At 55.1% G+C, this 230,686-nt stretch carries 201 protein-coding genes and 3 tRNA genes (2 of these 204 running past the window's edge); 140 read left to right on the top strand and 64 right to left on the bottom strand.

The genetic code is table 11. The annotated features are described in order from the left end of the window. A protein-coding gene (argS, locus tag DOLE_RS16540; protein ID WP_012176628.1) for an arginine--tRNA ligase crosses the window boundary here: on the top strand, positions 1–567 show its 3' end. The gene continues 1,104 nt to the left of window position 1, outside the view; only the last 567 of its 1,671 coding nucleotides appear in the window; its start codon lies beyond the left edge, outside the window; its stop codon occupies positions 565–567. A gap of 152 nt (positions 568–719) precedes the next feature. Beyond that, positions 720–1,370, top strand: a complete 651-nt coding sequence (locus DOLE_RS16535; protein ID WP_012176627.1) for an SPOR domain-containing protein — start codon at positions 720–722, stop codon at positions 1,368–1,370. A gap of 227 nt (positions 1,371–1,597) precedes the next feature. Here the strand turns inward: DOLE_RS16535 and DOLE_RS16530 are convergent, their stop codons facing one another. The 5 genes from DOLE_RS16530 to DOLE_RS16510 all read right to left on the bottom strand — a co-directional run bounded on the left by DOLE_RS16530 (position 1,598) and on the right by DOLE_RS16510 (position 7,417). Then, positions 1,598–2,086: a PilZ domain-containing protein gene (locus DOLE_RS16530; RefSeq protein ID WP_012176626.1), complete on the bottom strand. Its 489-nt coding sequence runs from the start codon at positions 2,084–2,086 to the stop codon at positions 1,598–1,600. 74 nt (positions 2,087–2,160) lie between these two features. Beyond that, on the bottom strand, positions 2,161–3,945 hold the full coding sequence (locus DOLE_RS16525) for a menaquinone biosynthesis decarboxylase (RefSeq protein WP_012176625.1): 1,785 nt from the start codon (positions 3,943–3,945) through the stop codon (positions 2,161–2,163). Continuing rightward, positions 3,938–4,543 (bottom strand): UbiX family flavin prenyltransferase, encoded by a 606-nt coding sequence (locus DOLE_RS16520; protein WP_041280666.1) that lies wholly within the window; start codon positions 4,541–4,543, stop codon positions 3,938–3,940. Before DOLE_RS16520 ends, DOLE_RS16525 begins: the two co-directional genes overlap by 8 nt. Beyond that, positions 4,534–5,403, bottom strand: a complete 870-nt coding sequence (locus DOLE_RS16515; RefSeq protein WP_269719168.1) for a UbiA-like polyprenyltransferase — start codon at positions 5,401–5,403, stop codon at positions 4,534–4,536. The genes DOLE_RS16520 and DOLE_RS16515 overlap by 10 nt, the downstream gene beginning before the upstream one ends. Before the next feature lie 643 nt (positions 5,404–6,046). Next, on the bottom strand, positions 6,047–7,417 hold the full coding sequence (locus DOLE_RS16510) for a DNA recombination protein RmuC (protein WP_012176622.1): 1,371 nt from the start codon (positions 7,415–7,417) through the stop codon (positions 6,047–6,049). Positions 7,418–7,696: 279 nt separating this feature from the next. Between DOLE_RS16510 and DOLE_RS16505 the strand changes: the two genes are divergently transcribed. The 10 genes from DOLE_RS16505 to DOLE_RS16460 all read left to right on the top strand — a co-directional run bounded on the left by DOLE_RS16505 (position 7,697) and on the right by DOLE_RS16460 (position 20,903). Further along, positions 7,697–7,879, top strand: coding sequence for a hypothetical protein (locus tag DOLE_RS16505; protein WP_041280665.1), 183 nt, complete (start codon positions 7,697–7,699; stop codon positions 7,877–7,879). Positions 7,880–7,910: 31 nt separating this feature from the next. Then, a complete protein-coding gene (locus DOLE_RS16500) occupies positions 7,911–10,208 on the top strand; it encodes an LPS-assembly protein LptD (RefSeq protein ID WP_041280664.1) in 2,298 nt (765 codons plus the stop codon). Positions 10,209–10,363: 155 nt separating this feature from the next. Next, on the top strand, positions 10,364–10,639 hold the full coding sequence (locus tag DOLE_RS16495; RefSeq protein ID WP_012176620.1) for an HU family DNA-binding protein: 276 nt from the start codon (positions 10,364–10,366) through the stop codon (positions 10,637–10,639). A 4-nt stretch (positions 10,640–10,643) separates the two neighbouring features. After that, positions 10,644–11,663: a DNA polymerase III subunit delta' gene (gene holB, locus DOLE_RS16490; RefSeq protein ID WP_153304471.1), complete on the top strand. Its 1,020-nt coding sequence runs from the start codon at positions 10,644–10,646 to the stop codon at positions 11,661–11,663. After that, positions 11,660–12,514 (top strand): PSP1 domain-containing protein, encoded by an 855-nt coding sequence (locus DOLE_RS16485; protein ID WP_012176618.1) that lies wholly within the window; start codon positions 11,660–11,662, stop codon positions 12,512–12,514. The genes holB and DOLE_RS16485 overlap by 4 nt, the downstream gene beginning before the upstream one ends. Before the next feature lie 18 nt (positions 12,515–12,532). Then, positions 12,533–14,455: a methionine--tRNA ligase gene (gene metG / locus DOLE_RS16480; RefSeq protein ID WP_012176617.1), complete on the top strand. Its 1,923-nt coding sequence runs from the start codon at positions 12,533–12,535 to the stop codon at positions 14,453–14,455. A gap of 200 nt (positions 14,456–14,655) precedes the next feature. Next, the gene (locus DOLE_RS16475; protein ID WP_012176616.1) at positions 14,656–15,843 is read left to right on the top strand and encodes a DegT/DnrJ/EryC1/StrS family aminotransferase; all 1,188 of its coding nucleotides are present in this window, start codon (positions 14,656–14,658) and stop codon (positions 15,841–15,843) included. Positions 15,844–15,853: 10 nt separating this feature from the next. Next, on the top strand, positions 15,854–16,915 hold the full coding sequence (locus DOLE_RS16470) for an iron-containing alcohol dehydrogenase family protein (RefSeq protein WP_012176615.1): 1,062 nt from the start codon (positions 15,854–15,856) through the stop codon (positions 16,913–16,915). 24 nt (positions 16,916–16,939) lie between these two features. Then, the gene (locus tag DOLE_RS16465; protein WP_012176614.1) at positions 16,940–20,512 is read left to right on the top strand and encodes an SIS domain-containing protein; all 3,573 of its coding nucleotides are present in this window, start codon (positions 16,940–16,942) and stop codon (positions 20,510–20,512) included. Next, positions 20,505–20,903, top strand: coding sequence for a hypothetical protein (locus DOLE_RS16460; protein WP_012176613.1), 399 nt, complete (start codon positions 20,505–20,507; stop codon positions 20,901–20,903). Before DOLE_RS16465 ends, DOLE_RS16460 begins: the two co-directional genes overlap by 8 nt. Positions 20,904–21,237: 334 nt before the next feature. Here DOLE_RS16460 and DOLE_RS16450 read toward each other — a convergent pair whose 3' ends face one another. The 5 genes from DOLE_RS16450 to thrS form a co-directional block, all read right to left on the bottom strand. Continuing rightward, entirely contained in the window at positions 21,238–22,815 is a 1,578-nt protein-coding gene (locus DOLE_RS16450; protein WP_012176611.1) for a class I adenylate-forming enzyme family protein, read from the bottom strand. Between the two features lie 166 nt (positions 22,816–22,981). After that, positions 22,982–23,380 carry a hypothetical protein gene (locus tag DOLE_RS16445; RefSeq protein WP_012176610.1) on the bottom strand — a complete coding sequence of 133 codons (399 nt, stop codon included), beginning with the start codon at positions 23,378–23,380 and terminating at the stop codon, positions 22,982–22,984. A 320-nt stretch (positions 23,381–23,700) separates the two neighbouring features. Further along, a complete protein-coding gene (locus DOLE_RS16440) occupies positions 23,701–24,204 on the bottom strand; it encodes a MogA/MoaB family molybdenum cofactor biosynthesis protein (protein ID WP_012176609.1) in 504 nt (167 codons plus the stop codon). Positions 24,205–24,374: 170 nt separating this feature from the next. Beyond that, positions 24,375–24,920 carry a bifunctional pyr operon transcriptional regulator/uracil phosphoribosyltransferase PyrR gene (gene pyrR / locus DOLE_RS16435; protein WP_012176608.1) on the bottom strand — a complete coding sequence of 182 codons (546 nt, stop codon included), beginning with the start codon at positions 24,918–24,920 and terminating at the stop codon, positions 24,375–24,377. 41 nt (positions 24,921–24,961) lie between these two features. Continuing rightward, the gene (thrS, locus tag DOLE_RS16430) at positions 24,962–26,875 is read right to left on the bottom strand and encodes a threonine--tRNA ligase (protein WP_012176607.1); all 1,914 of its coding nucleotides are present in this window, start codon (positions 26,873–26,875) and stop codon (positions 24,962–24,964) included. Between the two features lie 150 nt (positions 26,876–27,025). On the opposite strand from thrS, the gene DOLE_RS17705 reads away from it, so the two are divergent. The 13 genes from DOLE_RS17705 (at position 27,026) to DOLE_RS16365 (ending at position 45,273) form a co-directional block, all read left to right on the top strand. Continuing rightward, on the top strand, positions 27,026–28,414 hold the full coding sequence (locus tag DOLE_RS17705) for a GGDEF domain-containing protein (protein WP_012176606.1): 1,389 nt from the start codon (positions 27,026–27,028) through the stop codon (positions 28,412–28,414). Positions 28,415–28,431: 17 nt separating this feature from the next. Next, on the top strand, positions 28,432–28,950 hold the full coding sequence (locus DOLE_RS16420; RefSeq protein ID WP_012176605.1) for a hypothetical protein: 519 nt from the start codon (positions 28,432–28,434) through the stop codon (positions 28,948–28,950). 32 nt (positions 28,951–28,982) lie between these two features. Further along, positions 28,983–30,131 carry a ribonuclease D gene (locus DOLE_RS16415; RefSeq protein ID WP_012176604.1) on the top strand — a complete coding sequence of 383 codons (1,149 nt, stop codon included), beginning with the start codon at positions 28,983–28,985 and terminating at the stop codon, positions 30,129–30,131. Positions 30,132–30,253: 122 nt separating this feature from the next. Further along, the gene (locus DOLE_RS16410; RefSeq protein WP_012176603.1) at positions 30,254–30,859 is read left to right on the top strand and encodes an alpha/beta hydrolase; all 606 of its coding nucleotides are present in this window, start codon (positions 30,254–30,256) and stop codon (positions 30,857–30,859) included. 163 nt (positions 30,860–31,022) lie between these two features. After that, a complete protein-coding gene (locus tag DOLE_RS16405; RefSeq protein ID WP_012176602.1) occupies positions 31,023–31,586 on the top strand; it encodes a class I SAM-dependent methyltransferase in 564 nt (187 codons plus the stop codon). A gap of 180 nt (positions 31,587–31,766) precedes the next feature. After that, complete coding sequence (locus DOLE_RS16400) at positions 31,767–32,756, top strand: radical SAM protein (RefSeq protein ID WP_012176601.1); 990 nt, start codon at positions 31,767–31,769, stop codon at positions 32,754–32,756. A gap of 397 nt (positions 32,757–33,153) precedes the next feature. Further along, positions 33,154–33,957, top strand: a complete 804-nt coding sequence (locus DOLE_RS16395; protein WP_012176600.1) for a 2-amino-3,7-dideoxy-D-threo-hept-6-ulosonate synthase — start codon at positions 33,154–33,156, stop codon at positions 33,955–33,957. Positions 33,958–34,388: 431 nt separating this feature from the next. Next, entirely contained in the window at positions 34,389–35,945 is a 1,557-nt protein-coding gene (locus tag DOLE_RS16390; RefSeq protein WP_012176599.1) for an acetyl-CoA decarbonylase/synthase complex subunit delta, read from the top strand. 83 nt (positions 35,946–36,028) lie between these two features. Continuing rightward, positions 36,029–38,068: an anaerobic carbon-monoxide dehydrogenase catalytic subunit gene (gene cooS, locus DOLE_RS16385; protein ID WP_012176598.1), complete on the top strand. Its 2,040-nt coding sequence runs from the start codon at positions 36,029–36,031 to the stop codon at positions 38,066–38,068. A gap of 45 nt (positions 38,069–38,113) precedes the next feature. Continuing rightward, positions 38,114–40,324 carry an acetyl-CoA decarbonylase/synthase complex subunit alpha/beta gene (gene acsB / locus DOLE_RS16380; RefSeq protein WP_012176597.1) on the top strand — a complete coding sequence of 737 codons (2,211 nt, stop codon included), beginning with the start codon at positions 38,114–38,116 and terminating at the stop codon, positions 40,322–40,324. Positions 40,325–40,409: 85 nt separating this feature from the next. Then, entirely contained in the window at positions 40,410–41,750 is a 1,341-nt protein-coding gene (gene acsC / locus DOLE_RS16375; protein WP_012176596.1) for an acetyl-CoA decarbonylase/synthase complex subunit gamma, read from the top strand. Between the two features lie 65 nt (positions 41,751–41,815). Further along, positions 41,816–42,700: a dihydropteroate synthase gene (locus DOLE_RS16370; RefSeq protein ID WP_012176595.1), complete on the top strand. Its 885-nt coding sequence runs from the start codon at positions 41,816–41,818 to the stop codon at positions 42,698–42,700. A 563-nt stretch (positions 42,701–43,263) separates the two neighbouring features. Then, positions 43,264–45,273, top strand: a complete 2,010-nt coding sequence (locus DOLE_RS16365; protein ID WP_012176594.1) for a chloride channel protein — start codon at positions 43,264–43,266, stop codon at positions 45,271–45,273. A 51-nt stretch (positions 45,274–45,324) separates the two neighbouring features. On the opposite strand, the gene DOLE_RS16360 is transcribed toward DOLE_RS16365, so the two are convergent. The 5 genes from DOLE_RS16360 to DOLE_RS16340 all read right to left on the bottom strand — a co-directional run bounded on the left by DOLE_RS16360 (position 45,325) and on the right by DOLE_RS16340 (position 51,566). Next, positions 45,325–47,841 carry a PTS sugar transporter subunit IIA gene (locus DOLE_RS16360; RefSeq protein ID WP_012176593.1) on the bottom strand — a complete coding sequence of 839 codons (2,517 nt, stop codon included), beginning with the start codon at positions 47,839–47,841 and terminating at the stop codon, positions 45,325–45,327. A 57-nt stretch (positions 47,842–47,898) separates the two neighbouring features. After that, complete coding sequence (locus DOLE_RS16355; RefSeq protein ID WP_012176592.1) at positions 47,899–48,477, bottom strand: phosphatase domain-containing putative toxin; 579 nt, start codon at positions 48,475–48,477, stop codon at positions 47,899–47,901. 138 nt (positions 48,478–48,615) lie between these two features. Next, complete coding sequence (locus DOLE_RS16350; protein WP_012176591.1) at positions 48,616–50,352, bottom strand: histone deacetylase family protein; 1,737 nt, start codon at positions 50,350–50,352, stop codon at positions 48,616–48,618. A gap of 113 nt (positions 50,353–50,465) precedes the next feature. Beyond that, a complete protein-coding gene (gene pyrE, locus DOLE_RS16345; RefSeq protein WP_012176590.1) occupies positions 50,466–51,020 on the bottom strand; it encodes an orotate phosphoribosyltransferase in 555 nt (184 codons plus the stop codon). A 138-nt stretch (positions 51,021–51,158) separates the two neighbouring features. Then, positions 51,159–51,566 (bottom strand): PilZ domain-containing protein, encoded by a 408-nt coding sequence (locus DOLE_RS16340; RefSeq protein WP_012176589.1) that lies wholly within the window; start codon positions 51,564–51,566, stop codon positions 51,159–51,161. A gap of 283 nt (positions 51,567–51,849) precedes the next feature. Here DOLE_RS16340 and mobA point away from each other — a divergent pair, with 283 nt between their 5' ends. The 7 genes from mobA (at position 51,850) to DOLE_RS16305 (ending at position 56,636) form a co-directional block, all read left to right on the top strand. Beyond that, the gene (gene mobA, locus DOLE_RS16335) at positions 51,850–52,458 is read left to right on the top strand and encodes a molybdenum cofactor guanylyltransferase (RefSeq protein ID WP_012176588.1); all 609 of its coding nucleotides are present in this window, start codon (positions 51,850–51,852) and stop codon (positions 52,456–52,458) included. Between the two features lie 71 nt (positions 52,459–52,529). Continuing rightward, the gene (locus DOLE_RS16330) at positions 52,530–52,892 is read left to right on the top strand and encodes a molybdenum cofactor biosynthesis protein MoaE (RefSeq protein ID WP_012176587.1); all 363 of its coding nucleotides are present in this window, start codon (positions 52,530–52,532) and stop codon (positions 52,890–52,892) included. 45 nt (positions 52,893–52,937) lie between these two features. Next, a complete protein-coding gene (gene moaC, locus DOLE_RS16325; RefSeq protein WP_012176586.1) occupies positions 52,938–53,414 on the top strand; it encodes a cyclic pyranopterin monophosphate synthase MoaC in 477 nt (158 codons plus the stop codon). 41 nt (positions 53,415–53,455) lie between these two features. Then, positions 53,456–53,824: a Sec-independent protein translocase protein TatB gene (gene tatB / locus DOLE_RS16320; protein ID WP_012176585.1), complete on the top strand. Its 369-nt coding sequence runs from the start codon at positions 53,456–53,458 to the stop codon at positions 53,822–53,824. Then, positions 53,817–54,590, top strand: a complete 774-nt coding sequence (tatC, locus tag DOLE_RS16315; protein ID WP_012176584.1) for a twin-arginine translocase subunit TatC — start codon at positions 53,817–53,819, stop codon at positions 54,588–54,590. Before tatB ends, tatC begins: the two co-directional genes overlap by 8 nt. Positions 54,591–54,707: 117 nt before the next feature. Then, a complete protein-coding gene (locus tag DOLE_RS16310) occupies positions 54,708–55,190 on the top strand; it encodes a cytochrome c3 family protein (RefSeq protein ID WP_012176583.1) in 483 nt (160 codons plus the stop codon). Between the two features lie 117 nt (positions 55,191–55,307). Next, positions 55,308–56,636 (top strand): NCS2 family permease, encoded by a 1,329-nt coding sequence (locus DOLE_RS16305; RefSeq protein WP_012176582.1) that lies wholly within the window; start codon positions 55,308–55,310, stop codon positions 56,634–56,636. Positions 56,637–57,014: 378 nt separating this feature from the next. Here DOLE_RS16305 and dctP (DOLE_RS16300) read toward each other — a convergent pair whose 3' ends face one another. The 8 genes from dctP (DOLE_RS16300) to DOLE_RS16265 form a co-directional block, all read right to left on the bottom strand. Beyond that, the gene (dctP, locus tag DOLE_RS16300) at positions 57,015–58,409 is read right to left on the bottom strand and encodes a TRAP transporter substrate-binding protein DctP (RefSeq protein ID WP_012176581.1); all 1,395 of its coding nucleotides are present in this window, start codon (positions 58,407–58,409) and stop codon (positions 57,015–57,017) included. A gap of 84 nt (positions 58,410–58,493) precedes the next feature. Then, a complete protein-coding gene (locus tag DOLE_RS16295) occupies positions 58,494–58,901 on the bottom strand; it encodes a type II toxin-antitoxin system VapC family toxin (protein ID WP_012176580.1) in 408 nt (135 codons plus the stop codon). Continuing rightward, positions 58,898–59,125: an AbrB/MazE/SpoVT family DNA-binding domain-containing protein gene (locus tag DOLE_RS16290; RefSeq protein WP_012176579.1), complete on the bottom strand. Its 228-nt coding sequence runs from the start codon at positions 59,123–59,125 to the stop codon at positions 58,898–58,900. The genes DOLE_RS16295 and DOLE_RS16290 overlap by 4 nt, the downstream gene beginning before the upstream one ends. Positions 59,126–59,272: 147 nt before the next feature. Beyond that, positions 59,273–59,986: an alpha/beta fold hydrolase gene (locus tag DOLE_RS16285; protein ID WP_012176578.1), complete on the bottom strand. Its 714-nt coding sequence runs from the start codon at positions 59,984–59,986 to the stop codon at positions 59,273–59,275. 695 nt (positions 59,987–60,681) lie between these two features. Further along, positions 60,682–61,587 carry an EF-P lysine aminoacylase EpmA gene (gene epmA, locus DOLE_RS16280; protein ID WP_012176577.1) on the bottom strand — a complete coding sequence of 302 codons (906 nt, stop codon included), beginning with the start codon at positions 61,585–61,587 and terminating at the stop codon, positions 60,682–60,684. 12 nt (positions 61,588–61,599) lie between these two features. Further along, positions 61,600–62,916, bottom strand: coding sequence for a histone deacetylase family protein (locus tag DOLE_RS16275; protein ID WP_012176576.1), 1,317 nt, complete (start codon positions 62,914–62,916; stop codon positions 61,600–61,602). Continuing rightward, the gene (locus DOLE_RS16270; protein WP_012176575.1) at positions 62,910–64,628 is read right to left on the bottom strand and encodes a hydantoinase/oxoprolinase family protein; all 1,719 of its coding nucleotides are present in this window, start codon (positions 64,626–64,628) and stop codon (positions 62,910–62,912) included. The genes DOLE_RS16275 and DOLE_RS16270 overlap by 7 nt, the downstream gene beginning before the upstream one ends. Before the next feature lie 114 nt (positions 64,629–64,742). After that, the gene (locus tag DOLE_RS16265; RefSeq protein WP_012176574.1) at positions 64,743–65,570 is read right to left on the bottom strand and encodes an acyl-CoA dehydratase activase; all 828 of its coding nucleotides are present in this window, start codon (positions 65,568–65,570) and stop codon (positions 64,743–64,745) included. A 130-nt stretch (positions 65,571–65,700) separates the two neighbouring features. Here DOLE_RS16265 and dapF point away from each other — a divergent pair, with 130 nt between their 5' ends. The 9 genes from dapF to DOLE_RS16220 all read left to right on the top strand — a co-directional run bounded on the left by dapF (position 65,701) and on the right by DOLE_RS16220 (position 72,570). Then, entirely contained in the window at positions 65,701–66,558 is an 858-nt protein-coding gene (dapF, locus tag DOLE_RS16260) for a diaminopimelate epimerase (RefSeq protein ID WP_041280662.1), read from the top strand. 10 nt (positions 66,559–66,568) lie between these two features. Next, positions 66,569–67,864 (top strand): 3-isopropylmalate dehydratase large subunit, encoded by a 1,296-nt coding sequence (locus tag DOLE_RS16255; RefSeq protein ID WP_012176572.1) that lies wholly within the window; start codon positions 66,569–66,571, stop codon positions 67,862–67,864. A 7-nt stretch (positions 67,865–67,871) separates the two neighbouring features. Further along, entirely contained in the window at positions 67,872–68,396 is a 525-nt protein-coding gene (locus DOLE_RS16250) for a 3-isopropylmalate dehydratase small subunit (protein WP_012176571.1), read from the top strand. Then, on the top strand, positions 68,396–69,445 hold the full coding sequence (locus tag DOLE_RS16245; protein WP_012176570.1) for a TRAP transporter substrate-binding protein: 1,050 nt from the start codon (positions 68,396–68,398) through the stop codon (positions 69,443–69,445). Before DOLE_RS16250 ends, DOLE_RS16245 begins: the two co-directional genes overlap by 1 nt. Continuing rightward, positions 69,442–69,972, top strand: a complete 531-nt coding sequence (locus DOLE_RS16240) for a TRAP transporter small permease (protein ID WP_012176569.1) — start codon at positions 69,442–69,444, stop codon at positions 69,970–69,972. The genes DOLE_RS16245 and DOLE_RS16240 overlap by 4 nt, the downstream gene beginning before the upstream one ends. A 45-nt stretch (positions 69,973–70,017) precedes the next feature. Then, the gene (locus tag DOLE_RS16235) at positions 70,018–71,325 is read left to right on the top strand and encodes a TRAP transporter large permease (protein WP_012176568.1); all 1,308 of its coding nucleotides are present in this window, start codon (positions 70,018–70,020) and stop codon (positions 71,323–71,325) included. Between the two features lie 69 nt (positions 71,326–71,394). Continuing rightward, positions 71,395–72,282 carry a TRAP transporter TatT component family protein gene (locus DOLE_RS16230; protein ID WP_012176567.1) on the top strand — a complete coding sequence of 296 codons (888 nt, stop codon included), beginning with the start codon at positions 71,395–71,397 and terminating at the stop codon, positions 72,280–72,282. A gap of 85 nt (positions 72,283–72,367) precedes the next feature. Next, a tRNA-His gene (locus DOLE_RS16225) sits at positions 72,368–72,443 on the top strand. Between the two features lie 50 nt (positions 72,444–72,493). Beyond that, positions 72,494–72,570: transfer RNA gene (locus tag DOLE_RS16220), tRNA-Arg, on the top strand. Between the two features lie 46 nt (positions 72,571–72,616). Here DOLE_RS16220 and DOLE_RS18820 read toward each other — a convergent pair. From DOLE_RS18820 to DOLE_RS16195, 5 genes are all read right to left on the bottom strand, one after another. Further along, positions 72,617–72,796, bottom strand: a complete 180-nt coding sequence (locus DOLE_RS18820) for a hypothetical protein (RefSeq protein ID WP_232362749.1) — start codon at positions 72,794–72,796, stop codon at positions 72,617–72,619. A 414-nt stretch (positions 72,797–73,210) separates the two neighbouring features. Next, entirely contained in the window at positions 73,211–73,390 is a 180-nt protein-coding gene (locus DOLE_RS16210; RefSeq protein ID WP_041280660.1) for a hypothetical protein, read from the bottom strand. Between the two features lie 136 nt (positions 73,391–73,526). Beyond that, positions 73,527–73,709 (bottom strand): hypothetical protein, encoded by a 183-nt coding sequence (locus tag DOLE_RS16205; protein WP_012176564.1) that lies wholly within the window; start codon positions 73,707–73,709, stop codon positions 73,527–73,529. Between the two features lie 73 nt (positions 73,710–73,782). Next, positions 73,783–74,121, bottom strand: a complete 339-nt coding sequence (locus DOLE_RS16200) for a DUF2958 domain-containing protein (RefSeq protein ID WP_041280659.1) — start codon at positions 74,119–74,121, stop codon at positions 73,783–73,785. A gap of 19 nt (positions 74,122–74,140) precedes the next feature. Next, positions 74,141–74,407 carry a single-stranded DNA-binding protein gene (locus DOLE_RS16195; protein WP_012176562.1) on the bottom strand — a complete coding sequence of 89 codons (267 nt, stop codon included), beginning with the start codon at positions 74,405–74,407 and terminating at the stop codon, positions 74,141–74,143. Between the two features lie 204 nt (positions 74,408–74,611). On the opposite strand from DOLE_RS16195, the gene DOLE_RS16190 reads away from it, so the two are divergent. From DOLE_RS16190 to DOLE_RS16175, 4 genes are read left to right on the top strand one after another with little or no spacing between them, the layout of a single operon-like run. Continuing rightward, complete coding sequence (locus DOLE_RS16190; protein ID WP_153304469.1) at positions 74,612–75,091, top strand: hypothetical protein; 480 nt, start codon at positions 74,612–74,614, stop codon at positions 75,089–75,091. A 31-nt stretch (positions 75,092–75,122) separates the two neighbouring features. After that, on the top strand, positions 75,123–78,233 hold the full coding sequence (locus DOLE_RS16185) for a GAF domain-containing sensor histidine kinase (RefSeq protein WP_012176560.1): 3,111 nt from the start codon (positions 75,123–75,125) through the stop codon (positions 78,231–78,233). A 15-nt stretch (positions 78,234–78,248) separates the two neighbouring features. Next, positions 78,249–78,737 carry a hypothetical protein gene (locus DOLE_RS16180; protein WP_012176559.1) on the top strand — a complete coding sequence of 163 codons (489 nt, stop codon included), beginning with the start codon at positions 78,249–78,251 and terminating at the stop codon, positions 78,735–78,737. 16 nt (positions 78,738–78,753) lie between these two features. Next, the gene (locus tag DOLE_RS16175) at positions 78,754–79,671 is read left to right on the top strand and encodes a hypothetical protein (RefSeq protein WP_012176558.1); all 918 of its coding nucleotides are present in this window, start codon (positions 78,754–78,756) and stop codon (positions 79,669–79,671) included. A gap of 72 nt (positions 79,672–79,743) precedes the next feature. Here the strand turns inward: DOLE_RS16175 and DOLE_RS16170 are convergent, their stop codons facing one another. Beyond that, the gene (locus DOLE_RS16170) at positions 79,744–80,076 is read right to left on the bottom strand and encodes a hypothetical protein (RefSeq protein ID WP_012176557.1); all 333 of its coding nucleotides are present in this window, start codon (positions 80,074–80,076) and stop codon (positions 79,744–79,746) included. Positions 80,077–80,108: 32 nt separating this feature from the next. Between DOLE_RS16170 and DOLE_RS16165 the strand changes: the two genes are divergently transcribed. The 3 genes from DOLE_RS16165 (at position 80,109) to DOLE_RS17700 (ending at position 84,528) form a co-directional block, all read left to right on the top strand. Further along, the gene (locus DOLE_RS16165; RefSeq protein WP_153304468.1) at positions 80,109–80,861 is read left to right on the top strand and encodes a MerR family transcriptional regulator; all 753 of its coding nucleotides are present in this window, start codon (positions 80,109–80,111) and stop codon (positions 80,859–80,861) included. A gap of 84 nt (positions 80,862–80,945) precedes the next feature. Then, positions 80,946–83,807, top strand: coding sequence for an HsdM family class I SAM-dependent methyltransferase (locus tag DOLE_RS16160; RefSeq protein ID WP_041280655.1), 2,862 nt, complete (start codon positions 80,946–80,948; stop codon positions 83,805–83,807). A 7-nt stretch (positions 83,808–83,814) separates the two neighbouring features. Further along, a complete protein-coding gene (locus DOLE_RS17700) occupies positions 83,815–84,528 on the top strand; it encodes a hypothetical protein (RefSeq protein ID WP_012176553.1) in 714 nt (237 codons plus the stop codon). 212 nt (positions 84,529–84,740) lie between these two features. On the opposite strand, the gene DOLE_RS16150 is transcribed toward DOLE_RS17700, so the two are convergent. The 3 genes from DOLE_RS16150 to DOLE_RS16140 form a co-directional block, all read right to left on the bottom strand. Continuing rightward, entirely contained in the window at positions 84,741–85,658 is a 918-nt protein-coding gene (locus tag DOLE_RS16150) for a nucleotidyl transferase AbiEii/AbiGii toxin family protein (protein ID WP_012176552.1), read from the bottom strand. Next, the gene (locus DOLE_RS16145) at positions 85,655–86,248 is read right to left on the bottom strand and encodes a type IV toxin-antitoxin system AbiEi family antitoxin domain-containing protein (protein ID WP_012176551.1); all 594 of its coding nucleotides are present in this window, start codon (positions 86,246–86,248) and stop codon (positions 85,655–85,657) included. The genes DOLE_RS16150 and DOLE_RS16145 overlap by 4 nt, the downstream gene beginning before the upstream one ends. Before the next feature lie 266 nt (positions 86,249–86,514). Further along, positions 86,515–87,771 (bottom strand): ATP-binding protein, encoded by a 1,257-nt coding sequence (locus DOLE_RS16140; RefSeq protein WP_012176550.1) that lies wholly within the window; start codon positions 87,769–87,771, stop codon positions 86,515–86,517. A gap of 321 nt (positions 87,772–88,092) precedes the next feature. Here DOLE_RS16140 and DOLE_RS16135 point away from each other — a divergent pair, with 321 nt between their 5' ends. The 4 genes from DOLE_RS16135 (at position 88,093) to DOLE_RS17690 (ending at position 92,777) form a co-directional block, all read left to right on the top strand. Then, positions 88,093–88,350 carry a hypothetical protein gene (locus DOLE_RS16135; RefSeq protein ID WP_012176549.1) on the top strand — a complete coding sequence of 86 codons (258 nt, stop codon included), beginning with the start codon at positions 88,093–88,095 and terminating at the stop codon, positions 88,348–88,350. After that, the gene (locus DOLE_RS17695) at positions 88,347–88,736 is read left to right on the top strand and encodes a type II toxin-antitoxin system VapC family toxin (RefSeq protein WP_012176548.1); all 390 of its coding nucleotides are present in this window, start codon (positions 88,347–88,349) and stop codon (positions 88,734–88,736) included. Before DOLE_RS16135 ends, DOLE_RS17695 begins: the two co-directional genes overlap by 4 nt. A gap of 171 nt (positions 88,737–88,907) precedes the next feature. Then, positions 88,908–89,750, top strand: a complete 843-nt coding sequence (locus tag DOLE_RS16125) for a CbbQ/NirQ/NorQ/GpvN family protein (protein ID WP_012176547.1) — start codon at positions 88,908–88,910, stop codon at positions 89,748–89,750. 6 nt (positions 89,751–89,756) lie between these two features. After that, complete coding sequence (locus DOLE_RS17690) at positions 89,757–92,777, top strand: nitric oxide reductase activation protein NorD (protein WP_012176546.1); 3,021 nt, start codon at positions 89,757–89,759, stop codon at positions 92,775–92,777. 53 nt (positions 92,778–92,830) lie between these two features. On the opposite strand, the gene DOLE_RS16115 is transcribed toward DOLE_RS17690, so the two are convergent. Further along, the gene (locus DOLE_RS16115; protein WP_012176545.1) at positions 92,831–93,727 is read right to left on the bottom strand and encodes a 4Fe-4S binding protein; all 897 of its coding nucleotides are present in this window, start codon (positions 93,725–93,727) and stop codon (positions 92,831–92,833) included. Between the two features lie 453 nt (positions 93,728–94,180). Between DOLE_RS16115 and DOLE_RS16110 the strand changes: the two genes are divergently transcribed. From DOLE_RS16110 to DOLE_RS16100, 3 genes are read left to right on the top strand one after another with little or no spacing between them, the layout of a single operon-like run. Beyond that, positions 94,181–95,092, top strand: a complete 912-nt coding sequence (locus DOLE_RS16110) for an AAA family ATPase (RefSeq protein ID WP_012176544.1) — start codon at positions 94,181–94,183, stop codon at positions 95,090–95,092. After that, positions 95,085–96,533: a VWA domain-containing protein gene (locus tag DOLE_RS16105; protein WP_012176543.1), complete on the top strand. Its 1,449-nt coding sequence runs from the start codon at positions 95,085–95,087 to the stop codon at positions 96,531–96,533. The genes DOLE_RS16110 and DOLE_RS16105 overlap by 8 nt, the downstream gene beginning before the upstream one ends. Before the next feature lie 7 nt (positions 96,534–96,540). Continuing rightward, entirely contained in the window at positions 96,541–97,497 is a 957-nt protein-coding gene (locus DOLE_RS16100; protein WP_012176542.1) for an acyl-CoA dehydrogenase family protein, read from the top strand. A 124-nt stretch (positions 97,498–97,621) separates the two neighbouring features. On the opposite strand, the gene lnt is transcribed toward DOLE_RS16100, so the two are convergent. Together lnt and DOLE_RS16090 are read right to left on the bottom strand one after the other, a co-directional pair. Continuing rightward, positions 97,622–99,181 (bottom strand): apolipoprotein N-acyltransferase, encoded by a 1,560-nt coding sequence (gene lnt, locus DOLE_RS16095; protein ID WP_041280653.1) that lies wholly within the window; start codon positions 99,179–99,181, stop codon positions 97,622–97,624. Positions 99,182–99,449: 268 nt separating this feature from the next. Continuing rightward, a complete protein-coding gene (locus tag DOLE_RS16090; protein WP_012176540.1) occupies positions 99,450–100,931 on the bottom strand; it encodes a C45 family autoproteolytic acyltransferase/hydolase in 1,482 nt (493 codons plus the stop codon). Between the two features lie 262 nt (positions 100,932–101,193). Here DOLE_RS16090 and DOLE_RS16085 point away from each other — a divergent pair, with 262 nt between their 5' ends. The 8 genes from DOLE_RS16085 to DOLE_RS16050 all read left to right on the top strand — a co-directional run bounded on the left by DOLE_RS16085 (position 101,194) and on the right by DOLE_RS16050 (position 111,625). After that, positions 101,194–103,248: a sigma-54-dependent Fis family transcriptional regulator gene (locus DOLE_RS16085; protein WP_012176539.1), complete on the top strand. Its 2,055-nt coding sequence runs from the start codon at positions 101,194–101,196 to the stop codon at positions 103,246–103,248. A gap of 29 nt (positions 103,249–103,277) precedes the next feature. After that, entirely contained in the window at positions 103,278–105,356 is a 2,079-nt protein-coding gene (locus DOLE_RS16080; protein WP_153304467.1) for a sigma-54 interaction domain-containing protein, read from the top strand. A gap of 106 nt (positions 105,357–105,462) precedes the next feature. Further along, complete coding sequence (locus DOLE_RS16075; RefSeq protein ID WP_012176537.1) at positions 105,463–106,179, top strand: enoyl-CoA hydratase/isomerase family protein; 717 nt, start codon at positions 105,463–105,465, stop codon at positions 106,177–106,179. Between the two features lie 257 nt (positions 106,180–106,436). Continuing rightward, positions 106,437–108,143 carry an acyl-CoA dehydrogenase family protein gene (locus tag DOLE_RS16070; RefSeq protein ID WP_012176536.1) on the top strand — a complete coding sequence of 569 codons (1,707 nt, stop codon included), beginning with the start codon at positions 106,437–106,439 and terminating at the stop codon, positions 108,141–108,143. Positions 108,144–108,217: 74 nt separating this feature from the next. Further along, the gene (locus tag DOLE_RS16065) at positions 108,218–109,381 is read left to right on the top strand and encodes a hypothetical protein (RefSeq protein WP_012176535.1); all 1,164 of its coding nucleotides are present in this window, start codon (positions 108,218–108,220) and stop codon (positions 109,379–109,381) included. Continuing rightward, positions 109,378–110,757, top strand: a complete 1,380-nt coding sequence (locus DOLE_RS16060) for a vWA domain-containing protein (RefSeq protein ID WP_012176534.1) — start codon at positions 109,378–109,380, stop codon at positions 110,755–110,757. The genes DOLE_RS16065 and DOLE_RS16060 overlap by 4 nt, the downstream gene beginning before the upstream one ends. Continuing rightward, the gene (locus tag DOLE_RS16055; RefSeq protein WP_012176533.1) at positions 110,754–111,302 is read left to right on the top strand and encodes a hypothetical protein; all 549 of its coding nucleotides are present in this window, start codon (positions 110,754–110,756) and stop codon (positions 111,300–111,302) included. Before DOLE_RS16060 ends, DOLE_RS16055 begins: the two co-directional genes overlap by 4 nt. A gap of 95 nt (positions 111,303–111,397) precedes the next feature. Continuing rightward, entirely contained in the window at positions 111,398–111,625 is a 228-nt protein-coding gene (locus DOLE_RS16050; RefSeq protein WP_041280651.1) for a hypothetical protein, read from the top strand. 146 nt (positions 111,626–111,771) lie between these two features. Here DOLE_RS16050 and DOLE_RS16045 read toward each other — a convergent pair whose 3' ends face one another. Continuing rightward, positions 111,772–112,950, bottom strand: a complete 1,179-nt coding sequence (locus tag DOLE_RS16045; RefSeq protein ID WP_012176532.1) for a 4Fe-4S dicluster domain-containing protein — start codon at positions 112,948–112,950, stop codon at positions 111,772–111,774. Between the two features lie 283 nt (positions 112,951–113,233). Here DOLE_RS16045 and DOLE_RS16040 point away from each other — a divergent pair, with 283 nt between their 5' ends. Then, positions 113,234–113,941 (top strand): glycosyltransferase family 2 protein, encoded by a 708-nt coding sequence (locus tag DOLE_RS16040; RefSeq protein ID WP_012176531.1) that lies wholly within the window; start codon positions 113,234–113,236, stop codon positions 113,939–113,941. A gap of 94 nt (positions 113,942–114,035) precedes the next feature. Here the strand turns inward: DOLE_RS16040 and DOLE_RS16035 are convergent, their stop codons facing one another. Then, a complete protein-coding gene (locus DOLE_RS16035; RefSeq protein ID WP_012176530.1) occupies positions 114,036–115,682 on the bottom strand; it encodes a PD40 domain-containing protein in 1,647 nt (548 codons plus the stop codon). A gap of 363 nt (positions 115,683–116,045) precedes the next feature. Further along, on the bottom strand, positions 116,046–117,680 hold the full coding sequence (locus DOLE_RS16030) for a TolB family protein (RefSeq protein WP_012176529.1): 1,635 nt from the start codon (positions 117,678–117,680) through the stop codon (positions 116,046–116,048). A 302-nt stretch (positions 117,681–117,982) separates the two neighbouring features. Between DOLE_RS16030 and DOLE_RS16025 the strand changes: the two genes are divergently transcribed. From DOLE_RS16025 to DOLE_RS16010, 4 genes are all read left to right on the top strand, one after another. Continuing rightward, on the top strand, positions 117,983–118,936 hold the full coding sequence (locus DOLE_RS16025) for a tetratricopeptide repeat protein (RefSeq protein ID WP_052294320.1): 954 nt from the start codon (positions 117,983–117,985) through the stop codon (positions 118,934–118,936). 76 nt (positions 118,937–119,012) lie between these two features. Beyond that, positions 119,013–119,747, top strand: coding sequence for a polyprenol monophosphomannose synthase (locus DOLE_RS16020; RefSeq protein ID WP_012176527.1), 735 nt, complete (start codon positions 119,013–119,015; stop codon positions 119,745–119,747). After that, complete coding sequence (locus DOLE_RS16015; protein WP_012176526.1) at positions 119,744–121,576, top strand: glycosyltransferase family 39 protein; 1,833 nt, start codon at positions 119,744–119,746, stop codon at positions 121,574–121,576. The genes DOLE_RS16020 and DOLE_RS16015 overlap by 4 nt, the downstream gene beginning before the upstream one ends. Further along, the gene (locus tag DOLE_RS16010; protein WP_012176525.1) at positions 121,573–122,982 is read left to right on the top strand and encodes a hypothetical protein; all 1,410 of its coding nucleotides are present in this window, start codon (positions 121,573–121,575) and stop codon (positions 122,980–122,982) included. Before DOLE_RS16015 ends, DOLE_RS16010 begins: the two co-directional genes overlap by 4 nt. Positions 122,983–123,452: 470 nt before the next feature. Here DOLE_RS16010 and DOLE_RS16005 read toward each other — a convergent pair whose 3' ends face one another. Genes DOLE_RS16005 through DOLE_RS17685 form a run of 4 tightly spaced genes read right to left on the bottom strand, consistent with a single transcriptional unit; the run spans position 123,453 to position 126,810 of the window. After that, a complete protein-coding gene (locus DOLE_RS16005; protein ID WP_012176524.1) occupies positions 123,453–124,682 on the bottom strand; it encodes a hypothetical protein in 1,230 nt (409 codons plus the stop codon). Continuing rightward, positions 124,679–125,203, bottom strand: a complete 525-nt coding sequence (locus tag DOLE_RS16000; RefSeq protein ID WP_012176523.1) for a shikimate kinase — start codon at positions 125,201–125,203, stop codon at positions 124,679–124,681. Before DOLE_RS16000 ends, DOLE_RS16005 begins: the two co-directional genes overlap by 4 nt. Next, positions 125,200–126,060, bottom strand: coding sequence for a shikimate dehydrogenase (locus DOLE_RS15995; protein ID WP_012176522.1), 861 nt, complete (start codon positions 126,058–126,060; stop codon positions 125,200–125,202). Before DOLE_RS15995 ends, DOLE_RS16000 begins: the two co-directional genes overlap by 4 nt. A gap of 57 nt (positions 126,061–126,117) precedes the next feature. Further along, complete coding sequence (locus DOLE_RS17685) at positions 126,118–126,810, bottom strand: TetR/AcrR family transcriptional regulator (protein ID WP_167320892.1); 693 nt, start codon at positions 126,808–126,810, stop codon at positions 126,118–126,120. A gap of 234 nt (positions 126,811–127,044) precedes the next feature. Between DOLE_RS17685 and DOLE_RS15985 the strand changes: the two genes are divergently transcribed. From DOLE_RS15985 to DOLE_RS15880, 24 genes are all read left to right on the top strand, one after another. Continuing rightward, positions 127,045–127,614: an SCP2 sterol-binding domain-containing protein gene (locus DOLE_RS15985; protein WP_012176520.1), complete on the top strand. Its 570-nt coding sequence runs from the start codon at positions 127,045–127,047 to the stop codon at positions 127,612–127,614. Between the two features lie 394 nt (positions 127,615–128,008). Continuing rightward, the gene (locus tag DOLE_RS15980; protein WP_012176519.1) at positions 128,009–128,479 is read left to right on the top strand and encodes a hypothetical protein; all 471 of its coding nucleotides are present in this window, start codon (positions 128,009–128,011) and stop codon (positions 128,477–128,479) included. A gap of 65 nt (positions 128,480–128,544) precedes the next feature. Continuing rightward, positions 128,545–129,816, top strand: a complete 1,272-nt coding sequence (locus DOLE_RS15975) for an START domain-containing protein (RefSeq protein ID WP_012176518.1) — start codon at positions 128,545–128,547, stop codon at positions 129,814–129,816. Between the two features lie 278 nt (positions 129,817–130,094). Continuing rightward, positions 130,095–131,660, top strand: coding sequence for a TRAP transporter substrate-binding protein (locus DOLE_RS15970; RefSeq protein ID WP_232362717.1), 1,566 nt, complete (start codon positions 130,095–130,097; stop codon positions 131,658–131,660). 202 nt (positions 131,661–131,862) lie between these two features. Beyond that, positions 131,863–132,957 carry an acyl-CoA dehydrogenase family protein gene (locus tag DOLE_RS15965; protein ID WP_012176516.1) on the top strand — a complete coding sequence of 365 codons (1,095 nt, stop codon included), beginning with the start codon at positions 131,863–131,865 and terminating at the stop codon, positions 132,955–132,957. A 56-nt stretch (positions 132,958–133,013) separates the two neighbouring features. Then, positions 133,014–134,207: an acyl-CoA dehydrogenase family protein gene (locus DOLE_RS15960; RefSeq protein WP_012176515.1), complete on the top strand. Its 1,194-nt coding sequence runs from the start codon at positions 133,014–133,016 to the stop codon at positions 134,205–134,207. 84 nt (positions 134,208–134,291) lie between these two features. Next, complete coding sequence (locus DOLE_RS15955) at positions 134,292–135,455, top strand: 3-hydroxyacyl-CoA dehydrogenase (RefSeq protein WP_012176514.1); 1,164 nt, start codon at positions 134,292–134,294, stop codon at positions 135,453–135,455. Between the two features lie 207 nt (positions 135,456–135,662). Further along, positions 135,663–137,621: an ASKHA domain-containing protein gene (locus DOLE_RS15950; RefSeq protein WP_012176513.1), complete on the top strand. Its 1,959-nt coding sequence runs from the start codon at positions 135,663–135,665 to the stop codon at positions 137,619–137,621. Positions 137,622–137,869: 248 nt separating this feature from the next. After that, positions 137,870–139,066 carry an ImmA/IrrE family metallo-endopeptidase gene (locus DOLE_RS15945; RefSeq protein ID WP_041280649.1) on the top strand — a complete coding sequence of 399 codons (1,197 nt, stop codon included), beginning with the start codon at positions 137,870–137,872 and terminating at the stop codon, positions 139,064–139,066. Continuing rightward, complete coding sequence (locus DOLE_RS18345; protein ID WP_167320891.1) at positions 139,053–139,622, top strand: hypothetical protein; 570 nt, start codon at positions 139,053–139,055, stop codon at positions 139,620–139,622. Before DOLE_RS15945 ends, DOLE_RS18345 begins: the two co-directional genes overlap by 14 nt. A gap of 65 nt (positions 139,623–139,687) precedes the next feature. Then, complete coding sequence (locus DOLE_RS15940; RefSeq protein ID WP_012176510.1) at positions 139,688–141,901, top strand: DUF1156 domain-containing protein; 2,214 nt, start codon at positions 139,688–139,690, stop codon at positions 141,899–141,901. After that, entirely contained in the window at positions 141,882–142,919 is a 1,038-nt protein-coding gene (locus DOLE_RS17680) for a hypothetical protein (RefSeq protein ID WP_012176509.1), read from the top strand. Before DOLE_RS15940 ends, DOLE_RS17680 begins: the two co-directional genes overlap by 20 nt. Positions 142,920–142,937: 18 nt before the next feature. Further along, a complete protein-coding gene (locus tag DOLE_RS15930) occupies positions 142,938–143,540 on the top strand; it encodes a MarC family protein (RefSeq protein WP_012176508.1) in 603 nt (200 codons plus the stop codon). A 65-nt stretch (positions 143,541–143,605) separates the two neighbouring features. After that, positions 143,606–144,181 (top strand): diheme cytochrome c, encoded by a 576-nt coding sequence (locus DOLE_RS15925; protein ID WP_012176507.1) that lies wholly within the window; start codon positions 143,606–143,608, stop codon positions 144,179–144,181. Between the two features lie 273 nt (positions 144,182–144,454). Beyond that, positions 144,455–145,300: a nitroreductase family protein gene (locus tag DOLE_RS15920; RefSeq protein ID WP_012176506.1), complete on the top strand. Its 846-nt coding sequence runs from the start codon at positions 144,455–144,457 to the stop codon at positions 145,298–145,300. Between the two features lie 41 nt (positions 145,301–145,341). After that, the gene (locus DOLE_RS15915; RefSeq protein ID WP_012176505.1) at positions 145,342–147,717 is read left to right on the top strand and encodes a molybdopterin-containing oxidoreductase family protein; all 2,376 of its coding nucleotides are present in this window, start codon (positions 145,342–145,344) and stop codon (positions 147,715–147,717) included. A gap of 172 nt (positions 147,718–147,889) precedes the next feature. Beyond that, on the top strand, positions 147,890–148,906 hold the full coding sequence (locus tag DOLE_RS15910) for an IS5 family transposase (protein WP_012175873.1): 1,017 nt from the start codon (positions 147,890–147,892) through the stop codon (positions 148,904–148,906). 301 nt (positions 148,907–149,207) lie between these two features. Further along, positions 149,208–150,791, top strand: a complete 1,584-nt coding sequence (locus DOLE_RS15905) for an Eco57I restriction-modification methylase domain-containing protein (RefSeq protein WP_012176504.1) — start codon at positions 149,208–149,210, stop codon at positions 150,789–150,791. Next, positions 150,788–151,741 carry a BsuBI/PstI family type II restriction endonuclease gene (locus DOLE_RS15900; RefSeq protein WP_012176503.1) on the top strand — a complete coding sequence of 318 codons (954 nt, stop codon included), beginning with the start codon at positions 150,788–150,790 and terminating at the stop codon, positions 151,739–151,741. The genes DOLE_RS15905 and DOLE_RS15900 overlap by 4 nt, the downstream gene beginning before the upstream one ends. 312 nt (positions 151,742–152,053) lie before the next feature. Then, complete coding sequence (locus tag DOLE_RS15895) at positions 152,054–153,121, top strand: DUF2786 domain-containing protein (RefSeq protein WP_012176502.1); 1,068 nt, start codon at positions 152,054–152,056, stop codon at positions 153,119–153,121. 190 nt (positions 153,122–153,311) lie between these two features. Continuing rightward, positions 153,312–153,524 (top strand): hypothetical protein, encoded by a 213-nt coding sequence (locus DOLE_RS17675; protein WP_012176501.1) that lies wholly within the window; start codon positions 153,312–153,314, stop codon positions 153,522–153,524. 37 nt (positions 153,525–153,561) lie between these two features. Next, positions 153,562–153,771 carry a hypothetical protein gene (locus DOLE_RS18840; protein WP_052294319.1) on the top strand — a complete coding sequence of 70 codons (210 nt, stop codon included), beginning with the start codon at positions 153,562–153,564 and terminating at the stop codon, positions 153,769–153,771. A gap of 268 nt (positions 153,772–154,039) precedes the next feature. Continuing rightward, a complete protein-coding gene (locus DOLE_RS15885) occupies positions 154,040–157,411 on the top strand; it encodes a P-loop NTPase (protein WP_012176500.1) in 3,372 nt (1,123 codons plus the stop codon). Between the two features lie 26 nt (positions 157,412–157,437). Continuing rightward, a complete protein-coding gene (locus DOLE_RS15880) occupies positions 157,438–158,355 on the top strand; it encodes an HD domain-containing protein (protein ID WP_153304463.1) in 918 nt (305 codons plus the stop codon). A 313-nt stretch (positions 158,356–158,668) separates the two neighbouring features. On the opposite strand, the gene DOLE_RS15875 is transcribed toward DOLE_RS15880, so the two are convergent. Then, positions 158,669–159,562 (bottom strand): hypothetical protein, encoded by an 894-nt coding sequence (locus DOLE_RS15875; RefSeq protein WP_012176498.1) that lies wholly within the window; start codon positions 159,560–159,562, stop codon positions 158,669–158,671. A 152-nt stretch (positions 159,563–159,714) separates the two neighbouring features. Here DOLE_RS15875 and DOLE_RS15870 point away from each other — a divergent pair, with 152 nt between their 5' ends. From DOLE_RS15870 to DOLE_RS15855, 4 genes are all read left to right on the top strand, one after another. Continuing rightward, complete coding sequence (locus DOLE_RS15870) at positions 159,715–160,647, top strand: alpha/beta fold hydrolase (RefSeq protein WP_041280643.1); 933 nt, start codon at positions 159,715–159,717, stop codon at positions 160,645–160,647. 30 nt (positions 160,648–160,677) lie between these two features. Further along, on the top strand, positions 160,678–161,166 hold the full coding sequence (locus DOLE_RS15865; RefSeq protein ID WP_012176496.1) for a DUF4870 domain-containing protein: 489 nt from the start codon (positions 160,678–160,680) through the stop codon (positions 161,164–161,166). 130 nt (positions 161,167–161,296) lie between these two features. Next, positions 161,297–161,830: a universal stress protein gene (locus tag DOLE_RS15860; protein WP_012176495.1), complete on the top strand. Its 534-nt coding sequence runs from the start codon at positions 161,297–161,299 to the stop codon at positions 161,828–161,830. Positions 161,831–161,922: 92 nt separating this feature from the next. Next, complete coding sequence (locus DOLE_RS15855) at positions 161,923–162,663, top strand: hypothetical protein (protein ID WP_012176494.1); 741 nt, start codon at positions 161,923–161,925, stop codon at positions 162,661–162,663. Between the two features lie 6 nt (positions 162,664–162,669). Here the strand turns inward: DOLE_RS15855 and DOLE_RS15850 are convergent, their stop codons facing one another. Then, entirely contained in the window at positions 162,670–163,629 is a 960-nt protein-coding gene (locus DOLE_RS15850; RefSeq protein WP_167320890.1) for an START domain-containing protein, read from the bottom strand. Between the two features lie 525 nt (positions 163,630–164,154). Here DOLE_RS15850 and dctP (DOLE_RS15845) point away from each other — a divergent pair. The 5 genes from dctP (DOLE_RS15845) to DOLE_RS15825 all read left to right on the top strand — a co-directional run bounded on the left by dctP (DOLE_RS15845) (position 164,155) and on the right by DOLE_RS15825 (position 169,989). Next, positions 164,155–165,552 (top strand): TRAP transporter substrate-binding protein DctP, encoded by a 1,398-nt coding sequence (gene dctP / locus DOLE_RS15845; RefSeq protein ID WP_012176492.1) that lies wholly within the window; start codon positions 164,155–164,157, stop codon positions 165,550–165,552. A 287-nt stretch (positions 165,553–165,839) separates the two neighbouring features. Further along, a complete protein-coding gene (locus tag DOLE_RS17665; RefSeq protein WP_012176491.1) occupies positions 165,840–166,697 on the top strand; it encodes a TRAP transporter TatT component family protein in 858 nt (285 codons plus the stop codon). An 18-nt stretch (positions 166,698–166,715) separates the two neighbouring features. Next, positions 166,716–167,222, top strand: coding sequence for a TRAP transporter small permease (locus DOLE_RS17660; protein WP_012176490.1), 507 nt, complete (start codon positions 166,716–166,718; stop codon positions 167,220–167,222). Positions 167,223–167,247: 25 nt separating this feature from the next. Further along, positions 167,248–168,558 carry a TRAP transporter large permease gene (locus tag DOLE_RS15830; RefSeq protein ID WP_012176489.1) on the top strand — a complete coding sequence of 437 codons (1,311 nt, stop codon included), beginning with the start codon at positions 167,248–167,250 and terminating at the stop codon, positions 168,556–168,558. 36 nt (positions 168,559–168,594) lie between these two features. Further along, positions 168,595–169,989, top strand: a complete 1,395-nt coding sequence (locus DOLE_RS15825) for a TRAP transporter substrate-binding protein (RefSeq protein ID WP_012176488.1) — start codon at positions 168,595–168,597, stop codon at positions 169,987–169,989. A 99-nt stretch (positions 169,990–170,088) separates the two neighbouring features. On the opposite strand, the gene DOLE_RS15820 is transcribed toward DOLE_RS15825, so the two are convergent. The 6 genes from DOLE_RS15820 to DOLE_RS15800 all read right to left on the bottom strand — a co-directional run bounded on the left by DOLE_RS15820 (position 170,089) and on the right by DOLE_RS15800 (position 174,123). Beyond that, the gene (locus DOLE_RS15820; RefSeq protein ID WP_012176487.1) at positions 170,089–171,204 is read right to left on the bottom strand and encodes a class I SAM-dependent RNA methyltransferase; all 1,116 of its coding nucleotides are present in this window, start codon (positions 171,202–171,204) and stop codon (positions 170,089–170,091) included. Between the two features lie 45 nt (positions 171,205–171,249). After that, positions 171,250–171,900, bottom strand: a complete 651-nt coding sequence (locus tag DOLE_RS15815) for a DUF1638 domain-containing protein (protein WP_012176486.1) — start codon at positions 171,898–171,900, stop codon at positions 171,250–171,252. A gap of 64 nt (positions 171,901–171,964) precedes the next feature. After that, positions 171,965–173,170 carry an FAD-dependent oxidoreductase gene (locus DOLE_RS15810; protein ID WP_012176485.1) on the bottom strand — a complete coding sequence of 402 codons (1,206 nt, stop codon included), beginning with the start codon at positions 173,168–173,170 and terminating at the stop codon, positions 171,965–171,967. 12 nt (positions 173,171–173,182) lie between these two features. After that, positions 173,183–173,317 carry a hypothetical protein gene (locus DOLE_RS18700; protein ID WP_269719150.1) on the bottom strand — a complete coding sequence of 45 codons (135 nt, stop codon included), beginning with the start codon at positions 173,315–173,317 and terminating at the stop codon, positions 173,183–173,185. Positions 173,318–173,420: 103 nt separating this feature from the next. Continuing rightward, on the bottom strand, positions 173,421–173,738 hold the full coding sequence (trxA, locus tag DOLE_RS15805) for a thioredoxin (RefSeq protein ID WP_012176484.1): 318 nt from the start codon (positions 173,736–173,738) through the stop codon (positions 173,421–173,423). A 70-nt stretch (positions 173,739–173,808) separates the two neighbouring features. After that, positions 173,809–174,123 (bottom strand): DUF4242 domain-containing protein, encoded by a 315-nt coding sequence (locus DOLE_RS15800; protein WP_012176483.1) that lies wholly within the window; start codon positions 174,121–174,123, stop codon positions 173,809–173,811. Between the two features lie 397 nt (positions 174,124–174,520). Between DOLE_RS15800 and DOLE_RS15795 the strand changes: the two genes are divergently transcribed. Beyond that, entirely contained in the window at positions 174,521–175,951 is a 1,431-nt protein-coding gene (locus DOLE_RS15795; protein ID WP_332306751.1) for a sigma-54 interaction domain-containing protein, read from the top strand. Positions 175,952–176,279: 328 nt separating this feature from the next. Here DOLE_RS15795 and DOLE_RS15790 read toward each other — a convergent pair whose 3' ends face one another. The 8 genes from DOLE_RS15790 to selA all read right to left on the bottom strand — a co-directional run bounded on the left by DOLE_RS15790 (position 176,280) and on the right by selA (position 186,067). Then, entirely contained in the window at positions 176,280–177,386 is a 1,107-nt protein-coding gene (locus DOLE_RS15790) for a hypothetical protein (RefSeq protein ID WP_012176481.1), read from the bottom strand. A 1-nt stretch (position 177,387) separates the two neighbouring features. Next, the gene (locus tag DOLE_RS15785) at positions 177,388–178,776 is read right to left on the bottom strand and encodes a TIGR01777 family oxidoreductase (protein WP_012176480.1); all 1,389 of its coding nucleotides are present in this window, start codon (positions 178,774–178,776) and stop codon (positions 177,388–177,390) included. Between the two features lie 106 nt (positions 178,777–178,882). After that, positions 178,883–179,083, bottom strand: a complete 201-nt coding sequence (locus DOLE_RS15780; protein WP_012176479.1) for a cold-shock protein — start codon at positions 179,081–179,083, stop codon at positions 178,883–178,885. Positions 179,084–179,560: 477 nt separating this feature from the next. Further along, positions 179,561–180,169: a 4'-phosphopantetheinyl transferase family protein gene (locus DOLE_RS15775; RefSeq protein ID WP_012176478.1), complete on the bottom strand. Its 609-nt coding sequence runs from the start codon at positions 180,167–180,169 to the stop codon at positions 179,561–179,563. After that, the gene (acs, locus tag DOLE_RS15770; RefSeq protein WP_012176477.1) at positions 180,166–182,301 is read right to left on the bottom strand and encodes an acetate--CoA ligase alpha subunit; all 2,136 of its coding nucleotides are present in this window, start codon (positions 182,299–182,301) and stop codon (positions 180,166–180,168) included. The genes DOLE_RS15775 and acs overlap by 4 nt, the downstream gene beginning before the upstream one ends. A gap of 22 nt (positions 182,302–182,323) precedes the next feature. Next, positions 182,324–183,850: a uroporphyrinogen-III C-methyltransferase gene (gene cobA / locus DOLE_RS15765; RefSeq protein ID WP_153304462.1), complete on the bottom strand. Its 1,527-nt coding sequence runs from the start codon at positions 183,848–183,850 to the stop codon at positions 182,324–182,326. Positions 183,851–184,022: 172 nt separating this feature from the next. Then, the gene (locus DOLE_RS15760) at positions 184,023–184,253 is read right to left on the bottom strand and encodes an FmdB family zinc ribbon protein (RefSeq protein WP_012176475.1); all 231 of its coding nucleotides are present in this window, start codon (positions 184,251–184,253) and stop codon (positions 184,023–184,025) included. A gap of 338 nt (positions 184,254–184,591) precedes the next feature. After that, on the bottom strand, positions 184,592–186,067 hold the full coding sequence (selA, locus tag DOLE_RS15755; RefSeq protein ID WP_012176474.1) for an L-seryl-tRNA(Sec) selenium transferase: 1,476 nt from the start codon (positions 186,065–186,067) through the stop codon (positions 184,592–184,594). 543 nt (positions 186,068–186,610) lie between these two features. On the opposite strand from selA, the gene DOLE_RS15750 reads away from it, so the two are divergent. The 10 genes from DOLE_RS15750 (at position 186,611) to DOLE_RS18340 (ending at position 195,168) form a co-directional block, all read left to right on the top strand. Continuing rightward, positions 186,611–188,374, top strand: a complete 1,764-nt coding sequence (locus DOLE_RS15750; RefSeq protein WP_012176473.1) for a formate--tetrahydrofolate ligase — start codon at positions 186,611–186,613, stop codon at positions 188,372–188,374. Between the two features lie 231 nt (positions 188,375–188,605). Then, complete coding sequence (locus tag DOLE_RS15745; RefSeq protein WP_012176472.1) at positions 188,606–190,195, top strand: B12-binding domain-containing radical SAM protein; 1,590 nt, start codon at positions 188,606–188,608, stop codon at positions 190,193–190,195. A gap of 240 nt (positions 190,196–190,435) precedes the next feature. Next, positions 190,436–190,720 carry a hypothetical protein gene (locus DOLE_RS15740; RefSeq protein ID WP_041280640.1) on the top strand — a complete coding sequence of 95 codons (285 nt, stop codon included), beginning with the start codon at positions 190,436–190,438 and terminating at the stop codon, positions 190,718–190,720. Between the two features lie 108 nt (positions 190,721–190,828). Further along, positions 190,829–191,071: a DUF6868 family protein gene (locus tag DOLE_RS15735; RefSeq protein ID WP_041281289.1), complete on the top strand. Its 243-nt coding sequence runs from the start codon at positions 190,829–190,831 to the stop codon at positions 191,069–191,071. A 117-nt stretch (positions 191,072–191,188) separates the two neighbouring features. Then, positions 191,189–191,527, top strand: coding sequence for a ferritin family protein (locus tag DOLE_RS15730; RefSeq protein WP_012176469.1), 339 nt, complete (start codon positions 191,189–191,191; stop codon positions 191,525–191,527). Positions 191,528–191,681: 154 nt separating this feature from the next. Next, complete coding sequence (locus DOLE_RS15725; protein ID WP_012176468.1) at positions 191,682–191,981, top strand: YggT family protein; 300 nt, start codon at positions 191,682–191,684, stop codon at positions 191,979–191,981. Between the two features lie 73 nt (positions 191,982–192,054). Beyond that, positions 192,055–193,137, top strand: a complete 1,083-nt coding sequence (locus DOLE_RS15720; protein WP_012176467.1) for a type IV pilus twitching motility protein PilT — start codon at positions 192,055–192,057, stop codon at positions 193,135–193,137. A 20-nt stretch (positions 193,138–193,157) separates the two neighbouring features. After that, positions 193,158–194,321: a type IV pilus twitching motility protein PilT gene (locus tag DOLE_RS15715; protein WP_012176466.1), complete on the top strand. Its 1,164-nt coding sequence runs from the start codon at positions 193,158–193,160 to the stop codon at positions 194,319–194,321. Between the two features lie 11 nt (positions 194,322–194,332). Next, positions 194,333–195,007 (top strand): zinc-ribbon domain-containing protein, encoded by a 675-nt coding sequence (locus tag DOLE_RS15710; protein ID WP_012176465.1) that lies wholly within the window; start codon positions 194,333–194,335, stop codon positions 195,005–195,007. Continuing rightward, a complete protein-coding gene (locus DOLE_RS18340) occupies positions 195,004–195,168 on the top strand; it encodes a hypothetical protein (RefSeq protein ID WP_012176464.1) in 165 nt (54 codons plus the stop codon). Before DOLE_RS15710 ends, DOLE_RS18340 begins: the two co-directional genes overlap by 4 nt. Positions 195,169–195,427: 259 nt before the next feature. Here DOLE_RS18340 and DOLE_RS15705 read toward each other — a convergent pair whose 3' ends face one another. Continuing rightward, complete coding sequence (locus DOLE_RS15705) at positions 195,428–195,940, bottom strand: nitroreductase family protein (RefSeq protein ID WP_012176463.1); 513 nt, start codon at positions 195,938–195,940, stop codon at positions 195,428–195,430. A 761-nt stretch (positions 195,941–196,701) separates the two neighbouring features. Between DOLE_RS15705 and DOLE_RS18815 the strand changes: the two genes are divergently transcribed. The 3 genes from DOLE_RS18815 to DOLE_RS15680 all read left to right on the top strand — a co-directional run bounded on the left by DOLE_RS18815 (position 196,702) and on the right by DOLE_RS15680 (position 199,029). Then, positions 196,702–197,160: a DUF3192 domain-containing protein gene (locus tag DOLE_RS18815; RefSeq protein ID WP_083766633.1), complete on the top strand. Its 459-nt coding sequence runs from the start codon at positions 196,702–196,704 to the stop codon at positions 197,158–197,160. Positions 197,161–197,238: 78 nt separating this feature from the next. Next, on the top strand, positions 197,239–197,595 hold the full coding sequence (locus tag DOLE_RS15690; RefSeq protein ID WP_041280637.1) for a hypothetical protein: 357 nt from the start codon (positions 197,239–197,241) through the stop codon (positions 197,593–197,595). A gap of 366 nt (positions 197,596–197,961) precedes the next feature. Next, positions 197,962–199,029, top strand: a complete 1,068-nt coding sequence (locus tag DOLE_RS15680) for a toll/interleukin-1 receptor domain-containing protein (RefSeq protein ID WP_041280635.1) — start codon at positions 197,962–197,964, stop codon at positions 199,027–199,029. A 277-nt stretch (positions 199,030–199,306) separates the two neighbouring features. Here DOLE_RS15680 and DOLE_RS15675 read toward each other — a convergent pair whose 3' ends face one another. Genes DOLE_RS15675 through ftsH form a run of 3 tightly spaced genes read right to left on the bottom strand, consistent with a single transcriptional unit; the run spans position 199,307 to position 202,889 of the window. Further along, on the bottom strand, positions 199,307–200,074 hold the full coding sequence (locus DOLE_RS15675) for a type III pantothenate kinase (RefSeq protein WP_012176460.1): 768 nt from the start codon (positions 200,072–200,074) through the stop codon (positions 199,307–199,309). 11 nt (positions 200,075–200,085) lie between these two features. Then, positions 200,086–200,961, bottom strand: coding sequence for a dihydropteroate synthase (gene folP, locus DOLE_RS15670; protein WP_012176459.1), 876 nt, complete (start codon positions 200,959–200,961; stop codon positions 200,086–200,088). Positions 200,962–200,966: 5 nt separating this feature from the next. Next, positions 200,967–202,889 carry an ATP-dependent zinc metalloprotease FtsH gene (gene ftsH / locus DOLE_RS15665; RefSeq protein WP_041280634.1) on the bottom strand — a complete coding sequence of 641 codons (1,923 nt, stop codon included), beginning with the start codon at positions 202,887–202,889 and terminating at the stop codon, positions 200,967–200,969. Between the two features lie 361 nt (positions 202,890–203,250). On the opposite strand from ftsH, the gene infC reads away from it, so the two are divergent. The 19 genes from infC to DOLE_RS15570 all read left to right on the top strand — a co-directional run bounded on the left by infC (position 203,251) and on the right by DOLE_RS15570 (position 222,017). After that, positions 203,251–203,796 (top strand): translation initiation factor IF-3, encoded by a 546-nt coding sequence (infC, locus tag DOLE_RS15660; RefSeq protein WP_332306763.1) that lies wholly within the window; start codon positions 203,251–203,253, stop codon positions 203,794–203,796. Between the two features lie 76 nt (positions 203,797–203,872). Beyond that, positions 203,873–204,070 (top strand): 50S ribosomal protein L35, encoded by a 198-nt coding sequence (gene rpmI, locus DOLE_RS15655; protein WP_012176456.1) that lies wholly within the window; start codon positions 203,873–203,875, stop codon positions 204,068–204,070. A gap of 51 nt (positions 204,071–204,121) precedes the next feature. Then, a complete protein-coding gene (gene rplT, locus DOLE_RS15650) occupies positions 204,122–204,472 on the top strand; it encodes a 50S ribosomal protein L20 (protein ID WP_012176455.1) in 351 nt (116 codons plus the stop codon). A 132-nt stretch (positions 204,473–204,604) separates the two neighbouring features. Further along, positions 204,605–205,609, top strand: a complete 1,005-nt coding sequence (gene pheS, locus DOLE_RS15645) for a phenylalanine--tRNA ligase subunit alpha (protein WP_012176454.1) — start codon at positions 204,605–204,607, stop codon at positions 205,607–205,609. Continuing rightward, on the top strand, positions 205,610–208,021 hold the full coding sequence (pheT, locus tag DOLE_RS15640) for a phenylalanine--tRNA ligase subunit beta (RefSeq protein WP_012176453.1): 2,412 nt from the start codon (positions 205,610–205,612) through the stop codon (positions 208,019–208,021). 39 nt (positions 208,022–208,060) lie between these two features. Beyond that, positions 208,061–208,438, top strand: coding sequence for a MerR family transcriptional regulator (locus DOLE_RS15635; RefSeq protein WP_012176452.1), 378 nt, complete (start codon positions 208,061–208,063; stop codon positions 208,436–208,438). A gap of 60 nt (positions 208,439–208,498) precedes the next feature. Then, positions 208,499–208,574: transfer RNA gene (locus DOLE_RS15630), tRNA-Gly, on the top strand. A 147-nt stretch (positions 208,575–208,721) separates the two neighbouring features. Continuing rightward, positions 208,722–209,267, top strand: a complete 546-nt coding sequence (locus tag DOLE_RS15625; RefSeq protein ID WP_012176451.1) for a ribosome maturation factor RimP — start codon at positions 208,722–208,724, stop codon at positions 209,265–209,267. Beyond that, positions 209,264–210,691: a transcription termination factor NusA gene (gene nusA, locus DOLE_RS15620; RefSeq protein WP_012176450.1), complete on the top strand. Its 1,428-nt coding sequence runs from the start codon at positions 209,264–209,266 to the stop codon at positions 210,689–210,691. The genes DOLE_RS15625 and nusA overlap by 4 nt, the downstream gene beginning before the upstream one ends. Positions 210,692–210,718: 27 nt before the next feature. Next, positions 210,719–213,373 (top strand): translation initiation factor IF-2, encoded by a 2,655-nt coding sequence (gene infB / locus DOLE_RS15615; protein ID WP_012176449.1) that lies wholly within the window; start codon positions 210,719–210,721, stop codon positions 213,371–213,373. Positions 213,374–213,397: 24 nt separating this feature from the next. Beyond that, a complete protein-coding gene (locus DOLE_RS15610) occupies positions 213,398–213,700 on the top strand; it encodes a DUF503 domain-containing protein (RefSeq protein ID WP_232362716.1) in 303 nt (100 codons plus the stop codon). Then, positions 213,697–214,086, top strand: a complete 390-nt coding sequence (gene rbfA / locus DOLE_RS15605) for a 30S ribosome-binding factor RbfA (RefSeq protein WP_012176447.1) — start codon at positions 213,697–213,699, stop codon at positions 214,084–214,086. The genes DOLE_RS15610 and rbfA overlap by 4 nt, the downstream gene beginning before the upstream one ends. Continuing rightward, positions 214,049–215,026: a DHH family phosphoesterase gene (locus DOLE_RS15600; protein ID WP_012176446.1), complete on the top strand. Its 978-nt coding sequence runs from the start codon at positions 214,049–214,051 to the stop codon at positions 215,024–215,026. Before rbfA ends, DOLE_RS15600 begins: the two co-directional genes overlap by 38 nt. Next, positions 215,023–215,934: a tRNA pseudouridine(55) synthase TruB gene (gene truB, locus DOLE_RS15595; RefSeq protein WP_012176445.1), complete on the top strand. Its 912-nt coding sequence runs from the start codon at positions 215,023–215,025 to the stop codon at positions 215,932–215,934. The genes DOLE_RS15600 and truB overlap by 4 nt, the downstream gene beginning before the upstream one ends. Before the next feature lie 114 nt (positions 215,935–216,048). Next, positions 216,049–216,318 (top strand): 30S ribosomal protein S15, encoded by a 270-nt coding sequence (gene rpsO / locus DOLE_RS15590; RefSeq protein WP_012176444.1) that lies wholly within the window; start codon positions 216,049–216,051, stop codon positions 216,316–216,318. Between the two features lie 114 nt (positions 216,319–216,432). Beyond that, a complete protein-coding gene (pnp, locus tag DOLE_RS15585; RefSeq protein WP_012176443.1) occupies positions 216,433–218,598 on the top strand; it encodes a polyribonucleotide nucleotidyltransferase in 2,166 nt (721 codons plus the stop codon). Positions 218,599–218,613: 15 nt separating this feature from the next. Beyond that, the gene (gene dut, locus DOLE_RS15580) at positions 218,614–219,087 is read left to right on the top strand and encodes a dUTP diphosphatase (RefSeq protein ID WP_012176442.1); all 474 of its coding nucleotides are present in this window, start codon (positions 218,614–218,616) and stop codon (positions 219,085–219,087) included. Between the two features lie 56 nt (positions 219,088–219,143). Then, the gene (locus DOLE_RS15575) at positions 219,144–219,950 is read left to right on the top strand and encodes an MBL fold metallo-hydrolase (protein ID WP_012176441.1); all 807 of its coding nucleotides are present in this window, start codon (positions 219,144–219,146) and stop codon (positions 219,948–219,950) included. Between the two features lie 141 nt (positions 219,951–220,091). Then, a complete protein-coding gene (locus DOLE_RS15570; RefSeq protein WP_012176440.1) occupies positions 220,092–222,017 on the top strand; it encodes a protein kinase family protein in 1,926 nt (641 codons plus the stop codon). Between the two features lie 47 nt (positions 222,018–222,064). Here DOLE_RS15570 and DOLE_RS15565 read toward each other — a convergent pair whose 3' ends face one another. Beyond that, positions 222,065–222,538 carry a tetratricopeptide repeat protein gene (locus tag DOLE_RS15565; RefSeq protein ID WP_012176439.1) on the bottom strand — a complete coding sequence of 158 codons (474 nt, stop codon included), beginning with the start codon at positions 222,536–222,538 and terminating at the stop codon, positions 222,065–222,067. Between the two features lie 16 nt (positions 222,539–222,554). Further along, positions 222,555–226,247 carry a fibronectin type III domain-containing protein gene (locus DOLE_RS15560; RefSeq protein ID WP_012176438.1) on the bottom strand — a complete coding sequence of 1,231 codons (3,693 nt, stop codon included), beginning with the start codon at positions 226,245–226,247 and terminating at the stop codon, positions 222,555–222,557. A 260-nt stretch (positions 226,248–226,507) separates the two neighbouring features. On the opposite strand from DOLE_RS15560, the gene DOLE_RS15555 reads away from it, so the two are divergent. The 6 genes in view from DOLE_RS15555 to hemW are tightly spaced (at most 3 nt apart) and all read left to right on the top strand, a layout consistent with a single transcriptional unit that may run on beyond the window. After that, positions 226,508–227,668 (top strand): radical SAM protein, encoded by a 1,161-nt coding sequence (locus DOLE_RS15555; RefSeq protein ID WP_012176437.1) that lies wholly within the window; start codon positions 226,508–226,510, stop codon positions 227,666–227,668. Continuing rightward, positions 227,669–227,890 (top strand): 4Fe-4S dicluster domain-containing protein, encoded by a 222-nt coding sequence (locus tag DOLE_RS15550; RefSeq protein ID WP_012176436.1) that lies wholly within the window; start codon positions 227,669–227,671, stop codon positions 227,888–227,890. Then, the gene (locus DOLE_RS15545; protein ID WP_012176435.1) at positions 227,883–229,031 is read left to right on the top strand and encodes a 2-oxoacid:acceptor oxidoreductase subunit alpha; all 1,149 of its coding nucleotides are present in this window, start codon (positions 227,883–227,885) and stop codon (positions 229,029–229,031) included. The genes DOLE_RS15550 and DOLE_RS15545 overlap by 8 nt, the downstream gene beginning before the upstream one ends. A 3-nt stretch (positions 229,032–229,034) precedes the next feature. Continuing rightward, positions 229,035–229,844 carry a 2-oxoacid:ferredoxin oxidoreductase subunit beta gene (locus DOLE_RS15540; RefSeq protein WP_012176434.1) on the top strand — a complete coding sequence of 270 codons (810 nt, stop codon included), beginning with the start codon at positions 229,035–229,037 and terminating at the stop codon, positions 229,842–229,844. Beyond that, a complete protein-coding gene (locus DOLE_RS15535; protein WP_012176433.1) occupies positions 229,841–230,386 on the top strand; it encodes a 2-oxoacid:acceptor oxidoreductase family protein in 546 nt (181 codons plus the stop codon). The genes DOLE_RS15540 and DOLE_RS15535 overlap by 4 nt, the downstream gene beginning before the upstream one ends. Continuing rightward, positions 230,367–230,686, top strand: the 5' end (the start) of a protein-coding gene (hemW, locus tag DOLE_RS15530; protein ID WP_012176432.1) for a radical SAM family heme chaperone HemW. Its footprint extends 862 nt past the window's final position; the window shows 320 of its 1,182 coding nt (coding positions 1–320); the start codon lies at positions 230,367–230,369; the stop codon falls past the right edge of the window. The genes DOLE_RS15535 and hemW overlap by 20 nt, the downstream gene beginning before the upstream one ends.

Here is a 230,686-nt window from a genome sequence, read left to right as displayed (position 1 = left end):
GTGGCCCTGTTGCGGGAGGGGCAGCCCGTGTCCATGTCCACCCGGTCCGGCGAGTTTGTCACCTTAAAGGAGGTGACAAACGAGGTGGGCGCCGACGCGGCCCGGTTCATCTTTCTTTCCCGCCACTACGACAGCCCCCTGGACTTTGACCTGGAGCTGGCCAAGAAAAAAAGCAACGACAACCCGGTGTATTATGTGCAGTACGTGCATGCCCGCATCGCCAGCATGCTGAAAAAGGCCGCTGAAGAAAAGGGCATTGGCCGCGTCACCGCCGTTGACGACAAAACCCTGCGACGCCTGGCGGAACCCGAGGAGATCGACCTGGTCAAGCTGCTGGCCCGGTACCCGGAAGCGGTCAGCCACGCGGCCCGGTTCCTGGAGCCCCACCGCATCACCTTCTACCTGCTTGACCTGGCCGCCGGGTTTCACGGATATTACAGCCGGCACAAGGTACTCACGGAAGACGACGGCCTGACCATGGCCCGGCTCTACCTGGTGTGCGCCGTCAAGCAGGTCATCAAAAACGGACTGGCCCTGCTGGGGGTGTCGGCTCCGGAATCCATGTAGCCCGCTGTTTCATATAATGTTGCACCACAAATTGGGGAAGCCGCCAAATATAATTCACCGCAAAGACGCAGAGGACGCAAAGAGAAACATAATGCTTTACGCTTTTTGCGTCTTTGCGGTGCAAAAACACAAATCGCTGACGATGCGGGGATATGGCCTTAAACAGGAAAAAACGCACATCCGGCAGAAAGCGGTTCTCCATTGAGATGTCCGGCGGTGAACTTTTCGGCTGGACCGGCCTGCTGCTGGTGGTGTGCCTCTGGTTTTTCGTTTTGGGCCTGCTGGTGGGCCGGGGATGGGTACCGGTGCCGGGCGTCGGTTCACCGTTAAAAAAAGAGCTGGCTCAGGCTCGGGAAAACACCTTGGCACAGAAAGCAGCCGAGGCCCAGGTCCGCCTCGATTTTCACGAGGCCCTGAAAACAGACGACCCCCGGCCCCCGGAAGGCCCCGCCGTCCTGGCACCGGCTACGGTCAAGCCGTCGTCCCCTCCTGTGCCGGCTCCCACAGCCGCTCCCCCTGAAGCCAAAAAGGCTCCCTCTTCTGAAAAACCGGTTCCAGCCGACACAGACAGCAAAATATTCACCATTCAGGTGGCTGCGGTAAAAGATGCCGAAGCCGCCCGGGACCTGATCGAAACGCTGAAAAAAAAGGGATTTGACGCCTACATCACACAGGCTGAACTGGCCGGCGGTATTGTCTGGCACCGCATTCGGTGCGGCGCCTTTGAAAACCGCGAAGCGGCATCCCCGCTGCTCTCCCGCCTCAAGGACGCGGGATATGGCCCCATGCTGGTAAGACGGTAACAAAAAAAACCCTGCAAGAAGCAACGGGGGTTTTTGTTGTGCCGCCTTTTATCGAAATCGCTATCGGGACCGGGATCGGGATCGGGTTCGATATGATTTGCCGCTTTTTGAATTTCGATTTCGATCCCGATAGCGATCCCGATTGGGAGAGAAGGAAAAGGTAGATTGAGGTCAATTTCATTCTGGATTACCCGGTCAAGCCGGGTAATGACATTGCCTCGGCAGAACTATCCCACCTGGTAGAGCAGGTAGGTCCCCAGCTTGTCGTAGTGCTGGTCCGAGGCAAACCGCACGCCAACGTAAAGGCCGTGTACGCTGCGCACGATGACCTTGCGTTTGACCAGGGTCTGCTCCTGGTCGTCTAAGTGAAACTCAATGTTGAGCTGGTCGTCTTCTTCAAAATAGTGCTGCATGTGCATCTTGAACCGCAGGCCGGTGCGGGAGATGTCCACCACTGTCATTCTGCCCTTGATGTCCATGCCCTTTTCATCGGCGGTATAGGAACCGATCAGGCTCACCGGCTTTCGCACGTGCCGGCGCCGCTCCAGAAGCACGCTGTAAACATGGCCGCAGGGACATTTCACCTTGACCTTGACGGCCTTGTCGATGTCCTTGTACTGGGACACATCCATCAGCCGGGCCTTGTTACAGACAGGACAGGTAAAGTTGGCCTTGTTGTCCTTGTTCATAAAGACTTTTTGCACAGGTTGCGTCATGTCACTCGTCCGTATATTGACAAAAATCCGTTCGCCGAAACTTGAAACCTTTTGATAAACTACCAGCAACCACTTTAAATATCAAATGTTAATTCATCCGGCCACTCCCGCGTGTGGCCGTCGACCGGCCCTTTTCTGCATGCGTCAATGACCATTCTGCCTTTTTTTATCACCATGTCCCGGTCCGGGGACACATTATTGAACACCTTCCACAGCATCAGGCCGTTGTTTAGGATGTCGACTGACCTATCAAATAATACAAACACCCTAACCATGTCAAGTTGTTGAATTTCAAACAGGGTTTCGGCCATCTGGTCCGCTGGGCGCTGTTTATCGATTTGCAGCACCACAATGCGGTTGACCACCGCGTCTTTTAGCCCCGGCAGCCCGTCAAACGGATCCCGGCAGGCAATGCATTCCGGCAGGCCGGACCTGAGAAGGGCCTCCATGTCCAGGGGCAGCGGCGGGGCCGGGCCTTTGCTTTTCCGGTCCGGCTCGCCGGTAAACCGGTCGCACAGGTCGATGCCGATCTTGCCGCCGAACAGGGCGTCCGGGGCTGAGTGGTCCAGCACGTCCAGTACGCCCTTTGTCACCACGATATCGGTGTCAATGTCCAGGTGGGTCAGCAGCCGCTTTGCCACGGCCGCGCCGTCCTGGGGGTTGACATTTTTGTCCACCACCACGATGGCCTTGCAGAAGCTCATCTGGCCCTGGCCCCACAACCCGTTGATCAGCTTGTAGGCATGGCCGGGGAACTCCTTGTCAATGGAAACAATGACAATGTTGTGAAACACGCCCTCCCAGGGCAGCCAGTAATCGAGGATTTCCGGCATCACCGCCTGAAGCATGGGCAAAAAAAGCCGTTCCGTGGCCTTGGCCAGGTAACAGTCCTCCATGGGCGGCGGTCCCACCAGGGTAGCGCTGTAGACCGGATTTTTGCGATGGGTAATCGCGGTGACGTGAAACACCGGGTAGTGATCGGCCAGGGAGTAGTAGCCGGTGTGGTCGCCGAAGGGCCCCTCGATCCGGGTTTCGCCGGGGTTTACGTACCCTTCAAGCACAAACTCGGCCAAAGCCGGCACCTCCAGGTCCACGGTGACGCATTTTGCCATTTTCACCGGCTGCTTGCGGATAAACCCGGCCAGGATCATCTCGTCGATGCCCCGGGGCAGCGGGGCCGTGGCGGCATAGGTGGTGGCCGGGTCCGTGCCGATGGCCACGGCCACGGGCATGGGCTTGCCGGCGGCCACATATTCGTTGAAGTAGTGGGAGCCGTCCTTGTGAATGTGCCAGTGCATGCCCGTGGTGTTTCTGTCAAACACCTGCAACCGGTACATGCCCACATTGCGCCGGCCCGTGACAAGGCTTTGCGTAAAGACCACGGGCAGGGTGATAAACGGGCCGCCATCCTTGGGCCAGCACTGAAGAACGGGGATTTTCGAAAGGTCCACATCGTCGCCGGTGTGCACCACCTCCTGGCAGGGCGGGGTGCGCGATCCCCAGGACCGGGGAAAGAAGCTGGCCAACTGCAAAGCACGGGGCACCAGACTGGCGGCCTGGCGCAGGCTTTTGGGCGGGTCCATCTCGGTGTACTGGCGCACCCGGTCGCCCAGCTCGTCCAGATTTTTTACGCCCAGGGCCATGTGAATGCGGCGATAGGAGCCGAAAATATTGGTGGCCACGGGAAACCGGCTGCCCTTTACCTTTTCAAAAAAAAGGGCCTTGCCCCCGCCCGGACTTTTGGACTGTTCATCGGTGAGCCGGCTGATCTCAAGATGCGGCGACACCTCCTGCTTGACGCGCATCAACTCGCCGGCCCTGTCCAGGGCCGTGATAAACTCCTGCAGGCAGTTAAACATGGTCTTCTCCCCAGCGCGGGACCAGCGTATGCGCGATGCCCAGCTGGTCCAGGATGCGGGCGCACACCGTGTCGGCCAGGGCCTCAATGGTCTTGGGCTTGAAATAAAACGAGGGCATGGCCGGCAGCACAACAGCCCCGGCCCGGGTCACGGCCGCCATGTTTTCAAGATGCACCAGGCTCAAAGGAGTCTCCCGGGGCACCAGAATCAGCCTGCGCCGCTCCTTCAGGCAGACATCGGCGCACCGCAGCATCAGGTTGTCGGCCATGCCCGAGGCCACGGCCGCCACGCTCTTCATGGAGCAGGGCACGATCACCATGCCGTCATGGAGAAACGATCCGCTGGCCGGGGGCGTGTAAAAATCGCCAATGCCGCACACGGAAATCCGGGCCTCCTTGTGAAAGGCGGTGTTTTGAGAAAGCCACGCCTCAAGGCCGGGGGCCTCAATACCGGTCTCCATTTTCAACAGCTCGGCCCCGGTGTCCGAGACAATCAGATAAACATGCACCGGACACGCCGCCAGGGCCGCAAGCAGTCGCACCGCGTAAATGGCGCCGGACGCGCCGCTGATGCCCACCACGATTTTTTTCATAACCATTTTTCCACCATAAGGTCCGCGGCAATGCCGCAAAACAGCAAAATCGAAATAACGCCGTTGATATTGAAAAAGGCCATCTGAATCGCCTCGGGCTTTCCCGGCCGGGCCACAACATGCTCTATCACATACAGGGTAGCGATCATGATAACAGTTATAAGATATATCACGTTCAGGTCAAATACAAACAGCAGGGCCACAAAAGCGGCAGTGGAAAAAACGTGAAGCAGGGAAGAAAGATGCAGGCTGGCGCGCACCCCGATCCGGGCCGGCATGGAAAAGAGCCCGGTGTCGCGGTCAAAGGTCGTGTCCTGGCAGGCGTAGATGATGTCAAACCCCGCAATATAGGTCAGCAGGGCAGCTGACAGAACGGCAATCCGCCAGGAAAATTCACCGGTGACCGCCATCCAGGCCCCCAGGGGCGCCAGGGAGATCACAAACCCCAGGTAGAGATGGCAGAACATGGTAAACCGCTTGGTAAACGAATAGGAAAGCAGCAGCACCAGCACCGGAAATGAAAAATAAAAGCACAGCGGATTCAACATGGCCGCGGAAAAGACAAAAAGCGCAGAGGAAAGCCCCACAAACAGTCCGGCCGACAGCAGCGAAATTTTTCCCGCTGGAATCTCCCGGCCCGCCGTGCGCGGGTTTTTGGCGTCAAACCGGGCATCCACAATGCGGTTGAATCCCATGGCCGCCGACCGCGCTCCCACCATGGCCAGCACGATCCACAACACCGGCCATGCCGAAGAGACCGGATGCTCCCGCAAAGCCAGCAGCACCGCAGACAGAGCAAAGGGCAGAGCAAATATCGTATGGGAAAACTTTATCATTTTCCCATACGTAACTATATGTCGAGTCACCACAAATACCTCTCCCTTATAATCGCTATCGGTATCGCTATCGGTATCGAAATCGATTCCACCCGCCTGCAACAGCAGTAATTTACATTGTGTTTGTAGTGACGCCGTCAGGCGTTTTTCGGCCGGGCATATTCGATATCCCTTCTCTTACTCTTACTCTCAATCTTCCTCGAGCACGTGCTCGTGCTCGTAATCGAAGTTCATGCGCTGCCGGGCTTTTCCTGTTCGTCATTACCCGGCTTGACCGGGTAATCCAGCATAAAATTGATTCTCCACCTTTACATTGCTTTCCATTGTACTTTTCTTGCCGCCAAGAAAAGTACACTGAAAAACACTTTAAGAAAGATCGATTTTAAATGGTCAAGATTGCTTCGTCGCTTTCGCTCCTCGCAATGACCCACGGTGCGGGCGAAACTCCCCGTTTGTAGTGTGCCCGTAAGGGCATCGGGGCTGTCCGGTTTTTAAACGCCTTACGGCGTCACTACAAACAGAACGCAAGCGACCTCATGGCTACGTATTTTGACAAAGATTGCTTCGTCGCTTCCACTCCTCTCAATGACGCAGTGGGCCTCGCTTCCGGTGTCGCAATCGATTTCGATCCCGATTTCGATCCCGATTTCGATAAAAGGAAAAACCCGACCGGTCAGGTCTCCTCTTCCTCCTCCGGCGGTTCAATCAGCTCCGGAGCGGAGATATCTCTTGACACCACATTCACCGGCTCGATCTTGGGAATCTCGTTTTTGATGCTGGTGTCCAGCTCGGAAAAGCGGCGGGCCGCGGGCAGGACCCGGGCCTCCAGGGAGCCCACGGCATCGTTGTAACTTTTGACGGCCCTGTCCAGGGATTTTCCCACCGTGCCGAAATGGTCGGCCATCTTTGAAATCCGCCGGTACAGATCGGCCCCGAGCTCCTGAATGTGGCGGGCGTTTTCCGCGATCTGCTCCTGCTGCCAGCCGTAGGAGACCGCCTGAAGCAGGGTGATCAGGGTGGTGGGGGAGGCCAGAATGATGCGGCGGGCCACGGCGAACTCAATGAGCCCTTCGTCCTGCTCCAGGGCCGCGCTGAAAAAGGGTTCGCCCGGCAGGAACAGCACCACGAAATCCGGGGCCTGGTCAAACTGCTCCCAGTAGGCCTTGTCCGACAGTTGCTGAATATGGGTGCGCAGGTGCCGGGTGTGGTCGGCCATGAATTTTTTGCGCGTGGCCTCGTCTTCGGCGCTGACCGCCGAAAGATAGGCCTCCAGCGGGGCCTTTGAATCCACCACCACCAGCTTGCCGCCGGGCAGGCGGACCAGCATGTCGGGCCGCAGGGTGCCGGTTTCGGTCTTCACCGAACTCTGCTCCACAAAGTCGCAGTGGGGCAGCATGCCGGCAAACTCCACCACCCGGCGCAGCTGGATCTCGCCCCACCGGCCCCGCACCATGGGCTTGCGCAGGGCCGAGACCAGGTTGCCGGTTTCCGTGGAAAGCTCCTTCTGGCCGCGCAGCAGGGACTCCACCGTGGCGGTCAGCGACCCGTAGGCCTGCTTGCGGCTCTTTTCCACCTCGGCCACCTGGGTGTTGACCTTGTCCAGGGCCTCTTTTACCGGCCGGACAATCTCTTCCACGGCCTTCTGCCGCTGGGCCAGATCACCGGACGCCTTGACGTGAAAGGACTCAAACGCGCTTTTGGCCAGGTGCAGAAACTGCTCGCTGCTCTGGGCCAGGGTGTCGGCGGAAAGCCCCTTGAAGGTGTCCTTCAGGGTTTGCGTGGCGGCCTGGGCAAAGGCGGCCATCTCTTTTGATTTTTCCCGCTCCTGCTCCAGGGCCGATTCAAGCCGGGCGAACCGGGCCGAGTGGTCGGACAGCTCGCCGCGCAAAGCATCCCGCTCGGTTCTGGTGGTTTCAATTTCAGTGGTGGCACTCGCCAGCCGGTCGGCCAGCACAGCCCGGCGGGCCCGCATGACCAGCCAGGTGAAAAAAATGCCGGCAAGGGCGCCGGCGGCCGCACTGTAGATGATTTCCGGAATATGCATCAGAACCTCACAAAAATTGTAGGGTATGTAAAAAGATTAGATATTTAGTGTAATGTAATGGAACCGTGCGCCGATTTCAACGGAATATCGCTGTGCCGGTGGAAGTGTGGGCTGAAGCCTTTGCCCATCGAAATCGCTATCCGAATAATAAGGGCTATTGATCCCGATCCCGATTTTGATAAGGTTCCTGTTGATGGCAGCACTAATGTTATTGAATAAACTTCCATATTTTAGTAGGTATGGGTGAAAAACCGGACACGACACAAGGAGTTTGCGCCAATGAGCTCACGAGACGAGCAGGTATTGCGGGCCGCCAAGGAAGTGGTGATAAAGTTTATCGAAATCGGCAGAATCTCTCCGGCAACCTTTCCCGAATCCTTCAAGCAGGTATATGAAACCATTGACACCACGGTCCGGCAGCCAAAAGAGGCTGATCTTCCACCCAAAAAGAAAAAATCATGATGCAGGGCAACGGTTTTTCGTGCCAGGCGTCATGAAATTTTTTTTGTGGTGGGCGATTGCCGCCGCTCTCCTGTCAGGGTACGGGCATGAGGCCTGGGCAGCGGACACGGCCGGCGACCTTTTCCGCATGGACCCGAAAAGCGCCTGGCGCATTGACGCCGGGGCCATCACCTATGACAAGCAGGCCGATCTCTACCTGGCGGTGGGAAAGGTGACCATCACCAAGGAGGGCAAGCGGATTGTCGCGGACAGTATCTGGTTTGACCAGAAAAACCAGCGCCTTTTTGCCGACGGTAACGTGACCATGACCGCCGGGCCGGATGTGCTTTCCGGGGACCACATGGAGATGGACATGGCCGCTGAAACCGGCACCATCTCCAACGGCACCGTGTTCCTGGGAGACCGCCATTTTTACATTATCGGCGACACCATTCAAAAAACCGGGCCGGACACCTACACCGCCGACCGGGTGAGCTTCTCCTCCTGTGAGCCGGGAAACCCGGACTGGCAGATCACCGGTCAAGACCTTCGCCTCACCGTGGAGGGCTACGGCTCCCTGCGCCACGCGGCCCTGTGGGCCCGGTCCATGCCGGTGCTGTACACGCCCTACCTCTTTTTCCCGGTGAAAATCAAGCGACAGACCGGTTTTCTGGTGCCCCGGGTCAGCTATTCGGACAGAAAATGGGAAGAGATCGAGCAGCCCTTCTACTGGGTGATCAGCGACAGCGCGGACATGACCTTTTACGCCCATCACATGGGCCGGAGGGGCGAAAAACTGGGGTTTGAGTACCGCCAGGTGATGGACGCAACATCCCGGACCACGCTCATGTTTGATTTTCTGGAGGACCGCAAGGCCAACACCGATCCCGGGCAGGACTGGGCATACACCCATGACAGGTGGCTTCGCCCCAACAACGACCGGTACTGGCTGCGCATGAAACACGACCACGGCCTGGGGCCCGGCCTGTCGGCCAAACTGGACATCGACCTTGTCAGCGACCAGGACTACCTGCTGGAATTCGAAAGCGGATATACCGGGTTTGACGCGGCGGACCGCTATTTTGAAAAGGTCTTTGGCCGGGACCTGGACGACGCCGACAACCCGGTGCGCACCAGTATCTTCAATCTTCAGAAAAACTGGACCCAGAACAGCCTCAACGCCGGGGTGCGGTGGGATGATGACGTGATCAAGCGGCGATGGGCCGACGAAGACGACACCGTTCAGCGGCTGCCCGTGGTCTCATTTGACGCCAATAAGCAGAAACTCGGCGCAACTCCTCTTTTTTACGAATTAAACAGCGAATACCTGTACGGCTACACAGAAGACAGCCTGCGGGGCCACCGGGCCGACATGCACCCGCGAATTGCTCTGCCCGGCCGGTTTAAAAACTTTTTTTCATTTGAACCGTCGGTGGGCTTTCGGGAGACCGTGTGGCGCATGGACCGGGATGCCGGGGCCAATGACACGGACCACACCCAATCCCGTGAACTGTTCGACCTTCGGGCCGACCTGTCCTCCGAACTGTACAGGGTGTTTGACGTAAATCCCGAAACCGGGAAGCGGGCCTGCCACACCATTGTGCCCCGGCTGGAATATGAATATGTGCCGCACAAAAACCAGGACGACTACCCCCGGTTCACCGACGCGGCCGATGTCATTGAAAAACAGAACACCGTCACCTGGTCGGTCACCAACCTGCTGACCGTAAAGGAGTGGCGGGGCGCGGCGCCTTCGGCTGCCGACGCCCTGGAAACAGCGGAAGCCGCTTCCCCGCCCCTGGTAAGGGACGCCCTCTACAGAGAAGTGGTCCGGCTCAAGGTCTCCCAGAGCTATGACATCAACGAAGCCAAAGAGGACGATCCGGCCCAATGGGCAAGCCCGGACCAGCGCCGGCCCTTCTCCCCGGTGGCAGTGGAGCTGGACGCCCGTCCCGCAACCTCGGTGCGGCTGGATGGTGACGGCCTGTGGTGCCCCTACACCGGCGAATGGCAGGCCTATAACGGCGAGGTTGCCTTAAGCGATGCCAGGGGGGACAAATTTTCCGGGGGCTACCGGTACCGGCAGGGAGTGTCCGAGTCGGTCTACGGCAAGGCGGCCCTGGAGGTAAACGAGGCGTTTCTGCTCTATGGCGAGTATGAGCGCAACATCTTCAGCGGCACGGATATTCTGGTCCAGACCGGCGTGGTCTACCGGGCCTCCTGCTGGTCGGTGGACGTGAACTACACCGATGAACCCGGAGACCGCACCTACACCGTGATGATCAATCTTTACGGCCTGGGCGAGTTCGGCACTGATATTTCCGGCGCCGATGTTGAACAGTATCCCTGATGCGCGTGGCCGTTGCGGAAAAGTGCCGGTATTTATAAAAATCTCTATAATTTCTTGACTTCCCCTGCTTTAATATGGTTTAACATTCCTGTTTTTTAAAATCCGGATGATAAACAGAAAACCATCGTGTCGTTTCATATTTTCAAGGAGGATAGATGAACAAACTGGAACTGGTCACCGCCCTGAAAGACAAGACCGGCGTTTCAAAGGTCGAGGCCGCCAAGATCGTCAAAACCTTTTTTGACACCATGGCCGACACCCTGGCCACGGGTGAGCGGGTCGAAGTGCGGGGCCTGTGCAGCTTTTTTGTCAAGGAATACAAGAGCTACACCGGCAGAAACCCGAAAACCGGCGAAAAAGTCACCATCGCTCCCAAGAAACTTCCGTTTTTCAAATGCGGAAAAGAGCTTAAAGAACGGATCAACGGCTAGGGACGTGCCGCGACTTGATGCGCTGATGGATCAGGAAAAGCCCCTGCGGACCCTTGCCGGCATTCTTGCCAGAGGCGATATTCCCCACGCATTTCTCTTTACCGGCATTGACGGCATTGGAAAACGCAGCGCCGCCATGGGTTTTGCCATGGCGTGCAACTGCCTTGCCGCCGTCCAGGAAAAGCCCCTGCCGGTGCCCGTTCCCGGCGACAGCGGGCTTCCCTTTTGTGGTACCTGCCGAATCTGCCGGGCCATTGCCGCAGGCACCCATCCGGACGTGATCACTATCGCGCCGGAAGGAAATGCCATCAAAATCGGCCGCATTCGGGAGTTGATCGAAAAGGTGGCCTTCCGGCCCCACGAGGCAAAAATGCGGGCCGTGATTATTTCCGACGCCTGGGCCATGAACCCTGAGGCCGCCAACGCCCTGCTCAAGTCCCTGGAAGAACCGCCGCCGCAAACCCTTTTTTTTCTGACCGCCGAACACGCGTCCGATCTGCTGCCCACCGTGGTCTCCCGTTGCCGTCACATCCGGTTTGCCCCGGTATCCGCCGATCGCATCGCAGCCTTTCTGCAGCAGCACCACGGCGTGGACGAAAAAGCGGCCCGGTCGGCGGCCCTGATGTCCGGCGGCAGCGTGGCCAGGGCACTGGCCCTGACCGACGTGCCCCTGGGCGCGTGGCGGCAATGGCTGGCCGCTGAACTGGCGGCCCTGCCGTCACGTCCGGTGCCCCTGGTGCTGGCCTTTGCGGAAAAGCTGCAGAAGAACAAAGACCAGATCGGTCAGTGGCTGGGCATGATACAGACCTGCCTTTATGACGCGGTGGTATGGAAATACCAGCCCGGCCGCATTATGAACATTGACATGACCGACGCTGTGGCAGCCCTGTCAGAGCAGGAGAGCATCGCCTCTCTGGGCCGAAAAATTGACGCCGTGGTGGCAATGGAAAAGGCGCTGAACCGCAATTTAAACCCCCGACTGGCCACGGAAAAACTGGCCCTGGAGCTGGCAAACCGATTATGAGAAAAACCGTTGAAATAAAGTTCAAACCCGACGGCAAGGCCTACGTGTTCGACTGTGGCGCCTTTGTGCTGGAGGTCGGGGACACTGTGATCGTGGAGACCGAACAGGGGTTCGGCATGGGCGTGGTCTGCTCCCTGCCGGCCACGGCCAACATGGAGCGGATTAAAACGCCGCTCAAAAAGGTCCATCGAAAGGCCGTTGAAAAGGATTTTGCCCAACTTGAGGAGAACCGGTCGCTTGAAGCAAAGGGATTTGATTTCTGCCAGGAGCAGATCAGCGCCCTGAACCTGGAGATGAACCTGTTTTCCGTGGAGTGCACCTTTGACTCCCGGAAGCTGACCTTTTTTTACACCGCCGACGGCCGGGTCGATTTTCGGGAGCTGGTCAAGCGGCTGGTCAAGGAGTTCCGCATCAAGATCGAGATGCGCCAGGTGGGCATTCGCAACCAGGCCAAGATCACCGGCGGCATCGGCCGGTGCGGACGGGAGATCTGCTGCGCCAGTTTTCTGCAGAAGTTCGACCCCATATCGATCCGCATGGCCAAAAACCAGGGGCTCTCCTTAAATCCCACCAAGATATCCGGGCTTTGCGGCCGGCTTATGTGCTGCCTGGCCTATGAAGAGGCATCCTACAACAAGCTCAAAAAAGGTATGCCGGAAACAGGGCGGCGCGTGAACACCACCGTGGGAGAAGGAAAAGTGGTGGAGATCAACCCGGTAGGGGGCCGGATTGTGCTGCAGAAAAATGACGGCACCCGGGTGGATGTGGCCCTGGCCGACATTCTGCCACCGGCTGAAAAACCGGCCGGAGAACCGACAAAAGAATCAAACGGACAGGCAGCCGAAGAATAACCTCACAGGGGAAAAACCATGCCCGACTGTTTTTACATCACCACACCGATCTACTATGTGAACGCAAAGCCCCATCTGGGTCACGCCTATACCACCATCATGGCCGACGTGGCGGCCCGTTTTCATGCCATGGCCGGCAAAAAGGTCTTTTTTCTCACCGGCACCGATGAACACGGCGACAAGATCATGAAGGCCGCCGCGGCCCGGGGCGTATCGCCCAAGGCCTATGCCGACACCATTTCCGCCCTGTTCAGGGATCTCTGGACCGAACTGGACATCGGCTACAGCCACTTTATCCGCACCACCGACGAGAATCACAAACAGGTGGTAAGCCGGGTTCTGGCCGCCATTTATGAGGCCGGCGACATCTACTTCAGCGAATACGAGGGGCTTTACTGTTTCGGCTGCGAACGGTTCTACACCGAGCGGGAGCTGGTAAACGGCAAGTGCCCGGACCACGACACCCCGCCGGAGCGGATTCAGGAGGCCAACTATTTTTTCAAGATGAGCAAGTACCAGCAGTGGCTGATTGATCATATTACCGACAATCCCGATTTTATCCGGCCCGAAGGCTACCGTACCGAGATTCTGTCGTTTTTAAAAGAGCCCTTAGACGACCTGTGCATCTCCCGGCCCACGTCCCGGCTGGACTGGGGCATTCCCCTTCCCTTTGACGACCGGTATGTGACCTATGTATGGTTTGACGCCCTGCTCAACTACGTGTCGGCCCTGGGGTACCCGGACGACGACAGGTACATGACCTTCTGGCCCGCGGTTCAGCACCTGACGGCCAAGGACATCATCAAGCCCCACGGCATCTACTGGCCCATCATGCTCAAGGCCGCCGGCATCCCCCTGTACAACCATCTCAACGTGCACGGGTTCTGGCAGATCGAATCATGCAAGATGTCCAAGAGCCTGGGCAACGTGGTCAACCCCCTGGACATGAAAAACACCTACGGCACGGACGCCTTTCGCTATTTTCTCTGTCGGGAGATGTCCTTTGGCCTGGATGCCGGGTTCTCCGAAGAAGCCCTGGTCCAGCGGATCAACGCGGACCTGGCCAACGACCTGGGCAACCTTTTTTCCCGGGTTCTGGCCATGACGGCCAAGTATTTTAAAAACCGGGTGCCGGCAGCAGACGACGCCAACCTGCCGCCGTGCGACATCGACATTGGCGCCCTGGCCCGGACCACCGTGGCCGCGTATGAGGCCCAGATGGCGACCTTTCACATGAACCGGGCCCTGGCCGCGGTCTGGGACCTGATCAGCGCCATGAACCGGTTCATCGACTACTCGGCGCCCTGGACCCTTGCCAAAGACCCGGCCAAAGCCGATGCCCTGGCCGCGGTGATCTACACCCTGTTAGAAGGGCTGCGGATAGTGGCCGGCCTGGTCTACCCGGTGATGCCCGGTACCGGAAAAACCATGATGGCCCACCTGGGACTTGACGGCCCGGATTCGGAGCTGTTCCGGCTGGAGGACTTCAAGCAGTGGGGACGGCTTGTGCCGGACACCGTGGTGGCAAAACCGGCCTCTCTTTTTCCCCGGGTGGAACTGGCGCCATCAACGGACAACGCCTGTGCGCCCGAAGACGCACCACCGGCCATCGCGTTCGCGCCGGAGATCGACATCGACGCCTTTTCAAAGGTGGACCTGCGCGTGGGCACGGTGACGGCCGCGGAAAAAATTCCCAAGGCCCGCAAGCTCCTCAAGCTCACCGTGGACATCGGCGAAATTCGCACCGTGGTGGCGGGCCTTGCCGAAGCCTACGCGCCGGAAGATCTGGTGGGCAGGCAGGTGGTGATCGTGGCCAACCTCAAGCCCGCCGTCCTGATGGGCGTGGAATCCCACGGCATGGTTTTGGCCGCGGTGGACGGTAAAAACGGCATCACGGCCACGGTCGATAAACCGGCCCCGCCGGGGACGCGGCTTAAATAGTGTCCAGCCATGTAACATGGATGACACCATGTGGTGTTTCCAATCCAGAAATGAGAATTTTTTCGCAAGATCAAGGAAAACAAGGGCTGACGCGGAGGCGTACTGTTGTACGCCGCACAAGGAAGCCCGCAGTTTGACGCAGAGATTGCGGAAAAAGGCCATTTATGGATGGAAACTAAATAAGATACAAGGAGAACAAAATGCCCGGATTTGAAATTTTCGGCGACGAGGAGAGGAAAGAGGTAAACGACGTGCTGTCCACCGGCGTGCTGTTCCGGTACGGCTTTGACGCGGCCCGAAACGGTCACTGGAAGGCGAAAACCTTTGAAAAGGAGCTGTGTGAGCGCACCGGCGCCGGGTTTGCCCTGCTCTGCTCCAGCGGCACCGCGGCCCTTTCCGTGGCCATGGCCGCCTGCGGCGTGGGCGCCGGTGATGAAGTGATCATACCGCCCTTCACCTTTGTGGCCTCCTTCGAGGCGGTGCTCAATGCCGGGGCCATTCCGGTGTTCGCGGAGATCGACGAGACCCTCTGCCTGGACCCGGAGGCCGTTGAAAAGGCCATCACCCCCCGCACAAAGGCGGTGATGCCGGTACACATGTGCGGCAGCATGGCGCAAATCGACGCGCTCAAGGAGTTGTGCGACCGAAAAGGGCTGGTCCTGCTCGAAGATGCCTGCCAGTCCATCGGCGCCACCTTCGGCGGCAAAAGCCTGGGCCGGTTCGGAAAAGCCGGGTGTTTCTCTTTTGACCCGGTCAAAACCATCACCTGCGGAGAGGGCGGCGGCATGATCACCGACGACCGGGACTGCTACGTGAAGGCCGACGCCTATGCCGACCACGGCCATGACCACATCGGCAACGACCGGGGCAAGGAGGACCATATCGTGCTGGGCGCCAACTACCGCATCAGCGAGCTCAACGCCGCCGTGGGCGTGGCCCAGCTGCGCAAGCTGGACCATATTCTTGCCGTCCAGCGGGCCAACAAAAATGCGATCAAATCGGCCATGGCCGAATTTACAAAAATCTCCTTCCGGCATATTCCCGACCCGGCAGGCGACTCAGCCACCTTTCTCTCCTTTTTCCTGCCCGATGAAGCACAGACCCGGCAGGCGGCCAAAGACCTGGCCGATGCCGGCGTGGACGGCTGTTTCTACTGGTATGCCAACAACTGGCACTACATCCGCCAGTGGCACCACCTGAAAAAGATGGTGGCAGCGGCCCGGGTGCCGGCCTCCCTGGCCGATAACTTTCCCGACTATTCAACGGTGGACATGCCCCGTTCCGACACCATCATGTCCCGGTGCATCTCCATGCAGATCAAGCTGTCCTGGAGCCCGGACCAGCTGGCCGACAGGATTGAAAAAATAAGAACCCTCTTTTCAAAGTAACAGGTGAGCCATGTTTCGAAACTTTCGCATGATTTCCAGTGTGGTGTTCGGCAGGGGGTCGTTTAACCAGCTTGACGACATTCTTTCGGCAAAAAGAAAAGATGCCTTCATGGTGTTCCTGGTGGATGACGTGTTCAAGGGCAAGGCCTTAAGCGGCCGGGTGCCGGCCAAAGAAGGCGACCTGACCATTTTTGTCAATGTGGATGACGAGCCCAAGACCAAGTACGTGGACAGCCTGGTGGCCCAGGTAAAGGGCCACGCCTCCGGCCTGCCCGACGGCGTGATCGGCATCGGCGGCGGGTCCACCCTGGACCTGGCCAAGGCGGTCTCCCTGATGCTGACCAATCCCGGCTCGGCCGCGGACTACCAGGGATGGGACCTGATCAAGATTCCGGCGGTCTACCATGTCGGCATTCCCACCCTGTCCGGCACCGGGGCCGAGGTCTCCCGCACCACTGTTCTCACCGGGCCCACCAAGAAGCTGGGCATCAACTCCGACCACACGGTTTTCGACCAGGTGGTGCTGGATCCCGAGCTGATCGCCGGCGTTCCCAAAGACCAGTGGTTCTACACCGGCATGGACTGCTACATTCACTGCGTGGAGTCGCTTCAGGGCACCTTTTTGAACGCATTCAGCCAGGCTTACGGTGAAAAGGCCCTGGAGCTCTGCCGCCAGGTCTACCTGGAGGACTGGCCGGACAGCGACGACCGGCTGATGATGGCCTCCTATTTCGGCGGCATGAGCATCGCCTACTCCCAGGTGGGGGTTTGCCACGCCATGTCCTACGGCCTGGCCTTTGTGCTGGGCGTGCACCACGGTATCGGCAACTCCATTGTTTTTGATTACCTGGACGCGTTCTATCCCGAGGGCGTGGCCGAGTTCCGGGCCATGCTGGAGAAAATCAAAATCGAGTTGCCGCGCAACATCACAAAGGACCTGACCGAAGAGCAGCTTGACACCATGACCAACGTGGCCTTTGGCCTGGCGCCCCTGTGGGAGAACGCCCTGGGCAAAGACTGGCAGACCGTCATGCCCAAAGAGCGGATCAAAGAGCTGTATCGGCGCATGTAGTTTTCATAAGAGAGGGGAGCCTTCATGTGCGGCATTGTCGCCATTGTTCCGTTTCAAAACGGGGCCGGACCGGCGCCGGTTGTTGACGTATCGGTCCTTCAGGACATGGTCGACCGGGTGCGGGAAACCACGCTGGACCGAATGATCGAAGCCGGCGGCTTTTCAGCGGACCGTTACCTGGGCGGCGACGCCGTTTGTGACGCCCTGGCAAAAGCCGCCCGTGACCTGAAAACCGACGCCGCTTTTTTCCATCTTTATGCCCATGCCGACGCCGCAAAGGCGGTGTGCGACCTGGGAATAGGGTTTCGGGGGCTGATCGACGCCGAAGCCGATGCCATGGACCGGCAGGCCGGTCAAATGGAAGCCGCTGTCGCTGCCGCGGCTTTTGACCGCCTGGAAACGCTTCGGGACATCTGCTGGTGCCTGGAAACCGAGGTGTGCGACAACGTAAAAAAAGTCGGTGCCCTTGCCGGGGGCCGGAACCTTTCTTTTTCCGCCGCCTGCCTTGTCAGAAAAATCAACACCACGTTTAACAGCCTGGACCGGCTGGAGGTGCGGGGCCGGGACTCGGCCGGCATCTCCGTCATGGCGGTTCTGGATGCCCCGGCGTTTGACCGGTTTTCCGCTTCCCTTGCCCAGGCCGGCCTTGACAAAGAGTTTGCGCAGCGGACCAACCCTCGCATACTTTCAAACCGCTCTGTCGCCCTTTCCCGTACCGGCCTGAAAGCGCCGGTCTGCCTTGCCTTTGTCTACAAGGTGGCCGCGGAAATTGGCAGCCTGGGCGACAATGTGCGGTTTCTGCGGGAGCAGATTCAGGGAGACTCCCTCTTCTGGCGCCTGCTGGAGAGCCCTGTGCGCCACTGCACCCTGTCGGCCCACACCCGGTGGGCATCGGTGGGCACCATCACCGAAGCCAACTGCCACCCCCAGGACAGCCGGACCACGGACCGGGAACCGCCGGACCATCCGGTTATCCAGGTCTGCCTCAACGGTGACATCGACAACTTCCAGGAGCTCAAGGCGGAATACGAATCATCAAACAACCCGGTTCCCGAAGAGATCACCACCGACACCAAGATCATCGCCCTGCGCGTTCAGGTCCACCTGGAACAGGGGCATGACATTGAATCCGCCTTTCGCCTGGCGGTAAACGATTTCAAGGGCTCCCACGCCATCTCCATGCAGACCAGCCTGGCGCCGGGTAAAATGTTTTTTGCCCAGAAGGGCAGCGGCCAGGCCCTGTTTCTGGGCCTGGCGCCGGACCACTATATTGTCTCCTCCGAGCTTTACGGTATCGTGGAAGAGACCGCCGATTTTGTCAAAATGAACGCCAACGGCTCGGGCACGGCCGGCAGCGGCCAGATCGTGATCCTGGACGGGGCCGGAAGCGGTGGTGTCGGCGGCGTAAAGACCCTGTGCTACGACGGCACCCCGGTGGCCGTCGTAGCCCACCAGGCCCTGACCACCGACATCACCTCCAGGGACGTGGACCGCCAGGGCTATTCCCACTATTTTTTAAAAGAGATCTCCGAGGCCCCGGCGGCCATTGAAAAGACCCTTTACAACCGCTGGAAAACCGTGGATGGCGGCCAGGGCCTGGAAGTCGCCCTGGAGAAGGCCAGCCTGCCGCCGGCCCTGTGCCGGGCCATGGCCGACGGCACGATCCGCCGCATTTTCTTTATCGGCCAGGGAACAGCGGGGGTGGCGGCCCTGGCCTGCGCCGGTATCCTGGAGTACTACCTTGCCGATCCCTCCATGGGGGTGCGGGCGCTGAAGGCGTCGGAACTCAGCGGCCTGGACATGATGGAACATGCCGGCACGGACACCCTGGCCGATACCCTGGTGTGCGCCATCAGCCAGTCCGGCACCACTACCGACACCAACCGGGCCGTGGACATGGTAAAAAAACGGGGGGCCCACACTCTGGCCATTGTCAACCGCCGGGATTCGGATATCACCTTCAAGGTGGACGGCGTAATCTACACCAGCACCGGCCGGGACATCGAGATGTCGGTGGCCTCCACCAAGGCCTTCTACTCCCAGGTGGTGGCCGGGGCGCTGCTGGGACTTGCCCTGGCCCGCATTCGGGGCGCCAGGGACGGTGAGTTTATCACCAGCGAGATCAAACAGATGCTGCGGCTGCCCGCCTGCCTGCGGCGGATCTTCACCCGCCGGGATGCCATCTCCGCCTGCGCCGACCGGCTGGCCTCGGCCCGGACCTACTGGGCCGTGGTGGGCAGCGGCCCCAACAAGGCGGCGGCCGATGAAATCCGGATCAAGCTCAGCGAACTGTGCTACAAGACCATCTCCTCGGACTACGTGGAGGACAAGAAGCATATCGACCTTTCCGCCGAGCCCCTGATCATCGTGTGCGCGGCCGGGTCCCGTTCCCGGGTCCTGGAGGACATCGTCAAGGACACCGCGATTTTCAAAGCCCACAAGGCCGTGCCCATCGTCATCACCGACGAGGGAGAAGAACGGTTTGCCCCCTATGCCGAGGCCGTGATTCCCGTGCCCCAGGTGGCCGAACACTTCGGCCCCATTGTCAACACCTTTGCCGGCCACCTGTGGGGATACTACGCGGCCCTGGCCATTAACAAAGGGGCCCGGCTGCTTCACGAATTCCGGGAAACAGTGCGTGGCGACATTACCGCTTACATGCAGAAGGGACTGGACCTTTTTGAAATTCTGCTTGAAAACGGGTTCCGTGAAAAAATCGCCCGGTTTTACACCGTGTTCCGGTCCCGGCGGCATGACGCCGACTGTCCGGCGGCCATCTCCCTGGCTTCGGACCTGGCCCTGCTGCTCAAGTACCTGTCCGGCCGGCTGCCCTTTTCCGATTTTGAACTGGACTTCGGCAAAAAAGGCACGGCCCCCAACATGATCGACACCCTGTTTGAATACCTGGGCCGCTCCATCAACCACATGGCCCGGCCCGTGGACGCCATCAAGCACCAGGCCAAAACCGTGACCGTGGGCACCAGCCGGACAAAAGAGACCATGGAGGGCATTCTGTTTGAAACCCTGGCCGGCTTTGATCTGCATATCTCCCAGCTCACCAACACCAATATCGTGGTGCTTCGAAACGTTCAGCTCATTGTATCGGAAATCAAGGGCGCCATTCTTTACAAGGTGGACCACTTGAACCTGCTGGGCGAGCCCACGGACGAGACCACCATCGCCATTATCAAAAAGACCGGGGTTCTGGCCGAGATACCGTCCCGGGTGGAGTCCGACAAACGGCTCAAGGGCACCAAGAAGATCATTGTGCGGGAGGGCAACGTCTATATCGGCAAGGGCCGCAAGGACGACCGCCATATCGTTGTGATCCCGGTGCTGTCGGCTTCTCCGGCCCGGGGCGGCATGATCCGGTTCATTCTGCTGCTCAACATCGGGTTCAGAAAAGAGGCCACCCTGTTTGAAAAGAAAAAGGCCCTGGGCGGCAAGGCCGAGCGCATCAAGAACATTGTCCAGGAGAGCAGCGTGGTGTGGCAGGACAGTTTTCTTGAACAGGTGGACATCCAGGACCTGTTCGGCAAATCCGCGGAAAAGATCGCCGAATCCATTGTGACGGCAGTGGAGAAAAACAGTGAATAGGCGGGGCCGGGCCACAGCCCTGCTGCAAGTTGCCACCGGCATCGGCATTCTGCTGTTCTGGGCCGCCTTTTTCACCATCGGCCTGGCCCCTCAAAACCCGCCGGAATGCTACTTTGCCTACGAGCACGCCTTTCCTTTTCCTGACAGCGTACTTGCGGTGGGCCTGGTTGTGGCCGGGTGCCTGCTCCTTGCAGGTAAAGCCGGGGGCCGGTCTCTTTCCCTTGTCTGCGCCGGGGGCCTGATCTTTCTGGGCCTGCTGGATTTTTCCTTCAACCTTCAGAACGGCATCTATGCCGCCTCCCCGGTTGAACTGGTCACCAACGGCTTGATCAACGCATGGTGTGTCGGCTTCGGCGGGTTTATGGCCCTTACCCTGGGCCGAAGCGGATAACACCCTCCTTGTTTATTCAAATCGCTGTCGCTATCGGGATCAGGCTCGATCAGGGTCACGATTATGATCAAGAGCAAGAAAATAGGGTATGGGGCCATTGATAGCGACCCCGATTTCGATTTGGATTTTAACTTCCGGCAGAAGACCTTACTTAGTGTCCATCCATGTAACATGGATGACACCACATGGTGTTTCCAATCCAGAAATGAGAATTTTTTTGCAAGATCAAGGAAAACAAGGGCTGACGCGGAGGCGTACTGTTGTACGCCGCACAAGGAAGCCCGCAGTTTGACGCAGAGATTGCGGAAAAAGGCCATTTATGGATGGAAACTACCTACTTGACCTGAAAGCTCTCCTCTGCGCCGCCGTATTTCTGTCGCAGTTTGGGCTTTTCGATTTTGCCGGTGGGGTTTCTCGGAATTTTGTCGAAGAAAAACTTGCGGGGCCGCTTGTACCGGGGCAGCTGTTCACAGAAGGCGACCAGTTCCTCCTTGGTCAGGGTCTGGCCCTCCTTGACCTGGATGATGGCCGCGGCGATTTCCCCCAGGCGCAGGCTGGGCAGGCCGATCACGGCGGCGTCGTGAATTTTGGGATGGGTGAACAGAAACTCCTCCACGTCCACGGGATAGATGTTCTCTCCGCCGGTGATGATGATGTCTTTTTTACGATCCACCAGCCAGATAAAGCCGTCCTCGTCTTCCCGGGCCATGTCACCGGTGAGGAGCCACCCGTCTTTTAAGACCGCGGCCGTGGCCTCGGGGTTTTTGTAATATTCTTTCATCACGCCGGGGCCGCGAATGATCAGCTCTCCCACCGCTCCCTGTTTGACCGGGGTCAGGGCCTCGTCCACGATGCGGGTCTCCCAGTCGAACCCGGCCTTGCCGATGGCCCCCACCTTGTGCATGTTTTCCATGCCCAGGTGTACGCACCCAGGGCCCGTGCTTTCCGTAAGGCCGTAGTTGGTGTCGTAGTCGTGGTGGGGAAAGATCTTTTTCCACTCCCGGATCAGGCTGGCCGGCACGGGCTGGGCCCCGATATGCATGAGCCGCCACTGGTCCAGCTGAAAGTCGTCCAGCCGAATGTCCTTATTCTCAATGGCAAACAGGAGGTCCAGTGCCCAGGGCACCAGCAGCCAGACCACGGTGATCTTCTCCTCGGACACGGCCTCAATGATCCACCGGGGCTCCACGCCCTTCATGATTACGGATTTGGCGCCCACGATGAAGTTGCCGAACCAGTGCATCTTGGCGCCGGTGTGGTAGAGCGGGGGAATGCACAGAAAGTTGTCTTCATGGGTCTGGCGGTGGTGGTGGTTTTCCACGTAGCAGGCAAACTCCAGGTTCTTGTGGGTCAGCAGGGTGGCCTTGGGGTCGCCGGTGGTGCCGGAGGTAAAATAGAGGGCCGCGCTGTCTTCCAGAAAGAGGGGAACGTCCGGCCGGACCGGCGCCGTTGTTTCCAGCAACTGTTTGTAGGTCTTGCAGTAATCCGGGGCCGCAGCCTCGCTGCCGGTGAAGATATAGGTGTGCACGGTTTTGTCCAGCTCCGGCTTGACCGCGTGAATGCGGTCGATAAACTCTTCGCCGAAAAAGATCACTTTTGCCTCAGCCGTTTGCACGCATTTCTGAATGGTCGTGGCCACAAACCGGAAGTTCAACGGCACCACCCAGGCACCGGTGCGCAGAATGCCGAAGTAGATGGGCAGCCACTCCAGGCAGTTGGTCATCAGGTGGACCACCCGGTCCCCCTTGCCGATGCCCAGGCCGACCAGGGCGTTTGCCACCTGGTCGCTCTGCCGGTCAAACTCGGACCAGGTGATCTGACGGCGCAGGTTCTCCGCCGGGCTGCGTTCCACAAGGGCGACCTCATGGCCGTACATGCGGGCGTTGCGGGCCAAAATTTCAGTTATAATCATAGTCTTCGCCTGAAGATGGCTTCCCAAAACGTCCAATTGCTGTGTTGCGCCGCGCCCCTCCTCAATCGGCGTACATCAAGTACAGCCTCTTCGTCGGGGCTTGCGCGCCTTGCACTTGAACGTTTTGAAAAGCCATCGATTCTGCCCACTCGCGCGAAGCGGCAGGTTAGGTGTTTTTAATTTTTTTGATTTGTTGTGAAAGAGTATTAGCCCCAAGAATTATCAAAAAACTGAGGGCTGTCAAATTCAGTACAATCATAAAGTTGTATTCCGAAAAGTTGTGCCTAGAATCTGTTTCAAAGCCACCGAAACAAAATCTTTTTAAAATATAAAACAAGCTAGCCAATAAACAGACTTTAGTTTTCGAACTTGTTTTGGTCCAACCAATATACAAGCCCGTAAAGGCTAATGGTGAATACCCATACAGGACATAAAAGAAAAGTGGCGCTGCTAATGTTATACCTAAAAACTGCAATGCCGTTTCAATGGCAACGAATATAAACTGTACTGAAAAAATCAGTACAAAAGAGATTAGTATGATTTTGAGATCATTTTTGTTAATCATATTTTTTATCTAACCGCTATTATACAGCTATATTAATACCCAGCACAATTATCCGGACAGGGAAAACGGCAATCGAACATATCGTGTTGCCCCGTCCGTTGCAGCGCAGCTGAGCGCGGGCGGTTTTTTCGGGAAAAGCGGGCAGGCTGTTTGAGTTCGCCGCAGGCGAACGAGTTCCTGCCCGCGCCGAAAAAAGCGTTTGCGCGAGGGAAGCCACGCCTGTGGCGTGGCCAAGCTGCAAGGACATGTTTCTTTTGGTCCTTTTCTTTGCGCCAAAGAAAAGGACACTACAGCAATTGGGCGTTTTACAAAGCCATCATTCATTCACTCACATGTTTGGCCAGATGTCCCGCCTCGGGAAAAATAACCGCCTTGCAGATCAGTTTGCAGGCCGCCAGGCTGCCGGGAATGCAGAACACCACGGTCTTTGCCGCGATGCCGGCAACGGACCGGGACAGGATGGCCGCCGAGTCAATATCCTCCAGGCTGAGCTGGGCCACCACCGGACCAAAGGCGGTCAGTTCCTTTTTGAACAGGGGGCGCACCGCCTCAATGGTGACATCCCGCGGCGTGATGCCGGTGCCGCCGGTGAGAATCATTATCTGGGGCCGGTGGGTGTTGATGGCGTCGCACAACACCTTTTGAATGGCCGGTACGCTGTCGGTGACCACGTCGTGGAAAACCACGGTGTGGCCCTCCTTTTTGGCCCGGCCCGCCATCCAGTGGCCGCTTTTGTCGTCGGCCAGGGAGCGGGTGGTGGACACGGTCAGAATGCCGATGTCCAACCGCCGGGGGGCCGCTTTTTTGTGATCGTGGGTACCCATGTTAGTTGTTCGCTTTAAGCTTGGCGGCTTCGTAAAACGCCCAATTTCTGTGTTGCGCTGCACCCCTCGTCATTGCGGCGTACGACAAGTACGCCTCATTCCTCGGAATTTGCGCGCCTTGAACTTGAACGTTTTACGAAACCGTCCGGGTTTTGGCTTTTTGTCATTCTTCAGGGTGTATTGACAACCACCGCGTCTTCACCGTCGGTTTCTGACAACAGTACATTGACCATTTCAGCCTTGTCGGTTTTTACGAACATGCCCACGTAGTCAGCCTGAATGGGCAGCTCCCGCATGCCCTCCCGGTCCACCAGCACGGCCAGCTCCACCTTGGCGGGCCGGCCAAAGTCGGTGAGCGCGTCCAGGGCCGCCCGGGTGGTGCGGCCGGTAAACAGCACGTCGTCCACCAGGATCACGGTTTTGTCATCAATGGGAAACCCGATCTGGGTGGACTGGACCACCGGCGAATACCCGATCTTGGTCCAGTCGTCCCGGTACAGGGTGATGTCGATGTCTCCGGTGGGAATGGCCCTGCCGTTGATCTCGGCAATGGTGTCGGCCAGTCGCCGGGCCAGGTGGACCCCCCGGGTGTGGACCCCGATGATTACCAGCGGCTCCAGGTTGGTGTGGCGCTGGATGATCTCCCGGGCCAAGCGAATCAGGACCGTGTTGATGCCCTGGCCGTCCAGTACCGGGGTGCGTTTTTCCATCTCCATTTTCCCTCCGCGAAACAGTGCCGCGCACTGCTTCCTGTGAATTATGCAAAGACCACCGGGGTCTGCAATCTTTTTGCAATATGTTCTTTTGCAACGGCGAAAAACGCTTCATGGCTAACGCCGTGGCGCACCTGCCCGTCCAGGGTCCGGACGGAAAGGGTGCGCGCCTCTTTTTCCTTGCCGCCGAGGGTGATAATCAACGGAATCTTGTCGATCTGGGCCTGGCGTACCTTTTTGTTCAGGCTTTCGGAGCGGTCGTCGATTTCGGTCCGAATGCCGGCCTGTTCAAACTCCTGCCGCACCTCGCGGGCATAGGGAATCATGTCGTCATTGAGGGGCAGCAGCACGGCCTGGGTCGGCGCCAGCCACAGCGGGAACTTTCCGGCAAAGTGCTCAATGAGAATGCCTAAAAACCGCTCAATGGAGCCGTAGATCACCCGGTGAATCATCACGGGCCGCTGCTTTTCACTGCCCGCGTCGATATAGGAGAGGTCGAACCGCTCCGGCAGGGACATGTCCAGCTGAATGGTGCCGCACTGCCAGGTCCGGCCCAGGGCGTCCTTGATGTGCACGTCGATCTTGGGGCCGTAGAAGGCACCGTCTCCCTCGTTGACCGCGTACCCTTTGCCGTAGGCGTCCAGGGCGGCCCGCAGGCCGGCTGTGGCTTTTACCCACTGTTCGTCCGTGCCGATGGACTTGGCCGGCCGGGTGGAGAGCTCCAGGTGAAAGCCCAGGCCAAAGGTGCTGTAGATGGTCTCCACCAGCTTGAGCACCCCGAAAATCTCCTGCTCGATCTGGTCCGGCGTCATGAAGATATGGGCGTCGTCCTGGTGAAAGGCCCGGACCCGGAACAGGCCGGAGAGCACGCCGCTGAGCTCATGCCGATGCACCAGGCCGATTTCGGCCACCCGCAGGGGCAGGTCCCGGTAGGAGTAGCGTTTCTCCTTGTAAAGCAGCATGCCGCCGGGGCAGTTCATGGGCTTAATGGCGTACTGGTTGTCGTCAATGACCGACACGTACATGTTTTCCCGGTAGTTTTCCCAGTGGCCGCTTTTTTCCCACAGGGCCCGGTCCAGCATTACAGGGGTCTTCACCTCCACGTAGCCGGCGGCCCGGTGTTCAAGGCGCCAGTAGTCCAGCAGGGCGTTCCACAGCTTCATGCCGTTGGGGTGAAAAAAGGGCATGCCCGCAGCCTCTTCGTGAAAGCTGAACAGGTCCAGTTCGGCCCCCAGCTTGCGGTGGTCCCTTTTTTTGGCCTCTTCGATAAGGGTCAGGTAGGCGTCCAGCTCCTTTTTGGAGAAAAAGGCGGTGCCGTAAAGCCGCTGCAGCTGCTCCCGGTTCTGGTCTCCCCGCCAGTAGGCCCCGGATATCTTGGTCAATTTCACGGCCCGCACAAACCCGGTGTGGGGTACATGGGGTCCCCGGCACAGGTCGGTAAAGTCGCCGTTGGTGTACAGCGATACCGTGTCGTCTTCGATCTCGTTGAGAATTTCTGTTTTGTAGGGCTGGTCCCTGTAACGATCCAGGGCCTCGGCCTTGTCCACCTCTTTGCGGACAAAAGGGATTTTGGCTGAAACGATCTTTTTGATCTCAGCCTCCACCCTGGAAAAGATCTCCTCGGACACCGGCTCCATGTCGATGTCGTAATAGAACCCGTCCTCCACCACCGGGCCGATGGTCAGCTCGGCATCGGGAAAAACTCTCTGCACGGCCTCGGCCATGACATGGGCCGCGCTGTGGCGCATGATGTGCAGCCCCTCCGGGTCCCGGGTGGTGATCAGCCGGACCGCGGCGTCGGTGGCAATGGGTTCGGACAGGTCCATGGCCGCGCCGTCCACCTCAACGGCCACGCACTCCCGCCAAAGACCTTCTGAAATGCTTTTTGCTATCTGTTCTCCCGTCACCGGACCGTCAAAGGTTTTCGTGCTGCTGTCGGGAAGCGTGATGGTGATCATGTTGTTCTCCGCCGCGGGGGCCAGAAGAAGTTTTTAAAAAATTTCAATATTTGACAAAAATCGGCAAAGCCTATAAATAATGAAATACCATCATGCGGGTCAAGTAAAAAATCAAGAGCGCCGGTTTTGTGCTCTGGTGGTAAGGGCATTATGAAGACCATTGGGCTGCCAAAGCTTGCTGACTTCAAAGACCGGTTTCTGGACCGGTTTTTCGGGTTGACCATCGCCACCCGCATGACCCTGGCCTATCTTCCCCTGGCGATTATCATCGTTCTTATCTCGGTCTACACCCTCTCCTCTCTGAGTGAGCTGGGCGATATCAGCCGCAGCATTGTGACCGGCGACATGGTGGTGATCGAGGCCACGGACAGCCTCACCCAGAACCTGCTGGCCCAGGAGGCCTATGGCCGCCGTTACCTGATCATGAAAAGCGATGAAATGAAAGAGCTGTTTCAAACCCGCAGCACCGAGATCGACAATACCCTTGACACTCTGGCCCGGGTGGACGAGATGGATCTGTCCCTTATCAGGAGTTTGAAGGCCCGCCACGATGATTTTACCGCCCTTTATGCCGGGATTTTCGATCTGCCGGAAAAGGAGCTGGCCACGGCCGGCGCTGTGTATGACGACCGGATTCGCCAGGGCCTGGATGATCAGCTGGCAATCATAAAGGCCATGACACAGGAGGCCAGGGAGGGGCTGGCGCAAAAAAGCCGGCGGACCGATGCGGCCAGCATGAGGGCCTTTCACGTGGCAGCCCTGCTGTCGGCCCTGGGTATCTGCCTGGGCATCGGGTCGGCCTACATCATCACGCGCAGCATGTCCCGCTCCATTGCCCAGCTCAAGCTGGCCACGGCCAAGTTTTCCGAGCGGCAGTTCGATTTTGTCCCTGACCTGCGGCAGAAGGATGAGTTCGGCATGCTGGCCAGGGCCTTTATCGCCATGGCCCAGCGCCTTGCCCGGCTGGAGGTGATGGATCTGGACGCCAGCCCCCTGACCCGGCTGCCCGGCGGCGTGGCCATTGAAAATGTGCTGGAGACCCGTCTGGCCCAGCAGCAGGATATCGCCTTCTGCCTGGTGGATATCGACAACTTCAAGGCGTTTAACGACCGGTACGGTTATGCCAGGGGCAACGAGGTGATCAAGGCCACGGGAAAGATACTGGAATCGGCCATTGCCGACCACGGTACTGAAGACGCCTTTGTCGGCCATATCGGCGGCGACGATTTTGCGGTGATCCTTCACCCGGACCGGTATGGCCAGGTGTGCCAGGCCATCATCGAGGCATTTGACAGAAAATCCCCTACGTTCTATGATCCCGAAGACAGAGACAGGGGTTATGTCATCGCCAAAACACGGCAGGGAAAGCAGGAGCAGTTTCCCCTTATGACGGTCTCCATTGCGGTGGTGACCAACCTGAGCCAGAAGGAGATCAACAGCGTGCGGATCGGCGAGGTTGCGGCGGAACTCAAGGAGTATGCCAAGACCGTTCCGGGCAGCCTCTTTCTGGTAGACCGGCGGGAACACCCCTCCGCTTGATGGCTACGGGGATTTTTGTGGAACGCAATAAAAACTATTATTTCATCATAATCAGGCCGATGGCCGTGTTGTTGGTCGGCACGGGCCTTCTGCTGCTGACCGGATGCGCCATGGGCCCGTCCCCGCGGCCCGCGCCTTACCCGGCAGAGGGAAAAGAGGACATTGCCGGCCGGATCGCCCAGCTTGAAGAGCGCCTGGCCTGGACCATTCCGCCGGAAGAAAAGGGGCGGCTTCTGGTGCAGCTGGCCATGCTTTACGCCCATCCGGACAACCCCGGGCCCGATTACAAAAAGGCCCTTTCCTGCATGAAGGACTGTGCCGATATGCAACCGCCGGTGGACGGCCGCTTCGTATCGGCCCTTCTGGTCCAGCTTGATGCGTGTGCGGCCCGTGCCGCGGCCGTGGACCTGGAGAACGCAAAACTGAAGCAGCAGGCCGCGGCCCTGGAGCAGGAGAACCAGGACCATAAAAACGTGATAGAAAAGCTCAAACGACTGGACATTCAGCTTGAAAAGAGACGCAAGAACATGCAGTAGACCGGCTGCCCGCGCATTGACAACGAGCTCTCATGGCAGATGACCCCCAGCAGCCCTTCACCTTTGTAAACACCCCTTCCGGCCTTGCGCAGGTGGTCCACCGCCTTGAGCGGGTGCCGGTGGTGGCCGTGGACCTGGAGGCCGACTCCCTGCACCATTTTACGGAAAAGGTCTGCCTGATCCAGATCGGCGTAAACGGTGACGCCTTTTTGATCGACCCCCTGGCCCTTTCCGATCTTTCCTCCTTAAAACCCTTTTTTGCCGATCCCGGCGTCATAAAGGTGTTGCACGGCGCCGATTACGATGTCCGGTCCCTTTACCGGGATTTCGGCATCACCATCACCGGCCTGTTTGACAGCGAAATCGCCAGCCGGTTTCTGGGGGTTCAATCCACCGGGCTCAACGACGTGGTGAACAGGCGGTTCGGCGTCACCATGGACAAGGGGTGCCGCAAGCAGGACTGGACCCAGCGGCCCCTGCCGGAAAAGATGCTGAGCTACGCGGCCCTGGACGTGCGTTACCTGGTGGACCTTTACCATCAGTTGCAAAATGAGTTGCAGCAGATGGGCCGGGCCGAATGGGTGGCCGAGGAGTGCGAACTTTTAAGCCGCGTCCGGTACGCAAACGGGGAAGACACGCCCCTGTTTGTCCGGTTCAAAGGGGCTGGCCGCCTGAGCCGGCGCACCCTGGCCGTGCTGGAAGCCCTGCTGGTTGCAAGACAGAAGATGGCCCGGAAAAAAGACCGCCCCCCGTTCAAGGTCATGGGCAACGATGCCCTGCTCAGGCTGGCCCAGGAGCGGCCCCGGAACCGGAAGGCCCTGGAGGCCATGGGCGTGTTTTCAAAAAAGCAGCTTCCCATGGTGGCCGACGGGGTCCTGGCCGCTGTTGAACGGGCCATGGTCCTGCCGGACAGTCAACTGCCGGTCTATCCCCGGACCCGGCAGCCGGCCCTGCCCAGGGCCGCGGCCCGCCGGGTGGAGATTTTAAAGCAGTGGCGGGAAAAGGCGGCCACCCGGCTGTGCCTGGACCCGGGCCTGCTCTTTCCCAAGTCCCTGGTGACGGCCGTAGCCCAGGAGGGGCCGAAAACCCTGGCCGACCTGGGCCGGGTCGAGGGCGTGAGACGGTGGCAGGTCGAGGCCCTGGGGCCGGAAATGCTGGAGGCTCTTGGTTCGGGGCGATGACCGGCAGCTGAATCCAAATCGCTATCGCTATCGAGATCGAAATCGAAAACAACAATGGAGGCCGGTTGCCATACAAGGGCCGGGCATTTTCCATTCAACGACCCTGAACACCGGAGAAACAGTTGGAACAAAAAGTATCCATCCCATGCGGCGACATCACCCTGTCCGGCCTTTTTGACGAGGGGCTTGGCAAAAAAGGCGTGGTCATCACCCATCCTCACCCCCTGTACGGCGGCAACATGTACAATCCGGTGGTGGAAACCATTGCCCGGGCCTACCGTGAAAAAGGGTATGCCGCGCTGCGGTTTGACTTTCGCGGCACCGGCGCCAGTACCGGGCGGTACGACGACGGTGAGGGCGAACAGGAGGACGTGGCCGCGGCCCTGGCCTGGATGCAGGACCGGGGGATCGGGCCGGTGGCCCTTTCCGGTTACTCCTTTGGCGCCTGGGTGATCGCCCTGTGCGCGGCAGGCCTGGCAGGAGTGGACCATGTCATCCTGGTGGCGCCGCCGGTCATTTTTGTGTCGTTTGACGATGTGACATCGATTCCGCAACTGGCCGGGGTGGTGGTGGGTGAGGCAGATGACCTGGCGCCGCCGGGCCCGGTCGGGGCTCTGGTGCCCGGCTGGAACAAAACCGCCCGGCTTTCCGTGGTCCAGGGCGCAGACCACATGTTCTGGGGGTTTGACCGGGAGTTGCAGGCCCGGATTGAGGAGATGATTGGGTAAGTTACGGCCCCGACTGTGCTGGCCCTTCTTCTTACTCTTACTCTTGCTCGTACTCTTAATCTTAATCGAGTAACAGCTGACAGGGGATTAAGAGTAAGAGTACGAGCAAGGGTAAGAAAACGGACAAGGACGATGATATATACCACCGCTGAAGGAGACTCTATTGAGCACTGACACCCAGTTTACTCACCTGTGCCCCTGGTGGATGGCCTATTTTTTTGACAACCCTTTGCGCCGGCTGTTTCACAACCCGCACCACCTGTTTTCAGCGTACCTGGCACCCGGTATGACAGCCGTGGATGTGGGGTGTGGCATGGGATATTTTTCCATCGGCATGGCAAAAATCGTTGGGCCGTCGGGCCGGGTGTGGGCCGTGGACGTGCAGGAAAAAATATTGCAGGTGGCGACCCGCCGGTTCAAACGGGCCGGGGTGGACGGGATCGTGATGCCCCACCAGTGCCGGCCGGACGTGCTGGGAGTCTCTGGTCCGGTTGATTTTGTCTTGAGTTTCTGGTCCCTGCACGAGATGCCCGATCCGGTGTCCACCGTCCGCCAGGTCGCGGACATGCTCAAACCGGAAGGCCACTATTTTCTGGCCGAACCCAAAAACCATGTAAAGCCCCGTTACTTTGAGCGGCTGTCCGGTTTTGTGCAAAGCGCGGGCCTGGTTCGTGTGGCCCGGCCCGGCGTGGCCCTGAGCACGGCGGCGGTTTTTCGAAAACCTTGACGATGACAACGTAAAAGCCCAATATCTGTGTTGCGCCGCACCCCTCGTCACTGCGGCGTACGATCAGTACGCCTCATTCCTCGGGGTTTGCGCGCCTTGATCTTGAACTTTTACGTTGCCATCTCCATGTGATTGTCATGAGCAGGGGAGCCACAATAAAACACTTGAAAGGAGTCATTCTTGAATATTGATGACCTGATACGCAAATCCATGGACAGCGGCGCTTTTTCCAAAGAAGAGCTGATTCAAATGCTGGAATTTGCGCCCAACGCGCCCGAGACTTACCGGATTTTGGCCGAGGCAAACCGCATCTCCAGGGACCTTACCGGCAACCGGGCCGAGGTTCAGGGCCAGTTTGCCTTAAACCTTGCCCCCTGTGCCTGCAACTGCAAGTTCTGTTCGTTTTCCGCGGACAGCAGAATTTTTTCAAAGGCCACCGAGATTTCCGTTGACGAGGCCGTGGCCCAGGCCCGGCTGTTTGAAGAAAACGGCGCCAATGCGATCTATGTCATGACCACGGCTTTTTATCCGTTTGAAAAGTTTTTAGACGTCTCAAAAGAGGTGCGGCACAATCTGAAAAAAGAGACGGTGATGATCGCCAATGTGGGAGACAAAACCCCTGCCCAGGCCCGGCAGATAAAGGAGGCCGGGTACAAAGGCGTATACCATGCCCTGCGCATGCGCGAAGGAGTGGATACCGACCTGGACCCGGAGCAGCGCAAGATCAGCATGCGCAACTTTCAGGAGGCGGGCCTGTCCGTGGGCACCTGCGTGGAGCCGGTGGGGCCGGAACACACAAACGAAGAGATCGCCGACCGGATTCTTTTCACCGCTTCCATTTCCCCGGCCTTCAGCGGCGCGGCCCGGCGCATCACCATTCCCGGCGGTCCCCTGGAACCCCTGGGCATGATCTCCGAGCTGCGCATGGCCCAGATCGTGGCTGTCACCCGCATGGCCATGCCCCGCACCACCCTGGGTAACTGTACCCACGAGCCCTGCACCCTGGGCGCGCTTGCCGGAGCCAACCTTTTCTGGGCCGAAGTGGGCGCCAATCCCAGAGATATCGAAGAAAAGACCGAACAGGGCCGGGGCGACACCGTGGACCACTGCAAAACGATCTATGAAGAAGTGGGCTGGGAAGTCCACACCGGTCCCTCGCGCTATTTTTAGGCACCCCGGCCGAAACACAGCCCTGGTCTTGATGTCCCGGCCCGTTTGTAGTGACGCCGTCAGGCGTTTGGCATCCGGCCGCACAAAATGCCCTTACGGGCACACTACAAACAGGTCGATGCCCTGCTCAACACCCCCCGGCCGGTCGCAAAGGCCGGCCCTTCGAATCGTGAAGGAGGGTATCCCCCATCGAAATCGGTATCGGTATCGATAACCTCATACCTTATTTTCTTACTCTTACTCTTACTCGTGCTCGACCTCGACCCCGACGTCGATCCCGATTTAAAACGCGGGATTGTCTTGCCTTTGGGCCTGTGGTAAAAACACAGGCAGAACAATTGCGGCGGACCGCATGCCGGTTCGTTCAAGAAAACTTTACAGGCAAGGAGAACAGGCGATGTTTACCAGCGGCAAGGCGGTAAGAATGGAGCGGATCATGAACCGGAACACCGGCAAGACCGTGATCGTTCCCATGGACCACGGGGTGACCGTGGGGCCGATAGACGGGCTGATCAACCTGTCGGCGGCCGTGGACATGGTGGCCGAAGGCGGGGCCAACGCGGTGATTGGCCATTTGGGCCTTCCCAAGTTCGGCCACCGCAATTACGGCCGGGACGTGGGCCTGATCCTGCACCTGTCCGCCGCCAGTATTCTGTCTCCCAAGCCCAACAAGAAGGTGCTGGTCAACACCGTGGAAAACGCCCTGCGCGTAGGGGCCGACGGGGTTTCTATCCATATCAACATCGGCGACGAGAACGAGGCCGAGATGCTCAGGGACTTCGGAAAAGTGGTGGTGGAGTGCATCTACTGGGGCATGCCTCTGATCGCCATGATGTATCCCAGGGGGCCCAAGATCGACGACGAAAAGGACGTTGAGCATGTCAAGCTGGCGGCCCGCATCGGCGCGGAACTGGGCGCCGATTTTGTCAAGACCAACTACACCGGCGACCCCGAGTCCTTTGCAAGGGTGGTGGAGGGATGTCCCGCGCCGGTGCTGATCGCCGGTGGCAGCAAGGCCGGGGACAAAGAGATGTTCGAGATGATCGAAGGCGCCATGCAGGTCGGCGCCAAGGGTTTGTCCATCGGGCGTAACGCCTTTCAGCACCGCACGCCTTCGCTGTTTGTAAAAGCGGCCTGCGCCATCGTGCATGACGGCATCAGCGCGGCAGAGGCCATGGCCATGCTGGAAGCGGATCAGTAAGCACCTGCTGCCGCCCCGCACGAAAACATAGCGCATTTAATTTTTGAGTCCTCCATAAAAACGCGTCAGACGCTATCGTCCATGCCGCCGGAAACGACGCCGGCGGCATGGACGGTAACCCTTTCATTTTTCATCCCATTTCACTTCTCGTGGGTTGTAACTAGTTTAAACCAATAGCCTTTTTTTTGGCTCAATTCTGTTGACATGGCTGTTCTATCAGTATAAACTCTCTCTTTGGTTTTGATGTTTCACCCGGTTTTGATGTTTAAATATTTGAAAATACAAATTATTTTGCCCGAACGGGCATGTTGAATATATTCAGGTTATGGAAGGCTGCACCTGAAAAAAGCGTGTAACCAAATTAAAAACAGGCTTCTTTCAAGGAGTGGCAGCCGGGTAATGACTAAATTTTCATACGTAAGGAGGCAGCTGTGGGTTTTGAAATTGCAAAAGAGTCTTATGCCGGCAGCATAAAAGAGATCTCCATCGGCAAGGGGAAAAAAGCAGTAAAGGTCGGTGGTGAAACCAGTTATCCCTTTTATCTGTTCGAAGGCGAAATGCCCAACAAGCCGAAGGTGGCCATGGAAATCTGGGACATAAAACCGGAAGACTGGCCCGAGTCGGCGACCGCGCCGTTCAAGGATGTTCTCGGTGATCCGGCGGCCTGGGCCAAGAAGTGCGTTAAGGACTACGGCGCGGACATGATCGTGCTCCAGCTCAAGAGCATCGACCCCAACGGCAACAATGCCGGCCCCGCCGACGCGGTGGCCACGGTAAAAAAGGTGGCCGCGGCCATTGACGTACCCCTGATTATCTGGGGGTCCGCCAACGTCGAAAAGGATGCCGAAGTCTTCAAGAAGATCGCCGAAGACTGCCAGGACCTGACCCTGACCATGGGCCCGGTGGAAGAGAAGAACCACAAAACCATCGGCGCCGCTGCCATGGGATACGGTCACCTGGTGATCTCTTCTTCGCCCATCGACGTCAACCTGGCCAAGCAGGTCAACATTCTGCTGGAAAACCTGGGCATGCCCATGGACCGCGTGCTGGTGGATCCAACCACCGGCGGTCTGGGCTACGGTCTGGAATACACCTATTCGGTCATGGAGCGGCTGCGCATGGCCGCCATGGCTCAGGGCGACGACAAGCTTCAGTTCCCCATGGTTAACAACCTGGGCAACGAGGTCTGGAAGTCCAAGGAAGCCAAGCTGACCGCGGATGAGGCCCCCACACTGGGCGATCCCGAGCGGCGGGGCATTCTGATGGAGGCCGTGGGCGCTGTTTCCTACCTGATGTCGGGCAGTGATGTCCTTTTCATGCGCCATCCCGAAGCAGTGCGCATGGTCCGTTCGTTTATCGACAAGCTGGCCGATGGCGGCAAGGTTGACGATATTGCCGGCGCCAAGAAACTGTTGGCAGAAGCCAAGATCGATTACGAAAAGCTGGCGCCCAAGCCCGACCTGACCATAAAGGAAGAAGAAAAGAAGGCCGCGCCCAAGAAGGCGGCCCCCAAGGCGGCGCCCAAGGCGGCCCCAAAGGCCGCGCCCAAGGCTGCGCCCAAGGCAGCCCCGGCAGCACCTGCCGCGGCTCCGGCAGCGGCAGCAGCTCCTGCAGCCCCGGCCGTGGATGCGGCAGCAGCCGCCAAGGCCGATGCCGCAGCTAAGGTAAAAGCCGAGATGGATGCCAAGGCCCAGGCCGAAGCCGATGCCAAGGCAAAAGTCGAGGCAGCCGCCAAAGCCAAGGCCGAAGCCGAAGCCAAGGCCAAGGCAGAGGCCGAAGCACAGAAAAAGGCGGAAGCCGAGGCACGGGCCAAGCGCGATGAAGAGGAAAACGCCCTGCGCCTGAAACGGGCCGAAGAAAAGGCAAAGCTGGCGGCCTCACGGAAACCCACAGTAAAGTCAACCATCAAAGTGACACCGGCCGGCGAGGTGCTGTCCGGGCTTGACGAGATTCTTGTCAACCTGGCCCGGTTCCACAAGCGCGGCTAGCATGGTGGCGTGACTGTCATATAATGCACCGGCGGAAAGCCGAAACCATAATAAAGATTATATAACACGAGGAGGAACCTCTGATGGCAGATGAAGAAAAAAAAGCAGTCGCAGCCAAGGCGGACAAAGCGCCCAAACTGGCTGACCCCATCAAGGCGTCAATCGATCCCGCCACCCAGCAGATGATCGCCCGGGCACAGGAACTGGGGATCGACACTGTCTTTGACAGAGCTGAAGCCATGAAACCCTGCGCCATCGGCGCAACGGGAATCTGTTGTAAAAACTGTTCCATGGGACCCTGCCGCCTGCCCCTGCCCAAGGGCGGAATCGTGGGCGAGGATACCCGTAAGGGTCTGTGCGGGGCCACACCCAACACCATTGCGGCCAGAAACTTTATCCGCATGATCGCCGGTGGCGCATCCGCCCATTCCGATCACGGCCGGTCCGTGGCCGAGGTGTTTATGTCCGCGGCCCGTAAAGAGACCGATGCATATCAGATCAAGGATACCCAGAAGCTTCTGGCCGTGGCCGAGGCGTTGGACGTGGCCACCACCGTTGAAGTGGACGGCGAGACCAAGGCCAGGGATATGGATGAGATCGCCCTGGAAACCGCTGAAAAGGCGTTAAACGAATGGGGTAAGTCCGAGGGTGAACTGCTCTACCTGAAGCGGGCCCCCAAGCCCCGGTACGAACTCTGGAAGAAGATGGGCGTCCTGCCCAGAAACATCGACCGGGAGATCGTGGAAATCATGCACCGCACCCACATGGGCGTGGACCAGGATTACCGGAATCTTATCAAGCAGGGTACCCGGGCGGCCCTGGCCGACGGATGGGGCGGCTCCATGCTGGCCACTGACCTGCAGGACATTGTTTTTGGCACTCCGTCTCCCATTCAGTCCGAAGCCAACCTGGGCATCATGAAGGAAGACCATGTGAACATCATTGTTCACGGCCATGAGCCGGTTCTTTCCGAGATCGTCGTGGCCGTGGCCCAGTCCCCGGAGATGCTCGATTATGCCAAGAAAAAGGGCGCCAAGGGCATTCAGCTGGGCGGCATCTGCTGTACGGCCAACGAAATCCTTCAGCGCCACGGCATTCCCACGGCAGCCACCTTTCTGCAGCAGGAACTGGCCATCATCACCGGCGCCTGTGACGCCATGGTGGTGGACATTCAGTGCATCTTCCAGAACCTGGCCAACGTGGCCAAGTGTTTTCACACCAAGCTGATCACCACCCATCCCATCGCCAAGATGGAGCAGGACAACGTGATCCATATCGAGTTTGACGAGCACCATGCCCTTGATGATGCCAAGAAGATCGTCAAGATGGCCATCGACAACTTTGAAAACCGGAAAACCGAGGTCATGATTCCCCGTCACAAGGCGGCCCAGGTGGCCGGCTTCGGCGTGGAGTCCATCGAGTATCACCTGGGCGGCTCCTTCCGGGGAACCTTTTATACATTGAACGACAACATCATCAACGGCCGCATTCGAGGCGTGGCCGGCGTGGTGGGCTGCAACAACGCCCGGACCCGGCACAACGAAGGCCACATCACCGTCGTCAAGGAACTGATAAAGAACGACGTTCTGGTGCTGACCACCGGCTGCAACGCCATTGCCTGCGCCATGGAAGGCCTGCTGACCCCTGAGGCAGCCGGTGTTTACTGTGGTCCGGGCTTGACCGAGGTGTGCGAGACCGTGGGTATTCCGCCGGTTCTGCACCTGGGCTCCTGCGTGGACAACAGCCGCATTCTGCTGGCCGCCACCGAGGTGGTCAAAGCCGGCGGCCTGGGCAACGATCTTTCCGATCTGCCCGTGGCCGGCAGCGCGCCCGAGTGGATGAGCGAAAAGGCCATCAGTATCGGCCACTACTTTGTGGCGTCCGGTGTCTACACGGTCTTTGGCGTGGGGCTTCCCGTAGAGGGGGCACCGGTTTTCCAGAACTACATCTTCAATGAGTTTGAAAAGCTCTACGGCGGCATGTGGGACCTGGAAATCGATCCGATCAAGCACGCCCACAAGATGATCGCCCATATCGACAAGAAGCGCAAGGCCCTGGGCATCGACAAGGCCCGGGAGCGGGTGCTCATGGATATGGCCGACCGCCAGGCCCTGGAAGCATAGTGGATATTTCTTTTTTTAAATAAATCCTCAACGAAGGAGGACGATATGTCTAAGTTGGTTGCATTCGCCGCCATTCAGGGCGGTTATAAAGTGGTATCCCAGGTCGAGGGCGAGCTGGAAAACGCGCTTGAGTCCATGAGCGCGGATACCAAGGTGGAGTTTCCCAATACCGGTTACTATCTGCCGGTTATCTATTCGCTGACCGGCATGAAAGTCGAGACGCTGGAAGACATGAAGGCGCCCATGGCGTTTGCCCGCAAGCTGCTGCCCCCTCACATCAAGGGCAAAAACCATCTGCCCTACCTGGGGCCGCTTCTGGACGCCGGCATGGCTTCCATTCTGGCCTATGAAGTCAAGGAGGCCTTACGGATCGTCCGGGAGCCGGATTTTTATTTTCCCGAGGAAGACCCGGACCTGGAAAACGGCAAGAAGTGGGTCGGCCCGGCCGACGACATCATCCTGAGAAAACGCGGCGTGGAGTTCGTGGACGGCTCGGCCCCCGGCTTTGCCGCCATGGTGGGCGCGGCCCCGAATCCCGAGATCGCCAAGATGATCGTGGAGGACTATCAGAAACGGAACCTCTACATCTTCTGCGCCGCCAATCACAACGGCACCAGCCTCATTGACCAGCTGCTTGAGGCCGGCGTTCAGATCGGATGGAACACCCGTATCGTTCCCTTTGGTCCGGACATCTCCTCGGCGGTGTTTGCCCTGGGTTTTGCCAACCGGGCCGCCATGGCCTTTGGTGGTGTTCAGCCCGGCGACTATAAAAAAATACTGATGTACAACAAAAACCGTATCTTTGCCTTTGTTAACGCCCTGGGCGACATCGGCACCGAGTGGGCCTGCGCGGCGGCCGGCTGCGTCAACTGGGGTTTTCCGACCCTGGCCGACACCGACATTCCGGAAATTCTGCCCACCGGTATCTGTACCTACGAACACGTGGTGGCCAATGTGCCGCATGATGAGATGGTGCAGCGGTCCGTGGAAGTGCGCGGCCTGAAGGTTACGGTTTCCGAAATTGATATTCCGTGTGCCTTTGGTCCGGCTTACGAAGGTGAGCGGGTCCGTGGTAAGGATCTGCATTCCCAGATGGGCGGCGGCAAGACCCAGTGTACCGAGCTGGTCAAGTCGGCCGACATGAAGGAGATCGAAGACGGCAAGGTCACCGTGGTGGGCAAGGACATTCCCGACCTCAAGGAAGGCGACACCCTGCCGCTGGGTATCTTTGTCCAGATCGCGGGTCGCGAGTTCCAGGAGGACTTTGAGCCCATTCTCGAGCGCCAGACGCACCACCTGGTCAACTACATCCAGGGCGTCATGCACATCGGCCAGCGGGACATATCCTGGGTCCGCGTGAGCAAGGCCGCCGTGGAAAAGGGATTTACCCTGAAAGATATCGGTGTTGTGCTGCATGCGAAGCTGCATCAGGACTTCGGCAAGATTTTGGACAAGGTCCAGGTGACCCTGTACACGGACAAGAAGGATGTGGACAAGCTCACGGAAACGGCCCGGGCCGAGTACAAGCGCAGAGACGAGCGCGTGGACAAGATGACCGACGACGACGTGGAGACCTATTACTCCTGCACCCTGTGCCAGTCCTTTGCGCCCAACCACGTGTGCACGGTCAGCCCGGAGCGGACCGGCCTGTGCGGCGCCTACAACTGGATGGACTGCAAGGCTTCCTTTGAGATCAACCCCACCGGCCCCAACCAGCCGATTCAGAAGGGTGAGTGCCTTGATCCCGTTCTGGGACAGTGGAAGGGTGTCAACGATTTTGTTTACAAGACATCCCGTGGTGCCGTTGAAAAATACAATCTCTACTCCATGGTGCATGACCCCATGACCACCTGCGGCTGCTGCGAATGTATCGCGGCCACCCTGCCGGGGTTGAACGGCGTCATGACGGTGGGCCGGGATTACACCGGCGACACCCCCTGCGGCATGAAGTTTACCACCCTGGCCGGTGTGATGGGCGGCGGCGCGGTTTCCCCGGGCTTTGTGGGCCACTCCAAGTACAACATCACCCAGGGCAAGTTCATCAAGGGTGACGGCGGTCTGCTGCGCATGGTCTGGATGCCCAAGATGCTCAAGGAGGAGATCAAGGAGCGCATCGAGGCCCGTGGAAAAGCCATGGGCGTGCCGGATCTTTACGACAAGATCGCTGACGAGACCATCGGCACCACAGAAGAGGAAATCCGGCCGTGGCTGGAGGAAAAGGGACACCCCGCTCTTTCCATGGATCCGCTGATGTAATGACCCGGGGCGGTCGATTCGTCGACCGCCCCTTTTCCTACGAGATTGAGTTTTATTAAAACTTTGGAAATATAAGGAGATAGAAATGGCATTAACCGGAATTCAGATTTTCAAACTCCTGCCGCAGACCAACTGCAAGGAGTGCGGCTCTCCGACGTGCCTTGCCTTTGCCATGAACCTGGCATCCGGGAAAGCGGAGCTGGACAGCTGTCCGTATGTATCGGATGAGGCACGGGAAAAGCTGGCCGAGGCGTCGGCCCCCCCCATTCGGCCCGTCAAGCTGGGCAAGGGTGTCCGGGCATGCGTGGCCGGCGGCGAGACAGTGATGTACCGTCACGAAAAAACTTTTTACAGCCCCACGGTACTGGCCGCCTGCATCAACGGCGACATCAAGAAAAAGGATCTCGAGTCCAAGCTCAAGGCGTGGAACGCTATTCAGTATGAGCGGGTGGGTCTGAACCTGCGGCCTGAGATGGTGGCGATCAAGGATACCGGCGATGCCAAGGCCTTTGCCGAGACGGCCAAGACGGTAGCCGAGACCTCCGAGTTCAACGTCATCCTGATGACCGAAAACCCTGATACCATGAAGGCCGGTGTGGATGCCTGCGGTTCTAAGCGGCCCCTGCTGTACGGCGCCACCGCGGACAATATCGACGCCATGGGCAAGCTGGCCGTGGACGCCGGACTTCCCCTGGGCGTGAAGGCAGACTCCATCGACGCCCTGACGGGCCTGACCCAGAAGCTTACCGGTATGGGCCTCAAGGACATCGTTATGGATCCCGGTTCACGGGAACCCAAGAAGTCCCTTGAAGACATGGTGGCCATTCGCCGCGCGGCCCTGAAGGCCGGCAACAAGGCCCTTGGTTTTCCCACCATTGCTTTTCCCTGCGAGATGGCATCCAACCCGGAAGTGGAGACCATGATCGCGGCCATGCATATCGCCAAGTACGGCAGCATCGTCGTGCTTTCCGATTTCGTGGGCGAGACCGTGTTCCCGCTGCTGCTGGAGCGGCTCAACATCTTTACCGACCCGCAGCGGCCCATGACCGTTACCGAGGGCATCTACGAGATCGGCAATCCTGACGAGAACTCTCCGGTGCTGGTAACCACCAACTTTGCCCTGACCTACTTTATTGTTTCCGGTGAAATCGAAAACAGCAAGGTGCCCTCTTGGCTGCTGATCAAGGACTCTGAAGGCCTGTCCGTACTCACCGCCTGGGCCGCCGGCAAGTTTGCGGGCGATGACGTGGGTGCTTTTGTCAAGAAATGCGGGATCATGGATAAGGTAAAACACACGGAGCTGATCATTCCCGGTTACGCGGCGGCCATTGCCGGCGAAATCGAGGAAGAACTGCCGGGCTGGACCATTACCGTCGGCCCCAGGGAAGCGCCCCATATCCCCGGATTTCTGAAAGCCAGAAAATAGAGGAGGTCGGCCGGGCCGCGGTGGGCCGGCGCCAACATCAACATAACAAATAAGGGGAACCGAATATGATTCTCATTGGTGAAAGTTTAAACGTTATTTCAAAGAAGATCGGCAAGGCGTTCAAGGAGCGCGACCCCAAGCCGATTCAGGAAGAGGCCCTGGACCAGAAGGCCAAAGGCATGGATTACATCGACATCAACCTGGGCCCTGCCAAGAAGGACGGCCATGAGCTGATGCCCTGGGTGGTGCAGACCGTTCAGGAGGTGGTGTCGGATCTGCCTCTGGTTCTGGACACCTCCAACATCGACGCCATTGCGGCGGCGCTGAAGGTGTACAAGCCGACGGAGAAGCCGGTGCTGATCAACTCCATCATGGCCCGGCCCGAGCGGTATGAGAAGATGATTCCCCTGGCCGCGGAGCACAACGCTGATTTTATCGCCCTGCTGTGGGGGCCGGAAGGCCTGCCCAGGGACGAGAATGAGCGGGCAGCCCTGGCGGTTGAGCTGATGTATGCCGCCAACGAAGCCGGCATTGAGAATGAGCGGCTCTGGTTTGACGGTATTGTGACACCGGTCAACACCCAGCAGGACCAGTTGATGAGCCTGCTCAATTTCCAGATGATGCTGGCCGACATCGCGCCGGGCTCTAAAAGCACCTGCGGTCTGTCCAACGTTTCCAATGGACCGCCCTCCCATCTGCGGCCCATTTTGAACCAGACCTACATGATCATGCTGGAGCGCTATGGCATGTACTCGGTTATTTCCGATCCCCTGGACGAGAAACTGACCGATATCGCCAAGGGCAACCGTCCCGACATCGTCGAGGTGGTGCATGCGGTCATGGATGGGGAAGAGCCGGACGCTTCCACCCAGGAGATGGTGGATTATGTCAAGACCGCCAAGGTCATTCTGGGCCACTCCCTCTATTCCGACTCGTGGCTTGAGGTGTAGTTACGAGCGGTACAAGTCGTTTACAAAAGCCCTTTTCCGGTGTTGTTTAACTTTACCGGGAAAGGGCTTTTTGTTTTAGGGTTCAAGGGTTCAAGGATTCGAGGGGTCCAGGGGTCAAGTACAACACAATAAACCAAGGGCCTTATAAGCACATGAACGTTCGGTTGATGGGATGAAATCCGGACAGTGTTCACCAATAATTCATTTTTCTTTGGAATAACAACAGAGCAGCAAGAAAAACGGGGGCAGAGTCCTGATACATCTTTTAATAACAGGCCCTCGGCCACTTGATCCCTCGAATCCTTGACCCCTTTTTCAATGTGGAAGCAATCGGCCTGTTGTTGAGCAGAGGATGCGGGTGCCCGGTTGCAGCATGTCGGCGTCTGGAGAAAAGCATTGACACGCCGGACCGGCCCTGCTAGATATAAATTCCATGAAAGCAAGTGCTTATATTCATTTCTCCCCTTCTACCGCCGATACGGGCGGTCTTTCCCAAACAACAGGACGGCTGGAAGGCCGTCGCCACCCGGCCGGTTGGCATAACCGGACGCACACGGCCTGATATGGGTATCCGGCTTCGGTCTCCGCTGACCAATCGCCACCTGAACCTGATCCTTCTGGCTCTCGTTGTGGGGGTTTGTTCAGGGCTCGGCGCGGTGGCCATCCGGCTTATGATCAAGTACGGCACCCTGCTCTTTTTCGGGGTGTACGGCAACTTTCTGGAATCCGTGACGCAGGTGTCTGTTGCAAGGCGGTTGGCCGCTCCCATGCTGGGTGGCCTTATTGTGGGCCCACTGATCTACTTTCTGGCCAAGGAAGCCAAGGGCCACGGGGTGCCTGAAGTGATGCTGGCGGTTCTCCTTCGGGACGGTCGCATTCGAAAACGGGTTGCCTTTGTAAAGGCCCTGGCGTCGGCCATTACCATCGGTTCCGGCGGGTCGGTGGGCCGGGAAGGCCCCATTGTCCAGATCGGCTCTTCCCTGGGGTCCACAATTGCCCAGCGGTTTAACCTGGAAAAGCGGGATACCGCCACGCTGGTGGCCTGTGGCGCCGCCGGCGGCATTGCCGCCGCCTTTAACGCGCCCATTGCCGGCGCCCTGTTTGCCGTGGAAATCATTCTCGGTGATTTCGGGGTGGCGGCCTTAAGTCCCATCATCATCAGCTCGGTGATTTCCACTATTGTCGCCCGCGGCCTGGAAGGCAACCTGGTGGCCTTTTCCGTGCCGCCCTATGCGCTGAACACCCCGTGGGAGCTGATACCCTATACCGTGCTGGGGGCGGTGGCCGGACTGGTGGCCGTTCTGTTTATCGTGGTGTTGTACCGGATGGAACACGCCTATGATAACTGGCGGTTTCCCGAATATCTGAAGCCCTTTACCGGGGGCGTTCTTGTGGCCATTATCTGCCTGGCCTTTCCCCACATGTACGGTGTGGGGTATGACAGCATCAATGGCGCTCTGCACGGCGCCTGGCCGCTATGGATGCTGGTGGCCATGGTGTTCATGAAAATCATGGCGACGTCCATTACCCTGGCATCCGGCGGGTCGGGCGGTGTGTTCGCCCCGTCCCTGTTCATCGGCGCTTCAGTGGGCGGGGTCGTGGGCACCGTGACGCACCAGCTGTTTCCCCAGGCCGCCACTTCCGGCACTTACGCGCTGGTGGGAATGGGCGCGGTGGTGGCGGCCACCACCCAGGCCCCGATTACCGCCATTATCATTATTTTTGAACTGACACAGGACTATCACATTATTCCGCCGCTGATGTTTTCCTGCATCATCAGCACCCTGGTGGCCTCCATGGTCAAGAGTGAATCCATCTATACCCAGAAGCTCCAGCTCAAGGGCATTCGGCTCACCGAGGGCAAGGAGGAGAGTATTCTCAAGGAGATCGGCGTGGAAAGGGTCATGCGGCAGGGTCTCGTGTTCCCGGAAAACATGCCCCTGCGACCGATCATTGACCAGGTATTGACCAGCACGCAGAACGTTTTCCCGATGGTGAATGAAGATGGCCTGCTGCGGGGCACGTTGACCCTTGGCGGATTGAAAACCGTTTTTTACCAACGGGATTTTCTGGCCGACCTGGTCATTGCAAAGGACATTGCCGCGCCACCGGTGTTCCTGACCCGCAAGGGGACGTTGCACAATGTTATGGAAATCAACAACCACCGGCTGGTGGAAGAAGTGCCCATCGTAAACAACGCCCGGGAGAAAAAATACCTTGGCATGGTATCGGTACAGGACGTGATTTCCCTGTACAACTCCGAAATCAAGAAACGGGAGCTGGCCCTGGCCGTGGTGACCCGGAAAAAATACAAGGACATTACCGAAGGCGTTTCTCTGGGTGAAGGGTATCGGCTCACCGAACTGCCGCTGCCTGAGAGTTTCATGGGAAAGAGCCTGAAGGATCTTGCTTTCCGGAACCAGTACAACCTGGAGATAATTCTGATCAAACGAAAAGGCCGGCCGGACATCATTCCGGATCCGGACACCCCCCTGAATCCCGGGGACCGGATCGTGGTGGTGGGGGTGCTGGATGATATCCGCACCTTCCAGAAAGCAGAGCAGGTGTCGTAAAACAGGCTTTTTCCGCAAAAAAGGGGGGGAGGGGCGCCACCAGGGTGGGCGTTATCCCTGCCGTTTCCGCTCGGCCCGCAGCACCACTTCTCGCAGGGCCTGGGCGTTTTTGGCCCGCAGCCACAGCCGTTCAAAGTTGGGGTTCTGAACGATCTGGGCAATGGCGGAGAGGGCCTGCAGGTGAAAGTTTCGTTCGTCCCTGGTGCCGGCCAGCACAAACACGGCATGCACCATGGGCGCGGCGTCGGAAAAACGCACCCCCTGGCGGCACCGGGCCAGCAGGATGGCAAAGGTGCGGGATCCGTCAATGACGATGTGGGGGATGGCAAGGCCCTGGGTGATGGCGGTGCTGCTCTCCTTTTCCCGGGCCACCAGCAACGCGTAAAGACGGTCCGGCGGTGTGGCCAGCCGTGGTGCCAGGGCATCGGCGATTTGTCTGAACAGTTCTTCCACGCCTACCCGGCGGTCCAGGTCCAGCACCAGGCCCTCCTCGATAAACCGGTCAAACCGGTCCATGGGCCGGTTTGCATCCGGGGCTTCCGGGCCGGTCCGCACCATCTCTCTTACCTCGGTGGCCAGGGAATCGGAAACCAGCGCCCGGGGTGTTATTCTTTCTACCAGATGGGCCAGGGCGTGTTCCCGGTTCACGTCAAACTTCAGCTCCACCTCCTTCAGGCTTTCCGGCGTGCCCACCAGGGTGACGGTATCCCCCACCTCCAGCCGGGTATGCCCATGGGACACCAGCACCTGGCCATGGCGGCGAATGGATAGAATCAGGGTGCTGATGGGCAGGCGCAGGTCCCGCAGGGCAATACCGTGCAGGTTCGGGTTTCTCACCTCCAGCTCCACCACGCTCTGGTTTTCCTCCATGCCCAGCAGCAGGGAGGCGGCCGAGGGCGAGCGCACAAACTGGTCCAGCAGGTTGACCATGGCCGTTCCCGGGTCCACGATCAGTGCCCCCAGGTCCTGGAACCGGTTGATGTTGGCCCGGTCATTGAGCCGTACCACCAGGTTGGGCGTGCCGAAGTGTTCGTAGGCCAGTTCGCAGACGCGAAGGTTTTCTTCATCGGAAAGCAGGGTGACAATGGCTTCGGCCCGGCCGGCATCCATCTGTTCAAGGGCGTTCAGGGTCAGGCTGGGAATATGACAGATTTTAACACCCATGTTCCTGGAGGTGTCCGCGCATCCTCCCAGAACGGTGATTCTCACCTGCCAGTCATTGGATGCCAGCAGCCGGGCCAGGGCCAGGGCCTGGGGTTCCAGGCCGAAGATGATGGCCTCCCGCGGGCCGGCGTGGACCGGGGCTTCTCCCTTGGGATGGGCCTCCTGCAGCAGAAGGATGGCCTGCTTTAACAGCGGGGGCCCAAGAATCTGGTTGAACACCACCACGGCAATGAGAATGGTGGCAAAAGGCCCGCCCCATTCCGGAAATTCCACCACCACCGCCTTGGCCAGGCCCAGGCTCACCCCGGCCTGGGTGATGTAGGCCATCCATCCCACCCGGTTGTAGGCCGCCGGCTCCCGTGCCGCCACGCCGCCGGCCACGGCGCCGACCACCACGGCGCCGAACCGTACCACCACCAGCACCAGGGCGATCTGCCAGGTCCGGGCCAGCACATCCAGGGGAAGGGATGCCCCGGTAAGTGTGAAAAAGGCGATGTACACCGCCGGCCCGAGTTCCTGGAGAATGTCTGAAAACTCCATTCGGCCCTGGCCGTAGTTGGACACCACAAACCCGCCGATCATGCAGATCAGCAGGGGTTCAACAATGATGCTGAAAGGCAGGTAAGACTGAGAGAGGGCGCGGATGGCCCCGGCAAGGGCATATATCCCGTAACCGGACATCAGGATGGCCCCGGCCTTGACCGGCCTGCCTGCCGGTAGCCGGAGAATGCCCATGAAGAGCCTGCCCAGCAGGTACCCAAAAACCAGGGAAAGAGACATTTCAAGAAGCAGGATGCCGATAAAGCCGATATTGATTCCCATGCCGGTCAACAGCCCGCTGGTCATCGACAGGCTGATGGCAAACAGGGTGATCACCACCACGTCCGCGATCATGGTCACGCCCAGCACGGTCTGGGTGAAGGGCCCCTTGGCCCGGAGTTCGTTGATTACGGCCATGGTCGCTGAAGGGGAAAGGGCCACGAGAATAGAGGCCCCGAGCAGGGACACCGCCACGCGGCCCGGCACAGACAGGGCTCCCAGCAGCGGAATTTGGTTGGCCAGGAAAAAAATGGCGGTGCCGCAGATGCCAAGGGTGGCGACAACCAGACACACCGTCATCCACTGAATGCTTTTAATCCGGTTTTTCAGGTCTTTGATGTAAAGCTCGTTGCCCGCGGCAAAGGCAATGAAGGCCAGCGCGATTTCATCGACAAAGCCCAGGCCGGAAACGGCGGACGCGGAGATCAGGTTCAGGCCGTGGGGGCCTGCCAGGATGCCGGTGAGCAGAAACCCGGTGATCAGGGGCAGGGAGGTGCGCACCAGGTAGTGGCCGATCTGCTTTGACGCCAGGGCAATGACGGCAAAGCTTGCGGCAAAAACAAGAATGTTGAACAAGTGCTCCATGCAACCGCCCTCCGGTTGTAAAAAGAGTATCCCATTTACGGGCGGTTGGAAAGGGTTTTACGGCCGGGCCGGCAGCCCGGCGTCGCGTCGTACCTGTTCCACATCCAGTCCTTTAAGCAGGGTGATCAGGTTGTCGTAGGTGGCATGAAAGTTGAACCCGCCGTTGACCATTTCATCGATGGCCGCCTCCGCGGACCAGCCGTGGGCCGCCATGCGCCAGGCGGCGACTACCGCGCCGGTGCGGTCGGCCCCGTGCCAGCAGTGGACCAGGATGGGGCCTTTGGCATCATTTATAATTTTAAGGGCTTCGGTCACCTGTTCCCGGGTCATCCTGCCGGCTGACGACGGTATCCGGTGGAGCACCAGGCCGGTGCCTTCGGCCTCGTCATCATCAGAAAAAAGGTTGCGCAAATTCAGAACCTCTTCAATGCCGAAGGACTCAACGGCGTTCATCTCCTCGGCATTGGGCTGAGCCGAGCGATAGACCTTGTCATCCACCCGGTGCCAGTTTTTCAGGTCGGTGTTGATGATCGGCCGGGCCCAGGTGTCCGGCCGGACCCGGGGCTCCTCTGCGTAAAGGGTTGCGGCGGACAGCAAAAAGACAAGCAGGGTCAGGGTTTTTGTTATCGTTTTCATGGCGGTCCTTTTATAAATCGAAATCGGTATCGAACCCGTTTGATTATGATACCAAACCACGGGGTGGTCTTCGGCCTGGCCCAGCCGGTCGACGATCCGGGCCTGCCTTCCGGCGTGGTGGAGTGCCGGGCCGGAAGGCTATGTGAATGATCCTTTCCATATGCCCGCAAAAAAGCGGGCCGCGTTTTTCCCCAGGGTTCGGGTGTTGTATCCCCCTTCCTGCACAAAAAGAGTGGCGTGGGGAAGGCTGCCGATCAAATCGCCGATCTCTTCATAGTCGGCCGCGTCCAGGGGCCAGGTGCCGGTGGGGTCCCCCTTGGCCGTGTCAAATCCCAGGGCCACCACTACAAACTGGGGGGCAAAGGCCCGCAGGCGATTTAACGCGCGTTTTATGGCCTGAAGATAGGTAGCGGCGGTGCTGTTTTCCGGCAGGGGCAGGTTGAGGTTGAAGCCCTTGCCCCCCGCCTCTCCGGTCTCCTCGGCAAATCCGCTGAAAAAGGGGTAGGTGAAGCGGGGATGGCCGTGAATGGAGAGGGTAAAGATATCGGCGCGTCGGTAAAAGATTTCCTGCTGGCCGTTGCCGTGGTGATAGTCAATGTCCAAAATCGCCACCCGGCCGTGGCGGCTCAGGTAGTGGGCAGCGATGGCCGCGGAGTTGAAATAGCAGAACCCCCCGAACATGCTGGTTTCGGCGTGGTGGCCGGGGGGCCGCACCAATGCATAGGCCAGGTATCGGCCCTCCAGCAGGTCGTCGGCCCCGGTCAGCACGCAGTCCACGGCATGACGGGCCGCGGCATAAGCGCTCCGGTTCAGCGGGGTGAAGGTGTCGATGCAGTAGTACCCGGCCCGCATGGGAAGGGACTTCGGAGGCCGGGTGCTGTTGCGGATGGGAAACACGTAAGGATAGATGGACTCGTTTTCCGGCACGGATGCGCAGGCGGCCTGAAGATACCGGACAAAGTGTTTGTCATGAACGGCGGTGATATGGTCATCGGCAAAGTGGCGCACCGGCAGCACGGAAAACAGGTCGGACCGTTCCAGGTGCTTGAGAATGCTTTTTACGCGCACCGGCGACTCCACGTAGCCCCGCTCCCGCACATGGTGGATCTGGTGGTTGGCGCTATAGACAAGGCCGATGCGCTGGTCTTCGGGCAGGGCTTTTTTCACCGGCTCAACAGTTTTCTTTTTTGCATACCGGAAGGGCCGGAGCCGTACCGGGTCGTCGGTGATGGAGCCGACCACCATGCGGACATATTTTCGGTCACACACGTCCGGGTACTTGCGTTCCAGAATGGCCCGCACAATGGCCCGCGTCTCCTTTCTGGCAAAGGTGGTGTCCCGGCCCAGGGTGTCGATCACCAGAAAGGGCGGGTTGTCATCATTCTTCCGGACCGGTGTTTCATAACGGGTGTTGGCAAGGGGCCGTGCCCCCCAGGCTTCGTAAAACTTGAGACGGCGGGCGTTCTGTTTGAGAACTTCGGGATCGGTACACAGGGCCGGATCGTCAGGGAGACATTCAAAAAAAAGGCCCCGGCACCCCAGTCGGGCCGCTTCTTCCCGGATTCTGTCGTAGAGGGCGTTGCCCAGCCCCCGGCCGGCCTGATGCTGGGCCGTGGAGATGAAATCCAGGAAACAGAAGTTCAGGTCCGGCGCGTGCATCAGCAGGGCAAACCCCCGTATGGCCCGCTTGACATCCGCCACGAACAGGATGGACCGGAAGCGGTATTTTAACGGGTTTTTCAGTTTTTCCAGAAGATGGTCCACCTCGTCGGGGTGGAGCAGGGGGAACCGGTCCCGCAGAATTTGCTGGACCGTTGCGATGGCTGTCCGGTTGGCCGGGGCCGCGTCGTCGTATATGCGTCGTATTCTGAACATGGGGCAGTTCTGGCATGGGGGTTATCGTGTTCAGGGCAGACCGATTGTGCGCTGTTTTGCCGGTTTCGTCAAGCGGCAACAGCCTGGGGAGCGGCAGGTCTTAAGTCAGTAGATTACTTGAAATCGGCGATGGACAGAATGGCGTGCATGGGAACGCCCTGTGCCTCGATGTTCTGTCTGCCGTTTTCTTCGCACCGGTCCAGCAGGGCGATGACGCCCATTACCTGGAGGCCGTGGGCCCGGGCAATGGTGATGGCCTTGATGGTGGAGCCGCCGGTGGTAACCACGTCTTCGGTGATGATCACCCGGGCGCCCTGGCCGATGTTGCCTTCGATCTGAAGGCCGGCGCCGTGGTCCTTGGGCTCCTTGCGGATGGAAAAGGCCTCGACAGCCCCGTGGTTGAGGTGAAAGGTATAGGCCGTGGCATAGGAGATGGGGTCAGCCCCCATGGTCAGCCCGCCGACGCCGTCCGGCGCAAGTCCCAGCGCCATTATTTTGTCGTAGACCAACCGGCCGGAAAGGTACTGGCCTTCCGACGAACAGATGACCTTTTTCAGGTTGAAGTAGAAGCAGCTCTTCTTGCCCGAGGCCAGGGTGATTTCCGGTGTTTCAGTGCGGCGGTAGGCTCGCTGCCGTATCAGTTCGATCAGTCGTTGTCTGTCATTCATGGTCGGCTCCACAATCGAAGGGGGTGCATGCTTCGTATCGCCTGCATACCATGAAACCCGGCCCCGTACAATATTGAAGTGCGGGGCGCGGATTCCAGGCGTTGCGGACGCGCAAACGGTTTTTTCGAAGTGGATGGCTCAGAAGGCGGCTTCGAGCTTCTTTATGCGGTGGGCCGCTTCATGGCTGATGTCGGCAAACCGGAACCCGGCCCGGTAATAGGTCCTGTTGAAAAAGGTTTTGTGTATTCTGCACCAGACCACGGCGGCGCGTATGTCCAGCGGATTGCGGGCTCCGGGCACGGAAAGGCGAATCTGGTAGCGGGCCCCGGTTTTCAGCAGTTGGGTCACCATCAGCTGAAGACCGCTGTTGCTGAGGTTGACGAGAGACACCTGGCCGGGGGGTTTTGTAAGGAATTTCAACAATCCTGGTCTGTGCATGTGAATGCCGGCGTTTTTCACCACAAAGCGCTTGCTTTTGCGCAGTCCTACCGGCTGTTTTTTTGCAACACGGTTTCCTGCCGTGCCTGTTGTGGCATGATTGTACATAATGCTGTCCTGTCTTTTGTTTGTTTTTTACGTCCGGACACTTCAGGAAACGTGCAGATATACAGCCCGGTCATACTAAGCGTATATATATTCATGAGTTGTTTTATTTGTGTATTATAAGTGCAAGGCGGGGGCGGATCAATAAAAAAGTGCAGCCGCCTGTAATGATGGACGATACTGTGCCGGGCTTTCGGGTTGCATGATTCAAGGGTCAGGTGATATAAAGAAGGCTTGGCGGTATTTAAGGCGAATAACGGATGGTCGTGTACAGGCAAGAGGCATCATGGATGCGGTGACGGGCATCATTCTGGCAGGCGGCGAGAGCCGGCGGTTCGGGGGCGGCAACAAGGCCTTTCGCATGCTGGATGGCCGGACAATGATCGACCGCGTACATGATACGGTGAAAAGCGTTTGTGACGACATGGTGATCGTCGCCAACACGCCTCTGGACTATCTCGGGTGGAACGCGGTGCTGGCCACGGATCTGTTTGATTTCCGGGGGTCTCTGGTGGGCATTCACGCTGGCCTGATGAGCGCCGGCCACGAATACGCCTTTATCTCCGCCTGTGACACCCCCTTTTTGAAACAGGCGGTTATCAAGACCATTATAGGGGGCATTGAGGACCATATCGACGTGGTGGTGCCGGAAAAAAAAGAGGGTATGGAACCCCTGTGCGCGGTCTATTCCAGGCGGTGCCTGGAGGTGATCGAGCGGCACCTGCACCAGGGGCGAATGGTGATCAAGGCCGTTTACAACAAGCTGCGGGTGCGGACGATTTCGGAAAAGCGGCTGCGGGCAGTGGACCCGGACCTGGTTTCCTTCTGGAACATCAATACAAAAGAGGAGCTTGAAAAGGCGGAGGCCGCGATAAAGGCCGGCCGGATATCCTGATTTTAACACCGTATGGATAGAATGCGGGACAATCATGGGCGGCCCCCGGTGGTTGCCGCAGGGAGAACACAATGGACCTGGCGAAAATGGTCAACAGGGTAAAGCGCCACCCGGATTTTGCAAAGGCCGGCATGGTCTTATGTCACAACGGCGTGGTTCGCGAAACCGCCGCCGACGGCAAGACCCGGGTTTCCGGCCTGACCCCTACGGTGGACCATGAAAAACTGGCCCGGGTGATCGAGAAACACCGGCGCATGCCCGGCATTATCGAGGTGGCGGTGGAGATTGCAGAGGGCCGGCGGCTGGCCGTGGGTGACGATATCATGCTGATGGTGGTGGCCGGCGATGTGCGGGGCAACGTGTTTGACGCCATGCGCTCCCTGCTGGACGAGGTGAAATCCACGGTGGTGACCAAGGCCGAAGAAAAGGCGTAAGCGAACGCCGCCCGTTAAAACAAAACAAACAGAAGGGATGTAAAGATGAGCGAGGAGTTTACCCATATTGACGCCAGCGGCAATGTCCGGATGGTGGATGTTTCCGACAAGAAGAACACCAACCGAAAGGCTTTGGCCACGGGCGTGATTAAAATGAAGCCCGATACACTGGAAAAGATCATCGGCGGCAGTGTTAAAAAGGGCAATGTGCTGGAGGCGGCAAGAATCGCCGGCATCATGGCGGCCAAGAAAACGCGGGATCTGATTCCCCTGTGCCATCCCATAAATGTGACCTATGCCGGCATCGATTTTGTGCCGGATATGGCGGGCAGTGCCATTGAAATTATCGCCGAGGTCCGCACATTTGGTAAAACCGGGGTTGAAATCGAGGCCATGACGGCGGCGGCCATTGCCGCATTGACCATTTACGACATGTGCAAGTCCTATGACAGGGGAATGGTGGTCTCCGATATTCGCCTGATGGAAAAGCTGGGCGGTAAAAGCGGCCATTTCAAGGCCTAGCAACCTGAAGGTCGATTGAATCATTAATAAGGAGTTTTTTCATGTTTGGCATCGGCATGCCGGAGTTTCTTCTGATCCTGGTGGTGGCCCTGATCGTCATCGGCCCCAAGAAGCTGCCCGACCTGGCCCGCTCCCTGGGCAGGGCCATGGGCGAGTTCAAGAAAGCGGCCAGGGAGTTCAAGGACACCATGAACGTGGAGGAGGATGTCAAGGAGCTCAAGGATATCAAACAGTCCGTGGCCGACACCTGGAAGGAGGCGGTTCGGGAGGCCGACCCGGTTGACGCGGCGCCGTCACCGGCCGGCGCCCCTGCCGGAAATGCCGAGCCGGCCGACGCACCGGCTCCGCCGGAGGAAACAGGCCCGTCCGCGACGGTGAACGATACGCGCAAAGAGGGCGCCGATGAGTGACGATGAGAAACAGGTTCCCCTTACCGAACACCTGGAGGAGCTGCGAAAACGCCTGATACGGTGTGCCATCGCCATCGGCGTGGGGTTTGCGATTTCTTACGCCTTTAAGGAGAAGCTTTTTGCGGTGCTGATCCGGCCCCTGGTGGCGGTGATGGGCGACAAAGGCCAGATGATTTTCACCGGCCTGCCCGAGGCTTTTTTTACCTATCTCAAGGTGTCGCTGCTGGCCGGCATTATTCTGGCCCTGCCTGTGATTTTTTACCAGTTCTGGATGTTTGTGGCCCCGGGCCTTTACAGGAAAGAACGGACCCTGGTCCTGCCCGTGGTGCTGATCTCCCTGATTTTTTTTGCCGCCGGCGCCCTGTTCGCCTATTTTCTGGTGTTCCCCCTGGGGTTCAAGTTTTTTCTCGGCTTTGCCACGGACAACATTCAAGCCCTGCCCTCCATGAAAGAATACCTGGGCTTTTCGGCCAAGCTGCTGCTGGCATTCGGCCTGGCCTTTGAACTGCCCCTGGTGCTTACCTGTTTTGCCCGGTTCGGTTTTGTCACCCCCGACTTTTTAAAGAAAAACAGAAAGTATGCCCTTCTGCTCTTTTTTGTGGGCGCCGCCATTCTGACGCCGCCGGACGTGATCAGCCAGATACTGCTGGCCATTCCGTTGATGGCCCTTTACGAGTTGAGCATTGTGGGCGCCCGCGTGTTCGGGAAAAAGGTCGAGCCCGAGCAGGGCGCTGAAAGTGCGGGAAAAGAGGAAAAAGACGCCTGAGCCGGGTTGCTGCCTGCCTGTTTTCTGTTTGACAAACGGCCGGTGCTTTTGATATAAATATCCTTTCCGAAAATGATAATAACCTCTTTAAATATAAATAAGGAAAGGAGTAAGATCATGCAGAACAAGACCAAGGTATTGACAGTGGCGGCGGTGGTGGTGTCGTTTCTGTGCGCGGTCAGCCTGGCCCTTGCCGGCACAAAGGTTGACGATGTGATCAAGATGGAAAACAAGAGTGCCTACGAGAAGCACACCAAGGGCATTATCATGTTTACCCACAAGAAGCACAATGAGGAGTACAAGCTTGACTGCGGCGAGTGTCATCATGACGACAAGGGCGCTCCCCTGAAGTTGAAGCTGGGCGACGATGTACAACCCTGCCTGGAGTGCCATACCAAGACCGGCATGCCTGACAGAAAGGCCCTGGCCGGCCTCTCTCCGGCGGACAAGAAAAAGGCGGAACTCGAGTATCACTACGGCGCCATTCATGAGAACTGCCAGGGGTGCCATGAGACATACAACAAGGAAAAAGTCGGTGACGCCCGAAAGGGTCCGGCCCCTGTGTCCTGCACCCAGTGCCATCCCAAGACGGCCAAGTAACACCGGCCCGTAAAAATTCTTACAAGCAGAAGGCAGGGGAAAAGCATCGTCTTTTCCCCTGCCTTTTTTTATGTCCTGGCCGGGGGGCGGGCCGCACAATTGACGGGGGGAGGCACCATGAATATAAACGCGTTTTTTAAATTCGCGGAAAGAAACACCACAGCCGGCACCGAGATTCGGGCCGGCATCACTACCTTTCTGATGATGGCTTACATCATCGTGGTCAATCCCGGTATTCTCTCCAAGTCGGGCATGCCCTTTTCCGGAGTGCTGTTTGCCACGGTGCTGGTGTGCGCGATCAGCTCCATTGCCATGGGGCTTTACGCCAACCTGCCTTACGGCCTGGCCCCGGGCATGGGCATCAACGCCTTTTTCACCTTCAGCTTGGTCCTCGGCATGGGCATTGACTGGCAGACCGCTCTGGGCGCGGTTTTTGTGTCCGGCGTTCTTTTTATGGTGCTGTCGCTGACCGGCGTGCGAACCGAGATCGTCAAGGCCATTCCGCCCCCCCTTCGTTTCGGCCTGGCCGCGGGCATCGGGGTGTTTCTGGCCCTTATCGGCTTTCAGAGCGCGGGCTTTATCGTGGCCAGCCCGGCTACATTGATCACCTTTGGCCCCATGAACGCGGTCACCTTACTGTTTGTGGCCGGGCTGGTGATCACCTCGGCCCTGATGCTTAAAAAAGTGCCCGGCGCGTTGATTCTCGGTATTTTTATCACATCGCTCCTGGCCCTGGCCGTATCCCTGGCAGGGCCCGGTGCCGGATGGCTGGACAGCCCCATTGTGACGCTGCCGGAAAAGGTTTTTGCCTGGCCCAGCCTGGAGGTTTTTCTCAAGCTTGACATTGCCGGCGCTCTGACCCTGGGCATGATCATGCCGGTATTTGCTTTTCTGTTTGTAGATCTGTTTGACTCTATTGCCTCGTTTGTGGGTATCTCCCATGTGGCCGGCCTGGTGGAAAAAGACGGTACCCCTTCCAACATGGGCAGGGCCCTGCTGGTGGACGCGGGGTCCACCACCATCTCCGGCCTTTTCGGCTCATCTTCGGGAACGGTTTACGTGGAGTCGGCGGCCGGAATTGAAGAGGGAGGGCGCACCGGCCTCACCGCCGTGGTGGCCGGCCTGCTGTTCCTGCCCTTTATGTTTCTTTCCCCCCTGCTCTCTTTTATTCCGGAGGTGGCCACCGCGCCGGTGCTGGTGCTGGTGGGGGTCTTCATGGCCCAGCCCCTGATGCAGATCAACTGGAAGAATTTGGAGGAGGCCATCCCCGCCTTTCTGGCGGTGGTGCTGATTCCCATGACCTACAGCATCACCCAGGGCGTTATCTGGAGCTTTCTGATCTACACCCTGATCAAGCTGGTGCTGGGCAAGGGAAAAGAGGTCCACTGGATGCTCTACATCATTGACGGGTTTGCCGTTTTGTCCCTGTGTCAACCCTTGATTTAGGCCAATCCAAATAGAAATCGCTATCGCTATCGGTATCGGTATCGGTATCGGTATCGGTATCGAAATCGAAATCGAAATTCAAAATGCGGCAAATCGGGTAGTGACATGTGAAGGGGGTCATCATTGTGGAGACGGGCCGGGGGAAAACATCAAGGTTTGTAGTGTGCCCGTAAGGGCATTCGGCAAAACGGTATCAAACGACCGGTCTTTGTCGGGTGCCACGGGCCAGGCGACAGCCTGCCCGTGTTTGTTTTAAACGTCATTGCGATCCCGCCAAGGCGGGACAGGGCCGCAAAGCAATCTTGTCCGGATGCGAATAGATTGCTTCGTCGTCTACGCCTCGCAATGACGCCGCCTCGAAGCATGGCCTCTTGCTTTTCAGGGTTTCGCCTGGTTCGCCCGGAATTCCTCAAGGGCGCCAAGCACGTCATTCATGAGATCCTCGGAAAAGATGGTGCCGGCTAGTTTTTTTCTGACCCGCAGGCCCGCCTGGGCGATGGCTGCCTGGTCTGCGGCGGAGAGGGTCACGGCTTTCATGCCGGTTTTGGTTTTAAAGGCATTCAGTGCCCGCTCGTCGTAGGTCCTGATCTGGTCTCTCCAAGCCCCTTCAAACAGGCCAACCTCAAACACGAGCAGCTCCTGAACATTGCGGGTAAAGGTGTCCGACGCTTCAAAGTGCCGCTGTATTCTTTCCACGGCCCGGACGCCGAGGATAACAACAGCCGGTGAAAAGAGCAGCGGTGGGGTGATATAGTAACCGGCGTATTGATATGCCTGCATGCCGAGCATCCAGGCGGCGGGGGCCAGGGTGGTGTCGGCCAGCCCCGTGCTCAAGGCCGACATGACTTCCGGCACTACCACGGGTATGGGGTTGATACCGAGTTCATTGTATATGGTGCTTTCAACCGTCCCCCAGCAGCTGATAACCTTCTGTTTTCTAAGGTCCGCAAGGCTGTCTATCCGGTTTTTTGAGTAGATGTGAAAGTGTCCGGTGTCGATAAGGGCCGCCAGGATATACCCTCTTTCTTCAAAGCCCGCGTCTATGCGTTTCCGAAACTTTTTGTATATGTAGTCGATCTCTTCATAGTTGTTGAACAGCCCCGGCAGCATGAACACCGCGGTTTCCGGGGAGGCGGCCAGCATGCCCAGGGTTGTGGCCCCGCAGACGTCGAGCTGGCCGATGTCGATTTTTCTTAAAATATCATAATCTTCTCCCATGATGCCCCCGCCGTAAAGCTTCAGCGTGATCTTTCCGTCGCTTAATTCTTCCATGCGGGGAATCAGCATCTTTTCCGGCACGTTCAGCCAGGGCGTGCCTTTGGGGGCAAGGGTGCCGACCTTGAAAACCATCTGGTCGCCGTCCTTGACAATGGACGCCATCTCTTTCCAGACCCGTTTTTTAATCTCTTCCCATGTTAAATGAGAACCAAAAAGCCCGTCAATCCTTCCGGAGATTTCCTGCAAATAGTACCTGGATGTGATGTGCCGGTTCATCAGGATGGGAATCGTCTGCTCTACAATCGATTCAAGTTCGGCTTTGGTTAAAAGGCCCTTATCAAGCATGCTTCTCATTTTTTGCTGTTTTTGGGCCAGGTCAGGCGCAAAAGCCTTCCCGGTCCACACGGCTTCCATGCTCGCCACCACCGTATCCCGGACCTCCTGTTGGGCCGCATCCGTAGCGGACACCTGCGCCGGTGTAACTGCAAAAAAGAACATGGCGGCAAAACAGGACCATATCCAAAGCCGAACACTTTTAAAAAAAACACTGCTCATAATGATTTGTCCTTTACGCGAATATTGATTAATGTCGAAATATTTCATGAAACATGCGGTTAATTTTCTGACAAAGCCCTAAAATCACTCCGGGCAGATGATTCGGATGCCGGGGAAATAGGTCCTGTACCGGCCTGCATCCCGTGTGATCAAATCCAGGTCAAGCACCGCGGCCTGGGCGCCTATATAAAAGTCGGGCAGTGGAGCCTTTCTGGTCCCTCTGGCCTTTCTGTATTTGAGATACGCTTTTCCTGCCAGGAACAGGGCTTCTCTGGGAATTTCCAGCATTCGAAATCCGCCTTTGTGAAGTGCTGACTCCACTTCCTCGATTTTTTTAAACCCGATCGAGACTTCCGTATAAATTATCGGGTTGATATAAAGGGCTGTGCGGGCGCAATAAGCTGCCAGTGTGGATTCAGACCAGTCCGCCCATTCGGGATCATCAAGAAAGACATCCAGAACCACATTGGAGTCGACCAGAAGCCCCTTCATTTGTCAGACCTTGTCAGGGCCATGATTTGGTCGGTCGTCATTTTAACCGTGGCAATCCCGCGCAGTTTTGCAAACGTTCGGTCCGCGATTTTTTCTTCTTTTTGCTTTACCAGAAAGACACGGCCTTTTTCCTCGACAAAATCAACCTCCGATGCCGGGGTGATGCCCAGTTTTTTGCGAATATGCCGGGGAATGGTAACCTGGCCTTTTATGGTGACTCTCATAATTTGCCTCCGGTAATACGTATTACCGGAAATAGTAATACTTTTGGTTGGCCGTGTCAACGAAGAAGGGCGTTACCGCGTTCGGCAGTATAAAGCCGAATCACGGCTTGCGACCGAACGTTCCGGCACCTCCGCCGTATCCCGGGATCAGATCGATATCAGGTGACGCGCCAGTGCTTCAGGCGCTGAAAAAAACGGAGAGTGGCTCGTGTCCATGGTGATGATGGTATCACATGGGGTGGCGCTGTACATCCGTTTCTGTGCTTCCGGCGTTATGGCCCTGTCCCGCAGGCACTCAATGTATACCCGAGGGGCCTGGCCGAAGTTTTTCGAAGTGACATGAATCGGCACGATGACCGGGGCCATGGGTTCGGGCTGAAGCAGAAGCCGGGCCAGGGCCACGTCCGCGTCGCCGCAATCACCGTAAAAGGCCTGCTGAACAGCGGTTTCCGGAAGGGTGGCATATCCGCCGGCCTCGTTGATCTCCACGTTGCAGGTGACGTCTGACGTCAAATCGGCCAGCAGAACATCCAGTACCGACTGGCCGTCGCGCAGCAGAAACGCGCAGAGATAGATCAGTGCCCGCACCTTGTCGGGCCTTGCCTCGGCCGCCTGGCTGATTACCATGCCCCCCCGGCTGTGACCGACCAGAAGGACCGGCTCCGGCGCGGCGTCAAGAATCCGGCCGATATCCCGTGCCCACGTGTCCGGACCTATCTCGGCGATGGGGGTTTTGTCGCGACCAAAACCCGACAGGTCCGGCGCAATTACCCGATGGCCGGCCGCTTCCAGAAGGGGTATCAATCTGTACCAGCACCAGGCCCCGTGCCATGAACCATGAACCAGAACAAAAGTGCTCAATGTCACCTCCCTGTGGTTTGGAAAGAAATTGTTTCGGCGGTTACGTGCGGATCATTTTTTTATGCAGCAGACTCTTTTTACTATGGATTCAAGAGGAGGGAAAGAAAAAAGGCCAGTCCCCTGTCCGTCATAGCCTCCGGTGACGGCGGATGCAGCTTGGCCGTGCCACCCGATAAAAAACAAGCCGCACCGGTATGCCGTACTCCCACAAAGAAAAGCGGGTCTTGCACGCCGGGAGCGCCGCACCCCAGTGCGGCAACGTACTTTTCTTGCCGCCAAGAAAAGTACACGGAAAAGCAAAAAGGTATTTAAATCAATTTTATTCTGGATTGCCCAATCAAGTTGGGCAATGACGGATGCGGAAACAGGTCAATTTTATCCTGGATCACCCGGTTCGACCTTCGCCCTGCGGGCTGCGGCCCGACAGGCAAGCCGGGTAATAACACATGACGCGGGCAGGATTGCTTCGTCGCTCCGCTTCTCGCAATGACGCACAGCGCGGGCGCCCCCTTGTTTGTAGTGTGCCCGTAAGGGCATCGAACATGCCCGGTCGGTAAACGCCTGACGGCGTCACTACAAACACAATGCAAACGACTGTTGTTGCAACCGGACAAAATCGATCCCGATCCCGATTTGGAAAGGTGTTGCCGCCGGTTTATCTTTTTTCCAGAAGGGCTTCTGTGTAAAAAACCAGGTTACAGCATCTCCGGGGGAAACGCCACCACATCATCGATGGTGGTGGCGTCGCAGAAAAGCATGACCAGACGGTCGATGCCCAGAGCGTTGCCCGCTGCGTCGGGCATGCGATCCATGTCGGAAAGAAACTGTTTCGGCCGGGGCAGGGGGGCAAGGCCCCGGCCGGTTCGGCGGGATTCTTCCTGTTGAAACCGTTCTTCGTAAGCAGCGGCGCCGGTGAGTTCCGAGAACCCATTGCACAGTTCCAGGCCCCCGATATAGAGCTCAAACCGCTCCACCACAGTCGGGTCCGCGGCTTTTTGCCGGGCAAAGGCGGCGCCGGTTGCGGCCGGATAGTCATACAGAAACACGGGCCGGTCCAGGCCGAGTTCTGGCTCGATGTCACAGCCGATTCGCTCGTCAAAGGCCCCTGTTTTTACGGCCTGTTCCATGGTCTGGTCGGTGTACCGCTCAAAGGCCTGGGCCACGGTCATGGCCGGCCAGTCCGGGGAGAGGTCGATGGCGGCGCCCTGGTAGAAAAGGGAGTTGCCCGTGCCGAGTTGTTCGGCCACAAATCGAACCAGTGCTTCTGTTTCGGCCATCAGGTCAAAATAATCGGCCCCGGCCCGGTACCATTCCAGCATGGAAAACTCGGGCAGGTGCTTTTTGCCCCGTTCAGCTTTACGAAAGGTTTTGCATATCTGAAAGATGCGCTGGTGGCCGGCTGAAAGCAGCCGCTTCATGCACTGCTCCGGCGAGGTCTGCAGAAACCAGGTTTCTGATGCCACGGGATCGATGTGGGCTTCGGGCAGAAGGGAGGGCAGGCGCACCGGGGTATCCACTTCGAGGTAGTCACGGTCGAGAAAAAACCGGCGCACCGCGTTGATGACAAGTGCCCGGGTTTTTAAGTGGTGGTGGAAGGACATGAAAGCTTCGGGCTAGGCCTTCTTCTCAAGGTACGCGTCATCGGGCCGATTCTGCAGAAAGACCTTGCGGTACTGGGAGACATCGGCCTCGTCGTACCACTGGTGGCCGGTGGCTTTACAGGCGTCGCAGGCGAAAAGCGGAATGTGAACCGCCAGAATGCGGTTGCCCCGGTCCGAGGAGGAGTCGATGCGCAGGGCGCCGCCGCACTCCCTGCAGATACGGATGGTTTCGTGCTGGGTTTCGTAGATGCCGTCGGTGTCGTAGAAGATGCGGCTGGTCCGCTCCTCAAACTCCTTGCCGGCCTGGCGCTGTTCGGTGAGGCTGTCCCGCTGTTGCCACAGCTCCAGCACGGCGTTGCCGATGCGCTCAATCTGGGCGGTCACGTTGGCGGACTGGCGAATGGCCTCGGGATCGTATCCCGGCTCTTTGACCTTGCTGTAATCCACACCGGCCATGGCCAGGATGATGCCCACGTTGACATAGGGCAGGGCCCCTTCAATGGAATAGCCGCCCTCGAGCACGGCAATGTCCGGCTTCAGCAGCTCGGTGAGCCGGGCATACCCCTGGGCCGAAAAGTTCATGTCGGTAAGCGGGTCGGAGTAGTGGTTGTCCTGACCGGCGGAGTTGACGATGATGTCGGGCTTAAAATCCTTGAGTACGGGCAGCACCACGTTTTCGATAATATGGAGAAACCCGTCTTCCGAGGTCCGGGGGGGCAGGGGAATGTTCAACGTGCGGCCCGCGGCATTGGGCCCGCCCATCTCTTCGGGAAACCCCGACCCCGGATACAGTGTGCGGCCGTCCTGGTGAATGGAGATAAACAGGGTGTCCGGATCGTGCCAGTAGATGTCCTGGGTGCCGTCGCCGTGGTGGCAGTCGGTGTCAACGATGGCCACCTTTTTTACCTTGTGGAAGGTTCGCAGGTATTCGATCATGATGGCTTCGATGTTGACGTTGCAGAAGCCTCTGGCCCCGTGCACCACCCGTTTGGCGTGGTGGCCGGGAGGCCGCACCAGTGCGAACCCGTTTACGATCTCCTTGTTCATGACGGCGACGCCGATGCGCTTGGCGCTGCCCGCGCTGATAAAGTGGGACTCGGTCATTACCGCGGCCACGGTGGGTACACAGAAGTGAACCCGGCTCACGTCCGCCTCGGTGACCACGTCGGACTTGAACTCCACCAGGCCGTCAATGTCAAAGAGCCCTTCTTCCAGTGCCTGGTCCTGGGTGTAGAGCAGCCGCTCCTCCCGTTCCGGGTGGGTGGGATCAATGGCCCAGTCAAAGGCCGGGAAAAAGACCAGTCCGGTTTTTCGTTTGGCTTTCAGCATACGTTGCCTGCCTCGGCTTGCATGGCCATTTCGGCCGTCAGTTTTCTGGCGATCACGTCATACCCGCTGATCAGGCCGGGCACCACCTGGGCCTTGATGCGGATGTTTCTGCCGGCTGCGGAAAAGCCGCGCACCATGTTGAACTGGAGGTTTTCCACCACCTCCATCTCCAGGTCGGCCTCGGAGGCCCCTCTGCCCAGGGCCTTTTTCTTGAGAAGAGCCAGCGTTTTTTTGACGGCATCTTCCCGGGAAAAGGAGCTGGTGATTTTGTCAAAGAAGTTTTCCTCCGGCGCGGTGAGAATCCCCCGCTGGGTGTCGGCAAACAGGGTGACCTCGCTGGTGGTGCGGGCAAAGGCGGCGCCCATGGCATTGGCCACACCCCACTTGGGAACAACCATGGTGGGAATGCCTGAAAGCAGCTCCAGCTCCCTGGCAAAGCAGGGGGCCGGGCCGCCCAGGACCAGGATCTTGTTGGGCCTGACCGTGTGGCCTTCCAGGTATTCCCGCACCGTGTAAAGGGGCTTGCTGTTGATTTCGTCCACAAGGGCCATGGCGTGGCGGATCACCTCGCCGCAAAAGTGCTGGTAGATATGTTCAGCGGCCTGGACTACCGGCATTTCCATGCGGGCCGCCAGCTCCTGCATGCCGGCCAGGGACTTCTGCTGGTCCCCGGTGGCGATTCTGTCGAGAATCCGCAGCGCGTCCGTGGGTGTGGGTTCCGGTCCGCCAAAGGCCATGGCCCGGCCCCGGCGGCCAGGCCCGATTTTCAGGAGCCCGTCGGCAAGGGCCAGCACGCTGTCGCCGCCCAGGCCCACGGAGGTGGTTTTCAGCGCCCGGATCAGGGTTTTGTGGCCGGCCAGTTCAATGCCCACCGGCTCGAGCACCGGCACCTGGTTTAACACCACGCCGATGTCGGTGGTGGTGCCGCCGATATCCAGGACAATGACCTCTTCGCCTTTTTCGCAAAAGGGAATGGCGCCCATGATGCTGGCTGCCGGGCCGGACAGAATGGTCTGGCCGGGAAAGTTCATGGAAGACTCCAGGCTCATGGTGCCGCCGTCGGCCTTGAGGACGTGAATCGGTATGCGCAGACCCTTGCTGTCCAGCGATTTTTGAACGGCCTCGAAAAATTTCTTGTGAAGGGGATAGACCGAGGCGTTTAAAAAGGTGGTGGCGATGCGCCGGGGAAAGTTGAGGCTGCCCGATATCCAGTGGCCCAGAAATACCTTGCGAAACGATTTTCTCAGCGCGTCCCGCACCTTTTGCTCGTGGATCGGGTTGCGCGCGGAAAATTTGCCCACCACGCCCACGTGACGAATACCGGCGCTTTTCAGCTTGCGCGTGACATATTTCAACTGCTCCATGTCAATGGGCTCGGTCTCCCGGCCCCGGTGGTCCAGTGCGCCGCGGATGGGGTAGTAGTGCTCGTGGGTGCGAAAGGCTTCCGGGTCGATGCCCGGTCCGGACAGAACGATCATGCCGAAATCCGGGGTCAGGCCCTGGACAATGGCGTTGGTGGTGAGGGTGGTGCTGAGGACGATCCGTTCAATGGCCTTGGGCTTGATATTTTTTGATATCTGTTCGATGCCGGAGAGAACGGTCTGAAACAGGTTGGTTTCGTCGGTGGGGACCTTGATGTCTTTGATCAGGCCATCCTTGTCCAGTAAGACAACGTCGGTATGGGTTCCGCCGACATCCAGCCCGATGATCATGCGTTGCGTCTCCCGTTTATGAAGTTAAGGTTTTCAACGTCACGCAGAAGGTCTCTTATATCATAACCGTTGGAATAAATGCAAATTCAAACTGCCGGGGCCTGCGGGTACGGGTCATGTTCTGTCCGATCGCTCCCGTGCGATCAGGGCCGCGCCCAGGGCGCCGACAAGATCGGGGTGCCCGGGTACGTGAACAGGGGTTCCCAGAGCTTCGGACAGGGCCTGAACCACGCCGGCGTTGCGGGCCACACCGCCGGACATGGCCGTGGGCAGGACGGCGAGGTCGTCTCCGGCAACGCGCCGCACAAGGGACAGGGTGCGGGAGGCAATGGACCGGTTCAGGCCCCGGGCGATCTCGTTGATGGGCTTGCCCCCGGCGATCAGGGAGACCACCTCGCTTTCCGCGAACACGGTGCACATGCTGCTCAAAGTCAGGTTTTCCTGGGCGCCTTCGTCCAGGGTCGCCATCTGGTCAATGTCCACCTCCAGGGCCCGGGCCATGGCTTCGAGGAACCGGCCGGTGCCGGCGGCGCACTTGTCGTTCATGGCAAAGTCGGTCACCCGGCCGTCCGGGCCCAGGCGGATCGCCTTGCTGTCCTGGCCGCCGATGTCAATGAGCAGCCGGGTCTCGGGCAGCAGGTGAATGATGCCCCTGGCGTGGCAGGTAATCTCGGTAACCGCGGCCAGCTTTTCCTCCACCCGGTTTCTGCCGTAGCCTGTTGATACGGTGGCCAGAATGTCGGTATTCGAAAGGCCGGCCTGGTTCAGGGCTTCGGTGGTGGCCCGGCGGATCGCCTCGGTGTTCCGGGCGCCGGTGGGCACCACGGAAAAGCCGCGAATGGCAAGCGAATCATCTACAATCACCGCGTCGCAGGAGAGGCTGCCGATGTCGATGCCCATGTAAAAGCCGGGACGTGTTGCCGGATCATTATTGTGTTTCATGGCTGTCTGTGATTAAATCCCTATCATGTTTTTCGACCGGTTTTGCAACCGGCCGATGCTCCACACTATCGGTCCCCGGCCGTTGGATTGTCAAGCAAAAACCGGGGCCGGACGCGGGAAAGGGGGACAGGTGCAGTTTCATAAATATCACGGGTTGGGCAACGACTACATCGTCATCGACCCGGCGGATGCCGGGGAAGTGCTCTCCGCCGACCAGGTGCGGCGCATCTGCCACCGCAATTACGGCATGGGGTCAGATGGCATTCTGTTCGGGCCTTTTGCCGGCAGCCGGGGCGATTTCGGCCTGCGCATTTTCAACCCCGACGGCAGCGAGGCGGAAAAGAGCGGCAACGGCCTGCGGATTTTTGCCCGGTACCTGTGGGACATGGGGCTGGTGGACGCTGACGCGCCCTTTGCTATTGACACCAAAGGGGGCGTGGTCCATGCCATGGTCCATGGGGCCGACGGCCTGATCACTGTGGACATGGGAACCGTCAGCTTTGAGGCCGCCGATATTCCGGTGACGGGCATCACAGGCGAGGTCCTGAACCAGCCTGTTTGCGTGAAAGGCCGGGACCTGGTCTACTGCGGGGCCACCATCGGCAACCCCCACTGCGTGGTGCTTTGCGATGAAATATCCGATCAAATGGCCCTGGAGCTGGGCAGCTCCCTGGAAAACGACCCCCGGTTTCCCAACCGTACCAATGTCCAGTTCATGAAGGTGATCGACAGAAACACCATCGCCATCGAGATCTGGGAGCGGGGCGCGGGCTATACCCTGGCTTCGGGCAGCAGCGCTTCTGCATCCGCTGCCGTAGCCCGCAGAATCGGTGTCTGTGACCAATCTATTATTGTGCACATGCCCGGCGGAACGCTTGACATCACTGTAAAAGACGACTATTCAATACGGTTGACCGGACCGGCGGCAAAAATCGCCATGGGTACCCTTTCAACAGAGGTGTGGTCCGGTACACCACCGGAGGAATAAGGATTTGTGAATGGGAAAAACGATTGCACAGAAAATTTTTGACGCGCATAGTGTGGACCAGCCCTTTGGAGAGGTTCATGTGATAAGGCTTGACGGTGTGTTCTGTCATGAGATCACCACACCCACAGCCATCTGCGACCTGATGGAAAAAAATAAGGACCGGGTCTTTGATCCGTCAAAGATCAAGGCGGTGATCGACCACGTGACCCCGGCCAAGGACTCCAAGACCGCGGCCCAGGGAAAGATCCTGCGGCAGTGGGCCCGGCGTCACGGCATCGACGGGTTTTTCGATATCGGCCGCAACGGCGTGTGCCACGCGCTTTTTCCTGAGCAGGGGTTTGTGCGGCCCGGCCACACCATTATCATGGGAGACTCCCACACCTGCACCTACGGCGCTTTTGGCGCCTTTGCCGCGGGCGTGGGCACCACCGACCTGGAGGTGGGTATTTTAAAGGGCGTCTGCGCCTTAAACTATCCGTCCACCATCAAGGTGGTGTTAAACGGGAAGCTTTCCCCCGGCGTTTATGCCAAGGACGTGATCCTGGCGGTGATTGCCGAGCTGGGGGTCAACGGCGCCACCAACCGGGTGATTGAGTTTACCGGCCCCTGCGTGGACGCTATGAGCATGGAGGCCCGCATGACCCTGTGCAACATGGCCATCGAGGCCGGGGGCACCTGCGGCATCTGCTATCCGGACAAGACCACCGTGGCCTACCTGTGGGAGTTCATCAAGGGCGAATACCCTTCCCGGCAGGCGGCTCTCAAGGCGTTCAAGAAACTGGTATCCGACCCGGACGCGGATTACGACCGGGTACTGGAAATGGATATCAGCGACCTGTCGCCCCGGGTGACCTACGGCTACAAGCCGGACTGTGTCAAACCCGTGGCCGAGATGGAGGGCACCCCCATCGACCAGGTCTATATCGGCTCGTGCACCAACGGCCGGCTGGAGGACCTGCGGGTGGCCGCAAAAGTACTGAAAGGCAAAAAGGTGCATCCGTCGGTGCGGGGCATTGTCTCTCCGGCCACGCCCACGGTGTTTCAGGCCGCGCTTGAGGAGGGACTGATCGCGACGTTCATGGCCGCGGGTTTCTGTGTCACCAACCCCACCTGCGGGGCCTGCCTGGGCATGAGCAACGGCGTGCTGGCCCCGGGCGAGGTGTGCCTGTCCACCACCAACCGGAATTTCAACGGCCGCATGGGCAAGGGCGGCATGGTTCACCTGGCCAGCCCGGCCACGGCCGCGGCCGGCGCCATTGCCGGTTGCATCACCAACTCGAAACTGTATAAAAAACGCGCGGAGTAGAAGCGGCATGGAATCCTTTGACGGCAAAATACTTTTTTTAGACCGGTCGGACATCAACACCGACGAGATCATTCCGGCCAAATACCTGACCGAAATCTCCAAGCAGGCCCTGGGGCCCCACCTGCTGGAAGACCTGGCCCTGGAAGGGTTTGACCCGGCAAGGGACCTGAAGGGCAAAGGGGTGATTCTCACCCGGGCCAACTTCGGGTGCGGATCATCCAGGGAGCACGCGGCCTGGGCCCTGGAGGTGAACAACATCGACGTGGTGATCGCGGAGAGCTTTTCGCGTATCTTCCGGCAGAACATGTATAACTGCGGCATGCTGGCCGCTGAACTGCCGGCAAAAACCATTAATGAACTGTTCAAGACGTTTGCGGGCAGGGATGTGCAGGTGGAGACCGACCTGGAGCGGTCGGTGTTCGTGTTTACCGCCAAAGACATTCGAAAAGAGGTGCCGTTCTCCCTGGGCGGGTTTGACCGGGCACTGATCGAGGCCGGGGGGTGGCTTAACTACGCGGACGAACGCTATTAATGATGAAAAAGCAGGGCATAATCAAAAAGGCGGTCTGGGTGCTGGCGGCTGTTGTCATGGCCGTCTGGGCGGCAGGACCTGTGACCATTGTCCGTGCCGACACAGCGCCGAAGGTTGTCTGGAAGGTGGGGACACTCACGCCCAAGGGCGTGGGCTGGGCCCACCAGTTTGAAACCATCATGATGCCGGTTATTCAATCCGGCACCAGCGGCGAGCTGAAGGTGAAGGTGTACTGGGGCGGCCTGATGGGAGACGATGAGGATATCGTGGCCAAGATGCGGGTGGGCCAGCTTCAGGCCGCCGGCCTCACCGGTCAGGGCGCCACCATTGCCTGCCCCGAGTTTGCCGTGGTGGAGCTGCCCTTTCTTTTTAAGAGCTATGCCGAGGTGGACCACATTCGGGAAAAGATGTGGCCTGAATTCGACCGCCTGATGCAGGCCCGGGGCTTCAAGCTGCTGGCGTGGCTGGATCAGGATTTTGACCAGATATACTCGGTGAAGTGGAGTTTTACGGATCTTGCCGATTTTCAGAAGGCCCGGTTCATGACCTGGTACGGCACTCTGGAAGAGCACCTGCTCAAGAGCCTCAATGCCAGCCCCATTCCCGTGAACATTCCCGAGCTGGCGCCCTCCCTGCGCCAGGGCGTGGCCGACTCCCTGATCGCGCCGGCCCTCTGGATGATCGCCACTCAGCTCTACCCGGTGGTCAACTACATGGTGCCGTTAAAGATCCGTTACTCCCCGGCAGTGGTTGTCTGTACCCTGGATGCATGGAACGGCCTGTCGGCGTCGTCCCGGGCCGGCCTTGCCGCGGCCCGGCCGGAGATGGAAAAACAGTTTGTGGCCGCCTCCCGTAAGGACAATCAAAAGGCTATGGACGCCATGGTCAAATACGGCATTGTGCGGGTGGACATGACCGACGCCCAGGTGGAGACCATTCGAAAAGGGGCCGTGACCGTGTGGGACGATCAGGCCGATAAACTTTATTCCAGGGAACTGCTTGACCGGATACTGGTCCATCTGGACCAGTACAGGAGCCAAACCCCGTGACCCTTGCCCCCTCCAGGATCGTCCGGGTGGTCCTGCTCTTCCACCGCAGCCTGGTGGGCCTTGAAAAAACCCTGCTGTGCCTGCTGCTGTTTTCCATGATCGGCCTTGCCTTTTTCCAGGTGGTGCTGAGAAATTTTTTTGATTTCGGTTTTGTCTGGCTCAACGAAGTGCTGCGCGCCCAGGTGGTCTGGCTGGTCTTTATCGGCGCGGCCCTGGCCGCCGACCAGCAGCGCCACCTGCGGATCGATCTTGTTTCCCGCCTGCTTAGACATCGTGTGGTCATAAGGCGTCTGACCGACGCCTTTGCCGATCTGTTTTGCGCGGCCGCTTCGGTTCTGCTGTTCTGGGCCGCGGTTCAATATATTGTCCTGACCCGGCCCTTTTCGCCGGAGACCGTGTTTTTCGGTGCCCCGGAATGGATGCTGCGGCTGGTGATTCCCTATGCCTTTGCCGCCATGGCCATTCGCAGCGCGGCGTTTGTGGTGAACGGTTTGCGCCGGCTGAAAAGAGAGATAGCCGTCCAATAGTCCCGACCGCCCGGTTGCCGGTCGGTTCGGCAGGTGGATGCTTGCGTGGAAAATCTTATCACCATCTCCATTGTGATTGTGTTTGTGGCTGCCATCCTGGCCGGTGCCCCCTTGTTTGCCGTCATCGGCGGCGGCACGGTCCTGCTTTTCGGCCTGGTGGCCGGGGAAAGCATTGCCGTGCCGGTGATGGAGATGTGCCGGCTGGCCAACGCACCGGGGTTTATCGCCATTCCACTGTTTATCTTTGCCGGCTACCTTTTTGCGGAGAGCCGGTCCGCGGACCGGCTGATCCGGTTTTCCGAGGCCCTTACCGGCTGGATTCCCGGTGGCCTGGCCATTGTAACGGTGGCGGCCTGCACGGTGTTTACCGCCATCACCGGGGCCAGCGGCATCACGATTCTTGCCTGCGGCGGTCTGCTGCTGCCGGCCCTGGTCAACAACCGGTATTCGGAAGGGTTCTCCCTGGGCCTGATCACGGCCTCGGGCAGCTCGGGCGTTCTGTTTGTGCCCAGCCTGCCCATTCTTATATACGGCATGGTCGCCGGGGTGGACATCACGGAGCTGTTTATTGCCGGTATTCTGCCCGGCATTCTGATCGTCTGCCTGCTGGCCGGTTTCGGCGTGGCCTGCGGCATTGGCCGACAGGTGCCCACCACCCCCTTCTCCCTGGCCCGGCTGGGGGCGGCCCTCTGGGAGATCAAGTGGATCGCGCCCCTTCCCTTTGTGGTGATCGGTGGCATTTACACCGGCATCATCACCGTGGGCGAGGCGGCATCGGTGACGGCGGTGTACGCTCTGGTCACCGAGTGCCTTATCTACCGGGAGATATCGGCAAAAAAGCTGGTTACCGTAGCCATTGACAGTATGGTCATGGTAGGCGCCATTTTGATCGTTCTTGCCGTGGCCCTGGGCCTGACCAATTTCCTGGTGGATGTCCAGGTGCCCCAGCGCCTGGTGGCGGTGGTTTCCGCCCATGTTTCCAGCAAGATTCTCTTTCTCCTGCTGCTCAATATTTTTCTGCTGATCGTGGGATGCCTGATGGACATTTTTTCGGCCATCGTCATCGTGGTGCCCCTGGTGGCGCCGGTGGCCGCAACCTTTGACATCGACCCGGTCCACCTGGCCATCATTTTTCTGGCCAACCTGGAGATCGGCTACCTGACCCCGCCGGTGGGCATCAACCTTTTTATCTCCAGCCTGCGGTTTGACATCCCCATTGTAAGGCTATATCGTATGGTAATTCCGTTTCTGGCCCTGCTGGTGGCGGCCCTTCTGCTGATCAGCTATTTTCCGGCCCTGTCGCTGTGGCTGGTGGAACTGTCGGGCAAGAGAGTGCCGGTACTTCAATTTTGACGGCTTTGTAAAAAGTCCAATTTCTGCGTTTAACTTGAACTTTTTACAAAGCCGTCTGGAGTCATGGATATGAAAAAATTTCAACAAACAGTGGCCATGCTGGTGCTGGCGGGCATGTTGACCGTTACCTGCACCGGCTGTGCGTTGATTTTCCGAATGCAGGCCGATTTTGTTTCCCCGTTTGTCACCCAGATGGTGGAAGAGACCGTTGGCACGCAGAGCGCCCGGGCCATTCGCGAGGGCATTGCCGCCAATGGCCTGCTGGTCTCGGCCCTGATTCGCATATCACCCACCAACCGGGTCTACCTGGAAAAAGGCGCTTTTATCTACTGCGCCTACGGCCTGCTGGTGGAGGATGAAGATCCCGTCTATGCCACTGAATTATATGCCATCAGCAAGGAGTATGGGCTTCGTGCCCTTAAAACCAACCGGAATTTCCGAAAAGGACTTGAACAGGGGAAAAACATTCCGGAACTGGTGGCCGATATGGACAAGACCTACATGGAGGCCCTGAGCTGGACCGGACTGAGCCAGGGGCTGTGGATTCTGCAGAACATGACCGACCCGGAGGCCCTGGTGGAGCTGGCCGATGCCGTGGCCATGGTAAAACGCTCCCTGGAACTGGACGAGACCTACTTTTTCGGTATGGGCAATGCCTTTCTCGGTGTCTACTACTCCTTTATTCCCGACTTTTTCGGCGTGGGCGGCGGGCCGGAGGCCTCCCAGGCGATGTTTGACCGGGCCAGGGCCGTGACCGGCGACCGGCTTCTGCTGGTGGATGTGTTTGAGGCCCGGTTTCTGGATACCCAGGTACACGACCGGGAGTCCTTTGTGAAAAAGCTGGAAGGCGTGATTGCCGCTGATCCGGACATTCTGCCGGAAAGCCCGGTGCTGACCGATATTGCCAAGTCAAAGGCCGCGTTTTTCCTTAAACACATGGAAGCGTATTTCGATTGATGGCTCGGGCGGCGACCCTTTTAAAAAATACACAAATTTGCTTGAAACCGAATCGGCTTGATGCTAGAAGATAGCATCTCATATGGTGGGTGTAGCTCAGTTGGCAGAGCATCAGGTTGTGGCCCTGAGGGTCGTGGGTTCAAGTCCCATCACTCACCCCATTTTACCCCTGACCGGCGCCGTTCACATACAACCGGCACCGGTTCCATTCGCGCCCGTAGCTCAGCTGGATAGAGCGCCGGACTTCGAATCCGTAGGCCGGGGGTTCGAGTCCCTCCGGGCGCGCCAAATAAAATCAATGGGTTAGCTACATTTGGCGGCCCTGTCTTTGTCCTCAAAATGGCAAATTGTGCCCATGACAATTTTTTTTCTGTTCCTCAAGGTAGGCCTGATACCTTTTTGACGCCTCTTTTAAATCAGCATCATTGACAATGTTGTATCTGTCAAAAACAGACCGTGTCTTGTGACCAGAAATCATCATGGCGACTCGTTCAGGCACCCCCGCCCGGACCATGTTCCTTACAGCAGTCCGTCTGAAATCATGGAATATGGGACCTGGAGGCAGCGTGCCTTCCCATTTCTGCACATACTTCCTATCCCTTTTATATCCATACCCGATAGTCGTTCCCGTAGAAACCATCCCCAAAGTTACGCCTGTCGGTTATGACGTGATACAGGCTCAAAATCATATCGTTAATGACGTCGTAGATACTCTTCACGGACTTCTTGATCTCCACCACCGAATTTTTTATCTCTATCACCGCCTCTTTGACATTTGTTTCCAGATTTTTTTTAACCATACATATACCGGGAAAACAAACTTTATAAGGCCTGTATCAGAATGGGTGAACCGGCCGGAATCAGAACTCTCCGATGCTGATACCGGAGAATATAAACGGGCACGGTTTACCGTGCCCTGATTTTGAGGTTATTCAGGGGCAACCTCGTTCCCCATGGATTGCATCTCTGCACTAATCTTTGGCAGATACTCATCCAGTGCTTCTTTTACAATCCTGGTCATGGGCTTTCTAACCCCCATGCCGGCGTATGCCCTCTTGAGAAGGTACAACATTCTCACCTGTTCAGGCGCTATCCTCGGACTGTACATCGCCGTCTCCTTTATCTAAGGGGTTGCAAGCCAGACAGCCGCAGGCGTAATAACCGCAGCATGGACAAAGATCATAGTCGTCAGTATGGATCAACTGGGATCCACACTCTGGACAAAATTCCATGTCAGCTCCTTTCTAATACCCGCACTGCGAACAGATAATCTTCGGCTCTTTCCCGTTTCGGATCGTAATGTCCTGCCCGAGATTAGACCCGAAGGTCACATGATGCCCGCAGTCAAGCCGGCATTTTTTGTTTTTAAGCTTCTTGATGACCTCCCGAAGGATCTCCGTGTCCTCATACTTTTCAAACCTGCCCATATGGACTCCTTTCCGAATAAAAAAGCCCTCAGGATTTCTCCCAAGGGCTTTCTGGTTGGTAAGACTTGCCGGCTTATGCTTTCACATATCGCCAGCCCTGTGCTTTGCAGATTTTTTGGATCTCCACTGCTCTTTTCACTTTCCAGTTCGGTTCACAATCAATCTCCAATCCATGGAATTTGATCGATTTCAGCTCCGAAAAGCTCACATATCCCCATTCTGCCATCTGATAATCATTGTTGAGTATCGCAAAACCAAAGAAGATGTCTTCCTGGTCATACTCCGCAACGTACCAATCACTCCCGCCGATAAAAAAATGCATATGGATTTTTTTATCCTTCAGCGGAATGCCTTCTGTCTGATAAAGAAGGGGGATAGTTCCCAACTTCTTTCTCGTCGGTTCGTTCCACATAACGCCCCCTATGAATGATCTACAACGGTTTGATGTTGCGGCCATAAACCACGATTTCCATTTTCCGGATATTCTTGAATTCATAGCTCGCAACTCGTCCCTGTATCCAAACCATCTGGTTCGAACGCGCCAGGTGTGCAATAAACTCTTTCACCTGTTCATCAGGCTCAAAGAGCACACACGTCACGTAACAGGGCTTGTTCTGCCTCACAGCAAGGCTGAACTTCAAAACCTTGTCGCCATCATTCACTTCGACGATGCTGCCGATACCAATAAAAATGTTCATTGGCGTCTCCTTTCTCTCTGTATTGAGGGTTTAAACTACAGAAAGACAAGGATAGCGGGGTTTAAGTAGGTTGTACTGGGAAGGGGGGCGATTCGGTGTTGGCTTGTGGAGGTTGTACTGGGAGTGGGGGGAATGAGGAGTCCATATGTTTAAAAAGAGTTTGTGCTTTGCAAGGACAGCGAAATATGCCCCAAAACACTAAAAATGAAGGAAGGAAGACTCGTAGGCCATCTGTTGTGTGATATGAATGAATCGCAGCTTCACTCAATAATTGAGTTATATAAAGCATATAATGGATTGGAGGAAGGGGAAAGGGGGGTATTTTTAAATAATGAAATTACTCTCTACCAAAGAATTTTGATAAAAAACATCCATAGCATAGAGAGAAAGCTAGGTGAAAAATACAAAGGCAAAATAGAATCGCTGTTTAATGTGATGAGAGAAAAGCCAGAAAGCAAAATAGGGGTACCAAAGTGGTATGGTGGATATTTCTTATATTATGTGCAACTTACAAGGATAAATAATAAAAAAAATCTTGACATCGTTAATGGTTTTATATATTTAAATAATAAAGTTACACTGTTTGCAAGATTTTTCTACAAGAAAAGAAACCATCCCCAAAAATTACAAATAACGTGGGTCACCCACTTAATAATCTATGGTGCCATCATAATACGCAATTGATAGACTTGAGTCGCGGGTGGTCGGAGGGACTATGGAAAGGGATGAAACCAATCTTTTTTTAGATCATATCAACAAAAACAATTTACCATGGGCGTTGCAGACAGCCCAAAACGTTTTATCTGTTTTTCGTTTTATTCCACTAAGACTGTATAATTTTTCAAATGCAGAAAAAATTTGGGAGCGGTTTAAAAACAATAAACCTTCAGCATGGGAGGAATTCAAAAATTATGAAAAGGACCCCTTCCAAGGGTTAATAAAACTTAGAGAAGAAGCGAATAAAAAAAACGGGGAAGATTGTCTTCTAACATATTTTAATATCAGGAAAAACTCTCCGTGGGTCACCAGGGCAAGCTATACGCATCCATTAATCGCCGATTTCCGTCTGAATACATGTTTTAGAACTTTGGAACAAGTCCTGTTCTATACATGGATATCGGAGTTAAAAGAAAAGAATTTGGACCACATGGTCGCCCATTACTTAGAATATTTTTTGGTAGGCATTAAACAAATCCAAATCATGGGAATAGATTTTATCGTTACTGTGGGGCCTGTTTTTAGGTCACCGAGTGTTAATACAGGTGGTGCTTTTCAAGAAGAAATCCTTGATGGGTTTCTAAGTAGAATCAGTAAAGTTAATTTTATAGACCCAAAAGATCAAGACCAGTTAAAAGCGATTAAAGATAAGGTCCCCTTTTTGGGGTCCATGAGGCCTTGGTGGAGTGAGGAGGATATCGCATGTGACCTTCATCGGATCACATCTTCATATGAGACATTATTGAATACAAGGTTCCATGCCGATCTAACCCTCAGAAGGTGTATTTGTCGAAGTATTGCGCTTGCAAGTTGGGTCCTTAATTCAAAGAAATATCAGCCGGTCAGAAATAAACCTTATGCTTTCCAACTCAACCGCTGGGAAAAAATACCTAATAAAAAATCAAGAATATATATTCCTGTAGACTCGAATGCACTGGAAAAGTATCAGTTAATATCTTATTGGTCAGAAAAATGGATTTTGGAGCTCCTTCAAGCTGGAAGGCATACCGAGGATGGCTCAAAACTATATGTGAAAAGTGATAATCAAGGGGAAAACTTGTTTTCTTCAATTTATAACCGAGTCACGAAAAATAAAAGAATAAACCTCATCAAAGATTTTGAAGAAACCCTTAATAGATACTATAGAACTTCTTTCGCACGCTTAGTCTCGACTGAAGAGACATACTCGCAAGAAAGGATTGTGCTGCTCTTCAACAAATTGCGGCAGAGGTTTGGGCTTATGCCACTCCAGTTAAGCCGAGATAGAAAAGGATATTTACAATATTTATGTAATCGAGTAGCAGAAGAAATTGTATCATTGCTCAACTCAGATATCTGCAATGTTTATATTTATAATTATAGCACAGAGGTAGTCAAGCTTGTTGGATATTATATCGATGAAAGAGACCAAGACAAGAAAACACAATTATTCAAAATCCTTTCGTCTGTTGAGAGTATCAAGCCTGATGATGCTCAGCGAACCCAAAGCATGAATTATCGTGTTATACGAAATAGAAAGGAAAGTTTTTGTAGAGCTGTCAAGGTAGATGGCGACAACTATAGATTTGATCCAGATGGCGAGGAGCTCATACATGATTTTTGTAAGGTTCTAAAGTGTGGGATAAGCATTCCTTTAGAAGTTAATAATAGGGTATTAGGTGTTTTAGGTGTATCAGGCTTCGCGCCCTATCAGTTCCGAAAACAAAATGTCCTCCTACTAAGAAGATTTGCGAAAATGATAACCCCATATTTATATCAAGCACTATTAATGTACAAACTTGGGGTATTAATGGATAACACGTTGGACCCCCAAATAGATGATATTCAGAAATATCACAAAGTGTGCCAAGTTTTTTCTGAAATATTTTTAGCATATTCTGCCGTTTTTTGGACTCAAGATAAAAATAGGATGAACTCAATCAAACCTAAGGGATGGTGCGATAATAGATCAGAACTAGAAAGATTAAAAAAAGAAAACCCCAAGGGGTTATCAATCAATATCAAGGATGAGAGTAGCCTATTCTATAATATTAACTCTGAAGAAATGTTAAAAAAGAGGTATACTAATTTCCCTATTTGGAAAAAATATGGAGAGGACCCTGACTGGTTTAAGAAGGGATATAATAGAGATTGGCTAAAAAGAAATGGGATAAAATCAATTACAATCATACCAGTAAAACGGTTACAAAATTCTGAATTTGTAGGTGTTTTAACATTATACTATAAGGACCAGGACGAAGAACTAGAGGATACGTGGAAATCAATCCTTGTATTTATGGCGGATTATTTAGCGATAATACTTGATGCTATCGCAGTCCAAACCATTATAAGGGAGCATTTCAACGACATCTTACAACATGAACTAAAACAAAAAGTCGATATTATCATGCTGAGGGTTGAAGATCTATATATTCATTTACCGCCGGCGTTAACCAATTTTAAAATTGGACCAGTAGGGAGCAAGAGCCCTGTTTCCCGAATTTTAGACGACATAAAATCATATGCCTCTACTTTGCATAAATTAGTAGAAAAAATCCAAAGTAAAGATTTAGGGGATATGGAGAGGGGTTCTATTGCAGACTCATATTATAACATAATAGATAAAGTCGTTGACGAAGTAAAAAGTGAAGTTGTTAATTTCCGCAACATTTACAATGAGACTTTCCGCCCGACCTGGACAGATAGAAAAGATAAGGAAATAAGTGAATCCTATGATGGCCCAACTCAAGGGCCATATTTAACAATAGCTTCTATCCGATTGCGAGACATACTCAGTAATTTAATTTTAAATGCCGTTAAGTATGCACGGCAAAAAAGTTTAATAGGGCTGAAGGTGTTTGTAAATAAGTATACAATTGAGTTTCATTTATCAAATATAGCCAAAAGCCTTTCATCAGTAGAAGAAGAGTATAGTATTTTCAACGATGGGGTTCGTGGGGCTAATGCTGAAAATATAGATGGCAAAGGAAAGGGACTGGGTATTGCGAGACATTATGCGGAACAATATTATGGAGAGCTTACGGTTGATATCCGGCCTGAGGAGGACGGTTATAGTGCTTTTACGTTTATTCTTTCATTCCCCAAAAAAATTATGTTAAAAGAAGGTTAGTTTTGGAGGAGAAACATGGAGAAGATTATTATTTGGATTGAGGATCGGCCAGATACCGTTTCATCACAAATTAGATTCCTTAGAGATAAATCTTTTAAAGTCTATGCAGTTGCTACTGTAAATCGCTTAAATGATCTATTGGAGCAACATAAGAACGAAATAGTGCTAATTATTGTAGATATAATGTTGTACAGTGTCAAAACTTTATTATCCATAGATATTGACGATGCTCCAACAGAGGAAGGTTTCCGTGCTGGCTGGGTTATAATGGATAGACTTCTTCGGCCCGAGAGTGGCAATAGTGACTATTATGATGTTCCGATTTTGATTGTTTCCTCTCAAATTTTTAACGATGATAACGAGGAGAGGCTTGTCAGTATTGCAGGCAGGGGAGGGGCTTGGATCGAATATATTGAAAAAGGCGAAATTGATACGGAGAGCAATATAACTTGGATAGAAAAATTTTCAAAAACGATAGAGGCCAAACTCATCAGAAGCCTGTAAATTCGGGGACGTCGATATGAGCAATTTATTGAAAATAATTATTTTTCTAATAATTATATGCTGTTTAACGTTTTCGCATTTAAATTCTTCCTCCGCCACGCAATTGCAAAATACAGGTAAACAAAATCCAACTTCATCTAACTCCAATCAAAATTTTTCACCTGATAATTCGACAATTCAGTTAGATAATTATATAAAAAATAAAATTTTGGAAGAATGGTCGGTTAAAGCAGATCATGCCAAGCAAATTGATCAAAGTGTTATGATCCTCGGCCTGTTATTTACTTTAGCAGCTATTATATATCCAATAATATTTGCATTTTTAATAGCTTACTACGAAAAGAAAAAATCGAAACGCGAAGCAGAATCTATAAAGCTCTTAGAAAAAATGGAACAAAATTTAAAAAAGGAGATTAAACACGAACTTTTGAATATTAAGATGGATGTACTAAACGAATCAACGATAACTAATTTACGTGAAGGGTTAAAACAGCAGATTATCAACCAAAGAGATTCTTTTGAAGAAGAGTTTACAAATTTCCAATCTAATCTTCATTCTAGTTTAAAAGAGCACGTAAAAGATATAGATGAAAGATTAATCAAGATGGATTCCGTTATCTGGGAAAGTTGGCAGTTAATATGCCCCTCATTTCTTCATAATATAAATAATCGTAATTTTGAAGAAATATTACGCACAATTAATAATTTTTTTGAATTTAAAAGAGCCCTTCATCAACTTATTTCTTTTGAAAAAGCCGATATTTTTGAGGGGTTGGGGATCATTATTAGTAGAATACCTAAGGAGATGGTTCCGCCCAACTTCTCAAATCTAGTAAGTTTATTGCATGAGCAAAAAAGACTCAAGCATTTAAATATGGCACTAATGTTGGACCGTTTAGAAAAAATGGGATACTTGGAGGATAAGCGTGATTAAGATAGGAGAACAACTCCACACCGTTGATGAGGCTCGAAAAACAATATATTCTATTTTAAAATTTTCTTATCTTCACACTTCTTTTCTCATTTTCCTCTCAACCCTCTCATTCGTCGCTACACACACAACCTCGTCAAATCCAGCGTCGATGGCTCTCTGAATGTTGTGCATAAAATCTGACTTGCCGGTCTCAATTTCTACGGCGATACTCTTGCCATCCTTCCGGGCGATGATGTCGGGCCGGCCATTGATGTATGCTTCAACCTCCACATCGTAACCCTTGGCCCTGTAATCCTCAGCAACCTTGTTTTTCCAGAACTTGTGCACAATCCCTTCGCTTTTGTTCTCTGCATCATATCCCAGGTCACGCAGAACCAGTCTGCCTTTCTGTGTTAGGTCATACAAGGTAATGCAACCCTCTTTTGTGACAACCTTCCGTGGCTGAATACACTTATCAAAAATCAATCTTCTCCGACATTTATCTCCAAGCTTATAATAAAATTTCAATCGCTTATACCTTTCAGTCGTGCTTGAAAACGGATGCTGAAAAACATCAACCAGCAACTGATGGCACTGTCTATACTTCAGGGGGGTATTCTCTTTTTTTGCCATTAATATTAGCATCGGGCTTACGGGGTGCTTTGTGTAATTTTTATCCTTACACAAAATTTCTTGACTTCAGCCAACTAATAGGCCATATTGGTTTAAAAAAGGCTCTAATATCAATTTTTTTCAACCAATCTCTTATGAATTACATATATCCAACCAGACTAATACTTAAATTGACCAAGGCCACCAACAACCAACTCAAATATTGGGTAAGGATCGGTCTGATAAATCCTAAAAAAGATGGCAAGACACATTTTTATTCGTTTAGGGATATCATCAAATTAAAATTGATCATTATATTAAAAGAGAAGGGGTTAAGTCTTCAAAAAATTCAAAAAGGAATAAGAAACCTATCAAACCTATTACCTGATTCGGATGACCCTCTTACTCAGCTTGTTATTTATACTGATGGGGTTGATATGTTTGTTAATGAAAAGGGGAAGTATTTCAGTGCAACGACCATGCAAAGATTTTTTCAATTTCATACAGAACAAATAGAAACTGAAATATTTGAATTACAGAAGGCTGATGACAGTTTTTCGCTCCGAACCTCCTCTTACAAGCCCCAAAAAATCATTTAGCGAATTTAGGTAGATAGAGACTGTAAATGACAAATCATAAAAACAGATACATCCGCTGCCTTTATCGAGATAGGTTTTAAAGCAATGATTGACAGTTCCCTCCAACTTGTTGACTTTATAAGCCCTGAAGGCGCTCTTATTAAGGGTTTGGTGTCAATCAAAAACCCTGATACTTCTGAATTGAGTATAGACGAACGGGCAGCCGTTATTGATGCGAAATTATTCGAATACATTGACTTTATTTTTTTCCGCCGCTTCTCAGACGGACGTTCATCTCAGATTTCAGCTTATATCGTTGATAACTCTGATGAACAGATAAATGAAAAAGAATTAGCTGAACTTCACCAACAGGTTTGGCTTCATGGCGCTGCTCCATTGCTCTATATCGCATGGCCAACTCGGATTGATGTGTTATCATGCGCACGCGGTCCTGATTTCTGGAGATTTGAAGACGGGGAATGTCAATATAGTCCTGCAAAAAGTATTGATGCTTCTTTGATTAAAACTGTGAGTTCGATTAATAGAGAACTGCAACAATTTTCAGCATTACGTCTTGCCGATGGAACCTTTTGGGAAGAGCCTAATAATAAAGAGCTTACAAACCACACTAAAGCTGCACACCAAGCACTAATCCAAGCTGTTGTAGAAACGGACAAAAGTCTTGACGGAGAGAAAAACCCCATATTACGACGTTTACTTCTTTTAATGGTTTTAATTAAATATCTTGAAGACCGAAACGTATTCCCTTCTGAAAGCTGGTTTGGTAAATTCCACAAGGGAGCAAAAAGTTTCTTTGAGGTTTTGAAAAGTGGTGACCCTGAAAAAGTATACTGGCTTTTAAATTTTCTCGAACGCAAATTTAATGGCGATGTATTTGCGCTTGAAAATATTGGTCAACAAAAGCTAACAAAAGGAATTCTCAGCAACTTTGCCGATCTTGTTGAAGCCAGAACGATAAAAAGGCAACGATACCTTTGGAAACAATTCTCTTTTAAACACCTACCTGTTGAGATTATTAGTCATCTTTATCAACGATTTGTTCAAGGTGGTCATGGTGCAGTTTACACTCCTCCATTCTTGGCCAGTTTACTCTTAGATCAAGCATTGCCATATTCTAAGCTAACAGGCACAGAACGGATTCTCGACCCAGCATGCGGTTCAGGTATATTTCTTGTCGGAGCATTTAAAAGATTGGTCAATGTCTGGAGAAGCCGCAATAGCTGGCGACGCCCAAGTGTTACGTCTCTTAAGAAAATTCTTAAGCAAAGTATTTATGGAATTGAATTAGACCCCAACGCCATTGATTTATCTGTATTTAGTTTATGTCTAGCTATATGCGATGCTTTACAGCCAAAGGTTATTTGGCAAGACTTAAAATTTGACCCTCTATACAAATCAAACTTATTTAAAGCAGATTTTTTTCAAGTCCTCCTTAATTCACACCAAAAGGTACCTACCCTCTTTGATAATGATTTTGATGTGATAATTGGAAACCCACCCTTCGAATCCAAACTGTCAGACTCTGGAAAAGAAGTCAATTATATCGCACAACAAAATGACAATAGCCGAGGATCATTACCAGATAAACAAGTGGCTTATCTTTTTTTTGAGCAAGCGTTTAACGTTCTTAAGCCTGGGGGAAGAGTCTGCTTAATTCAACCAGCACAATTTCTATACAACAACAATACCTTTGTATTTAGAGCTGCAATACAGAAAAAATACAAAATCGATACAATCCTTGATTTTACTTCTATCCGCAAATTATATGAAGCCGACCCTAAAACAATTGCAGTCATTGCTTATACCTTAGAGCCTAAAGAAAACCACTGGATTAATCACTGGACATTTCGAAGAACTATGAGTGTTAATGAGCGAATCTGTTTTGAATTAGATCATTATGACAGATATCGAGTCACTCAAAATCAGGCGGTAAACGATGCATATGTATGGCGTGTAAATCTTTTTGGTGGTGGACGGCTGCTGGATATATCACAAAGCCTTAGGAATATGAGAACACTTTCACAGTATGTAAAAGAACAAGGATGGGATTATGGTGAAGGTTTCATCGAAGGAAATAAGGAAAAATTAGCACCATTTCTAAAAGGGCAGAAATTATTACCAACCTCTGCATTTACAGAGGCTGGAATTAACGAAGATGAAATAGATGTATTAGCAACAGACAGGTTTGAAGCTCCAAGAACTAAAGAGCGCTTCACTGCCCCACTCATACTAATTAAGGAGTTAAAATCTCTTCCCGTTGCTTTTTGGGATAAGGGATTTATAGCCTATCGCAACGAAATTGTTGGCATACATGCGCCCAAGGCCCAGAAAACAAAACTCCAAGAACTTTTTAAAACTTTACAGAAATATCATGATATCTATTGTCTATCCTGTGCACTAAATGGTTCACGACTATTAGTAAGTAAGGCTACTGCAATTTTTAAAAAGGATATCGACATATTTCCTTACCCAAGGGATAAAAAAGAACTTTTTTTCTCTTTTTGGGAAGATGCACTTTCTGAGGATGTTCTCAAATATATGATCGACTATGTAAGGCTTGGCCAGAACTCAGAATTGCTAAAAAAGATGGCGAACAAAAACCACCTCATAGTGTACTCGAATATGTTTCTCAGGATGCTTGGAAGCATATATGAAAACCTGAAAGCATCTGATCCGATTTTTCTTAACGGATTAATCTGTCAACCGTTTTTTTTCGGGGGAAAGCCTAATATAGATTGGCTTGATGAAAAGCAAGAAAATAATCTACGAAATATTATTTATGATAACAAAACTCATGAACATCTTAGGACAATACGATTGCTACGTTTTTATTCAGAAAATGTTTTGTTAATTATTAAGCCTGACAGGTTGCGTTATTGGATAAGCTCAACAGCAATCCGTGATGCCGATGAGACTCTAGTGGATCTTCGTAGACAAGGATACTAGACAATATATGAAATGTGACAAAGGCACGTACATTGGGCAAATTACTTCTGGGATTGACGTTCCTTCTACGCTTGCTTTAAAAACCATTAGTTTTATTAATCAGAATCTACCTGCTTGGCGGGATGATCCCGATAGACCTAAAGAACAGTCCGAAGACAAACTAAATTTACAGTTGTGTAAGTTTCTTGACTCTCGTGCCAGACGGGATTTCCCTATGGTTCGTTTTGATCATGAAGAATATCAGACCGGCATTAGACGTGTTGATCTTTCTGCATCACCAGTTGAAAAAGCAATATTTGGTGCAATCACTTATACCATATACGATCCTATTCTTGTGATCGAAGGCAAAAGACTTCCCGCACCATCCACAAACCGTGAAAAAGAATATGTTATAGGAGACGTAAATAAGAAGAATGGTGGAATTGAACGGTTTAAGTTAGGGTTACACGGTTTCGACCTAAACATTGCAGTGATTGTAGGCTACGTTCAAGAGAAACGCCTTGATCACTGGTATCAAAAAATTAATGAATGGATTTTGGAACTTGCCGATGGAACAAAAAAAGGGTCTTGTGTTTGGAATACCGACGAAGTCCTTAAGCAGCTTATGCAATATAGAATAACAAGGGTTTCAAGTTGTCAATCAACCCATAGTCGCACTGGCAGTAAAGTAAGTAGCGAGATTAAAATTCATCACCTTTGGATTGCAATGGATACAACTTGAAACTATTCTACATCCGAAATTTTGTTATATTCAGATTGTGCCTAAATTGTGCCCGTCAACATCAAAAGTTAACAAACATAACCAAAAACGACAAAAAAATTACATACAATTCAACTGGTTAAAAATACGGCAAAAAAGCTTGTTCAAAAAGCACGACTTCGAATCCGTAGGCCGCAGGTTCGAGTCCCTCCGGGCGCGCCAATAAATTTATTTCAGAAGGCCCATGGACCAGGTGCAGTCCATTTTGAAGGTGGTGTCTTTCGTGCAATCAAAGCCGAGATTATCGGGCTGATAAATCCTTTCACTTGCATGACGATGGTTTCGAACTCAGCAGGAACATGATCCTGTCTGAGTTTTTTCATAAAAGCGTTCCATTGGACTTGTTTCGCTATGATGAACTCGTGCGAAAAGGCGACTATATTTATGTTGCCTGGAAGTTCTGTCCCGCGTTGTTCAAGCGTCAACCTAATGGCTTCTGACACAATTTTCCCATCAAAATCAAAATAGCGGGAAAGGAGCCAGATGTCACAGAAGTCCTTCATCCGGCTGTTCAACTCTCTACGTTTCAACATGGCTTCAAATTTTTCAGCGATCGAGCTTTCACGGCTGTAACACAATAATTGAGGTGCCGGGCACTCCAGTATGGTGGGTATTTCTGATCTTTCAGGCGCGGGATGGATAATATCGCCGAAGCCTATATCAATCTGCATATTTAGCTTCATCGTATCCAGCTTTGCCGGAAAGCAGATCCTTACTCCCTTATATTCCGCGTCCTCAGTAATATGCTCGCCCATTATGTTTTCAGGAAAGAAAGAGAGGCCGTCGGGATCAACATCAACAGAGAGTATCTCGGTTATATTGGAAATGAGCGCTGACACATTGTTATCTGTTTTGCCAAGCAGATCAATGTCCATCGTTGAACGAGTTTCCGGGGCTTGCCAGATCCGAAGCATCAGCGCCCCTTTCAGAATAAACCGGTTGGCGTGCCGGGACTGTGCCAGGCGATACAGAAACCGCTCCATGGCATAATACTGAACCAGTTCTTGAAAAGGACGGGCATCAGTTCTGGATTTGTTGAGCAGCTTTTGCCGTATGGATGCTGAGATATTTTTCACCTGTTTTTTGGTCAAAGCATTGCCTCCAGATAAGGCGCCATAATCTTTTTTACTCGACACACCTCTGCGTACATAAGCAGCTTTTCGAGGTTGAATTGTTGCCTGGTTCTATATAGTTTGAGCGCTTCAAGAACAACATCCATTCCAATTTTGTTCCGGAATTTAAAACAATCGGCCAGGGTTTTCTCGGGAGCATAGATTTTTACTGATGCGCCATCAATGGTACGATTTTCGATGCCGGAGCGGTAAGCTTCATCATTGAATCGATGGGCCTGAACAGGAGGATAGTCGAGTGACGGTATTCGCGAGTTTCTTGGCACCGCCACTGAAACAAAATGCGGAATCTGGGTCGTGATATTATGATAATACAGTGCTGAAATAAGACAGATAACGGCATTAGGGAACCGAAGGCTTACTGTAACAAGGTCCGGGTTGGAGAGCGGAGGCAGCTCCGTCAGCCGATAGACCCCTCTGGTCACTTGCTCTATGATTCCCTTGTCTCTTAGCGAATAGAGCATATACCGTGTAACACCGTGAGAGAGCGCCTCACTCATTCGAAGTTGCCCACCATGCTTCCGGAATATTGTTATTGGAGATTCTTTCATTTGCCAATCAGACACATTGTGTTTATTTGTTGATATGTGGATACAATATGTCTGATCCGGAATTAAAAGTCAAGAAGAACCTGTGCCTAAATTGTGCCCGTCAGAGCCCAAGAAATTTAAATAGAACCAAATAAAACCAAAAGTAAAAAATTTTTGGTAGTTTATTCAACATGTTGAAAATAAAGGAGGAATCGTCCCTTTTTAGTGGTCCTGCAAATCCGCAGGCCGGGGGTTCGAGTCCCTCCGGGCGCGCCATATTAAAATGATCAGAGTTCTAAAAGAGGCAGTGCTGAAACATTGGCGCCAAGTGGAAGAGCCGTATCTCCAGGATGGATGATATATCCCGGCCCGGCCGCATCCCCAAAATCTTTCTGAAATGTTTTTATAGCCGCAGCCATCGCCGGATGGAGTGTAGCAGACAGTTTTACTTCAATGGGTACAAGGCGTTCACCGGTATCCACTATGAGGTCTACTTCCGTACCGGCAGTTGTCCGCCAGAAGTATGTCTGTGGCTGGACTCCCTGATGCGTTAAGGTTTTTATTATTTCGGAAATTACTACTGTCTCCATGATCGCACCGCCCATTGGTCCGGAAGCCGCGTGCGCCGGGTCTTTCAGCCCTACCAGATAGCAGAGTGTGCCTGCATCGGTAAAGTAGATCTTGGGCGTCTTTACCAGCCGTTTCCCAACATTGGCAAAGTAAGGGCGAAGCACAATTACCTGATAGGTCGCTTCCAGAATGGATAGCCAGGCCTTGGCTGTATTAACGGCAATGCCAAGGTCGCGGGCGATGTCGGTTAAATTCAGTAACTGGGCGCTTCTGGCTGCAAGCGCTCTTAGAAAGCTTTGGAATTGAGACAAGTCTCCCACCTGCCTGAGTGTGCGAACATCCCGTTCCAGATAGGTTTGGACATAGCTGGCATGCCAGAGGTTCGTATCCCGGCGAGTCTGGACGTTTGGTTCCGGATAATATCCACGAATAAATCCTTCCCAAAGCTTCTGGTATGAATATTTGCGCGAATAATCTGGAGGAGATTCAGCATCCCAGGGCAAGGAACGATCAGGCTGTGCCTCAATCTCTCTTTGTGAAAACGGTAAAAGTCGCAATATCGCCGTACGTCCGGCAAGAGATTCCGTTACTTGCTGTATAAGCAAAATATTCTGTGATCCTGTCAATAAATATTGCCCGGCCCGGCTTCGATCAGCATCAATTTTTTCTTTAATATATGGCAGCAGGTCGGGGGCGTTTTGTATCTCATCGAAAATCACAGGCGATGGATACATCTCCAAAAAGGCACGCGGGTCCTCTTTGGCAGAGATGCGTACATCGGGTGGCTCAAGAGAAACATACTGGTATTGCTTGCTGAATAAATGTTTAAGCAAGGTAGTTTTGCCTGACTGGCGAGGCCCGGTGAGAACAACTGCGGGAAATTCAGAAGCCGCTCTTTTTATGATTGGCTCCAGAGAGCGCTTTATGTATGTATGGCCCAATTTTTGCCCCTTTGTTGGGTTGATATTATGCATTTCAAATGCATAATATCAAGTAAAGTGTGGCCGTGCAATATTATTTTTTCTTTGAGTTAATTCTTTTAATTTGGTGTGGGGATTGGTGTGTGAAAAATTTCCAAAAAATTCATGTGGTTGTCCAAAGCACAAACTGTCATGAGCGGTTTGATGTGTTTTTGCCAATTTTTATGTCGAAAATTTCATGAAATATCCGGGTTGGAATTCTCTCACCACAACTGGGATCACTACTGGGGGCAGGTCAGTAAGAGATTTGTGAAAAAATAATTGACCGTTCGTTTTTCTTACGTTATTGTTCTTACGTAAGCATAAGGAGGCCGTATGGACAAGATTATGTCGACCCGAATGGATGAAACGGTTATTCAGCGCATTGGTCTGCTGGCAAAAAAACTGGGCACATCAAAAAAGGCCGTTATTGAGAATGCCGTGCGCGATTTTGCTGCAAAGGTAGAGGCGGAACAGGGTGTTGATGTTCTGGCCCAGACGTTTGGAAGCTGGCAGCGGGATGAGTCTGCGGCAGAGACCGTGGCCTCGAATAAAAACGTTATGCGCAAGTCACAGGAGAGGTATAAACGGTGAAGGCCTTTATCGACTCCGACGTCCTGATCTGGCATCTGCGTGGCGAGCGCAAGGCGCTTAATCTGATCAGAAAGCTTCGCGACAAGGAGCAGTTGGATCTGTGGACGGGCGTCATGCAACGGGCGGAAGTGATTTTTTTTATGAGACCGAACGAGGAAGAAGATACGCTCTTGTTCTTATCACAATTTCAGACCGCCCCGGTTGATCAGAAAATTATCGATAAAGCGGGTGAACTTTACCGCAAGTGGAACCCACGCCATGGAATTGATATTAACGATGCCATTCTGGCCGCCACTACCATGCAAACCAATGGGCGGATATATACCTTGAATGTAAAACACTACCCCATGCCGGACGTGATCGTTCAACAGGCGTGGAAAGTGTAGCGTCTGGACATTATCTTCTTCTGTGAAATTTGATATCTTCCCGGACACTTCCGGCAGATGGTAAAGCGCCGGCTCTGAGGGATGGTGAAAAATAATGTTTGCCAGGCGGAGGTATTTTTTGTACGATTGTATAATTTTTTATATAAATACGCCGAATAGGGAGCCCTGTTGATGAAAGCAAGAGAAATTCAGATTCAGAACCACATGATTAAAAAAAAGCCTTATTACCTTCCTGTCGGTGACGAGGTGGAACTGTTTACCGCCGCTTATGAAGCCAAAATTCCGGTCCTTTTAAAAGGGCCGACCGGGACCGGAAAGACACGCTTTGTTGAGTATATGGCGTATATGCTGGGCAAACAATTAAAACGGAAAAAGGGCCTGCCTGTGATCACGGTGGCCTGCCATGAGGACCTGACAACAACAGATCTGGTGGGGAAATTCCTGCTGAAGGGTGAGGAAACGGTCTGGATGGACGGTCCCCTCTCAACAGCAGTTAAAAAAGGCGGGATCTGCTACCTTGACGAGATTGTGGAGGCAAGGAAGGACACAACGGTGATTATTCATCCCCTGGCCGACCACAGGCGGATACTCCCGGTGGACAAAAAGGGAACAGTCATTGAAGCCCATGAATCCTTTTTCCTGGTGATCTCTTACAATCCCGGCTACCAGAGTATCATAAAAGAACTGAAGCAGAGCACCAAGCAGCGGTTCATTGCCATCAATTTTGACTACCCGGACAAAGAGAAGGAAGCCGAGATTATCGCCCATGAGAGCGGCGTTGACAAGAAAACTGCCGCTGATCTGGCGCGCATCGGAGAAAAGATCAGGCACATTGAAGGCCACGCTTTAACGGAAGGCGCGAGTACCCGGGTGCTGGTGTACGCGGGCAGTCTGATAAAAAAAGGGATTTCCGCCCGGCGGGCCTGCGATGTTTCCATAACGTCGCTGCTGACCGAAGAAAAAGAGGTGCGGCGTGCCATTAACGAAGTCATCTCAGCCGTATTCCCCGGATAGCACCTTATGAGTTCAGTCAACCATCCCGGCGACCGGCTGCCGGAAGCGGCGGATATCGCCTTTTTTTCCAGTATCTCTAAAGAATGCGGCCAGGCGTTTGCAAGCGCGGAGAAACAGGCCCGGGCGCTTCTTTCTGAAAGCGCGTATGCCACCTGGGTGTCACTTGCCAGAAAGATTCACCGGTCATTCCCGGATACAGACGGCCCGGTGCGGGCGTACCTTGATTCCAGCCGGCCGTTTTTTTGCGAGGACGGGCTTGGCTACCTGAAAAACTGGGTTACCGAGAGTATCAAAATCGGATCATGGTCGACGGCCTGCGCCAAAGACTTTTTAATGGCCACCCCGGCTTTTCTGGCGCACGCCCGTTTTGCCAAGATCAACCAGCTGGCGTCGGACATAAAGTACATTCTTGACGCGGAAAACGGGGGCGAAGCGACCGCGACCGCGTTTATAAAAACGTCGGCAACCATCCTGCGGTATCTGTCACCAAGAGTCTACAAGATATGGAAAGAGAGCGGCTTCCGTATTTTAAGGCAAAACAGGGATAAGGGGACCCAATATTTTTCCATGGAACCGGAAGGGCTTGACCGGCTTTATCTTTCTGAAACCACAAAAATTTTTAAGATTACAGCCATCGCCTTTAACTCGACGCCTGAAAAGGCCGGTGCTTTCTATGAGACGCTCCCCAACCGCATTCTGCGAATAAATCCCAACCTGCGCGACAAAATTCTGGAAAAGATTCTTGAGATGGCATCCGGAAGACCGGATGAAATCATCGAGGACATGAACGCTATGGCCCTGTCGCTTGGCTCCTTTTCCAACCCGGTCCAGCAGACGATCTTCGATCTGGGCAAACAACTGGATGAAATTTCAAAAAAGGCGTTCCGGGCCTATTATCAAAACGTGAAGCATGTCCTTGAAAATATTCCTGTTTACTTTCTGGTCAACTGGGTGAGCCGGGGAATGGACCTCCTTCTTGAAAACAAAAAAGAGGGCGTCACCTATTTTGCAATGGAAAGCCCGGAAGCCGGGGCCGAACTGGTTAAATGGGGAAGCGCCGCCTTTCTCGAACAGCACCGGGAAATGCTCTCACTGTTCTGCCACGCCCTGTGCGGGAAGAAGGTCCGTATTCGAAGCAATGATGAGATGGCCGAATCAGAGAGGAACCGGCTGGGTCTTATAGCGGAGGACACGGGCTTTATTTTTTTTCTTTCTTCCTATGTGGCGGAAGAAGATAACGCGGCGGCCAACATCCGTTATTACAAGACGGCTGCCGCGCTTAAGGCGGGATATATCGAGTTCGGCACCCTGGCCCCTGAATTCGCGGGCATATGGCAGCTGCTGGAGTCGTTTCCTGACAGGGAGTTGGCCCTTGATATTTTTCACATCCTTGAGGACGGCAGGATTTTCTATAATTTGAAAAAAAACTATCCCGGTCTTTCTCCGGAGATTGAGCGCACAATTGAAAACGCCCTTTTAAAAAGGGATGTCCCCCGGGACGACCTTTTTGGCGCGGCCCTTGAATTGCTCTTACGGCTATCCCTCGGGTATGCTGCTGATATAAACATGGACGCCCCCTTTTCCAAGCCCCTTGCCGGTGTTTATGCCGACCTGAAAGACCATCTCGCGGCGTTTCCCGCGCAAGCAGAAACCGTTCTTGATTCCTACACGATAACGGCACGGGTCTATGACACACTCAGCGCACTGGTCCGGCAAAAGTCCCGAAAGGCGGCTTTGCCATTGCCGCTTTGCATGAATAAAGAACCGGAGGAAACAGAAGGAACCGGACCCATGGTAATGCCCCCGAATACAATTGTGGAGGGGGACGGTTCAGAAACAGGGACGGATATCACCCTGACACCGGAGGAGCTGGAACGGCTCCTTGACATGGCCCAGGACATCACCCTGTTGAGCATGCTTACGCCGGTGCCTGCGGCGAACAGGTTCTACCTTTCCGACCTTGATAATTTTACGGTAAAAGACGGCGGCGATGAAGCCCGGGACCCGGGCAGTGTTGATATAAAACAGGGGGTGACCACCGGGAAGACGGTTGGTAAAGCCGGGACCGGCAAGAAAAAATACTATTATGACGAGTGGGATTTTCTTGCCAGAGAATACAGGACAAAATGGTGCTGCCTCAGGGAAAAGGAGCCCCGCCAGAGCGACCCGGACATGTATCACAGGATTTACGCGGAATACGGCGACCTTATCCGCAAAACGCGGGCCCAGTTCCAGCGGATCCGGCCGGCGTCGTTGGATATTATCCACAATGTGGACCAGGGGGATGAGATCGATCTTACCGCCCTGATTCGACACGTTGTTGATAAAAAAGCGGGGGCCGTTCCTTCGGACAGGGTGTTCTGCAGAAAAGACAAAAAGATACGGCACATGTCAACGCTACTGCTGATCGACATGAGCGCCTCCACGGAAGAAACCGCGCCAGAGGTATCGGCAGAAGATTCGCAGGATAAAAAAGGGGGAAAATCATCCCGCGACGACAAGCGGGTGATTGACATTGAGAAGGAGAGCCTGATTGTCATGTCCGAAGCGCTGGACGCGCTGGGCGACCAGTACGCCATGTACGGGTTTTCCGGTCATGGCAGGGAACACGTGGACTACTATGTGATCAAGTCCTTTGACGAGTCCAACACGGAAAAGGTGAAAATGCGCATCTGCGGCATTGAGCCCAGGCAGAGTACGCGCATGGGCACCGCTATCCGCCACGCCGTTTCCAAACTCAGCAACCGTGAGGCGGACCACCGGTTGCTGATTCTCCTGAGCGACGGATTTCCCCAGGACCTTGACTACGGCGAAGACAGGAACTCACGGGAGTACGGGCTTAACGACACCATGATGGCCTTTATCGAAGCCAAACGGCTGGGCATCAAGCCCTTCTGCATAACCATCGACCAGTCGGGAAACGACTACCTGAAAAAAATGTGCGCCCCGGAAGAGTATTTGATCATCAAAGATATTGCCATGCTCCCGGAACTGTTGCCGGGAATCGTTGAGTCGCTGATGGGTTGACACCGGAAGAAGGGGCGCAGCGCAACGCAGATATTGGACTTTTTACGAAGCCATCAAAGTTCGGTTTTCAACAGTTCAATGTCCAGGGGGAGCAGTTTGTCCGGGTCGTTGTAGAGCGTCAACGCATTGTCGGGGCAGTTTTCCACGCACAGTTCGCAGCCCATGCAGGCGCCGATATCATAGACCAATCGATCATCCGTAATTTTTATGGCGTCAAACGGGCAGACGGCCTCGCAGGCACCGCACAGGGTGCAGGCGGCGGGGTCGTGCCTGACCGAATAGCCGGACGGCGCGTATTGCGATACGGACGGATCAATTTTTTGAGACAGCCGGGTCGATTCAAGCTCAACACAGCATTTGGGGCAGCAGTTGCAGATGATGCCGGTAATGCCGCCGGTGGCAACCTTCAAAAAAGCGTTGGTCACATGCCCTGTTTTGCGCGCCTCTTTGATGATCTCCAGGGCCTCTGCCTGGGTAATCTGGGTGGCGTGATATTTCTCTTTGCAGTGGTCCAGCCAGATGGGCGCGAAGTCCTGGCCTACGGCAATGCACTTTTTCACCGGATGACACCGTTCGGATTCCTTCTGGTTCAGGGCGCAGGGGCAGTCCATCACCGCGATTAGCTTGGGGTTGCGAATAAAAATTTTGTTGGCGTACTTGAACGGCAGAACCCGTTTGTTCTTATCGACCCCGATATCCAGGCTTTTTTCCAGAGACAGTATTTTGGTAACATCGCTGACGGACAATACCTTGGAATGATATCGGTTATACACGAATTCCGGTATGGCTTTCATCGGTTTCAGCCAGGAAAAAAGCATCACCGTGATTCTGGTGAGCCATCTTGCCACGAAAACATATTGCTTGTGAAAATAAAAATAGACAAAATTGTGGACTGCCCGGTCAAGGCGCCAGCCATGGCGTTTTAAAATATCCTTTGATGATGGCTTCATTTTTTTTGCTCCTGCAACCTTCATGTCAGTATCGCATTATTGCAACCATATATAAAATCTTGGAAACACGCAAGAAAAAGATTAAAAAATATGGGCTGGATTCATTGCGTCACGGGTGCGTGTCAAAACATGGTCTGTCTGTGTGATCAGCGGCCCGCGCCTTTTTGTTCATAAACTATACACTAAAGGCGGATTCATGCAGAATATTATTTTGAAAACAAGCCGCTGATGGCTGGAAAATCGGGGCTGGAGGGCAAGGGACAGGCGGATAACAGGCAGGCCAAAATCGTCCGGCAAAAATCAACTTCTTGTTTTTTGATCTGATCTTTTCTATCTTGTGTCCATCCATTGATTATGGGGACACGACAAAGGTTTCAAGCCAGTAATGATTTATTTGCGGTCCGCGGCCGTTATCCCGGTCGAAACCGAATCGATACAACAGGAGAAGTATTTATGATGTTTAATGACATTGATGATGTCACCCGTCGGCTGCAGGCCAGCAGTTATATTCCGTCACTTAAAATTGCCACTGTTGTTTTCCTGGCCACGGCCATGGAAAAACCGATACTGGTGGAAGGTCCGGCAGGCGTCGGCAAAACCGAACTGGCCCGGGCCGTGGCAACCGCTACCGGTCGTCAGCTGATTCGACTTCAATGCTACGAAGGGCTGGACGAGTCAAAGGCCCTGTACGAATGGGAATATGCCAAACAACTCCTTTATACCCAGATGGTCCGGGAAAAAATCGGTTCTCTGCTGGCGGACACAGACTCCATTGCACAGGCCGTGGACAAAATCGCCGCTGAGGAAGACGCCTTTTTTTCCGAGCGGTTTATCCAGCCGCGACCGCTGCTCCAGGCCATTTTATCAGAGCAGCCGGTTGTCCTGCTGGTTGACGAAGTGGACAAGGCCGACCCGGAGTTTGAAGCTTTTCTGCTGGAACTGCTCAGCGACTTCCAGGTCACTATCCCAGAAATCGGCACCAAGACAGCCATCACCCGGCCGGCTGTTTTTCTGACGTCAAACAGTTATCGGGACATGAGCAACGCTTTAAAACGCCGCTGCCTTTATCTTTATATCGACTATCCGGAACCGGCCACCGAACTGGCCATCGTCAGAAAAAAAATACCGGGAATCGACCGGGCCCTGCTGGAAAAAATGATCGACATCGTCGGCCGGCTGCGTCGACTGGATTTAAAAAAACGGCCCTGTATATCCGAAACCCTGGATTGGGCACGGGCACTGATGGCCCTGGATATCAATGAAATCACGCCGGCCGCCCTGGAAACCACCCTGGATGTGCTGTGTAAGCACAAGGCCGATGCCGACCGTGTCATCCCCTGCATTCATGAGGTGGTCAATGGTTGAGGTGGCTGCCCATCCCCGGGCAAATCATCTGCTTGATACCGTTCTGCGTTTTGCCGACTGCTGCCGGGCATCAGAACTTTTTGTTTCAACGGCTGAAATCCTGGACACGGTGAATCAACTCTGCCTGATTGATCTGCTGGAAGAGTCAGCGTTCAAAACCCTCTTGAACGCCAATTTTGTCAAATCCCAACGCGATCAACCCAAATTTGAGGCCCTTTACCAGCTTTTTTTTCACGATCTGGCCATGTCGCCGGCTGACGCGGATGTTCCGCCGGATGCAGACGCAGCGGGTACTCAAAACATTTTAAACGAGTTACAGGATCAATACCGTAATTCACAGGCGGATTCGAATACGGAGGACCCGGTCATCGCGGCCCTGATGGACTTTCTGGCAGGCAGGCCCCAGCCCTGGCTGAATTTGCTGCGGGACCTCAATAATGCCGACCAAGAGACCCGACAGATACCCCTGAGATCCAACCTCGGGGAATTGGCCCAGCGCCTGAACATCCTGCTGAAAATAAATCAGTTGCGGGCCCGTTCCCGGGAACTGGCCGAAACCCGGTTGGCGGATGATCCGGTGACACGCCGGGCCGTTGAAAATCATTTCCAGTCCCTTCTGGACCGGGCCGACGATCTTTTCCGGCATGAGCCCCAACCCGATAATGTCGGCCTTCGTGAGGTCGATTCCGCAGAGCGGCCTTTTCAGAACATCGGTGAAACGCCTCTGGCCAACCTGTCTCCAGCTGAAATCGATGCCATCCGGGACATCATCGACCGCCTGGTGAATAAATTAAAAGATGTGGCCTCACGCCGTCAGGCAGCCCGACGCCGTGGTGCCCTGGATGTGTCCACCACCCTGCGCCGGGCCAACCGTTATCAGGGGGTTCCCATGTCCCTGGTCTTTAAAACCCATCCCCCCAGAAAAAGCAAAATTGTTACCCTTTGCGATGTTTCCGGCTCGGTCTGGTCCACCGCCCGGTTCATGCTGTCCGTGCTTTACGCCCTGCAGGACTGTTTCTCCGGTGTAAAAAGTTATGTGTTTGTGGCGGGCGTGGCGGATGTTTCCGATCTTTTCCAGGCCCATGACATCAATACCGCCATTGAAAAAATCTTTTCAGACAACCATCTGGCCACGGAAGTACCCACGGATTACGGGGAGTCATTTCTGCGTTTCCGCGAATCCCATTTACATGAACTGACCCGTCGGACAACAATGATCATCATCGGCGACGGCCGTTCCAATTATATGAATCCACGGGTCGATGTGCTCAATGAACTGCGAAAAAAATGCCGCCGCATTATCTGGCTCAACCCTGAACCCCTGGTCTTCTGGGACAATGGTGACAGCGACATGCGCCTGTTTCGAAAATACTGTCATGAAATCCGCCCATGCCGGAACCTGAATCAATTATGGGCTTTTGTCGAGGATCTGGTTTTGTGAGGATAGAATGAAAAACGCCCTGGCCACTATCCATGACACGTACCTTGAAAGATGTGATAATTCAGGCCTGCAAAAAAAAACATGGCGAGACACCATCGCCGTTGCCTTTCCACCGGACCTGGGCGACGGCCGGACAACCCGGCCCAGCACCCGCCTGGCCGGTGAGGGTGGTGACCTGGGCTGCGCCCTGCTGTGGATCGTTCAGTCCGCCCTGGTGCGGCCCTTTCTGAGCCTGATCCGTCTTCAGGCCGACCTTACGCCGGATCAGACGTCTTTGCTGTCCACATTCGGGCAAACCGACTGCGGGGCAATGGCCCATTCTGAGCCAAAGGAGGCACCGGTTGTTCTGACGACCGAGACTGTCGGGTTTCGATTAAACGGAATCAAAAAATACATTACCGCCGGCAGCCAGGCGGATTTTATCCTGATGAGCGCCCGGGGGCCAGGGGAGGAAAAAGTTTCCCGACTGTTGCTGCTGCCGGTCAGCGCCTTATCGGCACAGGAAATAATACCCCTGGACCTGGAGGCGCTCAGGACCACCAGCCATGGCCGCCTGACACTGGTGGACAAAACCGTCCCCGGTCACTACCTTCTGCCGTTGACGCCCCCGATGGTGCGCAAAGGGTTGAAGCTCAACGGTCTGGTAGAGCGCAGCCTGATCATGGAAGCCGTGCTGGCCTTCATGCTGTATCTCAACCGGCGTTTGGGAAGGCAGTTGTCATACGCCCCGGCAGATGAAGCCACCATTAAAAAACTGGCCGGCCAACAGACAGAATTTACCACCGCCGTCATTTGCCAGGCCCGAAGCGGCGCACAGGTTTGCCCGCAATGGGTCGATCTGCATACCGTCAGCACCGGTATCGAATCTATCTGCAATGCAGCAGCCGACCTGGATCCGGATACCAATACAGACCTGGCCAAACGCATCAACGACCTTCGCTTTATCCGGTCCCTGTGGGGATAACTCTACTTTTACGCAGTCCTCATTTTATACGTGCCCCGGCCCAGGGGTTTTCCCGGTAGGGTAGATTTTTACTGATGCTCCTTTTCACATTTATGAACTGCTAAAGTTCGTGGCGTGAAAACCCTCAGGCCTTTTCGGGGTCGAGAAGACGGGGGCAGATCCATAAAATGATACAGAGGGGAAAGCAGAGCAGGGCAAACAGGTCACCGTAGAGGCAGTAAAATGTTGTCCGTTTCTCCACGGGAAGCCGGTACAGGCGAATGCCCTCGGTAAAGGGGGGCTGTTGGGAAACGATCCGGCCCGACACATCTATAAAACCCGATATGCCTGTGTTGGCAGCCCGCGCCAGGGGCCTGCGGGTTTCAACGCACCTGAAAACCGCTATGGCAAAGTGCTGATAATGGGCGCTGGTGGGGCCGAACCACGAGTCATTGGAAATGTTGACCAGAAAGTCCGCCCCGCGGTTGACAAATTCCCGCGCCAACCGGGGGTAGATAACCTCAAAACATATCAGTGATCCGCAGGTGCCTGCCGCAGTGTCAAAAAGCGTATACGCTGTGCCGGCCGTGTACTGACGGGGGGCGGCATACCGGAGCTTGAGCACGTCGATAAATCCTAAGGGGAAAAACTCGCCGAATGGCAGCAAATGCAGCTTGTCGTGGTATGCCCTGATGCCGTTGCCATCGACGTAGAAGGCGCTGTTGTAGAACGTATAATTGTTTTTCGTGCCGCTATACCGAAACCCCCCGGTTATGAGTCCTGCATCATAGGTGCGCAGCAGGTTCAGCAGGCCCTCGGGCATTTTGTCCTGCAGGTAAAAAGGGATGGTTGTTTCCGGCCAGATAATCAGCCGCGCCCCTTTGGCGAGCGCCTCTTCTGTCATCCGCAGGTGCCGGGACATGATATCGTCCGTGTTCTTTTTTTCCCATTTTTCATCCTGCGCCGTGCTGCCCTGGATAACCGCAACCGTGGCCGGAGACCCGGCAGCAGATTCCTGCGGGTTTGGCGCATATTGTCCCAGGCGAATGCTTCCATACACGACAACCGCCAGTACAGCGACAAGGGCAGGCAGCACGCGCCTGCCGCACATGCGTTTATCCGGAAGGCAGGTACAGGCGCTGTACAGCGTGTAGCTGGTAAAAATAATCAGAAAGGAGAGGCCGTAGACACCGGCGATGTCTGCCACCTGTATCAGCTGCGGCACCCTGTACTGTGAATGTCCGAGCAGGCACCAGGGCATGCCGCCCAGAAGATTGGCGCGGCCGTATTCCATTACAACCCAGAGGCCGGCCAGCCCCACAGCCCGTATAAAAGGGGAGGGGCACAGCCGTAACACCCTGTTGGCCGTGGCACCGTAAAGGGCCCAGAAAATTCCGATTAAGGCGCCATTTACGACCAGCAAAAACAGCAGGCTGACGATAAAGCCGGCATTGCTGTACACATAAAGCGCGTAGAAGACCCAGTATGAAACGCCGATTGAAATCAGGGCACCGTAAAGCCATCCCAGCAAAAAAGCCTTTTTGGTGCCTGCCCTGGAAATGGCGTACCAGAACGGTATTGCCTGGACCCAGGCAAGTATCCAGAGCCCGGCACGCGGAAACGCCAGCACCTGAAGCAGGGCGGCCAGGCAGACCAGCAGAACGGGTTTTAACAGAGAACCCTTCTCCGTCCCGGCGCCTGACACAGGCTGCTTTCTCTTTTTAGATGTAGTCATAAAACTGAATTAAACATAAAAGCTCAATTATGTCCAAGAACAGATTGAAAGCGACCGTTATTTGTTGAAAACATTCTCCCGGAAACGTTTTTCGTGTCCTCACAAAAGATGGATGGATACTCCCTATACTCCAGTCTGATTGCAAAAACGGCCGTGGCGATTATGCCACGGCCGTTTTCTGTTCTTTTGCTGATCTGTTGTCCGGTTGTCCCGGCTGATGCCGGCCAGATCCTGATAGTTACTGCAGCCTCAGGGTTGTTGCTCCCTGACCGAATTTCGGCCCTGCAAGGGTCGTCATTTTCAGATTCGTCAGGTCGAACAGTGTGGTGCTCTGGTGGACATAGTCACCGGGCCCCTGATTACGCGCAAGATACATCCAGTTGATGAAGTCAAAGGCCTTGTTGTAGTCATACTTCCCGTAATCCTTCTTGAGCAGAGGGACCATGTCGTCATAGCGTCTATCTGAGTCGCCATCCACATAGGTGCCAGCCAGCGAGTTCATATTAAGGGTAAGAAAATGGTTGGTCTGAATCAGGGCGTCGCTGTAGGTTTCCTGCTGGTCAACACCATACAGAAGGGGTACCAGGAACTCCTGCCGGTGGTTCAGGTACCGGGTACCGTAATTGTGCGCTGATACCTCCAGGGACACACCCCCCCGGTTGGCCCCTTTTCCGTCGGCAATGGCATATATCCAGGAAACACCCCGCTTGGATTTTTTGATCATCGAAACGGCCTCTGGCAACTCATCGGCCTGTTCCATGACCCAGCGGGCGGTCAACAGGGTGCCCATGCCCACATCACCGGGGCTGCAATCAAAGGCCGGTACCATGTCCATGCCGATGCCAAGGCCTTTTTCGTTCATTCCGGCGATGCATCCTACCATTCCGGCCACCGTGACATTGACCATCCGGTTTCTGCCCTTGCCGAAGGTTTCAATAATAACCGGGTGATCGGAAAACCCCGCGCCGCCGAACATGAAGTCCCGGCCAAAATAGAGAACATCATTCACGGTGGCGTTGCCGTCCAGTATATGCGCGTTACACGAAAGTTCAAGGTTATCAAGAAGTTTTTCGATTTCAACAAGGGAAACCATAATCGGATAGCCGGCGCTCAAGAAGGCGTCAAAGCCCATATTGAGAAGCAGGACATCTTCGTAAGGAAGATCTATCCCCCGTGCCCTGGCACCCTCAGAAATGCCGTGCATTTCATCAAGATATTCCTGGGGAATATATTTTTCATTGTACAGCGCGATTTTCTTGAAAGTGAAAAGCAGTATATCTGCCAGCGACGTATCGGGATAATCCGAGCGTTCCATGCCCAGGAACTCCAAGAGCATTTCCGCTATCGGTTCCAGAAATATGTCCGTGTCGATGCCTGTATTGCCCCCTATCATGCTGGTGCCGAGATCAATATAGAAATCATCAGAGGCAACCGCTCTGCACTTTTCCGGAATCAGATATCCCTGCTGGTAGCCCATTTCATATCCGCTGCCTTCCAGATGCAGGAAGGGCTGTTTCTGTCCTGTATCCGTGATGATATATTCCAGATAACCTTTTCCACCGGGCGCGTACACGCGATCGACTCTGAGGCCGGGTGCGGGTTCCGGGGTAGTCTGGGGAGGCGGGGGAGGTGGAGGTGGCTTGGGCGCAAAGGCGAACAACATCTGTGCCGGCAGAATCAAACAGAGAATTGTCAGGCCGAAGAGTGACAGGCGCTTCATAAAAGTCTCCTTTTAGTTGTTTTGTTGAAGCTCAAACCCTTTTATGAACCCGGGTTTTTGAATGAATACAGTTTTTGCTTCATTATATAGTGTCAGCACTAGCATTTATCGTGCCCGCATTAATAATTCTTAATATTCAAAATGTTATAATATATTTAAAAGCCAATACTGCCAAATAAGAGAATCCTTCTTGCCAAATATGATAAAATTACCTTATATTGAAAATCATTTTATAATTGCAGGGCCGCCAGAAGGGCATTCCATGACAATCAACTCCGACACGCTTTTGCAGCGCGTTCAGCAGCGTATTTTTGATGAGGGCGACCTGCAGGAAGGGCTGAATGAAGTCTATCATTGTGTTTCAGCGGTCATGCCTGTCGGTAAAATGAGCTGGCTCCAGTTTCATTATGACCTTAATATGTTAAGGGTTATCGCACAGGCCACGGAGATAGGCGGTGAAAAAACCAATTTCACTTACAATCTTCCGGGCGAGCTCATAGCGTTGCTGTGCAGCCGGGACATACCTGAAATTTACCTGATGAATCACCCGGAAAAGGACCCCCTGGGCAAAGAGATCTGTAATCGCGCCAAGCTTTTTGACTGGTCCTCCCTGTTTTTAAATTTTCAAAACCATACCGGCACGTACGGCGCGATAATGATAATGACAGACAGAAAGAACAGATATACCGAAGCGCATGGCCGTTTGCTCTCCGGTTTGAAGAAGCCCCTTCAGCGGGTGATGGATGCCCTTATTCTGGATAATGAAACAAGAAGCCCGCATCCAAAGCTGAAAGAACCGGTAAAAGACAAAAATGAGTTTTTCCGGCAGGTCACCCGGCGATTGTGCGGTCACCTTGACCTGCAAGCCGGTGTTTCCCAATGCCTTCAGTATCTCAGCCGATTTATGCCGGCTGACGCACTTTTTGTCCGGCAGCGGGAACCGGAGTTTCAATCCGAACGGGTGCTGGCGGAAAGTTATGGCTTCTTTCATCAGCAGACAGGGACCCTGATCCCTCTGCCCATTCCGGCCGACACAAGGCGAACCCCCGGGATACGCATCATCAACCGGCCTGAAGACTCTTCGGCCCTGAAACTCTATATGCCCATATTCGGGAGTGAAATATGCTGTATCAGCATGCCGCTGATTCATAAAGAGAGGCCGATTGGTGCTGCCGTTGTGGGCCTGGAAGGCAGGGCGCGTTATACGGAGGAGCACATGCAGCTTTTCGCGCTGCTTCATGATCCCTTTGTCCTGGCCTTGTCAAACAACATCCGGCACCGTGAGGTTATCCGGCTGAAGAATTTAGTTGAAGAAGAGAAAAAAGACCTGGCCGAAGAGTTGCACTGCACGGCGCCGGATACCATTATTGGCGGCAGCTTGGGTTTAGAGAAAGTCATGGAAAATGCCCGCCTCGTCGCCGGGCAGGACAGCCCGGTTTTGCTGACAGGAGAAACCGGGGTTGGCAAGGAGATGATCGCGAATTTCATTCACTGGCAGTCATCGCGCAAAGACGGCCCCTTGATAAAAGTCAATTGCGGCGCCATTCCGGATACGCTGGTGGACAGCGAACTGTTCGGTCATGAAAAGGGCGCGTTCACAGGGGCAACGCGGCAAAAATTGGGCCGCTTTGAAAGAGCCAATGGCGGGACGATCTTTCTGGATGAAATCGCTGAACTGCCCCTGCCAGCCCAGGTCCGCATGCTCCGGGTGCTGCACAATAAAATTATCGAGCGCGTGGGCGGCACGGAGTCCATACCCGTTGATATCCGTATCATTGCCGCCACCCACCGCAACCTGGAAGAACGGGTCAAAGCCGGCCGGTTTCGAGAAGATTTGTGGTTCCGCCTGAATGTTTTTCCCATCCGGATTCCTCCGCTTCGATCGAGAACCATGGACGTTCCGGCCCTTTCGGATCATTTTATTGAAAAGAAATCCCGTGAATTAAAGATTCATCCCACGCCCCCCCTGTCTCCCGACGCCATGGCAAGATTGACCGCTTACAGTTGGCCGGGAAATGTCCGCGAACTGGAAAATGTGATTGAAAGGGAGTTGATCCTGAATACAGGCGGGCCCCTGACCTTTCAGAACCTCAGCCCCACGCCCACGCATGAGGAACCTGCGGGTCATGACATGAAAACAGAGGACATCCTGTCCCTTGATGACCTTTTTGTTCGTCACGTCAAAAAAGTGCTGGTCCTTTCCAATGGCAAAATAAACGGTCCGGGCGGCGCCGCGGAAATGATGAAGATAAAGCCCAACACCCTTCGCAACCGGATGAAGAAACTGGGTATTGCCTACGGCCGGGAAAAGAGATGACATATCCGGATCAGGGGCGGAAAAACAGTATGGAAACACAATCAGGCCTTGCGTTGAACCGGATAATAGCGCGTGCCGCCTCCGGCGGAGACATCTACAAGACGTTTTGCGCGTTTTTTGATTGTATTCATCTCTCTGTGCCCGTTGACCGAATGAGTGTGGTTCAACTCGATTTTGACCGGAAAAGAATACGGATCATCGCCCAGGCCGCTTCCACGGGAAGTGAAAAAACCAATTTTTCTTATTCGGCGCCGGCGGATCTCTTTGCGCTGGCAGCCAACGACAATCTGCCTGAAATTTACATTATCAATGAACCGGAAACAGACCCCTTTGGAAACGATATTGCCGAGAGAACAGGCGGGGGGACGGACTGGTCTCTGCTGGGCATGTCCATTAAAGAACAAACATCTGTTTATGGGATGATTTTTTTTATTGCCGACAACAGGAACAGGTTTACGGATGCCCACATCCGCCTGCTCCAGGGATTAAAGAACGAGCATAAATGGCTGTTGGACACGATGATGCAGGACCACGAAAAAAAAATCCCGGGGCCGGATCATTATGAGCCTGTAGACGATAAATATGAGTTTTTTCGCCAGGTCACCCGGCGGATATGTGGCCATCTGGACCTGGAAGCCGGGGCTTTGCACTGCCTTCAATACCTGAGCCGGTTTATGCCCGCCACCGTGCTTTCGGTCTACCAGCGGGAGCAGGACATGAAGGCCGATCGCGAAGTGGTCAGGGTCACCGGCTTGTTGAAGGAGTATAGCGGCCTGGTCATTCCCCGGGATCCGGCAGGTCCGGGGGCCCCGGCAGGTAGGGCGGTTCCAAAAGTCAAAGTCACCAATCAGCCCGAACGCGATTCCGAGCTGAACAGTTATGTAAAATTATGGGGATCCGACTGGTCGGCGATTTCCATGTTTCTTTTTCATAAAAAAGTTCCCATCGGTATCGCTGCCATCAGCCAGGATGGGAAAAATCGCTATACCGAAGAACACAAAAATCTGTTTTCAATGCTCCATGACCCATTTGCCCTGGGCCTTTCCAATAATATCAAGCACCGTGAAGTGATCCGGCTGAAGAACCTGCTCGAAAAAGAGAAACAGTTTCTTAAGCAGGAAATTCGCAATCCGGAAGAAAATAAAATTATCGGCGGCAGCCTCGGCCTGAAAGGCGTCATGGACAAGGCCCGCCGCGTGGCCGATCAGGAAAGCCCGGTATTGCTGTCAGGGGAAACCGGCGTGGGCAAGGAAATCATCGCGAATTTCATTCACCAGAACTCTTCGCGAAAGGATGGCCCGTTAATCAAGGTGAATTGCGGCGCCATTCCGGACACCCTGGTGGACAGCGAACTGTTCGGGCATGAAAAAGGGGCCTTCACCGGCGCCGAGAGCCGGAAAATGGGCCGCTTTGAAAGGGCCGACAGGGGAACGATTTTTTTAGACGAAATCGCGGAACTCCCGCGCCATGTCCAGGTCCGCCTGCTCCGGGTACTTCAAAATAAAATCATCGAGCGCGTTGGGGGCACGGAGTCCATACCCGTGGATATTCGCATTATCGCCGCCACCAACCGCAACCTGGAAGAACAGGTCGTGTCCGGGCAATTTCGGGAAGATCTGTGGTTCCGCCTGAATGTTTTTCCGATCCGGATTCCCCCCTTGCGATCAAGGCAGGCGGACATCCCGGCGCTTGTCGCTTATTTTATTGAAAAAAAATCCCGCGAAATGAACCTTCACGTCAAACCGGTCCTGTCTCAGGACGCAATGGAGACATTGACCGCTTACAGTTGGCCGGGGAATGTTCGCGAACTGGAGAACGTGATTGAAAGAGAATTGATCCTGAGTAAAGACGGGTCGCTCACATTCCAGACCGTTATTCCCCGGATGTCAGGCGGCAAGACCCCGGACAATGGAAATGCAGACGATGGCGTTTTAGAACTGGATGAAGTCTATGCCCGGCACATCAAAAAAGTGCTGGTCCTGTCCAAAGGCAAAATAAACGGGCCCGGCGGTGCCGCGGAGATTCTGAAAATCAATCCCAACACCCTTCGCAACCGGATGAAAAAACTGGGTATCCCCCACGGCTGGAAAAAAGACAACGCTTCTTAAATAGAGTCCACCCATCTTTTGTGGAGACACGAAAGATTCTTTTGGTTATATTCCTTTCAGGCAGCATTTTTGATAACCTACTGAAAACAAGCTACAGGAGCAGAAAATGAGTATTGCTGATTTAACCCTGGATGGTACCGTTGCAGTGATCACAATGGACAATGGTGAAAACCGCCAGAACCTGGCCTTTGCTCAGGCCATGGGAAAGGCCATTGACGGGGCACTGGCAAACGAATCCGTAACCGCCATGATCATTACCTCCACCGGGGAGAAAATTTTTTCAGCCGGGGTTGACCTGGAATGGATGATGGACCGGTTTGCAAACAACGCCTTGGACGATATGCGGGCCTTTATGTACGGCATGAACGATGTGTTTAAAAAATGCCTCCTGGCGCCTGTCCCCGTGATCGCGGCCATCAACGGCCATGCCTTCGGCAACGGGGCTATCCTGTCCTGCGCCTGTGATTTCCGGTTCATGAAGTCGGACCGGGGCTTTTTCTGCTTTCCGGAGGTGGATGTCCGCATTCCATTTTTACCCGGAATGGTGGCCTTTGTGAAAAAGGCCATTCCCTACTACAAGTTCAATGAGATGAAGCTGACCGGCAAAAGGGTCGCCGCGCCGGAGCTGGAGGAACACCATATCATTGAAAAAGCCTGTGTCGATAAAGACGACCTCATGGCCCAGGCCCTGGCCTTTGCCCGGACATTTAACAAACAGAGGGGCATATTCGGCGAGCACAAGCGCCGGCTGCACAAACATATTGTTGACATTATCGACAATGAAGACCCGGAATATATTGAACCTCTGAATCTTATGATGTAAAGTATCTAATGGCTTTGTAAAAAGCCCAATATCTGCGTTGCGCTGCAGCCCTCGTCACTGCGACGTACGACAAGTACGCCTCATTCCTCGGGATTTGCGACGCCTTGATCTTGAACTTTTTACTTTGCCATCCCAAATAGATTTTTAGGAGTTCTTCATATTTTATTTATATATTTTGGATTTGATGTATATGAACCATTCTTTGTGACGTCCATCAGAATCCGCACTAATATCCCTATACGTAGAAGGAGCCTGCCATGCTGTTGCTGAACCCCAAAAAATACCAGGACAGAAACTACCCTGACGAACGGTCAAAAGAGATTATGCTCAAGACCATCGCGTTTTTTGAAAACAAGGGGATGAAAAAAATGAAGGAGGACACCTTCTCCTTTGAATTCACCCATGACTTTGCCGAGTTCTGCAAAAAAGAGAGAATTTTTGAGACCCTGTTTCTCCCCAAAGGCTATGGAGACGATGACCAGTATTACAGCACCTACCGCATGTATGAATTTTCCGAAATCACCGGTTTTTACGGCGCGGCCTACTGGTACATGTATCATGTATCCACTCTGGGGTTGGACCCGGTTTTTCTCGGGGACAACGAGGAGCTGAAACACCGGGCCGTTCAGCAGTTGAGAGAAAACCCCCTGTGCGCCTTCGGGCTGTCGGAAAAAGAGCATGGCGCGGATATTTACTCTTCAGAAATGAAACTGTATCCCCAGGATGACGGGACCTATCTTGCCAGAGGGACAAAGTATTATATCGGCAACGGTAACGAGGCTTCTACCATTACGGTTTTCGGCAAGATCGCCGGTACCGACGATTATGTATTTTTCGTGGTCGATTCCCACCATGAAAAATTTGAATGTGTTCAGAACGTGATAAAGGCCCAGAACTTTGTTTCCGAGTTTATCCTTCACGACTATCCCATCACCGATGCCGATATTTCCGCCCGGGGCCCCAAGGCCTGGGATGACATGCTCAACACCATCAATATCTGCAAGTTCAACATCGGTTCCGGTGCCACCGGTATTGTGACCCACTCTTTTTATGAAGCCATCAACCATGCCGCCCATAGAAATGTTTACGGCAAGTTTGTCACCGAATTTCCCCATGTCAAGCGGCTCTTCATGGACTCCTTCTGCCGCCTGGCGGGCATGAAACTTTTCGGTCTCAGGGCCACCGATTATATGCGGGCCGCGTCGGCCGAAGACAAGCGATACATGCTCTACAATCCAATCATGAAAATGAAGGTGGCCATCCAGGGAGAAGAGGTCCACGAGATGCTGTGGGATATTATCGCCGCCAAGGGGTTTGAAAAAGACAACTATTTTTCCCAGGCCGTGGTGGAATTGAAGGGCTTTCCCAAGCTGGAAGGAACCCGTCATGTGAATATGGCCCTGATTGCCAAGCTGCTGCCCAACTTTTTCTTCAATCCCAAGGAATACCCGGAAATACCGAGACTCAACGGACCTGAAAACGATGATTACCTGTTTCAGCAGGGCACCACCCGGGGATACGGCAAAATTCAGTTTCATGATTACAACATCGCCTATAACAGCGTCGACCTGCCCAACATCAACGTGTTTAAAGAGCAGATAAAGACCTTTGCCGATTGGCTGATGATCTCGGGCATGGAACTCAAAGACCAGATGATGAACGACTTTGATTTTCTCCTGGGTGTCGGTGAAATGTTTACCCTGGTGGCTTATGGCCAGCTGATTATCGAAAGCGCCGCCATCGAAAAGATCGATAACGAGCTTTTGAACCAGATTTTTGACGTGTTTGTTCGCGATTTTTCAAAATACGCGGTGGACATTCACGGTAAACCCACGTCAACCCAGGCCCAGAAAGACCAGGCCCTGAAAATCATCAAGAGCCCCGTAATTGACAACGACCAGTTTGCCCGGGTACTTGAAAAACACGTTTATTCTCTTGTTGACGCTTACCATATGAATCCCTGATTCGATGGCGGTGTAAAATATTTGAATAAGGCGGGGGTTCAATACTTCCGCCTTATTTGTTCTGTGAGGGACAAATGAGAAAAGACCCAGTCAGCGTTGATGTCCCGGAACTCAAGGAACTCCTGGAGCATTACCTTGACGCGGATGCCACCATCAACTTTGCCGTCAAGATCGTGGGGCACCCCGGTATCGGTAAATCGGATGTCGTCCGGCAGACGGCCAAAAAGAAGAACTTTCTTTTTATCGACACGCGTCTGGCCTTCAAGGAAAACATTGACCTCGGCGGATACCCGGTTCCCGACCACGAAGCCAAAAGAATGATCTATTACCGTCCGGGGTTTATTCCGCCGGACCATGTGCCGGAGGGCCTCGACGGCATCCTCTGGTTTCTGGATGAAGCCAACCGGGCCCATCCCACGGTTATTCAGACCCTGTTTCAGATTATCACTGAAAAAATCTGCGGTGAGCACCGGCTGGCTGACAGGACGTTTATTGTCCTGGCCGGCAATTTAGGTGAAACCGACAGCACCACCATCACCCGGTTTGATGATGCGGCCCTGGACGGGCGACTGGCCATTTTTCATCTGAAACCGGACGCGCAAAGCTGGCTGCATTGGGCTTACACGGAAAAGATACACCCGTCGGTCATGAGATACATCAGCCAGTATCCGGAAAGGCTCTGGGATGAAAATCATATCCATCCCAATCCCCGGGGCTGGCACCAGGTGTCCCAGGCTCTGGGCCTGTCCTATGGACTGCACACCCACGAGGCACTGGTCGCCTACCTGTCGACCCATCCGCTCTCCTCGCTTGAAAAAATGATCAGCGCCCTTGTGGGCCGGGTGGCCAGCGATGACTTTGTCCTTCAGCTGACCTGCCCCCGGCAACTGACCACTCAGGAGGTCCTTGATGGCGATCCCGTAAAGCTGGCGGCCATGAAAAACAACCAGGTCAGTCCGGAAGACGTTTTATGGGCCCTGACCGGCGCCTTAAATACATTGCGGGACATGAAGATCGCAGCCGGATCTGACTTGCAGGCAGGTGACCTGCGCACGCTGGCCAACATCCTGTCCTTTGTCAGTCACTTGAGGGCGGACATGCGTCTGTCTTTTGTGTATCAGCTGATCAAGACGTGTGCTGTGTTTACGCAGATCCCATCGGCTTTGCATCTTATGGAAGACAAAGCCCTGGCCGAAAGGATCGACCGACAGGTTTCAGAACTGCTGGAGAGTGCATGACCGGGACGTCTGTCATTGATAAATGGGATGACGTGTTATCACAATTATGGCGGCAAAGCCGCTTTGCCTCCTATTTTTATCAGGCCGTCTCCCTGGTCGGCAGTGAAAATGTTCCGACACTGGCCCTGGCGGTATCGTCGCGGCGGTTTGTCCTGTTTTACAATCAGCCGTTTGTGTTAAACACCCCGGCCGATCACCTGATTGGGTTGCTGATTCATGAAATGCTTCACATTGTGCTGAACCACGCGCATCGGGGGCGATCCGGCCAGAATGTCCATTTCCGTAACCTGGCCCAGGACATGGTCATCAATTCATACCTCAAGGGGCATGCAAGAACATTTTTTTCCAGAAAAGACGAGGGGGCACGGGCCTTTCTGGCCCTGCCGCCGGGTCTGCCCGAAATCCCCGCGGCCTTTGGCAAAAGAGTGGGCCGGACCGAAATTTTTGACGTGACCTGGGAGGCGGTTTATTTATGGCTTCTGGCCCGGCACCAGGACAGGGGCGAACGACATGGGGAAAACCGTCCGGCAGCCGGACCCTTGCCAGGTGCAGAGCCGTGGGAGAGCGGCAACCGGGATCCGGACAAGGCCCTGCCGCCGGAAGGCATACAATTTGTTGATGGTAACGGCGCGCCTCTGCCTACGGGTATTCATCTGTTCAGCACCGAGAATGCTCACCAACAGGCCAGGGCCGGCGCGGAGCGGATACTGGGTTTTGTCAGAAACCACGACGAATGCAGGGGTGAGCGGCTCTATTCAGACCTCAGCCGGCTGATCAGACAACCGGTGCCGGCCCGGGATCTGAAATGGAAAAAGACCGTCCGGTCCATCGCCGACCGCATGTGCCGGACCAGCCGCTGGGATTATTCATTTGCCCGGCCCAACCGGCGGTTTTTTGACGCCGGGATTTATGCGCCGGGGCGGTATCTGAAAAACAGGCCGCTGATCACCATTGTGGTGGACGTTTCCGGATCAATGACCGCCCATCCCGGTGAGTTGGAGGCCGCCTTCGGTGCCGTGGAAGAACTCACGTCTGATTTTCAGGTCAACCTGTTATGCATCGACCAGGACCTTTTCGTTCCCCGGCAACATGAAGCGGCACGCCCGGTGAATGGCGAATCAGGCCACTATCTGTATCAGAAGGGTGACTGGCGGCACATCAAAACCGGCAGCAGGGGGGCCACGTTTTTCGCGCCTCTGTTTAATGTTTATATGAAAAACCGTACCGGGGCCCTGGTTGTGATCACCGATGGAGAGATCTATGATCTGAACGCCCTTGCCCCCTATTCTCCAACGCTCTGGGTCATATCCGGCAACCGCAGGCAGTTTTTTAACCCGCCCTTTGGAAGCGTGATGGATATAACGGAAACATCATGAGCAAAACAGAAGAAACCAGTGATGCCCGGCGTATCTATGAGACGGGAAAAACCGTCAGGGATTTTGATTATGCTCAGGGCCTGGCCGATCTGGCTGCACTGGGCGATGCCGAGTATGTTTTCCGGGCCGGCCGGCTGTGGCCGGACTTTGATTTTAAAAACGGGCTGGCCGCGCTTGCACGGCTCAACAGCGGAAAATTCATCTACCATGCCGGATTGGAATGGAAACAGTTTGATTACGAGGCGGGGCAAAGAGTTCTGCTTGCAACCGGGGACCCGAAATATATATTTTATGCCGGTGCTTACTGGAAACAGTTTGACTTTCACAGGGGGGTTGAATGCCTGCTGAAAACCGGGGACTGCGAGTATCTTTTCCGGGCCGGTGCCATGTGGAAAGCGTTTGATTATCCAGCGGCCTGGAAAGTTCTTGAGTCAGAAGTAAAAGAGGGGGAGCACTGGCGGGGCCGGGCCTTTGAAAATGAAAAATGGCGGACGGCCCTGGCGGAAATATGGAAACAGGGCAGGATAAAGGATGATGCCGGTTAACGGCAGTGCCAGAAAAAATGAAACACAAAAGGCTCTTGCTTTTTACATCTGATTCTGGATGACAGGGATCCGTTTTTGAAAAAGGAGATGAATGCATGGCTGATAAATCAGGCAAAGTCGAACATTATGATAAACGGTTTGGCATCATAGCCATTGAAAAAGGATATATTGCCCCTGAAGATCTGATTGATGGTCTGAAAACACAGGTGGAAGAAGACATTCGGAATAATGCGCACCGTTTAATTGGAGAAATCCTGGTGGAAAAAGGGCGCATGACACTTTCCCAGGTCAATGACGTGGTTGCCGAAATTTTTTCCGGCTGATCCTTTTTCTTTTGATTTTGGCCGTGGGTTTGGGCGCCTGCTGAAAACCGGCGACTGCGAGTATCCTTTCCGCACACTCTTTCTGTGATAAACCGCAGCCGCCCTCCGTCGCTGTCGGTGAGCACTGACTGTATGCGCTTAACTGCTTAAGGCTTCAAACCCAAAGCTCCTTTGGTCGCGGTCAAAAGCTTGCCGACAGTGCCCTTTTTCCCGGCCATGATGCGTTGAAACATTTCCTCGGTGTTTTTCGGTGGCACGGTTTCAACTTCTTTTTTCACCAGTTTCAGGGCGCCGGTCTTGCAGGTGGTCACGCACAGGCCGCACCCGATGCATTTGTCGATATTCAGGACCGCCATTTTGTCCTTCACCACAAAGGCGTTCATCTGGCACCGGCGCACACATTTACCGCAGCCGTTACACAACGTCTCGTCAAGTGCGACAAAATAGTTGCTGGCCGCGAAATCCGCAGGCCGGGGCATGGTGCTCATCATCTCCAGAATGCCGCAGCAGCAGCCGCAGCAGAGGCAAATATACTCCGGGTTTATTTCATTGGCGGGTTGTATCACAAGCCCCTCTTTTTCCGCTTGGTCCAGGCGCTCCAGGGCTTCCTCTTTGGTAATGGTACGGGCCCAGCCATTCCGTTTATACATATCGCCAAAATCACCGAACCCCAGACAGGCTTCCAGCCTGTCCGTTGCCTTGCATGGTTCTCCCAGCATGGCTTTGCCTTTGCGGCAGATACATTCGGCCATACAGATGTCCCTGTCTGTTCTTTCGATGATGTTTCTGATTTCATCATAGGTGGCGATGCTGTGTTCCGGGGTAATGCTTTTGCCCACCGGAACGACCCGTACCTGGGGGATGGCCGTGGTCAGGTATTCGATGCCAAGCATTTTGGTCGCATATTCCCGGAGATCCAGGTAAAGGCCGGGGGTCATCCACTTAACCTGCATTTCATACATGCCGATGATGATGGGATGCAACGCGTACTGCCACACGCCTTCCACTTTTTTGGCAAATATGGCGCCCTTTTTTTCCATTGCAGAGAGTCGGCCGGCTACCTCGTCCAATGTCATTCCCAATACTTCGCCGGCTTTGTTGAAAATTGCATCCGCTGTTTCAAATTGCCAGCATTCCATATGCATTGCCAGCCGGGCCTCGTCAAGGCTGAACATGGCTTTGAGGATCCGCCGTTCCACCCCGGAAAATGTGCCCGGGTAACCCATCGGCTGTTTATCCAGGTGCTTCTGAAGGGCTTTATAGGTTTTCTCCCATTTTCGCAATTCAACCAGCTTGTCTTTTAGCGAGAGTGCCGCCTGCTTCATGTCGCCCCCTGTTTCTGCGTAAAGGATGATTGAAAGAGTGCTTTATGAAAAGTGGTAAGTTGTACTTTGCACTTATGGTGTTGTTCTGTCAAGTTAAATGTTTTTCATGCAACATGTAAATTTTCAGAGAAAAGCGGTTTTTCTTCTGTGTGTTTTTTAAATCCGCAGACCGTTTGTGCGGGCCGGGTCGGGCGCGTCAACCAGAAATCCATAAACGGGACGGTTGTATCTGCAGGCCCTTTTCTGTTGTGAGAACCCGGGGATTGTGGCATACACTTACCTCATGAATCCGTCTGTTTCCATTGTGCTTCCCGCTTACAACGAAGAGGCCCTGATCGGCCCCATGCTGGATCATGTGGTGAATGTCATGACCACCAACGGGTTCGACTACGAGATTCTGGTGGTAGATGACGGCAGCAGTGACCGGACCGCGGCCATTGTGCAAAAGCAGGCGGCCGAAAATTCCCGTATTCAGCTGATTCGGCATGAACAAAACCGGGGGTCCGGGGCCGCCATGCTCACGGGCTTTGCCGCCGCGCAAAAGGAACTGGTGTTTCTCACCGACGCGGACATGCAGTTTGACGTGGGTGAGATTATTGTTCTGCTGGCCGTGATGGGCCGGGCCGACATTGCCGCCGGTTACAGATACCCCCGGCGGGATCCCTTTGTTCGATGTTTGTATGCCCAGGGATGGCACATGCTGGTCACCCTGTTTTTTGGAAAAAGCGCCCGGGACATCAACTGCGCCTTCAAACTGATGCGTAAGGCCGTGATTGACGCCCTGAGAAACGACATCAAAAGCCAGGGCGCCATGTTCAGCGCCGAGTTTTTGATTCGGGCCCGGCGGGCCGGGTTTGCGGTTGTGAATGTGCCGGTGCACGGCCACCGGCCCAGAACCGCCGGTACGCCCACGGGCGCCAACCCGGCCGTGATCGCAAAAAGCATGGTGGAACTGGTCCGGCTGCGATTAAGCATGTGCAGGAAGGCATAAGGGCGTGCCGGGGACAGCCGCCGGCTGATGAAGAAAGGACAAAAAAGGCGGGGCTTTTTGGCCCCGCCTTTGTATTCAGTCGAGCAGGGATTTTTTAAAAAACAAGGGTCGAGATGAAACAATCCGGGCCGATGTCGGTGTCAGGCAGACGTGGCGCCGGTTCCTCGTCGTCTTCCAGGCAGTCGGCAATGCCGTTGCCGTCGGCGTCGGTGTCGGCAACACCGCACCCGCAGGCCCCGGGCTCGATCTTGTCCGGATCATCCGGGCAGAGGTCCACGCAGTCGGGCGTGCCGTCGCCGTCGGTATCCATATCACCAATGCCGTCGCCGTCGGTATCGTTGAGTACCCGGAAAATGTCGCTGTTCCCGTTTGTGTCACCCTCCACAAAGTAGCTGCCGGCTGCGCCAAAAGCCACATACATGCCGCAGTCGCTGACCGAAGGGGCATTGTTGATGCCGCCGCCGTATACGCCGGCCTCGTATCCGCCCACGGTATTGTCTATCCTGGAGATGAGTGTCGTTTTTTGATCCACAGTGTCGCGCAGAAAGACAAGATAGTCGGAGCTGGTATATTCAGTTACATCCGTAACAAGGTTGGTGGCTTGGGATCTAAAGGCCACATACCGGCCGTCGGGCGAGATGGAGGGCCTATCTGATGTGTTATTTCCTTCACTTGTTCCTCCATCCTCGGCACTGGCCACCACCATTTCACCGGAGGTCCGGTCATATACATAAACCTGATACTCTCCGTTACTGCCGCCATAGACCAGGTTGGTGGCATAGGAGTAAAATGCCACGTAACGGCCGCCGTAGCTGATGACCGGGTTGTCGCAGCCGCCATTCGCCCCATAAGTGGGAGTGATCTCTTCAGACAAGGCGCTTCCATAGGCCCGGCTGATCAGCTCAATGGCGCCGGAAGCGGTGTCGTAAACATAGATGTTTTGGTCCCCCGTATCAGGGTTGTTTGCTTCAAGCAGGTTGCTGGCCCTGGACTGAAAGCCCACGGCCGAACCGTCTCCGGAGATGGCCGGGTAGTAGGAATTGTTGTCGGGTTGTGCCCCGCCATAGGCCATGATCCGGGTGGTGGCGCCTTCCTGAGTGTCGCGGATAAAGATGGCGCTATAACTCGTGGCGCCGTCGTCGGTCAGGTTGGTGGCATAGGATTGGAAGGCCACATACCGCCCTCCAAAGCTGATGGACGGATAAGCACTGTTGCCGTTGGCGCCATAGCCGTGAGCTCCGTAAGTGCCGCCATAGTTGGGACTGACCAGGGCTGTTGTGCCGCCAACTGTGTCGCGGACAAACACCTGCTGGCCGTAAGTGCCGCCGGCAACCAGGTTGGTGGCGTTAGAATCAAAGGCCACATACTGGCCGTCGCCGCTGATGGCGGAGCTGGAGGAACCAAGATCCGCGCCATAGCCGTAGGGGGCGCCATAGGAGGCAGCCACGCTCACCAGCGTGGTGGTACCCTCAGTGGTGTCCCGCAGAAAAATATCCTTAGAATCGTTGATATCCCCATCCACCAGGGTGGATGCCTCGGACTCAAAGGCGATATACCGGCCATCCGCGGAAATCGACGGCCTGTAGCTGTCACCGTCTCCCTGGGTGCTGTCGGTGTGAAGGCTTTCCAGGGTGGCGCTGCCCTCGGCCACCGTCCCGGCCATGGCGTTCTGCGCAGGGAACAGCAGCAGCGCAAAAAGGAGTGCAGTCAGTACCAGTCGAATTGATTTTTTTGATCCCATAATAGCGTTACTCCTTGAAACATGACGATAAAACCAAAGATGCCTGTAAAATGCTTGTCGATACTATGGGGGATGAGGGGCAAATGCAATCTTTTTCATTCAGTGGCCGCTGTTTTTACAGACGTTACCGCTGCGTAAAAGGAGATGGTGTTTCTCACCGATGCGGACATACAGTTTGAGGTGAGTGAGATCGTGTCGCTGCTGGCGGTGATCGCAAAAAGCATGGTGGAGCTGGCCGGCTCCGATTAAGCATGTGCGGGAAGGCATAAGGGTGTGCCGGGGACCGCCGGTGGCTGATGAAGAAAGGACAAAAAAGGCGGGGCTTTTTAGCCCCGCCTTTGTATTCAGTCGGGCAGGTATTTTTTAAAAAACAAGCGTCGAGATGAAACAATCCGGGCCGATGTCGGTGTCAGGCAGACGTGGCGCCGGCTCGGGCTCGTCGTCTTCCAGGCAGTCGGCAATGCCGTTGCCGTCGGCGTCGGTGTCGGCAACACCGCACCCGCAGGCCCCGGGATCGATCTTGTTCGGATCATCCGGGCAGAGATCCGTGCAGTCCGGCGTACCATCGCCATCGCTGTCCGAATCGGCGATGCCGTCACCGTCGGTATCATAGAGAACGCGAAATATATCCCTTTCGCTGTTTTCATCCCCGGCCACAAGGGTGTCTTCGTCGGAGCCAAAGGTCACATACATGCCGCCGGCGCTGACCGCCGGCCAGTAGGTCATGGCTGCGCCGTAGACGGCGTCAGCGTCATACCCGGCCACAATGTTGTCTCTTCTGGACATCAGGGTGGTCTTGTTTTCCACGGTATCCCGCAGATAGGCGCCGGCAACGCCGGCGTTTTCAAAATCGACAAGATTTGATGCAGTAGATCTGAATGCCACATACCGGCCGTCGGAGGAGATGGCTGGGGTTTCGCTGGTGCTGTTGCCCCAGGCGGTGCCGCCGTCAACAGCGCTGGCGATCACCATGTCACCGGTGGTCCGGTCGTATACGAACACCTGATTTCCGGTGCTGCCGCCGTCGACCAGGTTAGTGGCATATGACTCAAAGGCCACGTACCGGCCCCCGTAGCTGATGGAGGGGCGTCTGCAAGTACCGTTCGCGCCATAGGTGGGGTCATCAAATTCGGCCATGGCGCTGCCATAGGCCCGGCTGATCATCTCGATGACGCCGGAGGCGGTGTCGTAAACAAAAATATTAACATATGATCCATCCGGGTTGTCGGCTGCCAGCAGGTTGGTGGCGTCAGACTGAAAGGCCACTGCCAAACCATCCCCGGAGATGGCCGGGGAGGTCACGCCGGCGTCAGGCTGTGCTCCGCCATAGGCCATAATTCGGGTGGTGGTGCCGGTCTGGGTGTCCCGGATAAACACATCCTGACTGCCGAAAGTGTCGCTGTCGGCCGTCAGGTTGGCGGCATCAGAATAGAAGGCCACATACCGGCCGTCAAAGCTGACAGACGGGCGTCCGCTTCGTCCGCCTCCGCCATAGCCATAGGGAGCACCGGTATCAACGCCTCCATAGTTGGGGCTGATCAGTTGGGTGGTGCCGGCAACGGTGTCGCGCATAAATATCTGGTAGTCCCCTGTGACTTGACCTGTCAGGTTGGTGGCCTGGGAGTCAAAAGCTACATACCGGCCGTCCCCGCTGATAGCGGGGTTTCGGGAACTGTTGTTTGCTCCATAGCCGGCAGGGGTAACACTTATCAGGGTAGTGACGCCTTCTGCCGTGTCCCGCAGCAGAATGTTATATTCGGCGTAGGTCGTGGTGTCCACCAGGGTGGTGGCGGACGATTCAAAGGCGATAAACCGGCCGTCGGCTGAAATTGAGGTCATGTCGCTGTAATCGTTGCCCTGGGTGCCGTCGGTGTGAAGGCTCTCCAGGGTGGCGCTGCCTTCAGCCACAACGCCGGCCACTGCATTCTGGCCCACCACCAGCAGGGCAAAAAGGGTGGTTGTCATCGCCAGTCGAGCCATTTTCCCAAATGATGTCATGGTTTACTCCTTACAAACCTTAAGAAAATTGATATTCATGCTTTAAAATTTTATTCAGTAATAATACAGGCGGCAGAGAAATTATTCAAGCTGTTTCGGTCCTGTTTGGCGGAGGGGATCGCGCCGGAAGGCCGTTTCCCGGTAAACGGGCCGGCCGTTGATAAATATCCGGTCCTGTAATATGATCAGCCCGTTAAATACAGGAAATCCGGCCCGGATATGTTACAAGCTGCTTCGGTCACGGAGCCAAAGCTTTAAAAAAATCAACAATATGAAGGAAAAACAGTTACAGGCGGATCGTAATGAGAAAAATTTTTGTCCTTGGTATAATGCTGGCCGCGGTTGCCGTGGGCTGTGACGACAGCAGAGACAGGAGCGTTCAGGGGTGGTTTGACGCGGGCATGGCCAGTGTACAGGCCGGACAGTACGACAAGGCGGTGGAAGCCTTTACCCGAGTACTGGACCTTTCGCCCGACTTTGCTCCGGCTTACAACAACCGGGCCGCGGCCCGCTGGGATCTGGGCGATTATGAAGGCGCCGTTGCAGACTACAACCGGGCACTGGCCATTAATCCTGATTTTCCCGAGTCCTATAACGGAAGAGGCAAGGCTTTTTGCGACATGGGCCAGATGGATAAGGCCCTGGCCGACCTGGACAGGGCCGTTGAGCTGGCCCCGGATTTTGCCGATGCCTACAACAATCGGGGCGTGGCCTTACGAAAAACAGGTGATTTTATCGGCGCCCTGGCCGACCACTCCCGGGCCATTCAGATGCGGCCGGACCGGGCCGCCGAGTTTTACAACGCCAGGGGCGTGACCTGGCTGGAAAAGGGAGATCCAGATAAGGCCATTGCCGACTTTACCGCGGCTCTTGCCGAAAATCCGGGGTTTGCCTGGGCGTATAACAACCTGGCTTCGGCATGGATGGAGAAGGGGCAGCCGGACCGGGCCATGGCCGCCTATGACAAGGCCCTTTCGATTTTTCCCCGCATGGCCGAGGCCTTAAGCGGCCGGGGATCGGTCCGCGCCCAGGCTGGTGACTACACCGGGGCACTGGCCGATCTGGACAAGGCCATCGAATTTTATCCCAGCTACCATACCGCTTATTATAACCGTGCCCGGGTGTATCAGCTGACCGGAAACCGGGAAAAGGCCCTGGCCAACGCGGTCAAGGCGGTGGGCCTTTTTCCGAATAATCCCCTTTATCAGGACCTGCTGAACATACTGGAGCAGCCGGCTTCCGCCCCCGGAGAGTAAACAGAACCAACCGGCCGACTTCATATATCGGCTATATCGGCCTGGAACAGAATTTTTCTGAACACGACAGGTGCATATGCGGATCGCGGTAGTCATGCCCACCTACAACGAGGCGGCCAATATCGGGAAAATGATCGACGTCCTGTTCGAAACGATATTTCCGGCGATGGACGGCTTCGATATGCACCTGGTGGTGGCCGACGACACCTCTCCGGACGGCACCGGCCGGATTGTGACGGATCGGATGACGGTTCATGAACGGCTTCATCTTTCAACCGGCGAAAGAAGAGGGCTCGGCCATGCGTATGTAAGAGGTTTTTCTTTTGCCATGGACCAGCTTTCCGCTGATGCCGTGGTGGAGATGGACGCCGACTTTCAGCACGATCCGCGTTACCTGATCGACATGGCAACGGCCTTTGAAAAAGGCGCCGACTACGTGATCGGTTCGCGTTTTATGGCCGGCGGCGCCATTCCGGACCAGTGGGCCTGGCACCGGAAGTTTATCAGCGTGGCAGGCAACCGGTTTGCCCGGCGCATGCTGGGGCTTGACGCGATTCACGACCTGACCACCGGGTTTCGGCTGACCCGGGTGGCCGGGGTTCTGGACCGGATCGACTTAAGCGGCCTGATGGCTTTAGACCGGTTTGCCTACAAGGTGGATCTGCTGTATAAAACCCTTGCTCTTGCCCGGACCGTGGTGGAGATTCCCATTGCGTTCGCCCCCCGGCAACGGGAAAAATCAAAGTTTAATTTTTCGGAACTGATCGCCACGTATAAGGTAGTTGCCAAACTGAGGATGTCGGGCCGATGAACGCAACCACCGCCATGCAGTTGAAAACGGTTTTTAAGAATCGCCCCTGGCTGGCCGCCGGCCTGGTCGGGGCTGTGGCCCTGGCGGTTCGAATTTTTGCGCTGTTGAGTTTTCAGAAAAGCCTTTACGCCGATTTTCTGCTGTTTGACGAGCAGGTTTACCACACCTGGGCCGTTCGAATGGCTTCCGGCGAGTTCGGCACCCTGAGCGTGCCCGATTTTGCGCCCCTTCCCGCCTATATCATGGCCGCGGTTTATACCCTGTTTGCCCCGGACCCGTTTTATATCCGTCTGCTGAACATGGCCCTGGGCACCGGGACCTGTATGATGATTGTTCTGGTCGGCCGACGCATGGGCGGGGCCCGGGTGGGCCTTTTCTCAGGCATGGTTGCGGCCCTGTATGCGCCCCTTGTCTTTTTCTCCGTGGTGCTGCACAAGACCGCGCTCTCGGTTTTTCTGTTTTCCGCTTTTGTGTATGCCTGCCTGGTGCTGATGGACGCGGTGTCGGAAGAAAAACAAAAACCGCTTCGACATACCTGGGCCTGGGCGATTCTGACCGGTGTGATCATGGCCCTGCTGATCAATGTGCGGTCCAACGCCGTTGTCATGATGCCGGTGGCCCTGGCCTGCGCGGCATGGGCGTGCTTCCGGGACCGGGTGCCGGTGCGTACCTGGCCGGCTGTTCTGGCCGGCTTTGTTCTGGGATTTGCCGTGGCGGTCTTACCCTTTGTGGTGCGGGACTATAAGATGACCGGCGCGTTTGCCGTCACCCCTGCCGGCGGGTTCAACCTTTATATCGCAAACAATCCGGACAATCCTTTCCCTTATTACCGGCCGGTACGGTTTGCCACATCCAATGCAACGCAGCAGGCCATCGGGTTTGTGATCGAGGCCAGCCGCCGCCAGGGGGAAAAGCTCTCCCCCCGGGAGGCGTCAGCCTACTGGACAGGGGAGGTCAAGCGGTTTGCAATGGAAAACCCGGCCGCCTTTGCCCGGAAAATCGGGGTCAAGGTGCTGGCCGCCTTCAACCGTTACGAGTCGGCGGACAATCACCACCTGGGTTTTTTAAAGGACTATATTTCATTTCTCAGATGGCCGCTTCTGTCCATCGGGCTGGTCCTGCCCCTGGGTATGGCCGGCCTGGTGATGCTGGGGTTTACGGATCGCAAAAAGGCACTGGCGGCCCTGGTCTGCCTGGCCTACGGCGCCACCATGGTCATTTTCTTTTCCAACGTTCGTATTCGCCTGCCCGTGATGGTGGTGCTGATTCCTTTTGCGGTTCTGGGCCTTGGCTGGCTGGTGTCCGCTCTGCGCCAGGGCTCGTTTAAAACAGCAGGGGCTTATATCGCTGCCGCCACTTTCTTTTTTGTTCTGGCCTTTGTGCCCGTGCCCGGCGACAAGGATTTTACCGCCTACCTGAATGTGCATGCCTCCAACCTGGCATCCAAAGATCGGCAGGCCGAGGCTCTTGTGTTCTGGGAGCGGTCAGCGGCGCTCTGCCAGCCTTATTCGGCCTTCGCCAACCTGGCCCTGGCCGGTTACTACGCGGACCATGGCGATTTTGAAAAAGCGGCGGTTTATATTGACAAGGTGCCGGACACCTCCCTGGCCGCGGCCCAGAAGTACGAGGCCCTGGGCGATCTGCTGCTGAGGCAGGGCCGGGTGGATGAGGCTATTGATGCATATAAAAAGTCGCTCGACATCAACTACGGTCAGCGGCAGCTGCGCATGAAGCTGTTCCGGCTTTACTGGGATATAGACCGGGGCCTTGCCGACCGGGAGTATGCCGTGTTCGAGTATGTCTCCTCTTTTTACGGGGCCATGCAGTGAAAAAGTTTTTTGCGCTTTTTATCGTGGCAAATCTTGGGCTGTCCGCCTTTTTCATTGACACCTGGCTTACACACAATCCGGGGTCCCGTGCCATTCCCATGATCACCCTTTTTGAGCAGGGCACCCTGAAGATTGACCGCTACGAGAAGTACACCCTTGATAAAAGCCGGATCAACGGCCATTACTATTCGGACAAGGCCCCGCTTTCCACCTTTATCACGCTGCCGTTTTACGGGATGGCAAGGCTTTCCGGGCTTGAGCATCTGGGGCCGGACCGTTATCCGGCCTATTCCCGGGCCTATACCCAAGGCCACCGGCCCGTTTATAATGACACGTTCGTGTTTCCAGGGTTCTGGGCCTATGCGACCGGCAGCCTGATGTGCGGCTCCCTGCCGTTTGTACTCATTCTGACGGCCGCCGCCTGGATGGTGAGGCGCGTAAACCCCTCAGTCTCTCCCGTGTGGCTGGTCTGCCTGCCTTTTTACGGTTCTTTTGTGTTTGTCTATGCCGGCGCCTTTTTTGGCCACCTGCTGGCAGCCCTGTTGCTGCTGCTGTCCTGCATACTGCTAAAGCGGGGACGGCCCCATTTTTATGCCGGCCTGCTGCTGGGGGCCGCCTTTCTGGCCGAATACCCGGTGGGCCTTGCCCTTCCCCTGTGGGCGGTCCTGATTGTTGTCCGGGAAAAGAGCGTAAAAAAGGCAGCGGCCTTTGTGGGCGGGTTTTTACCGGGCCTGCTGGCAAACAGTTTTTATGTCTTTATCATCACCGGCAGTCCTTTTTCCATGCCTTACAGCCATGTGAGCCACGAGGGGTTTGCCCCCATGCGGCAAAACCTGGGTTTTGGCCTGCCTCAACCGGAGGCGCTCTGGCACCTGCTGGTCTCTCCCTACCGGGGGCTGTTGTTTTTTGCGCCTTTTCTCGCGGTGGTCCTGGTTGTGTTCCTGTGGCGGAAGGAAAAGCAACTCGGGACGGTGGCTCTTGACTACACCGCCTGGTTTTCAGTCTGTTTTGTGCTGCTGTTTTCTTCCTACTACATGTGGGACGGCGGCTACGCCTATGGCCCCCGGCACCTGATTCCCGTTGCCGTTCTGCTGATTTATGAAGGGGTGGTGTGGGTGTCCCGGACAAAGCAGCCGCTGCTGTGGTTCTACAGCATTGCCGCCGCCGGGGTGGGAATGAGCTGGATGGCCAAATCCACAGTGGCCTTTCTGGCCGACCCGGCTGTTTCCAATCCGTTTTTTTCAATCATTGTTCCGGAATTTACCGCCGGCCGGTTCAACCCGAATAATCTCCTGACCATGATGTTCGGCCTGCCACCCATGGCCGGGGTCATCGCCTGGCCGCTGCTGTTTGTGGGGTTGATGATTGTCCTGGACCGGGCTTATTCCCGCTATTCCACAAAATAGAAAGTTTCCATCCACAAATGGTTTTTTTTACGATTTTTGTGTCAAACGGCAGGGATGCTTGTTGCTTCTGACCGCATGAAATTTTTACAACTGCGTGGTTATCGCCCATTGCAGCGCAGCCGAGTGCAAACGGGAAAAGTAAAAGGCATTTGAATTTATTTTATGCTGGATTTTCCAATCAGGTTGGGCAATGACGGGTACGGAAAAATCGCGCGGAGCACTAAAGTTTATTGATGTGCCGTCCGTTCTTTTGGGTCGCCGCACTGGGGTGCGGCGCTCCTGGCAAACCGCAGGTTGCCCGTGAACATTAGTCCGGAAACGAAGCACGGGTAAGCTGTCGTCTGGCCCGTGGCATCCGCCGATCGAAATCGGGATCGCTATCGAAATCGATCCGGTCCGGCGTTTTTTTGAAATTCGATACCGATACCGATACCGATCTGGATGATAAGGAAAGAGTGAAATATCCGGGCTTATGCAACCCACTTCCACAACCAGTAGTTCACGGTCAGCACATTCTGCCAGTAAATCCCGATCCACGCCAGGGGCACCACCATCAGCATCAGCTTCCATCCGACCACCGGCCGCAGAAGGATCGCAAGAAGAAAAAACAGACAAACATTGACGCTCTGGTACCGCAGCATGGACATGAAGGGCAAGGTCTGGTTGTAGGCCGAGCCCAGCACCACAAACGCGGTGTAGGCCAGGGCCACGGACCAGAGGAAGAGTTCGGTTGAGACCGGTGCCGGATTTCGGAAAAAAAGGGCTTTCAGAAAGGGGCCGGTCTGCTTCGGGGCGGCCAGCTTCAGCCCCCATGCCAGAAGAAACAGGACCGTGGCCGCGGCCACGGCGCCGTTGAGGGTGTCAATGTGACGGGCGTAATTGGCAAGATCGACCAGGGAAAAGGGGTTGACAAGGATGCCAAAGGCTTTGGAAGCCATGGTGCTGGAGGCAAAAAAGTCGCCGAAACAAAAAAAGGTGTAGGCACCGAAGGCGATGAAGCCTGAAACTGAAATCAGCAGCAGGCTAAGGCTGGCCAGGATTTTGCGGCCATTTGCCAGGCGGTCGAGCAGAATAATGACCAGGGCCGCCGGCACAAAGGGCTGCTTGGTAAAGGTGGCAAGGCCCAGGACCGGAAAGATCCATGCCGGCCGGCGGGTGACCCAGAGATAAAGGATCAGGACGAGCAGAAGGGCCACCAGGGGCTCGGTCATGCCGGCAAACCAGATAAAGCTCCCCGGCCAGCAAAGGATCAGCAGGCTGACGAGCAGGATGGTTTTTCTGCCAAAATGGGCCGTCATGCCGGGGGACCAGAGTACCAGCCAGAAGGCCAGGGTAAACACCACCGACAGGCCGGAAAAGACCAGGGTGGGTTTTGCGCCGGTTATGGCGCACAGGGACTTTGCCAGCAGGGGGTAGCCCGGATACCACTGGATCGTCGGCCGGGGGGTGTGCGGTTGCGCGGCGTTCCTGTAGCCGTTGACAATGATATTTTCATAGTGGCCCGCGTCCCATCGGTTCAGGTCAAGCCAGTTGTGCCAGGGCCGGGGAAATTCCAGGTGCCGGCCGGGGGATATACGGGCGCCTTTCTGTGACGCATCCACATAAACATGATGAAAGATCAGCAAAAAGTGGATGGCAAAAAACAGCAGGCCCACAGCCAGGGCCGGGAGATATGCTTTTATGCGGGTCGTTGCGTTCATGCCGGCCGGCCGGAGCCTTCTTGCAGCAGGGAGACAATGGTGTCGGCCACTCGGGCCGGAGAAAGACCGTCGGTGGCGATTTCATGATGGGCCGCGGCCCGGTAGAGGGGGATCCGGCGGGCCAGCACCCCGGCCACCTCGTCGGTAAAGCTTTTGTCCGCTGTCAGGGAAGGCCGCTGGGTGTCGGTCTGAATGCGTGACACAATGGTGTCGACGGAAGCGGTGAGCCAGAAGACCTGTCCGTTTTTCTTGAGGGCCGTTATGTTTTCCGGCCGTTCAATCACACCGCCGCCGGTGTCGATGATCAGGTTATCCCGGCCGGCCAGTTCAAGGGCCAGGGCCGCCTCTGCGTCCCGAAACCCCGGCCATCCCTGTTTTACCACGATTTCCGGGATGGAACACCCGGCCCGTCTGACGATTTCGGCGTCCATGCCGATACAGGGCATGTCCAGTTGCCGGGAAAGTATGGCACCCACTTCGCTTTTGCCGGTGCCCCGGTAGCCGATCAGTACAATGTTCATGACTTCAGATGCTCCATGACCACCCGGCGCATCACATCCGCCGGCCCGGTTTCGCCGGTGAATTTTTCAAACTGAAGCACGGCCTGGTTCACAAACAGCTCCACCCCGGAGACGGTTTTCAGGCCAAAGGCAGCGGCCTCGGTCAGCAGTTTTGTTTCCAGGGGGTTGTAAACCACGTCAAACACCGCCATGCCGGGCCGGAACAGGTCGGGCGGCACCAGGGAGGCATCGGTTTTGGGATGCATGCCAACGGGGGTGCAGTGAATCACGATATCGGCCCGGGCCATGGCATGGGCCAGGGCTTTATTCTCAAAGCCTGCGGCAGTGATGGTGGCGGACGTTCCGTTTTTCAGGTCCGACGAGAGCTGTTCCCGCAGGGCACTGTCGATGTCCAGCAGCACGAGTTCGGCAATGTCGGCCTGCCATGCCAGGGTAAAGGCAATGGCCCGGGCCACGCCGCCGGCCCCCAGCATCAGAACGGTTTTGCCGGATGTTTCCACCCCGGCATTTTTAAGGGCTTTTAACGCGCCGGGGCCGTCGGTGTTGGAGCCGGTCAGCCGGCCCTTTTCATTGACCACGGTGTTGATGGCGCCCATGGCCCGGTCCAGGTCCGTGATCTCATCCACATGGCCGATGGCCGAGATCTTGTGGGGAATGGTGATGCTCATGCCCCGGAAGTTTTCAAGGGCCCGCATGCCGGCCAGGGCCGGGCCCACATCATTCACCCGAAAGGCGACATAGACAAAATTAAGGTTCCGGGCGGCAAAGGCGGCGTTGTGAATGGCCGGGGACAGGCTGTGTTCCACCGGGTTGCCGATGACCGCGCACAGCCGGGTTGCTGTGTCAACAGAGTGCATGTTTACCTCGTGTGCTGGTTGCCGGTTTTTTTCATGGAGAGGCTTGTCGTTTTATGATCAGGCGGATTGTCCTGCCGGAAAGAGCTCTTTTAAGGTGGGGGTGAACAGGTACATCAGGCAGTTTTTTACCCACTTGCGAAAATCCGGGCCGTTGGGGTCCATGTTGAGCACCTGGCAGTGGTAGTGGGCCGCGCCCACAAAGTTGATCAGCAGGTTGAGCACCCCGTAGAACCACACCACGATGTTGTCCACGCTTTTTGCCATGCGCAGTTCATTGATAAGAATACCACCGCCGGTAAACACATACTTTGTAAAATGGTCAAAGGCCCGTGTTGTCTCTTCCGAATCGGCCTCTCCCGCGTTTTTCATCAGAATGCGCAGCACGTCCGGGTGTTTGAAAAAATGGTCCAGGGCCCGGTCGAGAAACAGGGAAAAGCCATCCTCCGGCGACATGACCGAGATGCCCTTGAGCCACGAGGTGAAATTGTCCAGCATTTCCTGACTCACCTGGGCCACCACGGCGCCGAACAGTTCGGACTTGGTAAAGTAGTGGTTGATCAGGGAGAAATGAAACCCTCCCTCGGCGGCAATGGTTCGGATGCTGGCCTTGTGGTAGGGGTACCGGACAAATACCTTGCGGGCCGCGGCAACAATCATCTCACGGGTGGCATCGCTTTTGGGTGTTGACTCCGGAAGGCGCCCCGGCCGTTTTGCCGTTGGTCGCGGCGTGCTGGCTTTTTTGGGTTTCATGAGACGGATCATAGGCCAGCCCGTGCCGGTTGTCAACTGTTGTGATGTTATAAATATGGGAAATACCTGATAATGGTTGAGGGTAAAAAATAAATATACGTATGTACAAAAAACCCCTTGACATCCCGCGACGGAGAGTTATTATACAACTGTACAAAACGTTTTGGCCAAAAACAGAACCGCTGATGCATCGGCCCAATGCCAGGAACCATTTATTAAAGGAGCAGAGCCATTATGTCAGATCAGACCTTTACCATTACCGTCAATGTCAGGGAGCTGTTAACCGAATTTATACCCAAGCTGGCCGCGGAGTATGTCCAAATGCGGGGGGCACAGGAGGAGTTGAAAGGCACGGAACTGACCCTGAACGTGGATATTTCAGGGGCCGTGTACGGTTTTGTCATCAAGGACGGCGTGGACTTTACCGTGCAGGAAGGGCCCATTGACAATCCCAGGGTCCACATCGCCCTTTCGCTTGAAACCATTGCAAAAATGGCGGACATGAAGAACATTGACATGCTGCTCGGCATGCAGAGCCAGCTCACCCGGAAAAAATATGATGTTCTGACCGGGCTGAAAGGCACCAGCGTGTTTGCGATCAAAAACCCGGACGGCACGGTTTCCGATATTTCGGTCACCTTTAACGGCGCCCAGACCCCAAAGGTGGGCCTGCGCCTCTCCATGGAGGACGCCAACCGGATCAACCGGGGCGAGGAAAATCCCATTCAACTTTTCATGAGCGGCCGCATGGAGATCGACGGCGAGATGGCCTTTGCTATGATGCTGCAACCGCTTTTTACATAGTTTCCATCCATAAATGGCCTTTTTCCGCAATCTCTGCGTCAAACTGCGGGCTTCCTTGTGCGGCGTACAACAGTACGCCTCCGCTGAATCCCTTGTTTTCCTTGACCTTGCGAAATCCCGCCATGGCGGGACTGAATTGGAAACATTTTGCGTGTCCTCACAACAGATGGGTGGACACTAGATAGTTTGAAGAAGCGGTTTTCCGGCGATGGCCGGCCGGCGAATCAATAACAGGGCGTTTTGCCGGGGGCCGTCGCCGGCAACCATATGTTGTAAAAGAGCAGTCTCCCCTTCAAGCGGGCGGCGCCGGGATGAAAAAGTACTGGCGTTAGGGGCTGGGTCCGGATATGGTTGATCGGACTCAGCCCGCCCTTTTATTCGGGCGATCATCTGGATGACGGCAATCGACAACAACCAGGAGTGGTCCATGGGCATTATCAGAAAATGGTTTTACCGGGTTCGGCTGGCCCTGCTGATGTACGGCTTTGCCTGGGTGATGCGGGTGGCCGGCATGATCAACAGGGAGTTTTCCGCCCGGCTGGCCGAAACCGATTTTGTATTTATCATGGCATCCAAAGAGGACGACACGGCCCGCTATTTTCAGTGTGCCAACGGCAGGCTGCGCTCCGGCCGGCGTCCCATACCAAGGGACTTCGGCCTGATCTGGAAAGACAACCAGGCCGGGGGCAGGGCCATGATGGACATGCTGATGGGAAAGCCCAAGGCCCTTTATCGTGCCGTGGTCAACGGCGTGCTGCTGCTGGAAGGGGATGCCAAGTCCATTGCCTGGTTCATGGAGACCGTCAACCGGCTCAACCGGGTGTTCCGGCCGAAGAAAAAGAAAGCGGTCCATACTGAAAAATAGGGCCTTTTATTTTAATGGGTTGTTTGAAATTTGCTTCAATTCGAAAAACTTTTCAGGGAGGCTTTATGCGGTTGATTCTCAGGGCCGTGGTCGTTGTATGTGGCTTATTCGCGGCGGCTTCCTTTGCCGGCGCCACCGACGGCCAGTGGCAGCTTATTGGGTCGGCTGACGGTGTCGACACCTATCGAATGACCCACCCGCGAACCGAGGTGTGCACATTCAAGGGCGTGGGCTTTGTGGATGCCAAGATCGAGATCATCGGCGAGGTGTTTCGGGATATTCCGGCCTATCCGGAATGGATGGCCAACTGCAAAAAAGCCACCATCCTCAAAACCATTGACCGAAACACATACATCATCAACACCGTAATCAGCGCGCCGTTTCCCTACAAGGACAGGGACATGGTGGTGGAGAATCAGTCCATTTACAATTTTGAAAACGGGACGGCCCAGCTCACCTTCAGGCTGGCCAGAAATTTTGATTTTCCCGAACAGTCCTGCTGTTTGCGGCTTACCGACCTGGAGGGCCAGTACTATTTTGAATATTTCGGCAGAGACAAGACCCGGGTCACCTACCAGTACCGCTCCGATCCCGGGGGAAACGTGCCGGTGGGCCTGGCCAACGAGTTTCAGATCAAGCACTATCCGGCCATCAATATTGCCGGGCTTCGGGAGATGGTGAAAAAGAAAAAATACATTCGGGCCGGTCTGGCATCGCCGGAATACGCGATGATTGAACGCATGCTGGACGACAAAAAGCTGGTGTCAAACATTTTAAAAAAGCGGGTAGGTGAATACATCATCGACCCGGTGCTGCTGGACATGCTGTTCGAAATGACCACCACCCGGCAAATCGTGGATAATGTGTATGCTACCCGATCCGACTTTGAAAGCATTCGCCAGGGCATGATGGACCTGTTGAACGTGGTGGGGGCCAGGGGGCTTGCCGGCATCCAGCGGCAGGAGGTGGACGCCGTTGTCGCTTACCTGTCGGACAAGCCGTTTGACACCTTTTTTTCCATGGAAAAGCTGATGGAGGAGCGGTGGCTGGTGGATGAGATCGCAAAGGAAAAAAGGCTGGTCCACGGGCTGCTTGAAAGGGAAAGTCCGCTGGCCGAGGTGGTGTTTGAAAAAGTGGCCACCTCTCCTGTTGCGGTAAGATCTTTTATTGAAGACCGGCAGTTGGCAGACCGGATTCTGACGGATCCGTTTTTACGCCGGAAACTGTGGGAAGACAGTGTTCTCCGGGACCGCCTGGCCGAGGAACTGGGGGCCTTTAAAACCTCCAAAGAGTTTGAGAATCTTATCGCCGAGCGGGTAAAAAGCTATTCATCATAGCCTTCCCGTATTGTTAGGCGGCACTGTTTGGGGCGTGATTAAACGGGTAACGCACTTTTTATCCAGATCCAAATCAAAATCGGGATCGGAACACCGGAGAATCGATTTTGACAGCAGGACTTTTTTGCGGTTGATAACAGTCGGAACAGGTACGTTTCATAAAAAACAGGGAGCAGGATATGTTCATCATCACACATCGGCACATCGGACATCGCGTGGCATGCGTGTGTCTCGCGATTTTTTTATCCTGCGCCGCTTCCAACGTTCGGGCGGCGAACATGACCAGGGCACAAATGCAGACCATACTGGATGAGAGCATTGAGGCCCTGCTCACCGGGCAGCCCTTTGGCCCGGGCCTGGAGACAAAACAGCTGGCCTTAAGAAAATCTTTTGAAGCCGGCGCTGTTACAAAGGACCAGTTGATCGGCATGGTGGAAACATCGATGATGCCGATGCTGGATGCCTACCATGAACGGATATCGGTCGACAGCCTGAAAACCCTGCCGGCGCGCGTGGAGCCACTGCTCTCTCCCTATATGAGCTGGGAAGAGGTAAAGGCCGCGGGCTGGCGGATTGCATCCCCCCATATCAACAAGAGCATCAAGGATCTGCTCACCGGGCAGCCCTTCAGTCCGGACCTGGTGAAAAAGCAGCTGGTTGTAAGGAAGATGTTTGAAGCCGGCCTGATCACCAAGCCGGAGTGTATCGCCATGGTGGAGGCGGCGATGCTGCCGATCCTGAACGAGCACAGGACCTCCCGGTATATTTTAAAAGAGATGCCCGATCGGGTGGAGGCCCTGCTTTCTCCTTACATGAGCTGGGAGGAGGTTACGGAGGCGGCCTGGCGGATGGGGTCCTCCCTGATCAAGGACGGGGACCAGATGGTCCTTTCCATCGGTACCCTTGCACCGCCCGGCACACCGTGGATGAATATGCCAGAAAAGGTGCTGCTGCCCCGGATCGCGAAGCTTTCCAATAAAAAGGTCGTCATCAAGGTATACGGCGGCGGGGTTATGGGTGAAGACACCGACATCCTGCGGAAAATGGATATCGGCCAGCTCAGCGGCTGCGGGTGCACGGCCCTTGGCATTCTGGCGGCCTCTCCGGAAACAGCCGTCTTTCTGCTGCCCGGGTTTTTCAGGAATTACGATGAAGTGGACTTTATAATGGAAAAGTTCAGAAAAAGGATCGACCGGTCTTTTGAGGAGCGGGGGTATATCCTGGGCGCCCTGATCGACACCGGTTTTTTCTACATGTTTTTCAAAAACCCGGTGGCCGGCCTGGCTGACCTGAAAAAACAGAAACTGCTGACCTGGTTCGGTGAAGTGGAGACCACATTTTACAAGGAGCTCGGTATCGACGCCACGCCGGTGGCGGTGCCCGAGACGATTGCGGCCCTGAGTACAGGCCTGGCCAATGCCAACCTGGCGCCGGCCGCCTGGATGCTGGGTATGCAGGCCTACCAGTACGCTGACTACTATTTTACCCCTCCGCTGCTGTATTCCCCCGGCGCCATCGTGGTTTCCGTAGCCACCAAGGAAAAGCTTCGCAAGCAGTTCGGTGTGTCCGAGACCCTGGCCTACAATGTCCAGGAAATGCTGATTTACGAGGTCAGCAGGCTGGAGCCGGAGTGGAAAAAAGAGGTGCGGGATTATGAGGCCAGGAGCCTGAAGGCGTTTCAGGTCAAGTGCGGCATGAAGCCCGTGCCGCTTTCCGTGGAGGACCAGAAGACGATTGCCGAGGCGGCATCGCGGGTTTATGAAAAGCTGGCGGATAAAGCCTATCCCCGGTCATTGATGGCAGACATGCAAAAGGCGCTTGAGGCGTACCGGGCCGGCTTGTAACTATCTATTTTTAATATGCTGTAGCGGTTTTTCGTTCTTGCGAAAAACAGGGTAAAGAAAACAAATAAAGGTTGACAAGGAAGGTTCATGTGAATAGTATGAACTGACATGTCAGTTTTTACCGGAAATGACCGGTTTATATCCCGGAATGCCGGGATATCCGGAAACTTTCTTCAATCATACAGGACTCTGGAGGCGACACATGATTAATTTTTCGATGTCAAAACAGCAGCAGATGGTCAAAAAGGAGGTCGCGAAGTTAGTTAAAAACATTGTGGCCGACACCGCCCACGACATGGATGAAAGCGGCCAGATTCCGGCCGACGCCATTGACAAGGCATGGGGACTGGGGGCTTCCATCTCCATGGTGCCCGAGGAGTACGGCGGATACGGCATGGCCGACTCTCCCCTGGAGACCGCCCTGGTGCTGGAGGAGCTGGCTTTTGGCGATATGGCTTTTGCCGTGGCGGTCACTGCTCCTTCCCTGTTTATCACGCCGGTGGCCAAGATGGGCACCGAGGACCAGAAGAAAAAATACCTGCCCCTGTTCTGCAAAGAGGAATATGCCGCCTGCACCATGGCGTTAAACGAACCCCGGTTTGGTTTTGACGCCGTGGATCTGAAGACAACGGCCGAGAAGAAGGGCGGTGCCTATGTGTTAAACGGCGAAAAATGTTTTGTGCCCATGGGGGCCAACGCCTCTCACATGCTGGTGGCGGCCAACCTGGACGGCAAAAGCCAGTTGTTTATCGTGGATACGAAAAATCCGGGCGTCAAAATGGGAGACCGGGAAAAGACCCTGGGCATGTATGCCCTTGAAATGAACCGGGTGGTTTTTGAAAACTGCGAAGTGCCGGCCGAAGACCGGCTGGGCGGTGAGGAAGGGTGTGATTTTGACGCTTTCCTTCAGCGCTCCCGGGTCGGTATGGCCGCCATGGCTGCGGGTGTGACCAACGCCTCCTACCTGTTTGCCCGTGAATATGCCAAGACACGGGTTCAGTTCGGCCAACCCATTGCATATCGCCAGTCCGTGGCCTTCATGCTGGCGGAGATGGCCTACGAGGTGGATTCCATTCGTCTGATGGCGTGGAAAGCCGCATCGGCCCTTGAGGCCGGCAAAAACGCGACACGGGAAGCCTACCTGGCAAAGATGTATGCCGGTGAAATGGCCATGAAGATGTGCGACTACGGTGTTCAGCTCATGGGCGGACACGGATACATCCGCGAATACCCGGTGGAGCGTTACTACAGAAACGCCAGAGGGTTTTCCAATCTCGAGGCCATGGCCACCATCTAGGGTGTCTGGCATTCAACAATGAAACGATATCGATTTTAACAGGTAAGGAGAGACCCATGTTAGATCTTGAATACTCAGAAAAACTGGAAAAAGTCCGCATGAGCATGAACACCCTGTCCAAGTCCATGCTGCGACCCATTGCACGCAAATATGATGAAGCCGAGCATGAATACCCAAAGGAGCTGGATGTGTTTAGGGGCCTGTCCGTGATGGGCGGGAAAAAGAAGAAAAAGGACGGTGATACCGACAAGAAAAAAGAAAAAGTGGCCAGCGACACCGGCACCAACCTGGGCACCATCGTGACGGTTGAGGAGATGTGCTGGGGCGACGTGGGCCTGCTGCTGTCCATTCCCAATGCCGGCCTGGGCAACGCGGCCATTTCCGCAGTGGCCACCGAAGAGCAGCTGGAGAAGTTCGGTGGCAAGTGGGCCGCCATGGCCATCACCGAACCCGAATCGGGTTCCGACTCCGGTTCGATCTGCACCACCGCGGTGCTGGATGGGGACGAGTGGGTGTTAAACGGCGAAAAGATATTTGTCACCTGCGCCGATCGGTGCGATGCCGTGGTGGTGTGGGCCACGGTGGACAAGGAGGCCGGCAAGGCGGGCATCAAGTCGTTTGTGGTGGAAAAGGGCACCCCCGGCTTCAAGCTGGAGCACCTGGAACACAAACTGGGCATCCGGGCCTCTGATACCGGTACTTTTGTGTTAAAAGACTGCCGCATTCCCAAGGAGAACCTGCTGGGCAGTTCGGAGGTGAAAAAGACCGAAGGCTTCAAGGGCGTCATGAAGACCTTTGACAACACCCGGCCCATGGTGGCAGCCATGGCCAACGGCGTGGCAAAGGCGGCCGTGGACTTTACCCGGGAAAAGCTGGAGGAGGCCGGCTATAATCTGGACTACAGCAAGAACCCCGGCAACCTGTCCGCGGTGGAAAAGGATTTCTATTGGATGGAGGCCCATCTGGATGCCATGCGCCTGCTGACCCTGCGGGCCGCCTGGATGGCCGACAACGAGGAGTTCAATAACCTGGAGGCCTCCATGTCCAAGGCAAAGGCCGGCCGATACGGCACCCTGATCACCCAGAAATGCTGCGAATTGATGGGGCCGCTGGGCTACTCCCGGGAGAATCTGGCGGAAAAGTGGATGCGTGACAGCAAGATTCTCGACATCTTCGAGGGCACCGGTCAGATTCAGCACCTGATCATCGCAAGAAATATATTGAATTTGTCCAGCAAAGAGCTTAAATAAAAAAATGTTGTTTTTTTCTACAGCAACACAGACTGCGTGTAAGCTCTTTCAACATAAGGACTAATTTTTCAAGGAGGATTTTCAATGAAGCTGGAAGACATTAAAAAAATTGCGGTTATCGGATCCGGCGCCATGGGCCACGGTATTGCCCAGGTATGTATCATGGCCGGCTACACAGTCGTGATGGTGGATGTGAAGCAGGAGTTTCTTGACAACGGCATGAAGAAGGTCAAAGAGAGCATGGACTTTCTGGTGGGCAAGGGCAAGCTCTCTGCCGAGGACAAGGACCGGATGATGGGCCAGCTCTCCACCTCCCTGGACAACAAGGCGGCGGTGGCTGACGTTCAGGTGGTGATCGAGGCCGTGCCCGAGATCATGGACCTGAAAAAGAAGGTGTTTGCCGATGTGTCGTCCGCTGCCCCGGCCGAGGCCCTGCTGGCCTCCAACACCTCCACCATGAGCATCACCGAGATCGCCACCGCGGTGACCAAGCCCGAGCGGTTTCTGGGCATGCACTTTTTCAACCCGGTCAACCGGATGAAGCTGGTGGAGGTGATTTTCGGCGAGAAGACCTCCGCGGAAAACGTGGACCTGCTGTGCGAACTGTCCAAGAAAATCGGCAAGATTCCGGTCAAGGTCCTCAAGGACTCCCCCGGCTTTATCGTCAACCGCATCGGCGCGCCCAATCAGGCTCTGATCAGCGCCATTCTGGATGAAGGTGCCATCAAGCCCGACGAGATCGACGCCATCATGAAGCAGATGGGCATGCCCATGGGCCCCTTTGAGCTGGCCGACTACGTGGGCATCGACGTGTTCTATCACACCCTGAAATACTACTCCGAGACCCTTTCCAAGGACTTTACCCCGGGCAAGACGCTTCAGGCCCTGCTGGACAAGGGCGACCTGGGCATGAAGACCGGCAAGGGCATCTACGAGTGGGAGGGCGGCAAGGCCAAGATCGACACCTCCAAGACCTCCACCGAGATCACCCCCATGGAGTTCCTGGCCATCCAGGTCAACGAGGCGGTGCGGGTATACAAGGAAGGCATTGCCGAGTCAGTGGAAGATATTGACCAGGGCATGGTCCACGGCATGCGGGCTTTTGCCGGCCCCTTTACCCTGGCCGCGGGCACCGATCCCAAGCAGCTGACCGATACCCTCAACAAGCTGCATGCCAAGTACGGTCTGGACATTTTCAAGCCTGAGCCCGAGATTCAGGACGGTTCTTTCAAGACCATGGGAAAATAATCCGGTATCAAGGTAAAAGGATGTTTTTCGGCGGGAAAGCGTGCATGTCATGCTTTCCCGCTTTTTTTTCCGGAACATGGCCGGGGCCTCATTCCGCTGTTCCCGCATTTGCTTGAAAATTGTGTTTTCCGGTTGTATCGTGGATGGCAAAACCCGGCATGGCAAAAAGCCACGGACAATCTTTATGATTAACAAAATGAGGTGCTGATGAATACGTATAAAGTGAAGTTTCTGCCCCACGAGCGGGTGGTTGAGGTAGCCGAAGGCGATAACCTGATCAAGGCGGCCATGGAGGCGGGCGTGCATATTAATGCCTCCTGCGGCGGCGAAGGCGTGTGCGGCAAGTGCCGGGTGGTGATAGAGTCGGGATCGGTGGAAGGCGGGCTTTCGGAAAAACTGGCCAAGGAAGATATTGACGCCGGGGTCCGGCTGGCCTGCCGGTCAAAGGTGGTCGAAGACCTGACGGTGCGCATTCCCGTTGAGTCTTCCATGTCCGACAAGAGCGCCCTGGACATTCAGCGGGTGCCGCGCAAGACGGCCCGCATCATGCAGATGGATTTCGAGCAGCTCAAGGACCAGGGCCTGTTTGTGCCGCCCGTGGAAAAGAAGTACCTGGAGCTGCCTCCCCCGGACGCCGGAGAAAACGTGCCGGACGTTACCCGGCTGGTCAATGTGCTGCGCCTGAAACACGACGAGCACCGGCTGGAGTTTCTGCTGCCTGTTATCCGTCTGATTCCCGATGTGATCCGGGAGCAGGACTTCAAGGTCACGGTCACCCTGGTGCGGCCCGTGCGGGAAGACGGGGGCAAGACCCAGGTCATCAATATTCAGCCTGGCGATACCACGGCCATGAACTACGCCATTGCCGTGGATATCGGCACCACAACGGTCTACGGCGAGCTCATCGACCTGGGCTCCGGTGAGATTCTGGCCAGGGAAGGCGACTTTAACGCCCAGATCAGCTTTGGCGAGGACATCATCACCCGCATCGTGCACGCGGAAAAGCCCGGCGGGCTGAAAAAACTCCACGACCTGGTCACCGGCACCATCAACAAGATCATTAAATCCGTGATCAAACAGTCCGGCGTGGATCCGGAAAATATCTCCACCATCACCCTGGCCGGCAACACCACCATGACCCAGCTGCTGCTGGAGGTCAATCCCCGGCATATCCGGCGGTCGCCCTATGTGCCGGCCTCCACCTTCTATCCGCCCATTCGGGCACGGGATATCGACCTGGCCCTGGGCGAGCATGTCACGGCCCTGGTCTACCCCCAGATCTCCAGTTACGTGGGCGGCGACATTGTGGCCGGGGTCATGGGGTCCGGCCTTTACCGTTCCGAAGAGCTGACCCTTTTCATCGACATCGGCACCAACGCCGAGATCGTCATCGGCAACAGGGACTGGCTGGTGTGCGCCGCCTGTTCAGCGGGGCCGGCCTTTGAGGGCGGAGGCATCACATTCGGCATGCGGGCCGCCAAAGGGGCCATCGAGGATTTTTCCATCGACCCGGAAACCCTGGAGCCCATGCTCCTTACACACGGCAACACCAAGCCGGTGGGCATCTGCGGGTCGGGCCTTATCATCATGGTGGCCCAGCTCTTTGAGGCCGGTGTCATCGACAGCGGCGGCCAGATCAACAAGGACCTGGACAATCCGCGCATTCGTCATAAGGACAATATCTACGAATACGTGGTGGTGTGGAAGGAGAGCACCGGCATCGACCGGGACATCGTGCTCACCGAGATCGACATCGACAACCTGATTCGGGCCAAGGGCGCCATCTACAGCGGGAGCCAGACCCTGCTCGACGAGGTCGGCCTGGGTATTGATCAGATTTCGCGCATCGTGCTCTCCGGCGGGTTCGGCAGCTACATCGATTTGGAAAAGGCCATGACCATCGGCCTGTTGCCGGAAATCGAGCCGGAAAAGGTCACCTTTATCGGCAACGGCTCCCTGATGGGTGCCCGCATGAGCGCCCTGACCAACCGCATTCGCAGGGACGTGGGCCAGGTGGTGCAGAAGATGACCAACTTCGAGCTTTCCGAAACCAACTCCTACATGGACCACTACATGGCAGCCCTGTTTCTGCCCCATACCGACATTAACCTGTTTCCCAGACTGCGCGACCGCATGAAGGCCAGAAGAGGTGGCGCTGCCGCGTGAGAAGAGAATCTGGCGTGACACAAGTGTTTTGCCTGGGCGGTGTTGTTGCAATGATTCAAGGCGCAGTTGAGATTATGTAGGAAAAGCTCCACTTGTCTCCTATAACCTTGGCGACGGAGGACGCCTCTGTCTCTTTGGGGGTGCCTGCTAGGGAATACCGGGGAAAAGCAATATCCGGGCTTTTGTGTTAACGTAATCATACCAATAGGCTATGCGATAGATAACTTAACATAGATGGTGATGAATTAGTGAAAATAATCCGCCAAGAAATCGCAAAACGTCTGAATTTTGAGTTCAGGAGAAGAGGATTAACTCTCTCTAGGGCAAGTAGTTTTGCCAAAGTTCCATCAGATATAATTGGTGGTTATTTGGCAGGTAAACGTGAGATCGTGTTTGATGAAATTGTGAAAATATCTGAATCGTTTGGCATTAATGCAGTTAGGTTGCTATTCGATAAAGAATACCCAGAAACCAATCTCGCCTTCAGGAATTTAAAGAATGATATACAGGTGTTTACGTCTAAAGTTGAAGATGTGTTTTTATTGATTGAAAACTCACTTCCCAAGATTAATGCCCCTTCATTTTCGCGGAACCTCAGAAGCGGGTATAGGCGACATGACGTAATACAGGAAGCGGGAGCCTTTGTTTCTGAATTCCGCAAACGATATCCCACCCCTGAAGTTTTTTTAACGCAATACCAAGTACCCGTAATACCCGTGGAGTCGATAGAGGCCGATTTTGATGCCTTTATTGTTAGCCATGGTCCCAAGGCAGCAATTTGCGTAAACACTTATAAACGCCCTCCGCACAGACTTATTTTCTCATTAGCCCATGAAGTGTGTCACATGCTGTTTGATCGTAATCGAGATATCCCTGTGGATGTTTTTTTACCAAGCCTTCATTGGAATGTAGATATTTCAGAAGAGTTGTTGCCAGAATTTTTTGCCTATAAATTTGCTCAATTCTTTCTGATCCCATATGACGAATCAATCCACCTAGCAAAAAAATTTCCAGAACTAGATCTGGCGGCATGTCAAAACGCAGTCGATGAAGGGAGGACTTTAAAAGATGTTCTTGCTAATTCGATATTTGACACCTTAACCTCGAATCAAGAATTTTTCTATCAAGAAGCAAGGCATGACGATGATGAAGAAGAGTATCAAGTCTCAGGAGAGCAATTTAGAAGAATGGATTACGAAGAAAATAGAGAGCCCGATTGGATTGAACAAATCGATCGAGACATAAGAAGGAGCCCTGTCATATCATTTAGGCAAATCAAAAAAATATTAGAAAATATTACTCCGAGTAGAAATGCGCAAGCTGTTCAAGGTTTTTTAAAGGAAAGTCAAAAGACATTAATCCAATGCATAAGGCAAGACACAGCTTTATATTCCGAAAATGTTTTAAAATATATAGAGGAAACACTACAAATTGAGCTGCGGTAGCTACACATATGTGTTCTTAGACGCCTGTTTTATCAACCGCCTGATGCAGGTGGATAAAACTTGCGGATTAATAGACTTTTTTGGCCCATGCTCCAATGCTAGTTGTGTGGTTAAGATGAACCAATATAATGAAGCCCCATGCAATTTTTATACTTGCGAATGTCAAGATTTGGATGAAATGCTTTTGGACGAGAAAGCGTTACAACTTCAAAGAGGATCAAACACAAATTCAATCAACTTTGCACGTATCAGCCGAGATCCTAACGATGTGAAAATATTCATCTGGGGTTACTATACAGAAGGATCTGCTATATGGACATGCGATAAAGGGCTTCTTTCCTTGTGCCAGGAGCACAATATACCAAGATGTTGCTTTAAGGCGGCAATTAAGCTTCTGGATAGTTGGGTGGATGGGGCAATTCAAAAAGATGGCACTTATAATATAAAGATTATGGATGATGGCGATGACCCATTTTTTCATTATAATACAAATAGTTGTTGTTCCACTCATTGTGGTTTAGAGGATGTTTGTATTTGTCATCAAGTACAGAAATAGAGTTAGTCTCTTCATCAAGAAAGCCAAGTGGATCCTAAACAACATCCGAAGTTTGTAACTAAGTTATGATCGAAAAACGTTTTGACATATCCTTTATCGCCGACCTGGCCCTGCGGGAGAAGCAGATTCAGCAGAACTACCGGCCTGTTATTGCCGTGCATAAGTGGTTTGCCCGGCGCCCGGGAACCCTGTTTCGGGGCCTTCTGCTCTCCGAGTTTGTCGATTCGCCGCTTCGGGATGTGTTTTACAGGGCCAACGACCTGGACGGCAAAACCGTGGCAGACCCCTTCATGGGAGGCGGCATTCCGGTGCTGGAGGCCAACCGGCTGGGGTGTGATGTGACCGGGTTTGACATCAACCCCATGTCCTACTGGATCGTCAAGCAGGAGATCGAGCACCTGGATCTGAAAGCTTATGAACGGGCCGCGACCGTCCTTTGTCAAACCCTGGAAAAGGAGGTCGGCCCGTTTTACCGGACCCGGTGCGAAGTGTGCGGTTCCGATGATGCCCATGTGAAATATTTCCTCTGGGTCAAGACCATTCCGTGTCAAGGATGCGGAAAAACCGTAGACCTGTTTCCCGGCTATCTTGTTTCCGCCGACGCTCGTCATCCTTTAAATGTGTTTGTGTGCCCGGCGTGTGGGGACCTGACAGAAACAAAGAGCCGGACCTCGCCGGGGAATTGCGACACCTGTTCCGCCGCGTTGACCATGGCCGGCCCTGCCGGGCGAAGCCGGTGCAAGTGTCCGGCCTGCGGGGTGGATAACACCTACCCCGATGCAGCCGCAGGCCCGCCGGATCACCGCCTGTTTGCCATCGAGTATCACTGCCCGGCCTGCAAGCCTTCCCATGCGGGCCGGTTTTTTAAAAAGCCGGATGCACGGGACCTGGCCGGGATGGGGACAGTTGAATCCCGATGGAAAAAAATGCGACCCCGGTATGTGCCTACGGATCCGATTCCGGGCGGCGACGAAACCGACAGGCTGCACCGGTGGGGATACCGGTTTTACCGTCAGATGTTCAACAGCCGCCAGCTTCTGGGCCTGGAACTGTCGGCCCGCATTATTGCGGGCATCGAAGCAGAGCGGGTTCGAAACGCTTTGGCCACCAACCTTTCCGACCTGCTGCGGTATCAGAATATGCTGTGCCGGTATGACACACGGGCCTTAAAATCGCTGGACATTTTTTCGGTACACGGCTTTCCCGTGGGGCTGATCCAGTGCGAGTCCAATTTTCTGGGTATTCGTGCCCAGGGCCGCGGCATGTGTATTGGCAGTGGAGGGTGGGCCAACATCATTGAAAAATTTAAAAAAGCCAAAGCCTATTGCGACCACCCCTTTGAGATTCGTCACCAGGGCCGGGCAAAAAAAGTGGTGCCCATTGCCGGTGAATGGATCGGGGACAGGAGAAACGGTCATGACGGCCCACCGGAAAGAAAGGTCGATCTGTCCTGCCGGGACGCGGCCGCAGCCGCCTTGCCCGGCGGAACATTGGATGCCGTGCTTACAGACCCGCCCTATTTCGGCAATGTGCAGTATGCCGAACTGATGGATTTCTGTTACACCTGGTTGCGCCGGCTGGCAGGCTCCACGGCCGCGCCCTTTGATACGGTATCTACCCGAAACCCCCATGAGCTGACCGGCAACCTGGACATGGGCCGGGACCTGGCTCATTTCACCGAGGGGCTTTCAGCAGTGTTCCGCCGAATGGCAACGGCTTTAAAGCCGGGAGCCCCGCTGGTGTTCACCTATCATCACAACACCATTGAGGCATATTATCCCGTGGCCGTGGCCATGCTGGATGCAGGTCTGACCTGCTCGGCGTCACTGCCCTGCCCGGCGGAGATGGGGGCCTCTATTCATATCAACGGAACCGGCTCTTCCATCATCGACACGGTGTTTGTCTGTCGGGCCACCGGCGTCATGCAGCGCAAATGGCTGGCCGATTCAATCGGCGGGGTCGCGAAAATCGTTGAAGCGGATCTGGCTCTGCTGCGGGCCGGCAAAGTGAACCCCACTCCCGGCGATACCCGGTGCATCACTTATGGCCACCTGATTCGGCTGGCTGTGTGGTCGTTGCGAACCGATTGGAATCAAGATGCCCCTGCGGCCCTGCGTATCGCAAAGGTGGCAAGCTGGTTCGTACATTTTGGCGGCTGGCCCGATGTGAAAAAATACATGGGTCACGACAGAAAAGCAATCATGCGGGAAGTTCCTTTGCTCGCGATTTCAGAAACCAGCGCGGAATATGGAGTCGAATATGCCGAAATACCCTTTTGAAGCCTCTGTGGAAGAGATTTTTCAGAACACGGACAGCTATGTGGATGCGGTTTTTTCCTGTCTGGAATCTGAGTTTCTGATCATGCCCAAAGGCGCCGGTTTTGTGGAATACCCGGTTTTTGAGCAGGGATATGAAGCACTGAAGGGGGCCACTGAGAATTTTACGCAATTCAAAACAGCCCGTCTTTTTTCGCTGGCGGTTGCCGAACCCATTGTAATTGTTGTGTTGCGAGCCATGCTCGGTTTTACCCCGCCGGAGTGGGCGTACGTGGCCACGCAGAAAACCGATGTAGCGGTCACTCAGGGGTTTGTGCGCTCTCTGGATCGAAAAGTGAGAATGGCGCCTCAGGTAGCCCTGAAGGCAACCGGCGTCACAAAGGAGCGGCTTGAGGCCCTGCTTCAGACGGCAGGCCGGTTGTTGTCAAAAAGCGTTCCCCGAGTGGGGGAAGAGCAGTTACACCGCCTGGACAAGGCCGACACCCGGCAGGGGATCAATAGCCTTCAAAGAATGGCGAACATGGGGGCGCCTTATGCCATGTTGCTTTACGAACGGTTTCTCGGCAGGCCCTTTGCCGGACACCGGGACTCGGTCAGTGATCTGATCGGAGACAGCCTGGAGTCTGCTATTGAAGATGTGCTGACAAAGGCCGGCATCAGTTTTCGCAAGACCAAGCGGGCTGAGCGTATCGAGGGATTTGATCAGACCCCGGATTTTATTGTTCCAAGCGAATTTAATCCCCAGATTATCATAGAAGCCAAGATCACCGAGGACGACGGCACGGCCAGGGACAAGGTGACCCGCATTCAGCACCTGGGAGAATTGAGTCTTGCCGGCCGGACGTTGAACAATCCGAAATATGAAGTGATTGCATGTATCGGGGGCCGGGGATTCGGCGTACGGCGGGAAGACATGAAAAAGATGATTCTGGCGACCCGGGGCAAGGTGTTTACCGCAAAAACGCTGGATCGGCTTGTGGACAGCACCCGGCTGAAGACGTTTCAAACAAGAAAAGGATAACAGCTCGAAAGCAGACCCATGACCCATCTTTTTTTAAGTCTCTGGATCAAGCTCTTTTTCGTGTTCACCCCGTTTTTCGGGCTTTCCATGTTTCTCAGCCTGACGGAAGGATACGACGAACCCCGCCGGCGCCGGGTGGCCCTGACCGTGTCCCTGGCTGTTGCGGTGCTGTGCCTGTTGCTGTTTTTCGGGGGCCGGCAGATCTTTTCGCTGTTCGGCATCACCCTTGACGCGTTCCGGATCGGGGCCGGGGCGCTTCTGTTTCTGTCCGGGGTGGGGCTGGTTCAGGGAAAGCCGGTAAACGCCGGTGTTGCCTCCGGCAGCGAGCTGGCGGTGGTGCCCCTGGCCATGCCCATCATCGTGGGGCCGGCCACCATCGGCATTCTGATGGTCATGGGCGCGGAACTGGAAGGCGTCAGGGAGAAAATGGCCGGCTGCATGGCCCTGCTTGCCGCCGTGGCCTGCATTACCGTGGTCCTGCTGATGGGGTCATTTATTTACCGCCGCCTGGGGGCCATGGGCATCGGCATTCTCAGCCGTCTGACCGGCCTGGTGCTGGCCGCCCTGTCCGCGCAGATGATCATGACGGGCATTCAGGCCTTTCTCTGCCTGCATCCATAGGGACGGGCGATTTTTTCCGTTGAAACCGGGATAAACAACAAAAAACCCGGCCAAAGGGCATACGCATGAGCGGTACTTTGAAACCGGTGATCGGGCTGGTGATAATCCTGATATGGATGGGTGTTCCGTGTGATCGGGCCGTGGCCGACGATGACCATGAAGACGGGCACCGGGAGAAGACGGAGTCTCATTACCGGCACGCGGAGGGCGAGCACCGGGAGCACGGGCTGAAACCGGTGGATTTCCCGGTTTACCTGGAGGCATGCGGGGCCTGCCATTTTGCCTACCAGCCGGAACTGCTGCCCGCGGCATCGTGGGGAAAAATTTTGTCCGGCCTGGATGATCATTTCGGCGAGGCGGTGGCCCTGGAGGAGGATGTCAGGCAGGCCGTGGTAGCATACTTGAGGTCACACAGCGCGGAAACCAGTTCGGCGAAAATCGCCGGTAAAATCATGGACAGCCTGGAAGGCCAGATTCCGATGCGGATTACGGATGTCTTTTATATTCAGAAAAAGCATCACGGGATTCCGGCGGATGTTTTTAAGCGGGCGTCAGTCGGAACTTTTGCAAACTGCGCGGCCTGTCACACAACAGCGGCCGGCGGCGTTTATGATGAGGATGATGTGCGTATCCCCCGCTGAGTCCGGTATAAGGAGGGGGGAAGGATCTATTCATTACCAGGTACCGGTTACAGCAGAGTTGTCTCAGAAATCCCGTGCTTTGACCTTGAACCAACCCCCCATTTTTAGAGGCACCCTTAATTTTTTCACAAAATGTCAAATCATATTCACATATGATCAATACATAGATATTAAGTATGGGTTACGCTATGTATTCAAAGTGCCCTTTTTTCCCCCCTTCTTGAGAACTTCTGGCAAGGGCTATTTCCTTTACAACCTGTTTTGAGGAAACCGATGGATTATCAATCAAAGGCAACAGACCTTATCAGAAACCGCTGTTCCTGGCGCAGTTTTGGGGACCGGGCCGTAGAAACGGAAAAAAGAAACAAACTGGATGAATTTATCAAGACCCTGGAATCACCGCTATGGGGGAATATGCCCCGGGTCAAACTGCTTGACATGGCTTTGCCGGGAAAAGGCCGCGTTTCAGGGACTTACGGTATAATAAAAGGCGCCGGTGTTTTTCTGGTTGGGGCCATAAAACCGGGCTACCGGGATATGGAGGACTTTGCGTATATCTTTGAAAAAATAATCCTATGTGCCACCGACCTGAATCTTGCCACCTGCTGGATGGGGCTGACATTTGCCAGGGGCCTGGTGGCGGAAAAAATCGGCCTGGCACCTGATGAAATGATACCTGCCATCAGCCCGTTGGGTTATCCGGCAAAACGCCGTGCCCTGGCTGACAGGATTGCCCGCCTGAGTTCGGGTTCTGCTAAAAGAAAGCCCTGGAAGGAACTGTTTTTTCAAGGAGGCTGGCAAGAAGAGTTAACACCCGATGCAGCCGGTGCCTATCAAACACCCCTGGAAATGGTCAGGCTGGCACCCTCGGCAACCAACCAGCAACCCTGGCGAATCGTGAAACAAGGCAATGTCTTTCATTTTTTTCTTCAACGCTCCCCCGGATACGACAAGCTGGCCGGCAGTGTGGATATGCAGCGCCTTGATATGGGGATCGCAATGTGCCATTTTGAGCTGACTACAGAAGAAGTGGGGCTTGAGGGTGAATGGATCGAAAAAGAACCGGATTTGGCATTGCCCAAAAGATGTGAATATCTGGTGAGCTGGAAGGGAAATTGAGCAGTACGGCAACAATGCCTGAACGTCGGAAGGAAGAAACAATGCCTTTAGAAAAAAAACACGTCGTCTGCAGCATGTGTGATCAGGCCTGCAGCCTGGAAGCGCATGTCAGGGACGGGCGGTTGGAAAAACTGAGCGGGTATGCGGACCAGCTTATGATGCCCAACGTCCGTTGCTGCAAACCTGTGCTGGCCTCTGAATGGTATTACAATGAAAATCGCCTGCTATATCCCTTAAAACGAACCGGAGAAAGGGGCGGCGGCCAGTGGACCCGCATCAGCTGGGAACAGGCCATGGATGAAATCGCAGAAAAACTCCGACAGGTGGTTGATAAACACGGACCGGAAGCCTTTGCCTGCTCCACCTCGGAACATAACACCCAGGTGGGCAGCGGCATGACCCGGCGGTTCATGAACCTTCTGGGAAGCCCGAATTACATCAGTGGTGTAAGCCTTTGCATGGGCAATACAGCTGCCGTCAACAGCATGACCTGCGGCGGTTATCCTTTTCCGGATTATGAACAGACCCGATGTATGGTATTTTTCGGGCATAATCTCCGGCCGAATTCCTGGGCAGGTGAATACTATCGTCTGAAAGCGGCCAGGGCCAGAGGCGCCAAGCTGATTGTTCTGGACCCGAGAAAGAGTCATTGCGCTAAAATGGCCGACATTCACCTGCAGTTACGGGCAGGCACGGACGCGGCCATGTCCCTGGGCTGGATCAACGTTATTATTGAAGAAGAGCTGTACAATAAGAAATTCGTATCACGATGGTGTGTGGGGTTTGATGAACTCAAACAAAGAGCAAGGCAATACCCGCTGGATCGGGTGTCTCAAATCACGGGCGTTCCCGCGGGTCAAATCCGTGATGCCGCCATCATGTATGCCACCAACACACCGGCCATTATTCCCTGGACATGTGCTACCGACCAGCAGGTAAACAGCACTTCCGCCCTGCGCTGCCAGGGTATCCTGCGGGCGTTGACCAACAGCCTGAATGTTCCCGGAGGGGACGTCATGGTCGACCCCAATGAGATGATCATATCCGAGTCGGAACTGGAACTCCACGAACGGCTGCCCCAGGAGAAGAAAGACCTGCAGCTGGGGGCAAAGGATTATCCGGTCATGACCTATTGGGGGCAGCAGGCCTTAAACGAGCCCCGGCGAAAGGTATGGGGCCATTCCTACCGGAACCTGATGAAAGGCATGTACATGGCCCACCCGCCGGCTGTATTCAAAGCCATGCGGGAAGGCGTTCCCTATCCGGTCAGGGCCTTCTTCTCCATCGCCAATAATACCCTCATGTGCTATTCCAACCAGCAGGGCATTTTCGAGGCCGTTAAAAATCTTGACCTGTTTGTGGTCAACGACCTCTTCATGACACCCACCGCCCAGCTGGCCGACTACGTGCTGCCGGGCGACTGTTTTCTGGAACGGCCTGTCCTGTACAATTTTCAGGAGTGGATAAGTACCTATTTGAGTGTCGAGAAAGCCATTGAACCGCCCGGTGAGTGCAGGGATGTGTATTATTTCTGGCATGAACTGGCCGTGCGTATGGGCATGGAAGCGCATTTTCCCTGGAAAAACCTGGAAGAACTTTACCAATACCGGATCTCCGGGACCGGGCTTACCTGGGAGGCGCTTTCAAAAAATCTCCCGTTGCTGACAGCGCCCGCCCCCCCGCTTACTGCCGGCGCAATGAAGCTTACCCTGAAACTTTTTGCCGGGATGGGCCTTTTGCCGTTATTAAGAAACGGCATGACTTCCATGTTGCGCCAACACCAGAAAACCCGGGAGTTTTTTGAACACCGCGGCATGAAGCGTATGGCCCGCCTGTTCAGGGATTATTTTGTGCTGTCTCCCTACCCGCACAAAAAACGGGGCTTTGCCACCCCCAGCGGCAAAGTGGAGCTGTATTCCAGTGTAATGGAATCCATTGGCTGTGACCCGCTTCCCTACTGGAACGAAATTTATCCCCCGGACGAAAACCCGGCCGAAGAAAAATATCCACTTCGCCTTTTTGTCGGCCTGCGTGAAGATGGGTATTTTATCTCTGCCGGGCGCCATGTAAAAAAACTGCGTAAACACAACCCGGAACCACGGGCCATGCTGCATACCCAAACGGCCCGTGAAAAGGGGATTAACGAAGGTGACTGGATATATGTTGAAACCGACTGGGGCAGGATCAAAATGAAAGCACAGTTGAGCGAGGATATACAAAAGGACCTGGTCGGGGTCCGCCACGGATGGTGGAAGCCGGAAATGCCCCAGGGCACCCCAGAACTCTGCGGGGCCTGGGATTACTCGGACGGCGTCCTGCTAAACGATGACCCGGTGTTTTTTGACCCGGAACAGGGCCTGCCCGACCTGCGCGGCGCCAGGAAGTGCAGGGTAATGCCGATATTTTCATCTCTTTGATAATGTTCTGTCTAATCCTGCCTGAAAGGCACAGCAAAATCTGGGAGAAAAAGCCGGCTATATTTCAGGGTTTCTCTAAAAATTGATTATTTTATCATGGTTTCTAAAATCATCGTGTGTTATAAATATCCTCATCAAACTCAGTAAATACGGGCATTGAGGAGAAATGGCGATGATGCAGACCGGATTTTTTGACTGGCATGAGAGATTTGAGAAACTCGACAGAAACGGCGATCCACTGCTTAAATTGAATCAAGTGGTGGATTGGGAGATGTTCCGCCAGCCTCTGGAAAAAATTCGTCATAAAGAGCGAAAAAGCAATGCCGGCGCAAGGCCCTACGATGTAATACGGATGTTCAAGATTCTCATTATTCAGTCGTTGTACAATCTTTCCGATGACCGGATTGAGTTTCAGATTCTGGACCGGATATCGTTCATGCGCTTTCTGGGTTTGGGCCTTGGAGATCGGGTGCCGGACGCCAAGACCATTTGGTTGTTTCGGGAGCAGATTACCGAAGCTGGTTTGATCAAACCGTTGTTTGAGAAGTTTGACGTCTGTTTGCGGGAAAATGGTTTTCTGGCGCAAAAAGGGCAGATTATTGACGCCAGTATTGTAGCGGCCCCTCGTCAACGGAACAGCCGGGAAGAAAACGAGCGAATCAAACGGGGAGATATTCCCGAGGAATGGAAAGAGGCCAAGAGACGTCAGAAAGACACGGATGCCCGGTGGACAAAGAAGAACGGACAGAACTACTACGGATACAAAAACCATATAAGCGTGGACGTTAAGCACAAGCTGATTCGGGATTATGAGGTTACGGATGCGGCGGTTCATGACAGCCAGGTGTTTGACCAGATAATTGATGAGAGCAACAGCAGTCGTGATGTGTATGCGGACTCGGCATATCGTTCGGAGGAATCGGTGAAGCGCCTCAAGGAAGAGGGTTTTCGGGAGCATCTGCAGCGGAAGGGATGTCGACACCGAAAGCTGACGAAGCGGGAGCAACGGGGCAACCATACACGGGCAAAGACGAGATCGCGAGTCGAACATGTTTTTGGAGTGCAGGCGATGATGGCCGGAGAAATGATTCTCCGGACGATCGGAATTGTTCGAGCCAGGGCCAAAATCGGATTGAGGAATCTGGCGTACAACATAAACCGATACAGTATACTGGGGGCAACGGGGTAAGGTCTGTCCCAAGAGGGTGGACCCCGCCGACGGGGTGGAAAAAGTCGGTAAAATGGGATGTAAAATATGACTTTTATGCTTCATTACTTACCCGAAAGGTCCCAATCTGAAAATTTTTTACCGCCGCAAACGGCCTTTTTTAAAAAATGGATTTTTAGAGGTTCCCTTCATTCTAAAAGCCATATACCCGCCTGCATAACTGCTCCCGCTCCCGGAATCACATTGCTGATGCACAATTCGTCTTTCAATCAATAACAATCCGCATTGTCTGCTTCCTATCGTGGCCTCCTATAGGGTTCGCATGAAAAAATTGACTGAAAAGGCATGTCCTGCTATAGAGATATTCATAATATTCTGTTTCTCATTTTATCACCAAAATCGTCATACCGGAGATAAACATTTGCTGGCGCAAGTCGAACACACCAGGCGGACGGCTTCGAGGTTGGCTGATCCGCAACAAAAATCGAGACTGGGCCAGTTTTTCACTCCGGCTTCAATCGCCTGTTTTATGGCGGAGTTGTTTGTTCCTAACAGGCGAAAAAATTGTATTCTGCTTGATGCCGGGGCAGGTGTAGGCTCTCTTAGTGCGGCTTTTTTAGACAGGTGGGTTGATGGTGAGTTTGATTATAAACATATTGAACTCCATGCTTTTGAAATTGATGAGACGCTACATCCCTATTTAAGGCAGACCTTTGAACTCTACAAAAAAAAACCGACTATTACCTCAACGATTCGATCCGACGATTTTATAATTGCCGCCTGCGACTGGCTGGAGAACAACCTTTTTGCCAGACCTTTGCCCAAATATACCCACGCTATTCTTAATCCGCCTTACAAAAAGATACGAAGTAACTCTGAACACCGGCTGGCCTTAAGAAGGGTCGGCATTGAAACGGTCAATCTTTATTCGGCTTTTGTGGCCCTGTCGCTGGCCCTGCTTGATGATCACGGTCAGCTTGTGGCCATTATCCCGCGCAGTTTCTGCAACGGCCTTTATTATCGTCCTTTCCGGGAGTATTTGCTGAAGAAGGCCGCCATTCGTCACCTGCATCTGTTTACATCGCGCAGCAAGGCATTTAAGGATGATAATGTTCTCCAGGAGAATATTATTATTCATCTGGAGCGCGGTGGTATGCAGGGACCGGTCAAAGTATCCACATCCACCGACCACAGCTTCAATGATTTGACTGTTCAGGAGCATCCCTTTGACCGGATTGTTTTTGTCAACGACCAGGAACGATTTATTCATGTGCCGACGGCGCTTAACCAAAATATTGTCGAGAGATGCCCGATGGTATGCTGGTCGCTGGACGATATCGGTCTTACGGTTTCAACCGGCCCTGTAGTCGATTTCCGGGTAAAAGCGCATTTACGTGAGATGCCTGGGGTCGGTACGGCGCCCTTGCTTTATCCGGGACATTTTTCCGACAGCGGGACCGAATGGCCGAAGGCCGGGAAAAAACCCAATGCCATACTTTGTAATTCAGATACAAAAAAATGGCTTTATCCCAACGGGTTTTATTGTCTGGTCCGTCGATTTTCATCAAAGGAAGAAAAGCGTCGGGTGGTCGCCAGCGTGATCGAGCCCTCGTTGTTCGGTGATGCTCCGCTGATCGGGATCGAAAACCATCTTAATGTATTTCATGAAAACAGGCAGGGCTTACAAAAAGTATTAGCCTACGGACTGGCCGTTTTCCTGAACACCACCGCCGTTGATGAACAATTCCGATGCTTCAACGGCCACACCCAGGTCAATGCCACCGACCTTAAAACGATCAGGTATCCGAGCCGTAAAATACTGACCGTCATCGGAGAATGGGCCATAAGACAGCCGGCGCTTACCCAGGAAAAGATTGATAATTATTTTGAGACTTTAACCACATGAAACGAAAAAAAGACCATATTAAAGCCGCGCGACAGATTCTAATTTCATTGGGTCTGCCAAGGGCACAACAAAACGAACGCTCGGCGCTTTGCCTGCTGGCCCTCCTGAATCTTCCGCCGGGCAAGCCCTGGACCAAGGCGGAAAATCCGCTTATCGGCATCACGCCGATAATGGACTGGGCCCGCAAACACTACGGGAAAGACTATGCACCCAACACCCGGGAGACGGTCCGACGGCAGTCCATGCATCAGTTTGTGGATGCCGGAATCGCGCTTTACAACCCCGATCAACCCGATCGACCGGTAAACAGCCCCAAAGCCGTTTATCAAATAGAGCCGGCTACGTTGGCCTTGCTTCGCAGTTTTGGCACTCGGAAATGGAACAGGAATCTGGCGTCTTATTTGGATGAACGGGAAACGCTGGCCGCGCGTTATGCCATGGCGCGGGAACAAAACCGCATCCCGGTACAGATCGCGCCGGGAAAACGAATAACCCTGAGCCCCGGGGAACACAACGAATTGATCCGAGCCATCGTTGAAGACTTTGCTTCTCGTTTCGCGCCCGGCAGCATACTGGTATATGCCGGTGACACCGGCGACAAGTGGGGCTACTTCGATGCCCCGCTACTGTCCGCTTTGGGCGTTGACGTTGACGCTCATGGGAAAATGCCGGACGTGGTGTTGCATTATTCAAAAAAGAACTGGTTGTTGATGGTTGAATCAGTCACCAGTCACGGACCGGTTGACGGCAAGCGGCACGCTGAATTGACGCGACTGTTTGCCGGAGCAAAGGCCGGGCTGGTGTATGTAACTGCTTTTCCAAACCGTGCCGTCATGGCCCGTTACCTGGCTGATATCGCATGGGAAACAGAAGTGTGGGTGGCCGATGCCCCCTCGCATCTCATTCATTTTGATGGCGAACGCTTCCTCGGTCCTTATTCCCCATCATAACCGATCTGATTGCTTTGTTCCGCTAACACCAGAAAACCCGGGAATTTTTTGAACGCCGTGGCATGAAGCGTATGGCCCGCCTGTTCAGGGATTATTTTGTGCTGTCTTCCTTCCCGCAAGAAAAACGGGGCTTTGCCCCCCAGCGGGAAAGTGGAGCTGTATTCCAGATTTCTGGAAATCGAACGCGGCACAAAACAGAGACAGTATATTAATTGCTGTATTATCATATTGAAGTTGTTAAACTGCCAGTGGAATTACAATAAGGCTTTTCTTTCATACATAAATACCTTCAATAAACAGGGTCACACCTGCATGAACAACTCGGATGACACGCGTTATCAGCTCTACGGGGCATGGAACAGGCACCTCTACCAGTGGTGGGACTACTACAATTCCCTCTATTTGAAGGGAGGCCTGAAACGGCCCGTGATCCGGTTGTCGTCGCTTAAGGCCGTATTGGGGCAATGGGACGCGGCCAACAGGACACTGACGCTGTCCCTGTTTCATATCGAGGCGGACGACTGGTTCCGGGTTATGGACACCCTGCGCCACGAGATGGCCCATCAGTACGTGGACGAAGTCCTGCGGCCGGTGGGTGAAAGCGCCCACGGACCGGCATTTAAAGCGGCCTGTCAAAAACTTCGATGCGGGCATAAGTCGTCTGACCAGGGCGTGCCGCAGGAGGAGGGCCGGGCCTTGCGGCGCCTGAAGAAGGTCCTTTCCTTGGCGGCCAGCCCCAACGAGAACGAGGCCCAGCTGGCGATGCAGAAGGCCCGTGAACTCATGCTCAAGTATAACCTCGACCGGGTGGCGCTGGATTGTGAGCGCGACTTCTTCTCCCGGACGCTGGGAACGATAAAGGCCAGGCATACCTCCGCGGAGCTGAGAATGGCCTCCCTGCTGGGGCGCTTTTTCTTCGTGGAGGTGCTGTGGCAGCACACCTACGATGCCCTGCAGGACAAGGCGGGAACGGTTCTGATGGTCTACGGGACCCCGTCCAGCCTTGAAATGGCGCACTATGTGTATGACTACCTGTGGATGGTGATGGAAGCCCTGTGGACGCAATACAGGACGGTCAATAAGGTTCCGGGTCACCAACAGCGCCAGCGATATTTCGCGGGGGTGCTTGACGGCTTCTACCGGAAGCTGGAAAAGCAGGAGCGGGCGATCCAGGAGATACAGGCCCTGGTGTGGCAGGGCGATCCCCGCCTGACCGGGTATTATCGATATTTGAACCCCAGGATCCGCACCTGTTACGGGGGCGGCGTGCATGCCACCGGTGTGTATCATGCCGGTGTCAATGACGGCCGAAAGGTGACCCTGCACAAGCCCATCCAGGAGAAGAAGTCGTCGCATGGGGGTTATATTGCGCGGGAGTGAGGCGGCAGGACGTACAGGGCAATACCGATCGAAAATTTGCCGGAAAAAAAACAAATAGCATCAAAAATCTGGCCCGCTACATTATCCGGACGGCCTTTTCCCAAGAGCGGATGCAATATCTTCCGGCATCAACCGCATCCGACGGAAGGCCAAAGTCATCTATCAATCCAAAGACGGCCGTGACCTCAAGGTGTTCACGGCTTTAGACTGGCTGGCCCAACCGACCACCCACATCCCCAACCACCGGGAACACATGGTCCGCTATTATGGCCACTACAGCAACAAAAGCCGGGGCCAACGGATAAAGGCTGGCCGCGATGATGGCATTGCCCAAATTATTGATACCGGCCTGTCGAATAAGGCCTTCAGAAAATCCTGGGCGCTTGATACAGAAGATATATGAGGTTGCCCCGCTACTTTGTCCCAAATGTCAGGGACAAATGAGAATCATTAGTTTTATCGAGGAACAGGCTGTCATCAAACAGATACTTCAGCACCTGGGATTGTGGGAGATAGGCAACACCGGCCCGCCACCCACGCCGAATCTGAATATCGTCCGTAAACTGACGTATCAGGTGGTGCCTGATCAGGCACCACCTGATGACGGGTTCTTTTCTCAGGTTTCCGATTATGGCTACTGGGCGGATTGATGTGTGATTTCTTGACCTCGTGGCACGGTAGGTCTGTCTCCAAAATCCCATGTTTTTCTTTGTTTTCCGCTTCCCCGACGTTTTTTCTGCTCTTGCTTTTTCTTCTGAAACAATCCGTTGCCCCTTCTAAAAAACACCCATCAACATATGGTGACCTCAAAAAATTGACACACAAGTCAGCCCTTGCTATAAGTTATAACCATAAAAGCAAGTTCTTATCCTTGATAGCCCTTGCTCATTTTAATTTTTAAAGGAAGGATGCTCTCATATGGATGATTTAGCATCAAGACTAAAAGCTGGACCTGCCTTACTATTTTTAGGGCAAGATTACTTAAAGCTTGAGAATTCAGTCGATACCTTTCTCGGTCAGATTCTAGACAAATACGGCCAAGGCCATGAGGATATAAGTGATTACAGTTCAATATTTAACACTAACGCTTCCCTTAACCCGGCCGAGTCTATCGCCTGGATGTATAACCGCTGCCGTTACATCCCGGCCCCTGAACCACTTCAAGTTATTGCTCAATTCGCATGGAGTAGTGTTTTTACAAGCGCCATTGATTCGATAATCGATCAAGCATTTCGTGCGACCTGGCGAGAAATTCAAATAGTTTCTAGTCCCGACTATATACCTCATGACCCAAGAAATAGTTCGCGTTTACATATTTGGCATCTATGTGGTTCTGTAGCAGCGGCACCAGAGACAGACGGATACCCCCCATTAAGACTTGAGGACTCTTGGCAACGACAAACAGTATCGACCTTGATGTCGACAAAAATTCCGGAAATATTAACCCAAATAGGTACAATGCTAATAGAAGGTTATTCCTGCAAAGGCACCGACTGGATAACACCCCAGCAACTTTATTCGATTATTAATTCATTACTACCAAACCAAGTACACATATTTAGCTATAATTTTGATCATAATGAGCCCCCTGAATTAAAAGCCTTAAGAGAAAACGGTAAGCTACAATGCCATCCGGAGAGCCTCGCCCAATGGTTTTTGAATTCGTCTGAAATTGGTGCCATAAAATTAGGAGAGTCTCCGGAGGAATTTGAGCTTGGCCACCAAATTTTAATCAATGGTACTCCAGTAACAATACCAAAAGAATTGTGGATTGATATCAAGAATATTGCACGAATACCTGTTCGTTCTGTTTACCTTAGGCCTGTCGAAAATAAATCATCTCAGGATTATTCTGACTTCAGAAATTTTTTGTATGAGTCATCTTGTTGCCCAATCTGGGATGGTTACGCCCGCAATTTTGCGTTTAACAGAGATTTTGAAGATAAGCTGAAAGAAAGAGTAATAAAAGGTTTAAATTCGGATCGTATGAGATCTCAACCGTTAATTATTCGGGGCCAGACTGGTATTGGGAAAACGGTAGCTTTAGGCAATTTAGCCTATAAAATTCAAAAAGAGGGCACTTATCCGGTTATTTTCATTGAACGTGCTGTAAGAAATGTTAGGCGCGACTCAATAATCATTGATAAATTTTGTGAATGGGCGGAAGAGAAGGGTGCAAAATCTACCTTAATTATATGGGATGGCATGCGTGATCCCTATGGCTATGTAGAATTATTGAACTTGCTTCGGAGTAGAGGGAGAAAAGCACTTCTTCTCGGGAGTTGCTATCTCATTAGGGATGAAGCTTTCAGTACCAATAACATGATTGATGTGCAAGCGGAGTTAACAGAAAATGAAAAGAAAAATTTCCCAAAATATATATCAAGGTTTGATCCAGCCTTAGCCAAAAAACTAACTGTAAATCCACAGTTATTTTCAGATCGTTTTCTGGTCTTCCTATACCGCATGTTGCCACCAAGTAGAACTGCCATTCGGGACGGGATAGAAAATGAAGTCTATTTCACTGAAAGATACATTTCTAATCTAGTCAAGAAAAGAAATATACAGCAAGGAGAGGACTCGAACACAATTCTTGCCGATGCTCTTTTCAAGGCAGGGATTATAAAAGAAAACCCGATTCTGAAGGATGAGACTATTGATATTTCGAATGAATACATGACCGAATTAAACGTACTTTTTGGTTTAGTGATGGTACCGGGTCAATTTAATATTTCATGCCCCTTTGAACTTTTAATGCGTAGCATTGGTAAGAGATCGGTTCAGAGCTTTGTTAATATTCTTAAACAAGTAGATATTTTTCAGTGGGTTCAAGATTCCTCCGGAACCATTTCAATTGGCCCAAGGTCAGCTTTAGAAGCTCAAATTATAGTAAAGCAAAGAATTGGCGGCGCCAAATATGAAGTTGAATTTGTCCGCAAGCTTCTTAGTAACATTGATCGTAGCACATTGTTTCAAAATGCAGAAATTCAATTTGCTGTCGAACTAGTCCAGAACATTGGGCCGAATGGGCGAAACCCAATATTTTATGATGACTACTTAAGAGATATCTCGGATGCCCTTAAAGAGCTTAGAGAAATTCGTGGAATTACAAATCCCAGGTTAATGCTTCAAGAAATAATGTTTTTAAGAGAGTATGCTAAAAAGCAAGATAATAATAAAGAAAAACGTGTTGTTTTACTTGAGGCTGAAGCTGTTTCAAAGCAGGCCCTTTCCATAATTGAAGACAAATCAGCTAACAGACAATTAAGGAGTTCAATACTTGTTGACCTTGCAGCAACTTATGGCCAGTTATCAAATAACGAGGCAACACCATCTGAAAGATTAAATTATGCACAAATGTCCCATACTTTATGCCTTGAAGCCTTTTCCCTTGACAGCCAAAACCACTACCCGATTGATGTAATTAGTTGGACCTCAAGGGATCTACTTAAAGATAATGTGTTAACGGAAGATGAACGTTTAGAAATAATTAAAACTGTATTTCATGCATTTAATATCGCCGAGACCGAACATTTTTATGGCTCAATCCTTGCTCGGATAGAACAGAGAAAGCTCCAGATTGCTGAAGTCATTAAAGATACTGAACTTTCTAATAAGGCTTTTGCTAAGCTTTTAGATCAAGGCTCGGCTTCTGGAATCTTTTTTAGAGCATCTCTGCAGGTCACGTTTTTGTATGATAAATCTATGTTTTCAGAGAAAGAACAGATGGCCTGCAAGGAAACCTACGACTATATGCTCTCCTTTGGTGATATTGTTTTCAGCGACTTACAATGCCTATATTTACTATTTAGAGTTTGGTGGGTATGGAAAACAGGAACTCTCTTGTTTTATGGTGAACGGATATGTTTACCATTTACTCATGATGATTGGTTTGAATGCAGAAAGATGGTAACACGACTACAGGCACATGATGAGATTAAGAATAACTTAAGAATGAGATACATAGAAGCAGTAGCTTGCATACACCTAAAGGACCACCAAAGTGCTATGCAAATTTTCTCTGACTTAGATAGAGAATCCCTTTCTTTTAATAAAAGAGTCTCTCGGTGGTATCTGCTTAGTGACGAAAATGGAACCCCAATGCAATTTGAAGGAACAATCGTAAATATAAATGAACGGGGGCAAGGCAGTCTTCATGTTAACGAATTTCAACGTAATATACCCTTTTTAGTACATGAGGCAAAAAAGGCTGATCCGCAAAAAGGCGACAACCTTACATTTAAGGTCGCATTTAATATGAGAGGTTTAATTGCTGATTTTCGCGAATAATTAAATTGTTACTTAGGAATCGCTTCATGCATATCCTACGACTAGTCGAAAAAACCGTATCAAGTATAGAAGAAATCAATGATATGGTAGCTTCTGCGAGTAAAGGTAGAATTATTGTATTTCATCGAAATAGCCATCCAACTCCAACCGTCGAAATCCCAATACACGGATTTTTTACCACTATATCTTGGTTGTATATTATGTACTTTGAGTTACCAAATACAACACTCAATTTTCTTCAGGAGCGAGCACACAAATTAGGGGTTGCTTCTGAAGAATCAATCCAGAGACACATGAAATGTATCCATGATTTCAGAACTTGTTGTCAACACAATCTTAAACAAGAATCAAAGGAAGATATTGCTAAAGAAGCAAGATGCCTTGAATGGATACGATTCCATATTAACGACTTTAGCAACACAAGCATATGGATACCCCCCTCGGAAAGTGAAATTTGGAGCCAGTTACTACATTCTTTATTTACAGAAACTTACAACTTCCTAAATATCTTATCAAAAACCACTAAAGAAATTGTAAAAGATGTTTTGGCGCAAGACACATTCGAAATACTTTTGTCTCGTATAGAAAAATTCTTCCATGCCCATGAATGGGATCGAATAGTAAGAGACGTCATAAATGATTTAGGAATGGAATATTTGGATATATCAAACTTACGCTCAAGACATTTCGAAAAATGGAATAAACAACTCTCTATCCTATCCTCCAGAGTTAATATACAAGAGGAGGCTCGAAAAATTGTAGAACACACAATTATTAAAGATTCAAATATTCCCCTCCCAATAACTGGAAGAGATATTATTGCTGTGTTAAACATTCCACCTGGTCCTGAAATCAGGGCTAAGCTAAAAGAAGCTGAAGAGCTATTTTTTAAGTCACCTTGTGGTAGAGAGGAATTGTTAGCTCAATTAAAATCGGAAGAGTAGAGAATTTTGACCCAGAGAGTCAAGATTTTACTGACATTCTGGGAGCAATATACTTATTTGTATTAGTTGTCCTGAACAGAATTTGAGTTGACAGTGATCAGCTCCTCTGGATGTTAGATTAAATTACGCTGCCATCTTTTTCTTGCAGATCAATTTATTTGTAAAAGTTAAGATATTCCCGGACACTTCCGGCAGATGGTAAAGCGCCACCCCGGCTCCTTAAAAAAGCCGGGGTGGTGCGCGGTTGTCCTCTCGGGTATAAGTGTTTTTTTGGTCGGCAGCCCTTTACCGCTCCTGCACGGCTAAATCTCGATTATTTTAATATTTCCGCCTTGATGCCATCGGTCACCGCATACAGCATTTCCATTAACGCGGCATCGTACTTTTCGATGTTAAACGGTCCTTTTTTGCCGTCCAGCACCTCGTCGGTCGCAATCAGGGGATTCTTGAGTTTCACCACGGGATGCCACTGGGTATAGCAATCGTAGCGCATGCTCTTGTTGCCCTTGAACCCCACTTCCTGGGCCCGCAGGTCGGCGCTTAACAGCACGTTAAATGCCTCTAAAACGGGTTTGCTCGTTTTGTCCTTATCCACCTTGAAGTTGACCTGCAAAAATCCGTCCGCGCCAAGGCTGTGGGTGATCTCTCCCAGGTTCATCACCACTTTTATCATCTGAACCGGCCCGGGAAAAAGGCCAAGCCCGGTGGTGGATATCTTCTGCGACTTTTCGACCACAGTGGGTTTGTAGACGCCGGAAGAAACCCCCCGCCCGGCTTTTTCCTCTTCCAGGTTGAAGGCCTTGTAGGCCTCGTTCTGCTGCACGGCCTCCTTGCTGATAACCTCGATGCCGTTGGCCTCAAGCACCTCTTTTATGGCCTGGTAGACCCGGTTGGACGTGTTGGTGTAATAATCCTTGTCAAGCTCAAGGGTATCTACCTGAGTTTTGACATTGTAAAACATGCGGCCCTGTGACGCGGCCGTGTGCATGGCACTTCGTTGCGAGGCCACGCTGTCGGTTACTTCCTTTGAGGTGACATACTCTCCATAGCACTCAAGGATAACAAGTTTTTTTACGCCAAGCTTTTTCATCTTCTTGGCGTCAATAGAAAGGTTTTTCTTTACAAACAGCGCCGGGTCAGCGGCCTGCTCGGCCGAGAATTTGGCGGGCCCGGCTGCCAGCGGGGCAGCCGCCAGCAGCAACACCATCAAAACGACCAACTGTTTTTTGAGGAGTGCTTTCAGGGGTTTTGTGCGCTCTCCCTTTTCTTGTAATGAATGAAAATTTACTTTGCATCTCAACTGGTTCTTTGAGTAAGATACAGGATATCATCTGTAACAGACACGAAAGAGGGGGACTCATGAAACTTGTAAAATGGGTAGTTATCATTGGCGTGCTGGTTGTGCTGGGGCTGGTGGGGTTTGTTTATCTGGCGCCGGAGACGGCCACCCGGGTGGCGGTGGATCTGCGGCGGGCCGAGGCGGGCCTTGAGCGAAAAACGATTACCCTGCCGTCCGGCGAAACCTATGTGTACCTGGAGGGGGGCACGGGCGAGCCGGTCCTGCTGCTCCACGGGTTCGGCGCCAATAAAGACAATTTCACGCTTGTGGCAAAGTATCTGACCCCCCGCTATCATGTGGTTGCGCCGGATCATATCGGGTTCGGCGAGTCGGACCGGCCGGCCGGCGCAGACTACACCCCGGCGGCCCAGGCGGTGCGGCTGCGCGGATTTGTGCGGGCCCTGGGGCTTTCAAAAATTCATATCGGCGGCAGCTCCATGGGGGGCCATATCGCCATGACCTATGCCGCGCTCTGGCCGGACGAGGTGAAAAGCATGTGGCTGCTGGATCCGGGCGGCGTGTGGTCTGCGCCGGAAAGCGAAATGCGGCAAATCATTCGTGAGACCGGCAGAAACCCCCTGATTGCAAAGACCCCGGAGGAATTTGTAAAGATTTTTGATTTTGTGATGACCGACCCGCCGTTTATCCCCACGCCGATTCTGCACGTGATGGCAAAGGAGCGGGTGGAGAACGTGGGCCTGGAGGAAAAAATTTTTATTCAGCTGACCGGCGACTCGGTGGAACGGCGCATTCAGGGGCTGGCCGTGCCGGCCCTGATCGTATGGGGAGACCAGGACCGGGCCATTCGGGTGGAGAGCGCCGGGATTCTGCACGGCCTGCTGCCCGTATCCGAGGTGATCATCATGAAGGGGCTTGGTCATCTGCCCATGCTGGAGGCGCCGAAGCAGGCGGCCCATGACTATATGGCGTTTCTTGACCGCCTGAAAGGGTAATGGACGGAAGCGTTTTGTGAAGGAGACGCCATGGGATTTGTGGAAGACATTGAAAGACTGAACCGGCTCAGGCTGGAGGGCGCCATTTCCGAGCAGGAGTACCAGGATGCCAAGGCGGCTCTGCTGGCCCAAAGCCGGCCGGCCGGGGAAAAACTCAAGCAGGCCATTGACGGGATTGCGCCGGACGATAACATGTGGGGGATCTTCATTCACCTCTCCCAGTTCTGCGGTTACCTGGTGCCCCTGGCCGGGCTGGTGGTTCCCATTGTGCTGTGGCAGATCAAGAAGGAGGATTCCCCGGTCATTGACAGGCATGGCATCGTGGTGACCAACTGGATTCTTACGGCGTTCATCCTTGGGGTCGTTTTCGGCCTGCTCTGTTTCGTGCTGATCGGCATTCCGCTGATGGCGGCCCTGGTGGTGGTGAGTATTATTTTTCCTGTTATCGGCGCCATCAAGGCCCGAAAAGGGGAGGTGTGGCGGTATCCGCTTTCCATCGGGTTTTTCAAGTTCCGGTAGTCCGTTGCCGTTCAGGGTCGGCGGTATAAAGAGCCCCGGTGATATAAGCGCTTGACTATTCATGTGAACATTTCATAGAATAGCAAAAATATTTTTTTGAGAACGAAAACAATGCGAGGAGGGCGTGCCTGTGACACCCAAATTTACACGAATTCTTTTTTCCACCGACCTTTCCGAACATGCCCGCTATGCGTTCAAGTACGCGGCCAGCGTGGCGGCCCTGTACAAGGCGGGGATCGTGATTCTTCATGTGCTGGAAGAGGAGACGTCGGACAACACCCGCAACATGCTGTCCGTGTTTCTGGGCAGCGAGAAGATGCGGGAGCTTGAGCAGAAACAGGAGGAGCACGCCAGAAGCGCCCGGGACATTCTTATCGGCAAGCGTCAGGAGGCCGATATCGTTAAAGAGGCGTTGAGCATGTTTTACGAGGACTTAAAACCCCAGACATCCCAGGAGAACACCTACCCTGAGATTCTTGTCAAAAAAGGCGACACCGTGGACGAGATCGTCTCGGCGACCCGGAAATACGAATGCGACCTGATCGTCATGGGCCACGGCAAATACAACGCCCTGGCTGAGGCGGTGCTGGGCTCTACCACCAAGAGTGTTCTACGAAAAAGCAGGGTGCCAGTCCTGGTGATTCCCATGCCCAAAAAAAATTAGGCGGAAGGCTGTCGGTGTGTTGAAATATGGCTGCCTGTCGCTGAGGCTGCCCGTCATTCCGGTCAACCGGTTCTGATACACCCGGAAAATCCATGGAATATGCCATCACGATCAAGATCAGCCGCCGGCTTCTGCTGTTTCTGGGCGGTCTGGTGGTGGCGGGAGTGGTTGGTGCGGCCTGGCTGTTTGTGATGCTTGATCCCCTGAACAACATCCAGTTGCGGGTGAATCTTCAACAGCAGCAGATCAAGGCCCGCATGGCCGCCTCCTTTCCGGTGACGGCGGACATCGACCAGATGCTCCGCGTTCCCCTGAAGGCCGACATTCCCGTGAGCGTTCCCTTCAGCCAGGAGCTGTCCGTCCCCCTGCACAAGACCTTTGATGTACCGGTGGAGATCAACACCACCATCCCGGTCTACATGACGGTGCCCTTCAAGTCCGACATCCCCATCGACACACAGGTTTTTCTGGAGACAGAGGTTCGCACGTCAGTGCTGGGCGTACCGCTCACCGTACCCATCAAGGGATATGTGCCGGTGCGTGCCACCATTCCGGTGGACCAGACGGTTACGGTAAAAGAGGATTTTCAGCTGGCGCTGCGCACGCCGGTAACAGTGGATATCCAGGATACCTTCACCATCCCCATTACCACCCGGTTTACCGCGACGGTTCCTGTGGAAACCGAACTTGCGATTCCATTTCAGGATACAATCCAGGCAAACGTTGCCCTGGAAGGGGCCGTTGCCGATCAGCTTCCCAACCTTTATATTCTGGACAACGCCATCGATATCGGCCTGGGGCAGTTCAGACTGGTATGGAAAAAGGACCGGTAGCCCGGATCAGTCCAGCTCATCTTTGACCAGGGCCGCCATTTTTTCAAGCACCGGGTAGGTGACACCCCGGTGCAGCAGGACCATTTCCACAAGGTCGTCTTCTTCAGCGATCTCTTTTGCCAGCTTCTCATCCGTGGCCAGATGCGCCAGCACCGACTGGTCAGAAGACCGGGCGATTTTTTCGGCAAAGGGCAGGGTCTTGAAATAGGCTTGCAGTATGGCGGTGATCAGATCTTCTTCCCATCCCGGTGAACAGCACTGCCGCATGATGATGTGCATCAGCCGGGTATCGGCGGCCACCATTTCAATGATCGCCGTGTCATCCATGTAACGTGCCGTGACCGTACGGGCGATGCCGCGGGAAAACCCCAGGTTGTCCCGGTTAAAGGGGTCGTCGGCCTCCTGGTATTTATCCTTTTTCACCAGGGCCTGAAGGGTTTTCAACGACTTTGCGGGGGTGGAGACAAGCTCCCGGTTGATGGCCCATGCCGGCAGGTTGCCGCCGGGGTCCATGTGAAGGACCAGGGTCAGTTCACACAGGTGGTCGCCCTTGAAGTTCAGCAGGTACTGCTGAAACATGCCGGGCAGCCGCACCAGCCCCTCTTTTGCGGGGTAGTCGGGGTGGGTGATGAGCGTGGTGGTGGTGACGGTGCCGCAGGCGGCCGGATCAAAAACCGCCCGTGCCGCGGCAACACCGTCCCGGTCGTTGGTGGGCCAGGGGAAATCCAGCACCAGGTAAAGGTCGATGTCGTTGGGGGTATGCACCTTGATGGTTTCGGTGTGCAGCACATTTTTCATCCACAGGGGAGTGGCCGGCACGTCCCGGAGCAGGTGGCCGATCTGCTCCATGGATGCCTCAACCATGGCTGTGGCTTTGTACATCTTAACATCCGACCCCTCCACCGGCCGCGAGTAGGTGGGAATGCCGTCGATTTCGCCTTCAAACTGCCATGTGGTTTCCGCCATCGTCTGCCCGGGCCACGCCCAAAGAATTGCCAGGCAGATAAAAAAAGCCCGGCCAAACTGATTTACCGCTTTTGTTCTCATAAAAACCTCGCGCAAAAAAGAAGGCGCCTTCTGCGCCATGGTTCTGGTCCTCAGGTTTAAAATCCCACGTACGCCTGGAGCATTCCAGCTTCGTCATTATAAAAAGGGGTAATATACAGGCTTTAGAGGGGGCGATCAATAAAACTTTTACAAGACCGGTAAGGGTTGATGACAAAAATTGACAAAGCTTTGACAGTTTCCGTTAAACGTAGTACAAGGTTTGCGTTTCGGTTTATTTTGTACACATGTATCTATAAGTCGCGTTCGCCATTCCATGGCCTTGGAAAAGGCCCTGTTCGGCTCGAGCAGGTGTAAAGGTTTGTGTAAATATAGATGTCCCCTGTCATTGATCATCCGGCGGCAGCCGCCGGTTTTGATGTTTATGTGACCGGTTCCGGTTGCCGGAACCCAAAGAAACATCTCATCAAGCAAAGGAGGTTGGACATGGGAGGTATTTTGCATCGACTGTTCCTGGGGCGTGCTTTTTTTGCCCTTTCCCTGGCGCTGTTGCTCCTGACCGGCGTGGTTCCATCCGTCTGCGCGGCAACGCTTGCCAAGGAGGAGGTCCGGAGCGTACTGCAAGAAAGCACCCAGGCCCTGCTGTCCGGAAGCGCCTTTTCGCCGGCTCTGGAAGAAAAACAGCAGGCATTAAGAGAGACGTTGCAGTCCGGCGCCATCAAGCGGGCCGAACTGTCGGCCATGCTGGAAGAGAGCATTGTTCCCATCCTCGAAAAACACCGCACGTCACGTTATATCCTGAAAGACCTTCCGGCAAAGTTTGACAAGCTGGTGGCGCCTTACATGGAGTGGGAGGAGGTAAAGGCCGTTGTCTGGAAGGCCTGCTCCGCCCTTATTCCGGACGGCGAGCAGCTGATGCTCAAGATTGGCACCCTGGCCCCTCCGGGTACGCCCTGGCTCAACGTTCCCGAAACCCTGCTGGTGCCCCAGATGGCAAAGCTTTCCAACAACAAGGTGGTGATCAAGATATACGGCGGTGGTACCATGGGGGAAGACACCGATATCCTGAGAAAGATGGATATCGGCCAGCTGGAGGGGTGCGGCTGCACGGCCCTTGGCATTCTGGCCGCCTCCCCGGAAACCGCTGTTCTTCTTCTGCCGGGCCTGTTCAACAACTATGATGAGATCGACTATATCTATGAAAAGTTTCGCAGGCGGCTGGACCGGGCCTTTGAGGAAAAAGGATATATCCTGGCCGCCCTGATCGACACCGGTTTTTTTCACGTGTTTACAAAAAACAAAATAACCGGCCTGGCGGACCTGAAAAAGCAGAAGGTGCTCACCTGGTTCGGTATCATGGAGACCACGCTTTTCCGGGAGCTGGGCATTGATGCCACGCCCGTGGCCGTGCCCGAGGTGGTATCGGCGTTAAGCACGGGGCTGGCCAACGCCAACCTGGCGCCGGCGGCATGGATGCTGGGCATGCAGGCCTACCAGTATGCCAATTACTACACGACGCCGGCCCTGCTGTACTCGCCGGCGGCCGTGGTGGTCAGCACCCAGACCAAGGACCGGTTCCGCAAGCAGTTCGGCATGTCCGAACTGTTTGCCGACAATATCACGGAACTGCTTGTCTATGAGGTCTCCACCCTGGAAACCGAGTGGCGTAAGCAGATTCGCGATTACGATGCAAAAAGCCTGAAGGCGTTTGAGGCCAAGTGCGGCATGAAGCCGGTGGTCCTTTCTCAGGCGGACCGGCAGGCTCTGGAAAAGGCCGCCAAAGGGGTCCAGGCCAAGCTGGCGGGCAAGGCGTTTCCCGAAGATCTCATGAACGAGATAATCAAGGCCCTTGAGGATTACCGGGCCGGGGGGACGGGTCGGTAAAGGCACGACCGCCGGGGTTTCTACCGGTTTTGTGGAGGCGAACCCGCCAAAAAAACCTGTTGACAACGCCGGCAAAGGCTCATATGTAATAAAGTTAAAAGTTTAACGTTTTGGTTTGGAATAAAAATTTTTATAATAAAATACAATATGTTGTTGTTTGTATAAACCAGATTGACCAGTCCGTGTTGTCTTTGTCAAAGCGCGTTAAAAGGATGGGGAGTACCGGGGCTTCGTGCTGCCGGACATATGCGTTTTTAATACCATGAATATGGATAAGGAAAAATGACATGGCTTTTTTAAAACACAAAACAGTGTATCTGTTTGCTATTGCCGTTCTTTGCGTAACGATGGCGGGCTGCATGTCCATGATGCGAACGGGCATCAGTATCGCGCATCCGGCTCTGGAGAATATCGAAGCATCCCTGTTTAAGCAGCACAACCTGGATCTGGCGGAAAAGGGGCTCCCCGGCACCATCATGCTGCTGGAGGGTATGCTGGAAACCGCTCCCAATGACATGCTGCTTCAGGTCATGGCAGTCAAGGCCTATGCCGGGCTCGGCATGTTGGTGGAAGACGAATCTCCGGAAGAGGCCACGGCGCTTTATACGCGGGGTACCGAATGGGGCATTGCGGCCTTAAAGCAGCATGGCGGTTTTCGCAAAGCCCTTGAACAGGGCAAGAACATGAACGAGGCGGTCCGGGAGATAAAAAGCAAAAAGTTTGTGCCGGCCCTTTTGTGGACCGCGGCCAGCATGGGATCCAACGTGCTGCTCAACGTGGGCGACCCCATGATCGCCATTGACCTGGGCGCAGTCAATGCCATGGCCGGCCAGGCAATTACAATTGACCCGCGGTATTTTTACGGCTTTGCCCACATGTTCATCGGAACGGCCAACAGCATGCTGCCCGCGGCGTTCGGCGGCGACAAGGGAAAGGCTCTGGGGGCGTTTGAAACCATCTCGGCCTTGAATAACGGCAAGTTCCTTCTTTCCAAGGTGTTTTACGCCCGGTTCTACCTGACCGACGACAAGCTCATCAATCAGACATTAAACGGCGTGGTGGAGGCGCCGGACGGCCTGATTCCCGAGATTGAACTGATGAACCAGATCGCCAAGGCAAAAGCCGGTTACTATCTCAATCAATAGCATAAGGACACTGTGTTGATGAAGATTCTGTATAAGATCGAAAAAATCATCTACAACATTGAGCTGACAGCCGTCGTGCTGCTTCTGCTTTCGCTGTCGGTGTTTGCCTTCAGCCAGGTGATCCTGCGTAATTTTTTCGACTATTCGATCATCTGGATGGCGGTCTACAACAACATGGCCCTGCTGGTGCTGGCGATGCTGGGCGCCAGCATCGCCACCTCCAGTTTTGAAAGAAGCCACATCAACGTGGACCTGTTTCAGGGAATCCTGAAGTTTCCATACAACAAGTACCTCAACGCGATTCTCACCTTTGTGGCCAGTATCGCCTGCCTTCTGTTTTTCTTTTTTGCCGCGCACTATGTGGACGTGGCCAGGGAGGTCGGCAAGGTGGAACATGCCATTCATACACCGGAGTGGGTGGTGGCGCTTATTTTTCCGGTCTGTTTTCTTTCCATGAGCTACAAGTTTTTTCTGTGCTTTCTTACGGATGTAAAAGATATTCGGGCCAGAAGAAAACAGCGGTAACCGGGCTTTAGAAACGGAGGGTGGCGTGGGCTTCATTATATTTGGGCTGATCCTGCTGGCGGTGTTTGGAGAGCCGCTCTTTATTATTATCGGCGGCGCGGCATTCGCGAGTTTTTATTTTGCTCTCGACATTCACCCGGCCACCCTGTTCACTGATTTTTACCGGCTCACCACCATGCCGGTGTTTGTGGCCATTCCGCTGTTTATCTTTTCCGGATACCTGCTGGCCGAAAGCCGGGTGCCGGAAAAGATGCTGCGGTTTACCAACGCCCTGCTCGGGTGGATCCCCGGGGGCCTCTGCCTGGTGGCCCTGATCGCCTGCTCCATATTCACCGCTTTTACCGGCGCCAGCGCCATCACCATTGTGGCCATCGGCACCCTTCTGTACCCGGCGTTTCTCAAGGACAATTATCCGGAAAACTTTGCCCTGGGCCTGATCACCACCAGCGGTAGCCTGGGCACCCTGTTCATGCCCTGCCTGCCCCTGATTCTTTACGGTGTCATCGCCAGCCAGCAGACGCCGCTGAACGTGGAAGACATGTTTATCGCCGGTCTTCTGCCCGGAGTTCTGCTGCTGGTACTCATGTGGATATACTCCTTTCCCTTTGGCCTGAAATACACCCGGCGCCAGGGGTTTGCATTCAAAGAGCTGATGGTCGCTACCGTGGACATCATCTGGGAACTGCCCCTGCCCTTTTTTATTATCGGCGGCATTCTGGCCGGCCTCTTTTCCGCCCCCGAGGCCGCGGCCGTGGCCGCCATCTATGTGCTGCTGGTGGAGATGTTTATTACGCGGGACATGACCGCGATCAAGCTGATCGGCGTTATTCGGCGCAGCATGATCATGAACGGCTCCATCCTGATCATCGTGGGCATGGCCCTGGGGCTGACCGACGTGTTCGTCACCCTGGCCGTTCCGGACAAGATATTTGCTTTCATCTGCAACTATGTGACCAACAAGTATGTCTTCCTGCTTCTGCTCAACTTCTTCCTGCTGTTTGTGGGCATGAGCATGGATATTTTTTCAGCCTGCGCCATCGTGGTGCCCATCGTGGTGCCCATTGCCCTCAAATACGGCGTCGATCCGGTTCACCTGGGCATCATTTTTCTGGCCAACCTGGAGCTCGGTTTTGTCACTCCGCCCATCGGCATGAGCCTGTTTATCTCCTCCATCAAGTTTAACAAGTCTTTTCCCACCATCTTGCGATCGGTGGTTCCGTTTTTTATTATTCTGTTGATCGGACTGCTTTTGATAACCTATGTGCCGGAGCTGTCGCTTTTTCTGCTTCGGTTTACCGCAAAAAAGAATTTGATTGATCCGATGGATCTTTTATAAAGACCCGGCGTATTTATTTTTTAAGGAGGCGTGGTTATGTTCATGCGGGATGGTCGTTCCAGAGGTGCGGGGTTGTGTGTGCTGGTGGTGTTGACGTTGATGCTGATGCTGGCAGGAAAGCCGGAAAGCGGAATTGCGGCGGATGCCGATACAAACGGAGTGCAGCAAACAGTGGCGGAGAGCCTGGAAGCCCTCTGGACCGGCAGGACGTTCAGCCCGGAGCTGCAGCAGCGGCAGCAGGCCATGAAAACGTTGCTGCAGAATGGAGCCGTAACCCGGGCCGACCTGGTAAGCATGATGGAAACCGCGTTTCTTCCCATGCTGGACCGGGCCGTCACGTCCCGGTATATCCTGAAAGCCATGGCCAGGGATTTTGACGCCGTTTTCGCGCCCCACATGACATGGGAGGATGGGCGCGAAATGATGTGGCGGGTCAGCACGTCGGTGGTAAAGAAGGGGGACCAGGTGTTGATTAAAATCGGCACACTGGCGCCGCCGGGAACACCGTGGCTGAGCGTTCCCGAGACCATTACCATTCCCGAGATCGAAAAAATGACTGAGGGAAGGGTGACCGTCAAGATATACGGCGGCGGCGTCATGGGCGAGGATACCGATATTTTAAGAAAGATGGATATCGGCCAGCTCGACGGCTGCGGCTGCACCTCCCTGGGCGTGCTGGCCGCTTCCCCGGAAACCTCTGTTTTTCTGGTGCCCGGCCTGTTCAAGAGCTATGACGAAGTGGATTATGTCTATGAAAAGTTTCGCAAGCGCCTGGACCGGGCCTTTGAAGAAAAGGGATATATTCTGGCAGCCCTGATCGACACCGGTTTTTTCCACATCTTTTCAAAAAACAGGATCGCCGGGCTGGAGGATGTGAAAAAGCAGAAGATGCTGACCTGGTTTGGCATCATGGAGACCACCCTGTATAACGAGCTGGGCATCAACCCCACGCCCGTGGCCGTGCCCGAGGTGGTGTCCGCCTTGAGCACGGGCCTGGCCAACACCAACCTGGCGCCGGCCGCCTGGATGCTGGGCATGCAGGCCTACCAGTACGCCAACTACTATCTGACCCCGGCTCTGATGTATTCCCCGGCGGCCATTGTGGTCAGCACCAAAACGAAGGACCGGATTCAGAAGCAGGTGGGGGTCTCGGACAACTACGCCCAGAACTTCCAGGAGATCATTGTTTCCGAGTTCAATCTCATTGAGGGGGAGTGGCGGCGTCAGATTCGGGTTTATGACGCCAAAAGCCTGAAAGCTTTTGAAACCAAGTGCGGTATGAAGGCCATGACCTTTTCCGCCGAAGATCAGAAGCTTATTGAGCAGGCGGGTATCGCGGTTCGGGAAAAGCTGGCCGGCAAAGCTTATCCGGCGGACCTGCTTAACGAGATCCTGGCGGCCCTGGAGGAGTTCCGGAAATCGCACCCGTAAGCCGGGGCGGTTTAAAAACAGAGGGTTTAAAAGGCCATTGCGAAAAGCAGTGGCCTTTTATTTTGGGTGCAGCAAGAAGGCTGTGCGGTGAGATTGGCATTACACCCGGTGCAGCAGGGCCAGAATTTCCAGGTGCCGGGTGTTGGGAAAAAAGTCAAAGGGAATCAACCGTTCTATTTTATATCCTTTGTTTTCAAGCAGGGTCAGGTCCCTTTTCAGCGTGACCGCGTTGCAGGAGAGGCAGGCCATTTTTTCAGGCCTGCAGGTGTCTGCCAGCCATTGGGTCACTTCCGGCTCCATGCCGGTACGCGGCGGGTTGGCATAGACCAGGCATCGGGGAGCTTTGGGTTCCAGGGCCGCTGTCAACTGGGGAAGGCGAAGCCTGCACATTCCCCGAAGGACGGTTGCGCCGGGCGCGTTCTGCCGGGCGCATGCAACACTTTCGCCGCTTAATTCCACACCGGTCACGGGCGCGGTCTTTTTTTTCCACCGGGCCAGCCCGGCGCCGATGCCGCAATAGAGGTCCATCACCTGGTCCCCGGAAACCGGGTTTAAAAAGTGCTCCGCCCTGTCCAGCGAGGCTTCGGCCAGTTCAACAATCGGCTGACCAAAAGTGGTGGGCCCGTAGACCAGGCCCCGGGTGTCCATGGACCGGGGCCTGCCCCACACCAGGCGCCACCCGTTTTTGGCAAACACACGATGCCCGGCACTTGGGTGCAGGCAGAGCCAAAGCCCTTCAATACCCATGTTCTGCAACCGGTTTTTTACGTCATCGGTCAGCCACTCCATGTCCGGTATGCGGGCCGATTTTATCACCAGCGTGATCTGAGCGTTGGATTGGACATAAAACACCAGGGGAAAGGAAGGGGCCGGCGGCAGTATGCCGGCAAACAGGGCCATGGCCTTCCGCACCCCGGCGCTGTGAATACGGCAACGGCCAACGGCTATCACGGCATCCCGGCGTTTTAAGCCGATGCGCCAGACCCGTCCGTCATGGATGGCGGAAAGACAGACCTTGTTTCTGTATTCCCACTGCCGCTGTTCCGGCGCGGTTTCCGGCGCTGCCAGGGCCGGCTGCCATGGGGCAAGGGTCTTTTGCGCGAAACCCAGCTTTTCCGCCAGACACTGGCCGGTGGTCATCCTCTGACGCGCACACCCCGGGCACCCCTCGGGGCAGTCGGTCTCTGTGAATGTGTGGTGGCTTGCTTCTGTCATGTACCGTTTTGCAGACAGTTTTCAGGATTGCCCCGGGCACAGGAATTAAGCCAGGGCGTTGGCCTGTTCTACCAGCAATGACTTGAACCGGTCAAGGGTTACCGGCGCGGCCTGCATGGGAATGCCCATCCAGTCGCAGTAGTCGAGAAACGCCTCCGGATTGTCCGTCATGTATTTGTCCATGAACCCGATGCCGTCCAGCACGATGGCGCCGCCGGTGTGCTTGGGAAAGTTCTCGTTGGCAATGCCCTTGTCCCATCCCTTGAACACCAGGTCCTTGAACTTCACCCACCCCGGCGTCATCCACCAGACATTTTCATCACCGGCCAGCTCCAGGGCGAGCTGTTTCCGGGTGGCCTCGTCGGCGATCATGTCCATGCAGTGGGTGGCGTTGACCCGGCCCACGCCCGGCCCCTGCTCTTCGATGATGTTGCTCATTTTGCGCAGGGGGTTATCCACGTTGACATAGCAGAATTTGCCGCCGTAGACCACGATCACCTTGTCTTTATGCTCCTTTGCCTTGTGAATTTTTTCCACCAGCTGGGTTTCAAGGGCCGGAATGTCCTGGTGAAGGCCCGGCGTGGTAAAGTAGATCGTGTCGGTGTTTAAAAACCCTTCGTCCCGCAGGGCGTTTAACTCCAGGCTCATGGTCCCGCAGGAGACAATGGCGATATCCTCAAATGAAACAGTTTCCATGGCAGCTTCCTTTATGTGTCGGCACCCGGCCGGAAAAGGCCGGGTGACGCTGGTTCGGTTGGTTTTACCGCAGTTTCTGAAGGGCCTGCTCGGCCGCCACGGTTATAAATTCAGCGCTGGGCTCGGAGGAGATGTCCGGGTTGCAGGCCGAGGTAAAAGTGGTCAGGTCGGCAACGGTTTTACCTCCCAGAATAAAGGCCGTGACCGTGTCAATGGCCCGGGCCGGGGCAATGTCGTGACTGACGATCTGACCGCCGATGAGTTTTTTTGTCTTTTTCTCAAACACCAGCTTGATGCGGCTCTCCTTTGCCCCTGGAATCATGGCATGCTTGCTTCGGGAATCCACCGAGGCGCAGACGGTTTCGATTCCTTCACGGGCCGCGGCCGACTCAGACAGACCGGTGGCGGTGATGGTCATGTCAAACATCTTGCATCCCCCGGCATCCACCACACCGGGAAAGGGCACATCCAGACCGGCCAGGCGTTTAGCCGCCACCCGGCCCTGCATCACCGCCGGTCCCCGAAGCTGGCCGGGGCAGGGGGCTTTGGTGATGAAGTTGATTTTTTCAACGCAGTCTCCGCCGGCCAGAATATCGGGGTTTGACGTCTCCTGAAACGGGTTGACCTTGATGCCGAACCGGCCCATTTCCAGGCCGACGGCCTGGGCCAGCTCGATGTTTGGCCTTACACCGACATTGATGAATACCATGTCCGCGTCCAGGGTTTTTCCCGATGCCAGGGCCACGCCCGTGACCTTTCCGTTTTCACCTGCCAGCTTTTCCACCTTTTCGCCGGTGAGCAGGTTTAGCCCTTTTTCCGTGAGGTAGGCCGTGACCATGTCTGCCATGTCTTTATCCAGCATCAGGGGCAGGGGCCGGTCGATGAGCTCCACAACGGAGATATCAAACTGTCCTGGCATGTGCTCGGCCAGCAGGGTGGCGGTCTCCATGCTGATAAACCCCGCACCCACAAAAACAATGTGGCGAGGTGTTTTTTCCGTCAGGAATGTCCGGATGCGTCTTGCGTCCTCAATGCCCCGCAGGGTCATCACCCCTTCCAGGTCTTTGCCTTCAATGGGCGGCACAAAGGACCGGGACCCGGTGGCCAGGTAGAGCTTGTCGTAGGGGACTGTGTTTCCCCCGGCCAGGGTCACCGTTTTGCCGGCGGCATCCACCTGGACCACTTCGTCCTGGAGCACTTTTATGCCGGCGTCTTCCAGTTTTTTATCCGGCACCACAATGGATGTATCGGCGGCCAGACCGGCCACCACGTGAGGAAGCGCTCAGCGAACAATGAAAAACGGCTCCTTGCGGATCACGGTGATGTCAATTTCCGGCATCAGTTTTTTCGACAGCATGGCGGCCGGCCCGCCGGAGCCGCTGCATCCTACAATAACCAGCTTTTCTCCTTTTTTCATGGTGTTCCTTTCTTTAATGTTTTTAATATGTCTAAACTGATCGGCGATCCTGTCAGCAGGGCCGCCGGCATTATATGAACCGATACATTCAGCCTGGTCTGTATCAGAGTGTCTGCAGAATCGTCTGTGTCAGCAGGGCCTCGGGTTGAAGGCCCACAAACCGTTGAATCTCTTTTCCGTCCTTGAAAAGAATAAGGGTGGGAATACTCTGAATGCCATATTCTTTTGCCGAGTCGATGTTGTCATCCACGTTGGCCTCGGCAACAAGGGCTTTCCCCTGAAGTTCCGCCGCGATCTTTTCAATAATCGGTGCCTGGGCCCGGCAGGGGGCACACCAGGCCGCGTTAAAATCGATCAGGGCAACGCCCTGTTGAATCGCCTCTTGAAACTGGTGCCGGTTGGCAATTTTGATCGTGGCCATATCATGGGTCTTCCGTTGAGAATTGAATTGTCAAAACCCGGGCCGGTGGTTGACCGGCCCGAGTGTCCGGTCAGTTGCCCAGGGTGGCGGCTACCTGCTCCTGGGCCAGGTGTTGCGTCCATTTTTCTCCCCACAGGTCGGGAGAGACCTCCATCACCGGGGTAATCGATTCCCAGCCGATTCCGATCTCGGTAAAGATCTTTTTCAGCTCCTTTTCGCTTTGGGCCATCCATACACAGTAGCGCAGACCCTTTGCCTGATTGTAGTAGGTTCGGATCCAGCTGGCGGATTCGTGGTTGGCCAGCTTTCGCCAGTTGGCCTGAACCGCTTCACACGTTACGCCGGGGTCGTTGTGGACAACCATGAATTTTGTTGCTTTTGCCATTTGCAGCCTCCTTTTGTTTCGTGGTGCTTGCTTGAAAACGGCATTATCACCAAATACCTGTCCACAGCCGTTACCTGTTCTAAAACAAGTTTTGTGCCAAAATACTTTTAGCCGGCCTTTTAAAATTAAATTAAAAGTAATTTGAAGCAGTTAAATAATTTCATCCAACCAGGCACCCGCCGTATCCTTTTTAAATTCTCTGTTGACTCCAGAAAAAAGCACTGTAAACTGTTAATGGTAACGTTACTTTGTGTTAAAGGTTAACGCTTAGCCCGGATATTTCACGAGTTGATTTGGCCTCAAATCGTTTATGACAGTTTGTATTTTCAAAAAACGCCTGAAAACAATTTCAACACACTGTGTCTTATATAAAAATTAACCAATGTCGAAAAATTTCATGAAAGGTCCGGGTTCGATGGGCATCAATACCAGCAACCGCACATCCATTACTCCTGAGTTTGCCGTGATGCTGTTTGACGCCATGGCGGAAGGGGTTTTTGCTTTGGATAAAAATGGCCGCATTCTTTCGTGGAATCCGGCCATGGAAAAAATCAGCGGATATCCGGCCGGCGAGGCTTTGGGCCAAAATTGCTCGCTTTTGAAATTTACCGAGTGCTTTGGCAAAACCTGCCCGGCCGGCATGAGCGAATGCGGCATTTTCAAGCACGGCCGGGTCAACTCAAAAGAGTGCCGGCTGCGGCACAAAGACGGCCGCCATGTGCCGGTGATGAAAAGCGCGCGGGTGGTTACCGACGACACCGGCGAGGTGATCGGTGTTGTCGAGACGGTTTCCGATCTTACCGAACTGCAAGAGGCCCGTCAGCAGCTGGCCGAGGCTGGCCGCAAGCTGGGAGAGATTCACCGGCTGGACAACATCATCGGCAAAAGCAACGCCATGAACAGGGTCTTTGCCGCGGTGGAGGCGGCCGCGGCCAGCGATGCCACGGTTTTGATCCAGGGGGAGAGCGGCACCGGCAAGGAGCTGGTGGCCGGCGCCATTCATCACAACAGCGCCCGTTCCCAGGGACCGATGATCACGGTGAACTGCAGCGCCCTGTCCGAATCCCTGCTGGAGAGCGAGCTTTTCGGCCATGCCAGGGGATCGTTCACCGGGGCCCATCGGGACAGAAAAGGCCGTTTTGAAGAGGCTGACGGCGGTACCGTGTTCCTCGACGAAATCGGTGAAATTAGCCCTTTCATCCAGGTCAAGCTGCTGCGGGTGCTTCAGGAAAGAACCGTGGAGCGGGTGGGCGAGTCCCAGAAACGGTTCGTGGACATTCGCATTCTTACCGCCACCAATAAAAACCTGCTGGCCCTTGTCAACAGCGGCGAATTCAGGCAGGACCTTTATTACCGGCTCAAGGTTTTTCCCGTCCAGGTGCCGCCGCTGAAGGATCGCAGGGAAGACATTCCCCTGCTGGTTGAGCACTTCATCACGATGGAGAACCGCAAAACCGCCAAGAACATTGCGGGCGTGACAGCCAACACCATGCGCCTGCTGATGGATTACAACTGGCCGGGCAATGTGCGGGAATTGGAAAACGCCATTGAGCACGCCTTTGTGCTGTGCTCGGAAAATGGGACTATCTCGCCTTTTGATCTGCCGGTGGAGATTCGCAAGGCCGATTATTATGCCGGTCATGGGGACGCCGGATTGCTTTCCGTTGTCTCGCCTCCCCGTCCCCTGACCCGCCACTCCCTGCTGGAGCTGCTGGCTGCCTGCAACTGGAACAAGGCCGAAGTTGCCAGAAGGGCCGGCGTGAGTCGCACCGCCATCTGGAAACAGATGAAAAAGTGGAATATTCCCCTTCAGCCGCCTGAAAAATGAGTTGCCGGTCCGGATATAGGGTAACGTTACGGTTAACGCATTGCCGGTTGTTCTCTATGTACTGGTCCGGTCCTGGCTCGAAAGGCCGTGTGGTCAATTTTATTGAATGCCGATGGTTTTAAATTTAATTTATTGAATTAAATATATTTTTTAAAAAGAGGGAAAGGGGCCGTTTGATTTCTGCCGGTGTGGCCGGATACTGGCAGGCAGGCGATAGCTCGGCATGCATCTTGCTGAACCTTTGGGCGAGGGTAATGCCATTCATACCTCCATGATTACCTTCTGTTTTGGCCGGCCCGCGATCTCGCTCAATCGCGGGCCGGTTTTTTTATTGTCCGCCCAAGGGCGAGGGCGCCCGGGCGGCAAAGAGGATGGCGTAAAGCAGCACGGCATAGCAGACCAGGGCCATAAGGGAGAATAGGGGAAAATAGATGCCCAGGGGCGCAAGTACCAGGGCCGTGATCCAGTGAAACACGATCAGGGGACGGGAGTGAAGGGCGATGGGAAAATCGTCGTAGCGGAAAATCACGGCCAGGCCGCAAAGGTTCCAGCCGTACAGGGAGGCAAAGGCGTGGAGTTTCAGCAGCCAGTGGTATTTTTCACTGGTGTAGCCTGAGCCCAGCTCGGCAAAGATGTAGGCGATGCCGGTGATGGCGGTGACCAGGAGAAATCCCATGCCCGACGTCAGAAAATGCTTCTGCTGGGCCACTTTTCCCAGCCGGTAATAGAGCACGGTGATCATGGCCACGGCCCCGAAAAGGATAAGGGTGACCCCTACCTGGCTGGGCAGGTTTTCAAAAATAATAAACAGAAAGAAGATGATCACCCCCAGGTTGACGGCCCAGAAACCGATTTCCTTGAGCATACGCAGGCCGGTGGTTTCAGGCCCGGTCATAAAGGAAAAGATCAACGACAGGGTGATCAGGGAGACCGGAAAGGAAAACCCCAGGAAAAAGACATCCAGCTGGAGCTTGGCAAAGGAGACAAGTTTCAGATATTCGTTGTTCACAATCACGGCCGCGGAAATGGCCAGTCCCAGGGAGAGGCATAGCAGGGCCGCCTGGTGAAATTTCTGGTCCACCGGCTCTGTTTTTTTGAAAAACCCCCAGGGAAAAAGGGAAAAGCGCTGAACGCGCACGCTTTCCACGATCAGGGCCAGCACCAGGGAGAGAACAACGGCCGGTATGTAGATCATTAAAAAGGCAAACACCGCGTAGGCCATGGCCAGTGCCATAAACAGACAAACCCGTGGAGAAAAGCGCCGCGGCTGTTCGGAAAAGAAGAGAATCACCGATCCGCCGGCGCAGAGGTTGAACAGAAACACGTGGAGCCGTTCAAAGGTATAGGGGCCGGCATCGGCAAACAGGTGAAGAAAGCCGAAGGCCAGGGCCGCAAGCATGAGAACAAAGAAGAACCATTTTAACCGGATGCTCATCTTAACGTGTCTTTCCCAGAATGTGGCGCAGTGCGCTTTCAAGATCGGGCCAGCCGAAACAGTAGCCGGATTCTGTCAGTTTTGACGGCGCCACCCGGGTGCTGGTGAGCAGCACGGTGGTACCCATTTCGCCAAAGGCAAGGTCAATGGCCGTTGCCGGCACCGGCATCAAGGCCGGACGGCAAAGCACCGTTGCCAGGGTCCGGGTAAATTCGGCGTTGGTGACCGGGGAAGGGGATACCACGTTGACCGGCCCGCTGACCGTCTCATTCATCAGCAGGTAAAAGATGGCGCCGATGGCGTCATCAATACCGATCCAGCTTAAATACTGGCGGCCGTTTCCCAGGCGGCCACCCATGCCGAGCTGAAAGGGCAGAAGCAGCCGCTGCAGGGCCCCGCCTTTTGGTGTAAGCACCACACCGATGCGCATGCGAACGGTGCGAATGCCGGCGTCCGTTGCCGGCTGGACCGAGGCTTCCCATATTTTGCACACCTTTGCCAGAAAATCGTTTCCCGGCCCGTCATTTTCCGTCAGCACGGCCTCTCCCCGTTCACCGTAAAATCCGGTGGCCGAGGCGCAGAGAAAAACCCCGGGCCTGGGGGAGAGCCGGGCCGCAGTTTCGGCCAGAAGACGGGTGCCCTGCTGCCGGCTGTCGATAATGGTTTTTTTCTTGGCGTCCGTCCACCGTCCGGTGCCCACATGCTCGCCGGCCAGGTGAATCACCGCGTCAATGGTATGGTTTTTCAAGGCATCAGTGTCAATGACATTGTCGGCCGGGTTCCAGAACACCTCGTTTTCGGCCGACGGTTTGCGGCGCACCAGCCTGACCACCCTGTGGCCACCGGTGGTGAGCAGGGGGATCAGGGCTGATGCCAGGACTCCGCTGGCCCCGGAGATCAGCACGGTCATGGGCCCCTTTTTGTTAAACCGCCGGTGCAGGGCCATGTCAAAGGCGGTGATCCGGTGACGCCAGGCAAAGATGCGGGCAAGTTTGTTCTCCACCAGGAGCTTGCCGGGAAAACGGGTAAGGGGATAAAGCGGCAGGCGATAATCAATGGTGTCGATGAGCCGGCATTGGTTTTCTCCGGCCGGCTCAAAGGCGTGGGTGTGACGCCAGAAGGCCATGGGCCCTTTGACCTGCTCGTCCACGAATTTTTGGTTTTCTTCATACACGGTATGCCGGGCGTGCCACCGGTAGGGCACCGGGCCGGCAAACATCTTCAGTACCACCCGGGCGCCGACAGTAATGCCGCCGGTGCGAAAGATCACCTCCAGGGGGTCCCAGGGCGGGCTGAGCCGTTCAATGGCGCCAGGCCGGGCATGCCATAAAAACAGAGTGCGCGCGTCGGCATCAATGATCGACTGCCGTGTGAAGGTGTCGGTGATCATGGCGGTCCTTTTATTAAACAGACGCAACGTAAAATGAAAATAAAAAAAGGCACCTCCCGTCGCAATGACGTCGGAAGGTGCCTTTTAAAAGTGCTTCCCGATAGGGTTACACGACGGTTACGTTTGCCGCAGCCGGGCCTTTTTTGCCGTCCACGATATCAAACGTGACGCGGTCACCCTCGTTGAGGGTTTTGAAACCCGAGGCGTTGATCGCTGAGTGATGTACGAACACATCCGGTCCGTTGTCCTGCTCGATGAAACCAAAGCCCTTGCTGTCGTTAAACCATTTAACAATTCCGTCTGCCATGAAACTTCCTCCTTACTGTTTTTATGATTCTCAACGTCGTGTACTGGAGGATACCTTTGTGACAAACGGGTACTTCCTTCAGACCGAACCGGTTCCATCGCCTAATGATGAAACCCATTGATTGTTGGTTACCATAAACCGGATTAAACATAAAAACAAGCAAATTCGTTGCGTTTTGAAAAAAAAATAAAAAAAGATTTACCCCGGATATTTCACGAGTTGATTTGACCGCAGATGCAAGGCGCGGGGCATGAAGCTGTAGTCAATCTACCGCGAATGTCCCGCAACACAGTCCCGCCGATGGCGGGATCAAGGCGACTCGCCCGAAGGGTGAAAGTTTTCGACATAAAATTGGAATAAAGTGCCTCACGTCGGTCATGGCAGTTTGTATTTTCAAAAAATGTCCAAAATCAATCACAACATACTGTAGCTTGATTAAAATTTATAAGTTCGGGAAAACTTCATGAAATATTCGGGTTACAGGGTGGAAGACCGGTTCGCCATGGCCTCGCAATCGCTCACGGTCCACGCAACCACGCATTGATCCGGACGTGTCACCGATGCCACATGGTGGTCAAAAAAAAACTGTTCGACAGACAGGTTGGCCCCGTTGAAGCGAACCACGAGCCGGGTGTCATTAACAACAGACACTACCCGGCAGCGGGAAAGATCGGCAATGCCGACACCCCTGCTTTTCAAGGCCGCCTCCTTGGCGGTCCAGCACCGGAAAAAAATAGTCCACCGGTCCCGGGAAAACAGGGCGGCTTCCGCCGGGGATACGGCCTTGGCAATCAGGGATTCGGAGCGGGGCAGAATCTTTTCCACATCAATGCCGATGGGGAATGTTGACACCACGCCGGCCACGTAATCGGGCTTGTGAGAGGCAGACCACCACACCCCCTTTTCAGCCACAGGCGCACCGCGGTCGTTTTTTTGGAAGGTCACAGGCACCGGCAGGCCGATTTTTTCAGCGGACAGGGTCACCGCATTTTTTGCCATTCGGCTCAGGGCCGCCGGTCGCCGGCCAAGGGGCAGGGATTTAAACGTCTCGGATACCGGACAGATGACGGGATACAGCGTGCTCATTTTTTGCATGTATCCGGTGGATCAATAATAATGCGTACATCGGCCACTGTGGCCCCCTTGCCCTGGTCATGGACGATCAGGGGGTTGATGTCCAGCTCCACGATTTCCGGGTTGTCCATCACCATGTCGGACAGGCAGACCAGAAGTTTCTGAAGCACGGCAATGTCGCTTTTGGGCTTTCCCCGAAAACCGTCGAGCATGGGAAACGACCGGATGCTTTTGATCATGCGCACCGCGTTGTTCCGGCCGATGGGGGCCAGGCGGAACACCACGTCCTTGAACAGCTCAACAAAAATGCCGCCCAGGCCGAACATGAGCAGGTGGCCGAACCCGGGATAGCGGTTAACGCCCAGGATCACCTCCTGGCCGGCCGGCGAGAATTTCTGGACCAGTACACCGCGGATATGGGCCTTCGGGTTGTAGGCCCGGGCCCCGGCCACGATTTCGTCAAAGGCGGCGTTCACTTCTTTGTCTGTTTTCAGCCCGACCCTGACGCCGTCGGCTTCAGACTTGTGAATGATCTGGGGCGAGACAATTTTCATGACCACCGGATATCCCATCTCCTTTGCAATGGCCACGGCCTGTTCCGGGGTTTCGGCCAGTTTTGTGGGCAGCACGGAAAAGCCGTAGCAGGACAGCACTTCGTTGCCTTCCAGTTCACCGAGATAGGTCTGGCCCTCTTGTCGGCAGGTCTCAAAGATCTGTCTGGCCCGTTTCTTGTCGTGCGAAAAGGTAAACTGGGCCAGGTACTGGCGATGAACCCACTGCTCGGACCGGTAAAGGGCGGCAATGGCCTTGGCCGCGTTTTCCGGAAACCGGTAGACCGGAATGTGGTTTTCCTGCAGGTGGCGCACCCCCTCGGATACGTCGATCACGCCCATGAAGGCGCATACCACCGGCTTGGGGGTACGCCGGGCGATTTTTGAAATTACCCGGGCCACCTTGATGGCGTTGGTCATGGACTGGGGGGTCAGAATCACCAGGGCACTGTCGGTGTTTTCGTCCCGGATCACCGCGTCCAAGGCCGCCTGGTATCGCTCCGGGTCAGCGTCGCCGATCACGTCCACCGGGTTGTGAATATTGGCCGTGGGCGGCAGGTGGCTGGCCAGGGATTCAATGGTTTCCGGAGAAAACCGGGCCAGTTCCAGGCCGCTGACCTCGGTCATGTCCGTGGCCACAATGCCCGGACCCCCGGCATTGGTGACAATGGCGATGCGTTTGCCCATGGGAAATTTTTTGGTGGCAAAGGCCCCGGCATAATCGAAGAGCTCATTGACAGAATCGACCCGGATGATGCCGGTTTCAGCGAAGATGGCGTCATACACACCCTCGGAACCGGCAATGGATCCGGTGTGGGAGGAGGCGGCCGCGGCCCCGGCCCCGGTCCGGCCCGACTTGATGGCCAGAATGGGGGTGGGGTTTTTGCAGGAAGTGATTTTACGCACCGCGTCGACAAACTCCTGGCCGCCACGCTTGAGCTCCTCGATATACATCATGATTACATCGGTGGCCGGGTCCTTGTGAAGGTAGGTCAGAAGGTCCAGTTCATCCACGTCTGCTTTGTTGCCCGTGGAGATGAATTTTGAAAAACCCACCCCCATGTCCGAGGCAAAGTCCAGCACCGCGGTGCAGAGCGCCCCGCTCTGGGAGATAAAAGAGATGTTGCCCTGGCTCGGCATGCGGCGGGAAAAGCTGGCGTTCAGCCGCACCTTGCTGTTGGGATTGATCACACCCAGGCAGTTGGGCCCCACCACCCGGATGCCCGCCTTCCGGCACAGGGCGGCCACACTCTCTTCGATCTGCTTGCCTTCCCCGCCCACTTCACGGAAACCCGCGGAAACGATCACTACGCCTTTTACCTTTTTTTCGATGCAGTCGTGGATGGCGGCCAGTGTGGCTTTGGGCGGCAGGATGATCATGGCCAGGTCCACCGCGTCCGGCACCTCCAGCAGGCTGGGGTAGGCCTTGACGCAGAGAATGGAATCGGCTTTGGGATTGACGGGGTAAAGGGTGCCGTTGAACCGGCCCCGCAGGATGTTTTCAAACAGATCGTGCCCCACCTTGCCCGGGGTGGTGGATGCCCCCAGCACGGCCACGGACTTGGGGGAAAAAATGGCATCCAGTTGGTTCATGGTCTTCTCCTGCAAAATGGGGTTATGCCTTAAAATAGTCGATGATGGCCCGGGTCAGGCCTTCTATCGTATAAGCGTCCGCGGTGACATGAACCGCAAAGCCCTCGTCTTTCGCGGTTTCCGTGGTGATGGGGCCGATGGAAGCCACCGCCACATTCTTTATCAGCCGGTCTGCCGTGGACTTGTCCTTTGGCAGCAGGGCCTTGAAGTTTTTAACCGTAGAGGAGCTGGTAAAGGTGACCATGTCGACGGCCCCGCTCTCCAGAGCTTCTGTAAGGGTTTTGGCCGCGGAATCGTCCTGCCGTGTCACATAGGCTGCCACCTCGTCCACCCGTGCCCCCATCTTCGTCAGTTCTTCGGGAAGAATGGGCCGGGCCTCGGCGGCCCTGGGCAGCAGTACGCTTTTGCCTTTCACGTCCTGCCGGGTAAATGCCTCCACCACCGATTCGGCCCGAAAGCTTTCCGGCACGATATCGCTTTTTACGCCGAAATCCAGAAGCCGCTGTTCCGTGGCCGGTCCGATGACCGCGGTTTTAAGATGCCCCAGGCGTCGCACATCTCCACCTTTTTCAAACAGCCGGGCAAAGAAACGGTCCACCCCGTTGACGCTGGTAAAGACCAGCCAGTCATAGGCGGCCAGGTTGTCGATGGCCGTGTCCAGAGGTGCGGTATCGTCGGGCGGGGCCACTCGAATGGTGGGACACTCAATACAGGCCGCGCCCAGGCGCGAAAGCGCCGCGATAAAATCACTGGCCTGGGCCCGGGCTCGGGTCACCACAATGGTCTTTCCCAGAAGGGGCCGGGAGGCTTCAAACCAGGCAATGGTCTCTCTCAGGTTCACCACCCCGCCGATGACAATGATGCACGGGGCCTGAAGCCCGGCGGCCTTTACCCTGTCCACGATGGTGTCAAGGGTGCCGGTCACGGTCTGCTGCATGGGCGTGGTGCCCCATCGTACCAGGGCCGCGGGTGTGGTTCCCGGCCGGCCGTGTTCCATCAACCGGTCCACGATAAAAGAGAGGTTCTTTACCCCCATCAGGAACACCAGGGTGCCGCCGGTCTCGGCCAGGGCCTGCCAGTGAATGGTGGACTGTTCCTTGGTGGGATCTTCATGGCCGGTGATAAAGGAAACCGACGTGGTATGCTCCCGGTGGGTCAGGGGAATACCGGCATAGGCCGGGGCCGCGATGGCCGAGGTCACGCCGGGCACGATTTCAAAGGGAATGTTGCGGGCGGCCAGGATTTCCGCCTCTTCACCGCCGCGACCGAATATAAAGGGGTCCCCGCCCTTGAGCCGGGTCACCACCAGCCCCTGTTCCGCCTTCTCCACTATCAGATCGTTGATCTTGTTCTGGGAAAGGGTATGGTCCCCGCCTTTTTTTCCCACGTAGATGACTTCGGCGTTTTCCGACCGGTGGTGCAGGAGCTGGTCGGCGGCCAGGTAGTCGTAGACCACCACATCGGCCATGCGAATGCACTCGAGTCCGCGAAGGGTTATCAGTGCCGGATCACCGGGGCCCGCCCCCACCAGGTAAACTTTTCCTTTCATGCTATGCGCCATCCTGTCCTGTTCTGTTAATGTGTCTAAATGGGGTCTCTTAAAACGGGGGTTTCGCCCCACTCAAGAGCTTGAATCTTACTTTCAAGCGTTTTCCAGAACCCGCTTTGCAACCGGTTGCCCCAGGTTCTCGGCCGGCCGGGCGTCCCGGCCGGCGGCATGATCATTTGCAGCTTGCGCAGGAAGAAGAGGTGCATCCCGCGCAGGCCGAGCTGCCGGCCGCGCTTTTGGTCACCAGGCCGGACCTGTCTTTTGTCTGAAACCCGCAGGCCGACATCACCCGGTGAATTTTTTTCGCGCCGCAGATCTCGCAGGTTTTGGGCGCTTTTCCGCCCATCACAAGGGTTTCAAAACACTTTCCGCAGGCGTCGCACTGATACTCGTAAATCGGCATCTGTCCTTTTCCTTTTTATCCAAAGCGAAATCGAATTTAATGTACGATGAATTTTTAAAAAATTATTCTCTTTCTTTCCTTTATCTGTGTACTTTTCTTTGGCGCAAAGAAAAGTACCAAAAGAAACATGCCCTGCAGCTTGGCCTTCGGCTTCCCTCGCGCAAACGCTTTTTTCGGCGCGGGCAGGAACTCGCCCGCCTGCGGCGGGGCTCAAACAGCCTGCCCGCTGTTTCCGAAAAAATCGTTTGCGTTCGGCTGCGCTGCAACGGGCGGAATCAGCTTTATGCCCGGTTACCGTACACCCTGAACGGACAAAGAAAATACATTCTCAAGGCTTTTCAGCAATCCTTTGTATGGCCATCGGAGCCGTTTGCCGCCGCTGCCAGGGCGGCAAAAATTTCCTTTATAACAGAAATTTCGGATTGCGCAACGGTGCGCAGGTCCATGATAAACCGGTCCTGCTCGATCCGGCCGATCAGGGGCGGATTCCCGGCGCGCAAGAGGTTTTCCAGCCGGTTGGCTGAAATCCCCTCCACGGACACCGCCACGCCGCTGCTGGGAATTTCAAGAAACGGCAGGGAGCCGCCCCCGGCCTTTGACACCAGGGGTACCTGCTCAACGGCCAGGCGGGTACCATCCAGGTTTTTCAGTTCATCGGCCAGGGCCGCGGCCTTCTGTTCCACCACCGCCAACGGCTCGGTCAGCATGCGCAGGGTGGGTATGTTTCTGATGGCCGCGGGTTTGTCCCGGTAGGCCCGCAGCGTCATTTCAAGGGCCGCCAGGGTCAGCTTGTCGATGCGCAGGGCACGGGTAATCGGATTGGCGCGTATGGCGGCCACGGCCTCATTTTTGCCCACGATCATGCCGGCCTGGGGCCCGCCCAGCAGCTTGTCTCCGCTGAAGGTGACCACGTCCGCGCCGGTGGCAACAATCTCGGGCACCGTGGGCTCGTGGGGAAAGCCGAACTCCTTAAAATCGATCAGGGTGCCGCTGCCCAGGTCGTGCATCACCGGAATGTTGCGGTGCCGGCCCAGCTCCACCAGGCCCGCAAGGTCGACTTCGGCGGTAAATCCAACCATGCCGTAGTTGCTGGTGTGGACCTTGAGCAGCAGGCCGGTTTTTTCCGAAACGGCATTCTCGTAATCTTTCAGGTGGGTCCGGTTGGTGGTGCCCACCTCTTTTAAGATGGCGCCGCTTTTTCGAATCACGTCGGGAATGCGAAACGACCCGCCGATCTCCACCAGCTCGCCCCGGGAGACAATCACCTCCCGGTCCCTGGCAAAGGTCTCCACGGCCAGCAGCACGGCCCCGGCATTGTTGTTTACCGCCATGGCGGCCGGTGCCCCGGTCAGTCGGCACAGCAGGTCTTCGATGGCGGCGTACCGAATGCCCCGCTCGCCTTTTGAAAGGTCAAATTCAAGGTTGGAATAACCCGAGGCCACAGCCACCAGGTGGTCGATGGCCTCTCTGGACAGCGGGGACCGGCCCAGGTTGGTGTGAATCACCACGCCCGTGGCATTGATCACCGGTTTTAAATTGGGCGCCATGGCGGTCCGGGCCGCCTGAGCGGCCCGCATCACAACGGCGTCGATGGCCAGCTCGGTTTCGGCAAGCCCTTTTTTTGCCGAAAGAATGGCCTGCCGCAGGCCGGCCACGGTTGACCGGGCCGCATCGGTGAGTACCGACACAGGAACGGTCTCAAGCCCGGCTGCTCCGGTCAGTTGTTCCACAAGCCGGTCCACGCCGGGCAGCAGTCGCAGCTGGCGCTGCCGGTCCTTGTCCTGCGGGGGGTCCTGATGGTCATTCTGCTTCATGGATGATACGGCTGCCTCTTATTAGGAAGATTCCACGGTTTTCAGTTTATTTAATAATGGGTCATCCTATCATAAACGATGAAAAAGAAAAGAGTTTCAGAAGGTGGCCAGGCCCGTCGCCCCATGGCCTGGAGCTGGCGTGTTTCCATCCATAAACAGCCTTTTTTTGCGATCTCTGCGTTAAACCGCGGGCTTCTTTTTGCGATGTACAACGGCACACCCCAATGTAAGACCTTATTTTTTATAGTTTTTTGAAAAAAATTAGCATTTTACGGATTGGAAACGGTTTTTATGCCCTCACAAAAGAGTGCTGGGCACTGGCTTACCATGTCGGAACACAGGGGGGCAAAGCCCAAAAAAAGTTTGTTACATCTTGCTTTCATTAAAATTGGATGATAGGGTCACAATTTATTTTTATTCCAGACAGGTCAGGCTGGATTCGGGTTTCGATGGTATCAAGTGCAAAGTTTTTATAAACAGGCGGAAGGACACAGCTTTTTAAACAACATGGATTGAATGGAAAAAGGTAACGAAGGAGGAACTATGGCTTACGATGCAACAAAAATGGCCGACTGGCAGATTTCCGAGGAAGCGGAAAAGAACATGCCCATGCCCGAAGAGTGGTGTGAGAAGCTGGGACTTGAAAAGGAAGAGATGCTGGCCATGGGCCGGCTGTCCAAGCTGGACTTTCTGAAGATCATCAAACGGCTGGAAGCCAAACCCGACGGCAAGTACATTGAGGTGACTGCCATCACCCCGACCCCGCTGGGAGAGGGCAAAAGCACCACCTCCCTGGGCCTGATGGAAGGCCTGGGCGCCCGGGGCAAAAGTGTGGGCGGTGCTCTGCGCCAGCCCTCCGGCGGCCCCACCATGAACGTCAAGGGCACGGCGGCCGGCGGCGGCAACTCCCTGCTGATTCCCATGACCGAGTTCTCCCTGGGACTGACCGGCGACATCAACGACATCATGAACGCCCACAACCTGGGCATGGTGGCCATGACCGCCCGCATGCAGCACGAGCGCAATTACAACGACGAGCAGCTTCAGCGCCTCACCGGCATGCGCCGCCTGGACATCGATCCCACCCGCGTTGAGATGGGCTGGATCATTGACTTCTGTGCCCAGGCCCTGCGCAACATCGTCATCGGCCTCGGCGGCCGCACCGACGGCTACACCATGCAGTCCAAGTTCGGCATTGCCGTGGGCTCCGAGCTCATGGCCATCCTGGCCGTGGCCACCGACCTGGCCGACCTGAAGGAGCGCATCAACAACATCACCGTGGCCTTTGACAAGTCCGGCAAACCGGTCACCTGCCGTGACCTGGAAGTGGGCAACGCCATGGCCGCCTTCATGCGCAACACCATCAACCCCACCCTCATGAGCACCGCCGAGTACCAGCCCTGCCTGGTGCATGCGGGTCCCTTTGCCAACATCGCCGTGGGCCAGAGCTCCATCATTGCCGACCGCGTGGGCCTCAAGCTGTGGGACTACCATGTCACGGAGTCCGGGTTTGCCGCTGACATCGGTTTTGAAAAATTCTGGAACGTCAAGTGCCGTTTCTCCGGCCTCAAGCCCCATGTGTCGGTTCTGACCGCAACCATCCGCGCACTGAAGATGCACGGCGGCGGCCCCAAGGTCGTGGCCGGCAAGGCCCTGGACGACGCCTACACCAAGGAGAATCTGGCCCTGGTGGAAAAGGGTGTCGAGAACATGGTCCACATGATCGGCGTGATCCGTAAATCCGGCATTAACCCGGTGGTCTGTGTCAACCGCTTCTACACCGACACCGATGCTGAAGTCGCTATCGTTAAGAAAGCGGCCGAGGCGGCCGGCGCCCGCTGCGCCGAGTCCAAGCACTGGGAAAAAGGCGGCGAAGGCGCTTTGGAATTTGCCGATGCCGTTATTGATGCCTGTGAAGAAGGCAATGACTTTGACTTCCTGTATCCGCTGGAGATGAAACTGCGCGACCGTGTTGATAAGATCGCCAGGGAAGTGTACGGCGCCGACGGCGTTGATTGGTCTCCGGAAGCCACGGCCAAGGCCGAAATGCTGGAGAACGATCCCAAGTACGCCGACTTTGCCACCATGATGGTCAAGACCCACCTCTCCCTCACCCACGACCCGGTCAAGAAGGGTGTGCCCAAGGGGTGGCGGCTGCCCATCCGCGACGTGCTGATTTACTCGGGCGCCAAGTTCCTGTGCCCCTGCGCAGGCACCATCAGCCTGATGCCGGGTACCGGTTCCAACCCGGCTTTCCGTCGCATCGACGTTGACCCGGCCACCGGCAAGGTCTCCGGCCTGTTCTAGGCGGTTGATCCCTTCCGATGCAAACCAGCAGGGTCCGGGTTTCCCGGACCCTGCTTTTTTTCGCGCCAGAGAAAAGTGCGCAGAAAAACAGGACAAGAAAAAAATTTTTGGGGAGTACGGAAGCACGTCGATTCGATCCCGATCCCGAGAGCAATTGCGATTTGGATAAACGAAGGTATCGCTGCCCTGCCATGTTTAACCCGTCTGGGGCAAAAGAGAGTTGAAAAAGCCATGAAATGCCTGTTGATCAATCCGTTTTATCCCATCTCCGAAACCCCATCTCCGCCCCTGGGCCTGGCCTACCTGGCAGCCGAGCTGGAGCGGGCCGGAGAGGAGGTGCTGCTTGTCGATTTTGTCGTGTTTCCCTACAGCCGGGCGGCAATCGAAGAGACCGTGAAAACCTTTGCCCCCGATTTTGTGGGCATTACCGCGGTCACCATGACCTTTGATCATGCCGCCGAAATCGTGCGGGACCTTCGGGCTGTCGCCCCCAAACTGCTCATCGTCATGGGCGGGCCCCATGTTTCCATGTGCGCCCGCGAGACCCTTGACGCCCTGCCCGAGCTGGACATGGTGGTGGTGGGTGAGGGCGATGACACCGTGGTACGCATCGCCGAAGAATTGGCCGGCGACCGGCGGTGGGAGACCATTGACGGCATCGTCTACAGGGATAAAACCGGCATTTGTTCCACGCCGGTGCGGGAATATGCCGTTGACGTAAAGGCCCTGCCCCTGCCGGCCCGTCACCTGGTGCCCCTGGGCCGGTACAGAGCCCTGAACATGCCGGTGAGCATGACCACCAGCCGGGGCTGTCCTTTTAAATGTATCTTCTGCGTGGGCCGGAAAATGGTGGGCGCAAAGGTGCGGTACCGGGACCCGGTGTCGGTGGTAGATGAGATGGAATACCTCAAAAGCCTGAGTTTTTCCCAGGTTAACATTGCCGATGATCTGTTTACCGCAAGCCGGCCCCACTGCTTCGGCGTGTGTGACGAGATACTGAGGCGGGGCATGAACATTCAGTGGTCCTCCTTTGCCCGGGTGGACCTGGTCAGTTACGATCTGCTCAAAAAAATGAGAGAGGCCGGGTGCGTGGCCGTGAGCTTCGGCGTGGAGACCGCCAACCCGGAGATTCTGAAAACCATTAAAAAAGGGATTACCCTGGAGCAGGTGGAGGCCGCGGTAAAGGCCTGCGCCGATGCCGGGGTGCTGCCCCATGTGTCATTCATCCTGGGTCTGCCCGGTGAAACGCCGGACACCATTGAAGAGACCCGTACCTTTGGTGAAAAGATCAAGGCCATGGGCGCCTCCTACGGATTTCACCTGCTGGCCCCGTTTCCCGGCACCGAAATTCGGGACCGGGCCGCCGAGCTCGGCATTCGCATTCTGACCGATGACTGGCGGGACTATCATGCCAATAAAGCCATTGTGGAAACCGAAAAGGCGAACGCGGCCATGATGGACCGTGTGGCCGGTCAATGGAAGGACGAATTTGACGAATACCTGGGCGATGTGAAAAGAAAGATGGATGAAAACATCGCCACCGAGGAGGAGGCCTGGCAGCTCATCAGCCTGGAAAACACCGTGATCAACTATGACCTGATGATGAAGTCCTCCCTGGAGACAAAAGGGACCTGGTCCGTGGAGAGTGCCGGTGCCGATACCGACGCCCTGCTGACGGACCTGGCCGGCCGGGTGTGCGACGATACCGACTATGGCGTCGCCAGGGTAACCCAGGCACTGAAATGGGCCATGGATAAGGGCAGCCTGGCATGCGCCGTTGAAAACGGCCGCGTCACCTGGGGCTGGAAGGACTATCTTTGAGTCTTCCCCCGCGTACTTTTCTTTAAAAGAAAAGTACCAAAAGAATCGCCCCGGTAGCTTGGCCTTCGGCTTCCCTCACTCAAATAATTTTTCGGCGCGAAAATGAACTCGCCCGCTTTCGCGGTACTCAAACAGCATTTTCGCTTTTTCCGAAAAATCATTTTCGTTTCGGCTGCGCTACAACGGGGCAGAGGCCGAGGGTCTTTGGTAATCACCGCAACCAGATCAAGAGTGGACCAGATGGTACGCATTCCCTTAGACCTTTCAAAACACTGTATTCAGACCGAAACAAAGCGGGTCTACAACCGGCTGCTGTCGACCTGTCTGAAGCCGGGAACCAGCCCGGACCCCATGATGGAACAGCAACTGGAGCTGCTGCAACAGGCCCTGGAAACATGGGATTTTGCCGCGCTTCGGGCCGCTTATCCGGAACTGGCCGGGGGCAGGGAAGCTAACGTGGTACTGGCAGCGGATGGCAACGGCGTATTGCGGATTTTTCTCAACGGCCACCCCCTGCCGGTTTGAGAGTGTTTGACATTTACAGGGAATCGGCAGTATTGTGGCCTTGTCCGTCAGGATCGCCTTTTTTACGGCTGAATGCTTCCAAAAAACCCCTATGCCATGGAGGCGCCAATGGACATGGCAATGGTTCGCAACATTCTTCTGTGGTCCACCCTCATCAACTATGGCTTTCTGCTGTGGTGGTTTCTTTTTTTCATGTTTACCCACGACTGGATGTACCGGTTTCACGGTCGATGGTTCCAACTGTCGGTTCAGCAGTTTGATGCCATCCACTACGGGGCCATGGCGCTTTACAAGATCAATATCCTTGTTTTCAACCTGGTGCCCCTGATTGTTTTGTATCTTGTGGGATGATGTACGAGACGGCCATAGCCGGGCAGAAGTTTGAGTTTGCCCGTATTGATTGTAATCCCCGGTAAACCGGGGTTTTGAAAAAACCAATTAAACCTGTCAACAGAAAAGGAGGATCACATGCCGGAGTTTGGATCACCATTTTCAGGACTGAAGAACAATCGCAAGCTGACCCATGCCGAACTGGTGAGGGCCATTCGTTTCATGGTGGCCGCCGAATATGAGGCCATTCAGCTTTACATGCAGCTGGCTGAATCCACGGACAACAAAATGGCCATTGAGGTGTTAAAGGACATCGCCGATGAGGAGCGGGTGCACGCGGGCGAGTTTCTGCGGCTGCTGCACGAGCTGGATCCGGATGAGGCGGCTTTTTACGCCGAAGGGGCCGAGGAGGTGGAAGAAGAAATCGCAAAGATGAAGAAAAAGAAGCCAAAGGCAAAAAAGAAAAAGGGTTCCTGATCGGCCTTGAATAAACCTGCCGGCGCCGGCCCTGCTGCTCCGTCTGTTTCCCGCCCTATGGCTTTGATCTTGACTATTTGGGGCGATCCATCTACATTAATGGCTGGTAAAAAAACAACCGCGGCATCGCATTTGATTGAAAACGGCGGAATTCATGTTCGTACTGGCAAATTTTCTGATGGCAGTGGCCAGGGTACTCGACATCGTGTTGACCCTTTATATGTATGTGATCATTGCACAGGCGGTCCTTTCCTGGGTCAGCCCGGATCCCTACAACCCCATTGTCCGATTTATTCACAACCTCACCGAACCGGTGCTGTACCGGGTTCGCAGGCTCCTGCCCACGGTGTTCGGAGGATTTGATTTTTCACCCATTGTGGTGATTCTGGGAATTGTTTTTCTGCAGGCCTTTGTAGTCAACAGCCTGTTTATGATGGCCCAGCGCATGGGATAGAGACCATCACGTCTGGATGGAAATAACTTAATAGATTCCGGCAGGCATTTATGCCGGCCCGTCGGAGGCGGTCATGGCAAAAATTGATGCATTTTTCAGGCTGATGCACGAGCAGGGCGCGTCAGACCTTCACCTGCTCAGCGGTTTGCAGCCCGCTCTCAGGGTTCGGGGCGATATCGAGCGGGTCAAGTACAAAGTCCTGGAAAACGACGACCTTCGGGCCATGCTTTACGAGATCGCCCCTGAAGAAAAGGTCAAGGTGTTTGAAGAGACCGGGGACGTGGACTTCGGTTACGAGATTCAGGGCCTGGCCCGGTACCGCGTCAATTTTTTCATGCAGAGAAACGGCGTGGGCGCCGTGTTCCGGGAGATTCCCAGCACCATTCTCAATGCCGAGCAGCTGGGCCTGCCGCCGGTGGTGCCCAGGCTGGCCTCCCTTCCCCGGGGGCTGGTGCTGCTGACCGGCCCTACCGGCAGCGGTAAGTCCACCACCCTGGCCGCCATCGTGGACGAGGCCAACCGGACCCGGAAAGATAACATCATCACCGTTGAAGACCCCATTGAGTTTGTTCACGAAAGCAAGAGCTGCATCGTGAGCCACCGGGAGGTGGGCATTCACACCAAGTCCTTTTCCGCGGCCCTTCGCGGTGCCCTTCGCGAGGACCCGGACATCATTCTGGTGGGCGAAATGCGGGACCTGGAAACCATCTCCCTGGCCATTGAGGCGTCGGCCACCGGTCACCTGGTGTTCGGCACCCTGCATACCACCAGCGCGGCCAAGACCGTGGATCGTATCATTGAGGTGTTTCCGGCCGAACAGCAGGCCCAGATTCGCTCCACCCTGGCCGACGGCATTCGGGCGGTCATCTCCCAGGTGCTGTTCAAGCGCATCGACAAGATCGGCCGGTGCGTGGCTCCGGAGATTCTCATCGCCACCCCGGCGGTGCGCAACCTGATCCGTGAGTCCAAGACCCACCAGCTGCCCTCCATGATGCAGACCGGTAAAAAATACGGCATGCAGCTTCTGGATGACGCCATCATGATGCTGTATCACAGGGGGTGGATCAGCGCGGAAGAGGCATACAACAAGGCCAACGACAAGTCCCAGTTCAGGGGCTTTCTCAAGAGCACGCCCAAGGATTTTACAGAGGCATGATCTGACCCGGGGAGACCGTCATGCAGAGAGCGGAAGTCGACCATATTTTAACAAGGCTGCTGGACTCGTACGAAAATGTGTCCGACATCAACCTCACCGTGGGCAAACCGTTCCAGGTGGAGAGCTCCGGCGAGCTGATCGCCGTGGACATCGGCGACGGCTACAGGCCGCTGACCCCTTTCCAGACAGAGTCCTTTGCCCTGACCCTGATAGAAGGCGACCGGCGACTCAACGAAATGCTGCTCCACTACGGCTCCTGCGACCTCTCCTACGCGCTGCCCGGCAAGGCCCGTTTCCGCGTAAACGTGTTTTCCCAGTCCGGGCAGTACTCCATCGTGCTGCGGCGCCTGGAGTCCACCATTCCCACCATTGAAAGCCTGGAATTGCCGCCCATCTTCCAGGAGATGTCAAAAGAGCTCAACGGCATCATTTTCTTTACCGGCGCCACCGGTACCGGTAAATCGACCTCCCTTGCCGCCATCCTTGAAGAGATCAACGAGAAACGGTCCGTGCATGTGGTGACCCTGGAAGACCCGGTGGAGTACATGCATCCCCATAAAAAGGCCACCTTCAACCAGCGGGAGCTGGGCACCGATTTTGACACCTTCATCAACGGCCTGCGGGCCGCCCTGCGCCAGGCCCCCAAGGTCATTCTGGTGGGCGAAATGCGGGATAAGGAGTCCATCGAGATCGGCCTGCGGGCCGCCGAGACCGGCCATCTGGTGCTTACCACCCTGCACACGGTGGATGCCGGCCAGACCATCAACCGTATTCTGGGCATGTTCGACGTGGACGAGGAGCAGCAGATTCGTATTCGACTGGCCGAGACCCTGCGGTGGGTGGTGTGCCAGCGGCTGCTGCCCAAGGTGGGCGGGGGCCGGGTGGCAGCCTTTGAGATTCTGGGTACCAACCTGCGGGTCAAGGACACCATTTTGAACGGCGAGGGCGAAGGCCGCACCTTTTACGAAATTATCAAGCAGAACGAGGCGTTTGGTTATGCCACCTTTGATGACTACATCATCAATCTATACTCAGAGGGGCTTATCACCGAGGATGTGGCCAAGGGCTACGCCTCACGCCGGGGCGTTGTGGGCCGGGGTATTGACCAGGTGAAAAGCTCCAGGGGCGAGGCCACCACCGAGATTGAACACCTGGAAATTGACCGCAAGTACGGCAAAGCATAAGGGAGCGCCGGATGGAGATACAGTGTGATCAGTGCGGCGGCAAGTTCAAGATCGCCGATGAAAAAGTGCCCGTGGGAAAGACAGTGTCGCTGAGCTGCCCCACCTGCAAGAACCGGCTTTCCATCACCGCGCCTGACCCGAACGCGCCGCCGCCGGAGGAAAAAGCATCGGCCGGGGCCTTCGGCTTCACGGAAATGACCGATGACAGCAGCAGTTATGATGCATCGGACAAGCCCTTTGACTTTATCGAGGAGGAGGGGGAAACCGCCCTGATCTGCGAAACCGATACCCAGATCAAGGAGCCGATCAAGAAGGTGCTCAGTTTCATGGAGTACCATATCTCGGACGCCACGGACATTCGGGACGCGCTGAAAAAGATGCGCTACCACCTGTTTGACATTATCGTGATCAACGAGACCTTTGGCGCGCGCAACCCGGACGCCAACAACCTGCTGATCTACCTTGAACGCCTGAAAATGAAGGTACGCCGGGAGATTTTCGTGGTGATGCTCTCCAAACGGTTTAAAACCATGGACCACATGACTGAGTTCAAGAAAAGCGTGAACATGATCGTCAATGTCAATGACGCCAAACATTTTGAGAAAATTTTAAACCGGGGCCTGTCCGAATACCACCAGTTTTATCATATCTACAAGGAGATGGTGCGTAACATCAGCACGATATGAGACCCCCGCCTTCGTCACAGTATACCTGCAAAGCCTACCGGGAGGAGATGCTGCTGCTCATGCTGGAGCGGCGGCTCTGCCAGCCCGGCCTGCCGGAAACCGAAAAAGCCGCCATTCAGCAGGAAATCGACGCGCTGAAAATAAAGATGAAAATGGATTGATGTACTTTTCTTGGCGGCAAGAAAAGTACCAAAAGAATCACGCCGCAGGCGTGACTGCGCTGCAACGGGCGGGATTGCCTACGAATGCCATGTCCAGAGTATGCTGACCCTGGAATTTGCGACCTGTCATTTTAAGCTGGCTGATCGTTTTTCGTCATCGACGGCCTTTTTATTCCGTCATTGCCCGGCTTGACCGGGCAATCCAGAATAAAATTGATTCCATACCACATGCCCCCAAAACATTTTACCTTTACCCCCCTCACACCATCGTAATCTTCCCCACCGGCAGGCTGTTCGCCGGCACCCCGGGCTTTTCTTCTGCCGGATACCCCACCGCCACAATGGCCTCCACGGTCAGATTGTCGGGCAGCCCCAGGACAGACCGGACATAGCCTTCCGCCGTGGTGTCATCGTCATGGTCCCGTTTGCGGACCTGGCACCAACAGCTTCCCAGTCCCAGGCCGTGGGCGGTCAGGTGGGCCACCAGCGCGGCAATGGAGCAGTCTTCCACCCACACGTCGGATTGGTCCGGCTCCCCGCACACCACAATACCCAGGTGGGCGGTTTTTAAAAAGCTTGCGCCATGGGGTTTACACCGGGACAGGGCCTCAAGCGTGCCGGGTGACTGGACAAAATAAAACCGCCAGGGCCGGATTTCCCGGGACGAAGGGGACCGCAGCAGGGCCTCTTTTAAAATCTCAATTTTCTCCGGTTCAATGGGCCGGTCCGTATAGGCCCGAATGCTGCGCCGGGTCCGAAGCAGGTCGATCATGATATATCTCCTTCCTTATCATCCAAATCGGGATCGCTATCGGTATCGAAACCCGAAATCAAAACGCATCCCCAGCCTATACTATCCCTGCTGTTTTTCTCAACCGGTTTGTCATCGTACTTTTCTTGCCAGCAAGAAAAGTACGAAAAGAACCGCGCCCTGCGGCTTGGCCACGCCACGGCGTGGCTGCCCTCGCTCCAATAATTTTTCGGCGCGGAAATGAACTCGCGCCGCTTGCAGCGGCACTCAAACAACATTTCCGCTTTTCCCGAAAAATCATTCTCGCTCGGCTGCGCCGCAAAGGGCGGGGGTCGTCGTTGTGGAGACGGGCCGGGGTTAAAACATCAAGGTTTGTAGTGTGCCCGTAAGGGCATTCGGCAGAACATTTTCAAGCGCCTGACGGCGTCACTACAAACAGGGAAACGTCATGAAACGTTTTTCCTCGTTTAGAAACACCAGAGTCCTTCAACCGGCGGTTCAGCTTCGCCGGGTCAGGCCCGGTAATGACAAAGGGGGATCCCCGGGAGCGCCGCACCCCAGTGCGGCATATCCCCCTGCCCGCATTTTGATTCCACCCCCGGCCCTTGAAAAACATCACGCCGCCGTTGCCCCCGCAGGACGAAGAAAGCCCATGGCTGCTATCACTTCTGCGTCATGACGCAGAAGTGATAGCAAACTTTCTGTTGACATTTCAGTACAATAAAATATAGGGTTTTTAAAAGTGAGGGGAAACGGGCGCTTTGCGTTATGACACACAATCAATGTTGGCCCCAGAGAAAGGAACAACTGTGCGCAGAAAAACGATTGCCGGAACAACGCTCCTCGTGCTGTTTGTTGTCTCGGGATGTGCCACGCTCGACAGTGTCCGTACCCAGAATCGCCAGCGCCTGACAGGACTTGAGGTCGGAATGTCGAAGCAAGATGTTCTTGCTCACATGGGCACTGGCACCGTCCGAACTTGGACACCCCCGTGGACTTGTCTATTCCTCGTTCCGCCCATTCCCACTGAGACCATCAACAACCCTTATTCGTCGGAAATTGTGCGACATGGGAAGCAGACGTGGGAGTTGCTCACATACTATACTGACAAGAAGCAGGCTGATGGCGCGCTCACCGACGACGAATTCACGCCCTTGGTCTTCATGGAGGGCAAGCTCATTGGCTGGGGGTGGAGATTCCTGGCCGATGTAGAGGCCCGATACGAGATTAGATTCAGATAGTGGGCCAACAAGACACCTGGACACGTACGCTGAAAGGCCGACGACGGCGCCCTTCCAGCGCCGGCCAGGCGCACCGTTATGCATAAAAATAATGGGGAAGTGATGATGAACTTCGAGGAATTTCAAGCGTGGTTAATAAATAATTTTAACCAAAATACCGAACGTCGGTTCGATACACTCGGGGGGCGATCTTGCTTTTATGTGCGCTATAACAGCAACAGTAAAGTTGTCTCCATAAAACGAAGCACTGGGAATCAGGGTCAATTGAACGATGATCAAATTCGCAAAGTATTCGAAAGATACAATACCGGTTCGCAATCAGAAAGGGATATGACTTCTTTCTATACCGATACTTATTGGGAAAACACACCAGACCGTATTCTGGCACCATACGTTGCAGCAGTGATAAAGACATGGGGTGAAAAAGGACAATGAAAACGGTGTCAAAAAACGGAAAAGGAAAAACTCTTTATATCCAGCTAAGCATATTCCCTTGCGGTAGCGCCGACCCGGGCAAAAACCTTACCATTTCATGCTCTGATAAGGATACGCGTTTCAAGACAACGCTTTCCGATAATGGTTTGAAAAAATTTCGAGAGCAATTACTTGAATTTTACAAAATCCATGTTCTTGAGAAGAATGATGCATAACCAGAAAGCTCAAAGGACAGCCAGAGCAGTCGGATTTTGCATATTCGGGAAAGATTGAACAACAACCAACTTTAATCAAAGTCGGTGGAAGCCCTGGCTGCCATTGGCTTTCGCCGTTGGGTATCATGATATAAATCAAGGCGTTTAAATTATGAACGGTCAAGAAGATACATTCGAACTTCCCCCAAAGATTGACCGATATTTGGCAACGCTTTCGAAATTTTACGGCAAAGAAGGCCAAAGACAAATACAAGAAATCATAGTCAATTCAAGGCCAAGGGTACATGCTGGATGGAGTTATGATAATTGGAACGGTGGCGCACATGGACATGCTCTCTATTTGGCGATTCCTGAATCGATTTATCTAAAAATTGTAAATGGAAAAGCCGATTTGCAATCTGAAATTCGAGAGGGACTCAATAAAATTCACGATATACAAAATGAATTTATTGAAGAAGTCTTTTTTGAGATGGAGGTCCCTGAAGACCACGATTGGCGTAAAGATTCAGGACTGTTGATCACACACAATAGGATCATTCCAGACCCTGTGGCAAGCAGGATATGGGATAAAAATTGCTTTCGTGTTTTTCTTAGTCACAAATCAGAAGTGAAAAAGGAGACTGCTGGGCTAAAAGACAAACTAAAACTTTACGGCATTTCCTGCTTTGTGGCACACGAGGATATTCACCCTACAACAGAGTGGCAAAACGAGATTGAAAATGCTCTCCATACTATGGATTCATTTGTTGCATTATTGACAGATGGATTTCATGACAGCCTTTGGACAGACCAGGAAGTAGGATTTGCTTTTGGTAGGGGTATTCCTATTATTTCAGTAAAATTGGGAAAAGATCCATATGGCTTTATCGGCAAATTTCAAGCGCTAACAAGCACATGGGATAACGCTCCTTTTGAAATTACCAAAATCCTAATAAAGAAGGAGCCGATGCTAAATGCATACATAAATGCAATTCAAGAATGCCCCAATTATGACAGTAGCAATAAGCTTTCAGAATTATTGCCGTTTATAGAAAGACTCACTGAAAGCCAAGTTGAAAAATTAATAAAAGCATTCAATGAGAACGGCCAAGTGCACGATAGCTATGGATTCAATGGGAAAAACCCGAAATATTATGGTGACGGTTTGCCGTACTATTTAAAGCGAACAACCAATATTGATTTTAAGCTTTCGGCACGCGGCAAGATCATAAGGGGTTAAAATTAAGGGAATACCTAATCATGCAAATTCAGCCGACGCAAAAGTAGCGTAGCTAATTTACAGCATTAAAAAATAATAGTGGCTATGCAAATAAAGCCAATAGTGACACGGGCAACTTGTTGCCCGTGCCCGAAGGGCAAGAGGTCTGTCGGTCTCCCTTAGCAGTAGCCGCACTGGGGTGCGGCGCTCCCGGCAGGGGCCATGGGTCACGCCTTTGATACGAATTCCGGCGATACCGGAATTGTGCGGCGCTCCTGCAAATTCCCCCACCTACTTCTCACTCCGCCGAAGAACCGATAATGCGCAGGCCTTCCAGTGTAAGGTTGGGCTCCACCGCTTCGATGGTGGCGGACACCCCGGCAATCAGCGGGGCCAGGCCGCCGGTGGCAATGACCTTGTGGGGCCGGCCCCGCTCCGTGATCATGCGGCTGACAATGCCGTCCACCAGGCCGGCATAACCGAAGATAATGCCGGACTTGATGCTGCCGGCCGTGTCTTTTCCCACCACGGTTTCCGGCACGGTCATCAGGTCCACCCGGGGCAGCTTGGAGGCGTGGCTGAACAGGGCGTCGGCCGAGATGCCGATGCCAGGGGCGATCACCCCGCCCTCGTAGGCGCCGTCCGCGGACACCAGGTCAAAGGTGGTGGCTGTGCCGAAATCCACCACGATCAGGTCGGTTTGATATTTTGCGTGGGCTCCCACCGCGTTGACGATGCGGTCGGCCCCCACCTCCTGGGGATTGGCGTAGCGGATGGTGATGCCCGCGCAGTTGGCCGGGCTTACCCATTGGGGCGTACAGCGCAGGTATTTTTTGCAAAAGGCGCTGTAGATGCGCTCTACCGGCGGCACCACCGAGGCGATCACCGCGCGGGATATGTCGGCCAGAGCCACGGATGATCCGGTAAACAGGCCGGTCAACAGCACGTTGAGTTCGTCTTCGGTGGTGTTGCGTTTCGTGCGGATGCGCCAGTCGCGCACCAGTTTCTGATCCTCAAATATGCCGAAAACAGTGTTGGTGTTTCCAATGTCGATGACCAGCAGCACGGCAATTTCTCCTATTTGTCAGGCGCGTTTTTTATGGCATCGGCCAGCTTCACGGTGATCACTGCGTCGGCCACGTCGTGGACCCGCACGATGTGGGCCCCGCCCAGCACGGCGGCGGTCACCGTGGCCTGGGTGCCCAGCCGCACGGCCGGCGCGTCCACCGGCGCGGGCTGGCCGTCCGGGCCGGTAAGGGTCTTGCGGATAAACGCCTTGCGCGAGGTGCCGATCAGCAGGGGCAGGCCCAGGCTCTCAAAGGCGGAAAGGTTTTTGATCAGGGTAAGATTGTGGTCCAGGTTTTTGCCGAACCCGATGCCCGGATCCACGATGATTTTTGCCCGGTCCACGCCGGCGGCCCCGGCCCTGTCCGCGGCTGCTTTAAGAAAGGCCATCACCTCGCGGGTGACATCTTCATAAGCGGGGGCCTGCTGCATGGTTTTGGGGTTGCCCTGCATGTGCATCAGGATCACCGGCACCCCGGCATCTGCGGCCAGGCCGGCCATGGCTGAATCAAAGGTCAGGGCGCTGACGTCGTTGATGATAGAGGCCCCGGCATCCAGGGCGGCTCTGGCCACGGACGCCTTGTTGGTGTCGATGGAGATGGGAATATCGATCTCTTTGACCAGCCGTTCGATCACCGGCAGGACCCGTTGCTTTTCTTCCTCTTCGGTTACCGGGTCGGAAAATGGGCGGGTGGATTCGCCGCCGATGTCCAGAATGTCCGCGCCTTCGGCTGCCATGCGCCGGGCATGGGTGACGGCCCGGTCAAAGGTGGCAAACCGGCCTCCGTCGGAAAAGGAGTCCGGCGTGACATTCAGAATACCCATCACCAGGGTGCGGCGGCCCAGCTCCAGCCGGTGGTCGCCCCACGACAGCGTAAAAAGACTCATGGCGATTATGTTTTGTCCTCTTCTTCCGGTTCTTCTGGTTCGGTGCCGGTAGCCTCCGGGGCCTTCTCCGCCGGTTCGGACGGCTTCGCCGGCTTTTCCTCCGGCATGTCGTCGTCCGACGGCACGGAAAGCTCGATGTCCGGCCGCAGGGACCGGATCAGCTCATCCAGTTCCGGCCCCAGCACGGTCTCTTTTTCGATCAGCAGGTCTGCCAGCGCGTGCAGGATATCCACATTCGCTTTCAGCAGGCGCCGGGCCGTGTCATAGGCGGACTTGATGATCCGCTCCACCTCCGCGTCGATGCGCCGGGCCGTGTCTTCCGAGTAGTCCCGGTGCTGGGATATCTCCCGGCCCAGAAATATCTGCTCCTCGTTGGCCGAGTAGGAGAGCAGGCCCAGATTTTCGCTCATGCCCCACTCCCGCACCATCTTCTGGGCCAGGGCCGTGGCCTGCTTGATGTCGTTGGCCGCGCCCGTGCTGATCCGGTTGAAGATGATCTCCTCGGCGATGCGGCCGCCGAAAGAGATGGCCAGCTCGCTTTCCAGCTGGTCCTTGAACCGAAAGTCCCGCTCTTCGGGCAGAAACCATGTGACGCCGGCGGCCCGCCCCCTTGGAATGATGGTGATCTTGTTGACCGTGTCGGTGTCGGGAAGGAGCCGGGCCACGATGGCATGGCCCCCTTCGTGGTAGGCGGTCATCTTCTTGTCTTCTTCCTTGATCACCTTGGACTTGCGCTCAAGGCCCATGTACACCTTGTCCTTGGCGTCTTCAAAGTCCACCATTTCAACCTTTTCCTTGTTGCGCTTGGCGGCAAACAGGGCCGCCTCGTTGACCAGGTTCTCCAGGTCGGCGCCGGAAAAACCGGGGGTTCCCTTGGCCAGGTTGTTGACCTTGACGTCGTCGGCCGCGGGAATTTTTTTGATATAGACGTCCAGGATGGCCCGGCGGCCCCGAATGTCGGGCAGGGGCACCACCACCTGCCGGTCGAAGCGGCCCGGCCGCAGCAGGGCCGGGTCCAGCACGTCCGGACGGTTGGTGGCCGAGATCAGGATCACGCCCTCGTTGGACTCAAACCCGTCCATCTCCACCAGCAGCTGGTTCAAGGTCTGCTCCCGCTCGTCGTGCCCGCCGCCCAGGCCGGCCCCGCGGTGGCGACCCACGGCATCGATTTCATCAATATAGATGATGCAGGGCGCGTTCTTTTTGCCCTGAAGAAACAGGTCCCGGACCCGGGAGGCACCCACGCCCACGAACATCTCGACAAAATCCGAGCCGCTGATGCTGAAAAAGGGGACTCCGGCCTCGCCGGCAATGGCCCTTGCCAGCAGGGTCTTGCCCGTGCCCGGCGCGCCCACCAGCAGCACGCCCTTGGGAATACGGCCCCCCAGCCGGGTGAACTTCTGGGGGTCCCGCAGAAACTCGATGATTTCGCCCACTTCTTCTTTGACTTCGTCGATGCCGGCCACGTCGGCAAAGGTGACCTTGTTGGCCCCTTCGGAGAGGAGCCGGGCCCGGCTTTTGCCGAAGGAGAGGGCCTTGCCGCCGCCGGACTGCATCTGTCGCATGAAATAGATCCATATGCCGATCAGCAGGATCATGGGCAGCCAGGAGATCAGGGCCGTGATAAACCACGGGGCTTCGGCCGGGGGCTTGGCCTCAATGGCGATGCCCTTGGCCCGCAGGGTGGGGATCAGGTCCTGATCTTCCGGCATGTAAACACTGAACCGCTCACCGGTGTCACTGGTGGCCCGCAGGGTCTGGCCCTGAATCAGCACATCCTTGACCTTGCCGTTGTCCACCATGTAGAGAAAATCACTGTAGCCGATGGTGCGCTCCAGGTTCTGCTGCTGATTGAACATGTTGTAAAGCATGACCATCACCAGAATGATGACCAGCCACAGCGCCATGTTTTTCGAAAACTGATTCAATGGAGAATCCTCCAACATGCTTGATTTGTAATTAAAGTGCAAATAAACACAAAAGGCCTTGCAAAACACAGGCAGTTCAAAATATCATCGGGCCTTTGAAAAAGGCAAGCAAAAACAAAATTCAAGCCCTGTGAGGGCCGGCGGCAAAAAGCGATTCCCTCTTTTTAGGGAAGGGATTGCCGGACGACCGGCTGCCAAAATCGGTGCAGACGGCCGGAAAAGATAAATTTTTTTCTTGCATTTGCCCGTTGCGCTATATAGTATAAAAAATTTTGAAAAAATAGAAACACAGGTGTTGTCGGACGACAACGGGAACCGGCCGGATACAACAGGCCATGTGTCCGTGACTGATCCTGAATAAATCCATGAACAAAAGGAGGTCGGCATAGCTAGGGATACGAAACAGACACCCAATATCAACAGGGAAATTCGGGCCAGGGAGGTCCGGCTGATCGACGCCGAAGGCAATCAGCTCGGGGTTGTTCCCATGCACCGCGCCATTGCCGCGGCCGAGGATGTGGGGCTTGATCTGGTGGAGGTATCGCCCAATGTGGACCCGCCGGTCTGCAAGATAATGGATTATGGGCGTTACAAGTACGAGCAGACGAAAAAACAACACGAGGCAAAGAAAAAACAGGCCTCGTTCCAGATAAAAGAGATAAAGGTAAGGCCGAAAACCGACACCCACGACCTCAACACAAAAATCGGCGCCATGCGCAAGTTTCTGGACCGGAAGGACAAGGTCAAGGTGACGGTGTTTTTTCGGGGCCGGGAGATCACCCTTTCCGCAAAAGGAATGAACCTGCTTCAGGAGATCGCCCAGCAGGTGGAGGATGTGGCGGTGGTGGAGCACGCGCCCCGGTTTGAAGGCCGCAGCCTGTTCATGATCCTGGCGCCTAAGGTGTAGCCGGCGTGTTTTATTATAAAAGTTGAGATTACCGGCCCTTGCCGGGCATACCATATTATAGTGAGGAGTTTGAGCGATGCAGAAGATAAAGACAAACCGTTCGGCTGCCAAGCGGTTCAAGCGGACAAAATCAGGCAAGTTTGTCTATTCCAAGTCCCACGGCAGTCACATTTTGACCAAAAAGAACCGCAAGCGGAAGCGGTCGCTTCGGAAAAGCCATATTCTGGACAGCAGCAACAACAAGGAATTAAAGCGCCTGCTTCCCGGCATGTAGGCTGGCCGCTTCGGCGGTGCGGGGCAGGACCATGAAACAGGAGTAAGAACCATGCGAATCAAAAGAGGATTCAAGGCGAGACATCGCCGTAAAAAGATTTTAAAGCTTGCCAAGGGATTCCGGGGCGGGCACAGCAAGCTGTTCAAGACGGCGAAAAACACCGTTGACAAGGCCCTGGGTTATGCCTACCGGGACCGCAAGCAGCGCAAGCGGGATTTCCGGCGGTTGTGGATCGCCCGCATCAACGCGGCCGTGCGCATGCACAGCCTGAGCTACAGCCGTTTCATGCACGGCCTGAAAAAGGCCGGTGTGGAGCTGGACAGAAAAGTGCTGGCCGAGCTGGCCATATCCGACCCCTCTGGTTTTTCCAAAGTGGTGGCGGTAGCGGCGGAACAGCAATAACGGTTCGGCCGTTTTACGGCAGGCACAGGAAGTGATGCGAGAGAAACGCGGCGGACATAACCGGAACGCCGCGTTTCGGCGTCATGCGGCAAAAACAGGTTACGGCCTTTTGATCAACAGGCGGCACGGCAGGTGACGGAATCTCTTGACGGCATAAAAGAGCGGGCCTTGCGGGAAATCGCGTCAGCCCGCGACACGGAAACCCTTCAGTCCGTGTCCGTGAAATATCTGGGCCGCAAAGGCGCGGTCACCCTTTTTCTGCGGAACCTCTCGCAACTGCCGGCCGAAGAGCGGCCCCGGGCCGGACAGGCGGCCAACCAGGTCAAACAGGACTTGCAGGCGGCCCTGGACCGGGCCACCGAACAGATTGCCGCGGATTCAGCCGCTGTTGACGGCATTGATGTCTCCCTTCCTGGCCGGCCGGTTTCCCGGGGCACCCTGCATCCCATCACGCGCATCACCCGTCGTATCTGCGAGATTTTCGGCCGCATGGGCTTCGATGTGGTGGAAGGCCCGGAAATTGAGACCGACTACTACAATTTCGAGGCCCTCAACATTCCCAAGCACCATCCTGCCCGGGACATGCAGGACACTTTTTATATCTCCGACAACGTGGTGCTGCGCACCCACACCTCCCCCACTCAGCCCAGGGTCATGGAAAAAACGGCCCCGCCGCTGCGCATCATCGCGCCGGGCAAAGTGTACCGGTGCGACTCCGATGTGACCCACACCCCCATGTTTCACCAGGTGGAAGGACTCATGGTGGACCGGAATGTCTCCTTCGGCGATCTGAAAGGGATACTGACCCTTTTTATTCACCGGATGTTTGACCCGGAGACCAGCCTGCGGTTCCGGCCCAGCTATTTTCCCTTTACCGAGCCCAGCGCCGAGGTGGACATTCGCTGCGTGGCCTGCCGGGGCAAGGGATGCCGAATCTGCTCTCACACGGGCTGGCTGGAAATCCTGGGTGCCGGCATGGTGCACCCGGCGGTGTTTGAAAAGGCGGGATACGACACGCAGGCCTATACGGGCTTTGCCTTCGGCATGGGAGTGGAGCGGATCGCCATGCTCAAGTACAACATCGACGACACCCGCAAATTCTTCGAAAACGATACCCGGTTTTTAAGGCAATTCTAAATGAAAGTCAGCCTTCACTGGTTGCAGGAATATGTTCCCGTAACACTGAGCCCCGCGGACCTTGCCGAGGCCCTGACCATGGCCGGCCTGGAAGTGGAGGCCGTGTCCGACCGGTATGCCGGCCTGGACACGGTGGTCACCGGAAAGGTGACCCGTGTCTCTTCCCACCCGGACGCGGACCGTCTCACCGTCTGCCAGGTGGAGACCGGGGACCGGCCCCTGACCATCGTGTGCGGGGCCCCCAATGTGAAGGAAGGCATGGTGGCCGCCGTGGCCCTGCCGGGCACCGAACTTCCCGGCGGACTGGCGGTTCGAAAAAGCAAAATACGGGGTGTGGCTTCCGAAGGCATGCTGTGCAGCGCCGTGGAGCTCGGTATCGGTGAAGACGGCGCCGGGATTCTCTCTCTGGACGGCGCCACGCCTGTGGGCATTCCGGCGACCCGGGCCCTGAACCTTTTCGACACGGTGCTGGAGATTGATCTGACCCCCAACCGGGCCGACTGTCTCAGCATGATCGGCGTGGCCCGTGAAGTGGCGGCCCTGTCCGGCGGCCGAGTCGCAAGACCTGTTTCTTCGGTGCCGGAAGCCGCCGGCGACGTGGCCGATTACGCGTCGATTGTTATTGAAGAGCCGGACCTCTGTCCCCGGTACACGGCCCGTGTGGTCCTGGATGTCACGGTGGGGCCTTCCCCCTTCTGGCTGCAGGACCGACTGCGCTCCGTGGGATTAAAGCCCATTAACAGCGTGGTGGACATCACCAACTTCGTGATGATGGAAACCGGCCAGCCCCTTCACGCTTTTGACCTGGACCGCCTTTCCGGAAACCGCATTGTCGTGCGCCGGGCCGGGGCCGGGGAGCGTTTTGTCACGCTGGATGACAAGGAACGAGTCCTTTCCGACGACATGCTCATGATCTGTGACGCCGAAAAGCCGGTGGCCGTGGCCGGTGTCATGGGCGGCCTTAATTCTGAAATTGTTCCCACCACCCGGCGGGTGCTGATTGAAAGCGCCTGCTTTGCCGCTCCTTCCATTCGCAAAACCGCCAAGACCCTGGGTCTGGCCAGTGACGCGTCCCACCGCTTTGAGCGGGGCGTGGACCCGGAGGGAACGGAGTTTGCCGTTGACCGGGCGGCCCGGCTCATGGCCGAGGTGGCCGGTGGAAAACCGGCCAGGGGAGTGATTGACAACCATCCGCGGCCGGCCGGCGAAAAACGGATTGCCCTGGGCATCGGTGACACCAACCGCCGGCTGGGTACGTCTCTGGGAGCCGAGGATGTGGCCCGGCTGCTGGCATCGGTGGAACTTCTTTCGGAACCGGAGGACAACGACCGCCTCACCGTTACGGTGCCGTCGTTTCGTGTGGATATCGACCGGCCCGAAGACCTCATAGAAGAGGTGGCCCGGCTCTGGGGATACAACAACATTGCCGTGAGTTTTCCCGTGATTCCGGTCAGTGGCAGGCTGCCCTCAGGAGCGCTGGCCCGGCGGATTCGCGTCAAGGAGGCAATGGTGGGCTTCGGTTTTGCCGAAGTGGTCAACTACAGTTTTATCGGCGCCGACGCCTGCAGCAGCATGCGTTTTGCGGCCGGCACCGCCGAAGACAGCCCCATTCCGATTCTCAATCCCCTGTCCCAGGACCAGGCCGTGATGCGGACCTCTCTGGTGCCCGGGCTTTTGAAAAACACCCGGGACAACATTTTTCAGCAGGAAAAGACCATTCGCCTGTTTGAAACCGGCAAGGTGTTTCTGCCCCAACCCGGTCAGGAGCTGCCCGACGAGCCGGAAATGCTGGCCGGTCTCTGGTCCGGAGCCCGGCAGCCCCGCACATGGCTCACCATGGAAGAGCGGTGCGACTTCTACGACATCAAGGGGGTGCTGGAAGCCCTGATCTCCGCCCTTGACCTGGAAACCTCTTTTTCCGCCCTGGCCGCCGACCAGTGCCGGTACACCCTTGCCGGCCGGACCGCCCGGGTGATGATCGGTGAAACAGCGGTGGGCCTGGCCGGGGAGGTGCGGCCCGATGTGCTGGAGTCCTTTGGCGTCAGGCAGCCGGTTTTTGTTTTTGAAATCAATCTTTCCACGCTGTTTCCCATGATCACGGACGAAAGGTGTGCCCGGCCCATTTCCCGGTTCCCCTCCGTGTCCCGGGATATTACCCTGATCGTGGCCAGTACCGTGGAGGCCGCCGACCTGTTGAAAAGCCTTGCCATGCAGGGCCAGTCCCTGATAGAACAGATGTATCTGATGGATGTTTACGAAGGGGACCCGATCCCTTCGGGAAAGAAAAGCCTCTCCATACGGGTTGTCTACCGGTCTTTTGAAAAAACGCTGAAAGACGCGTTTGTCAACCGGATTCACACGGAGACAACCGAGGCGCTGGTCAAGGCGTTTAACGCCGAGCTGCCCGGTTAACGGTGTTTCTTTCCCGGCGACACAAACAGCGGGGCGGTCATGTCGACACAGGACGAAACGAAACCCACCGGGCCGTTGCTTTTTCCCGAACCCGCCGACAGGGTGGAAATTCCCGATAAGCTCTATTTCAGAATCGGCGAGGTATGCCGGATCACCGGGGTGGCGGCCCATGTGCTGCGGTTCTGGGAGTCCGAGTTCCCCCAGATCCGCCCGGGCAGGACCGAGGCGGGCCAGCGGCTTTACAGCCGGTCCGATATCGAGCGGGTTCTCAGCATAAAACATCTTCTTTATAATCAAAAGTTTACCATCAAAGGTGCTCGGCGCTATCTCGGTGCCGGCGCCAAAGCGGATCACGCGCCCCGCCTGTTTCAGGAGGTCGTTGACCAGCTCCTGGCCATTCGAGATATTCTGAGTTAAACCAGATTATTATTTTGTCTTGACATTTAATTTTTTTTATCATACACCTCTTTACTCAGAGCGGGCATAGCTCAGTTGGTAGAGTACAAGCTTCCCAAGCTTGGTGTCGCGAGTTCGAGTCTCGTTGCCCGCTCCAGGCGATGTTGCAAAGACCGCCACTGGTCGTTTCACGGTCGTCAGGACGACCGGCACCGGCCGAAAGCAGGAAATCAGTTATCTGGGTTGGGTGGAAACGGGCAAACGCCCGTTTTTTATTTGACTAAGAAGGAAGAAGAGCACCGTGATGTGTGTGCAGAACAGCGGTTCCGACGCAGGCGCCATTCAGCCGGCAACGCCTCGCCTCATGGGCGGCGGCAACCCGGTGGTCGCCCAGATGTGGAAGCTGGTGGAGCCGGTCTGTTCGGCAGAGGGCATGGAGCTGGTGTTTGTTGAATTTAATAAAGAGAGCCAGGGCCGGGTGCTGCGGCTCTACCTGGCAAGCGGGGTTCCCGACAGGGGTGTCACGCTGGAGGATTGCGCCGGAATCAGCCGGCAGGTCAACGGGCTTCTGGATGTGTACCTGCCGGAGCTTGATAACTATACGCTGGAGGTCTCTTCCGCCGGGCTGGAGCGGCCTTTGGCAAAAGAGATCGACTTTGAGCGGTTTGCCGGCAGCCGGGTAAAAATCCGGACGGCGGCGCCGGTGTCGGACCGGAAAAATTTTACGGGTATTCTGCTTGGCGTTTCCGACGGCAACGTCAGGCTCATGGTGGACGACAAGACGTTTGTCATTCCCTATGGGGAGATTACCAGGGCAAAACTTGTGAACGAAGACGGAGTCAGCCAATGATCATACAGGACGTGAAACGTGTTGTAGAACAGGTCAGCCGGGACAAGGGCATTGACAGGGACACTCTTGTGAAGGCCCTTGAAGAGGCCATCAAGTCTGCGGCTCGGAAGCGGTATGGCGCGGCTATCGATATCGAAACCATGTATGATGAGGATACCGGCGAAATTGAGATATTCCAGTTCAAGGAGGTGGTTGAAACCGTCCAGGACCCGGATCTGCAGATCACGTTTGTGGAGGGCAGGGCCCTGGATCCGGAGTGTGAACTGGGAGACAGCCTCGGTGTGAAGATGGACACGCAGTCCTTTGGCCGTATCGCGGCCCAGTCGGCCAAGCAGGTTATTATTCAGAAGATGCGGGAGGCGGAGCGAAGCGCGGTCTACAAGAATTTCGTGGAAAAAGAGGGTGAGATCATCAACGGTATCGTCTCCCGCATGGAGCGCGGTAACGTGATTGTCAATATCGGCGAGGCCGAGGCGATTCTTAACTCCCGGGAACAGATTCCCGGCGAAGGCTACCGCCGGGGGGACAGGGTGCGGGCCAATGTGATGAAAGTGCTTGAGGAGACCGCCGGCCCCCAGATTATCCTGTCCCGGGCCCATCCGGATTTTGTGGTCAATCTCTTCAAGACGGAAGTGCCGGAAATCAGCGAAGGTATCATTACCATCAAGGCCATTGCCCGGGAGGCCGGCGGGCGGACCAAGATCGCTGTGGTTTCCAACGACATGGATATCGACCCGGTGGGTGCCTGCGTGGGGGTCCGGGGCAACCGGATTCAGAACGTGGTCAAGGAGCTCAAAGGGGAAAAGATCGATATCGTTCCCTGGAACCCGGACCCGGCCAAGTTCGTCTGCAACGCGCTTTCTCCGGCAGAGATAGCCCGTGTGATCATCGACGAGGACAATGCGGCCATGGAGATCATCGTGCCCGACGAGTCCCACTCTCTTGCCATCGGCCGAAGAGGGCAGAATGTGCGGCTTGCCTCCAAGCTGACCGGCTGGCACCTTGATGTACAGAGCGAGTCCATATACACCCAGGCCATGGAACGGGGGTATGACACGCTTCTTCAGATACCCGGTGTGGATGGGTCCCTGGCAAATGCGCTGTGTGAAGTCGGGTTTTTCTCGGCGGATGATATTTCCGGTGCCGCGGTTGATGACCTGATTGAACTGGAAGGCATTGATGAAGCCTCGGCAAAGGCGTTGATCCGTGACGCGGTCAAGGTTGCGGAGCAGGCAGCCAGGGAGCAGGCAATCAGGGAGAAAGCAGCCAAAGAGCAGGCAGCCAAAGAACAGGCAGCCAGGGTGCAGGCGGCAGAAGAAGCATCTCCGGCGCCAGATGAAGAAGCGCCGAATAAAGAGGCGCCGGATAACGACATTGCGCCAGCCGGAGAGACCCCGGCGGATGACGGCCATGAGCCGGTATAACGGCGGAAACGCTTAGAAGGAGGCTGGATGGCAAAAATCAGAATATTTGAACTTGCCAGATCGCTCAATATGACTAACCCGGATCTTTTGGACAGGCTGAAAGAGATGGGTATTGAGGCAAAGAGTCACCTGAGCTCTCTGGAGGACGATATTGTTGAAAAGGTGCGACAAGGCGTCTTCCGCACGGAGGTTGAGAAGCCGGAAAAGGTCGAGCAGAAACGGGTGCGGTCCAACGTCATTCGCAAGAGACGGCAGCCGGTAAAAAGCGAGGCCGAGCCGGAAGCGGAAGCACCGGCCGCCCAGGCCCCTGAAGCCGAAGAAGTGACGGCGCCAACAGCCGAGGAAGCGGTACCGGAAGAGGCCGCAGATGCGGATGTTTCCGCGAAAGCAGAGACGCCAACGGCCCCCGAGACCCCGGAAGAAGCCGAGATATCGGTTTCCGAAGAGGCCCCCGTGGAGGAGGCGGCTGACCAGGTGCCGCCGACGGATGAAGCCGTCGACCCGGCCGAAGCGGCCCCGGCGGAGGAGGAGAGCTCACCGTCCCGGAAAAAGGCAAAAGCGAAAAAGCACCAGGCCGCGAAAATTATCAAGTTTCCGGATGCGCCCCAGCGACTTTCCAACAAGGGCGTGCTGGAAGTGGTCGATGATACGGCCCCGGCCGACAGTCCCGCGGCGCCGGCCGCGGCGACTCCGGCCGGAGAAAAAGACAAAAAACCCTCCCGCAAGGATCGCAAGAAGCGGGGAAAAACAGAGAGTGTGGAGACCGAGGAAGCGGTACCGGTCAAGAAGAAGGGGGTTTTCAAGCGCAAGGAGATTGTTGAAGGGGTGGCCCTCTACGACCGGACCCGGGGCCGCATGCGCAAAAAAGGCAAAGGCGGCGCCAAGGTGCCGGGCGGCGCAAAAACCCAGATCACAACCCCCAAGGCGATCAAGCGGAAGGTGCGCATCAACGAATCGATCAGCGTGGCCGAACTGGCCAAACGCATGGGCGTCAAAGCCAGCGAGGTCATTGCCCGATTGATGGGGATGGGCGTGATGGCCACATTGAACCAGCAGGTGGATTTTGACTCGGCCGCGCTGGTGGCGGCGGAGTTTGAGTACGAGGTGGAAAAGGCGTCCGCCACGGAAGAGGAGCTGCTTGAGTTGAACGTGGAAGAGGATCAGGGAAACCTGAAGAAGCGCGCGCCGGTGGTCACCATCATGGGCCACGTCGATCACGGCAAGACATCCCTGCTGGACGTGATCCGTCAGTCCCGCATCACGGAAGGAGAAGCCGGCGGCATTACCCAGCACATTGGTGCCTACAAGGTGAATACGGCCAACGGCGAAGTGGTGTTTCTCGACACTCCGGGTCATGAGGCCTTTACCGCCATGCGGGCCCGGGGGGCCCGGGCCACCGATATTGTTATCCTGGTGGTGGCGGCGGATGACGGCATCATGCCCCAGACCATAGAAGCCATCAACCATTCCAGGGCCGCCGGCGTGCCCATCGTGGTGGCGGTCAACAAGATCGACAAGGAAGGCGCCGATCCCGACCGGGTCAAGCGGGAGGCCTCCGATCACGGCCTGGTTCCCGAAGACTGGGGCGGCGATACCATGTTTGTCAATGTGTCGGCCAAACAGAAGCTCGGTATTTCCGATCTATTGGACATGGTGCTGCTTCAGGCGGAAATGCTGGAGCTGAAGGCCAATCCCGACAAGAAGGCCAGGGGCGTTGTCATCGAAGCCAAGCTGGATCCGGGCCGGGGGCCGGTGGCCACCGTGCTGATCCACGAAGGGACCCTCTCCGTGGGCGAAACCGTAGTCTGTGGCATTCATTACGGAAAGATCCGCGCCATGTTTGACGACAAGGGCGCGCCCCTCGACCAGGCCGGGCCGGCCACGCCGGTGGAGCTCATCGGCCTGGGCGGAGTGGCCACTTCCGGTGACGACCTGTTTGCCGTGGGTGATGAGAAGAGCGCCAAGACGGTCAGTGAAAACCGGCAGCAGAAGCAGCGGACCGAGGATCTGGCCAGAAAAGACAGCATCAGCCTGGAAAACTTTTTTGAAAAGATGCAGGAAAAAGAGGAGAAGGTCCTCAATATCATCATAAAGGCCGATGTGAACGGCTCCTGTGAAGCCATTGCCGATTCGCTGCAGAAGTTCTCCTCCGGAGAGGTGAAGATTCACGTGGTCCACTCGGCGCCGGGCACGATTATCGAGTCCGATGTGACCCTGGCGTCGGCGTCCAACGCGATTGTTCTCGGCTTCAACGTGCGGCCGAGCCCCAAGGTGCGGGCACTGGCCGCCGAAGAGAACGTGGATATCCGGTCCTATGATATTATTTATGACCTGATCGACGACATCAAGAAGGCCCTCACCGGCATGATGTCTTCCACCTTCGAGGAAGAGGTGCTGGGCCGGGCCGAGGTGCGGGAGCTGTTCGTCATTCCGAAGAAGGGCACCATTGCCGGGTCCTACGTGCTGGACGGAAAAATCGAGCGGGGCCGGCCGGCCCGGCTGCTGAGGGACGGCGTGATTGCCTATAACGGCGTAATCGGTTCCCTGCGGCGTCACAAGGATGATGCCAAGGAAGTGGCCAGCGGGTATGAATGCGGCATCGGTATTGAAAATTACAACGACATCAAGCCCGGTGACGTGATCGAGTGCTACTTCCTCCGGGAGATCAAGCCTGAGTTGTGATCCGCGTTCCGAATGGAAAGAACAATGGAACAGGGGTCCATGGTCGCGGGGCTGGGTCTTATTGTGCTGCATATCGACGGGTGCCGGTCGCTGAAGGAGAAGCGGGCCGTGGTCAAGGCGATGATCGCCCGGCTGCGCAACGCGTTTAACGCGTCGGTGGCCGAGGTGGGGCTCAACGATCTTCACCGAAGCGCCCATATCGGTATTGCCCTGGTGGGTAACGATGTGTCGGTGGTCAATGCCCGGATGGACCAGATGTTCAACGCGGCCGATCAGATGGGGCAGGGCCGGGTGATTGATACCCAGATGGAAATTTTTACCATATGAAGAGCTTTCCAAGAGCCGACCGCATTGGCAGCAGCATTCAGCGGGGCGTGTCTGAAATCCTGCGAAAAGGGCTGGGCGATCCACGGCTGGACATGGCTACCATCACCGGGGTCAAGGTATCCCGGGATCTGGGGGTGGCCTATGTGTATTACGTCATTCCAGGTGACACAGCCGGCCGGGCCGCGGCGGCGGCGGGTTTCAAAAGCGCCGAGGGATTTATCAAGCGGTCCCTGGCCGGTATGCTGAAGATGAAATATATGCCCGACATTCGGTTTCGTTACGACGAATCGTTTGCCTACGGCCAGTCTATTGATACGGTTTTGCGGGAATTGCAGACGGAAAAAGACGATGTACCAGACAGTGGGAGACCACCTGAAGACGATTGACACGGTATTGATCGCCTCCCATGTGCATCCGGACGGTGACGCCATCGGCGCCCTGACCGCGCTGGGCGCGGCTCTGTTGAACATGGGAAAGAACGTTACCCTGTATAACGAGGACCCTGTGCCCGCGGCCTACCGGTTTCTGCCGTTAAGCGACTGCCTGGTCCGTCATATTGACGATCTGGGCCGGTACGAAGCGGCTGTTATTCTGGATTGCAGCAAGATAGACCGCATCGGCCGCCTGGCTGAGACCATCGGCACAGTGCCGCTGCTGATCAATATCGATCACCATTGCAGCAACGACCGGTTCGGCGGCATTCAACTGGTGGACTGCGAGGCCTGCGCCACCGCCGAGATCGTCTACAATCTGCTGAAGACCATGGAGGTTGAGATTACCCGGGAGGTAGCCTATGGCCTGTATACCGGGATTGTAACGGATACGGCCTCCTTCAGCATGGGCAACACCGGGGCCTCCACCTTTGCCATCTGTGGCGAACTGGTCAAGGCGGGTGCCGATCCCCAGACGGTTTCGAAAAATGTCTACATCACCTATTCCGCCGAGCGCATCCGCCTCATGCAGATGGTGCTCAACACCTTTGTGCTGTCGGAAAACGGCGCGGTCTCCATGCTGCTGGTGACCCAGGAGATGATCAAACAAAGTGGAATGAAGACGGAAAACGTGGGCCGGGTGGTCAACTATGCCAAGCACATCGAGAACGTGCGCATCGCGGCCTTGGTTCTTGAAGAGGAGAATCACGCTGAAGACCTGCCCGACGGGGTGTCCCACTTTCACGTGAGCCTTCGTTCCGACGGCAGCTTGGACGCGGCCAGAATCGCCGTGGGGTTTGGCGGGGGCGGTCACAGCAAGGCCGCCGGATTTAATATCACGACCACGCTGTCCGGCGTGAAGGAGACGATTCTGAGGCTGGCGGACAGCCTATGACGGAGCAGCCGGACGGGATCATCGTGGTCAACAAGCCGGCCGGCATCACCTCCGCGAAGGTGGTGGCCCTTGTGAAACGCCACACCGGCGCGCGCAAGGTCGGCCATGCCGGCACCCTGGACCCCTTTGCCACCGGGGTGCTGGTCTGCCTGATCAACCGGGCCACGCGGCTGGCTGAGTTTTTTCTGGCCAGTGACAAGACCTATGCGGCGGTCATGTGCCTGGGCGTGGAAACCGATACCCAGGACCGCACCGGAACGGTCACGGCCGTCTGCGACACCTCCCTGCAAACCGTTTCAGATGATGCGATCCGGCGCGTGATGACCTCCTTTGAGGGTGAAGGTGAACAGCGGCCCCCGGCGTTTTCGGCGGTCAAGCACCAGGGCGTTCCTCTGTACCGGCTGGCCCGGCAGGGGGTTTATGTTGAAAAACCGGCTCGGCCGGTGGTGATTTCGTCGTTGACGGTGCAGGAGATATGTTGGCCCATGGTCCGGTTTGAGGTGACCTGCTCATCGGGTACCTACATACGAACCCTGTGCGCGGACATGGGCCGGGCCCTGGGTTGCGGCGGGCATCTTTACGCCCTTGAAAGAACGCGGGCCGGCGGTTTTGATCTGGCCCGGGCCGTGGACCTGGAGCACCTGGCGGACCTGTGCAAAGCCGGGAAAGCAACGGACCTGCTGGTCCCCATGAGCGAGGCATTGTCCGGTATGCCCCGATTTACGGCCCCGCCGTCGCTGGCAGGCAGGATCGCCGCCGGAGGGCAGCTGACGGCAGCGGATTTTGCCGGTTTTCCGGCCGCCGATGCCGAAGGGTATTTTCAGGTTACAGACGCCGACGGCCGGTTGCTGGCCGTGGTCCAGCGTCATGAAGAAACCTACCGGTATCGGTGTGTGCTGGCCGGATAAAAACCTTTATCCGGGCCGCACGAGTATGATATAGAGATTGACTTTTAAGGCAAAAAGGATTGTAATACATTTTAATTTTTGATTTCGGGAAACGGAGCAAGGAGGTTTTTGGCCATGGCCTACACAACGGAAGTAAAAAAAGAACTGATCAGCAAATTCAAGGTACACGACGCCGACACGGGGTCGCCCGAGGTGCAGATCGCGCTGTTGACCCACCGCATTACATATCTCACCGAGCACGTGAAGGTTCACAAAAAGGACCACCACTCGCGAAGAGGGCTGCTGATCCTGGTGGGAAAGCGCAGAAAACTGCTTAATTATGTCAAGAACAAGGATGTGAACCGCTACAGGGACATCATCAGCACACTGGGGTTGAGAAGATAACACACCACCCTCATCACACAAGGCTTTTGTTAAATTCGGTATACAGGGTAGGTCGGTCCGTGGCGGCTTGCTGTATGGAACAACGCAGAAAGCCGCCTTTTTTTAGGAGAAACCATGACAGAACACGTATTTGAAGCAACCGTAAACGGCAAGCCGTTTACTATTAAGACCGGCCGGCTGGCCAAACAGGCCGCCGGCGCCGCCCTTGTCCAGTACGGGGAAACCATCGTCCTGGTGACGGTGGCGGCGGCTACTGAGCCCAAGGAAGACGCGGATTTTCTGCCGCTTTCCGTGGAGTATCAGGAGAAAATATACTCCGCCGGCCGAATTCCGGGCAACTACTTTCGCCGGGAGATAGGGCGGCCCAGTGAAAAAGAGACACTGACCTGCCGCCTGACCGACCGACCCATACGGCCTCTGTTTCCCGCCGGATACACCTTTGAAACCCAGGTCATCACCACGGTGCTGTCCATGGACCGGGAAAACGATCCGGACGTGCTTTCCATTGTGGGCGCGTCCGCGGCCCTGACCATTTCGGATCTTCCCTTTGACGGTCCCCTGGCCGCGGTCCGCGTGGGCCGCCTGAACGGCACCCTGGTGGCCAACCCCACCAACACCGAGCTGGACGACTGCGATATCAATATTGTGGTGGCGGGATCGCGCTCCGGCGTGGTCATGGTGGAAGGCGGCAGCAACGTGGTGAGCGAGGCCGAGATGCTGGAAGCCATCTTTTTCGGCCACAACGCCCTTTTGCCGCTGATCGATATTCAGGACCAGATGCGAAACGCCTGCGGAAAGCCCAAGCGGGTCATCGTGCCGCCGGAAAAAGACACTGAGCTGGAGACCCGAATTGCGGAGCTGGTGGGCGACGCCGTTGCCCAGGCAGTGACGGAGCCTGAAAAGGACGCCCGGAAAAGCGCGCTGTCCAAGGTGAGGGAAAACCTGTTCCAGGGCCTTGGCGAGGCCTTTGCCGACCGGAAAAGGGAGATCAAGGGCCTTTTTTCGGACCTGGTCAAGAAGGTGTGCCGGGACATCGTGCTCAACCAGGGCCGGCGCATTGACGGCCGAGCCTTTGACGAGGTCCGGCCCATCAGCTGTGAGGTGGGTGTGCTGCCCAGAACCCACGGCAGCGCCCTGTTCACCCGGGGCGAGACCCAGGTGCTCGGCGTGATGACTCTGGGGTCGGGCCATGATGAACAGCGGGTGGAGACCCTGTTCGGGGACGAGACCCGGCCCTTCATGCTGCATTACAATTTTCCGCCCTTCTGCGTGGGCGAGGTCAAACGGGTTATGGGCCCCAGCCGCCGGGACATCGGCCACGGCAACCTGGCCCACCGGGGCATCTCCTATGTGCTGCCCGACAAGGAGACCTTTGATTACACCATCCGGCTGGTTTCCGAAGTGCTCGAATCCAACGGTTCCTCTTCCATGGGAACCGTTTGCTCCTGCATCCTGGCTCTGATGGATGGCGGCGTGCCGATCAAGGCCCCGGTGTCCGGTATCGCCATGGGCCTGGTGGCTGACGGCGACAAGGTGGCCGTGCTTTCCGATATCCTTGGTGATGAAGATCATTTCGGCGACATGGACTTCAAGGTTACAGGCACGGAAAAGGGCATTACCGCGCTTCAGATGGACATCAAGATCAAGTCCCTTTCCCGGGAGATTCTGGAAAAGGCCCTGCACCAGGCCAAGGATGGCCGTATCCATATCCTGGGCAAGATGCTGGAGGCCCTCTCCCATTACCGGGACGATATCTCTCCGTATGCGCCCAAGATTTACATCGTCAAGATTCATCCCGACAAGATTCGGGAGATCATCGGTCCGGGCGGCAAGGTGATTCGTGAGCTTCAGGCCATGAGTAACACCCGCATCGAGGTGGATGATTCAGGCACCGTCAAGATTGCCGCATCCACGGAAGAAGAGGCCAGAATCGCCATCAAGGCGGTGGAGGATATCGGAAGGGTGCCCGAGCCCGGCGAGATATACGAGGGCGAGGTGGTTCGGATTACCGATTTTGGCGCTTTTATCCAGATCAAAAACGGTACCGACGGGCTCTGTCATATTTCGGAGCTGGAACACCACCATGTCAAGAGCGTTACCGATGTGGTCAAGATGGGCGACAAGGTGAGGGTCAAGGTGCTGGAGGTCAGCCCTGAAGGCAAGATCCGCTTGAGCCGAAAGGCCCTGCTGCCGGCCCCTGAAAAGGGCGAGGAGGACGAGAAAAGCGCCCCCCGTTCACGTCGGCCCGGCGGCAACTCCGACCGGCGAAACAACAGGTAGGGGGCCCGGGCGGCGGTGAACCCTTCCACGGACAGTCCGGCACCGGTGGTCAACATACTCCGGGTCCGGCCAGAGGCCGACGCCGATATCGACCTGCCCCGCTACATGACACCAAATGCCGCGGGAATGGACCTGCAGGCGGCCCTGGAAGAAGACCTCACGGTGGGAAAGGGGCAAATCGCCCTTGTGCCCACCGGCTTTGCCGTGGAACTGCCGCCGGGATATGAGGCCCAGATTCGTCCCAGAAGCGGCCTTGCCGTCCGCCATGGCATCGGCCTGATCAACTCGCCCGGCACCATTGACGCGGACTACCGGGGTGAGGTGCAGGTGGCCGTGATCAACTTGGGGCCATCCGATTTTACCATTCACCGGAAAGACCGCATCGCCCAGATGGTGATTCAACCGGTCTGCCGGGCCCGGCTGGCGCCGGTGGACGAGCTGACCCCCACGGACCGGGGCCCCGGCGGCTTCGGTCACACCGGCGTATGACGGCATTCCGTTCGGTCATCCGGTGGTACGCGGTGCGTGGTTGACAAGGAAATCGGTTGGAACGCTGTAAATCACTATTGCTGCCTCAGGAAAAGCATCTTGCTGTCTGTGTTCTGGCCAGCGGCAGCCGCGGCAACGCTGTTTTTATCTCCGGCCCGGACACCGCCATTCTGGTGGACGCCGGGCTTTCAGGCGTTGAAATCGAGAGACGGCTGGCCACCATCGGTGTGAATCCCCGGTCCCTGGATGCCATTGTTATTTCCCATGAACATACCGACCATGTGCGGGGGGCAGGGATTCTCTGCCGCCGTCACAAACTCCCCCTTTATATTACCGCCCCAACTCACAAGGCGGCCCTTGCCCAGCTGGGCGGCATTGATGATTGCCGCTATTTTGCCTGCGGCCAGAGCTTTTCCATCAACACCCTGACCATTCATCCGTTTTCCCTTTCCCACGACGCGCGGGATCCGTCGGGGTTTACCTTTCAGTCCGGCGGGGCCAAGGCCGGGCTGGCCACCGACCTGGGCGTGGCCACCACCATGGTCCGGGAACATCTCAAGGGGTGCGGCGCTCTGATCCTTGAGGCCAACCATGACGCGGAGATGCTGCTCAACGGATCCTATCCATGGCCGGTGAAGCAGCGCATCAAGAGCCGGAACGGGCACCTTTCCAACGATGATTCCATGCGGCTGCTGGCCGAACTGGACCACAAGGATCTGGCCCATGTGGTCCTGGCCCATCTGAGCCACGAAAATAACACGCCGGAGCGTGCCCTTGCCACGGTGGGCGCCGCCCTGAGGGACAGCAGGGCCTCTCTTTCCGTGGCCCTGCAGGACCAGTGTGGAAAGATGTTCCATCTCTGATCTGTCTGCGGTCCTCTTGAAATCCGAATTGAAACCGACCATTCCCCGTGCGGCTTGTGCGATATCCGATCAAACAGCGCTTGAGTTTGGCGCCGGTTTTGGATAATCTGAAAAAACGCAATTGGCAAGGAAGCAGGTCCCATGACGGATGCACCGGAAACCGAAAAAAAAGTGACCGACCTCGACAGGGTGCTGAACTACTTTATGCTGCTGTTCAAGCGCCAGACCGGAGCGGGGCCGGGGGCGGCCTCTGAGGTCGAGCCGTTGCAGACCGTGTCCGGCCGGTCACGGATGGTCACCTACGACCTTCATGTGGACCATGACAACATGCGAAGCTCCCGTCGCATGACCCTGGGGCCCATCGGCGAGGGGTCGGGCAGCAAGAGCAAGTGTTATCTGGCCATCTACGACAGTAAGCTGGTGGTCAAGGTGCCGCCGGTGCCCATCACCGATTTTAATAAATATATCGCCAGCATCAAGAAAGAACAGGAGATCGCCAGGACCGTTTCTCCCCGGGAGTGCATCGTTCCAGGCATATCGGTCATCCTGAGCAAGATTCATCCGTTTCCCGATGAGGGCCGGATCAGCGCCGAACTGCTTGAAAATGCCTATATCGCTCTGCTGGAAGAGACCCCCGAGCTTGCGGAATTTCTGAAGATCGACGGTGGGTTTGTCTTTTTCATGGACCTTGCCAAGTATGTGTTTCTGGCCGACGCCATCGCCCTGTTCCATGATGCCGAAGAAAAACTGCCCGCTGAGATCCTGCGGGACCCGTCTATCCTGGATGACCTTGAAAAGTTTGAAGGCCGGTACGGCATGGAAAATATCCATGTGGGCATGGCCCTGGAACGGGTGTATGCGGATTATGAGAACCGGGTCCGAAAACTGATGATCCGTTCCGGGGCTGCTTCATCGCTGCTGCTTTACAAGCTGCAGCAGTGGTTTTTTTCCTATCTTTCCGGAAACCCGGTAAAGCCCCAGGGCCGGGACCTGACCGAGTCCTTTGCGTCCCAGCTCAACGCGCTTCTCAAAGAGGTGGCGGATGCGCATCGGGAAACCGTGGAGGGCTACATCACCATGGTCAGCAATTTTCTTTCCGCCACCACCTTTTCCAGACGCAAGCTTCAGATGGAGGGCGTGGTGGCCAACATTCTGGAGCTGCTCTCCTGGCTGAAACGGAAAAACGTTGCCATTCGGGATATCAAGCCGGACAATCTGCTGGTGGCCGGTGATCCGGAAAAGTACCCAAATTTCCTGTCGTCCCCGGAGACTTATCGTATCGGGTTGATTGACGTTGAGACCGCCGTGGATTTTGCGCCCGGCGCCGGCGAGACCATTGCCCAGCCCCCCCTGGGCGGCACGCCCTTCTACGCGACCCCGTTGCACCTCTTTAAAAACGGCGCCTTGCTTTCCGCTTACAGGGATATGAAAAGGGCCTTTTACCTTCAGGACTGGTTTGCCGTGATCGCCATGATATACGGCGCCGTGGTGGGAAGCTACCTGTTTCCCCGAACGGCCCGGCAGGTAGTGTCGCTGACAAAAAAAATACAGAAGGCCGTCAAGGCAAAACAGCCCATCGAGCAGGTCATGGCCGGTGCCAACCGCCTGTTCTGGCCCGGTGCCGTGGCCGAGTTTGAGGAGAACATGGGAAAAAACCGGGATCGCCTGGCGGCCCTTCGGGTGGCCTGTTTTGAACCGGTGCGGACGATGTTTATCGAAGAGCTGGCCATCGAAAACGGGGAGGCGGATCGCCGGATAAAGCAACTGATCGGAAACCAGTCCTTTTTCAAGAATAAGCAGAACCGGGAACAGCTCTATCTTTTTTCACCGGAAAAACTGGCCGACATTTTAGAGAAAATCGCGGACAAAAAAGAGAGTGACCCTCTGTCTTTTGCGGCCCTTGAGCAGATCGGCCGGCTCAAGCAGGCGATGCAGCGCAATGCCCGCACCATCGCCCTGTTTCGGGCGGAGACCCCCAACCTGTCGGTCTACGCCCTGCTGGAGATCATGTTTTCCATTGTACGGAATTTTATGGATTCCCCACCCGCCGGCCCTGCTGGCGACTGATCCGCCGGGCTGAATGAACCCGGCGTGCTTGCGGAATATGCCGTTCGTTACGGAGCAGCGGGAGCAGGGGCCGCGGTGGGTATTTCCTCCGCCGGTACCACGGCGATATCGCTTTCCAGTTTTGCAATGGCCGTAGTTGCATCACCACACAGCTCACTTTCCGGATAGGCATCGATAAAGGAATGAAAGGCTTCAAGGGCCTGGTCGGGGTTTCCTTCAACGGCATAGGCCACCGCCTGCCGGAAGGCAGCCAGGGATGCTTCTTCGGCAAGGCCGGCATCCTCTTCAGTCGGCGCCGGCTGTTCCAGCCCTTTCCAGTAGAGGTTGTCGGTCTCCTCGTCTGTTTCCGCTCCCCGTATGCCCACCACCGATGTATAGGATTTCCCCTGAGGGCCGTGGGACGCGATCCGGTTTATCTTTTTGAGCAGCGTGTCCCAGAACCCGCTCTTTTCTTCTGTAAAAGCCGGGCCCACCGCCAGGGCAAGTACCAGCACCAGCGCTACGATGGTCAATGGTTTCATGACATGGTCTCCTTTTCTACCTGGCGCCGATCAATTGAAGGCCCAGGCTGCGATACTGTTTGGTGATATCGGGCGACATGCCGCAGGCCTCGTCAAACGCTTTTTTGGCCGCTGCTTTCTGCCCGGTTTTCAGCAGGGACATGGCAAGATTGATCCGCACCAGCGGGTCTTCGGGGTCCGCGGCCGCCGCCCTGGTATAGGCGTCCGCCGCTTTTTCGTAAGCCTGTTCCAGAAAAAAGATGTTTCCCATGTTGTTGAGGGCCGCGGCGTGGGCCGGTTCGGTCGTCAGGATCGCGTTAAACAGGGAGCGGGCCTCATCATAAACACTGTATCCGGCATAGGCGATGCCCAGTTGCAGCCGGGCCGCGTTGTCGTCCGGGGCCTCCTGCAGCCGGGCAAACAGTGCCCGGTTCCGGATCTTTACACATGTTTTGCGAATCACATTAAACTCATTGTCAAACCGCTTGTCCATGGCCTCACGGGATATCGGCTGCACCCTGAAGGCGGACACCGGCAGGTTGGCCGGCTTGTATGCCGCCCATGCCGTGTCAAGGTCCAGGGAGGAAAGGTCCCGGCCCTTCCATCGATAGTAGTTCCGGCTGCCCGCTTCCCATGCATCGGCAAAGGGCTTGCCCACCTTTGTCACCTCCACCGGTACCCATACCCGTTCATCCTCGATCACCAGCAGTTCGTTCATGGTGTCCGTGCCCAGGTGCCGGGTGCCGTTGATTTCAAACATCATGAGGATGTGGTCGGGCACTTCGACAAACCGGATCCTGATGCCCACGCTTTCCAGTGCCGCGGCATAGAGAATCACCAGGTCATCGCAGTCGCCGGACTTGCGCTGAAGGGTTTCCCTGGGATACTGGAGATAGTCAATCAGCTGGGTGTTGTCCCGTGTCTCCTGATAAGAGTTGGAGGGGTCTTTTGTGTAGCGGATGCCCAGTGCACCCATGGCGTCAAAGAGAATGCAGCCGCTGATCAGGGGGTCGGCCGTGTGTTCGTACTGGGTGGTGACGGCCCGTGCAAACTCCATGACCACCGGATCCTTTGTGGTGACAAAGGCGCCGATCCGCTTTGCGTCGTCCCAGGTCATCTTGTGCTTTTCATACACATTGATGCTCTGCTTGGCGGAAAAGGTTTTCAGCTCACCGCTTACATAATAGGCGGCGGTGATCTCGGTCTGCACCGGTGTGTCTTCGGTCACGTCCAGGATTTTATCGTTGAACACCGCCTTGACGGGCACCACCTGGCTTTTGCCCGGCCCCAGGTCGGTGATCACGGTTTCAGAGGCGAAATCCATAAAGTTCTTGATGGTAAACAGCACATTGAGCCTGGAGATATGGTCCTTGGTGTTGTTGCGGATGTTTACTGTGCCGATGCCGTTGGTTTCGTAAGTTTTATAGGTATTGGAGAAGATGTCGGACAGCTTGATCACGTCGATCTCCACCGGGGGCCGGGTGGTCACCCGGGTGGTAACGGCGGCGGTGACGGCATCGCTGACGACGCCGTCGACACTGACCGCGGAGACGGCATATTCATAGGCGGTTTCCGGCGCCAGATCCGTGTCTGTAAAATTCGTGTCCGTGGTCCGGGCGATCTCCCCGGAGTCGCGATAGATCACATATTCGGCCAGGTGGGCAGAGGGGCTGGGCTGCCATGCCAGGTCCACGGAGAAGTCCTGGGGTTGCGCGGCCAGGGCCGTGGGCGGTTGCGCGGTCAGCTTTTCAGCGGTGGCAAAACAGGGGGATGACAGGGCGCTTTCGTTTCCCTGAACCGCCATGGCGGTGACCATGTAAAGATACGCTTTTCCCGGAATGGGGGTTGTGTCCACATAATGGTTGTCCGCTGTTGTGGCAACGGCGCTTAAGCCGGGGGTTCCGGTCTGTTCCATCCGGTAAATCCGGTAGCCCTCCACCAGGCGGCTGCCGGTTTTTTCCCATTCAAGAGAAACGCTTCTCGGGCCGCCCTGGGCTGTTACGCCGGTCGGCGGGTCCGGGGTGTAGACAACGGCAAACGCCTGAATGCGCTGGTTGCCCGGATCGGAGACGAGAAACCCGGCATCGCCCCTTGCCGCTATGGAAACCGGCCGGTCCAGGCTTCCCGGTTCAGAGCCGGTTGCCACGAAACGGGCCAGCTGGCGGCCCTCCGGGGAAAACATCCGGACATGGCCGGCCTTACCATCCAGCACATATACATGGTCTCTGGAAACCGCAAGGTCCACGGGGACCGCTGCGGCGTCGCCCACCGCAAAACCGTTTATGGACAGGCCGTCCGGGGAAAAACGGAACACCGCCTTATGCCCGGCATCCAGCACGCAAAGCGCCCCGGTGTCGTCAGCGGCAAGGGCAATGGGTTCCTGAAGCGGGGTCTGGCCGTCGGCGGTGGTAATGGCCCGAATAAAGATGCCGTCGGTGTTGTAGATTTTTATCTTTTTTTCTTTTCTGTCGGTGACGCATACGGCACCGGTCCGGGTGATCACCAGGTCGTCGGGTTTGGCCCCGAAGACGCTGGTACTCCCCGAAACGCCAAAGGTATAGTTCACCTTGCCGTCGGGATCTACCTTGATGACCTGCTGGCGGGCCAGCACATACATGTCGCCTGCTGCGTCAAAGGCCAGCGACTCGGGCGCCACGCCGTCGCCCACCGCCACTTCAGCGACCGGCTCGCCTTCCTTGAAGACGCAGATCACCCCTTTTTTGTCATCCACGGCATAAAGGGTATTGTTTTCCCTGGCGACGATACAGGAGAGCGTCCGGTCCGGGTCCACAGCGATGGCCCGTGTCCACCGGGCCGATGTAGGCGGGGGCGCCAGGGCCAGCGGCGCGGTGCACCCCCCGGCTTCGGGCAGAAATATCTGGACTCTGCCGGTTTTGGCGTCGGCCACGTAAACCGTTCCGTCCCCGCCCAGGGCCAGGGCGGAGAGCTCCAGGAACTGGGCGCGGCCTTCCCCTTTTGTGCCGAAAGAGAGCACCGGCGCAAAATCAAGGTTGTATTTTTTCACGGCAAGGGCACTGGCATCGGCCACGAACACCCCGTCCGGGCCCATGGCCACGGCACTGGCCGGCGGGAAAGGGGCGATCTGGAGAAAGGCGCCGTCAGCCCGATAAACCCGGATCTGACCGTCGGTCGTCACAACGTGAATACGGCCCGACACATCCACCGCCACTTGCACCGGCTTTTTCATCCGGTTTTCCGGGGCATCGGCCGGCCCGATCTCGTGCAGGAAAACCCCGTTGTCGCCCAGCGCCTGAATGCGGTCGTTATCGGTGTCCGCTACATAGATCACTCCCTTGTGTACAAAGATATCGGCCGGGTCGTTGAACGTGCCGGGGCCACTTCCTTTGCTGCCGTAACTTTCGATAAACTCTCCGGTTTTGGAAATAACAGCGATTCTGTCGAGCCCGGCATCGGTGACATAGAGCCGGTCTTTGTAGAGCGCAAGCCCGGTGGGGTGCCGAAGGATGTCTTTCCACTCTTTGTCCTTGCCCCCGACCTGGATCTCCTCTCCGGTTTTCTGGTTGAGGATGCGGATGAAGCCCGAAGAGGAACCGGTGTTGCAGATCATGTAGAGGGTGTCATCCCGGTCCACGGCAAGGGCTGCCGGTTTGTCCGCTTCCAGCTGGCCCAGGTAATTGACCTGGGGAACCGCGGACACAATACAGGGGAAAAGAACAACGGAAACGAAAAACCATATCCATTTACGCATGGAACACTCCTTGTTATGACAGAAACAGGGCCGAAGGGTGTGTGCCGCCGGCGCGATGGCATACTAAAAAAAATAATTTATTCTAGCACGCGAGGCCGGTTTTTTCACCAAAATAAACAAATGAAAGAAAACCGGCCTGATAATCGGGAAAAACGGACAAAGCCTGATGGCTGTCGGCTGTCGGCGCCTCATCGGCGCCGGTTTGGGATTTGCGCCGGACTGTGTTATAGTTGGATCATTCATAAGAGGTCGGCGATGTCATGAAAAACAAGAAAACTGAGCCATACCAGGGATTTGAGCAGGGGCCCATTCGGCCGCCCAGCGAGGCGGCCAGCCTGCTGATCCGGATCACGCGAAACTGCCCCTGGAACCGGTGCACCTTCTGCCCTGTTTACAAGGGGTCCCGTTTCTCCCTGCGGCCGGCGGAGCATGTCAAGGCCGACATCGACATGGTGCACAAGTATGTGTCCATGCTCCGGCAAGGTGCGGACGCCTCCGGCCGGCTGGATCGCCAGGGGTTGTCCGACCTGTCGGACCGGGTGGACCGCGATGAATATGCGGCCTTTAACGCGGCCCTGCACTGGACCAGCGGCGGCATGGAATCGGTTTTTCTTCAGGATGCCAACAGCCTGATTCTTCCGCCTGATGACCTGATCGACATTGTGAAACACCTGCACAGCCGGTTCCCCTGGATTCAGCGGGTCACCTCCTACGCCCGGTCCCATACGGTGCGCCGGATTCCCGAGGACAAGCTGGCCGAAATTCGTCAGGCCGGCCTGAACCGCATTCATATCGGCCTGGAATCCGGGTCAGACAAGGTGCTGGAGCTGGTTAAAAAAGGGGTGACCAAGGCCGACCATGTCGAAGCCGGTCAAAAGGTCAAGGCCGCCGGGTTCGAGCTGTCCGAATACGTGATGCCCGGCCTGGGCGGGGTGGCCCTGTCGACGGAACATGCCGCAGAATCGGCCGATGCCTTAAACCGGATCAACCCCGATTTTATCAGGCTGCGCACCCTGGCCGTGCCGCCGGGACTCCCCCTTCACGAGGAATACAGGACGGGCCGGTTTAAAAAGCTCACGGACGTGATGGTGGCAAAAGAGCTGCTGCTTTTTCTCGAATCCCTCGAAGGCGTTACCTCCATGGTTAAAAGCGATCATATCTTAAACCTGTTTGCCGAGGTGGAAGGCCGGTTGCCGGAAGAAAAGCAGGCCATGACCCGGCCCATTCGGGCGTTTCTGGATATGGCCCCGGAAGACCGGGTGGTCTACCAGATCGGTCGCCGGCTTTCCGTGTTCAACACGCTGGAAGAGATGAAGGACGACCGGCGCGCGGCCCGGGTGCGGAACCTGTGCGCGGAAAACAATATCACCCCGGACAATGTGGAGTCGGTCATCGAAGAAGCGATGAACCGGTTTATCTAAATGACGAAAAAAAACTGTTTGAAGGAGCACCGTGTCAACCGCGACTGGTGCAAGGAGTGCGGCATCTGTGTCCATTTCTGCCCCAGGGGGGTCCTGGTATTGGACGATCAATACAAGGCCGTGGCCCGGTACCCGGAAAAATGTATCTGCTGCAAGCTTTGCGAATTGCGGTGTCCGGATCTGGCCATTGAGGTGATAACGGAAAAGGTAGACCATGAGTGAAACAACCGCATTTATCCAGGGCAACGAGGTGTGCGGGCAGGCCGCGCTTTACGCGGGCGTTGCGTTTTTCGCGGGGTATCCCATCACCCCCTCCACCGAGATTGCCGAATTCATGGCCCGGGAGCTGCCGAAAAACAGGGGTACCTTCATTCAGATGGAGGATGAAATCGCCTCCCTGTGCGCCGTCATCGGGGCCTCGCTTACCGGCCGAAAGGCCATGACCGCCACCAGCGGACCCGGATTTTCCCTGATGCAGGAGGCCCTGGGGTATGCCGTCATGGCGGAAATTCCCTGCGTGATCGCCGACGTGCAACGGGGCGGCCCCTCCACGGGCCTGCCCACCCACGTGATGCAGGGCGATGTGATGCAGGCCCGGTGGGGCACCCACGGGGACCACGCCATTGTGGCCATGACCGCTTCCACCAACCAGGACCTGTTTGAGGTCACGGTGGCGGCCTTTAACATCGCCGAAACTTACCGCACCCCGGTGATTCTGCTGATGGACGAGGTGATCGGCCATACCCGGGAAAAGGTGACCATTCCGGCGCCCGGCGCCATTGAGGTCACCGAACGGCTGAGAACCGCGGTCAAGCAGGGCGTGGACTACCACCCCTACCTGCCCCGGGATGACGGCCGTCTGCCCATGTCCGATTTCGGGGATATGCACCGGTACAACGTCACCGGCCTGTTTCACGACATGTGGGGGTTCCCGTCCGGCGCCCCCCGGGTGGTCCATGGCCTTTTGCGCCACCTGGCCGACAAGATCAACAACAACGTGCATGAGATGGCCCGGTACAAGGAGTTCTACCTGGAAGATGCCGACCTGGTGCTGGTCTCCTACGGTTCGTCGGCCCGTTCGGCCCTTCACCTGGTTGAAAACCGGCGGCGCCGGGGCGAGCGCTACGGCCTGCTGGAACTCCAGACCCTGTGGCCTTTTCCCCACGCCGTTGTCCGGGAAAAGTGCGCCCGGGCACGGTACATCGCCGTGGTGGAGATGAACCTGGGCCAGCTGATTAAAGAGGTCCGCGAGGCGGTGGACCGGCCGGAGCGGGTCTACCTGGTCAACCGGGTGGACGGGGTCTTTATCACGCCCACCGACATTCGCAACATGATGCGGGTGATTCAGGGCAGGGGGGTCTGATCCATGGCCATTCAGGACTATCTGCGAAAACGGTTTTTTCCCCATATCTGGTGTCCCGGCTGCGGCCACGGCGTCGTGCTGAACGGCCTGTTGCATGCCATCGAAAACCTGGGGCTTGACAAGAGCGACATCGTCATGGTGTCGGGTATCGGGTGTTCGGCCCGTATCACCGGGTATGTGGACGTCCATTCACTGCACACCCTTCACGGCCGTGCGCTGGCATTTGCCACCGGCGTCAAGATGAGCCGGCCGGGGCTTTCCCTGATCGTGCCCATGGGCGACGGAGACGCCCTGGCCATCGGCGGTAACCACTTTATTCATGCCTGCCGCCGGAACATCGACATGACCGCCATTGTGATGAACAACCGGATTTACGGCATGACCGGCGGCCAGTACTCGCCCCTGTCCGGTGTCGGCACAAAGGCCACCACCGCGCCCTACACCACCATTGACCACGATTTTGACGTGGTGGAGCTCTCCACCGCCGCCGGCGCTACTTTTGTGGCCCGCACCACCACCTACCACATTCAGGAGATGACCTCCCTTATCGAAAAGGCCATTACCCACAAGGGGTTTTCCGTGGTGGAGATCTTTTCCCAGTGCCCCACCTATTTCGGTCGAAAGAATAAGGCCGGGGACGCAGTGGCCATGATGGAGACATATAAAAACAACACGGTGCGGCTGGGCGCAAAGGACGACGTGCCCGAATCCGGCAAGATCCGGCGGGGCATATTTGTAGAAAAAGAGCTGCCCGAGTATTGCGGTGAATATGAAAAAACCATTCAGGCGGCGGAAAAGAGGGCTAAGGCATGATGCGGACCCGATTCATATTTTCCGGCTCCGGGGGCCAGGGCGTGATTACGGCGGCGGTGATTCTCGGCGAGGCCGCGGCCATTTACGAAGGGCTCAACGCGGTCCAGGCCCAGTCTTACGGGCCCGAGGCCAGGGGCGGCGCGGCCCGGGCCGAGCTGATCATCTCGGACTACCCCATCAACTTTCCCCGGGTCAACAACGCCAATGTTCTGGTCTGCCTGACCCAGGCGGCCTATAACAAGTATTATGAGGCCATCCGGCCCGGCGGACTGCTGGTCACGGACAGCCGCCACGTAAAGACCTCAAAAAGTGTAGACGCCCGGCAGATCGAGCTGCCCCTGTTCCAGGCCGCCACCGAAACCGTTGGCAATCCTATCGTGCTCAACATCTGCATGGTGGGTGCCGTCACGGCCCTGACCGGAGTGGTGAAAAAGGCGTCGGTGGAAAAGGCCCTGGTCGCCCATGTGCCGGCCGATTACCTGGAACTCAACCAGCAGGCCTTTGCCCTGGGGTACGAACTTGGTGCACCCTACGCCATGTGACACTTATCCCGGTGTCGATAATACCGGCCTGTATCTTCACATTCCCTTTTGCGCAAAAAAGTGCCGGTACTGCGACTTTTTTTCCCTGGCCGCTCCGGACCGGATTTTCTCTTTTGTCAAGGCGCTGTTAAGGGAAATTCAGCTGTCAGGCCCCCTTGTTCCCGGCATGGTGGACACGGTCTACATCGGCGGCGGCACCCCTTCGCTGCTTTCCGCCGCTCAGGTTGATGTTGTGCTTTCCACGGTTCGGGACAATTTTCGCCTTTCCACCGATGCCGAGATCACCATGGAGGTCAACCC

It is taken from the genome of Desulfosudis oleivorans Hxd3, assembly GCF_000018405.1.
Classification (GTDB): Bacteria; Desulfobacterota; Desulfobacteria; order Desulfobacterales; family Desulfosudaceae; genus Desulfosudis; species Desulfosudis oleivorans.
Note: the sequence above shows the minus strand (reverse complement) of the source record. Positions and strands in the feature narration are given on the sequence as shown.

What these genes read in the sequence shown, in the direction of transcription:
- DOLE_RS15870 (WP_041280643.1), top strand. Translation starts at nt 159,715, where the DNA reads ATGAAACTTGTAAAATGGGTAGTTATCATTGGCGTGCTGGTTGTGCTG.
- DOLE_RS15760 (WP_012176475.1), bottom strand. Translation starts at nt 184,253, where the DNA reads ATGCCGATTTACGAGTATCAGTGCGACGCCTGCGGAAAGTGTTTTGAA.
- DOLE_RS16265 (WP_012176574.1), bottom strand. Translation starts at nt 65,570, where the DNA reads ATGAAACACAATAATGATCCGGCAACACGTCCCGGCTTTTACATGGGC.
- DOLE_RS16330 (WP_012176587.1), top strand. Translation starts at nt 52,530, where the DNA reads ATGGACCTGGCGAAAATGGTCAACAGGGTAAAGCGCCACCCGGATTTT.
- DOLE_RS17685 (WP_167320892.1), bottom strand. Translation starts at nt 126,810, where the DNA reads ATGAAACCCAAAAAAGCCAGCACGCCGCGACCAACGGCAAAACGGCCG.
- DOLE_RS17700 (WP_012176553.1), top strand. Translation starts at nt 83,815, where the DNA reads ATGAAATGTGACAAAGGCACGTACATTGGGCAAATTACTTCTGGGATT.
- DOLE_RS15965 (WP_012176516.1), top strand. Translation starts at nt 131,863, where the DNA reads ATGATTAATTTTTCGATGTCAAAACAGCAGCAGATGGTCAAAAAGGAG.
- DOLE_RS18700 (WP_269719150.1), bottom strand. Translation starts at nt 173,317, where the DNA reads ATGAAAAAAGGAGAAAAGCTGGTTATTGTAGGATGCAGCGGCTCCGGC.
- DOLE_RS15690 (WP_041280637.1), top strand. Translation starts at nt 197,239, where the DNA reads ATGCATAAAAATAATGGGGAAGTGATGATGAACTTCGAGGAATTTCAA.
- DOLE_RS15915 (WP_012176505.1), top strand. Translation starts at nt 145,342, where the DNA reads ATGCCTTTAGAAAAAAAACACGTCGTCTGCAGCATGTGTGATCAGGCC.
- DOLE_RS16245 (WP_012176570.1), top strand. Translation starts at nt 68,396, where the DNA reads ATGATGAAAAAGCAGGGCATAATCAAAAAGGCGGTCTGGGTGCTGGCG.
- DOLE_RS16140 (WP_012176550.1), bottom strand. Translation starts at nt 87,771, where the DNA reads ATGCATAATATCAACCCAACAAAGGGGCAAAAATTGGGCCATACATAC.
- DOLE_RS15735 (WP_041281289.1), top strand. Translation starts at nt 190,829, where the DNA reads ATGGACATGGCAATGGTTCGCAACATTCTTCTGTGGTCCACCCTCATC.
- DOLE_RS15885 (WP_012176500.1), top strand. Translation starts at nt 154,040, where the DNA reads ATGGATGATTTAGCATCAAGACTAAAAGCTGGACCTGCCTTACTATTT.
- DOLE_RS16230 (WP_012176567.1), top strand. Translation starts at nt 71,395, where the DNA reads ATGAAAAAATTTCAACAAACAGTGGCCATGCTGGTGCTGGCGGGCATG.
- DOLE_RS16075 (WP_012176537.1), top strand. Translation starts at nt 105,463, where the DNA reads ATGAGTATTGCTGATTTAACCCTGGATGGTACCGTTGCAGTGATCACA.
- DOLE_RS16005 (WP_012176524.1), bottom strand. Translation starts at nt 124,682, where the DNA reads ATGAACGCAACGACCCGCATAAAAGCATATCTCCCGGCCCTGGCTGTG.
- DOLE_RS15550 (WP_012176436.1), top strand. Translation starts at nt 227,669, where the DNA reads ATGACGAAAAAAAACTGTTTGAAGGAGCACCGTGTCAACCGCGACTGG.
- DOLE_RS16020 (WP_012176527.1), top strand. Translation starts at nt 119,013, where the DNA reads ATGCGGATCGCGGTAGTCATGCCCACCTACAACGAGGCGGCCAATATC.
- DOLE_RS15680 (WP_041280635.1), top strand. Translation starts at nt 197,962, where the DNA reads ATGAACGGTCAAGAAGATACATTCGAACTTCCCCCAAAGATTGACCGA.
- DOLE_RS16085 (WP_012176539.1), top strand. Translation starts at nt 101,194, where the DNA reads ATGACAATCAACTCCGACACGCTTTTGCAGCGCGTTCAGCAGCGTATT.
- acs (WP_012176477.1), bottom strand. Translation starts at nt 182,301, where the DNA reads ATGAACCAACTGGATGCCATTTTTTCCCCCAAGTCCGTGGCCGTGCTG.
- DOLE_RS15600 (WP_012176446.1), top strand. Translation starts at nt 214,049, where the DNA reads ATGTACCAGACAGTGGGAGACCACCTGAAGACGATTGACACGGTATTG.
- DOLE_RS17665 (WP_012176491.1), top strand. Translation starts at nt 165,840, where the DNA reads ATGGCTTTTTTAAAACACAAAACAGTGTATCTGTTTGCTATTGCCGTT.
- DOLE_RS16065 (WP_012176535.1), top strand. Translation starts at nt 108,218, where the DNA reads ATGAGAAAAGACCCAGTCAGCGTTGATGTCCCGGAACTCAAGGAACTC.
- DOLE_RS16175 (WP_012176558.1), top strand. Translation starts at nt 78,754, where the DNA reads ATGAGCAATTTATTGAAAATAATTATTTTTCTAATAATTATATGCTGT.
- DOLE_RS16510 (WP_012176622.1), bottom strand. Translation starts at nt 7,417, where the DNA reads ATGCATATTCCGGAAATCATCTACAGTGCGGCCGCCGGCGCCCTTGCC.
- DOLE_RS16530 (WP_012176626.1), bottom strand. Translation starts at nt 2,086, where the DNA reads ATGACGCAACCTGTGCAAAAAGTCTTTATGAACAAGGACAACAAGGCC.
- DOLE_RS15560 (WP_012176438.1), bottom strand. Translation starts at nt 226,247, where the DNA reads ATGCGTAAATGGATATGGTTTTTCGTTTCCGTTGTTCTTTTCCCCTGT.
- DOLE_RS16365 (WP_012176594.1), top strand. Translation starts at nt 43,264, where the DNA reads ATGGGTATCCGGCTTCGGTCTCCGCTGACCAATCGCCACCTGAACCTG.
- DOLE_RS16200 (WP_041280659.1), bottom strand. Translation starts at nt 74,121, where the DNA reads ATGTGGAACGAACCGACGAGAAAGAAGTTGGGAACTATCCCCCTTCTT.
- DOLE_RS16135 (WP_012176549.1), top strand. Translation starts at nt 88,093, where the DNA reads ATGGACAAGATTATGTCGACCCGAATGGATGAAACGGTTATTCAGCGC.
- cobA (WP_153304462.1), bottom strand. Translation starts at nt 183,850, where the DNA reads ATGAAAGGAAAAGTTTACCTGGTGGGGGCGGGCCCCGGTGATCCGGCA.
- DOLE_RS15555 (WP_012176437.1), top strand. Translation starts at nt 226,508, where the DNA reads ATGAAAAACAAGAAAACTGAGCCATACCAGGGATTTGAGCAGGGGCCC.
- DOLE_RS16185 (WP_012176560.1), top strand. Translation starts at nt 75,123, where the DNA reads ATGGAAAGGGATGAAACCAATCTTTTTTTAGATCATATCAACAAAAAC.
- DOLE_RS18840 (WP_052294319.1), top strand. Translation starts at nt 153,562, where the DNA reads ATGAGAATCATTAGTTTTATCGAGGAACAGGCTGTCATCAAACAGATA.
- DOLE_RS16295 (WP_012176580.1), bottom strand. Translation starts at nt 58,901, where the DNA reads ATGAAGGGGCTTCTGGTCGACTCCAATGTGGTTCTGGATGTCTTTCTT.
- DOLE_RS15940 (WP_012176510.1), top strand. Translation starts at nt 139,688, where the DNA reads ATGATCGAAAAACGTTTTGACATATCCTTTATCGCCGACCTGGCCCTG.
- DOLE_RS16060 (WP_012176534.1), top strand. Translation starts at nt 109,378, where the DNA reads ATGACCGGGACGTCTGTCATTGATAAATGGGATGACGTGTTATCACAA.
- DOLE_RS17660 (WP_012176490.1), top strand. Translation starts at nt 166,716, where the DNA reads ATGAAGATTCTGTATAAGATCGAAAAAATCATCTACAACATTGAGCTG.
- DOLE_RS16525 (WP_012176625.1), bottom strand. Translation starts at nt 3,945, where the DNA reads ATGTTTAACTGCCTGCAGGAGTTTATCACGGCCCTGGACAGGGCCGGC.
- DOLE_RS15785 (WP_012176480.1), bottom strand. Translation starts at nt 178,776, where the DNA reads ATGATCACCGACACCTTCACACGGCAGTCGATCATTGATGCCGACGCG.
- DOLE_RS16050 (WP_041280651.1), top strand. Translation starts at nt 111,398, where the DNA reads ATGGCTGATAAATCAGGCAAAGTCGAACATTATGATAAACGGTTTGGC.
- DOLE_RS16355 (WP_012176592.1), bottom strand. Translation starts at nt 48,477, where the DNA reads ATGAAAACGATAACAAAAACCCTGACCCTGCTTGTCTTTTTGCTGTCC.
- DOLE_RS16035 (WP_012176530.1), bottom strand. Translation starts at nt 115,682, where the DNA reads ATGGGATCAAAAAAATCAATTCGACTGGTACTGACTGCACTCCTTTTT.
- DOLE_RS16370 (WP_012176595.1), top strand. Translation starts at nt 41,816, where the DNA reads ATGATTCTCATTGGTGAAAGTTTAAACGTTATTTCAAAGAAGATCGGC.
- DOLE_RS16475 (WP_012176616.1), top strand. Translation starts at nt 14,656, where the DNA reads ATGCCCGGATTTGAAATTTTCGGCGACGAGGAGAGGAAAGAGGTAAAC.
- DOLE_RS17705 (WP_012176606.1), top strand. Translation starts at nt 27,026, where the DNA reads ATGAAGACCATTGGGCTGCCAAAGCTTGCTGACTTCAAAGACCGGTTT.
- DOLE_RS15960 (WP_012176515.1), top strand. Translation starts at nt 133,014, where the DNA reads ATGTTAGATCTTGAATACTCAGAAAAACTGGAAAAAGTCCGCATGAGC.
- DOLE_RS16000 (WP_012176523.1), bottom strand. Translation starts at nt 125,203, where the DNA reads ATGAACATTGTACTGATCGGCTACCGGGGCACCGGCAAAAGCGAAGTG.
- epmA (WP_012176577.1), bottom strand. Translation starts at nt 61,587, where the DNA reads ATGTCCTTCCACCACCACTTAAAAACCCGGGCACTTGTCATCAACGCG.
- DOLE_RS16270 (WP_012176575.1), bottom strand. Translation starts at nt 64,628, where the DNA reads ATGATCATCGGGCTGGATGTCGGCGGAACCCATACCGACGTTGTCTTA.
- DOLE_RS15875 (WP_012176498.1), bottom strand. Translation starts at nt 159,562, where the DNA reads ATGGTGTTGCTGCTGGCGGCTGCCCCGCTGGCAGCCGGGCCCGCCAAA.
- thrS (WP_012176607.1), bottom strand. Translation starts at nt 26,875, where the DNA reads ATGATCACCATCACGCTTCCCGACAGCAGCACGAAAACCTTTGACGGT.
- DOLE_RS16470 (WP_012176615.1), top strand. Translation starts at nt 15,854, where the DNA reads ATGTTTCGAAACTTTCGCATGATTTCCAGTGTGGTGTTCGGCAGGGGG.
- DOLE_RS16195 (WP_012176562.1), bottom strand. Translation starts at nt 74,407, where the DNA reads ATGAACATTTTTATTGGTATCGGCAGCATCGTCGAAGTGAATGATGGC.
- DOLE_RS16250 (WP_012176571.1), top strand. Translation starts at nt 67,872, where the DNA reads ATGGAATCCTTTGACGGCAAAATACTTTTTTTAGACCGGTCGGACATC.
- DOLE_RS15800 (WP_012176483.1), bottom strand. Translation starts at nt 174,123, where the DNA reads ATGGCAAAAGCAACAAAATTCATGGTTGTCCACAACGACCCCGGCGTA.
- DOLE_RS15925 (WP_012176507.1), top strand. Translation starts at nt 143,606, where the DNA reads ATGAGCGGTACTTTGAAACCGGTGATCGGGCTGGTGATAATCCTGATA.
- DOLE_RS16275 (WP_012176576.1), bottom strand. Translation starts at nt 62,916, where the DNA reads ATGCTGAAAGCCAAACGAAAAACCGGACTGGTCTTTTTCCCGGCCTTT.
- DOLE_RS18815 (WP_083766633.1), top strand. Translation starts at nt 196,702, where the DNA reads ATGTTGGCCCCAGAGAAAGGAACAACTGTGCGCAGAAAAACGATTGCC.
- DOLE_RS16180 (WP_012176559.1), top strand. Translation starts at nt 78,249, where the DNA reads ATGGAGAAGATTATTATTTGGATTGAGGATCGGCCAGATACCGTTTCA.
- DOLE_RS15975 (WP_012176518.1), top strand. Translation starts at nt 128,545, where the DNA reads ATGCGGTTGATTCTCAGGGCCGTGGTCGTTGTATGTGGCTTATTCGCG.
- DOLE_RS15745 (WP_012176472.1), top strand. Translation starts at nt 188,606, where the DNA reads ATGAAATGCCTGTTGATCAATCCGTTTTATCCCATCTCCGAAACCCCA.
- DOLE_RS15705 (WP_012176463.1), bottom strand. Translation starts at nt 195,940, where the DNA reads ATGATCGACCTGCTTCGGACCCGGCGCAGCATTCGGGCCTATACGGAC.
- DOLE_RS15980 (WP_012176519.1), top strand. Translation starts at nt 128,009, where the DNA reads ATGACGGCAATCGACAACAACCAGGAGTGGTCCATGGGCATTATCAGA.
- DOLE_RS16055 (WP_012176533.1), top strand. Translation starts at nt 110,754, where the DNA reads ATGAGCAAAACAGAAGAAACCAGTGATGCCCGGCGTATCTATGAGACG.
- dctP (WP_012176581.1), bottom strand. Translation starts at nt 58,409, where the DNA reads ATGAGCAGTGTTTTTTTTAAAAGTGTTCGGCTTTGGATATGGTCCTGT.
- DOLE_RS15790 (WP_012176481.1), bottom strand. Translation starts at nt 177,386, where the DNA reads ATGAGCATCCGGTTAAAATGGTTCTTCTTTGTTCTCATGCTTGCGGCC.
- DOLE_RS15950 (WP_012176513.1), top strand. Translation starts at nt 135,663, where the DNA reads ATGAATACGTATAAAGTGAAGTTTCTGCCCCACGAGCGGGTGGTTGAG.
- dctP (WP_012176492.1), top strand. Translation starts at nt 164,155, where the DNA reads ATGGGAGGTATTTTGCATCGACTGTTCCTGGGGCGTGCTTTTTTTGCC.
- acsB (WP_012176597.1), top strand. Translation starts at nt 38,114, where the DNA reads ATGTCTAAGTTGGTTGCATTCGCCGCCATTCAGGGCGGTTATAAAGTG.
- DOLE_RS15565 (WP_012176439.1), bottom strand. Translation starts at nt 222,538, where the DNA reads ATGAAACCATTGACCATCGTAGCGCTGGTGCTGGTACTTGCCCTGGCG.
- DOLE_RS16030 (WP_012176529.1), bottom strand. Translation starts at nt 117,680, where the DNA reads ATGACATCATTTGGGAAAATGGCTCGACTGGCGATGACAACCACCCTT.
- DOLE_RS16305 (WP_012176582.1), top strand. Translation starts at nt 55,308, where the DNA reads ATGAATATAAACGCGTTTTTTAAATTCGCGGAAAGAAACACCACAGCC.
- pyrR (WP_012176608.1), bottom strand. Translation starts at nt 24,920, where the DNA reads ATGGAGATGGAAAAACGCACCCCGGTACTGGACGGCCAGGGCATCAAC.
- DOLE_RS16090 (WP_012176540.1), bottom strand. Translation starts at nt 100,931, where the DNA reads ATGAAGCGCCTGTCACTCTTCGGCCTGACAATTCTCTGTTTGATTCTG.
- DOLE_RS16025 (WP_052294320.1), top strand. Translation starts at nt 117,983, where the DNA reads ATGAGAAAAATTTTTGTCCTTGGTATAATGCTGGCCGCGGTTGCCGTG.
- DOLE_RS16045 (WP_012176532.1), bottom strand. Translation starts at nt 112,950, where the DNA reads ATGAAGCAGGCGGCACTCTCGCTAAAAGACAAGCTGGTTGAATTGCGA.
- acsC (WP_012176596.1), top strand. Translation starts at nt 40,410, where the DNA reads ATGGCATTAACCGGAATTCAGATTTTCAAACTCCTGCCGCAGACCAAC.
- DOLE_RS15750 (WP_012176473.1), top strand. Translation starts at nt 186,611, where the DNA reads ATGGCTTACGATGCAACAAAAATGGCCGACTGGCAGATTTCCGAGGAA.
- DOLE_RS16210 (WP_041280660.1), bottom strand. Translation starts at nt 73,390, where the DNA reads ATGTACAGTCCGAGGATAGCGCCTGAACAGGTGAGAATGTTGTACCTT.
- DOLE_RS15955 (WP_012176514.1), top strand. Translation starts at nt 134,292, where the DNA reads ATGAAGCTGGAAGACATTAAAAAAATTGCGGTTATCGGATCCGGCGCC.
- DOLE_RS16190 (WP_153304469.1), top strand. Translation starts at nt 74,612, where the DNA reads ATGAAGGAAGGAAGACTCGTAGGCCATCTGTTGTGTGATATGAATGAA.
- DOLE_RS15570 (WP_012176440.1), top strand. Translation starts at nt 220,092, where the DNA reads ATGACGGATGCACCGGAAACCGAAAAAAAAGTGACCGACCTCGACAGG.
- DOLE_RS16395 (WP_012176600.1), top strand. Translation starts at nt 33,154, where the DNA reads ATGTTTACCAGCGGCAAGGCGGTAAGAATGGAGCGGATCATGAACCGG.
- DOLE_RS15850 (WP_167320890.1), bottom strand. Translation starts at nt 163,629, where the DNA reads ATGGCGGAAACCACATGGCAGTTTGAAGGCGAAATCGACGGCATTCCC.
- tatB (WP_012176585.1), top strand. Translation starts at nt 53,456, where the DNA reads ATGTTTGGCATCGGCATGCCGGAGTTTCTTCTGATCCTGGTGGTGGCC.
- folP (WP_012176459.1), bottom strand. Translation starts at nt 200,961, where the DNA reads ATGAGTCTTTTTACGCTGTCGTGGGGCGACCACCGGCTGGAGCTGGGC.
- nusA (WP_012176450.1), top strand. Translation starts at nt 209,264, where the DNA reads ATGATCATACAGGACGTGAAACGTGTTGTAGAACAGGTCAGCCGGGAC.
- rpmI (WP_012176456.1), top strand. Translation starts at nt 203,873, where the DNA reads ATGCAGAAGATAAAGACAAACCGTTCGGCTGCCAAGCGGTTCAAGCGG.
- DOLE_RS16485 (WP_012176618.1), top strand. Translation starts at nt 11,660, where the DNA reads ATGAGAAAAACCGTTGAAATAAAGTTCAAACCCGACGGCAAGGCCTAC.
- DOLE_RS16310 (WP_012176583.1), top strand. Translation starts at nt 54,708, where the DNA reads ATGCAGAACAAGACCAAGGTATTGACAGTGGCGGCGGTGGTGGTGTCG.
- DOLE_RS15625 (WP_012176451.1), top strand. Translation starts at nt 208,722, where the DNA reads ATGTGTGTGCAGAACAGCGGTTCCGACGCAGGCGCCATTCAGCCGGCA.
- DOLE_RS15545 (WP_012176435.1), top strand. Translation starts at nt 227,883, where the DNA reads ATGAGTGAAACAACCGCATTTATCCAGGGCAACGAGGTGTGCGGGCAG.
- selA (WP_012176474.1), bottom strand. Translation starts at nt 186,067, where the DNA reads ATGAAGCAGAATGACCATCAGGACCCCCCGCAGGACAAGGACCGGCAG.
- DOLE_RS15920 (WP_012176506.1), top strand. Translation starts at nt 144,455, where the DNA reads ATGGATTATCAATCAAAGGCAACAGACCTTATCAGAAACCGCTGTTCC.
- pyrE (WP_012176590.1), bottom strand. Translation starts at nt 51,020, where the DNA reads ATGAATGACAGACAACGACTGATCGAACTGATACGGCAGCGAGCCTAC.
- DOLE_RS15985 (WP_012176520.1), top strand. Translation starts at nt 127,045, where the DNA reads ATGTCAGATCAGACCTTTACCATTACCGTCAATGTCAGGGAGCTGTTA.
- DOLE_RS15535 (WP_012176433.1), top strand. Translation starts at nt 229,841, where the DNA reads ATGATGCGGACCCGATTCATATTTTCCGGCTCCGGGGGCCAGGGCGTG.
- DOLE_RS16100 (WP_012176542.1), top strand. Translation starts at nt 96,541, where the DNA reads ATGAAAAACGCCCTGGCCACTATCCATGACACGTACCTTGAAAGATGT.
- DOLE_RS16145 (WP_012176551.1), bottom strand. Translation starts at nt 86,248, where the DNA reads ATGAAAGAATCTCCAATAACAATATTCCGGAAGCATGGTGGGCAACTT.
- DOLE_RS16520 (WP_041280666.1), bottom strand. Translation starts at nt 4,543, where the DNA reads ATGGTTATGAAAAAAATCGTGGTGGGCATCAGCGGCGCGTCCGGCGCC.
- DOLE_RS16495 (WP_012176620.1), top strand. Translation starts at nt 10,364, where the DNA reads ATGAACAAACTGGAACTGGTCACCGCCCTGAAAGACAAGACCGGCGTT.
- DOLE_RS15775 (WP_012176478.1), bottom strand. Translation starts at nt 180,169, where the DNA reads ATGAGCACGCTGTATCCCGTCATCTGTCCGGTATCCGAGACGTTTAAA.
- DOLE_RS15740 (WP_041280640.1), top strand. Translation starts at nt 190,436, where the DNA reads ATGGTACGCATTCCCTTAGACCTTTCAAAACACTGTATTCAGACCGAA.
- cooS (WP_012176598.1), top strand. Translation starts at nt 36,029, where the DNA reads ATGGCAGATGAAGAAAAAAAAGCAGTCGCAGCCAAGGCGGACAAAGCG.
- pheT (WP_012176453.1), top strand. Translation starts at nt 205,610, where the DNA reads ATGAAAGTCAGCCTTCACTGGTTGCAGGAATATGTTCCCGTAACACTG.
- rbfA (WP_012176447.1), top strand. Translation starts at nt 213,697, where the DNA reads ATGAAGAGCTTTCCAAGAGCCGACCGCATTGGCAGCAGCATTCAGCGG.
- DOLE_RS16040 (WP_012176531.1), top strand. Translation starts at nt 113,234, where the DNA reads ATGAATCCGTCTGTTTCCATTGTGCTTCCCGCTTACAACGAAGAGGCC.
- DOLE_RS15970 (WP_232362717.1), top strand. Translation starts at nt 130,095, where the DNA reads ATGACCAGGGCACAAATGCAGACCATACTGGATGAGAGCATTGAGGCC.
- DOLE_RS16080 (WP_153304467.1), top strand. Translation starts at nt 103,278, where the DNA reads ATGGAAACACAATCAGGCCTTGCGTTGAACCGGATAATAGCGCGTGCC.
- DOLE_RS15825 (WP_012176488.1), top strand. Translation starts at nt 168,595, where the DNA reads ATGTTCATGCGGGATGGTCGTTCCAGAGGTGCGGGGTTGTGTGTGCTG.
- DOLE_RS16160 (WP_041280655.1), top strand. Translation starts at nt 80,946, where the DNA reads ATGATTGACAGTTCCCTCCAACTTGTTGACTTTATAAGCCCTGAAGGC.
- DOLE_RS15635 (WP_012176452.1), top strand. Translation starts at nt 208,061, where the DNA reads ATGTCGACACAGGACGAAACGAAACCCACCGGGCCGTTGCTTTTTCCC.
- DOLE_RS15780 (WP_012176479.1), bottom strand. Translation starts at nt 179,083, where the DNA reads ATGGCAGACGGAATTGTTAAATGGTTTAACGACAGCAAGGGCTTTGGT.
- DOLE_RS15710 (WP_012176465.1), top strand. Translation starts at nt 194,333, where the DNA reads ATGGAGATACAGTGTGATCAGTGCGGCGGCAAGTTCAAGATCGCCGAT.
- DOLE_RS15905 (WP_012176504.1), top strand. Translation starts at nt 149,208, where the DNA reads ATGAAAAAATTGACTGAAAAGGCATGTCCTGCTATAGAGATATTCATA.
- DOLE_RS16535 (WP_012176627.1), top strand. Translation starts at nt 720, where the DNA reads ATGGCCTTAAACAGGAAAAAACGCACATCCGGCAGAAAGCGGTTCTCC.
- DOLE_RS16255 (WP_012176572.1), top strand. Translation starts at nt 66,569, where the DNA reads ATGGGAAAAACGATTGCACAGAAAATTTTTGACGCGCATAGTGTGGAC.
- DOLE_RS15820 (WP_012176487.1), bottom strand. Translation starts at nt 171,204, where the DNA reads ATGACAGAAGCAAGCCACCACACATTCACAGAGACCGACTGCCCCGAG.
- DOLE_RS16015 (WP_012176526.1), top strand. Translation starts at nt 119,744, where the DNA reads ATGAACGCAACCACCGCCATGCAGTTGAAAACGGTTTTTAAGAATCGC.
- DOLE_RS15900 (WP_012176503.1), top strand. Translation starts at nt 150,788, where the DNA reads ATGAAACGAAAAAAAGACCATATTAAAGCCGCGCGACAGATTCTAATT.
- pnp (WP_012176443.1), top strand. Translation starts at nt 216,433, where the DNA reads ATGACAGAACACGTATTTGAAGCAACCGTAAACGGCAAGCCGTTTACT.
- DOLE_RS15865 (WP_012176496.1), top strand. Translation starts at nt 160,678, where the DNA reads ATGGGATTTGTGGAAGACATTGAAAGACTGAACCGGCTCAGGCTGGAG.
- DOLE_RS16125 (WP_012176547.1), top strand. Translation starts at nt 88,908, where the DNA reads ATGAAAGCAAGAGAAATTCAGATTCAGAACCACATGATTAAAAAAAAG.
- DOLE_RS16450 (WP_012176611.1), bottom strand. Translation starts at nt 22,815, where the DNA reads ATGATTATAACTGAAATTTTGGCCCGCAACGCCCGCATGTACGGCCAT.
- DOLE_RS16290 (WP_012176579.1), bottom strand. Translation starts at nt 59,125, where the DNA reads ATGAGAGTCACCATAAAAGGCCAGGTTACCATTCCCCGGCATATTCGC.
- DOLE_RS15610 (WP_232362716.1), top strand. Translation starts at nt 213,398, where the DNA reads ATGGAACAGGGGTCCATGGTCGCGGGGCTGGGTCTTATTGTGCTGCAT.
- DOLE_RS15930 (WP_012176508.1), top strand. Translation starts at nt 142,938, where the DNA reads ATGACCCATCTTTTTTTAAGTCTCTGGATCAAGCTCTTTTTCGTGTTC.
- DOLE_RS15715 (WP_012176466.1), top strand. Translation starts at nt 193,158, where the DNA reads ATGCAGAGAGCGGAAGTCGACCATATTTTAACAAGGCTGCTGGACTCG.
- truB (WP_012176445.1), top strand. Translation starts at nt 215,023, where the DNA reads ATGACGGAGCAGCCGGACGGGATCATCGTGGTCAACAAGCCGGCCGGC.
- DOLE_RS15910 (WP_012175873.1), top strand. Translation starts at nt 147,890, where the DNA reads ATGATGCAGACCGGATTTTTTGACTGGCATGAGAGATTTGAGAAACTC.
- mobA (WP_012176588.1), top strand. Translation starts at nt 51,850, where the DNA reads ATGGATGCGGTGACGGGCATCATTCTGGCAGGCGGCGAGAGCCGGCGG.
- DOLE_RS15880 (WP_153304463.1), top strand. Translation starts at nt 157,438, where the DNA reads ATGCATATCCTACGACTAGTCGAAAAAACCGTATCAAGTATAGAAGAA.
- DOLE_RS16465 (WP_012176614.1), top strand. Translation starts at nt 16,940, where the DNA reads ATGTGCGGCATTGTCGCCATTGTTCCGTTTCAAAACGGGGCCGGACCG.
- rplT (WP_012176455.1), top strand. Translation starts at nt 204,122, where the DNA reads ATGCGAATCAAAAGAGGATTCAAGGCGAGACATCGCCGTAAAAAGATT.
- DOLE_RS15540 (WP_012176434.1), top strand. Translation starts at nt 229,035, where the DNA reads ATGGCCATTCAGGACTATCTGCGAAAACGGTTTTTTCCCCATATCTGG.
- DOLE_RS17690 (WP_012176546.1), top strand. Translation starts at nt 89,757, where the DNA reads ATGAGTTCAGTCAACCATCCCGGCGACCGGCTGCCGGAAGCGGCGGAT.
- DOLE_RS16350 (WP_012176591.1), bottom strand. Translation starts at nt 50,352, where the DNA reads ATGTTCAGAATACGACGCATATACGACGACGCGGCCCCGGCCAACCGG.
- DOLE_RS15995 (WP_012176522.1), bottom strand. Translation starts at nt 126,060, where the DNA reads ATGCACTCTGTTGACACAGCAACCCGGCTGTGCGCGGTCATCGGCAAC.
- DOLE_RS16415 (WP_012176604.1), top strand. Translation starts at nt 28,983, where the DNA reads ATGGCAGATGACCCCCAGCAGCCCTTCACCTTTGTAAACACCCCTTCC.
- DOLE_RS15720 (WP_012176467.1), top strand. Translation starts at nt 192,055, where the DNA reads ATGGCAAAAATTGATGCATTTTTCAGGCTGATGCACGAGCAGGGCGCG.
- DOLE_RS16500 (WP_041280664.1), top strand. Translation starts at nt 7,911, where the DNA reads ATGAAATTTTTTTTGTGGTGGGCGATTGCCGCCGCTCTCCTGTCAGGG.
- DOLE_RS16115 (WP_012176545.1), bottom strand. Translation starts at nt 93,727, where the DNA reads ATGAAGCCATCATCAAAGGATATTTTAAAACGCCATGGCTGGCGCCTT.
- tatC (WP_012176584.1), top strand. Translation starts at nt 53,817, where the DNA reads ATGAGTGACGATGAGAAACAGGTTCCCCTTACCGAACACCTGGAGGAG.
- DOLE_RS16360 (WP_012176593.1), bottom strand. Translation starts at nt 47,841, where the DNA reads ATGGAGCACTTGTTCAACATTCTTGTTTTTGCCGCAAGCTTTGCCGTC.
- DOLE_RS15815 (WP_012176486.1), bottom strand. Translation starts at nt 171,900, where the DNA reads ATGGAAACTGTTTCATTTGAGGATATCGCCATTGTCTCCTGCGGGACC.
- DOLE_RS16505 (WP_041280665.1), top strand. Translation starts at nt 7,697, where the DNA reads ATGAGCTCACGAGACGAGCAGGTATTGCGGGCCGCCAAGGAAGTGGTG.
- DOLE_RS15795 (WP_332306751.1), top strand. Translation starts at nt 174,521, where the DNA reads ATGAAAGGTCCGGGTTCGATGGGCATCAATACCAGCAACCGCACATCC.
- DOLE_RS18340 (WP_012176464.1), top strand. Translation starts at nt 195,004, where the DNA reads ATGAGACCCCCGCCTTCGTCACAGTATACCTGCAAAGCCTACCGGGAG.
- DOLE_RS17680 (WP_012176509.1), top strand. Translation starts at nt 141,882, where the DNA reads ATGCCGAAATACCCTTTTGAAGCCTCTGTGGAAGAGATTTTTCAGAAC.
- DOLE_RS15855 (WP_012176494.1), top strand. Translation starts at nt 161,923, where the DNA reads ATGGAATATGCCATCACGATCAAGATCAGCCGCCGGCTTCTGCTGTTT.
- DOLE_RS16340 (WP_012176589.1), bottom strand. Translation starts at nt 51,566, where the DNA reads ATGTACAATCATGCCACAACAGGCACGGCAGGAAACCGTGTTGCAAAA.
- DOLE_RS18820 (WP_232362749.1), bottom strand. Translation starts at nt 72,796, where the DNA reads ATGGTCCGGGCGGGGGTGCCTGAACGAGTCGCCATGATGATTTCTGGT.
- DOLE_RS16070 (WP_012176536.1), top strand. Translation starts at nt 106,437, where the DNA reads ATGCTGTTGCTGAACCCCAAAAAATACCAGGACAGAAACTACCCTGAC.
- DOLE_RS16110 (WP_012176544.1), top strand. Translation starts at nt 94,181, where the DNA reads ATGATGTTTAATGACATTGATGATGTCACCCGTCGGCTGCAGGCCAGC.
- infB (WP_012176449.1), top strand. Translation starts at nt 210,719, where the DNA reads ATGGCAAAAATCAGAATATTTGAACTTGCCAGATCGCTCAATATGACT.
- DOLE_RS16205 (WP_012176564.1), bottom strand. Translation starts at nt 73,709, where the DNA reads ATGGGCAGGTTTGAAAAGTATGAGGACACGGAGATCCTTCGGGAGGTC.
- trxA (WP_012176484.1), bottom strand. Translation starts at nt 173,738, where the DNA reads ATGGCCACGATCAAAATTGCCAACCGGCACCAGTTTCAAGAGGCGATT.
- DOLE_RS16445 (WP_012176610.1), bottom strand. Translation starts at nt 23,380, where the DNA reads ATGATTAACAAAAATGATCTCAAAATCATACTAATCTCTTTTGTACTG.
- metG (WP_012176617.1), top strand. Translation starts at nt 12,533, where the DNA reads ATGCCCGACTGTTTTTACATCACCACACCGATCTACTATGTGAACGCA.
- DOLE_RS15895 (WP_012176502.1), top strand. Translation starts at nt 152,054, where the DNA reads ATGAACAACTCGGATGACACGCGTTATCAGCTCTACGGGGCATGGAAC.
- rpsO (WP_012176444.1), top strand. Translation starts at nt 216,049, where the DNA reads ATGGCCTACACAACGGAAGTAAAAAAAGAACTGATCAGCAAATTCAAG.
- moaC (WP_012176586.1), top strand. Translation starts at nt 52,938, where the DNA reads ATGAGCGAGGAGTTTACCCATATTGACGCCAGCGGCAATGTCCGGATG.
- DOLE_RS16105 (WP_012176543.1), top strand. Translation starts at nt 95,085, where the DNA reads ATGGTTGAGGTGGCTGCCCATCCCCGGGCAAATCATCTGCTTGATACC.
- DOLE_RS15725 (WP_012176468.1), top strand. Translation starts at nt 191,682, where the DNA reads ATGTTCGTACTGGCAAATTTTCTGATGGCAGTGGCCAGGGTACTCGAC.
- DOLE_RS15730 (WP_012176469.1), top strand. Translation starts at nt 191,189, where the DNA reads ATGCCGGAGTTTGGATCACCATTTTCAGGACTGAAGAACAATCGCAAG.
- DOLE_RS16440 (WP_012176609.1), bottom strand. Translation starts at nt 24,204, where the DNA reads ATGGGTACCCACGATCACAAAAAAGCGGCCCCCCGGCGGTTGGACATC.